General features: G+C 40.6%; 201 protein-coding genes and 1 pseudogene (2 of these 202 cut by a window edge). 77 read left to right on the forward strand and 125 right to left on the reverse strand.

The features are described from left to right. Both ACXZ1K_RS01160 and ACXZ1K_RS01165 read right to left on the reverse strand, forming a co-directional pair. Positions 1–636: the start of a TonB-dependent siderophore receptor gene (locus tag ACXZ1K_RS01160; protein ID WP_458971547.1), read on the reverse strand. Its footprint begins 1,809 nt before the window's first position; only the first 636 of its 2,445 coding nucleotides appear in the window; the start codon lies at positions 634–636; the stop codon falls past the left edge of the window. A gap of 128 nt (positions 637–764) precedes the next feature. After that, positions 765–2,000 carry an endo-beta-N-acetylglucosaminidase H gene (locus ACXZ1K_RS01165; protein ID WP_458971548.1) on the reverse strand — a complete coding sequence of 412 codons (1,236 nt, stop codon included), beginning with the start codon at positions 1,998–2,000 and terminating at the stop codon, positions 765–767. Positions 2,001–2,265: 265 nt separating this feature from the next. Between ACXZ1K_RS01165 and ACXZ1K_RS01170 the strand changes: the two genes are divergently transcribed. After that, positions 2,266–2,496 carry a hypothetical protein gene (locus ACXZ1K_RS01170; RefSeq protein ID WP_458971549.1) on the forward strand — a complete coding sequence of 77 codons (231 nt, stop codon included), beginning with the start codon at positions 2,266–2,268 and terminating at the stop codon, positions 2,494–2,496. 19 nt (positions 2,497–2,515) lie between these two features. On the opposite strand, the gene bla is transcribed toward ACXZ1K_RS01170, so the two are convergent. Then, positions 2,516–3,370, reverse strand: a complete 855-nt coding sequence (gene bla / locus ACXZ1K_RS01175; protein ID WP_458973219.1) for a class A beta-lactamase, subclass A2 — start codon at positions 3,368–3,370, stop codon at positions 2,516–2,518. Positions 3,371–3,534: 164 nt separating this feature from the next. Here bla and ACXZ1K_RS01180 point away from each other — a divergent pair, with 164 nt between their 5' ends. From ACXZ1K_RS01180 to ACXZ1K_RS01190, 3 genes are all read left to right on the forward strand, one after another. Beyond that, complete coding sequence (locus ACXZ1K_RS01180) at positions 3,535–4,053, forward strand: hypothetical protein (RefSeq protein WP_458971550.1); 519 nt, start codon at positions 3,535–3,537, stop codon at positions 4,051–4,053. Between the two features lie 238 nt (positions 4,054–4,291). Beyond that, entirely contained in the window at positions 4,292–4,669 is a 378-nt protein-coding gene (locus ACXZ1K_RS01185) for a helix-turn-helix domain-containing protein (protein ID WP_458971551.1), read from the forward strand. 80 nt (positions 4,670–4,749) lie between these two features. Further along, positions 4,750–6,342, forward strand: a complete 1,593-nt coding sequence (locus ACXZ1K_RS01190; protein WP_458971552.1) for a TlpA family protein disulfide reductase — start codon at positions 4,750–4,752, stop codon at positions 6,340–6,342. A 76-nt stretch (positions 6,343–6,418) separates the two neighbouring features. Here the strand turns inward: ACXZ1K_RS01190 and ACXZ1K_RS01195 are convergent, their stop codons facing one another. Then, positions 6,419–6,703 carry a type II toxin-antitoxin system RelE/ParE family toxin gene (locus tag ACXZ1K_RS01195; RefSeq protein WP_458971553.1) on the reverse strand — a complete coding sequence of 95 codons (285 nt, stop codon included), beginning with the start codon at positions 6,701–6,703 and terminating at the stop codon, positions 6,419–6,421. A 5-nt stretch (positions 6,704–6,708) separates the two neighbouring features. After that, positions 6,709–6,912, reverse strand: a complete 204-nt coding sequence (locus ACXZ1K_RS01200) for a DUF2683 family protein (protein ID WP_458971554.1) — start codon at positions 6,910–6,912, stop codon at positions 6,709–6,711. A 178-nt stretch (positions 6,913–7,090) separates the two neighbouring features. On the opposite strand from ACXZ1K_RS01200, the gene ACXZ1K_RS01205 reads away from it, so the two are divergent. Next, positions 7,091–7,426, forward strand: coding sequence for an ArsR/SmtB family transcription factor (locus tag ACXZ1K_RS01205; RefSeq protein WP_458971555.1), 336 nt, complete (start codon positions 7,091–7,093; stop codon positions 7,424–7,426). Continuing rightward, a complete protein-coding gene (locus ACXZ1K_RS01210; protein WP_458971556.1) occupies positions 7,407–7,901 on the forward strand; it encodes an SRPBCC family protein in 495 nt (164 codons plus the stop codon). Before ACXZ1K_RS01205 ends, ACXZ1K_RS01210 begins: the two co-directional genes overlap by 20 nt. A gap of 13 nt (positions 7,902–7,914) precedes the next feature. Here ACXZ1K_RS01210 and ACXZ1K_RS01215 read toward each other — a convergent pair whose 3' ends face one another. From ACXZ1K_RS01215 to ACXZ1K_RS01230, 4 genes are all read right to left on the reverse strand, one after another. After that, the gene (locus ACXZ1K_RS01215) at positions 7,915–8,730 is read right to left on the reverse strand and encodes an endonuclease/exonuclease/phosphatase family protein (protein WP_458971557.1); all 816 of its coding nucleotides are present in this window, start codon (positions 8,728–8,730) and stop codon (positions 7,915–7,917) included. A 53-nt stretch (positions 8,731–8,783) separates the two neighbouring features. After that, positions 8,784–10,487, reverse strand: coding sequence for a RagB/SusD family nutrient uptake outer membrane protein (locus ACXZ1K_RS01220; RefSeq protein WP_458971558.1), 1,704 nt, complete (start codon positions 10,485–10,487; stop codon positions 8,784–8,786). A 6-nt stretch (positions 10,488–10,493) separates the two neighbouring features. After that, positions 10,494–13,805: a TonB-dependent receptor gene (locus ACXZ1K_RS01225; protein ID WP_458971559.1), complete on the reverse strand. Its 3,312-nt coding sequence runs from the start codon at positions 13,803–13,805 to the stop codon at positions 10,494–10,496. A 107-nt stretch (positions 13,806–13,912) separates the two neighbouring features. Next, positions 13,913–15,040, reverse strand: coding sequence for a FecR family protein (locus tag ACXZ1K_RS01230; protein ID WP_458971560.1), 1,128 nt, complete (start codon positions 15,038–15,040; stop codon positions 13,913–13,915). A 150-nt stretch (positions 15,041–15,190) separates the two neighbouring features. Here ACXZ1K_RS01230 and ACXZ1K_RS01235 point away from each other — a divergent pair, with 150 nt between their 5' ends. Then, on the forward strand, positions 15,191–15,871 hold the full coding sequence (locus ACXZ1K_RS01235) for an RNA polymerase sigma factor (RefSeq protein WP_458971561.1): 681 nt from the start codon (positions 15,191–15,193) through the stop codon (positions 15,869–15,871). On the opposite strand, the gene ACXZ1K_RS01240 is transcribed toward ACXZ1K_RS01235, so the two are convergent. After that, positions 15,868–16,224 carry a DUF2200 domain-containing protein gene (locus ACXZ1K_RS01240; RefSeq protein ID WP_458971562.1) on the reverse strand — a complete coding sequence of 119 codons (357 nt, stop codon included), beginning with the start codon at positions 16,222–16,224 and terminating at the stop codon, positions 15,868–15,870. The two genes, ACXZ1K_RS01235 and ACXZ1K_RS01240, sit on opposite strands and share 4 nt — an antisense overlap. 234 nt (positions 16,225–16,458) lie before the next feature. Here ACXZ1K_RS01240 and ACXZ1K_RS01245 point away from each other — a divergent pair, with 234 nt between their 5' ends. Then, on the forward strand, positions 16,459–17,481 hold the full coding sequence (locus tag ACXZ1K_RS01245) for an LLM class flavin-dependent oxidoreductase (RefSeq protein WP_458971563.1): 1,023 nt from the start codon (positions 16,459–16,461) through the stop codon (positions 17,479–17,481). Positions 17,482–17,583: 102 nt separating this feature from the next. On the opposite strand, the gene trxA is transcribed toward ACXZ1K_RS01245, so the two are convergent. Both trxA and ACXZ1K_RS01255 read right to left on the reverse strand, forming a co-directional pair. Next, positions 17,584–17,877, reverse strand: a complete 294-nt coding sequence (gene trxA / locus ACXZ1K_RS01250; RefSeq protein WP_458971564.1) for a thioredoxin — start codon at positions 17,875–17,877, stop codon at positions 17,584–17,586. A 60-nt stretch (positions 17,878–17,937) separates the two neighbouring features. Beyond that, positions 17,938–18,402, reverse strand: a complete 465-nt coding sequence (locus ACXZ1K_RS01255; RefSeq protein ID WP_458971565.1) for an NUDIX domain-containing protein — start codon at positions 18,400–18,402, stop codon at positions 17,938–17,940. A 92-nt stretch (positions 18,403–18,494) separates the two neighbouring features. On the opposite strand from ACXZ1K_RS01255, the gene ACXZ1K_RS01260 reads away from it, so the two are divergent. After that, the gene (locus ACXZ1K_RS01260; RefSeq protein WP_458971566.1) at positions 18,495–19,610 is read left to right on the forward strand and encodes an acyltransferase family protein; all 1,116 of its coding nucleotides are present in this window, start codon (positions 18,495–18,497) and stop codon (positions 19,608–19,610) included. A gap of 8 nt (positions 19,611–19,618) precedes the next feature. Here the strand turns inward: ACXZ1K_RS01260 and ACXZ1K_RS01265 are convergent, their stop codons facing one another. Beyond that, positions 19,619–20,386: a phosphatidylinositol-specific phospholipase C/glycerophosphodiester phosphodiesterase family protein gene (locus ACXZ1K_RS01265; protein WP_458971567.1), complete on the reverse strand. Its 768-nt coding sequence runs from the start codon at positions 20,384–20,386 to the stop codon at positions 19,619–19,621. Positions 20,387–20,548: 162 nt separating this feature from the next. On the opposite strand from ACXZ1K_RS01265, the gene ACXZ1K_RS01270 reads away from it, so the two are divergent. From ACXZ1K_RS01270 to ACXZ1K_RS01285, 4 genes are all read left to right on the forward strand, one after another. After that, positions 20,549–22,084, forward strand: coding sequence for a choice-of-anchor I family protein (locus tag ACXZ1K_RS01270; protein WP_458971568.1), 1,536 nt, complete (start codon positions 20,549–20,551; stop codon positions 22,082–22,084). 56 nt (positions 22,085–22,140) lie between these two features. Beyond that, a complete protein-coding gene (locus ACXZ1K_RS01275; RefSeq protein WP_458971569.1) occupies positions 22,141–25,008 on the forward strand; it encodes a M16 family metallopeptidase in 2,868 nt (955 codons plus the stop codon). 87 nt (positions 25,009–25,095) lie between these two features. After that, positions 25,096–25,554: a DUF1569 domain-containing protein gene (locus tag ACXZ1K_RS01280; RefSeq protein WP_458971570.1), complete on the forward strand. Its 459-nt coding sequence runs from the start codon at positions 25,096–25,098 to the stop codon at positions 25,552–25,554. Further along, on the forward strand, positions 25,551–25,733 hold the full coding sequence (locus ACXZ1K_RS01285; RefSeq protein WP_458971571.1) for a hypothetical protein: 183 nt from the start codon (positions 25,551–25,553) through the stop codon (positions 25,731–25,733). The genes ACXZ1K_RS01280 and ACXZ1K_RS01285 overlap by 4 nt, the downstream gene beginning before the upstream one ends. Here ACXZ1K_RS01285 and ACXZ1K_RS01290 read toward each other — a convergent pair. Beyond that, a complete protein-coding gene (locus tag ACXZ1K_RS01290; RefSeq protein WP_458971572.1) occupies positions 25,723–25,992 on the reverse strand; it encodes an isoleucyl-tRNA synthetase in 270 nt (89 codons plus the stop codon). The two genes, ACXZ1K_RS01285 and ACXZ1K_RS01290, sit on opposite strands and share 11 nt — an antisense overlap. Positions 25,993–26,111: 119 nt before the next feature. On the opposite strand from ACXZ1K_RS01290, the gene ileS reads away from it, so the two are divergent. The 5 genes from ileS (at position 26,112) to ACXZ1K_RS01315 (ending at position 31,804) form a co-directional block, all read left to right on the forward strand. Beyond that, a complete protein-coding gene (gene ileS, locus ACXZ1K_RS01295; protein ID WP_458971573.1) occupies positions 26,112–29,522 on the forward strand; it encodes an isoleucine--tRNA ligase in 3,411 nt (1,136 codons plus the stop codon). Positions 29,523–29,601: 79 nt separating this feature from the next. Next, positions 29,602–29,985 carry a TraR/DksA family transcriptional regulator gene (locus ACXZ1K_RS01300; protein WP_458971574.1) on the forward strand — a complete coding sequence of 128 codons (384 nt, stop codon included), beginning with the start codon at positions 29,602–29,604 and terminating at the stop codon, positions 29,983–29,985. After that, a complete protein-coding gene (locus ACXZ1K_RS01305) occupies positions 29,985–30,587 on the forward strand; it encodes a lipoprotein signal peptidase (RefSeq protein ID WP_458971575.1) in 603 nt (200 codons plus the stop codon). The genes ACXZ1K_RS01300 and ACXZ1K_RS01305 overlap by 1 nt, the downstream gene beginning before the upstream one ends. 82 nt (positions 30,588–30,669) lie before the next feature. Further along, a complete protein-coding gene (locus tag ACXZ1K_RS01310; protein WP_458971576.1) occupies positions 30,670–31,374 on the forward strand; it encodes an SIMPL domain-containing protein in 705 nt (234 codons plus the stop codon). Positions 31,375–31,489: 115 nt separating this feature from the next. Continuing rightward, positions 31,490–31,804 carry a hypothetical protein gene (locus tag ACXZ1K_RS01315; RefSeq protein WP_458971577.1) on the forward strand — a complete coding sequence of 105 codons (315 nt, stop codon included), beginning with the start codon at positions 31,490–31,492 and terminating at the stop codon, positions 31,802–31,804. Between the two features lie 117 nt (positions 31,805–31,921). Here the strand turns inward: ACXZ1K_RS01315 and serS are convergent, their stop codons facing one another. Then, positions 31,922–33,193, reverse strand: coding sequence for a serine--tRNA ligase (serS, locus tag ACXZ1K_RS01320; RefSeq protein ID WP_458971578.1), 1,272 nt, complete (start codon positions 33,191–33,193; stop codon positions 31,922–31,924). An 89-nt stretch (positions 33,194–33,282) separates the two neighbouring features. On the opposite strand from serS, the gene rsmI reads away from it, so the two are divergent. The 3 genes from rsmI to lnt are packed head-to-tail and all read left to right on the forward strand — an operon-like array spanning position 33,283 to position 36,217. Continuing rightward, positions 33,283–33,942, forward strand: a complete 660-nt coding sequence (gene rsmI, locus ACXZ1K_RS01325) for a 16S rRNA (cytidine(1402)-2'-O)-methyltransferase (protein ID WP_458973220.1) — start codon at positions 33,283–33,285, stop codon at positions 33,940–33,942. Continuing rightward, on the forward strand, positions 33,926–34,570 hold the full coding sequence (locus ACXZ1K_RS01330) for a PH domain-containing protein (RefSeq protein ID WP_458971579.1): 645 nt from the start codon (positions 33,926–33,928) through the stop codon (positions 34,568–34,570). The genes rsmI and ACXZ1K_RS01330 overlap by 17 nt, the downstream gene beginning before the upstream one ends. Positions 34,571–34,585: 15 nt before the next feature. After that, the gene (lnt, locus tag ACXZ1K_RS01335; protein ID WP_458971580.1) at positions 34,586–36,217 is read left to right on the forward strand and encodes an apolipoprotein N-acyltransferase; all 1,632 of its coding nucleotides are present in this window, start codon (positions 34,586–34,588) and stop codon (positions 36,215–36,217) included. Here lnt and ACXZ1K_RS01340 read toward each other — a convergent pair. Continuing rightward, positions 36,192–37,832, reverse strand: coding sequence for an NAD+ synthase (locus tag ACXZ1K_RS01340; protein WP_458971581.1), 1,641 nt, complete (start codon positions 37,830–37,832; stop codon positions 36,192–36,194). The two genes, lnt and ACXZ1K_RS01340, sit on opposite strands and share 26 nt — an antisense overlap. 19 nt (positions 37,833–37,851) lie before the next feature. Beyond that, complete coding sequence (locus tag ACXZ1K_RS01345; RefSeq protein ID WP_458971582.1) at positions 37,852–38,520, reverse strand: porin family protein; 669 nt, start codon at positions 38,518–38,520, stop codon at positions 37,852–37,854. Positions 38,521–38,537: 17 nt separating this feature from the next. Here ACXZ1K_RS01345 and gldB point away from each other — a divergent pair, with 17 nt between their 5' ends. Continuing rightward, a complete protein-coding gene (gene gldB / locus ACXZ1K_RS01350; RefSeq protein WP_458971583.1) occupies positions 38,538–39,614 on the forward strand; it encodes a gliding motility lipoprotein GldB in 1,077 nt (358 codons plus the stop codon). A gap of 6 nt (positions 39,615–39,620) precedes the next feature. Further along, positions 39,621–40,409 (forward strand): patatin-like phospholipase family protein, encoded by a 789-nt coding sequence (locus ACXZ1K_RS01355; protein ID WP_458971584.1) that lies wholly within the window; start codon positions 39,621–39,623, stop codon positions 40,407–40,409. Position 40,410: 1 nt separating this feature from the next. Here the strand turns inward: ACXZ1K_RS01355 and ACXZ1K_RS01360 are convergent, their stop codons facing one another. From ACXZ1K_RS01360 to ACXZ1K_RS01390, 7 genes are all read right to left on the reverse strand, one after another. Further along, positions 40,411–41,124: a 2-phosphosulfolactate phosphatase gene (locus tag ACXZ1K_RS01360; protein WP_458971585.1), complete on the reverse strand. Its 714-nt coding sequence runs from the start codon at positions 41,122–41,124 to the stop codon at positions 40,411–40,413. A gap of 12 nt (positions 41,125–41,136) precedes the next feature. Next, on the reverse strand, positions 41,137–42,216 hold the full coding sequence (gene gcvT, locus ACXZ1K_RS01365; RefSeq protein ID WP_458971586.1) for a glycine cleavage system aminomethyltransferase GcvT: 1,080 nt from the start codon (positions 42,214–42,216) through the stop codon (positions 41,137–41,139). 39 nt (positions 42,217–42,255) lie between these two features. After that, the gene (locus ACXZ1K_RS01370; protein WP_458971587.1) at positions 42,256–43,398 is read right to left on the reverse strand and encodes a glycosyltransferase family 4 protein; all 1,143 of its coding nucleotides are present in this window, start codon (positions 43,396–43,398) and stop codon (positions 42,256–42,258) included. A gap of 78 nt (positions 43,399–43,476) precedes the next feature. Next, positions 43,477–44,088: a ribonuclease HII gene (locus tag ACXZ1K_RS01375; protein ID WP_458971588.1), complete on the reverse strand. Its 612-nt coding sequence runs from the start codon at positions 44,086–44,088 to the stop codon at positions 43,477–43,479. Positions 44,089–44,116: 28 nt separating this feature from the next. Continuing rightward, positions 44,117–45,208, reverse strand: a complete 1,092-nt coding sequence (locus ACXZ1K_RS01380; protein ID WP_458971589.1) for an ABC transporter permease — start codon at positions 45,206–45,208, stop codon at positions 44,117–44,119. Next, positions 45,208–46,281 (reverse strand): glycosyltransferase family 2 protein, encoded by a 1,074-nt coding sequence (locus tag ACXZ1K_RS01385; RefSeq protein ID WP_458971590.1) that lies wholly within the window; start codon positions 46,279–46,281, stop codon positions 45,208–45,210. The genes ACXZ1K_RS01380 and ACXZ1K_RS01385 overlap by 1 nt, the downstream gene beginning before the upstream one ends. A gap of 46 nt (positions 46,282–46,327) precedes the next feature. Beyond that, on the reverse strand, positions 46,328–47,305 hold the full coding sequence (locus ACXZ1K_RS01390; RefSeq protein WP_458971591.1) for a hypothetical protein: 978 nt from the start codon (positions 47,303–47,305) through the stop codon (positions 46,328–46,330). 42 nt (positions 47,306–47,347) lie between these two features. Between ACXZ1K_RS01390 and ruvC the strand changes: the two genes are divergently transcribed. Next, a complete protein-coding gene (gene ruvC / locus ACXZ1K_RS01395; protein ID WP_458971592.1) occupies positions 47,348–47,911 on the forward strand; it encodes a crossover junction endodeoxyribonuclease RuvC in 564 nt (187 codons plus the stop codon). A 218-nt stretch (positions 47,912–48,129) separates the two neighbouring features. Here ruvC and ACXZ1K_RS01400 read toward each other — a convergent pair whose 3' ends face one another. The 9 genes from ACXZ1K_RS01400 to ACXZ1K_RS01440 all read right to left on the reverse strand — a co-directional run bounded on the left by ACXZ1K_RS01400 (position 48,130) and on the right by ACXZ1K_RS01440 (position 54,116). Further along, on the reverse strand, positions 48,130–48,348 hold the full coding sequence (locus tag ACXZ1K_RS01400; protein ID WP_458971593.1) for a hypothetical protein: 219 nt from the start codon (positions 48,346–48,348) through the stop codon (positions 48,130–48,132). Between the two features lie 75 nt (positions 48,349–48,423). Further along, a complete protein-coding gene (atpG, locus tag ACXZ1K_RS01405; protein WP_458971594.1) occupies positions 48,424–49,305 on the reverse strand; it encodes an ATP synthase F1 subunit gamma in 882 nt (293 codons plus the stop codon). Between the two features lie 13 nt (positions 49,306–49,318). Continuing rightward, positions 49,319–50,893 carry a F0F1 ATP synthase subunit alpha gene (gene atpA, locus ACXZ1K_RS01410; protein WP_458971595.1) on the reverse strand — a complete coding sequence of 525 codons (1,575 nt, stop codon included), beginning with the start codon at positions 50,891–50,893 and terminating at the stop codon, positions 49,319–49,321. Positions 50,894–50,950: 57 nt separating this feature from the next. Further along, the gene (gene atpH / locus ACXZ1K_RS01415; protein WP_458971596.1) at positions 50,951–51,499 is read right to left on the reverse strand and encodes an ATP synthase F1 subunit delta; all 549 of its coding nucleotides are present in this window, start codon (positions 51,497–51,499) and stop codon (positions 50,951–50,953) included. A gap of 18 nt (positions 51,500–51,517) precedes the next feature. Continuing rightward, complete coding sequence (locus ACXZ1K_RS01420) at positions 51,518–52,012, reverse strand: F0F1 ATP synthase subunit B (RefSeq protein ID WP_458971597.1); 495 nt, start codon at positions 52,010–52,012, stop codon at positions 51,518–51,520. 67 nt (positions 52,013–52,079) lie between these two features. Continuing rightward, positions 52,080–52,289 (reverse strand): ATP synthase F0 subunit C, encoded by a 210-nt coding sequence (gene atpE, locus ACXZ1K_RS01425; protein ID WP_108553637.1) that lies wholly within the window; start codon positions 52,287–52,289, stop codon positions 52,080–52,082. A gap of 39 nt (positions 52,290–52,328) precedes the next feature. Next, the gene (gene atpB / locus ACXZ1K_RS01430; RefSeq protein ID WP_458971598.1) at positions 52,329–53,453 is read right to left on the reverse strand and encodes a F0F1 ATP synthase subunit A; all 1,125 of its coding nucleotides are present in this window, start codon (positions 53,451–53,453) and stop codon (positions 52,329–52,331) included. Between the two features lie 17 nt (positions 53,454–53,470). Next, a complete protein-coding gene (locus tag ACXZ1K_RS01435) occupies positions 53,471–53,893 on the reverse strand; it encodes a hypothetical protein (RefSeq protein WP_458971599.1) in 423 nt (140 codons plus the stop codon). 7 nt (positions 53,894–53,900) lie between these two features. Then, the gene (locus ACXZ1K_RS01440) at positions 53,901–54,116 is read right to left on the reverse strand and encodes an AtpZ/AtpI family protein (protein ID WP_458971600.1); all 216 of its coding nucleotides are present in this window, start codon (positions 54,114–54,116) and stop codon (positions 53,901–53,903) included. A gap of 159 nt (positions 54,117–54,275) precedes the next feature. Between ACXZ1K_RS01440 and porW the strand changes: the two genes are divergently transcribed. Genes porW through uvrC form a run of 3 tightly spaced genes read left to right on the forward strand, consistent with a single transcriptional unit; the run spans position 54,276 to position 61,025 of the window. Further along, entirely contained in the window at positions 54,276–56,975 is a 2,700-nt protein-coding gene (gene porW / locus ACXZ1K_RS01445; RefSeq protein WP_458973221.1) for a type IX secretion system periplasmic lipoprotein PorW/SprE, read from the forward strand. A 1-nt stretch (position 56,976) separates the two neighbouring features. Beyond that, complete coding sequence (locus ACXZ1K_RS01450) at positions 56,977–59,199, forward strand: transglycosylase domain-containing protein (RefSeq protein WP_458971601.1); 2,223 nt, start codon at positions 56,977–56,979, stop codon at positions 59,197–59,199. A 20-nt stretch (positions 59,200–59,219) separates the two neighbouring features. Then, positions 59,220–61,025: an excinuclease ABC subunit UvrC gene (gene uvrC, locus ACXZ1K_RS01455; RefSeq protein WP_458971602.1), complete on the forward strand. Its 1,806-nt coding sequence runs from the start codon at positions 59,220–59,222 to the stop codon at positions 61,023–61,025. Between the two features lie 15 nt (positions 61,026–61,040). Here the strand turns inward: uvrC and porN are convergent, their stop codons facing one another. From porN to ACXZ1K_RS01485, 6 genes are all read right to left on the reverse strand, one after another. Then, on the reverse strand, positions 61,041–61,922 hold the full coding sequence (gene porN / locus ACXZ1K_RS01460; RefSeq protein ID WP_458971603.1) for a type IX secretion system ring subunit PorN/GldN: 882 nt from the start codon (positions 61,920–61,922) through the stop codon (positions 61,041–61,043). Between the two features lie 3 nt (positions 61,923–61,925). After that, the gene (porM, locus tag ACXZ1K_RS01465) at positions 61,926–63,464 is read right to left on the reverse strand and encodes a type IX secretion system motor protein PorM/GldM (RefSeq protein ID WP_458971604.1); all 1,539 of its coding nucleotides are present in this window, start codon (positions 63,462–63,464) and stop codon (positions 61,926–61,928) included. 39 nt (positions 63,465–63,503) lie between these two features. After that, a complete protein-coding gene (gene porL, locus ACXZ1K_RS01470; protein ID WP_458971605.1) occupies positions 63,504–64,313 on the reverse strand; it encodes a type IX secretion system motor protein PorL/GldL in 810 nt (269 codons plus the stop codon). A 38-nt stretch (positions 64,314–64,351) separates the two neighbouring features. Then, the gene (porK, locus tag ACXZ1K_RS01475; protein WP_458971606.1) at positions 64,352–65,719 is read right to left on the reverse strand and encodes a T9SS ring complex lipoprotein PorK/GldK; all 1,368 of its coding nucleotides are present in this window, start codon (positions 65,717–65,719) and stop codon (positions 64,352–64,354) included. Between the two features lie 115 nt (positions 65,720–65,834). Further along, positions 65,835–66,605, reverse strand: coding sequence for a uroporphyrinogen-III synthase (locus ACXZ1K_RS01480; protein ID WP_458971607.1), 771 nt, complete (start codon positions 66,603–66,605; stop codon positions 65,835–65,837). A gap of 16 nt (positions 66,606–66,621) precedes the next feature. After that, complete coding sequence (locus ACXZ1K_RS01485) at positions 66,622–67,602, reverse strand: DUF4271 domain-containing protein (protein WP_458971608.1); 981 nt, start codon at positions 67,600–67,602, stop codon at positions 66,622–66,624. Between the two features lie 41 nt (positions 67,603–67,643). On the opposite strand from ACXZ1K_RS01485, the gene ACXZ1K_RS01490 reads away from it, so the two are divergent. Continuing rightward, positions 67,644–70,124, forward strand: coding sequence for a YfhO family protein (locus ACXZ1K_RS01490; protein ID WP_458971609.1), 2,481 nt, complete (start codon positions 67,644–67,646; stop codon positions 70,122–70,124). Between the two features lie 79 nt (positions 70,125–70,203). Here ACXZ1K_RS01490 and ACXZ1K_RS01495 read toward each other — a convergent pair whose 3' ends face one another. Then, positions 70,204–70,380, reverse strand: coding sequence for a histone H1 (locus tag ACXZ1K_RS01495; RefSeq protein ID WP_458971610.1), 177 nt, complete (start codon positions 70,378–70,380; stop codon positions 70,204–70,206). A 316-nt stretch (positions 70,381–70,696) separates the two neighbouring features. On the opposite strand from ACXZ1K_RS01495, the gene ACXZ1K_RS01500 reads away from it, so the two are divergent. From ACXZ1K_RS01500 to ACXZ1K_RS01510, 3 genes are all read left to right on the forward strand, one after another. Further along, positions 70,697–71,524 (forward strand): hypothetical protein, encoded by an 828-nt coding sequence (locus tag ACXZ1K_RS01500; protein ID WP_458971611.1) that lies wholly within the window; start codon positions 70,697–70,699, stop codon positions 71,522–71,524. Positions 71,525–71,637: 113 nt separating this feature from the next. Further along, entirely contained in the window at positions 71,638–72,777 is a 1,140-nt protein-coding gene (hemW, locus tag ACXZ1K_RS01505; RefSeq protein ID WP_458971612.1) for a radical SAM family heme chaperone HemW, read from the forward strand. Positions 72,778–72,788: 11 nt separating this feature from the next. Continuing rightward, positions 72,789–73,577, forward strand: coding sequence for an SDR family oxidoreductase (locus ACXZ1K_RS01510; protein ID WP_458971613.1), 789 nt, complete (start codon positions 72,789–72,791; stop codon positions 73,575–73,577). A gap of 8 nt (positions 73,578–73,585) precedes the next feature. Here ACXZ1K_RS01510 and ACXZ1K_RS01515 read toward each other — a convergent pair whose 3' ends face one another. Then, the gene (locus tag ACXZ1K_RS01515) at positions 73,586–74,851 is read right to left on the reverse strand and encodes a DUF1501 domain-containing protein (RefSeq protein ID WP_458971614.1); all 1,266 of its coding nucleotides are present in this window, start codon (positions 74,849–74,851) and stop codon (positions 73,586–73,588) included. 19 nt (positions 74,852–74,870) lie between these two features. Continuing rightward, positions 74,871–76,883, reverse strand: coding sequence for a DUF1800 domain-containing protein (locus ACXZ1K_RS01520; protein WP_458971615.1), 2,013 nt, complete (start codon positions 76,881–76,883; stop codon positions 74,871–74,873). A 116-nt stretch (positions 76,884–76,999) separates the two neighbouring features. Between ACXZ1K_RS01520 and ACXZ1K_RS01525 the strand changes: the two genes are divergently transcribed. Further along, complete coding sequence (locus tag ACXZ1K_RS01525; RefSeq protein WP_458971616.1) at positions 77,000–77,419, forward strand: hypothetical protein; 420 nt, start codon at positions 77,000–77,002, stop codon at positions 77,417–77,419. A gap of 1 nt (position 77,420) precedes the next feature. On the opposite strand, the gene ACXZ1K_RS01530 is transcribed toward ACXZ1K_RS01525, so the two are convergent. After that, positions 77,421–79,535 carry an outer membrane protein assembly factor BamB family protein gene (locus ACXZ1K_RS01530; RefSeq protein ID WP_458971617.1) on the reverse strand — a complete coding sequence of 705 codons (2,115 nt, stop codon included), beginning with the start codon at positions 79,533–79,535 and terminating at the stop codon, positions 77,421–77,423. A 159-nt stretch (positions 79,536–79,694) separates the two neighbouring features. On the opposite strand from ACXZ1K_RS01530, the gene ACXZ1K_RS01535 reads away from it, so the two are divergent. The 6 genes from ACXZ1K_RS01535 to ACXZ1K_RS01560 all read left to right on the forward strand — a co-directional run bounded on the left by ACXZ1K_RS01535 (position 79,695) and on the right by ACXZ1K_RS01560 (position 86,390). Next, positions 79,695–80,576, forward strand: coding sequence for a cupin-like domain-containing protein (locus ACXZ1K_RS01535; protein WP_458971618.1), 882 nt, complete (start codon positions 79,695–79,697; stop codon positions 80,574–80,576). 83 nt (positions 80,577–80,659) lie between these two features. Beyond that, entirely contained in the window at positions 80,660–81,541 is an 882-nt protein-coding gene (locus ACXZ1K_RS01540) for a cupin-like domain-containing protein (RefSeq protein WP_458971619.1), read from the forward strand. Between the two features lie 75 nt (positions 81,542–81,616). Further along, the gene (locus ACXZ1K_RS01545) at positions 81,617–82,714 is read left to right on the forward strand and encodes a vWA domain-containing protein (protein WP_458971620.1); all 1,098 of its coding nucleotides are present in this window, start codon (positions 81,617–81,619) and stop codon (positions 82,712–82,714) included. A 10-nt stretch (positions 82,715–82,724) separates the two neighbouring features. Next, on the forward strand, positions 82,725–84,218 hold the full coding sequence (locus ACXZ1K_RS01550; RefSeq protein WP_458971621.1) for a sigma 54-interacting transcriptional regulator: 1,494 nt from the start codon (positions 82,725–82,727) through the stop codon (positions 84,216–84,218). Positions 84,219–84,236: 18 nt separating this feature from the next. Further along, positions 84,237–85,493, forward strand: coding sequence for a metallophosphoesterase (locus ACXZ1K_RS01555; protein ID WP_458971622.1), 1,257 nt, complete (start codon positions 84,237–84,239; stop codon positions 85,491–85,493). Between the two features lie 15 nt (positions 85,494–85,508). Next, entirely contained in the window at positions 85,509–86,390 is an 882-nt protein-coding gene (locus tag ACXZ1K_RS01560; RefSeq protein WP_458971623.1) for a UbiA prenyltransferase family protein, read from the forward strand. Here ACXZ1K_RS01560 and ACXZ1K_RS01565 read toward each other — a convergent pair. From ACXZ1K_RS01565 to ACXZ1K_RS01575, 3 genes are read right to left on the reverse strand one after another with little or no spacing between them, the layout of a single operon-like run. Then, positions 86,374–87,066: a response regulator transcription factor gene (locus ACXZ1K_RS01565; RefSeq protein WP_458971624.1), complete on the reverse strand. Its 693-nt coding sequence runs from the start codon at positions 87,064–87,066 to the stop codon at positions 86,374–86,376. The two genes, ACXZ1K_RS01560 and ACXZ1K_RS01565, sit on opposite strands and share 17 nt — an antisense overlap. 23 nt (positions 87,067–87,089) lie before the next feature. Then, positions 87,090–88,760: a sensor histidine kinase gene (locus ACXZ1K_RS01570; protein WP_458971625.1), complete on the reverse strand. Its 1,671-nt coding sequence runs from the start codon at positions 88,758–88,760 to the stop codon at positions 87,090–87,092. After that, positions 88,715–90,658, reverse strand: a complete 1,944-nt coding sequence (locus tag ACXZ1K_RS01575; protein ID WP_458971626.1) for a S9 family peptidase — start codon at positions 90,656–90,658, stop codon at positions 88,715–88,717. Before ACXZ1K_RS01575 ends, ACXZ1K_RS01570 begins: the two co-directional genes overlap by 46 nt. A gap of 156 nt (positions 90,659–90,814) precedes the next feature. Here ACXZ1K_RS01575 and ACXZ1K_RS01580 point away from each other — a divergent pair, with 156 nt between their 5' ends. Together ACXZ1K_RS01580 and ACXZ1K_RS01585 are read left to right on the forward strand one after the other, a co-directional pair. Next, the gene (locus ACXZ1K_RS01580) at positions 90,815–92,701 is read left to right on the forward strand and encodes a tetratricopeptide repeat protein (protein ID WP_458971627.1); all 1,887 of its coding nucleotides are present in this window, start codon (positions 90,815–90,817) and stop codon (positions 92,699–92,701) included. 15 nt (positions 92,702–92,716) lie between these two features. Next, positions 92,717–93,019: a DUF4286 family protein gene (locus ACXZ1K_RS01585; protein ID WP_458971628.1), complete on the forward strand. Its 303-nt coding sequence runs from the start codon at positions 92,717–92,719 to the stop codon at positions 93,017–93,019. Here the strand turns inward: ACXZ1K_RS01585 and ACXZ1K_RS01590 are convergent, their stop codons facing one another. The 20 genes from ACXZ1K_RS01590 to ACXZ1K_RS01685 all read right to left on the reverse strand — a co-directional run bounded on the left by ACXZ1K_RS01590 (position 93,020) and on the right by ACXZ1K_RS01685 (position 113,050). Beyond that, the gene (locus tag ACXZ1K_RS01590) at positions 93,020–93,862 is read right to left on the reverse strand and encodes an OmpA/MotB family protein (protein ID WP_458971629.1); all 843 of its coding nucleotides are present in this window, start codon (positions 93,860–93,862) and stop codon (positions 93,020–93,022) included. Between the two features lie 28 nt (positions 93,863–93,890). Next, positions 93,891–94,553 carry a DUF2461 domain-containing protein gene (locus tag ACXZ1K_RS01595; protein WP_458971630.1) on the reverse strand — a complete coding sequence of 221 codons (663 nt, stop codon included), beginning with the start codon at positions 94,551–94,553 and terminating at the stop codon, positions 93,891–93,893. Then, the gene (locus ACXZ1K_RS01600; RefSeq protein ID WP_458971631.1) at positions 94,550–94,948 is read right to left on the reverse strand and encodes a DUF983 domain-containing protein; all 399 of its coding nucleotides are present in this window, start codon (positions 94,946–94,948) and stop codon (positions 94,550–94,552) included. Before ACXZ1K_RS01600 ends, ACXZ1K_RS01595 begins: the two co-directional genes overlap by 4 nt. After that, entirely contained in the window at positions 94,932–95,189 is a 258-nt protein-coding gene (locus tag ACXZ1K_RS01605) for a hypothetical protein (RefSeq protein WP_458971632.1), read from the reverse strand. The genes ACXZ1K_RS01600 and ACXZ1K_RS01605 overlap by 17 nt, the downstream gene beginning before the upstream one ends. A 96-nt stretch (positions 95,190–95,285) precedes the next feature. Further along, complete coding sequence (locus ACXZ1K_RS01610) at positions 95,286–95,858, reverse strand: DUF420 domain-containing protein (RefSeq protein WP_458971633.1); 573 nt, start codon at positions 95,856–95,858, stop codon at positions 95,286–95,288. Positions 95,859–95,878: 20 nt separating this feature from the next. Continuing rightward, on the reverse strand, positions 95,879–96,592 hold the full coding sequence (locus ACXZ1K_RS01615; protein ID WP_458971634.1) for an SCO family protein: 714 nt from the start codon (positions 96,590–96,592) through the stop codon (positions 95,879–95,881). Continuing rightward, positions 96,592–96,948: a cytochrome C oxidase subunit IV family protein gene (locus ACXZ1K_RS01620; protein ID WP_458971635.1), complete on the reverse strand. Its 357-nt coding sequence runs from the start codon at positions 96,946–96,948 to the stop codon at positions 96,592–96,594. The genes ACXZ1K_RS01615 and ACXZ1K_RS01620 overlap by 1 nt, the downstream gene beginning before the upstream one ends. A 25-nt stretch (positions 96,949–96,973) precedes the next feature. Beyond that, a complete protein-coding gene (locus ACXZ1K_RS01625; RefSeq protein WP_458971636.1) occupies positions 96,974–97,681 on the reverse strand; it encodes a cytochrome c oxidase subunit 3 in 708 nt (235 codons plus the stop codon). Between the two features lie 30 nt (positions 97,682–97,711). Then, positions 97,712–98,290, reverse strand: a complete 579-nt coding sequence (locus ACXZ1K_RS01630; protein WP_458971637.1) for a cytochrome c oxidase subunit 3 — start codon at positions 98,288–98,290, stop codon at positions 97,712–97,714. Between the two features lie 2 nt (positions 98,291–98,292). Further along, positions 98,293–99,171, reverse strand: coding sequence for a heme o synthase (gene cyoE / locus ACXZ1K_RS01635; RefSeq protein WP_458971638.1), 879 nt, complete (start codon positions 99,169–99,171; stop codon positions 98,293–98,295). 8 nt (positions 99,172–99,179) lie between these two features. Then, positions 99,180–100,247, reverse strand: a complete 1,068-nt coding sequence (locus ACXZ1K_RS01640; RefSeq protein ID WP_458971639.1) for a COX15/CtaA family protein — start codon at positions 100,245–100,247, stop codon at positions 99,180–99,182. 78 nt (positions 100,248–100,325) lie between these two features. Continuing rightward, positions 100,326–102,215: a cytochrome c oxidase subunit I gene (locus ACXZ1K_RS01645; protein WP_458971640.1), complete on the reverse strand. Its 1,890-nt coding sequence runs from the start codon at positions 102,213–102,215 to the stop codon at positions 100,326–100,328. 20 nt (positions 102,216–102,235) lie between these two features. After that, the gene (locus ACXZ1K_RS01650; protein WP_458971641.1) at positions 102,236–103,471 is read right to left on the reverse strand and encodes a cytochrome c oxidase subunit II; all 1,236 of its coding nucleotides are present in this window, start codon (positions 103,469–103,471) and stop codon (positions 102,236–102,238) included. Positions 103,472–103,537: 66 nt separating this feature from the next. Continuing rightward, complete coding sequence (locus tag ACXZ1K_RS01655; protein ID WP_458971642.1) at positions 103,538–104,752, reverse strand: quinol:cytochrome C oxidoreductase; 1,215 nt, start codon at positions 104,750–104,752, stop codon at positions 103,538–103,540. Between the two features lie 14 nt (positions 104,753–104,766). Further along, positions 104,767–105,357 (reverse strand): c-type cytochrome, encoded by a 591-nt coding sequence (locus ACXZ1K_RS01660; protein WP_458971643.1) that lies wholly within the window; start codon positions 105,355–105,357, stop codon positions 104,767–104,769. Next, a complete protein-coding gene (locus ACXZ1K_RS01665) occupies positions 105,350–105,886 on the reverse strand; it encodes a DUF3341 domain-containing protein (RefSeq protein ID WP_458971644.1) in 537 nt (178 codons plus the stop codon). Before ACXZ1K_RS01665 ends, ACXZ1K_RS01660 begins: the two co-directional genes overlap by 8 nt. 2 nt (positions 105,887–105,888) lie before the next feature. Next, entirely contained in the window at positions 105,889–107,361 is a 1,473-nt protein-coding gene (nrfD, locus tag ACXZ1K_RS01670; RefSeq protein WP_458971645.1) for an NrfD/PsrC family molybdoenzyme membrane anchor subunit, read from the reverse strand. A gap of 24 nt (positions 107,362–107,385) precedes the next feature. Further along, positions 107,386–110,478: a TAT-variant-translocated molybdopterin oxidoreductase gene (locus ACXZ1K_RS01675; protein ID WP_458971646.1), complete on the reverse strand. Its 3,093-nt coding sequence runs from the start codon at positions 110,476–110,478 to the stop codon at positions 107,386–107,388. A gap of 46 nt (positions 110,479–110,524) precedes the next feature. Beyond that, entirely contained in the window at positions 110,525–111,820 is a 1,296-nt protein-coding gene (locus ACXZ1K_RS01680) for a c-type cytochrome (RefSeq protein WP_458971647.1), read from the reverse strand. Between the two features lie 252 nt (positions 111,821–112,072). Continuing rightward, positions 112,073–113,050, reverse strand: coding sequence for a deoxyhypusine synthase family protein (locus ACXZ1K_RS01685; protein ID WP_458971648.1), 978 nt, complete (start codon positions 113,048–113,050; stop codon positions 112,073–112,075). Positions 113,051–113,230: 180 nt separating this feature from the next. Between ACXZ1K_RS01685 and ACXZ1K_RS01690 the strand changes: the two genes are divergently transcribed. Next, entirely contained in the window at positions 113,231–114,361 is a 1,131-nt protein-coding gene (locus ACXZ1K_RS01690) for a polymerase (protein WP_458971649.1), read from the forward strand. 4 nt (positions 114,362–114,365) lie between these two features. Here the strand turns inward: ACXZ1K_RS01690 and ACXZ1K_RS01695 are convergent, their stop codons facing one another. After that, the gene (locus ACXZ1K_RS01695) at positions 114,366–116,258 is read right to left on the reverse strand and encodes a M56 family metallopeptidase (RefSeq protein WP_458971650.1); all 1,893 of its coding nucleotides are present in this window, start codon (positions 116,256–116,258) and stop codon (positions 114,366–114,368) included. A 124-nt stretch (positions 116,259–116,382) separates the two neighbouring features. Beyond that, positions 116,383–117,165 (reverse strand): O-methyltransferase, encoded by a 783-nt coding sequence (locus ACXZ1K_RS01700; RefSeq protein ID WP_458971651.1) that lies wholly within the window; start codon positions 117,163–117,165, stop codon positions 116,383–116,385. A gap of 35 nt (positions 117,166–117,200) precedes the next feature. On the opposite strand from ACXZ1K_RS01700, the gene ACXZ1K_RS01705 reads away from it, so the two are divergent. Continuing rightward, entirely contained in the window at positions 117,201–118,070 is an 870-nt protein-coding gene (locus ACXZ1K_RS01705; protein WP_458971652.1) for a transglutaminase-like domain-containing protein, read from the forward strand. Here the strand turns inward: ACXZ1K_RS01705 and ACXZ1K_RS01710 are convergent. From ACXZ1K_RS01710 to ACXZ1K_RS01720, 3 genes are all read right to left on the reverse strand, one after another. Further along, positions 118,065–118,979, reverse strand: coding sequence for an alpha/beta hydrolase (locus tag ACXZ1K_RS01710; protein ID WP_458971653.1), 915 nt, complete (start codon positions 118,977–118,979; stop codon positions 118,065–118,067). The genes ACXZ1K_RS01705 and ACXZ1K_RS01710 overlap by 6 nt on opposite strands. A gap of 2 nt (positions 118,980–118,981) precedes the next feature. Next, positions 118,982–120,056 (reverse strand): peptide chain release factor 2 gene (gene prfB, locus ACXZ1K_RS01715; RefSeq protein ID WP_458971654.1). Its coding sequence is split into 2 segments (ribosomal slippage): positions 118,982–119,995 and positions 119,997–120,056, totalling 1,074 coding nucleotides; the frame shifts between segments, so codons are not numbered across the junction. Between the two features lie 37 nt (positions 120,057–120,093). Next, positions 120,094–121,398 carry an amidohydrolase gene (locus ACXZ1K_RS01720; RefSeq protein WP_458971655.1) on the reverse strand — a complete coding sequence of 435 codons (1,305 nt, stop codon included), beginning with the start codon at positions 121,396–121,398 and terminating at the stop codon, positions 120,094–120,096. A gap of 120 nt (positions 121,399–121,518) precedes the next feature. Here ACXZ1K_RS01720 and pgi point away from each other — a divergent pair, with 120 nt between their 5' ends. Together pgi and ACXZ1K_RS01730 are read left to right on the forward strand one after the other, a co-directional pair. Beyond that, positions 121,519–123,165 carry a glucose-6-phosphate isomerase gene (gene pgi, locus ACXZ1K_RS01725; RefSeq protein ID WP_458971656.1) on the forward strand — a complete coding sequence of 549 codons (1,647 nt, stop codon included), beginning with the start codon at positions 121,519–121,521 and terminating at the stop codon, positions 123,163–123,165. 191 nt (positions 123,166–123,356) lie between these two features. Continuing rightward, complete coding sequence (locus ACXZ1K_RS01730; RefSeq protein WP_458971657.1) at positions 123,357–123,893, forward strand: DUF4251 domain-containing protein; 537 nt, start codon at positions 123,357–123,359, stop codon at positions 123,891–123,893. Between the two features lie 22 nt (positions 123,894–123,915). On the opposite strand, the gene ACXZ1K_RS01735 is transcribed toward ACXZ1K_RS01730, so the two are convergent. From ACXZ1K_RS01735 to ACXZ1K_RS01810, 16 genes and pseudogenes are all read right to left on the reverse strand, one after another. Then, a complete protein-coding gene (locus ACXZ1K_RS01735) occupies positions 123,916–125,013 on the reverse strand; it encodes a glutaminyl-peptide cyclotransferase (protein WP_458971658.1) in 1,098 nt (365 codons plus the stop codon). Then, positions 124,994–125,356, reverse strand: a complete 363-nt coding sequence (locus ACXZ1K_RS01740; protein ID WP_458971659.1) for a YraN family protein — start codon at positions 125,354–125,356, stop codon at positions 124,994–124,996. The genes ACXZ1K_RS01735 and ACXZ1K_RS01740 overlap by 20 nt, the downstream gene beginning before the upstream one ends. Beyond that, positions 125,357–127,321 (reverse strand): DNA primase, encoded by a 1,965-nt coding sequence (gene dnaG / locus ACXZ1K_RS01745; RefSeq protein WP_458971660.1) that lies wholly within the window; start codon positions 127,319–127,321, stop codon positions 125,357–125,359. 49 nt (positions 127,322–127,370) lie between these two features. Then, the gene (locus ACXZ1K_RS01750) at positions 127,371–128,321 is read right to left on the reverse strand and encodes a hypothetical protein (RefSeq protein ID WP_458971661.1); all 951 of its coding nucleotides are present in this window, start codon (positions 128,319–128,321) and stop codon (positions 127,371–127,373) included. A gap of 4 nt (positions 128,322–128,325) precedes the next feature. Further along, a complete protein-coding gene (locus tag ACXZ1K_RS01755; RefSeq protein WP_458971662.1) occupies positions 128,326–129,513 on the reverse strand; it encodes a M20 metallopeptidase family protein in 1,188 nt (395 codons plus the stop codon). Beyond that, positions 129,503–129,958: an SPOR domain-containing protein gene (locus ACXZ1K_RS01760; RefSeq protein ID WP_458971663.1), complete on the reverse strand. Its 456-nt coding sequence runs from the start codon at positions 129,956–129,958 to the stop codon at positions 129,503–129,505. The genes ACXZ1K_RS01755 and ACXZ1K_RS01760 overlap by 11 nt, the downstream gene beginning before the upstream one ends. Positions 129,959–129,971: 13 nt before the next feature. Beyond that, positions 129,972–133,286, reverse strand: coding sequence for a preprotein translocase subunit SecA (gene secA, locus ACXZ1K_RS01765; RefSeq protein WP_458971664.1), 3,315 nt, complete (start codon positions 133,284–133,286; stop codon positions 129,972–129,974). Between the two features lie 193 nt (positions 133,287–133,479). Further along, positions 133,480–133,782: a hypothetical protein gene (locus tag ACXZ1K_RS01770; protein WP_458971665.1), complete on the reverse strand. Its 303-nt coding sequence runs from the start codon at positions 133,780–133,782 to the stop codon at positions 133,480–133,482. A 64-nt stretch (positions 133,783–133,846) separates the two neighbouring features. Then, entirely contained in the window at positions 133,847–134,629 is a 783-nt protein-coding gene (locus ACXZ1K_RS01775; protein ID WP_458971666.1) for an NIPSNAP family protein, read from the reverse strand. Between the two features lie 40 nt (positions 134,630–134,669). Then, positions 134,670–135,940 (reverse strand): annotated as a pseudogene (gene purD / locus ACXZ1K_RS01780) (phosphoribosylamine--glycine ligase). A 78-nt stretch (positions 135,941–136,018) separates the two neighbouring features. Next, on the reverse strand, positions 136,019–136,552 hold the full coding sequence (locus tag ACXZ1K_RS01785) for a T9SS type B sorting domain-containing protein (RefSeq protein WP_458971667.1): 534 nt from the start codon (positions 136,550–136,552) through the stop codon (positions 136,019–136,021). A gap of 22 nt (positions 136,553–136,574) precedes the next feature. After that, positions 136,575–138,371, reverse strand: a complete 1,797-nt coding sequence (locus ACXZ1K_RS01790; RefSeq protein ID WP_458971668.1) for a hypothetical protein — start codon at positions 138,369–138,371, stop codon at positions 136,575–136,577. 26 nt (positions 138,372–138,397) lie between these two features. Further along, a complete protein-coding gene (locus ACXZ1K_RS01795) occupies positions 138,398–139,465 on the reverse strand; it encodes a mechanosensitive ion channel family protein (RefSeq protein ID WP_458971669.1) in 1,068 nt (355 codons plus the stop codon). Between the two features lie 34 nt (positions 139,466–139,499). After that, positions 139,500–145,688, reverse strand: a complete 6,189-nt coding sequence (locus tag ACXZ1K_RS01800) for an alpha-2-macroglobulin family protein (RefSeq protein WP_458971670.1) — start codon at positions 145,686–145,688, stop codon at positions 139,500–139,502. A gap of 50 nt (positions 145,689–145,738) precedes the next feature. Next, positions 145,739–147,487, reverse strand: a complete 1,749-nt coding sequence (locus ACXZ1K_RS01805) for an alpha-L-rhamnosidase-related protein (protein ID WP_458971671.1) — start codon at positions 147,485–147,487, stop codon at positions 145,739–145,741. Between the two features lie 10 nt (positions 147,488–147,497). Further along, on the reverse strand, positions 147,498–148,601 hold the full coding sequence (locus ACXZ1K_RS01810) for a glycoside hydrolase family 88/105 protein (protein ID WP_458971672.1): 1,104 nt from the start codon (positions 148,599–148,601) through the stop codon (positions 147,498–147,500). Positions 148,602–148,909: 308 nt separating this feature from the next. Here ACXZ1K_RS01810 and ACXZ1K_RS01815 point away from each other — a divergent pair, with 308 nt between their 5' ends. After that, the gene (locus ACXZ1K_RS01815; protein ID WP_458971673.1) at positions 148,910–149,440 is read left to right on the forward strand and encodes an OmpA family protein; all 531 of its coding nucleotides are present in this window, start codon (positions 148,910–148,912) and stop codon (positions 149,438–149,440) included. 363 nt (positions 149,441–149,803) lie between these two features. Here the strand turns inward: ACXZ1K_RS01815 and ACXZ1K_RS01820 are convergent, their stop codons facing one another. After that, the gene (locus ACXZ1K_RS01820) at positions 149,804–150,952 is read right to left on the reverse strand and encodes a redoxin domain-containing protein (RefSeq protein WP_458971674.1); all 1,149 of its coding nucleotides are present in this window, start codon (positions 150,950–150,952) and stop codon (positions 149,804–149,806) included. A 96-nt stretch (positions 150,953–151,048) separates the two neighbouring features. Continuing rightward, positions 151,049–152,230, reverse strand: coding sequence for a formimidoylglutamase (locus ACXZ1K_RS01825; protein ID WP_458971675.1), 1,182 nt, complete (start codon positions 152,228–152,230; stop codon positions 151,049–151,051). A 76-nt stretch (positions 152,231–152,306) separates the two neighbouring features. Between ACXZ1K_RS01825 and ACXZ1K_RS01830 the strand changes: the two genes are divergently transcribed. The 6 genes from ACXZ1K_RS01830 (at position 152,307) to ACXZ1K_RS01855 (ending at position 159,723) form a co-directional block, all read left to right on the forward strand. Continuing rightward, positions 152,307–153,275, forward strand: a complete 969-nt coding sequence (locus ACXZ1K_RS01830) for an NAD-dependent epimerase/dehydratase family protein (RefSeq protein WP_458971676.1) — start codon at positions 152,307–152,309, stop codon at positions 153,273–153,275. Positions 153,276–153,277: 2 nt separating this feature from the next. Further along, entirely contained in the window at positions 153,278–154,576 is a 1,299-nt protein-coding gene (locus tag ACXZ1K_RS01835) for an HAD-IB family phosphatase (RefSeq protein ID WP_458971677.1), read from the forward strand. 35 nt (positions 154,577–154,611) lie between these two features. After that, the gene (locus ACXZ1K_RS01840; RefSeq protein WP_458971678.1) at positions 154,612–155,568 is read left to right on the forward strand and encodes a tryptophan 2,3-dioxygenase family protein; all 957 of its coding nucleotides are present in this window, start codon (positions 154,612–154,614) and stop codon (positions 155,566–155,568) included. A gap of 65 nt (positions 155,569–155,633) precedes the next feature. Beyond that, on the forward strand, positions 155,634–156,698 hold the full coding sequence (locus tag ACXZ1K_RS01845; RefSeq protein ID WP_458971679.1) for a branched-chain amino acid aminotransferase: 1,065 nt from the start codon (positions 155,634–155,636) through the stop codon (positions 156,696–156,698). Between the two features lie 133 nt (positions 156,699–156,831). Next, positions 156,832–158,922 carry a S9 family peptidase gene (locus ACXZ1K_RS01850; protein WP_458971680.1) on the forward strand — a complete coding sequence of 697 codons (2,091 nt, stop codon included), beginning with the start codon at positions 156,832–156,834 and terminating at the stop codon, positions 158,920–158,922. Between the two features lie 3 nt (positions 158,923–158,925). Beyond that, on the forward strand, positions 158,926–159,723 hold the full coding sequence (locus ACXZ1K_RS01855; protein ID WP_458971681.1) for a glycoside hydrolase family 16 protein: 798 nt from the start codon (positions 158,926–158,928) through the stop codon (positions 159,721–159,723). 4 nt (positions 159,724–159,727) lie between these two features. Here ACXZ1K_RS01855 and ACXZ1K_RS01860 read toward each other — a convergent pair whose 3' ends face one another. From ACXZ1K_RS01860 to ACXZ1K_RS01920, 13 genes are all read right to left on the reverse strand, one after another. Continuing rightward, the gene (locus ACXZ1K_RS01860; RefSeq protein ID WP_458971682.1) at positions 159,728–161,527 is read right to left on the reverse strand and encodes a hypothetical protein; all 1,800 of its coding nucleotides are present in this window, start codon (positions 161,525–161,527) and stop codon (positions 159,728–159,730) included. A gap of 57 nt (positions 161,528–161,584) precedes the next feature. Then, on the reverse strand, positions 161,585–163,399 hold the full coding sequence (locus ACXZ1K_RS01865; RefSeq protein WP_458971683.1) for an AsmA family protein: 1,815 nt from the start codon (positions 163,397–163,399) through the stop codon (positions 161,585–161,587). Between the two features lie 48 nt (positions 163,400–163,447). Beyond that, positions 163,448–164,308 (reverse strand): DUF4249 domain-containing protein, encoded by an 861-nt coding sequence (locus ACXZ1K_RS01870; RefSeq protein ID WP_458971684.1) that lies wholly within the window; start codon positions 164,306–164,308, stop codon positions 163,448–163,450. 1 nt (position 164,309) lies between these two features. Continuing rightward, positions 164,310–166,865 carry a TonB-dependent receptor domain-containing protein gene (locus ACXZ1K_RS01875; RefSeq protein ID WP_458971685.1) on the reverse strand — a complete coding sequence of 852 codons (2,556 nt, stop codon included), beginning with the start codon at positions 166,863–166,865 and terminating at the stop codon, positions 164,310–164,312. Continuing rightward, positions 166,846–167,841, reverse strand: coding sequence for a FecR family protein (locus tag ACXZ1K_RS01880; RefSeq protein ID WP_458971686.1), 996 nt, complete (start codon positions 167,839–167,841; stop codon positions 166,846–166,848). The genes ACXZ1K_RS01875 and ACXZ1K_RS01880 overlap by 20 nt, the downstream gene beginning before the upstream one ends. Positions 167,842–167,851: 10 nt before the next feature. Then, positions 167,852–168,466: an RNA polymerase sigma factor gene (locus tag ACXZ1K_RS01885; RefSeq protein WP_458971687.1), complete on the reverse strand. Its 615-nt coding sequence runs from the start codon at positions 168,464–168,466 to the stop codon at positions 167,852–167,854. A 9-nt stretch (positions 168,467–168,475) separates the two neighbouring features. Continuing rightward, positions 168,476–168,949: a CHRD domain-containing protein gene (locus ACXZ1K_RS01890; RefSeq protein ID WP_458971688.1), complete on the reverse strand. Its 474-nt coding sequence runs from the start codon at positions 168,947–168,949 to the stop codon at positions 168,476–168,478. A 57-nt stretch (positions 168,950–169,006) separates the two neighbouring features. Next, positions 169,007–170,089, reverse strand: coding sequence for a DegT/DnrJ/EryC1/StrS family aminotransferase (locus ACXZ1K_RS01895; protein WP_458971689.1), 1,083 nt, complete (start codon positions 170,087–170,089; stop codon positions 169,007–169,009). Further along, complete coding sequence (locus ACXZ1K_RS01900) at positions 170,086–170,466, reverse strand: sugar 3,4-ketoisomerase (RefSeq protein WP_458971690.1); 381 nt, start codon at positions 170,464–170,466, stop codon at positions 170,086–170,088. The genes ACXZ1K_RS01895 and ACXZ1K_RS01900 overlap by 4 nt, the downstream gene beginning before the upstream one ends. Continuing rightward, positions 170,450–171,457 (reverse strand): glycosyl transferase, encoded by a 1,008-nt coding sequence (locus tag ACXZ1K_RS01905; protein ID WP_458971691.1) that lies wholly within the window; start codon positions 171,455–171,457, stop codon positions 170,450–170,452. Before ACXZ1K_RS01905 ends, ACXZ1K_RS01900 begins: the two co-directional genes overlap by 17 nt. Next, positions 171,450–172,250 carry a TIGR04325 family methyltransferase gene (locus ACXZ1K_RS01910; RefSeq protein ID WP_458971692.1) on the reverse strand — a complete coding sequence of 267 codons (801 nt, stop codon included), beginning with the start codon at positions 172,248–172,250 and terminating at the stop codon, positions 171,450–171,452. Before ACXZ1K_RS01910 ends, ACXZ1K_RS01905 begins: the two co-directional genes overlap by 8 nt. A gap of 534 nt (positions 172,251–172,784) precedes the next feature. Next, the gene (locus ACXZ1K_RS01915; protein ID WP_458971693.1) at positions 172,785–173,012 is read right to left on the reverse strand and encodes an integrase core domain-containing protein; all 228 of its coding nucleotides are present in this window, start codon (positions 173,010–173,012) and stop codon (positions 172,785–172,787) included. Beyond that, positions 172,978–173,109 carry a hypothetical protein gene (locus tag ACXZ1K_RS01920; protein ID WP_458973266.1) on the reverse strand — a complete coding sequence of 44 codons (132 nt, stop codon included), beginning with the start codon at positions 173,107–173,109 and terminating at the stop codon, positions 172,978–172,980. The genes ACXZ1K_RS01915 and ACXZ1K_RS01920 overlap by 35 nt, the downstream gene beginning before the upstream one ends. 240 nt (positions 173,110–173,349) lie before the next feature. On the opposite strand from ACXZ1K_RS01920, the gene miaB reads away from it, so the two are divergent. From miaB to ACXZ1K_RS01960, 8 genes are all read left to right on the forward strand, one after another. Continuing rightward, positions 173,350–174,786 carry a tRNA (N6-isopentenyl adenosine(37)-C2)-methylthiotransferase MiaB gene (gene miaB / locus ACXZ1K_RS01925; RefSeq protein WP_458971694.1) on the forward strand — a complete coding sequence of 479 codons (1,437 nt, stop codon included), beginning with the start codon at positions 173,350–173,352 and terminating at the stop codon, positions 174,784–174,786. A gap of 149 nt (positions 174,787–174,935) precedes the next feature. Beyond that, a complete protein-coding gene (locus ACXZ1K_RS01930; RefSeq protein ID WP_458971695.1) occupies positions 174,936–176,174 on the forward strand; it encodes a sigma-54 interaction domain-containing protein in 1,239 nt (412 codons plus the stop codon). Between the two features lie 2 nt (positions 176,175–176,176). Further along, on the forward strand, positions 176,177–176,680 hold the full coding sequence (lptE, locus tag ACXZ1K_RS01935; protein ID WP_458971696.1) for an LPS assembly lipoprotein LptE: 504 nt from the start codon (positions 176,177–176,179) through the stop codon (positions 176,678–176,680). After that, on the forward strand, positions 176,674–177,969 hold the full coding sequence (locus tag ACXZ1K_RS01940; protein ID WP_458971697.1) for a hypothetical protein: 1,296 nt from the start codon (positions 176,674–176,676) through the stop codon (positions 177,967–177,969). Before lptE ends, ACXZ1K_RS01940 begins: the two co-directional genes overlap by 7 nt. 17 nt (positions 177,970–177,986) lie before the next feature. Beyond that, positions 177,987–178,337 (forward strand): preprotein translocase subunit SecG, encoded by a 351-nt coding sequence (secG, locus tag ACXZ1K_RS01945; protein ID WP_458971698.1) that lies wholly within the window; start codon positions 177,987–177,989, stop codon positions 178,335–178,337. Positions 178,338–178,554: 217 nt separating this feature from the next. Next, the gene (locus tag ACXZ1K_RS01950; RefSeq protein WP_458971699.1) at positions 178,555–178,848 is read left to right on the forward strand and encodes a co-chaperone GroES; all 294 of its coding nucleotides are present in this window, start codon (positions 178,555–178,557) and stop codon (positions 178,846–178,848) included. 76 nt (positions 178,849–178,924) lie between these two features. Further along, positions 178,925–180,565: a chaperonin GroEL gene (groL, locus tag ACXZ1K_RS01955; protein WP_458971700.1), complete on the forward strand. Its 1,641-nt coding sequence runs from the start codon at positions 178,925–178,927 to the stop codon at positions 180,563–180,565. Between the two features lie 70 nt (positions 180,566–180,635). Further along, a complete protein-coding gene (locus ACXZ1K_RS01960; protein WP_458971701.1) occupies positions 180,636–182,063 on the forward strand; it encodes an L-serine ammonia-lyase in 1,428 nt (475 codons plus the stop codon). Here ACXZ1K_RS01960 and ACXZ1K_RS01965 read toward each other — a convergent pair. Genes ACXZ1K_RS01965 through ACXZ1K_RS01990 form a run of 6 tightly spaced genes read right to left on the reverse strand, consistent with a single transcriptional unit; the run spans position 182,060 to position 188,160 of the window. Next, positions 182,060–183,406: a DUF58 domain-containing protein gene (locus ACXZ1K_RS01965; protein ID WP_458971702.1), complete on the reverse strand. Its 1,347-nt coding sequence runs from the start codon at positions 183,404–183,406 to the stop codon at positions 182,060–182,062. The two genes, ACXZ1K_RS01960 and ACXZ1K_RS01965, sit on opposite strands and share 4 nt — an antisense overlap. A 2-nt stretch (positions 183,407–183,408) precedes the next feature. Then, positions 183,409–184,386, reverse strand: a complete 978-nt coding sequence (locus ACXZ1K_RS01970) for an AAA family ATPase (RefSeq protein WP_458971703.1) — start codon at positions 184,384–184,386, stop codon at positions 183,409–183,411. Between the two features lie 7 nt (positions 184,387–184,393). Next, positions 184,394–185,575 (reverse strand): DUF4350 domain-containing protein, encoded by a 1,182-nt coding sequence (locus tag ACXZ1K_RS01975; RefSeq protein WP_458971704.1) that lies wholly within the window; start codon positions 185,573–185,575, stop codon positions 184,394–184,396. After that, positions 185,572–186,303: a hypothetical protein gene (locus ACXZ1K_RS01980; protein WP_458971705.1), complete on the reverse strand. Its 732-nt coding sequence runs from the start codon at positions 186,301–186,303 to the stop codon at positions 185,572–185,574. Before ACXZ1K_RS01980 ends, ACXZ1K_RS01975 begins: the two co-directional genes overlap by 4 nt. A gap of 25 nt (positions 186,304–186,328) precedes the next feature. Continuing rightward, positions 186,329–187,207: a hypothetical protein gene (locus ACXZ1K_RS01985; RefSeq protein ID WP_458971706.1), complete on the reverse strand. Its 879-nt coding sequence runs from the start codon at positions 187,205–187,207 to the stop codon at positions 186,329–186,331. A 5-nt stretch (positions 187,208–187,212) separates the two neighbouring features. Further along, positions 187,213–188,160 carry a stage II sporulation protein M gene (locus tag ACXZ1K_RS01990; protein ID WP_458971707.1) on the reverse strand — a complete coding sequence of 316 codons (948 nt, stop codon included), beginning with the start codon at positions 188,158–188,160 and terminating at the stop codon, positions 187,213–187,215. A 96-nt stretch (positions 188,161–188,256) separates the two neighbouring features. Between ACXZ1K_RS01990 and ACXZ1K_RS01995 the strand changes: the two genes are divergently transcribed. Further along, positions 188,257–188,994, forward strand: coding sequence for an RDD family protein (locus tag ACXZ1K_RS01995; protein WP_458971708.1), 738 nt, complete (start codon positions 188,257–188,259; stop codon positions 188,992–188,994). Here ACXZ1K_RS01995 and ACXZ1K_RS02000 read toward each other — a convergent pair. From ACXZ1K_RS02000 to ACXZ1K_RS02010, 3 genes are all read right to left on the reverse strand, one after another. Continuing rightward, positions 188,987–189,715, reverse strand: a complete 729-nt coding sequence (locus ACXZ1K_RS02000; protein WP_458971709.1) for an SGNH/GDSL hydrolase family protein — start codon at positions 189,713–189,715, stop codon at positions 188,987–188,989. The two genes, ACXZ1K_RS01995 and ACXZ1K_RS02000, sit on opposite strands and share 8 nt — an antisense overlap. A 105-nt stretch (positions 189,716–189,820) precedes the next feature. Beyond that, positions 189,821–190,516, reverse strand: a complete 696-nt coding sequence (gene lipB / locus ACXZ1K_RS02005) for a lipoyl(octanoyl) transferase LipB (protein WP_458971710.1) — start codon at positions 190,514–190,516, stop codon at positions 189,821–189,823. 8 nt (positions 190,517–190,524) lie between these two features. Beyond that, entirely contained in the window at positions 190,525–191,166 is a 642-nt protein-coding gene (locus ACXZ1K_RS02010; protein WP_458971711.1) for a 4'-phosphopantetheinyl transferase family protein, read from the reverse strand. 66 nt (positions 191,167–191,232) lie between these two features. Here ACXZ1K_RS02010 and dcd point away from each other — a divergent pair, with 66 nt between their 5' ends. From dcd to ACXZ1K_RS02030, 4 genes are read left to right on the forward strand one after another with little or no spacing between them, the layout of a single operon-like run. Continuing rightward, positions 191,233–191,769 carry a dCTP deaminase gene (gene dcd / locus ACXZ1K_RS02015; RefSeq protein WP_458971712.1) on the forward strand — a complete coding sequence of 179 codons (537 nt, stop codon included), beginning with the start codon at positions 191,233–191,235 and terminating at the stop codon, positions 191,767–191,769. Positions 191,770–191,775: 6 nt separating this feature from the next. After that, on the forward strand, positions 191,776–194,469 hold the full coding sequence (locus ACXZ1K_RS02020) for a TonB-dependent receptor (protein WP_458971713.1): 2,694 nt from the start codon (positions 191,776–191,778) through the stop codon (positions 194,467–194,469). 5 nt (positions 194,470–194,474) lie between these two features. Next, positions 194,475–195,236: an enoyl-CoA hydratase/isomerase family protein gene (locus ACXZ1K_RS02025; RefSeq protein ID WP_458971714.1), complete on the forward strand. Its 762-nt coding sequence runs from the start codon at positions 194,475–194,477 to the stop codon at positions 195,234–195,236. A gap of 1 nt (position 195,237) precedes the next feature. Next, a complete protein-coding gene (locus tag ACXZ1K_RS02030; protein WP_458971715.1) occupies positions 195,238–196,113 on the forward strand; it encodes an SDR family oxidoreductase in 876 nt (291 codons plus the stop codon). 1 nt (position 196,114) lies between these two features. Here ACXZ1K_RS02030 and ACXZ1K_RS02035 read toward each other — a convergent pair whose 3' ends face one another. Then, positions 196,115–197,164: a 3-oxoacyl-ACP synthase III family protein gene (locus ACXZ1K_RS02035; protein WP_458971716.1), complete on the reverse strand. Its 1,050-nt coding sequence runs from the start codon at positions 197,162–197,164 to the stop codon at positions 196,115–196,117. 76 nt (positions 197,165–197,240) lie between these two features. Here ACXZ1K_RS02035 and ACXZ1K_RS02040 point away from each other — a divergent pair, with 76 nt between their 5' ends. The 5 genes from ACXZ1K_RS02040 (at position 197,241) to ACXZ1K_RS02060 (ending at position 203,916) form a co-directional block, all read left to right on the forward strand. After that, positions 197,241–197,522, forward strand: coding sequence for an ATP-dependent Clp protease adaptor ClpS (locus ACXZ1K_RS02040; RefSeq protein WP_458971717.1), 282 nt, complete (start codon positions 197,241–197,243; stop codon positions 197,520–197,522). Between the two features lie 126 nt (positions 197,523–197,648). Then, complete coding sequence (locus ACXZ1K_RS02045; RefSeq protein WP_458971718.1) at positions 197,649–200,153, forward strand: TonB-dependent receptor; 2,505 nt, start codon at positions 197,649–197,651, stop codon at positions 200,151–200,153. A 10-nt stretch (positions 200,154–200,163) separates the two neighbouring features. Further along, positions 200,164–202,557 carry an outer membrane beta-barrel protein gene (locus ACXZ1K_RS02050; RefSeq protein WP_458971719.1) on the forward strand — a complete coding sequence of 798 codons (2,394 nt, stop codon included), beginning with the start codon at positions 200,164–200,166 and terminating at the stop codon, positions 202,555–202,557. 38 nt (positions 202,558–202,595) lie between these two features. Beyond that, on the forward strand, positions 202,596–203,150 hold the full coding sequence (locus ACXZ1K_RS02055; protein WP_458971720.1) for an NUDIX domain-containing protein: 555 nt from the start codon (positions 202,596–202,598) through the stop codon (positions 203,148–203,150). A 34-nt stretch (positions 203,151–203,184) separates the two neighbouring features. Then, a complete protein-coding gene (locus ACXZ1K_RS02060; protein ID WP_458971721.1) occupies positions 203,185–203,916 on the forward strand; it encodes a lysophospholipid acyltransferase family protein in 732 nt (243 codons plus the stop codon). Here ACXZ1K_RS02060 and ACXZ1K_RS02065 read toward each other — a convergent pair. Then, positions 203,913–204,662, reverse strand: coding sequence for a LytR/AlgR family response regulator transcription factor (locus tag ACXZ1K_RS02065; RefSeq protein WP_458971722.1), 750 nt, complete (start codon positions 204,660–204,662; stop codon positions 203,913–203,915). The genes ACXZ1K_RS02060 and ACXZ1K_RS02065 overlap by 4 nt on opposite strands. Next, positions 204,659–205,690, reverse strand: coding sequence for a sensor histidine kinase (locus ACXZ1K_RS02070; RefSeq protein ID WP_458971723.1), 1,032 nt, complete (start codon positions 205,688–205,690; stop codon positions 204,659–204,661). The genes ACXZ1K_RS02065 and ACXZ1K_RS02070 overlap by 4 nt, the downstream gene beginning before the upstream one ends. Positions 205,691–205,918: 228 nt before the next feature. On the opposite strand from ACXZ1K_RS02070, the gene ACXZ1K_RS02075 reads away from it, so the two are divergent. The 4 genes from ACXZ1K_RS02075 to ACXZ1K_RS02090 all read left to right on the forward strand — a co-directional run bounded on the left by ACXZ1K_RS02075 (position 205,919) and on the right by ACXZ1K_RS02090 (position 210,559). Continuing rightward, positions 205,919–206,095 carry a hypothetical protein gene (locus tag ACXZ1K_RS02075; protein WP_458971724.1) on the forward strand — a complete coding sequence of 59 codons (177 nt, stop codon included), beginning with the start codon at positions 205,919–205,921 and terminating at the stop codon, positions 206,093–206,095. Positions 206,096–206,303: 208 nt separating this feature from the next. Further along, entirely contained in the window at positions 206,304–207,872 is a 1,569-nt protein-coding gene (locus ACXZ1K_RS02080; protein ID WP_458971725.1) for a M28 family metallopeptidase, read from the forward strand. Positions 207,873–208,097: 225 nt separating this feature from the next. After that, a complete protein-coding gene (locus tag ACXZ1K_RS02085; protein ID WP_458971726.1) occupies positions 208,098–208,475 on the forward strand; it encodes a BlaI/MecI/CopY family transcriptional regulator in 378 nt (125 codons plus the stop codon). Next, positions 208,472–210,559, forward strand: coding sequence for a TonB family protein (locus tag ACXZ1K_RS02090; protein WP_458971727.1), 2,088 nt, complete (start codon positions 208,472–208,474; stop codon positions 210,557–210,559). Before ACXZ1K_RS02085 ends, ACXZ1K_RS02090 begins: the two co-directional genes overlap by 4 nt. A gap of 90 nt (positions 210,560–210,649) precedes the next feature. Here the strand turns inward: ACXZ1K_RS02090 and ACXZ1K_RS02095 are convergent, their stop codons facing one another. The 4 genes from ACXZ1K_RS02095 to ACXZ1K_RS02110 form a co-directional block, all read right to left on the reverse strand. After that, positions 210,650–211,420: a succinate dehydrogenase/fumarate reductase iron-sulfur subunit gene (locus tag ACXZ1K_RS02095; RefSeq protein ID WP_458971728.1), complete on the reverse strand. Its 771-nt coding sequence runs from the start codon at positions 211,418–211,420 to the stop codon at positions 210,650–210,652. 22 nt (positions 211,421–211,442) lie between these two features. Then, complete coding sequence (locus tag ACXZ1K_RS02100; protein ID WP_458971729.1) at positions 211,443–213,422, reverse strand: fumarate reductase/succinate dehydrogenase flavoprotein subunit; 1,980 nt, start codon at positions 213,420–213,422, stop codon at positions 211,443–211,445. Between the two features lie 24 nt (positions 213,423–213,446). Further along, entirely contained in the window at positions 213,447–214,127 is a 681-nt protein-coding gene (locus ACXZ1K_RS02105) for a succinate dehydrogenase cytochrome b subunit (protein WP_458971730.1), read from the reverse strand. Between the two features lie 204 nt (positions 214,128–214,331). Continuing rightward, the gene (locus tag ACXZ1K_RS02110) at positions 214,332–215,867 is read right to left on the reverse strand and encodes a trypsin-like peptidase domain-containing protein (protein WP_458971731.1); all 1,536 of its coding nucleotides are present in this window, start codon (positions 215,865–215,867) and stop codon (positions 214,332–214,334) included. 170 nt (positions 215,868–216,037) lie between these two features. Here ACXZ1K_RS02110 and dapF point away from each other — a divergent pair, with 170 nt between their 5' ends. Further along, the gene (dapF, locus tag ACXZ1K_RS02115; protein WP_458971732.1) at positions 216,038–216,823 is read left to right on the forward strand and encodes a diaminopimelate epimerase; all 786 of its coding nucleotides are present in this window, start codon (positions 216,038–216,040) and stop codon (positions 216,821–216,823) included. On the opposite strand, the gene ACXZ1K_RS02120 is transcribed toward dapF, so the two are convergent. Continuing rightward, positions 216,820–219,117, reverse strand: a complete 2,298-nt coding sequence (locus ACXZ1K_RS02120; protein ID WP_458971733.1) for a helix-turn-helix domain-containing protein — start codon at positions 219,115–219,117, stop codon at positions 216,820–216,822. The genes dapF and ACXZ1K_RS02120 overlap by 4 nt on opposite strands. Positions 219,118–219,240: 123 nt before the next feature. On the opposite strand from ACXZ1K_RS02120, the gene ACXZ1K_RS02125 reads away from it, so the two are divergent. Both ACXZ1K_RS02125 and ACXZ1K_RS02130 read left to right on the forward strand, forming a co-directional pair. Then, positions 219,241–222,030, forward strand: a complete 2,790-nt coding sequence (locus tag ACXZ1K_RS02125; RefSeq protein ID WP_458971734.1) for an outer membrane beta-barrel family protein — start codon at positions 219,241–219,243, stop codon at positions 222,028–222,030. A gap of 7 nt (positions 222,031–222,037) precedes the next feature. Then, positions 222,038–222,808: a GLPGLI family protein gene (locus tag ACXZ1K_RS02130; protein WP_458971735.1), complete on the forward strand. Its 771-nt coding sequence runs from the start codon at positions 222,038–222,040 to the stop codon at positions 222,806–222,808. On the opposite strand, the gene ACXZ1K_RS02135 is transcribed toward ACXZ1K_RS02130, so the two are convergent. Further along, the gene (locus tag ACXZ1K_RS02135) at positions 222,805–223,500 is read right to left on the reverse strand and encodes a response regulator transcription factor (protein ID WP_458971736.1); all 696 of its coding nucleotides are present in this window, start codon (positions 223,498–223,500) and stop codon (positions 222,805–222,807) included. The two genes, ACXZ1K_RS02130 and ACXZ1K_RS02135, sit on opposite strands and share 4 nt — an antisense overlap. Positions 223,501–223,511: 11 nt before the next feature. After that, positions 223,512–225,344, reverse strand: coding sequence for a sensor histidine kinase (locus tag ACXZ1K_RS02140; protein WP_458971737.1), 1,833 nt, complete (start codon positions 225,342–225,344; stop codon positions 223,512–223,514). Positions 225,345–225,474: 130 nt separating this feature from the next. Here ACXZ1K_RS02140 and ACXZ1K_RS02145 point away from each other — a divergent pair, with 130 nt between their 5' ends. After that, entirely contained in the window at positions 225,475–226,767 is a 1,293-nt protein-coding gene (locus ACXZ1K_RS02145; protein ID WP_458971738.1) for a sensor histidine kinase, read from the forward strand. A 136-nt stretch (positions 226,768–226,903) separates the two neighbouring features. Here ACXZ1K_RS02145 and ACXZ1K_RS02150 read toward each other — a convergent pair whose 3' ends face one another. The 4 genes in view from ACXZ1K_RS02150 to ACXZ1K_RS02165 are tightly spaced (at most 23 nt apart) and all read right to left on the reverse strand, a layout consistent with a single transcriptional unit that may run on beyond the window. Then, positions 226,904–228,025 carry a thioredoxin-like domain-containing protein gene (locus ACXZ1K_RS02150; protein WP_458971739.1) on the reverse strand — a complete coding sequence of 374 codons (1,122 nt, stop codon included), beginning with the start codon at positions 228,023–228,025 and terminating at the stop codon, positions 226,904–226,906. A gap of 20 nt (positions 228,026–228,045) precedes the next feature. Beyond that, complete coding sequence (locus ACXZ1K_RS02155) at positions 228,046–229,587, reverse strand: PKD-like family lipoprotein (RefSeq protein WP_458971740.1); 1,542 nt, start codon at positions 229,585–229,587, stop codon at positions 228,046–228,048. Positions 229,588–229,610: 23 nt separating this feature from the next. Further along, positions 229,611–230,453: a DUF4843 domain-containing protein gene (locus ACXZ1K_RS02160; RefSeq protein ID WP_458971741.1), complete on the reverse strand. Its 843-nt coding sequence runs from the start codon at positions 230,451–230,453 to the stop codon at positions 229,611–229,613. A 9-nt stretch (positions 230,454–230,462) separates the two neighbouring features. After that, a protein-coding gene (locus tag ACXZ1K_RS02165; protein WP_458971742.1) for a RagB/SusD family nutrient uptake outer membrane protein crosses the window boundary here: on the reverse strand, positions 230,463–230,686 show its end. 1,249 nt of this gene lie beyond the right edge of the window; 224 of the gene's 1,473 nt are visible here — the last part of the coding sequence; the start codon falls outside the window, past its right edge — the gene reads right to left on this strand; the stop codon is at positions 230,463–230,465.

Here is a 230,686-nt window from a genome sequence, read left to right on the forward strand (position 1 = left end):
GGCATCTATAGTTGAGTTGACGTTACCGGAAACACCATTGCGCAATTTTGATGTTGTTGCGAAACCACGAAGACTAAAGATGGCACCGCCAATACCTGCGCGACCAGATGCATCCCATAGTTTATGGATCCCGGTTACATTCTTAACCGCATCTTCTACAGTGAATACTTGCTGGTCTAACAAAAGTTCCTTAGAAATCACAGCGTAAGACTGCGGGTTCTCCAAATTGTTCAGCGGCATTTTAGCCACATAATCACTCGATTTTACGGCGAACCTATTGGTTTTATTTTGAGAAATATTGACCTCCTTTAACTGCGCCAAATTCTCCGAGAGCGTAAAATCTGCTGTTGCTGTTGTTTTAGCAGCAACTGTGACACTCAGTTCTTGCGTATTAAGACCGACCGCAGATACTTTCAAGGTATAAGATCCAGGTTTTATATTGCCGATTTTATACTCACCATTGCTATTGGTTGAGGTACCTAAAGTTGTACCTGATAAGGCAATAGATATTCCTGCTGCCGCTTTGCCATCAGCCGTCAATACTTTTCCTTTGATACTTCCGCTTTGCCCAAATGCGATCAGGGTCACCATGGCGAGTAAGGTGGAAAATGTAATACGAAGTAAAATTCTTTTCATGTTTGCTTATTTAGATTTATTCTATGGAGCAAAGAAAAGACTTTAACTGTTCATAAACAAGTTATTTTTAATTATTCTAAATAAGTAATTAGATAGCATGCGAATGCGCATGCTATCTAATTTTAACGTTATTGAATCTTTACAGACGTTACCAGGTCATTTGCATTCGGACTTAAAGCCGTAAAATTGGAGTTATTACTAGTCAGCACCCAGGAAGTTCCTGTGGAATTGTTATCTGCATACATCGTCACCGTCCAGCCTGCAGGGATGCGGACTGAGGATGCCCAATCGTTTACAAATCCGTAAGCTTCCAACTGGGTAAGTGTATAGGTACCTTTTGGAATGCCATTGGTACTCACTCCTCCATAGTTGGCATGCTGATAAAAGTTGACACCTGTTGTTCCTTCCCCACCAGAATTGTAGAGGGTATTGGTGTTGTACAGTACATTGGATACGCTGGACAAATAGCTTTCCACATTGGAGTTTGGTAGATTATAATAGAGGTAAACGCCATAATTATTGTTTTTGGTTTGGGTAGCTAAGTTGGCCGCAGTGGCGCTACTTGTCGCCTGTATATCTATCGCCGCTGGCCCTAAATTACTGGCAGGAAGTCCGGGCACATTTGGAACGGCATAGGTTCCATAAATCGCGTTCCAGCTGTAATCGATTTTGGAGCCTACGGTTACGCCATTAAACGACAATCTTGACGCGGCAGGACCGTAATAGTAAAACGAAATCAGCTTTGTTGGAAGTAGCTGCCGCAAGGCAGTAACCAGGTAAACAAAAGAACTGGAGTTAGGCTGCCCGGTTCCGTTAACACCATAATCTGAATACTCATCATCAAAATCAATTCCATCCAAACCATAGGTGGTTACGGCGTTAGCAAGTTGCTGGGCGAAAGCCTGCGCATCTGCCTGACTAGCCAGGTTACAGATCCCCATTCCCTGATGGTTACCCAAAATGGATAAGGTTACCTTAATACCCTTTGCCTGCAATGGCTCAATATAAGTCGCCTTATTGTTCAGCACATTGGCAACGTTAGTATTGAAGAAAAGTTCTGCCTTGCCGGTACTGGCATTTCTGTTAATGTTAGCCGCAAAAATGATGGCCATGTCAAACAGCCGTTTTCCGCCGGCATTTAAAGTGTACTTACCCACATTTCGTATATCTGCATTGTTCACTTCCACATAACAGACTCCTAATGGTCCGTTCTTAATGTTAGGGATAGAAATGACCGACACAGCCTTGTCTACGGGGATTTTTACTGCAGGAGACTCCTGCGTTACGGTTTCTTTCTTACAAGAAAACAACGTGAGGCATATGGCGATAACTGCCATAAAACCAGAGGGATGGTTTTTGTTCATTAGCTTAAATATTTGGTTAATAATAACTAAGCTAACGAATTGTTACGATATTTTAAGCCCTACTTTGCAGCACCTTTACTCGGGGTTCGGTCAGGCTTTCTTCGGAGAAAAGAATCAAATCTCCGAACCATTCTACTATTAATCTACTGCTAATGTACTTTTAACCTAGGGCAAGAATAGCTTTTGTGCAGTTATAAAAACAAAACCCGGAGATTGTGGTTATTGTGTGCAACACTGCTACTCTGATAAGCAGCAACAACAAAATATGGAAAAACAACCTACAAAAATTACCCCCGATTTACAGCGATTTATTGATGCTTTTCAGCCCAACAAATTTAAAATGATGGCCCGTGGAATCGAAGTAAGGGGGATTACCAACATCCACCACACCATCAATCAGGCAAAAAGCTTGATCGAAAAACTTGGTCTTAAACTAACCATCCAGCACAACGCAGAAATGTTAGGTTATGGTGGCTTTGAAGTAAATAATAGTTAGGTATTAATAGATTACCGCTTTATTTACTAAAATGCGCGTATGAAACTTTAGCAATTTCCGCAATCAGCTGATCATTTACAGCTTCCTGTTCGGTAGACATGGAAACAAATACTGAAATGGCCATATGATTTCCATTAGGCAATTGAATAAGACCAATATCATTGGTAGCGTAAGCCAGCCCATTTTTATCAGTACCGGAATAGCCAGTTTTGTGCGCCACTATCGTACCATTAGGCAACAATCCTTTCAGCTTTTTTGGTCCCGATGGTGAGCTCTGCATGATAGTCATCAAGTATTCTTGACTGGCTTTCTTAAGCACCTTGCCCCCGGCAAATTTCAGCAGTAATTCTGTTGCTGATTTAGCTGTGCTGAAGTTTTTAAATTGTATTCGGTAATCCCTGTGCATTTCTTCTTCTGTTGCAACAATTGCCACATTAGTAACCCCAAGCTTTTTGATAAACCTATTTACGTATTGCGTTCCGCCAATCAACCTGAATAAAATATCACAGCCATTATTATCGCTTTGTCCTACGGTAAAGCGTAACACTTCATCTAATGAAACTGATACATTTCCATTGGGATACTTGTCCCTTAGAGGACTATGGGTGTCGGGCAGCAAATCCCCAGGTTTTAAAAATATTTTTTGAGTCAATTGAAGCTTACCTTTTTCTACCAGATCGAGCACCGCAAGGGCCAGATGAAATTTATAGACACTCTGCATCGGAAATCGCTGATCACCGTTGATAGAAATGGTATCGCCTGTTTCTAAAATTTGAGTAGAAATCCCTACGCTAGCCTTTGTGCGTGCTATGATTTTGTTAATCTCCTGGCGTAGATTATCGTTTTGGGCGGCAACAGGATTGCTAGTAAGCATGCAACTGAACAAAAACACACACACAAATTTCATCATCACCTTATAATTCCTGGTAAAATCCTTCATTGCTAGTTATTTTTACAAAGTTTACAATTTTATTTACAATCCAAATTCCCTGGCTTGAAAGATATCAAAGTAATTTCGGTGTATCAAATCCGACAAATATGAAAAGAATCATGTACGCACTGATCTTACCACTGGTTGTGGTAACCGGACTATCTAAACCGCTTTCTGGTCTTGACAGAAAAGCCAAGCGAGACGACAAGAAGACATGGGAAGCTTCCGCCGATGGTATAAAATATAAAAAATGGGAGGTATCTCCTGAAGGCAAAAAAGTGCGTTCCAGTGCAGATAAAATAAGATCAGACATCAGCGCTTTTACCGGCATGGAGGCTATGGTCACATCTCTGTCACTTCCCCTTCGCAAGAATGGAAAACCGTCAGGATTTGAAGGGATTTTGGTGGATATAAATGGCGAAACCTATATGGTTCAATTTGGCGCTGCGAATAACAATCCGGATTATAAGCAATTACATAGCTTAAAGGTTAACGACAAAATAGTGATACGAAGTAGGTATGCGGGTTATTCGCCGAACTATCCATATCTTTTGATTTCAGGCGACCTTATTGAGCACAACGGCAAAACAATTTTTAAGCGTAAGTTTCCTAAAGGGGGTTGCTAAGGATTTAATCTACGATAAGCTTGATCCTAAGTTTGAGATTCAGCGGAGGAAAAGAAAGAGCGGAAGTAGGATTAGCCAAAAAGGCTATCAGCCTAAGAAAAACTGCACTTCTTAAGATATTTTCTTTTTTCTTGTCTTTTCTCAAATAATCCAAAGAGTTTTGCATTAAGCCGTTTGAGATAGGGTTCATAGGAACCCACTCTGAATACGACAAAATTGATGCAGAAATTATATGAAAATGTCAAATTGGTATTTAATTGATAATGAAAAAGAATACAACCTTGCAATTAAAAGATATGAGGAAATAAAGGTTGCAGTTAAGGGGTCTCCCGAACATAAAGAAAAGCTTCTTTTAGCACACCTTATTTCTGATTATGAAAATAAAGAATTTCAGTTTCCTGATGTTGACCCTGTCGAAATCATCAAGATTAGAATGGATGATTTTGGATATAAATCTGCTGATTTAGCTGACGCTTATGGTGACAAAGGAACCGTTAGCAAAGTACTGAACTATAAACAGTCATTGTCTCTGAAAATGATCCGTAAATTTAGCCAAATGCTGCACATCCCTGCAGAATTGCTATTGAAAGAATACGAATTGAAGCCTGGGATTTAGTTTTGTACTTAAAACGACATTCTACATCCAATACTCCATAGTTTTTATTATATTTAGGTAACCAAAAACGCCTCTCTGTAATGAAACGAATCTCCTTAATGATTTGCCTGCTCTTGGTAACTGCTATAAGCATTGCAAATACAAAAATCACTTCTTATACCGGCATACTAAAAGGTTATACAACTGCCTGGGGATTTAAAACTGGCAAGGTAATCGTACAAGATGCGGTAACAGGCTTAAGCGAAAGCTATATCATTAACATTAGTCCGGACGGTAAATTTACCGCTGAATTCCCTTTAAGCATAGATAAAGAATGCTGGATCAGTTTTCCTTTCTTTAATGCAACGGTTTACTTTTTAGCAGGTAAAAAGCTAACCCAGAACTTTGACCTGACCGCAGCCCCGAAGGTCTCTTCCGTTTTTGAGGGTGATGGATCGAGGGTAAATAACGACATCAATAAGGTACGCCCTATTTTAATGGCTTATAACTGGGATGTTATTTCATCAGATATCTACCAATATACCCCAGACCAATACAAAGCTTACTTCCTGAATATTCAGGCCAGGAAAATTGCCACAATTGATAGTGTGGCGAAAACGTCAAAGCTGAGCAAGACAGCCTATGATTTAGCCACAAATGACATCATATACACCTTTGCAGAGATACTCAGCAATTATAATCATCATATTCAAACGGCTTATCGCATTCGCAATAAAATATCTTTTGAGAATAGGTCGGCCGTTCTACCCGAAGTTAAACTCGAGCCGGCATATTATGATTACCTGCAAAAAATAAGCTTTAACCGTCCTGCCGCATTGGCATCTTATAAATACACCATCTTTTTGAAAAGGTTAAAAAACTTAGATATCATTTTCGACAAGGCAAACCGCATAAATTATGCTGAGGAAATCAACACGTTGAAACAACAACCAGATACTACAGATCATGCAACTCAACTAACCTTAAAATATTACAGGGCAGCCCTGCTGAGAAATGAAGTGTTAACTGTCGATCTCGATAAAGCACGTCCGGAGGTACTAAAATCTTTAATCAATAAAGACATCTCTTTGGAACTTAAATTGATGAGCTTGCAGGATACCTGCCAAAATATAGGTTACAATAAAATTCCTTTAACGGATGCCGCATTAGCACGATTGAAGTCAAATCTTAAGGCCGACTATTTATTCGCTCCCATACTGGAGTTAAATAATAGTGTAAAACATGACATCGAAAGCCTCAAAATCCAAACTAGCCATGTAGATAACGAAAAGTCTAAAGTTGCTGCGGACAGCGTTTTCAACAACATCATTAGTAAGTATAAAGGCAAGGTAATATTTGTCGATTTCTGGGCAACCTGGTGCGGACCATGCTTAGCCGGCATAGAGGAAATGAAAGATCTAAAAACTGAATTACAAGATCAGGACATTGTATTCTTATACATAACCGACCAAAGTTCACCCGAGACAACTTATAACATCATGATCTCCAAAATCAAAGGCGAACATTACAAACTTAAAGCTGATGAGTATAATTTGATTTCGGAAAAACTTAAAATTAATGGTATACCGCACTATACGATTTTTAACAAAAATAGCGAGATTGTTAAAAATGGCGCGCATGTAGTGGACACCAATCAGCTGAAAGCTGAGCTATTGCAAATGGCAAAGGAGTAATAAGTCAAAACACTAAAGCTGCAAAAGACATTTTTTTTAAAACAGTATTAGTAAATGAAAAGGAAAGATAAAATGATTATAATATCATTGGTTCTTGCCGATTATCCCAAAAGTAATGCAAAAAGATAGCATCTTCCAGAACTTCATACAAGACTGATGATTGTTTCGTAATTAACCCAATTCTAATATTTTCTCCCAACTGCGACGCCTTAAACATCTCAGGGAACTGACCGATGCTACGAAGTGTTTTATTAATTTTAAAAAGAAAGTCTCTTGCAGCCTTGTCTCCAAATTTTTCCTTTATAAAAGCATATACATCCCTGGATGTATCTTTTGCCGCCTGAGAATAAATGATCTCCAAAAGAATTATAAACCAAGCATTTCTTCTGCGGTTGTGAATTTATACACACGACCTTCTTTTATATCGTTTTGTGATCGTTTGAAGCCAGCTACCACATGGCTGGGTAATTCCTCGCCTTTGTTTTCCTCAAATGGCACTTTCAATGCTTTCAAAAATGCTTTTACTGCCTTCAGTTGATCTTTTTCCGGGTGCACCACGATAGTTGCCATATCACAATAATTTATCCAATACAAATATAAACAATCTGAAATTCTAATGTATACAATATATAGAAATGGCGCTATAAAGAAATTCAGTAGGGTTTAAAAAAATTAACAAATATTTGCGAAACTAATAAGTTGCATATATATTTGCAACCAATTAGTTTCTTATTAACATTTATTACAAATGAGAAGGGATATATTTCAAGCTATTGCAGACCCAACCAGGCGCGCTATTATTGCTTTAATTGCGTTACAGGCCATGACGCCGAATGCGATTGCGGAAAACTTTAACACAACCAGACAGGCAGTATCAAAACACTTACGCATTCTAACAGAATGTGATCTTGTGAAACAAGAATTCCAAGGCAGAGAAATTTACTACACGCTAGAAATTGAAAAAATGAAAGAAATAGACAAATGGCTGGAACAATACCGAAAAATTTGGGAGAGCCGATTTGACCAATTAGACAATTTATTATTAACTCTTAAAAACAAAAAAGATGAACAACCTACTATTTGATTTTACCGTTGACAAGGCAAATAAAACGGTATTTGTAAACAAAGAATTTGATGCTGACCTTTCGCTGGTATGGGATGCATTTACCAAAAAAGAAATCCTTGACCAATGGTGGGCACCGAAACCATGGGCATCAAAAACAAAAGTGATGGATTTTGAAACAGGCGGACGAAGATTTTATGCCATGGTTAGTCCAGAAGGAGATGAACATTGGTCAGTACAAAAATATACTTCTATCACTCCAAAAACCAATTTCAAATACATGAACGCTTTTGCAGACAAAGATGAAAATCCTGCATTACCTGGTTCTGATTGGGATTTGAGCTTCAGTGAAAACAATGGAAGAACAACAGTGAATATTATTATTAAAAACGATTCACTAGAGCGCATGGAACAAATGATTGAAATGGGCTTCCAGGGAGGTTTTACAATGACGTTAAATTATTTGGACGAATTATTGGCTACGTTGGTTAAATAAGTATAGTTAGTGGTTATGGCTTTAATGTTAACACAGATACAATTGGAAGGTGATCGGAAGCATAACGCTCAGGAATTACCTCGTGAGACACGACTCTAAATGGGGCAACCCTTTTAAAACCGATAAAATCAATCGTTTTATTAGGGTTAATTACGGGAATAGTAAAGCCGCAATCGGTACAGGTCCTTGTGAAATTGGAATCAAAAATCTTTATCGTTTCGGAGGTTGGAACTGCGTTTAAATCTCCCGCCAATATTAACGGAAGACTATCTTTTTCGGTTATCTTATTGATCTCTTTCGCCTGCATGATTCGATTTTCGTCGCCTTTCTGGGCATCGAGGTGCGTTGACGCAAAACGAATAAAAACACGGGAGGAAATTTCTGCTGTTACCATAGCGAGCACCCTCTGTTCGGCTTTCGGATCATTATTTTTAGGCAAAAGGAAGGTTTGTTGTTGAGAAAGTGGAAACCTGGACAAGATAGCAACACCGTAATCACCACCATCATGATCAATCGCTTTGCCGAAATAAAAGTTCATTTTTAACTTTCGAGCAAGCAGTACGGCTTGATTAACATTGCCCGACCGTTTGGTGTTCTTGTCAACCTCTTGCAGGGCAACTAAATCGGGATTTCGTTGCCGAATTGTCCTTGCAATGGCATCAACATCTATCAACCCTTCTTTCGACTTCGAAGGGGGATTGCAGTGATGAATATTATAAGACATGACACGCAGTGTATGGCCATCTTTGCTAGCAAGTACATGATTGATTTTTGGTGTACAACCACTTAAAACAAAAATAATAAGTACAAAAAACGAATATAATTTCATTGTATTTGGATTATAGGTAGCGTTTCCCGAATATCGGGAAACGCTTGAATAAATTACCATCCAGGATTTTGTCCCAGCACAGGGTTTCTTTGCGACTGGACAATTGGAACAGGCCACAGATAGTTCTTGGGTGCGACAAATTTCCTTCCGGTATTCACCACAAAATAACCGTTAGCATCCGTTGCAATGGTTGCCACATATTGTTGGTTAAAACTTTCTACGAGCGCTTTTTTCATACCTTTTACATCTTGCGCAAGTAGTTCCCCTTGTTTCCAACGCAGAATATCGTAATACCTTTGTCCTTCCAAAGCCAATTCCACGCGACGCTCCCTCCTGATCTCTGTCCTTAAATCCAATCCGGCGGCTGTCAATTCACTGATTACCATTCTTTTCATCCCCACACGATCACGAAGTTTATTGATCGTATTGTCGATATCAGTCTGCGTAATCGTTCCTTTCTCCAACTTTGCCTCTGCATTAATGAGCAGCACCTCAGCATAACGGATATGATGAATATCGTTTGAATCCTGACTTACGGTTCCAACTGCTGCAAGTTCAACGTATTTGGTAAAATAGTACCCGGTGCCTGTAATACAACCCTTCTTATCGGCATTCCATTTTGGTGAGTTAAAAATCGCATTGGTGTTGGCATCAGCATCCCCATCATCCTGTCCGCTCCATGCAGAACCGGGTGTTAGAATGGTCTGGTTCATTCTTGGATCCCTATTTTTAAAGATATCCGCGTAGGTGGTTTCTTTGTATAACGGAGATTTGTCGATTGGAAGCCCGTCGGCGCACAAATAACTGTCTACCAAAGACTTTGTAGGCGAATAACGACTAGTTTGATCTGGCACTTGAATTTCACGACTGGTATTGTGTACACTTACACCTGCCACATATGGCCTCGCAAGAATCGTTTCCTTATTTGCACCTGCCGCAAGTTTTCCTTTATAGGTAAAAAGATCATTATAGCATTTTGTAGTACCACCAGCGGTGTATAGCTGATAAACATTAAGATCCATAACCTCCTTAGATGCTGCTTCAGCAATGTCCCATTTTTCGAAGAATAACGCAACCCTGGCCTTCCATGCCAGTGCTGCACCTTTGGTTATTCTACCCAAATCAGCAGAGGAAGCATAAGTCTTCGGCAAACCTAACGCTGCAGCATCAAGATCAGCTAGCACAAATTCCAGTACTTCTGCACGTTTGTTCCTTGGGCCAAATACTTCTTCATCGCCGATATCGAGCGTTTTACCAATTAGCGGTACATCACCAAATAAGAAGATAAGGTAACTATACATAAATGCTCTTAAGAAACGAACTTCACCGGCATATTGGGCAAGCGCTGTGGCACTGATATTGGTTGCTTTTGTATAGTTCTCTAAAAAGTGGTTACACCTGCGAATGGCAGCATATAAGTTTACCCATTCTGAATTAAGTGTACCCGATGTAAAATCATAATTACCTGCAGAAATGGCCTGGTATTCTGAGTTTGGTGGATAAATCGTATTGTCGCCTAGATTTTCCATGTTAACGGTATTATTACCTCTTAGATTTGAGTAACAAGCATTAACCGCCAATTTTAATTGCTCTTCTGTTTTCCAGAAACTGATATCTGTAACAGAATCCAATGGCTCGCGATTAAGAAAGTCTTTGGTACAGCTTTCCAGAAAGAAGGAAGGGATGAGCGATGCGACACTTAGAAGACCGGTTGATCTTAAAAATGATCTTCTACTATTGATATGTTGATTTTTCATGGCTGGTTATTTTAACTTGATGGAAAGACCGAAAATGAAAGTTTTAACTTGTGGATACAGTCCCCCACTGGTGGCCTGAGATTCCGGATCGTAAGCATAAAAGAAATTGGTTTGGGTTAAAAGATTGTCGGCAGAGGCGTAAACCCTCAATTTATCAATATGAATCTTCTTCAGGAAGCTTCCTGGAATAGTATAGCCCAATTGAACATTTTTAAGCCTGAGATAAGCTGCATCTTGAAGCCAGAAATCGGCCTGGCGAGCGGTATTCCGGGTGTCCTTATAAACGAAACGAGGATACGATCCCCCGGTGTTTTGCGGTGTCCATCTGTCTAAATGAATTTCTTGTGGGAATGCGGCATCGGCATTGTAAGCATGCAAACCGGAACCCGTTATGTATCCATTAGCCTGTCCTACTCCCTGAAGGAAAACCCCAAGATCAAAATTATGGTATGCAGCATCAAACCTGAAAGAATAGTTGTATCTCGGATAGGCATTGCCAATCACTTCCCTATCCATATCAGCACTAATGAGCCCATCTCCATTCAAATCGCTGTACTTAAGGTCGCCCGGAGCTACCTTACCTGCATCAGCAGAAAAGATCGGGAATTTTGGCACATACTTCCCTGCAGCATCTTTTGTAAAATCTGTCTCCTGGGCGATGCCATTTGTACGATATCCGTAGAATGCATCAAGCGATTCACCAACCTGTCTAACCCGATCGCCAATAGTAGGTGGTACGCCGCCTAAATCCGTAACGGTATTCTTAACATCAAAGAACAGTCCGGTAATGCCATATTTGAATTCTCCAATTTTATCGTTCCAGCCCAAGCTCAATTCATAGCCCTTGTTAGAAATGGCACCTGCATTTTGATCTGGAACCGTTAAACCGATTACGTCAGGCTGTGGTACTTTTAACTGTATATCTACTGTTTTTTTATCAAAAACATCGGCTGTGAATGATAGCCTGTTCTTAAAAAATGCGAGGTCGAGGCCCACGTTTAACATAGTTGCCTTTTCCCACTTCAGCAAAGGATTAGAAAGTATGGTTTGTGCGAAACCAGTTGTAAGTATGTTTCCGATTGGCATGGTGGCCACACTGTTCAATACCTTAACATAGGGGTACCACTCTGAATAGGCAGGTCCATCTGCGCCGTACTGGTTTCCCAATGAACCGTAAGATGCCCTAATTTTTCCCTCACTGAACCAGTTTTGGTCAATTTCTTTAATGAACCTTTCCTCGCTAAATCTCCAACCGGCAGAAATAGACGGAAACAATCCCCATTTTTTTCCGGGAGCATACCTCGAAGAGCCGTCATAACGCATATTGACTTCCAAAAGGTATTTATCCGCAAAGTCATAATTTATCCTTGAAAAGAGCGATTGCAAGGCGTACTGATACGCATCTCCGGTAGCAGTAGGATTCAAAGACCCGATATTAAGCACGGGAACATCGTCACTCACTAAATTGGTTTTGGAAGCAGTGAAGGCATCAAAGCGGTAAGTTTCTTGTTGGTAGCCTCCCAATAACTTGATATGATGTTCGCCTAAATTAAGGGAATAATTGACCTGAGTAGAGAAATTCTGAAGTGTGTTGGTTGTTGCGGTTTCTCTGAGTGAATTATTTGGCGTGGTGGTATAAATTATGGCGTTGGTGGTAGGATTAAAATAATCGATCCTACGGTTAAACGTTCTCCGCTTCTGTGAACTGGCAATCAGTCCGTACTGTGCTTTTAGATCCAATCCTTTTAACAGATGAGCGGTGCCTGTAATATTGGAGGTAAACTCTTTAGAGAAAAAATTATTGAAACCACCGTCTGTTGCGATAGCCAAAGGGTTACTTGATCCACCTCCATAACCCCAGGTTCCGGTTGTAAAACGTACCGGTGTGAGTGGCGAACTTGTAAAAGCAGTGTAAATTGCCCCAGCCCCGCCTTCAGTGTCTGAAGCCGGCTGATTTTGGTTTCGATCCAGGTAACCCAGATTTACATCTACATCCAGAAATGACAATAGCTGAATGGCTGAAAGTTTTACGCGAGCGTTATTTTTGGCAAATTTATACTGATCTCCAGCGATAAGTCCATCTTGATTTTCCCGGCCATAAGAAAAGTAATAGTTAAAGTCACTGCTTCCACCATTAACGCTTATTGCATGATTTTGCTGCGGAGCATAGTCTTTAATCAGTGCATTGGTCCAATTGGTATTGGCAAAGTAATTGGGATCAGAACCATTTCTTGCGATCTCAATCTGGTCATCGGTATAGGATTTTGGCAGTCCTGCATTCACTTGAGCTTCACCGAGCAAGGTCATATAATCTACCGAGCCTAACATTTTGGGCAAACGTGTTGGTGTTTGGAAACCATAGTAACCATTATAAGATATGATTGCTTTCTGATTGAATTTTCCCTTCTTGGTAGTCACCAAAATCACACCATTTGCAGCTCTCGACCCATAGATGGCAGACGATGCCGCATCCTTTAAAACGGTAACGCTCTCGATGTCATCAGGGTTAATCCAGTTCATGTCGCCCGGAATACCGTCGATCAAAATAAATGGGTTTGGATTATTTGTTGTTCCAATACCTCTAACCCTTAGCCCGGAGTGCGTGGCGCCGGGCTGCCCGCTACCACCTATAGTAGTTAATCCAGGAATGGTACCCTGTAAGCTTGTTGAAACTGCAGTAATTGGCCGGTCTTCCAGAACGCTGGCATCCACTTGTGAAATAGCGCCAGTTACGTTCGCTTTACGTTGGGTACCATAACCAACTATCAATACATCATTTAAATTAAGGGTAGATGGTTTTAAACTGAGCAGGTAAGCTGTCCTGTTGTCTACTATAAAGCTGAGCTCTTCGAAACCCAGCATTCGCAATTTGATTCTATCCCCGCTGGCAGCCGCAATCTTAAAGTTACCTTTATCATCCGTGGAAGTAGTTTGTTTCGAGCTTTCATTAATTACACTTACGCCAGGAACACCTTTGCCCGTATCGTCGTTTACTGTTCCGGCAATGTCTAGCCTGGCAGCCGGCATTTTTCTGTTAATTACAATCGTGTGTTGCTCGATCGTGTAGGTTAAAGGTAGGTTCTCAAGGCTTTTGTCGAGTGCATATTGAATGCTTGCATTTTTCACGGTAATAGTCAAGCTTCCCATTTGACCGAGCATTTCATTATTATACAGAAAATCATAGCCACTTTGCTTTTTAATCTCTACAAAAACCTCTTTGAGAGATACGTTTTTAAGTGATAAATTTATTGGCTGTGCAAAAAGCGAAGCTTTTACCTGAACACAGCATATCAATAGGATCAAGGCCGTTAATTTCATTGCTTTATGGGTTTGAAATAAAAAGGTAATTCCATTTTTATTTGAGTAAGAAAAAATCATTTGTGTGTTTGTTTTGATAAGTGTTTGTTCATTCGGGTTTGAAAAGGCTAGTTGATTACAGTAATCCTCCTTTCTTCGACGCTAAATTTTACGGTTCCCGTTAAGCTGAGTACTTTAAGTACTTCAGTAATATTTTTGAATCTGGAGACAGCGCCAGTGTAAGACAAATTAGGATTGTGATTGGCATATGTGATATCAACATCGTACCATCTCGAAATTTTGCGCATGATAGAATTGAGGTTTTCTCCATTGAAAATGAAATAGCCATTCTTCCACGCTAAATCCTGTTCTATATCTGCCGCTCCAACCTTAAATTTCCCTGAGGCGAAAACACCTTGTTGACCAGGAATCAGATAGGCATTTGCCTCGGCTGACGAAAGCATTACCTTTCCCTCTAGTAATGTAGTTTTAACAAAAGCTTCGTCTTTATAGGCCATCAAATTGAAGTGTGTGCCCAGTACCTTTACTTTCATATCTTGTGTATTTACATAAAAGGGCATGTTTTGATTCTTAGCTACCTCAAAGTATCCCTCGCCCGAAAAATCTATTTCCCGGGTATCACCAGTAAATTTTGTTGGGAAACGTAGCGTGCTTAAAGCATTCAAGAAAACCTTGGTTCCATCGGGCAATACGAGGCTATACTGGCCTCCTCTTGGTACAGAGATGGTATTATAGGCTACTTTTTCTGAGACAGTAGAACCTTCGCTATAAGAAAGTATATCCCCTTCTTTTTTGATGACTTCAGTACCATTTTCTAATGCAATTTGTCCGGGGGCCGCACTGTTGAGCTCAATTGTCCGTCCGTTGCTGAGCAATAAAGTTGCTTTGTTAGTACCTGGTTGGATGACAGCCGATTTTTTTGTAACCGCATATGCTGGGGCTGCCGTACGCTTATCTTTTACATAAATTAAATATATTACGCCTAGCAGGACGAACGTCAACACTGCCGCGGCTGATATTGCCCTGGACCAATAGCCTAGTAACTTAACTTTCTCCCGCCCCTTTATTGCTTTTTGGAGGTTGGTATATATTCTCTGGTGCTGACTTGCATTTATTTCACTACTCTCGATCAGTTCGAAATCATCGGTGTAGTTTTCAAGTTGCTCCAATTCTTGGTCGCTGCAATTTCCCCGAAGTGATTTTCTATATAATGCTAAGTATTCGTCTTTCGTCATGCGTTGTACTTTTACCTATAGAGCATAAATACGACCCGTACACACTTAATTTTCTTAAAAAAATTGCAGTCATTATTTGCCATCTTAAATGACCGATATGTTCATGAAGAATTAACAAAATCTTTATTTCGAAGGCTGAGATTTGAACGCATGAAACTGTTTGACTCTGATGCTGGCGACGATATAATTTGGGAAGCTATCCAAAATAGCGATGAGCGTGCATTTAAGCTGATCTTCAACCGTTTTTTGCCTACATTACTAGCAACCGCAGGCCATTACCTAAATGATGAAAGCACCTGCGAAAACATTGTACAAGACATTTTCCTGAACATTTGGTTAAGAAGAGAATCTCTTGATATCAAGGATTTTAAAAGTTATTTTAAAGCTTGTACAAGGTATGAGGTATATAAAGTCTTGCACCAGAGGAGAAAGTCTAATAAAATTGTTTTCACAGATGAGCCTCTCGAAAACCAAATAACCTACTCAGTTAACGATGGGGAGGAAAACATAGGCGTTGTAGAGCTCAAAAGCCAGATTAACCGATATTTAGAATCCCTGCCAAAACGTTGTAAAGAGATTTTTTTACTCAGTAGGCAAGAAAATCTGAGTAATACTGAAATCGCTGCAAGGCTTGACATTTCCAAAAGAAGTGTTGAAAACCAAATTACCGCTGCGTTACATCATCTCAGACTAAACCTTAAAAATTACACGCCGATTACCACTTCGGTTGTTGTTTCCTTGCTGCTCAGCAGTTCTTACGGCAACTCAATTGCGAAGTCGATTGACAACCCGAAATCAAAACAACATTCAAGCAGGATTTTTAAAACCTAGGTGCCCCGCAATATTTTTTCCATTTTCTTCCCTTTGGCTAACTCGTCAACCAGTTTATCCAGGTAGCGGACTTTTTGAGTAAGTGGATTTTCAATATCTTCTATCCTGTAACCGCAGATCAAGCCGGTAATTAGGCCAGCGTTAGGGTTAAGGGAGGCCTGACTGAAAAACTCTTCAAAAGTATTACGTTTTTCAATTTGCGCGTTGATTTGTAACTCATTAAAACCAGTGAGCCAGGTGATCACCTGATCCAATTCTGCTTTTGTCCGCCCCTTTTTTTCCACTTTTGTTAAATATAGCGGATAGACCGAGCCAAAGATCATTTTGGCCATGCGTTCATCGTGCGTGTTCATTTGGAAAGTGATTGCATGTGTTTATCAATAAAGCTAGCCATGTCTGCAAAGTCCGGAAGCGGACTGATCAGCATTGCTAGTCTGAATAATTTCATACCTAAAGATAATGAAGATTCGAACTAAAACAATAAACGCTAATTTATTGTCTGTATGAAGCTTGCCTAACCATTTCTTGTCATAGATCAATGTGGCACCGGAATTTCAGGTTTACATTTGTTTACAGAATATAGAATTATGGAAATTGGAATAGACAGCTTTGCCTCGGCAATGTACGGCAGCAATGCATTGAGTAGTGTTGATGCCATGGAGCAACTACTAGAAAGAATTGTTCTGGCTGATGAAGTTGGGCTCGATGTTTTCGGCATCGGCGAACATCATAAAAAAGAGTTTCTGGACTCTGCGCCTGTCGTGATACTGGCCGCAGCAGCAGCAAGCACGAAACGTATTCGCCTAACCAGTGCCGTTACGGTATTGAGCGCCGCAGATCCTGTGCGTGTTTACCAGAGCTTTTCCACATTGGACCTGATATCGAAGGGTCGCGCTGAGCTGGTTGTTGGCAGAGGCTCTTCCGTAGAGGCTTACCCTCTTTTCGGTTTTAGCCTGAACGATTATGATGCTTTATTTAAAGAAAAACTGGATTTGTTATTGAAGGTACGTGACCAGGAGTTTGTAAGCTGGTCTGGCAAATTCAGACCAAGATTGGACAATCAACCAGTATATCCAAGAGCGTTGCAGGAAAAACTACCGGTTTGGCTTGGCGTTGGGGGAACACCTGAATCTTTTGTGCGAGCAGGAACTTTAGGATTGCCTTTAATGGTTGCTGTTATTGGCGGTGAAACACACCGTTTCCGTCCCTTGGTTGATCTTTACCGTAAAGCCGGACAGGCTGCAGGATTTACTCCAGATCAATTGAAAGTTGGCTTACATTCGCCAGGCTATGTTGCTGCCAGCGATGAAGAAGCCATTGCAGATTATTACCCTGGGTATGCAGAACTGTGGACCAAACTTGGCAGGGAACGTGGATGGCCAGCCGTAACAAGGGAACAGTTTGATGGTTTAAGTGCGGAGCGAGGTGTATTGGTAGTTGGAGGCCCTGAACGGGTGGCAGAAAAACTATTGCGCCACAGCGAAGCCTTAGGAGGTGTAGACCGCTTCACGTTCCAGATGGACAATGCCGGACTAACCCATAAGCAATTGATGAAGTCGATAGAATTGATTGGTACGAAAGTCATACCCTTGGTAAATAAGAACAGCTAATAATAGATATAAGAAACGGGGAATAATCCTAAGACTACTCCCCGTCATCTAAATTAACGCTCTCATTAGTATTAACAAATGAAGTGCATGAATGTTTGAAAATTATAAATTACTTTGAATTAATCTCTCTAAGTCGGCCACCGGGACTACGCCAGATTGCCTCCACAGGATTTTACCATTCTTAAATAAAATGAGCGTGGGCACGCCACTTACACGGTAAGCTGCTGCGGCCTGCTGATTTTTATCGACATCAATTTTAATGATGCTGGCTTTCTCGCCTACCCTGCTTTTTAAATCAGTAAGCATAGGTGCCATCGCTTTGCAAGGGCCACACCATTCGGCAAAAAAATCTATTAAAACGGGTTTATCCTGATTGATTATCTCTTGAAAGTTCATGTTGTTATGTCTTAATGAATAGCTCTCCTAATTAACACCTAAGGGATGGAAATGGTTTGCTTAGACCACTTTGCTTAGCCGGGCGACTGCATCATATAACAAAGGAATCTGCTTTTCATTAATCCTTAACTTGGCATCTTCCAAACCAAACCACCCAGCTTCGTCTACTTCAGGAATATGCATTGTCTTACCGGATTTTGGAGGCCATTCTAAATCAAAGCTATTGCTGACCAATGTTGCAGGATCAAACTGACCAGATAAAGCCCAGCAGAAAACTTGCTTACCTCCCTTTTGTATGATAGGGTTCAGTTCAATAAAATTACCAGATGGTCGATACCCTGTCTCCTCTTCAAATTCTCTAATTGCTGAATCCAGGGGATCTTCATAGGGATTTCCTTCTCCTTTTGGTATGGACCAGGTTCCATTGTACTTGTTTTTCCAAAATGGACCACCCGGGTGAACCAGAAGGAACTGAATGCCGTTCTCAATGAACCTGCACAATAGAATACCAAAGCTTTTCTTCATCGAATTTATAACATGAAGGTAACAGGATTGTTTAGCAAGGTTATTCCTCATGTGATGTATTTTTTACAAATTGCAATTTTACAGCCCCTCGCATGAGCACGAATTTAAACAATGAACTGGTCGCCAAACCACACTACCCAATACTAGACGGACTTCGCGGAATTGCCGCAATTATAGTGGTGACCTTTCACCTGGCCGAACCTTTTTCTACCAGCAATTTAGATAAATGGGTTAATCACGGCTACCTGGCGGTAGACTTTTTCTTTTTGTTGTCGGGTTTTGTGATTGGTTATGCTTATGACGATCGCTGGACCAAGACGACAGTTAGTGGCTTTTTTAAACGGAGGATTATTAGGCTGCAACCAATGGTGGTTTTGGGGATGACCCTTGGTGCGATTGGATTTTATTTTACAGATTCAACACTTTGGCCGCTCATTCATACAATTCCCTTATGGAAGATGCTGCTGGTGATGTTGATCGGTTACACCATCCTGCCTGTGCCACTATCTCTGGACATCCGTGGCTGGGAAGAAATGCATCCGCTGAATAGTGTGGGTTGGTCGTTATTTTTCGAATACATTGCCAATATACTATATGCGGTATGGATCAGGAAATTTTCCAAAACAGCATTGAGTATATTAGTCGGCATCGCTGCCATTGCCCTGGCTCACCTGGCGATCACTAATGGTGATGTGAGTGGAGGCTGGACTTTAAATGTACCGCAGGTGCGGATAGGACTAACAAGAGTGATGTATCCTTTCTTTGCCGGATTGTTGCTTTCCCGTTTGGCCAAACCTACCCGGATTAAAAATGCTTTTTTATGGTGTAGTATTCTTGTGGCGATCGTATTGTATATGCCACGAATTGGAGGCGCAGGGCAGATTTGGATGAATGGGATCTATGATTCGCTTTGTATCATCATCGTTTTTCCGCTAATTGTTTACCTTGGCGCCAGTGGTATGATGCAAAGTAAGCAAGAGCAAAGGGTCTGCAAATTTTTAGGTGACATCTCCTACCCCCTTTACCTGGTACATTACCCGATTGTTTATTTCTACGTAGCCTGGGTTAGCAATAACAAAGGAATAACCATGGCGCAGGCATGGCCTTATGCTTTAATGATTTTGATTGGTGCCGTAGTATTGGCCTATGCCGCATTGAAATGGTATGATGAGCCGGTTCGGAAATGGCTGCAAAAAAGGTTTGCTTAGCAATAAACCTAATTGGCGTTAAGAAATAAGCGCAGCTGCTCTGGATGATCAGTACCGATCCAATCGACACCCAGACCTTCCAGCTCTTGCCAGGTACGCTTGTCGTCTGCCGTACCCCAGAACCGAAAGGGCTTATTCCAGCTGTGAGATTTTTTTACAGCCTCCATAAGTTTTAGTTTTTCCTCCGCGGGCAATGGAGTTTTACCATTCCAGGAACTGAAAGTGCTGATGCTTTCACTTACCATACCCAAACGCTTAAGCTGCTCAGGACTATAAACATTTGTGTTACGCCCGTCGAAAAAGATATAGTCGGGATAGTCCTTAAAGTTAGCTGGCGAAGGAACATCACCGCTAATTAAAATTTTAACGGCGCGCTTATTTATGCCTGGATCAAAAAATTTAAGGTACGGCTTAAGCTCGGCTAGCAGTTCTGCAAGTACCTCTTTATGGTTGGTCTTCACATCAATGAGTAACTGTAAGGTTTTGATTTTATCGGAATAGATATAACCCTTATTGTCTTTAAAAGCTTTTGCGATAGGCATCAGGTAAAGCTTCTCCAGGCTGCGCGCGGGATCAGTGTCCTCTTCGTTGTGCGCAACGAGCAATTTTCCTCCTTTAAAATAAACATCTGCTTCAATAGAAGCCATTCCCGCAGCATATGCAGTATAGAATGGAGACGATTGATTGTAATCGTTATGACTATGCCCTTTGCTTTTTTGCTGAGCTGCTGCACCAAAACCAATTAGCAACAGCACTAAAAATATGGAATTCCTCACCAGATAAAGGTAAGAACATTCTTTTAGGCGCCAGCATTTTGCCTGTTATCAAATTATGAAATCGCTGGGAAGTAAGCTTGCTTTTAACACAAACATAACCTAAAACTTAAGCTATGGTAATTTGATGAAGATAGTTTCGCAACTTAATTTATAACCATAAAAATGAAAAGAAACCTACTATTTGGCTTTTTAATAATTGCCTTGATCAGCTGTAAAAAAGATCAGCCCATGATTGAGGAACCTGGATTTTTCGTGAATGAAGATGCTGCAAGCTTCGTAGAAAGTGGATCGTTTGATGTGGGTGAAACCGGTGCTGCTGAAATTACCGCTTTTGATCCCTCAACCAGCAAATTGTACGTAGTTAGAAACGAAAATGAAGGGTTGCCCAATCAGTTAAACCAGATTGAAATTATTGATTTCAAAGATCCGGCTGCAATGAAATCCATAGGTTCTATAAGCATGGTGCCTTTTGGCGGAGCTGTAAACAGTTTGAGCGTAAGTGATGGTAAACTTGCAGCCGCAATACAAGCAACAGATAAACAGGCCAATGGAAAGATAGTGGTGTTTAAGACCAGTGATAATTCTAAAATAGCCGAAATTACTGTAGGTGCGTTACCGGATATGGTGACCTTCTCGCCGGACGGGAAATTTATCCTTTCTGCTAATGAAGGTGAACCAAATGCGGCCTACACGAATGATCCGGCAGGAACAGTATCTATTATAGCTGTTGCGGATAACTATGCCGTAACTACCCTTGATTTCTCTTCAATGGCGGGACAACTGACCGCTTTAAAAGCAAAAGGATTTAGGGTTTTTGGTCCGGGTAATAACTTTGTAAAAGACATAGAGCCTGAATACATCACCATTTCTTCTGATTCGAAAACGGCCTGGGTGACCCTGCAGGAAAACAATGCGATTGCTAAAATAGATATCTCTGGTAAAAACATCACCAATATTTTTCCTCTAGGCTTTAAAGACTATAGCGTTGCTGGCAACGAAATAGACCCAAGTGATTTGGATGGATACAAGCCGGCAAAATGGAATATTAAGGGAATGTATCTTCCAGATGGAATAGCTGTACTAGAAGATGGCGGAACTCCATATCTATTTACAGCCAATGAAGGTGATGCCAGGGAATATGATGGCTTTTCGGAAATACTCCGTGTAAAAAATAACGGCGTAAAACTAGATCCAACTGCTTTCCCTAATGCAGCTACCTTAAAACTAGATGCCAACCTTGGCAGACTTAACATTACGACTACACTGGGTGATACCGATGGGGATGGCGACCTTGATGAACTTTATTCACTAGGATCACGTTCTTTCAGTGTTTGGAACGGAAGCACTGGAAGCCAGGTTTTCGACAGCAAGAATGAACTTGATACCAAAACCGTAGCGGCTGGAGTATATGATGATGGAAGAAGCGATGACAAAAGCGTTGAGCCTGAGGGAATAACCATTGGAACAGTTGGCACAAAAAAAGTTGCTTTTGTTGGAATGGAGCGTGCAGATGCTGTTGCGGTATATGATGTGACTGTACCCACAAAACCTGTGTTTTTACAATTGTTAAAATGTGGGGATGCTCCGGAAGGAGTGCTATTTATACCAGCAAAGAACAGCCCAACTAAAAAGAGTTTGTTGGTAGTAAGCAGTGAAGGCGACGGGGTAATTAAAGTTTATACGCCAAAAACTATCTAGAAATAAACAGTTAATCGGGATAATAGATTAATTTTATCCCGATTAACTTATTTCAAATGAAAATTATAAAAAGTACTGTCATTTACGCAATTGCCTGCTGTTTATTAATAGGCAATTCGGTTGAAGCACAACAAAAAAAGACAACAGTAGCAAAAAAGGCTCCGGTTGCATCAAAAAACAACGGATCTGCAGTGATTCCGCAGGACCCCAGCGTTAGAATTGGTAAATTACCAAATGGGCTTACGTATTACATCCGTAAAAACGTGGAACCTAAAAACAGGGCAGAACTTTACCTCGTTAATAAAATAGGTTCACTGATGGAGGAAGACAATCAGCAAGGCCTGGCTCACTTTACTGAGCATATGGCATTTAACGGAACGAAAGACTTTCCGAAAAATGAAATGATCAATTACCTGCAAAAGGCAGGAGTACGATTTGGCGCAGACTTAAATGCGTATACCGGCTTTAACGAGACCGTGTACCAATTGCCAATTCCAACGGATAGTTCCATGCTTTTCAAAGCCGGATTTAAGATACTGGCCAATTGGGCAGGAAAAGTGCTGATGGAAGGTGATGAAATTGATAAAGAGCGGGGCGTAATTATAGAAGAAGACCGCCAAAGAGGAAAAAATGCGCAAGAGCGGATGAGCAAACAATTGCTGCCCGTATTGCTTAAAGGTTCCCGTTATGAAAACCGCATACCCATTGGAAAAACTGATATACTACAGAACTTTACTTACGACAAGATCAAAAACTTTTATGCAGACTGGTACAGACCGAACCTGCAATCTGTAATTGCTGTTGGTGATTTTGATGTAAACGCTGTAGAGCAATTAATTAAAGACAACTTTACGTCACTTAGAAATCCAGCGAGCCCGAAACCGAGGTTGAAATATGACCTGCCTGACAATAAAGAGCCGCTGGTAAAAATTATTACTGATCCTGAACAGCCGTATAATGTTGCAACAGTGATCTATAAACAACGCGGCAAAGTGACCACTACCGTAGCAGATTATAAAAAGGAAATCATCATGTCTATGATCAATAACATGATCGGTGCAAGGTTCCAGGAGATTTTACAAAAAGGTAATGCACCGTTTCTATTTGCTCAAAGTAGCTACTCTGCCTACCAGGGCGGTCTGGTTTCTGGCATTAACGCTTACCAGACGGTTGCAGTGGCCAGTTCAGGCGCAACACTTGAGAAAGCGCTTACAGCTGCCCTTACTGAAAATGAACGCATGAGCAAATATGGATTTGTACAATCAGAACTGGATGTGGTAAAAAAGAATATCCTTGCAGGAAATGAAAAACAACACCTGGAAAAAGATAAAACTGCCTCTATTAAATTCGTTAAGGAGTATCAGGATAACTTCCTGAACGGAAGTGCAATTCCTTCTATGGACTGGGACTATGCGGAGACGAAGAACATTTTGGCAAACACCACATTGGCTGAGGTAAACGCATTGGCCAAAACGCTGATTACAAAAGAGAATCAAATTATCCTTGTACAGGCTCCTGAAAAAGACAAAGCAACTTTACCAACAGAAGCGCAACTGCTGAATGCCGCAAAGAATGCCGCAAACGGAATAGTGGCTTATGTAGACAATACCGTGAATAAACCGCTAATTGCCAACAAGCCAGTTGCAGGTAAAATTGTTAGTGAAAAGAAGATTGATGCCATTGATGCAACAGAGCTAACTTTGAGCAACGGCATCAAAGTGGTGCTAAAACAGACCTCATTCAAGAACGACCAGGTATTGTTCAGCTCATTTTCTAAGGGAGGTTATTCCCTGGCTAGTGATGCCGATTACAACTCTGCAGAAGAAGCCGAAATCATCTCTCAAAGTGGAGTTGGAGAATTTAATCCGAGCCAGCTAAATAAACTTCTCGCCGGAAATACCGCCAGGGTAGGATCATACATTGATGACCTTTACCAGGGTTATGGCGGAAGCGCTTCTCCAAAAGACCTGGAGTCTGCTTTTCAATTGGTTTATGCTTATGCAACTACGCCACGCAAAGATGTTGAAATATTTAACAAGAACATGTCGGACAGCAGGGTGGTCATTGCCAATAAAAACGCGAACCCAAATGCCGTATTTTCTGACACCATCCAGTCGGTACTTTCCTCATACAACAAGCGATCACTTCCAACTACACTTGCTGATTTGGATAAAATTACGCTGGATAAGGCTTTTGCTTTTTACAAAGACAGGTTTGCAGACAATGGAGAACAAGTTTTCGTAGTTGTTGGCGCTTTCGATCTGGCGAAAATAAAGCCGCTGATCGAAACCTATTTGGCAAGCTTACCTACATTAGGCAAGAAACAAAACTTTGTGGACAACGGCATCAGACCTCCAAAAGGAAAGGTGGTGAAGACGGTTTACAAAGGTTTGGAAGATAAAGCATCCGTGCAACTGTACCTGCATGGCGACTACGAATACAACATGGACAATAACATCCAGCTTGACGCAGTTAAAGCCGTTTTAGAGATTAAAATATTAGAGCGTTTGCGTGAAAAAGAAAGCGGTGTTTACAGTCCGAATGTTGGCCTGAGCTTACAAAAATATCCAAATGCTCATTACTACGTCACGATTTCATTTAGCTGTGCCACTGCAAATGTGGAGAAACTAATTGCTGCTGCACTTGATGAGGTAAGTAAGATCAGGACTAGCGGTGCATCTGCAGACGACATCAGCAAGTTCAAATCTGAAGAAGTACGCCAATATGAACTTAGCCTTCGTGATAATGGGTACTGGCTTGGGTATCTGTCAAACCGTTTAAAATATGGCGACGACTTAGATCAGAATAAAGCTTATGTGCAAAAAGTAAATGCAGTAACTGTGGAAAGCAGCAAAGCGGCCGCCCAGCAATACTTAAATGCAGAGAATTACATACGATTTGTACTGATGCCAGAGAAGAAATAAACAGGACTAATTTGAGGCTGTCCCAATCCGGACAGCCTTTTTTGTATTCCAAAGTTTTGTTATATTTATTAGACCAAACAGACCAACATGTCCTTACCAAATATTTTTGCTGCTGAAGTTTCAGATCAAGTGATTAAAAGAATTCAGGAACTGACACCTGAAAGCCCTGCAATGTGGGGAAAAATGAGCGTAAGCCAGATGCTGGCCCATTGTAATGTGAGTTACGAACTGGTCTATGATGATTTCCATCCAAAGCCGAATGGCTTTATGAAAATGATATTGAAATTTTTAGTTAAGGGAAAAGTAGTTAGCGAAACGCCTTACAAGCCAAGCAGCCCTACTGCCCCAGCCTTTATCATAAAGGAACAAAAGGATTTTAATTTAGAGAAAACCAGGCTAATTGACTACATCAAAAAAACCCAGCAATTGGGTGAGCGTGAATTTGACGGAAAAGTATCCCATTCTTTTGGTCCGCTCAATAAAATGGAATGGAACAATATGTTTTATAAGCACCTGGATCATCATTTGAAACAATTCGGGGTATGATCAGATTAAATCAAGATACGCCATCAGACGTATTACAGGATATTAAAATAGGGAGTTTAGTAACGGATACTTTTAGTAAAACCGGTCTGGTTGAAGAAATACTGATTAGCGATGATGGTTTGTACAGAATTTACGAATTTAACCTGGTTACGGGAAGGACCATTACGATTAAGAAGTAGCAGTCTGTTCCTGCTCTTCTTCGGCCATCAACTCCTTTTTTTCAGGGTCTAGTTCTATATTACCTTTCTTATCCTTTTTACCAAAGAGAATGGGGTAAATAAGCATCAATGACCCCGCAATAAACAGGAATCCCGCCAACGTGAGCACGAAAGAACTGTTTTCATTCTTTTGTTCTGACATTATTTTGTAGGCAATTAGTGCAAATACACCCAGTGCAAATGCGATTACTGCTTTTTGAAGTTTTAAGATACGTATCATGCTGAAAATATTAGCGTACAACACATTGATATAAACAAAAATCAAACCACAATATCTGCTTCAATTTCTCAATCAAAAACCCTAACTTTGCATCCTTAATTTTTGACGATACTTGATTGATGTATAGGGAATTTAAACAATTAGAACTAGCTAAAATAGGGAAAGAGATACTTGATTTTTGGAAGGAGGAAAACATCTTTGAGAAAAGCATTTCCAGCAGACCAAAATCAAATCCGTTTACTTTCTATGAAGGTCCGCCTTCTGCGAATGGTATGCCGGGTATTCACCACGTAATGGCACGTGCCATTAAAGATATTTTTTGCCGGTACAAAACCCTTAAAGGATTTCAGGTTAAAAGAAAGGCGGGCTGGGATACGCACGGACTTCCTGTAGAACTGGGTACTGAAAAGGAACTGGGCATTACTAAAGAAGACATCGGAAAAAGCATTTCCATAGAAGAATACAACGAGGCCTGTAAACGGACGGTGATGCGTTATACCGACGTATGGAACGACCTTACTGAGCAGATGGGCTATTGGGTAGACATGAAGGATCCCTATGTTACCTACAAATCCAAATACATGGAAACAGTATGGTGGCTGCTCAAAGAAATTTATAACAAAGGTTTAATTTATAAAGGCTATACCATACAGCCTTACTCGCCAAAAGCAGGTACAGGATTGAGCTCGCACGAGGTGAACCAGCCGGGTAGCTATCGTGATGTATCTGATACAACCATAGTGGCACAATTTAAAGTGTTACCTGCTTATTTAGAAGCCATAAGTAAGGCATTTGGCCTGGCAAATGCGGTTGAAGATGTTTACATTTTAGCATGGACTACCACTCCATGGACGTTGCCTTCGAATACTGCACTGACAGTTGGACCAAAGATTGATTACGTACTGGTTAAAACATTCAATCAATATACCTACCAGCCAATTGTAGTTGTATTGGCTAAAAACCTGGTGGGCAAACAATTTGGCAAAGGTTTTTTTGAAAGTAATACAACTGCCGACTTTGAAAACTTTAAGTCGGAAGATAAAAATATCCCTTACCAGATTTTAGGGGAATGCAAAGGTGCGGACCTGGTGGAAATCAGGTATGAGCAATTGTTAAAGTTTGCATTGCCGTATCAACATGCTGAAAATGCGTTTCGTATAATTTCTGGTGATTTCGTAACTACTGAAGATGGTACAGGTATAGTACACACTGCTCCTACTTTTGGCGCAGATGACGCGAAGGTAGCGAAGGAGGCTAAACCAGAGATACCGCCAATGTTGGTGCTGGATGAACACGGTACCCCTATTCCATTGGTTGATTTACAGGGACGTTTTACCGCACATGTTGGGCCATACGCAGGCAAATACGTAAAGAACGAATATTATGATGCCGGACAAGCTCCTGATAAATCTGTTGATGTAGAGCTTGCGATACAACTGAAGGAAGAAAACCGCGCATTTAAGGTAGAGAAATATGTGCACAGCTATCCGCATAGCTGGAGGACTGACGAGCCATTACTTTATTATCCGCTTGATTCCTGGTTTATTAAAGTGACAGACATTAAGGACCGTATGTTTGACCTGAATGAAACCATTAACTGGAAGCCAAAAGCAACCGGGGAAGGCAGGTTTGGCAATTGGTTGAAGAATGCCAATGACTGGAACCTCTCCCGATCAAGATATTGGGGCATTCCGCTACCAATTTGGCGTACTGAAGATAAACAGGAAGAGGTATTGATTGGTTCTGTGGAAGAACTTTACCATGCAATTGAAAAATCTATAGCAGCGGGATTTCAACAATCCAATCCATTTGCCGGATTTGAAATCGGAAACATGTCTGACGAGAATTACGAGCTGGTTGATCTGCATAAAAATGTTGTAGATGAAATTACGCTGGTATCGCCATCTGGCAAACCGATGAAACGGGAAGCAGACCTGATTGATGTTTGGTTTGATTCTGGTGCGATGCCTTATGCACAATGGCATTACCCATTTGAGAATAAAGAGAAAATTGATGGTAATGAAGATTTCCCGGCAGATTTTATAGCGGAAGGTGTGGATCAGACACGAGGCTGGTTTTATACGCTGCATGCCATTGGAACCCTCGTTTTTGATAAAATTGCTTATAAAAATGTGATTTCTAACGGGCTGGTTTTGGATAAAAATGGCCAAAAGATGTCTAAACGACTGGGCAATGCTGCGGATCCATTCCAAACTATAGCGGAATACGGCGCGGATGCAACGCGTTGGTATATGATCTCGAATGCGAATCCCTGGGACAACTTGAAATTTGACATTGAAGGGATAGCGGAAGTACGAAGAAAATTTTTTGGAACATTATACAATACCTACGCTTTCTTCGCTTTGTATGCGAATATAGACCAGTTTGCCATTGATGAACAAAATTTGACGCCAATAGCTGAAAGATCAGAACTGGACAGATGGATATTATCGTTATTGGAGACCCTGGTTGCAGAAGTTGACGAAAGTTACAATGCTTATGAACCTACCAAGGCTGCAAGAGCGATCCAATCCTTTGTAGATGAACACCTCAGCAACTGGTACATCCGATTATCACGCCGCCGCTTTTGGAAAGGTGAGATGACCGATGACAAGAAAGCTGCTTATGAAACCCTCTATACCTGCCTGATGAGCATCTCGCAGTTGATGGCGCCGATTGCTCCTTTCTTTGCTGACTGGCTGTTCCTTAACTTAACTGCAGGAAAGAGCGGTGAGAAATTGGAATCGGTACACCTGACCATTTTGAAGGAAGCAAATACCGAACTGATAGATCAAGAACTGAATGAACGGATGCGACTAGCGCAAGATATATCTTCAATGGTCTTATCACTTCGTAAAAAAACAAGCATCAATGTCCGTCAGCCTCTGGCTAAGATTTTAATACCTGTACTGGACAGTAAATTTGCTGAAAGGGTAAACCTGGTAAAAGAGTTGATCCTGTCGGAAACAAACATCAAAGACATTGAGTACATCACGGACACTGCCGGGTTTATTACCAAAAAGATCAAGCCCAACTTTAAGGCCCTTGGTCAGAAAGCCGGTAAAGATATGAAAGCCGTAGCCCAGGTTATCTCCGGGTTTAATCAGGATGATATTGCAAAAATGGAAAGCGATGGTGAGATCAGCATCCTGGATGATAAATATGTGATTTTGCTAAGTGATGTGGAAATAATGGCTGAGGACATTCCCGGATGGCAGGTGGCCAATTTGGGAAGTTTAACAGTAGCGTTGGACGTAACCATTACTGACGAGCTTAAGCAGGAAGGATTATCAAGAGAACTGATCAATAGAATTCAAAATTTAAGGAAAGAATTAAATTTTGAAGTGACAGACAGAATTAACGTGGCTTTACAGAAGCATAACTTGATTGCAGAAGCAGTAGCGCAAAATAAAGCCTACATTTGCTCCGAAATTTTAGCGGATGAGCTTGTATTGGCAGACAGCATAGATAACGGAAACAAAATAGTGATCGATAATGTTGAATTACAAATTTTGGTTTCAAAACAATAATTAACATGGAACCGTCATGATTTTCCAAATCAAACAATAGATTAATCATGACAACCCCGTCAAAAACAACTTAAAAAAGATGGAAAAATCTACAAAAACAAGGTATTCTGACAGCGAATTACAAGAATTTAAAGAGCTGATCCAAGGGAAATTACGAATGGCGAGAGAAGAGTTTCTTGATTTGACGAATTCCTTAAGCAGTCCAAATTCTAATGGAACAGAAGATACTTCAGGCACCTATAAAACGCTGGAAGATGGATCTGCGACGCTGGAAAAAGAACAACTGAATCAACTGGCCGCCCGTCAGAAAAAGTTTATTGAAAACCTGGAAGCTGCCTTAGTACGCATTGAAAACAAAACGTATGGCATTTGCAGGGAGACTGGAAAATTGATTCAAAAAGAACGTTTACGTGCGGTACCACATGCTACTTTGAGTATGGAAGCTAAATTGAAGCAGTCGTAATGAAGGGGTATACTAAACCTTTATTGATCATATTTCTGGTGTTGCTGGCAGATCAGGTATTAAAAACCTGGATCAAAACCCATATGTACATCGGCCAGGAATTTAAAATTATTGGCAACTGGTTCATTATCCATTTTACGGAGAATAACGGGATGGCTTTCGGACTGGAGTTTGGAGGCGAATTTGGTAAACTTGCATTGTCCTTATTCAGAATATTTGCTGTGGCCGGAATAGGCTACGGACTACACCATCTGATCCAAAAGAAATATCATCGTGGATTGATATTGAACGTAGCATTGATTTTTGCGGGAGCATTGGGCAATATCATAGATTCTGTAATTTATGGAAAGATATATGGTTATGCGGAGCTGTTCCACGGAAGAGTTGTAGATATGTTTTATTTCCCAATTCTTGATGGACATTTTCCTCAATGGCTGCCTATTTGGGGCGGAGAGGAGTTTGTGTTTTTCAGACCGGTATTTAACATAGCTGATGCTGCAATTTCAGTTGGGGTAATCATCATTTTAATTTTCCAGAAATCGTATTTCAAGGAGGATGTTAAAGAAGAAATAGGCCCTAACAATGAGGTAGTTGAGGAATAATTTCAAATTAAAATAAATTTTCTTGTGGAATTGGTATGATAATTACATCTATCTATCAAACACAATTGAAAATTTAAATATTATGAAAAAGTTATTAACCCTTGCCTTCGTTGCTTTGATAAGTGTAAGCGCGATGGCCCAACAAGTAGATCTTAGAAAAAAAATAAGTGTAAGTGGTACTGCAGAAATGGAAGTTACCCCTGATATTATTTACTTAAGCATTTCCTTGAAAGAATACCTGAAAGACAACAATAGCAAGAAGAAGGTTGACATTACTACCCTGGAAAACCAATTGTTTTCTGCAGTTCAAAAAGCCGGACTGGATAAAGATAATCTAACGATCAACAACCTGTCTAGTTATAACTATGCCACTGAAAAGAAAAAGAACCCGGATTTTTTGGCCAGCAAACAATACCGCTTAAAGGTAACAGACCTGAACAAATGGAATGAGATTATTGGCGCTGTTGATGCTAAAGGGATTGCTTATACCAATGTGGAAAGCTATGACTACTCTAAAATTGAGTCGCTAAAAAGAGAGCTTAAAACCAAAGCCTTATTGGCTGCAAGAGTAAAAGCTGCTTACCTGGTGGAGGCACTTGGCGATAAATTGGGTAGCGTAATTGATATACAGGAGGTGAACAACGAGCAATATCCACAACCAATGTACCGCGCAAACGTAATGATGATGAAAGCGGAAAGTGCAGATATGGCCGCACCTGCTCCGGAAATAGATTTCAAAAAAATAAAGCTGAGCTACATTATGAATACGGTTTTTGAGATTAAATAATCTTGATTGACTTAAACAGTATACAGTTTTTTAAAGAAAACTGTTTAAAAGCCTACCAAACAACTTTGGTAGGCTTTTTGATATTATCTCCACGTATCACAAAACCTAAAAGATTATGAAAAGATTAATTTACTCCTTAGTGCTGATTTTTACATTGGCAATTAGCGCAAACACAGTATCTGCAGCAGAGACGAAAGACAAAGCGAAAACAGAGATGACTGCTGAACAACAAGTTCAGTTGCAACTGATCAAAAACCGCGTTGAAGAAATCAAAGCAATGGATAAATCTAACTTGACGAAAGCGGAAAGAAAAGAGTTGCGTAATGAACTAAAAGAAATGAAAAAACAAGCACGTGCAATGAGCGGTGGTGTTTATCTTTCTGTTGGTGCAATTATCATCATCATTTTATTATTGATCTTAATTTTATAAAATAAAATTTTTATCATCTACCCTATTGAAAAAGGCCCCCATTTGGAGGCCTTTTTACGTTACAAATATTTGATTTAGAAGAACTACGAAGCCATTTACGGATAGAAAAAGTTACTGCTAATCAATGTACTCAAATCCTGTATACTTTACGAGTGCCTCAGGAATCTTAATCCCTTTCTCTGTTTGGTTGTTTTCTAGCAGAGAAGCCACAATCCTTGGCAATGCCAGAGCGCTTCCATTTAAGGTATGCGCCAATTGCGTTTTACCTGTGGCACCTTTGAATCGCAACTTTAGGCGGTTACTTTGATAGGCTTCAAAATTTGAAACAGAAGAAACCTCGAGCCAGCGCTGTTGAGCTGCACTCCAAACCTCCATATCATAAGTCATAGCAGCCGTAAAGCCCATATCTCCACCACATAGGCGCAATACGCGGTAATGCAAGCCAAGCTCCTGTAAAAGCGATTGTACGTAAGTACTCATTTCTTCCAATACCTCGTAAGATTGATCTGGGTGCACCACCTGAACAACTTCTACCTTATCAAATTGATGAAGACGGTTTAGTCCGCGTACATGTGCCCCATAAGATCCGGCTTCGCGACGGAAGCAAGGCGTATAGGCCGTATTTTTTACAGGAAGTTCCTCCTCCTTGAGGATAACATCTCTGTACAAGTTGGTCACCGGGACTTCAGCCGTTGGGATAAGAAATAAGTTATCTACCCCGGCATGATACATTTGCCCCTCCTTATCTGGTAGCTGTCCGGTACCAAAACCAGAGGCCTCATTTACAAGATGCGGTACCTGCATCTCACGATAGCCCTGAGCTGTGGCATGATCAAGAAAAAAGTTGATCAAAGCGCGTTGTAACCTTGCTCCCTTCCCTTTATAAACAGGGAAACCAGCACCGGTAATCTTAACACCCAGTTCAAAATCAATAATGTCATACTTGGCGGCCAGTTCCCAGTGAGGCAAAGGATTTTCGGGTAAAATTGCGGGCGCACCATGTACAAACACAGTTTCATTCTCTTCAGCTGTACTGCCCGTTTTCACAAAATGGTGTGGAAGGTTAGGGAGCTGAACAATGAGGTTGTGCAATTTGAGCTCTGCAGCAGCCAGTTGATCTGATAATTTCTTATGCTGATCTTTATTTGCAGTTGTTTGCCCCTTTAATACTTCTGCCTCTTCCTTTTTGCCATTGCGCATTAAGTCGCCTATCTGTTTTGCAGCGGAATTGGCAATTGCAGAAAGGTTATCCAGCGAAGTTTGAATTTGTCTGCGTTCTTCATCAGTGTTGATAATTTCATCTACCAATTCAGGTTGTTTGAAATTGCGTACGCTTAATCGTTCTAAAACTTTCTCTCTATTTTCGCGGATATAATTAACTTGCAGCATTATTTGATATTTTGAACAAAGATAATAAGAGTTACGTGTTATTAGGCAAACTATTTCTTGTTCCAACCCCAATTGGGAACCTGGAAGACATGACTTTTAGGGCCATAAGGATTTTAAAAGAGGCGGACATTATTCTTGCTGAAGACACACGTACCAGTGCGCCAATGCTTAAACATTTTGGCATAGATAAGAAGGCCTACTCCCACCATCAGCATAACGAACATCAGGCAACATCTGAAATTATTAAATTTCTGAAAGAGGGAAAAAATGTTGCCCTAATTTCTGATGCAGGAACACCGGCTATTTCAGATCCTGGGTTTTTCCTGGTAAGAGAGGTAATAAAACACGACATACAAGTAGAATGCCTGCCGGGTGCTACTGCCTTTGTACCGGCATTGGTAAACTCAGGCTTACCCTCTGATTCCTTTGTTTTTGAAGGATTTCTCCCGGTAAAAAAAGGAAGGCAAACCAGGTTTAAAAAGCTGGCCGGGGAAGACCGGACAATTGTTCTGTATGAAAGTCCGCACCGGCTGCTAAAGACATTGGAAGAGTTTGCACAATACCTGGGCGAAGACCGACAGGCATCGGTAAGCAGAGAGCTGACCAAGCTATATGAAGAGACGGTTAGGGGAACGCTGTTAGAGATTAAATCACATTACGAAAACAATATATTAAAAGGAGAATTCGTAATTTGTATTGCAGGAGCCGAACCTAAAAAACAAAAACGAAAAAATGATACTGATAGATAGATTTTTAAGTGACGAACAAGACCCAAAAGCTGTTGAAAGGGTATTGGGCAAATTGAATGACATGTTGAGCAGCAATGAAGAACTGATTTATCTTGCTGTACAAAAAAAACCTGCTGTTAATTTGCTGCCAGATTGTATTGCAGTGAGCACCAAACGTTTGTTTTATTGTGAGCCAGGTAATTTTGGGATTACCATGAATTTTAAAGACATCTCCTGGAAAAGCATTAAAGAGGTTTCTTTTAAAGAGGAATTTTTTGGTTCTAAATTTATTTGCGTTCCGCAACACGGCGAAAATATCATCACAGAATATATACCAAAGGTACAAGCCAGAAAACTGTATCAGGCTGCCTATGAACAATTAGAAAACTTTAAAGAGCAACTGCATCAAAGCGAATTAGATGAAAAACGCTCCAGTCCATCGCCAGTGACGGTCAACGCGGTTGTTGAAGAGCAACCCATACCAGCAAAGGAACCAGAAGTTTTTGCTCCACCAGCAGTTGTGCCCCAGGAAGAGCCGGAAGATGAAGCAACGCTAAAACTTAGGAAGTTGAAAACTTTGTATGATAAGCAACTGATTACACAGGAAGAATATGAAGCTAAAAAAGCAAATATTCTTGACACCTTATAATTCTATTTAGCCTAGATGAACGCCAAGCACCCCCTATTACTGGCCATCACCAGTGCATTTTTGATGTGGTTGGCCTGGCCGCCAATTCCGTATACTACGCCCCTGCTTTTGGTAGGACTGGTACCTTTATTAATAGTAGTTAACTCCATTCAAAATGACACCCGACCTAAAAAAGGAAAAAGGGTATTTCTATTTGCGGGACTAACGTTTGTAATTTGGAACACGGCATCAATCTACTGGGTTTATAATGCAATTAGTGCCATCAACGATCCGTTCACTTCTATTTTAGTATCCCTCATCCCTTATGGTTTGGGTGCATTACTCATGACATTCTCCTTTTGGATGTACCACAGATTGAGCAGGATAGCGAATAGAACGATTGCTTATGTAGGTTTAGTGACCTTTTACATCTCCATGGAATACTTACACCAAACGTGGGATTTGTCATTCCCGTGGATGACCTTGGGGAACGGTCTTTCGGACATGCATCAACTGGCACAATGGTATGAATATACAGGCGTTTACGGGGGTTCTGCATGGATCCTAATCAGTAATATCCTGGCCTTTGAAGCCTACAAAAAGGTAATACAGCCCGGTCCTGCATTAAAGCCCATAGCAATATGGTTGATATGGATCATTATTCCGGTTGCGATTTCATTAACTTCTTATTATAAATACACAGAGCAAGTAGCACCGGTAAATGTTGTGGTAGTGCAGCCGGATATTGATCCTTATGAGAAATTCACCAGCATGTCTAGCATGGATCAACTTCACATCCTCACTAGGCTTTCTGACTCCTTAGCTCAGCCAAACACAGAATATTTCATCTGGCCGGAAACCGCAATTCCACAACCTACCGTTGAAGACCGTATAAGGAGCAGTGCTGAGTTCATCACAGCGCAATCTTTTTTAAGTAAATACAAGAACGGAACGATCATTACCGGAATTGAAAGCGTAAAGTTGTACAACGATAAAGAAACAGTATCTGCAAAGGTGAATTCGAATGGCGGCTTTCTGGATAATTATAATGCGGCATTACAAATAGAAAATTCGGCAAACGTGCAATTTTACCATAAATCTAAATTGGTTCCTGGCGTAGAAAAGATGCCCTTTCCAAACGCACTTTCAGTACTAGGACCCATATTTGAAGGCTTTGGAGGAACAATGGGCGGCTGGGGTTGGCAAGATAAACCCGGAGTATTCTATGCTTACAGTGGCATCGGTGTGGTGCCTGTAATTTGTTATGAATCTTTATGGGGCAGCTGGATTGGAGAGGCTGTTAAAAACAATGCTCAGTTTATTGCGGTGATTACTAACGATGCCTGGTGGGGAAATACTTCTGGTAAGGACCAGCATTTGCGATATGCAAAATTACGTGCTATAGAAACCCGACGTTACGTGGTTAGATCGGCCAATACTGGCATATCTGCAATTATTAATCAAAAAGGAGACATTACACAGCAAACTAAGTGGTGGACAAGAACAGCATTAAAAGCCGACATCAACATGAACGATGAGCTGACTTTTTACGTGCGAAATGGCGACTTGATTGCTATTTTTTCATACCTGTTAGGGGGACTACTGGCCTTATTCGTTTGCTTTAGTAAACTAAAATCTACGTTTAAGAAAGATACTTCCCTACAATAGGCATTCTTCTGCCCATCCCAAATGCCTTTGGAGAAACCCGAAGTATGGGAGGTGTTTGATAGCGTTTGAATTCAGCATTATTTACCATTTTAATCACTCTTTTGACCAGGGCTTCGTCAAATCCCTGAGCGATAATTGCTGTAGAACTTTGCTTTTGTTCTATGTATTGAAAAAGGATTTTATCCAGCACATCATACTCTGGCAGAGAGTCTGAATCTTTTTGATCAGGCCTTAATTCTGCTGATGGTGGCTTGCTGATCGAGTTTTCGGGAATCATCACACCATCTTTATTGATAAACCTTGCCAATTCAAAGACCTGGGTTTTGTACACATCTCCAATCACCCCGATCGCGCCGCACATATCTCCATAAAGTGTACCGTAGCCTACAGCACATTCGCTTTTGTTTGAGGTATTTAATAAGATGTACCCAAACTTATTGGACATCGCCATTAAAATTAATCCGCGGCAGCGGGCTTGAATATTTTCTTCGGTGAGGTTAGGAGGCAGGCCTTTAAATGCGGGCTCCATGATCCTGTCAAATGTATCTGCGGCTTCCTTTATGGGTATGATCTCATATGTACAACCAAAATTTCTTACCAGATCCATAGCATCCTGAATGGAATGGTCTGAAGAATATTTTGAAGGCATTAAAACCGCCATTACATTTTCCGCGCCAAGCGCCCGGCATGCTAGAGCACATACCACTGCAGAGTCAATCCCCCCGGAAAGTCCCAGCACTGCTTTGGTAAAACCCGATTTCTCAAAATAATCCCTGATTCCTAAAATAAGCGCTTCGTAAATCTGTTCAATATCAGAAACTGGTTGATGTATAACCGGTGCATGACCAACTACATGGCCGTCTTTCACTTCAAAGACTTGCAAATCTTCCTCAAAATAGCTCATCTCGCACAGTAAATCGCCGTTGCGATCAAATACAAGCGAACCACCATCAAATACAATTTCTGTTTGCGCACCAACCTGATTGACATATAATAATGGCAGATTATATTTTTTTGCATTATCGGCCAGCACCACCATGCGCTCATCGTCGTGGAAATACGAGAATGGTGAAGCGGCTATATTGATCATCAAATCTGGCTTTTGTAAGATGAGCTGATCCATTGGATTGGATACATATAGCGGATTGTCATTGATATTCCACAAATCTTCGCAAATGGTGAGGGCAATTTTCCTTCCCTTAAAATTAATGCATTCAAATAAAATACCTGGCTCGAAATAGCGGTACTCATCAAACACATCATATGTTGGCAACAAGGCCTTTTTTACAGTTGCTTTAATTTCGCCATTTTCTATGAAATAGGCGGCATTATAAAGGTCCTTACCGGCCAGCTCTGAATTTTTAACAGGCAGACCAATGATACAGGCAATTTCTTTACAATGTGAAGCGATCTCTAACGCAGCACTATGGCATAACGCAATAAATTCCTCAAATTCCAGGAAATCACGCGCTGGATACCCACATACCGCAAGTTCAGCAAATACAACCAGCTCTGCTCCTTGTTCTTGAGCAAGGTTAATGTGATCAATAATTTTACTGGTATTGGCTGCAAAATTTCCAATGTGGTAATTGAGTTGGGCAAGGGCTATCTTCATCTGGAATTGGTAAATCTATTTAGAAAAACACGCCAAAGTTTATACTGATATAATGATTTTTGACCGTAGTATTTTTATCGCTGGTAATATCTGTAAAACCATTGTTAAAGGTAAGCCCGGTAGTTATGCTGGAATTTGCAGAGATATCGAATTCTGCACCCGCGCCAATAATCAAACCCGCACGATAAAATTTCATGTCGTCCGTAACTTTTACATCCTTCGAAACACTGTTACCCGCCAATTCGGTATCTTGTTTAGCACCGATATTGATTCCGTTGGATAGACCGAACTGCCCATAATAACGCGCATTGTTTATTTTCACAGTTTTTAGCTTTAATGTAAGTGGAATCTCGACATATTGCATTTTGTACTTTAATCCGTACTCCGTTTGTGAAGGAGTACCTCCCGCAGGGGTTGTGGTAACGACCTCTTTACTCTTACCATTTATAGTAGTGACGGTAATTCCGGTTGCGAAACTATAATTCTGTGTGAAATTAAAATCGCCCATTAAACCATAAGAGAAACCCAAAGAAACACCATCGCTTTTACCAACCTCCGGCTTTACCCAGCCAATTGTTGGATGTGCTGTTAAACCCAATCTAAACCCATAATAGGGAGAAGATGAATCTTGTGCAAATACACTCCCTGTAAAAAACAAAAGCAATAAACCTATAAATGTTCTTTTCATAATTATATTTGTTCTTAATGTTGTACCAGCTATTATTCCGCCAAAGCTATCTATTTTTTCTATTAAAAGCTATTAAGCCATTTCACACCGCTGTCATAGTTGCTATAGTCAGTCTGGCCGTATTCAGTTCCTGCAAACAACAAACCAAACCAGATGTAAGTGGAATTCCACTTCATATTACCATCAAAAGGTTTGATAAGGATTTGATTGACGGGAAAGGAAAAGATGTTGAGAAAACAGATGCAATGCTGAGTGATAAATATGGAGCATTTTATAAAGACTATGTTAACAGAATGGTGGGAGACGGCAGCTATAGTGGCACGCAAATTCTATCAACGCTTTATAAGGACCAGGCATATACCGACCTTAATAGCGAGGTGGAGTCTGCCTTTTCCAACACAAGCAATCTGGAGGCTGATTTAACTGAGGCATTTAAATACATCAAATATTACTACCCAAAGTCTAAAACACCCCAATTTATTTCTTTTATATCCGGATTTGCTGTTCAAACTCCAATTGGGGATGATTACATTGGTATAGGTTTGGATATGTTTATGGGCCGAAACAGCAAATTTTATAAAGCGATTGTACAGAGCGTACCAATTTATCTTTCTCGCCGTTTCTCTCCAGAATATGTGGTACCGAGATTGACTGAAACCTTTGCACGCGAGGAGCTTTTCCCGGAAAAGGATGAGGACAGGACACTGCTATCTAAAATGATCCAAAACGGTAAAATCCTTTATTTTATGGATAAGGTATTGAATGATAATGTCCAGGACACTATAAAAATTGGCTATTCTGCAAGACAAATGGAATGGTGTAATACCTATCAGGCAGACATTTGGGGGTTTTTCCTGGAAAACAACCTCTTGTTTGAAACTGACTACCAAAAAATACAAGTGTACCTGAGTGAAGGGCCTTTTACACCAGGTCTGGGAAACAAGAACGAATCCGCACCCAAGCTTGGCGTTTGGATTGGCTGGCAAATTGTGAGAAAATACATGCAGCAAAATACTAACGTGAGCCTCCAGCAACTAATGGACGAAAAGGATGCACAGAAAATTTTGACGCTGTCAAAGTATAAACCTAAATAATACCATATGAAAGTAGGAATTGTTTTATCAGGGGGTGGCATAAGGGGCATCGCACATTTAGGTGTTTTAAAAGCATTTATAAATGCAGGAATTAAATTTAATCACATTAGCGGTACCAGCGCAGGTGCAATAGCCGGGGCATTTTACGCGGCAGGTATTGATCCGGAAGAGGGATTAAATATTTTCATCAAAACAAGATTGCTGAGGTTTATCAGACCTGCAGTAGGATCATTAGGACTAATCAATATTGAGCACACTTCTGAATTATTGAAAGAATACTTCCCTGAAGATCGCATCGAAAGTTTGAAAATCCCCTTAACTATCGCCGCTACCAACTTTAGTGAGGGCAACCTTGTTTACTTCAATAAAGGCCCACTGATTAAAACCATACAGGCTTCGAGCTGTATACCGGGCATTTTTAAACCGATTATGATCAACGACCAGATGTATGTTGACGGTGGAATCCTGAATAATTTTCCGGTAGAGCCGCTATTGGATAATTGCGACTTCATTATTGGTTCCTCCTGTAATCACCTAAAATCTGTTGACAAAATCACTAACATCACATCCTTGGTAACGCGTGCAGGAATCATGTCCATTAACAAAGACATGGAACAAAAAGCGGCACTTTGCAACGTTTTAATAGAACCAAAAGGAATGGGGGAAATCAATACTTTCGATATGAAAAAAGCAGAAACTATTTATTGGCTTGCCTATGAGGAAACATTGAAAGCAATAAAAAGTAATGAAAGCTTAAAAGAACTGATCAAACCGCCAGCTAAAAAGCTAAGCTAGTTCATTGCAGGGCAATAAGTCGCTCTCCAACCAGTACCGGAATGGTATTACAAAGATTAAGCTGTAAACAAAATTTAACATCCTCTTCTATGTTGAGGGCAGCTAGTCTGTGACTGTGAGAAGATTTATGAAGATACGACCTTAAATCGTCCTTTGCCAGGTTATAGAGATCTTCAGCAGCAACGCTTGAATCATCAAAATGCGTAAAACCTTTACGGATTTTAGAAACCACTGCTCCTGCAAAAAGCGTGTCTTCAAGATTAAAATTATCTTTCCAACCCGCACATAAAAGCAATACATTTCTATTTTGTGCTGTTAACCATTCACACAAAAAATCCAAGTTTAAAAAGGAGCCCAACACTACTTGATGAGCCCTTGCATTTGCGAGGTGCAGGGCCTTGGTACCATTAGTAGTTGTCAGTACAACTGTTTTACCGCCTACTTTTTCCTGGGTGTAAGAAAATGGAGAATTACCAAAGTCGTACCCGGCAACTACTTCCCCATTTCGTTCTGCCGCAAGCAGATAACCCTGCGAAGCGTATTGAAGGCAATCTTCAACTTGTGCTACAGGGATAATTGCATCTGCGCCATTACTTATACCATAAACGATAGATGAGGTTGCTCTTAAGATGTCTATGACTACAACAATGCTTTCTTCAATTTCGTACAGGTCAAGTAAAGCAGGTGTTAAGCAAACCTCCAGTCGCTTTTCCATAATTCCCTCAGACTACTTGTAAAATGGAAATTTAACTACTTTGGCTTTGATCCTGGTATTGCGGATGTCAATGTAAATCTCTGTTCCTTCTTTATCCAGTCCTTTATCTACATAACCCATACCAATTGCTTTTTGCAAAGAAGGTGCCTGCGTACCTGAGGTTACCTTGCCAATTACCTTGCCTTCTGCATCGACTATCTCGTAATCATGGCGGGGAATTCCCCTATCAATCATTTCAAATCCAATTAACTTGCGTTTTACACCAGCTTCCTTTTGGGCAAGGAGCGCTTCAGCGTTTGTGAACTTCTTGGTGAACTTAGTGATCCATCCCAGGCCAGCTTCTATTGGAGAAGTAGTATCATCAATATCATTACCGTAAAGGCAAAATCCCATTTCTAAGCGAAGTGTATCACGAGCACCCAAACCTATTGGTTTGATGCCCAGAGCAGCTCCAGCTTCAAAAATTGCATCCCATATTTTCTCTGCGTGGGCATTATCAAAGTAAATTTCAAAACCCCCGGCGCCAGTATATCCTGTTGCGGAAATGATCACATTATCTATGCCGGCAAATGTGCCTTTCACAAAAGTATAGTATTCCATCGAGGCCAGATCAACTTCAGTTAGGCTTTGTAAAGCTTCAGCAGCTTTTGGACCTTGTATGGCAAGCAAGGAAGTTTGATCCGAAATGTTGTGCATTTCTACACCTTTATCATTGTAACCCTGGATCCAGTTCCAATCTTTATCAATATTTGATGCATTGACAACAAGCATGTAAGTTTTTTCGTCAATCTTATAGACAAGCAAATCGTCTACTATTCCACCATCTTCGTTGGGAAGGCAGGAGTATTGAACTTTACCATTATATAACTTCGAAGCATCATTACTGGTTACCCTTTGAATCAGGTCAAGCGCATCATCTCCTTTTAATATAAATTCACCCATGTGACTTACATCAAACACTCCAACAGCCGTTCTAACTGTTGCATGCTCTGCATTAATACCTTCGTATTGTACTGGCATATTGTACCCTGCAAAAGGTACCATTTTAGCTCCTAAGGAAATGTGTTTATCTGTTAATGCGGTATTATTCATGTTTACTTTTTATAAAACTGCTGCAAAATTAATTAAAATTTAGGCAGTAACCAGCTTTTGGTAGATATTCAGAATTCTTTCTGATATACTGGAGATATCATGGTCTCTTTCCACTGTTTTTCTGGCAGATTCTCCTATCTCCCGCCATTTATCCGGATTGGTAATGCATTGGAGGATAGATCTGTAAAATTCATCTGCAGTGTTTGCAATGAGAATGTCTTTTCCGGGGTTACATCTGATGCCCTCCGCTGCCATACTGGTCGCTATAATACATTTCTTCATAGCCATGCCTTCAATAATTTTTACCCGCATACCACTTCCTGAAAGCAGGGGAACGATCATGATGTCTTTTGAATTTATAAATTCTACAGCATCAAATATTTCACCCTCTACCACAAGATTTTCAGAATCATAGTCAAAGAATTCCCTCTGCATATTCTTTCCAGCGATGTAAAATCTAAGTTCACTGTTTAGCGTTTCTATATCTGGCCAGATTTCGTCCAGAAACCATTCTAATCCCTCTTTATTCGGTCGCCAGTCCATGGCACCCAGGTGAAAAAGGGTTGGAAAAACATTTGCTGAGGCAGTTGTTACGTACTTATCAAAATCCAATGCAACTGGAAATACCTCGATGGCGATCTCGCAACCGAAACGAAGTATGCTTTGCCTGTCCTGCTCACTAATTGCAAAAATTTGATGAAACCGATTAATTTGCTCTGTCTCATAAACCTTAAGCCGCCTGGCTAAAAACTGCAGGTATCTTCTTTTTGGGGTAAATCTCTCTATGAGTGCAACGCGCTCCCAAACATCAAATTCTATATTGTGGGCCCTGTAAATGATCTTTGCGTTGCTGTTGGCTTTGACTACATCCAGATAGGGGACAACAAACAAGCCCTCAAACTGGATAATATCAAATTCATTTTCCTTTAAAATATTATCCAGCATTCGCTCTGCTTCATCGTCGTAATATCTGGAAACATTATAAGATTGATTGGAGAATATGTTAAACAGTGCCCCCCAAACATTTACTTCTGTATCTAAACTAAACGAATGAAATTTAATGCTATCGAATACCGGATCATATATATCGTCTACATCTACTTTACTCTTGTAAGGATTGATACTGAATAGCGAAACTTCCACACCCAGACGCAGTAGTCCCTTTATTGTGTTATATACCACAATAGGATAACCGCTATTTGGCGGAAAAGGAACTTGATTTGTTAAAAAAAGGGCTTTCAAAGTACGTGAAAATACTAATTATCCCTCGTTTTCTAAAAATAGTTCCAGCTGGGGATTGGTAATACTAAAAGTTTTACGGTGGTATGGCGACAAGCCATGGGTAATTGCGGCAGTTCTGTGAACAATTGTTGGATAACCCTTATTTTGATGCCATTGGTAATGCGGAAAGTTTACGGAGATTTTCTCCATGAATTCATCCCGGTGTGTCTTTGCCAATATAGATGCGGCAGCTATATTTAAATATTTACCATCTCCTTTAATAATACAGGTATGTGGTATGTTTGGAAATGCTTTAAACCTATTTCCATCTATGCTCAGGTGCTCGGGCTTCACGCTTAGTTTCTCCACTGCACGGTGCATCGCCAGAAATGAAGCATTTAAGATATTTATCTGATCAATTTCAATGTTATCTACTTCGGCAACAGCCCAGGAGATTGCTTCTTTTTCGATAATTAGTCGTAATTCACAGCGTTGTTTGTGACTTAGCTTTTTAGAGTCGTTAAGTTCACCGGCATTAAAATCACGAGGTAAAATAACTGCTGCTGCAAAAACGGGCCCAGCTAAGCAACCTCTTCCAGCCTCGTCACATCCTGCTTCCAGCAAATCTTCATGATAACAATTCAATAGCATAGTACAAAGTTAAAGATATAACGCTGTTTTAAACGGAAATATTTTGAGACTTCACATCAAACGCATCTCTTAATCCAATTGCCAACAGATTAAATGCATATACCGTAAGCATAATTGCCAAACCAGGTAGTATGGCGAGGTAAGCAGCATCCATAATAATGTAACCATAATGCTCTTTAATCATCGTTCCCCAGCTTGGCATTGGTGGTTGTGCCCCAAAGCCCAAAAAACTTAGACCGGTTTCCAATAAGATCGCCGCAGCAAAATTAGCTGATGCGACCACCAATATCGGACCTGCGATGTTGGGAAGAATATGCTTACTCAGGATCCTTAGTGTAGGATATCCCAATGCTTTCGAAGCCTCAACAAACTCTACTTCTTTTAACGCCATGACTTGACCCCTTACTAATCTCGCCACATCTACCCATGTTGATAAACCTACCGCAATAAATATCTGCCAGAAACCTTTGCCTAACGCAAACGAAATTGCAATAACAAGCAATAAAGAAGGCAGCGACCAGATCACATTCATCAGCCAACTTATTGCTAAATCGGTCTTACCACCAAAATAACCAGCAACTGCACCCAGACTTACTCCAATAAATAATGAGATTATTACCGCCATCAAACCTACAGATAAGGATACACGTGTCCCGATAAGAAGCCTGCTCAATAAATCCCTTCCATAAATATCTGTACCAAGCCAGTACTTCCTTTCATATTGGTAATGACCTTTAACCAAAGGATAAGCTTTCTCCTCCGCTATTTCATCATCTCCAATATATTCACGTGCATAAATGTAATTTCCCATTTTTCTTACAGAGGTTACAGGAATACTTTTAAAACTTAGTTCTTGACCATAAAGCATCTTTTCAAAAAGGCCAACCTTCTTTATTCTTTCATTCCTGCTGATGATCAGGAAGCTAAAACTCCTTCCAGGCTTTCTGTTATTGAGCTGCAGATGCATTTCATTAGCTTGTGGAGTTTGATCGGGTGTGATCAAATAACCTAAAAAGCAAACCATAATTAGCAACAATATAAAGATGAAGCCGCCTACTGCCAGCTTATTTTTTAGGAACCTTTTCCATACTTGCTTTGATGGGCTATTGCTATTTTCCACTATCTTACCATCCTATCTTTCCAATTGTATTTACCCGAATTCCCAGCTACCCCGATATAAACTATATAAAGTATATGCAACAGGTTTAAGAGTGGCAAAAAAACAAGCAACTCTCGGCGCCTTGCAAATTTCGTAATTCCTACCAAAAACATTAATTCTATTGCAATTTTTGCCAGCAGTTGATAAAATGCAACCTTCAAAAGTGCAATAAAAAAAATACCTGCTAATAAATTGAGGAGGATACTAAGATTAAAAATCCAAACACCTACGCCCAGCACAATAATTGATTTATTTTTATAGCGGGTACTTTTAGATGCCCACCGCTTACGTTGTTGTATAAACTCGCCAAGATTAGGCTTCGCGTGCGTATAAACGATCGCGTCTTCATTCTTTAAGAAGCCAATGTTATTGTCGTATTTGGCAGCCATTTTATGGAGCAATAGTTCATCATCGCCAGAGGCAAGATCATCGATACCTCTGAACCCACCTACCTCATAAAAAGCTTTTCTTTCATAGCAAAGATTTGCCCCATTACAGGTTGATGGCCGTTTATTTCCAATAGTAGAAGCGCCTAAACCAATTAGATACAAAAATTCAAGCGCCTGAGCCTTTTCAAAAAAACTCTTTTCCTGGAAGTAAGCCACTGGGGAGGAAATCATCTTGTAACCTTTCTCTTCGTAATAAGCCACAATAGTTGACAACCATCTTGGCCCCATCCTACAGTCTGCATCTGTTGTTATGATCAAGTCACCTTTACAGTCTGCGATAGCCGTTTGAATTGCTTTCTTTTTATAAGAGTTTAAGGCTTTGGATTCATTTAACGTAATTAGTCTCACACCCTTAGTAGCGTAGGATGACACAATGCTTCCAGTTTCGTCGGTTGAATGGTCATCTATAATGATAATCTCCGTTAGCTCTTTATCATAGCTTTGAGCTAATAAGTCTTCGATCGTCTTTTTGATGTTATCTTCCTCATTCCTTGCAGCAACAATGATGGAAACCTTGGTAATTCCATCAGCTAAGTGGGTCAAAGGATGGAAATCTTTCAGCCTTGTCCATCCCAGTATAAACATACATACTATCAAAACGTATGCAAACGTCAATAGATACGATATATAGCTAATCGTTTCGAGTATTTCCAAAAAAGTTTAGTTTAATAACAAAATAAGAGCCTAATATAGCAGGAATAATAATATTAATAAGCCATATACTAGCAGTACTTGCAATAACTGCCACGTCCTGATCAGTTATTGAACTAAAAAAATATGATGCAGTCACACTGCGAACTCCAATATCAAAAAGATCAAGTGAAGGAAGTGTCGATTGTACGAAAAATAAGATACTTACCATCATTAGAATATCGAGATAATGAATTTGAGGGATAAGCCAATAGAATAGCACAAAATATTGGGTGCTAAAAACAGCATACCTCGCCAAACAAAACAAAAGAATCTTAAGCAATTCCCTCTTTTGATAACGAGCAAGAATACTGTAAAATTTTTTGTATTTCCGGGTAAATTTCATGGAAAGCAGAATTCCATTAAGCCATTTGATATTAAAATAAAAAATGATAAAAAAGGAGCAAAACATGATTGACAAAATCAACAGCGCATAAAAGAGCCGATAATCCAGTTCTGAAAACCGATGTATGAAAAAACATAAGGCTATAGCACCAAAAACATTAGTGAGCACCATCTGGCCAATATTGCCGACAGCCATTGCCACGACTCCAACAATTCTCCTTTTTGGAGATAAAAAGAAAACCCGCCCGCCATATTCGCCAAGCCTGTTAGGTGTAAAAACAGCCCATGTTAGACCACAAAAAACTGATTCTATAGCTCTCCAAATTGTAATTTTCTCTACTCCAGCTATCAGTTTTCGCCATTTTAACGCTTCCAACCCCCAATTCACGAACATTAGAAAAAAAACAAAACTCATTACCAAAACCACCTCGGTAACGGGAATCTTACTCAGAATCCTTTCGAAAGAACGTAAATTCTGATTTGCTGTAAGCTTATTATAAATAAACCAAAATGCAAACAGCACCACACTGATTTTAATTAAAATTGAAAAGATCTTTTTGTATCTGGCTGTCACTTTCTTCCTTTTACTGTCTGCAAATATGCTTAATATTGTGCTATGTTGGCCGAAAAAAAAGAAAGGGTAATTATGGGGATTGACCCCGGCACCTCCATAATGGGATATGGCGTGATATTGGAGAAGGGTAGCAAAATTGAATTGATTACTTTGGGAATTGTTAGGATGGATCATCTCGATGACCACTTTTTGAAGTTACAACGCATTTTTGAAAAAACAGTAAACCTGTTGGAGGAATATAAACCAGACGTCCTTGCTCTTGAAGCACCATTTTATGGGAAAAATATTCAAGTAATGCTTAAACTAGGCCGGGCACAAGGTATCGCAATGGCCGCTGCTCTATCAAGAAATATTCCGATTACGGAGTACGCACCACGAAAAATTAAGCAATCCATTACAGGCAATGGTAATACTAGTAAAGAACAAGTTGCGGCAATGCTTCAGCGACTACTCAATTTTAAAGAAACGCCTGAGTTTCTTGATGCAACAGATGGACTTGCAGTTGCAGTTTGCCACTCCTTTCAGCGGGTTAACACCTCCGGAAGCGGCAAATCGTATTCTGGTTGGGAAGCTTTTGCTAAAGACAACAAAAAAAGACTTAAGTAATAATTTTTACTTGATGTTTTCTTCTCCTTCTATAATGAAAACATCCATATATAGCCCATAATAAAGCGATTACTGCCCATAATTTTAAGATAATAAACAACAAATCAGTGAACAGCAACCATCCACTGAAATAAGTAACCTTAAATAATCCAATAAAAGTAAAACCCCCATCAGAATGAAGCTGACGGGGGTCTAAAACTTAGGGTTTTTTATAAAACCTATGCTGCTAATATTTTAAATACTGCTTTGCAGGCGATAAAAGATCCAATAAAAAGAATTACCCATGACGCAATAGATAAGGCTGTTGAATCAAAGGCGAAGCGAAGATAAACACCCACTATACTGATAAGAACACCAACAACTATCATTGTATAAATTGAAGTCTCATTGGCTCTTTTCATGCTCTCTTCTGTACTTTTATTTGAAGTATTTTCCATGTCTTAATAATTTACGATCAAAAATAATATAATAAATCTATTCCTGTATATGTAACTTAAATTAGTAACCAACAATTATCCATTGAGCGCAGCAGCACCACTTACGATCTCTGTTAATTCTGTGGTAATAGCAGCTTGTCGTGCTTGATTATAAGACAATTTCAAGGCTTTCAACAAATCTCCTGCATTCTCAGTCGCTTTGTCCATCGAAGTCATCCGTGCCCCATGTTCCGATGCATGAGAATCTAATACAGCCTTATAAAGCTGGATTTTTATAGATTTTGGAATCAATTGCTCAACAATGCTCTCCTGAGAAGGCTCAAGAATATAATCAATCGTAGTTGATTTTACCTTTTCTTGTGTATCATTTTTTGGCAATGGCAATAGTTGCTCAGTTGTAAGAATCTGTACAGCTGCATTCTTAAATTTGTTATAAACCAACTCCACTCTATCAAACTCTCCTTTTTCAAAGCCCTGCATAATAGACTCGGTGATTTTGGTTACATTCTCAAAAGTCAAGGATGCATAAACTTCATTATTGTTTCCAATAACTCTATAATTACGCTTTTCATAAAAGTCTTGAGACTTCTTGCCAATCGCCACAATGCTCACATGACCATTTTTATGCTGCTCACTATACTTTTCGGCAATTAAATTATTTGCAGCTTTTATTACATTCATATTGAACGCACCCGCTAGTCCGCGGTTAGACGAAACAACAATAATCAATACTTTATTAGGAACGCGCTCCTGTATAAAAGGAGATGAAGAACCTTCCAAACTAGCAGAAAGATTTCCTAAGATTTCTTTAAGCTTCATAGCATATGGACGCAATTGTATAATAGCATTTGTAGCACGCTTCAACTTAGCAGCCGATACCATTTTCATGGCCTTGGTAATCTGCTGAGTTGATTGTACAGAGGCTATGCGAATTCTTACTTCTTTTAAATTTGCCATTACTTGTGTTTAGTTAATATTTACCTGAAAGCTCTTTTGCAACAGTTTCTAATACGCCTGTAATCGTATCATCAAATTTACCAGCCTTCAAGGCCTTCAATGTATCAGGATGACGGAGTTCCAATTGTTGTAAATATTCAGTCTCAAATTCCCTTACCTTATTCACAGGAACAGAGCGCATTAAGTTTTTGGTACCGATGTAAATAATCGCAACTTGCTTCTCAACCGTCATAGGCGAGAATTGTCCTTGTTTAAGAATTTCAACGTTCCGGGCTCCTTTATCCAAAACAGATTTTGTAGCTGCATCAAGGTCAGAACCAAATTTAGAGAAAGCCTCAAGCTCCCTGTATTGTGCCTGGTCAAGTTTTAAGGTACCGGCAACTTTCTTCATTGACTTAATCTGAGCATTACCACCTACACGGGATACAGATATACCTACGTTGATCGCTGGACGAATACCTGAATTAAACAAATTACTCTCCAGGAAAATCTGTCCATCAGTAATAGAAATTACATTGGTTGGAATATATGCCGAAACGTCACCTGCTTGTGTTTCGATGATCGGTAACGCGGTTAGAGAACCTCCTCCTTTAACGATTCCTTTTAATGACTCAGGAAGATCGTTCATTGCCTGTGCAATTTCATCATTGGAGTTAATTTTCGCAGCACGCTCTAACAGACGACTGTGAAGATAAAACACGTCTCCAGGATAAGCCTCACGACCCGGTGGACGACGTAGTAATAATGAAACCTCACGATAAGCAACAGCTTGCTTAGAAAGATCATCGTAAACGATTAGAGCAGGTCTTCCGGTATCACGGAAAAACTCGCCTATTGCTGCACCAGAAAATGGTGCGTAAAATTGCAATGGTGCTGGTTCAGCTGCAGATGCTGCCACTACTACCGTATACGGCATCGCACCATTCTCTTCCAACGTACGAACGATATTAGCTACAGTACTTGCTTTCTGACCGCAAGCTACGTATATACAGAATACAGGGTTACCTGCTTCATAAAATTCTTTCTGATTAATGATTGTATCTATACAAACAGCAGTTTTACCGATCTGACGATCACCAATCACCAGCTCACGCTGTCCGCGGCCAATTGGAATCATCCCATCAATGGCTTTGATACCTGTTTGTAAAGGTTCAGTAACTGGCTGACGGTAGATTACCCCTGGAGCTTTACGCTCAATCGGCATCTCATAGGTCTGACCTAATATAGGACCTTTACCATCAATAGCCTCGCCAAGCGTATTCACAACACGTCCCAGCATACCTTCACCAACTTTAATAGAGGCAATTTTCTTAGTACGTTTAATCGTATCTCCTTCTTTGATCGTATCAGAAGGTCCTAAAAGTACCACACCAACATTGTCCTCTTCAAGGTTCAAAACGATACCTTGTAAGCCGGTTTCAAACTCCACTAACTCACCCGATTGAACTTTAGTTAGGCCATACACGCGAGCAATACCATCGCCCACTTGTAATACAGTACCAACTTCTTCAAGTTCTGCTTCTGATTTGAAGCCCGCCAATTGCTGCCTGATAATTGCCGATACTTCGTCTGGTCTTACCTCTACCATAATTTTATATTATTTCTTTTGTAAATCAGTAAATGTTATCTTCTTGTTGCTGGTTATTTATACAATACCCTGGGCAAATTCCTTTTTTAACTTATTCAATCCATGTAAGATGCTGGCATCAAACTGCTTATCGCCTACCTTTAGTATAAAACCGCCAATTAGCTTATCATTTATTTTAGCCTTAATCACTACCTCATTAGCACTTGTCTCTTTCTTAACAATAGCTTCTATTTCCTTAATATTTTCGGCCGTAAGCTCGGTAGCTGATGAAACCTCTGCCGTAACTATCCCTTTGATAGAATTGTATTGTGAAATAAAAGCTTTTGCTGTACCAAATAAAATAGCCGATCTCCCTTTCATTACTACGAGGTTCATGAAAGTGTTGGTAAGAGATTGAACCTTTGCACCAAATATATTTTTAAGGATTCCGGCCTTCTTACCAAGGGGAACAATAGGATTGTTAAGAATGGCCTCAAGTTCGGGATTCTCATCAATTATCCTGGCCAACAATACCATGTCATTCTTCACCTCTTCAAAAGAATTTTGTTCTTTTGAAAGGTCAATTATAGACTTCGCGTATCTCGATGCTGCTTTATTTTCCGACATAATCTCTTCTAGTTCTTACTAGTTTAATTCTACATCCTTTAAAAGGTTGGTCACCAGCTCCTGCTGCTTAATCTTATCCTTTAATTGATTTCTCAATACACGCTCAGCGATATCAATAGACAAACTAGAAACTTGATTTTTCAATTCAGCCAAAGCAGCTTTCTTTTGATTCTCGATTTCAATTTTCGCTTTCTCAATCATTTTAGCTCCTTCGTTGTGCGCTTGAGACTTTGCCTCGTGTAATATATTATCTTTAAGCGATTTAGCTTCCTTTAATATTAAATCACGCTCCGCACGGGCCTCTTTCATTAACTCTTCATTTTGAGCGGTTAAACGGGTCATTTCCTGTTTTGCAAGCTCCGCTTTATTTAAAGCTTCATCAATTGATTGTTCACGCTCTTTAATGGCTGCCAGAACTGGCTTCCACGCAAACTTAGCCAATAAGAACATCAGCAATAAAAATGCTATCGTTTGAAGGATAACCAAGCCAAATTCCGGTACTAATAATTCCATTTAAATATATTTTTATCGTTTAATCTTCTAAAAAAATGTGCCGGACAAAGCCCGGCACAAGTTAATTCTAACCATTACCCATTAGGGCAACAACTACCGCGAATAAAGCAACAGCTTCAACGAAAGCTGCAGCGATCAACATCGCAGTTTGGATTTTAGAGGCTGCTTCCGGCTGACGTGCGATACCGTCCATAGCGGAACCACCAATTTTACCGATACCTAGACCAGCGCCAATCGCAGCTAATCCTGCACCAATTGCAGCAATACTTCCTGTAATCATGATTTTATATATTATAGTGTTAAAAAATAATTCAAATTAATGATGCTCTTCAATTGCCATTCCTATAAATAAGGCCGAAAGAATCGTAAATATAAACGCTTGTATAAAAGCTACTAGTAACTCTATTGCACCAATAAATACAGCAAAAGCAACTGAAACAGGGGCGATATACAAACTGTCAAACACAAATACCAAACAGATCAGCGATAACACTAAAATGTGACCAGCAGTAATGTTAGCAAACAAACGAATCATTAATGCTATTGGCTTTGTGAAGATACCAAACAGCTCAACAGGCACCATCACGACATACATCCACCATGGCACGTCAGGCATAAAAATATGTTTCCAGTAATATTTATTACCGTTGAAGACAGTCAGACAAAATGTTGCTACTGCAAGTACTAAAGTCACTGCGATGTTCCCCGTCAAATTCGCACCACCTGGCAAAAACGGAACCAGTCCCAGCATATTGTTAAACCAGATAAAGAAAAATACCGTGAGTAGATAGGGCATAAAACGCTCGTACTTATGACCTAGATTTGGCTTCGCAATATCATCACGGACAAACAATATAATAGGCTCCATCCAGGATTGTAATCCTTTAGGTGATTTACCTTTACGTTTTTTATATCCATTGGCCACGTTTAGAAACACGGCAAGAATAACGATTATTGATAAAAATAATGTGCAGGCATTTTTAGTAAGCGATAAGTCAAGTGGGCGATCGTTAGCTGCGTGATGCTTTTCATCAAGATCCACATATTGACCATGCTCATTTGCAGAAGCAGAAGCATAATATATTTTTTCATGTAATTTCACAAAGCCCAGACCCTTACGTTCAACAACAACCTTAGCCTCATCATCACCAAGAAAATCTCCCGAACTAAAAGTCACCACCCCATTTTTGGAATATAAAATAACAGGCAAATTGATATAAGTTTCACCAATTACATGCCAGCTGTGCGAATCGGCAATGTGGTGAAGTGCAAACTTTCCAATGTCAAATTTTTTTGCAGGAATTTCATCGTGAGCCGCTTCAGCAACATGAACAGTATCAGTCTGAGCAAAAGCTCCTGAACTAGAAAAAAACGCTAAAAAAAGCGTAAAAACAACAATTAACCTATTTATTCTAAACTCAAAAACGTGGCTACAATCCATTTAGTCGCAGATTTTTACTATTTATTTTGGTGGCGCAAGTTACGCAACAAACAGTATATTTCAAAGAAGGAGAACAATAAATATAAAGAAAAAAAATCAAGTACGAAAACAAGTCCCCTCTCCTTACTTTTAAGGCTGTAAATCAGCACAAAAGCCATAGAAAAAAGCATTTTTACTGCAATTGATCCCATAATCGCCATTATACCCGTTTCAGGGTTTCTTTTGATGCCAAGATCAGCAACTGCATAAGCAATAAAAGTAAGCCCAGCTAAAAAACCGAAGATCAACCAAAACTTGTCAGCCAAAATTTTAACATCACTATAAAAACCTTGCAAAGCAAAGGCGACAATACCCAAAACCAGAGTAAAAATTAAATAATAGATAGCGAATCGAAATAATGTCAATTTGTTTTTTTTTACAAAAATAGAGAATTGCTGCATTCTTTAGTTACTCTTCCTTTTTATTAAGTTGCCGCACTACCTGATAAAGTGAAATGAGAACCCCTGCTAAACTCAGCAACGCAGTAAATATCGGCGATTTGGATTGCAGATGAGCATCCAATTTGTACCCTGCGAAAGCAAAAACACCAATAGTAACCAGCATCTGAACGCTGATTGAAGAATATTTAGCAAAATTACTTACCTGCTTCTTTTTATTGTTCATCGCATTAAGTTAATTATTCATGTTTAATAAGGAACTTATTAATGAATAAAATACTTTTGCATATATTTTGTAATTTTAAACACTAACCTATCCCTGTCTTTGAAAATCTCGAGTTTATATATTTTAAAGCTATTAGCATTTAGTTTATGTGCCTCCATCTTGTTGTCTTGCAGTTCTCAAAAGGACACAGTAACCAGCAGGGGAATGCAAAATTTAACGTCCCGCTATAATTATATTTATAACGCAAATGTAGCGCTAAAAAACCATAGGCTGGAACTTACAGACACTTATAAAGACAATTACGATCAAATCTTACCTGTTTATATTGCTCCGGAAGTGGATGAGAATCAACTTGTCACCTCTCTTAACATCAAGGGCATGGATGAAATCATTAAGAAGGCTCAAGTCATCATTCTCGAGAAAAGTTTTAGTAATTATACAGATGATGCCTACATCCTGCTCGGTAAAGCAAACTTTTATAACGGCAACTATTTCACGGCTGCAGAGTATTTTGGTTATGCCGCAAAAGCTTATAAAACCAATATCTATAGTTATATAGAGGCACTGGACTGGCAAGCTAGAAGTCTGATGCAGATTAACAGAATCAGTTCGGCGAATACAGTATTGGACAGCTTGGAAGCGGCTTTACCTCGCATCAAACCAAGTTCCATCTTCGCGGATCCTTTCGCAACCATGGCGCAAATGAGTATCTATAATGGCAATGATGATGCCGCGATATCCTATCTTAAAGATGCCATTAAAGCAAGTAATTCCAAAATGGATAAGATCCGTTGGAACTACATACTTGCCCAGCAATATGAAAAGCAGAAAAATATTACTGAATCGATCCTGCAATATAAAAAAGTGGAAAAAAGCAATGCACCGTTCGAGATGTATTTTAATGCTAAGTTGAATCAAATAAAACTCACATCAGCCAATACCAAGACAGTCGATAAAAAGACTCAATTGTTATCCCTATTAAAGGACGACAAAAATCTGGACTACAATGACCAGGTCTATTTTCAAATCGCAGAATATCTTAGCAGTGAAGGCGCTTATCAGGAGGCACAAAGCAATTACATTACCTCAATTCGTGTTGCAACTTCTAATCAGTATCAGAAGGGCCTTTCCTACCTTCGAGTAGCTGATCTGAATTTCCGGTACTTGAAAGACTATCTGAAGGCCAAATCTTATTACGACAGCGCCGTTGCTATTTTGCCAAAAAATTACCCGGGTTATAACCTGATCCTTAAAAAGAGCCTAAATCTTGACTATCTTACACAAAGATATCAGTCAATTACACTTGAGGACACACTATCAGCGATTGCTAAACTTCCAATTCAGGATCGCCTGTCCCGAATACAAAACTTCGTAAATCCGGCTAATACAAAGCCGATAAATAATAACGGAAAACCATTAGATTATAATTATCAGACTTCAATCAATAAAGGAACTGTTGTAACCGGATCCTTTTATTTCAGCAACCCCACGGCATTAAGTATGGGCTTCTCAGATTTTAAAAAAAAATGGGGTAGTCGCAAATTGGAAAATAATTGGCGACAAAGCACTAGAAGTGCTGCGCAAGCTACTGTTCAGGATATAACTAGCAACACTAGTACAGTGCTAGTACCAGGAGATTCATTGAAAAATAATTTGGTAGATAAACAATCACTCGTGGAATTATACAGTTCCATGCTTCCATTAACGCCAGAGCTTGTTAAATCAGCTAATCAAAAGATAATTGACGCTTATTATGAGATCGCGAGCTTCTACCTGCAAGAATTAAATGATCCAGATGAGGCACAGCAAGTATATCTTACTTTACTAAACCGCTTCCCCGTAAACAGTCATCTTGATGCCATCTATTACAGTCTTTACCTTATCAACCGAACAGACAATGTTAAAGTTTCTGACGAATATAAAAACAAAGTGTTAACAGAATTCCCAAATTCATTGTATACAAAGACCATCACAGATCCTTCTTTCTCAATTAGACAGTCCGAGACAGAAGTAGCCATCACCAAGAAATATAACACGGTATTTGATCAATATCTAAAAAAGGAATTTGATAACGTCATAACGGGAGTAACTGGGTCAGAGAGCACACAAAATGGTTTTTTAGCTGCGCAATTCGCGTATCTGAAAGCTATTGCAATTGGTCGATCTTTTCCTGTCGATAGTCTCATTACTGCTTTTAACCAAATTCTAGTATCTTATCCAGATGATCAATTAATTACCCCACTTGTTAAGGAGCACCTCAATTATATCAATTTACATCTAGAAGATTTTAGGAAAAGGAAAATAGCGTTAGTCGATTTTGATCCAAATGAGCCACCATTTACGGGCCCTAATTTCCCACAGCCTGTTGTAGGAAATATTCCAAAGCCCGCAACTACAAGTGAGCCGCAAAATAAACCAGAATTGCCAAAAGTAATATCAGCAGTATTACCAGCTCAAAAACCCGCTGTTTCGGATTCAAATCCAATAAAAACCGACGGAACTTTTAGCAACGCACCTTCTTTAACTTATTACTTCGTGGTGGATGTTGCAGATGCTTCACTGACCCTTAGCTCTTCGCGATTTGGCATCGGACAATTCAACAGAGGTAACTATACTGGAAGTAATTTGCGCCATCAGCTTAAAGAATTTGACAATGATCAACTGATTTATGTAGGGAACTTTAGTAGTTTTGAAGAGGCAAAAGTATATTCAAATGGCATTGTACCTCAACTGAAACAAATCATGAAGGTTCCCGCTGGCATATATACTAGCTTTATTATCAGTAAAGAAAATTTGGACAAACTGAATAGTAAAGCATTGCTGGAGAAATATTTAGAATTTTACAAAAACAATTATTAGCATGAATAAGTCACTTTCACAGCAAGATATTAGCAGGTATAATTTTACGTTGTGGAAATTATTGATCGGTGCCATTGCTCTTTTTGCCTTGTTCATCGTAATGATTGGTTACGAATTATTTGGACCATTACCTTCCTTCAGAGATATTGAGCATCCGAAAAGCAATCAGGCATCGGAAATTGTTACTGATGACGGCAGAATTCTAGGAACCTATTTTGTGCAAAATAGATCCAATGTCACTTACCCTGAAATATCGAAGAATGTACTTAATGCGCTAATTGCTACGGAAGATATTCGATTTAATGAGCATTCCGGAATCGATTTTAAAAGAACTTTCACCATTTTCTTTTACAATCTTGTCGGAAAAAAGCAGGGTGGTAGTACGATTACTCAACAGCTGGCATTTAACTTATTCTCGGACGAGGCACGTCAAAAGAATTTTTTCAAAAGAGTTCTTCAAAAATTTAAAGAATGGGTAATCGCTGTCAAACTGGAAAGAAATTACACCAAGGAGGAAATCATTGTGATGTACCTTAACACTGTAGATTTTGGAAACCAGGCTTTCGGCATAAAGTCTGCCGCACGGGTTTACTTTAATACTACTCCCGATAAATTAACCGTAGCACAATCTGCTACCCTCATTGGAATCTTAAAAGGAATAACCCGCTATTCACCAACTCGTAATCCAGATCGCGCGCTCGCCCGCAGAAACACCATTATGGGATTGATGGTAAAGGCCGAATTGCTAACGGAGCAAGAATTTCAAAACGAACAGGAGAAACCGTTGGGACTCATCTTTAGCGCTGCAACAGTTAACGACGGGATTGCGCCATATTTCAGGGCTGTTCTTAAAAATGATATTCGCAAGATATTTGAAGAACGTTCTATTACAAAGCCTGATGGGACACCTTATGATCTGGACCGAGATGGACTAAGAATAATCACCACTATCAATTACGACATGCAGGTATATGCTGAAGAAGCGCAGAAAGAGTATATGCGCACCCTGCAGATGTCGTTTATCAACAGTTGGAAAGGCCGAAACCCATTTAAGGGCAAAGAAATGCAAATTGAACAAGGTGTAAAGCGTTCTGATCGATACAAGGCATTGCAATTGGAAGGAAAATCCGATGAGGAAATCAAAGCTGATTTCAATACACCTACCAAACTTTCTATCTTCACATGGAAGGGGAATATAGATACCCTCATGAAGCCAATAGATTCTGTTAAATATTACAAAATGTTATTGCGCAATGCGATGATGGCTATGGATCCTCAAACTGGCTTTGTAAAGGCATGGGTGGGTGGTATTAATTACGAGCACTTCAAATATGACCAGGTGAAAATGGGAACCCGTCAAGTAGGCTCAACAGCAAAACCCTTCACTTATTCAGTGGCAGTAGAAAATGGATATTCACCATGCTTTACAGTTTTGAATGAACCAGTAACAATAGAAGTTCCTGGTAGTGAACCATGGACACCGCGCTCCTCTGGCACCGTGCCAGGTTATTTAACTTTACAAAAAGGACTGGCCCTGTCACAAAATTATATTGCAGCCTATTTAATGAAACAAGTTGGACCAACTGCAGTGGCTACTTTAGCAAAAAAGATGGGTATCACTACTGATGTGCCTGCATATCCTTCTATTGCGCTGGGCTCTTTTGATGCATCTGTATACGACATGGTCGGAGCATACAGCGTTTTCGCAAATAGGGGCGTATGGACAAAACCAACTTATATTTTAAGGATAGAAGATAAAAATGGGGTTGTACTACACTCGGAAAAACCTATCCCCGTTCCAGCGATGAATGAGGAAGTGGCTTACGTGATGACGAGGATGCTTCGTGGTGTAGTTACCAACGGAACGGGTTGGCGACTAGCAGGTAAATATGGTATAAGGACGCCAATTGGAGGAAAAACTGGTACAACACAAAATAATTCAGACGGTTGGTTTATGGGAATCAGTCCACAATTAGTGGCTGGAGTGTGGACGGGATGTGAAGATCGTGCATTTCACTTCACTAGTACCGCTCAGGGAGATGGTGCTACTACAGCACTTCCTATATTTGCAGGATTCATGAAAAGGGTATACGCAAACCCTAAGCTTAAAATTTCTAAGGCTGATTTCGAGCCACCAAAGAATGGAGTTTCCATTACTTTTGACTGTAATCAATATCAGCAACAGGAGCAAAAAACAGAACTGGACGAAAAACTTGGCTTCTAACGTTTAACGCAATTTTCTTTATGAGTGTTTTCGACTATAGAAAGGCCTTGGCCGATATTCCTCACAAACCTGGCGTATACCAGTATTGGGACATTGATGGGCTTTTGATATATATAGGTAAAGCTAAAGATTTGCGAAACCGGGTTGGATCTTATTTCAACAAGGACAACCAAATGAATGGGAAAACTAAGGTATTGGTTTCCCGTATCCGAAAAATAACCTTTACTATTGTTGATACTGAGATAGATGCCTGGTTACTGGAAAATAGTCTGATCAAAAAACATCAGCCTCGCTATAACATTATGTTGAAGGATGATAAGACCTATCCTTGGATAATCATCAAGAAGGAGCATTTTCCTCGCGTATTCTGGACCAGGAATATGGTCAAAGATGGCTCCACCTATTTTGGCCCATATGCATCAGTAGGGATGATGCATACCATTTTAGACCTTATCAAAGAAACCTACACTTTAAGAACTTGTAACCTACCGTTAAATAAGAAGAATATAGACGATGGCAAATTTAAAGTTTGCCTTGAGTATCAAATTGGCAACTGTAAAGGCCCCTGTCAAGATTATCAATCTGAACAGGATTATGACAACAACATTGAAGAGATAAAAGAAATTCTTAATGGTAAAATTGGTGTTGTCATTAAAGATGTAAAACAAGTCATCAAAACCGCAGTAGAGCAACTTAATTTCGAGTATGCACATCAATACCAAAGAAAGCTGCTGGTGCTTGAAAAGTATCAAAGTAAATCAACAGTTGTTAACAGCGCCATCACCAATATAGATGTAGTAAGTATTGCCTCTGACGAACGTTATGCATTTGTAAACTATTTAAAAGTAATGAATGGTAGCATTATTCAAACCCAAACTATAGAAATAAAAAAGCGCTTGGAAGAAAGTGATGAAGAATTGTTAACCATAGCCATTACTGAATTCAGAACCAAATTTCAAAGTACATCAAAAGAGATTATAGTCCCATTTGAGATCGAATTAGAGGATACCAACCTTAAATTTACGGTCCCTAAGCTCGGCGAAAAGAAAAAATTGCTCGAACTGAGTCAGAAAAACGTACTCTTCTTTAAAAAAGAAAAGTTGAACCAATATGAGCAGCTAAATCCAGATTTACGTACGGATCGCATTTTAGCGCAAATGCAAAAAGACCTCCGCCTAACACAGCTTCCTAAGCATATTGAATGTTTTGACAATTCTAACTTCCAGGGAAAATATCCGGTTTCAGCTATTGTCGTATTCAAAGATGCAAAACCTTCCAAAAAAGATTACAGACACTTTAATGTTAAAACCGTTGAAGGTCCTAATGATTTTGCTACGATGGAAGAAGCTGTTTACAGGCGATATAAGCGCATGTTAGAGGAAGAGACCACACTACCTCAACTTATCATCATTGATGGCGGTAAAGGACAACTATCGTCGGCGATGACCAGCCTTAAAAAGCTTGGTATTGAGAATAAAGTAACCGTGATTGGAATTGCAAAAAGATTGGAAGAATTATATTATCCTGGCGACTCCTACCCTCTCTACTTAGATAAAAAGTCAGAAACGCTAAAAGTGATCCAGCAGCTAAGAGATGAAGCACACAGGTTCGGAATTACATTTCACCGTAAAAAAAGAGATCAAGGCACATTGAAGACGGAACTTGAGGAAATACCTGGAATAGGCAAAACAACTGCAGATAAGCTTTTGAGGAAATTTAAATCAGTCAAAAAGATAAAAGAGGCTACCGAAGCAGAACTGACACCAATACTTACCAAGTCTCAATTAAAAACCCTGCTCACTTATTTTGAGAATACTAATGTGTAATCGTTCAAAGAATTCTTAGTATTCCCACAGGCTTTGCTCAAAATCAGCAAGGGATTTCTTGATGTTTTCAGACTCAATAAGTTTACGTGGATCTTTAGGATCCACCAGTCCAAGTATTTCGACAATATTCTTATTACCTGGATTAGTCTGCTTAACCACATAACTATTAAATAGCCGTCTCACAAAAAAATCATCAAAGGTAAGTGTTGACGCATCGTTCCCAGGATTCACCATTCTTTTTTTGCTCAATAACTCACGTGCATCAGTATAGTAAACCCAGAAAACAGGTTGCCAATTACCTTCCACCATTTTCATTGGTGCAATACCAACGATCCGCGGTTCAAAAATTGACCTTTTGGTATCCAGGATCCAGTCTTCTTTGATCCTGTATTTCATAAATTCTTCAGATCTTAATTTCTTTAGTGTAGGTTCGGCAATTTTTCCTGTTGTAGAGTCCGCGACTCCCTCAGATAAGCCTCTGGCATTGGCCAGGGCCTGTTGTGCCGTAAGTGCAATTTTAAAAGAATCATTATCTTCAAGGAGCTTTCCCGCAGTTGTATCTTTGTTGGAATAGACAGTCAACTCTTCATTAGCAATAGCCTCTAATAATACATCTATCAACTTTGCCCCTTCAGCACGTAGTACGGAATTAATCGTGTCACGAAGGTCTACTTCACGCCATATTCTTTTTGCGTAGAATACATCTTCTTCTCTAACATCTGCAAAGGGAACCATTACATTGCTATCAATATCAGCCCTTACAGTAAATCCATCTTTTGGAGGAGTTTTTATTTTTACTTTCTTAACAGAATCTGTACGAACAGGACTTACTGGATTTTGGGCGAATGCACAAAGTCCGAAGAGTAAAAACACGACAATACCTACAACATTTTTCATAATCTATTTTGCTAAAAATGTAATTCCATCCAAAACTTTTTGTCTACCATCAGGACCCTCACAAACTATATCTTTAAATATAACAGTCGCATTTGGCTTCAATGAATTTAATGCTCCTTTAATTTGTGAACTAAACCCAGCACCGCTATTTTGAAGAGTTACCGCATCAGACCTTGGATTGATAAAGGTTACGGAGAAACGGATTACTTTAAACTTTACATCAAAGACAAAATCTTCCAGCTGTGTGTCCATTACACCGGCACTTTCTATAAACTCTAACGGAACATTACCACCAGATTTTCCTTTAATATAAGGCTTTGGTGTAGGCAACGCTTTAACCCTGAACTGCTGAGAACCTAAATTCATCGTTTTTCCCCCTGCACTGGAATTCACATTAATGCTTAATGTCTTCCCAACTTGATTACCGCCCACGTTTACCATATACTTACCATTGCTACCTGATATTGATCCGCCCTCCATGGTCGCATTAATGCTTTCTAAAGGGAAGCCAGCTGCAGATACAGAGAAAGGGTTTGGTATACCAGCATAAATTACATTCATTTTATCAGGCGACACAGTGGCAGACGGCTTCGCAACCTGATAAGTTTGAACTGGTGTAAGGTATTCCTTTACTTGACCATCAGTTTGTACTACTTTCACAGAACCTCTCCAGGTAAATACCCCAACACTTCCAGTACCACCAGTGTAAGTTCCCTTTCCTTCTTTTACAGATAGTCTGTTTCCACCTACAGAGATTTGTGGAACAGATCTGGAATCGCTCGCAGTTAAAAATACCTGCGCGGTATAAGGTTGCCCTTGAATTACGTAGGAACTCGGCGCCACCGCTACAGCCGCAAACTGGTCTAAATTCACCAATGACTTATCCATATTTCCAAAAAGCTTTTTGACGATCTCTGCTTCCGCATTCTTCACATCCGACTGGATTTTGCTCAATATCGTATTTGCAGCAGTCAACGGCGTACCTTCACCAAAGTTTACGTCTTCCCACTTTTTACTTCCATTAACACTTTTTTGCGAATCTTTTGCTTCAAGCGTAAAAGTCACATTAGCACGATCCTTTTCATCAAGTAAGTTAATCAGACTACTCCTGGTTTCATTAATCTTTGCCTTCAGCTTCTCACCTTCCTTTTGGTTAATCATAATACCTTGGGCAATATCCATGTTATCGCGGCGTTTTAAATCACCTGTTTCCTCATCGATACCGTCGCCAGCAGCTGCAAATTGATCCTTAAGTTTCTGAACATAATTATTTAGGTCATCGGCAAAAGCCTTAGCTTTATTTGCCTTTTCCCAGATTGGCTGTGCCCGTGCAGGCTCGTCCTTTAACTTAGTATTTTGGAAAGATGTGAATAACTGCTCTATACTAGTATTAACATTAGTCTTGGAACTCACCAAACTATCGTTAATATTCTTAAAAGCATTCAATATTGTATCTGATACATTTAAGGCAAGCATAGCTAGCAATACCAAATACATGATATTGATCATCTTCTGCCTCGTTGTCTCTTTTCCTCCGGCCATTTAATAGGTCTCCTTTGTTAGTTAATAATTGATTACCAATTATACACGTGGCTGGTTCATAGCCGAAAGCATATTGCCATAAATGGCGTTTAGTGAAGCCAAATTCTTGGCAAGCTTACCTACTTCGTCCTTAAACTGTTTAGAATCCTCCATAGATTCATTGAAGTTACTCATGGTAAGCGATAAATTTTGATAGAATTTATTCATTGATTTCAAGTGAGCACTTGAGTCTTGCAATTCCAATTCGTAAACTGCATTCAACGCAGAAAGATTTTTAGCCAGTGCATTTACTTGATCGTGGTATGCTGTAGCACCTACATTACTCTCGCCCATTTCTGAAAGCTGCGCTGTTGCTTTTGCAAAAGCATTATTTAGATTATCAAAGCTTGCAGAAGCACCTTTAACTTTCCCGGCAAACTCTGAAGTAGCTGCTGAGGCATCTGCGACAGCAGAAATGGTGGCAACCTTATCTCCAAAAGTACGTAAGCCAGTCCCAAGGCTCTCTATCAATTCCGGACCGATCTTCGCGTCTGTCAACATTTTATCTAACGCTGCAGTAGAAGAAAAGCCAGATGCAACTGCCACAGGTCTGGCTGAGGCTTTAGGCAACTCGCCCGTAAAATCATTACTAAGTTCAGGATATACCCTTTCCCATGGTAACTCTTGTTCTGGCTGTCTCAATCCTGTCAAAAAGAACAAGAAGGCCTCTACGCCCAGGCCAATACCGATAGCATAATTACCGAGCGCTCCACCAATGTGTAATATTTTAAATAATGCTCCTAAAATAACAATACTGGCACCCCAGGATATCGCTACGTGTAACCAATCAAATTTTTTTGTTGCTGCCATACCAGAATAAAATAAGGATAGATGTTATATGTTTTTCTTTAGTTTTTATAAGTAATATCAGTTCCAGGGTATGATGAAACACATCTGAAACCTATATAAGACCGGGCTTGGTCCTGGTACTCGTAAGTACCCACTGCATTTTGAAGGAAGAATCCTATGTCTTTCCATGATCCACCTCTAACGACTTTACGTTTCATGTATTTGCTGTCAGTTGTTTTAGCAACATACGTAAAATTTGGGTTAAAGTCGAGCAGCATTGGAGCGGCCGACTGATTATAAGCGGTTATGGTCCACTCTGCTACATTACCTGCCATATTATACAAGCCGTAGTCATTTGGAAAATAAGATTTTACGTTAACGGTATATAAACCTCCATCATCAGAGTAATTACCACGACCAACTTTGAAGTTAGCTTGCATACACCCTTTTGTATTGCGAACATACGGCCCACCCCATGGATATTTTGTTTTTACATTTCCTCCCCTGGCAGCATACTCAAATTGCGCATCACTTGGCAAAGAATATTCTGGGCGGGAGTTTAAAGGCTGCTTTCTGGCCACTGCAACAGATTCATAGAACCTGGTTCGCCATACACAGAAAGCAGAAGCTTGTTCCCAACTTACACCTACCACAGGATAATCATCATAAGAAGGATGATTAAAATATGTTTTAACCATTGGGTCATTTTGAGAATAAGAATAATCAATCTTCCAAACCAATGTATCAGGATAAACCGCTACAGATGGATGGTGATTTGGATTGTTCGGATCAGGCAAATCGGTATAGGTAACAATAAAATCTTGTCTCTTCTTGGAAGGATCCTTTCTGCCTTCCGCAGCAAGATCAGAGTTGACATAACTATAAGCATACCTCAACCGCCTTACGTCGATCTCATTTCTTCCTGGTATCGCATCAGCACCACTATAATACATATCAGTTAACTTCGACCCAAAACCTGAATTTTTATTACTCCAGAGCTGACTCCCGTTACCTACTTTTTTCCAATCTATGTTTCTTTGCGCTCCTGTAGCAGTAGCTGCAGCATCTCCCGTTTTTGGTTGTTTGAAGTAAGCCGCTGCGGTTGTTGGACCTAATGTAGTGACAGCTATAGAATCCCTTACCCAGTTAACAAATTGCCTGTACTCCGCATTAGAGATTTCAGTTTGATCCATAAAGAATGCACTAAACGAAGTCATTGAGCTCGGAGCAGTTTGATTGCTGTTAATGTCCTCGTCTGAAATTCCAATAAGCGTTCTCCCAGGTGGAATGTAAACCATACCAAGGGGAATTCTATTGTTCCGGAATTTCTTATTGTATACCCCAACAAGTTCACCTTGTCCGCCACCTTTACAACTAGCAAAAAGCATAGCAATCATTAAAAAACCAAATATGTTAAAGTTTCTCATAGTATTCTGTCAGGCAATTTAACAACAATTTTATCGAAAATGATTGATAATAGCAATTATTAGGAACAAAAATGTGTATTCGAACAAAATGAACACCGATGCCCTTAGCTTCCAGTTACTTATTTGATTTCTTAATGTAATTTTCAAGTGCCATGATCATTGACGGGGCTTCCGGCGATGGCGCAGCAATATCAACGATCAGATCCGCATCTTTTACTGCCTTGTGGGTATTCAATCCAAAAGCTGCAATCCTTGTATTATTCTGCTTAAAATCAGGGAAGTTAGTAAAGAGCGACTGGATACTCGACGGACTAAAAAAAGCGATTACATCATAAAATACTTCCGCTAGGTCAGATAAGTCTGAAACCACAGTTTTGAACAAAACTGCTGGCGTAAAATTATATCCATTTTTCTGCAAAAAATTCATGGTATCTTCTGTTGCAACATCAGAACATGGATACAAAAACTTCTCTCCTGCATGCTTTTTCAAGACTTCAGCAAGATCTGCGGCTGTCTGCTTCCCAAAGAATATTTTCCTTTTCCTGTATTGAATATATTTTTGCAAATAAAGGGCGGTGGATTCCGAAATACAGAAATACTTAAGATCTGCTGGCACATCGTATCTCATTTCCTCACAAATTCTGAAAAAATGATCGACCGCATTTCTGCTGGTAAAAACTACAGCGGTAAATTCGCTTAAATTAACCTTCCCTTTCCTAAAATCCCTGGCAGGAACACCCTCCACATGGATGAAGGATCTGAAATCTATTTTTAAATTGTATTTTTTTGCCAAATCAAAATAAGGAGATTTCTCCGTTTCCGGCTTTGGCAACGTAACCAAAATACTCTTTACCTTACGCGTCCTATCTTCTAGCATTTCTTGCATTTTACAAATTACAGCGTTATAATCCTATTGCCTTGATTAAAATTAATATAGGGCAAATTTCGAGGGCACAAAAGTACAAAAACAAATAGACTTTTGAAAATCTGTTATTTGACAAAATATTCACCCCGGCTCTTATCAATTGAAATGCAAATATAGTACCCAAAACGACGTAAGACAGCACAATAAAAAATGGCGCATACTTAATAGGCGATAAAGCGAAAGCAATAACCAGTGGAATAAACATTAAAGAAAGGTTAAAGTAACTCAAATATAATATGGTAACATACTCATTAACCGGTTTTTGAACATTAAAAAGATGACCAATCATCCTCAAAACCCCAATCTTAAAAATATAAAGTACTATAATCAAAACAGAAATTGTCAGATAAAATTGTATGCCAGTTCCAGGAAATGCGATGTGGTAATACTGGGATATTAGGTAAAAGAACATTCCAACAGTAAAGCCAAACTGTATAAATAAAAGTAAAAATGGCCAGGAGGTGAATAAGTTATCCTCCTTATTCAGATTATTGAGCACGCGGTTGCTAAAAAAAGATTGTATAATGGTTTGCAACTGCCTCCCAAATGAAACTTTCAGTATACCAAATAAAACGAGTAATACAGATACAACTAGCAAAACCCATATCTGTCCCTTGGCCATCGGTTTGCCAAAACGGTACTTACTTTTTTCAACAGCAGCAAAATCTTTATACCTGTTAATCAAATTAGACTTTCCGTACACATTTGCCTTTATGATACTGTCCATGATCATATGCTTGTTTAGCAGAGAATCTGGAAATAGCCAGGTATGCTTCATAATCGAGTCCGTCACAAAATCACGTCTCGCATTGTAAATGGAATCCTTTATTTGTTTTTGCCGGTAAGTCACCTTAGGCTTAACCGTATCAGAAGCCAGAACAACCGTCTGCGCATTGGTATTCCCCAATAGCATCAATATAAATAATCCGGTCAAAAAAAAGGCGGCCCTGAAGTTCATTGCTGCAAAACTAGCTAAAAACTTTTATTAGTTTTACCGCTATGAAAAAGTGGTTCAAGTCCAACAGCCAGCATTTCCTGATCATTGCAATTTTCTTTGCTTTATGTTTTGCTTATTTCAGTCCGGCAATTGGAGGGAAGCTGCTTTATCAAAGCGACGTCATGGAAGCCAAGGCCATGTCAAAGGAGATCATGGATGTAAAGGCTGCTACTGGCAAAGCACCTTTATGGACAAACTCAATGTATGGCGGCATGCCCGCCTTTCAAATCTGGGCACAATATCCCGGGAACATCACAACATATGTTATCTCCTTTTTGAAAACCGTTTTCCCAGATCCCATAGACATTATCCTTTGCTTCTTATTGGGCTCCTATTTTCTATTGTCAGTATTAAGAATGAAGCCCTGGCTGGCCGCAGCAGGAGCTATCGCCTTTGCGTTTAGTTCCTATAATTTTATTTATATTCTGGCTGGGCATAGCAACCATGCCATGGCCATGGCTTTTTTTGCACCCATTTTAGCCGCTATTCTTCTCACCCTGAGAAGTGGCAAACACCTCATTAGCGGAAGCTTGCTTACTGCATTTTTTCTGGCACTGGAAATCAGGACCAACCACATACAGATGACGTACTATTTGTTTATCGTTCTGCTCATCTTTGTCCTAATAGAATTATACCACGCAATCAGCACCAAACAAACAAAACCGTTTCTTACTGCTCTTTCCTGTATTGCCCTGGCAACCTTACTCGCTGTAGCGATCAATGCAGGCTCGCTTTGGTCTACATGGCAGTATGGACAGGAAACCATTCGCGGCAAATCAAACTTAACCAATAAGAGCAAGGAATCAAATACCGGGTTAGACAGGGCGTATGCTTACCAATACAGCCAGGGTGTAGGTGAAATCTCCACTTTCCTGATCCCAAACAGTTATGGGGGCGCTTCTTCCGACAGGTTTCCTGAAGGTACCTCAGCAGTCGAAAACGGTTTAGTAGCCAATGGCATTCCACAAGATCAAGTTCCTAAGATTATGGATTACCTTACGCAGGAAGGTATTTATCGTCCATATTGGGGCGCTAAACCCAGCACAGTGGGTTCATGGTATTTTGGTGCTATTGTCATGTTTCTTTTCATACTGGGTTTATTCATAGTAAACAACCGTTTTAAATGGTGGATTGTGAGTACCTCTTTCCTATTCATATTCCTTTCTTTTGGTAAAAACTTTCCACTGGTATCAGACTTGTTCTTTGACCATTTCCCGATGTATAACAAGTTTAGATCTGTAGATTTTGCGCTGGCTATTCCAGCTTTTTTAATTCCAATTCTTGCTTTCCTGGCGCTTCAGGAACTTGTTGAACAAAAGGATAAACGCAAAGACCTTATTAAAAAACTGTTGTTATCGTTCTACATTACCGGTGGAGCATTGGTGGTTTTCCTCCTTTTACCATCACTCCTGCTCAGTTTTAAGATACCTGAACATGAAAACATCATTGCCGGCCTCACAAAAGCATTCGGTGGCAATCAAACACTGGCACAAGCCATTGGTGATGGATTGGTAGCAGACAGAATAGCTCTTGCAAGAACGGACGCCCTGCGTTCGCTTTTTTTCGTGCTAATCGGGTTTTTAAGTCTATGGTTTCTGCTTAAATCCAAATTAAAATCACAAACTGTTTTTATCATTATCGGGCTGGCAACGTTGGTTGATATGTGGGGAGTAGACCGTCGATATCTCAATAACGATAACTTTTATGAAAAGTCTCAATTAGAACAAAGCTTCCAGCCCAGTGTTGCAGATCAGCAAATCATGGCAGATCCGACATTGGATTACCGGGTATTAGATCTTACGAAACAAAGCCCATTCTTTGATGCCGCGCCATCCTATTTTCATAAATCAGTTGGTGGGAGACATTCAGCCCGACTGCAACGTTATGATGAATTAATGAGTAATCAGTTTAATGGCGAGATAAACGAGCACGTATTAGACATGCTTAATACCAAGTATTTTATCGTAGCTGATAGTGTATCGCCCGTACCAAAAGTAGTGCAACGTACTACTGCGCTTGGCAATGCCTGGTTTATCAATACAATTAAGTATGTGAAAGGGGCTGACCAAGAAATGGAAAGCATCACTTCATTTGACCCTAAAAGAGTTGCAATTGTAGACCAAAGCTTCGCAAAACTAGTCGGTAACGAAATCTCCCATTTCGACACAACTGCAACAATCAAGATGCAGAGTTACCATCCAGACAAGCTAGTTTACAAATATAATAGTACTAAAACTGCAATTGCAGTGTTTTCAGAGATCTGGTATGATAAGGGCTGGAATGCATATCTCGACGGCAAAAAGACTTCATATTTTAGAGCTAACTATATTCTTCGTGCGATGAAGCTACCCGCAGGAAACCATGAACTTGAATTTAGATTTGAACCTGCATCTTATCTGGTGGGTGATAAGATCTCATTAGTTGCTTCTTTGATGCTCATCCTTGCCGGGGCTTTCGCAATTTACAAACGCAATAAAGCGTAGAATACCCTAAAATATCAAATCTTGGGCAAAAAAAAAGCCTGCGTAAAGCAGGCTCTTGTGTTTCCCAAAACACAGTCATTTATTTACTGTTTTTCTTTTCAGTAACTTCTGTGCGTATATCCTGCGCAAGTGTTTTAAGGTCCTGCATTGCTTTTCTTACGCGGGTACCAGCAGCGCCGTTACCACCATCATAAAATTTTTGTACGTCAGCTTCTACAGACGATACCAGCTCTTTTAATGTTGTGAATTTGTCCATTATTTAATTTAATAAAATGATTAGCCTGTAAATACCGCATTTCCAGGGATGACTTGTAAACATATAAACTTTTTTTCAACTGAAAAAATTGCGGTAGAAATGAGTACTGTTAAGTAGAAGAAATTTAGATGAGTCTGGGAGAAAAGCAAAAGAAATGGTAAAGCTAAGCTAATGAGTCCGTGATAACACCGTAATAATTCCGAGATGAGTCTATAAAAATCATAAATAACACGTACTAATAACGTAATTAATATTTAGTTTTCACTTAGTTATTAACTTGTCATAAATACGTATATTAGACTTCAAAATAATGTTTATGGCAAGGTATGATGGTAAATTTATCAGGGGTGTAGTTGGAAAGGGTATTTTTAGGGAGCTTAACGGTCAGCAAATTATTCAAGGTAAGACGGAAAAACCTGAAATCAATAGAACCGAGGCTACCAGAAAGGCAGCATCGATTTTTGGTGTGGCCAGTAATTTCAGCAGTTACATTAGAGACAATTTTGATGCTGTGATTCGCAGTCGTTATGACACACACATGTGTTCTCGCCTCAGCACTGAGGTACTGCAATGTTTCCGATCGGCAATTATTCCAAAAAGTAATTTATTCGACTTTACACCTACATCTTTCAACAGGCTTATCGGATTTGAATTTCAATTGAAATCTCCGTTAAAAGATATATTTTTCGCGCAACCGCTAGTCCATATTCATAATGCTAAAATGCTGGTTACAATTCCGGAAATGAATCTCAACGAGGACATGAAGTTCCCAGCCAGGGCAAAGAAATGTAAAATCGTTCTTGGCTGTACCTTGTATGATCTTAACAATGGCTATTTTAACGATACCGAATACAATGTTATCGAGATCAATAACGGTAACGAAAACCCGATAACTCCAGCTTCTTCTACCATGTTTAGCCTGCACCCAGGCTGTTACAGTGTGCTCAGCATATCAGTTCAGTTTATTGAAAGTACGTTTATTGGTGATAATTTCATTAATAATAAAGACTTTAACCCGGTGGCCATTCTAAGCTCACATATTGTAGATGGTAAAGCCGACAAAAGTGTAACTGAACTATGGCAGCAGATGGATTTCAAAAACTCACAAGGACTGGAGCTTCCATCGCCGGCCATAACTACTTGACAAGGCCGCCATTATTCTATTTTTGAATTATTGAAACAATAGCCGACTTGTAAAATATAGGCGAGCGAGTATTATTGCCCTTAAGGTACGTTATTTAGTTTTAACTTTGCCGGATGTCTGGCATCTATATTCACATTCCATTTTGTAAAAAAGCTTGTACTTATTGTGATTTTCACTTCAGTACTTCTTTAAAGTATGTGGATGAAATGACAGAGGCGATCTGCGCTGAGATCAGCAAGAAAAAAGACAGAATTACGGATCAAGTAGGCACAATTTATTTTGGAGGAGGCACACCGTCAGTATTGCCTGCCAAACATTTTGAAAAAATTTTTAATACTATTATCAAGAATTTTTCTGTAGTAGCTGATGCGGAAATTACAATTGAGGCCAATCCTGATGACCTAAGCTCCTCAAAGATTTCTGAATACAGGCAATTGCCGGTTAACCGTTTCAGCATAGGTGTCCAATCTTTTTTTGAGGAAGACCTGATCTGGATGAACAGGGCGCACAATGCTATAGAAGCAGAAACATGTATTAAGAGAAGTCAGGATGCCGGCTTTGATAACCTGAGCATTGACCTAATTTATGGCTACCCATTGCTTACCGACACCAAATGGCTGCAAAACATAGATAAAGCATTAGTGCTGGAAACCCCGCACATCTCGGCCTATTCCCTAACTGTTGAGCCTCGTACTGCCTTAGCAAGCGCAATTAAGAGAGGGAAAGATAAGCCTTTAAATGATGAGCAAAGTGCTGCACAGTTTATTACCTTAATTGACAAATTGAAGCTGGCCAATTTCGAGCATTATGAGATTTCCAACTTTAGTAAGCCCGGAAGATATGCTGTACATAATACCAATTATTGGCGGGGAGTTCCTTACTTGGGTATAGGACCTTCTGCCCACGGGTTTGACGGTCATATCAGGTACCTTAATGTAGCCAATAATGCTACCTATCTAGGCAGCATGATTAACGGAAAAATTCCGGAGAGCATCGAAGAACTGGACATTTACGATAGGTTTAATGAATACATGATGACTTCCCTTCGCACAATGTGGGGTAGTAGTTTAAACAAGATCGAAACTGAATTTGGTAAATTTTTCCTCGCAGACACCCTTAAAACAGCTAAAACTTTCGTAGAGCGGAATTGGCTATCTATTCATTCCGGTTACTTGCAATTAACTGACGATGGTAAACTTTTTGCAGATTATATTGCATCCGAATTTTTCCTCTCCATGGAAGACCATAGATAAATAGCTATACAATGAACAATAATGTGATCTGGATAACAGGGGCTTCTTCTGGAATTGGCGAAGCACTGGTAAATGCATACAGTAAAGAAGGTGCAAAACTAATCATTTCCTCACGTAATAGGGAAGAACTGTACAGGGTGAAAATGGCAGCGAAAAACATGATGAATATTCATGTTCTCCCATTGGATCTTGCTGATACCGCATCGCTTTCCCAGAAAGCCGAGGATGCAATACGCATATTCGGACATATCGACCTTTTAATTAATAGCGGAGGCATTAGTCAGCGTGCGCTGGCACTTGATACACAACTAGAAACCGAACAGCATATCATGAACATAAACTTCTGGGGAACGGTAATTTTGAGTAAAGCGGTCCTTCCGCTAATGATTAGAAATGGTGGTGGACAAATCGTATGTATAAGCAGTTTGACAGGTAAATTCGGCACCAGGCTACGTTCTGCTTACGCTGCGTCCAAACACGCGCTGCACGGATATTTCGACTCCTTGCGTTCGGAAGTATTTGACAAAAATATAGTGATCACAATCATATGTCCGGGTTTTATTAAAACTAACGTCTCCATCAATGCAGTAACCGGAAACGGTTCCCCCCAGGGAACTATGGATGGTGGACAAGAAAATGGCATGTCAGCCGAAGAATGCGCAGGAAAAATAATCGCTGCAGTTAAGGCTAAGAAAGAAGAAGTTTACATCGGCGGAAAAGAAGTTAAAGGGGTTTGGCTTAAACGCTTTTTCCCCCTGAAGTTTTCCAAATTTATGAGGACAGCTAAAGTAACACGTTAATCAAGAACTTAGGTCATTACCCCAATCTGTTTACCAGTCCACTCTGGGAACAGTATTTTATCGTTGTGAATGCCTAAATGCTTATCTGCAACTTCACTGAATACGCTTCTAAAATCTGTAGTCACCGCCAGATCTCTTCCATCCTCAAGATTCTCTACTGACAGTGGATTTACCAATCCATGAACTAAGCCACCTTTAACACCTCCGCCAAGAATAAAATTGCAGGATGCGCGTCCATGATCAGTTCCCCCTGTACCATTTTGCTTAACAGTACGCCCAAATTCAGTCATCGTCATCACTGTCACGTCATCTTGTAAAGTGCCCATATCTGTCCAGAAAGCCATCATACCTTCACTCAGATCATTTACGTTCCGGGCAAATATTCCGGTCTCTTTACCCTGGTTAAAATGGGTGTCCCAACCACCAGATTCAGTAAATGCAACCTCCATTCCAACATCCATCTTTATAAGCTGCGCAATTTGCTTTAATGAATTGCCTAGTGCTGTATTGGGATATTTTGCATTATTTTCCGGTTTATAGTTTTTGACATCAGTTTTCTGCAACATCTTAATGGCGTCGAAACTCTCTTTTCCCGTTTCTTTCAACAAACTTGAAGTGGTTTGGTCATATAAATCTTCAAAGCTCTTAGCAGTACTGTTTACCAATCCAGCACTGCCCTTCATTTGCAGGTTAAAGTCCTGCAAATTGTTAATAGCTACCGCAGCATTGTTTCCATAAAAAGATCTGGGTAAAGACGAGGTAAGGCTAACGGCCTGAAATGGCGTTGCAGCCTCGTGACCTAACAAACCTACTGCCCTGTTTAGCCAGCCGCTATCAGTTCCTTTCTTAAAAGGCGTACCAGACTCCATGTAATCTTGCGCATCAAAATGTGACCTCGTATTATTTGGAGATCCAATACCATGTACAATGGCCATTCGCTTATCCCTAAAAACTGATTCAAAGGCGGCCATTGATGGGTGCAGCCCAAATTTACCGTCTAAATCTATGAGTGGCTTATCGGATGACCCTTGTGCTGCCGACATAAATAACGTGGGTCTTGCCGCTTTCAGGTATTCATCTGTAAATGGGGTAACAGCCATTAAGCCGTCCATGGCTCCACGCTGAAAGATGCATACCATTACTTTCCGTCTTTTAAAAAGGCCTGGCGATTTAGTGCCGGCAACAGCATCGGCTAGGAAGCCTGGTATGCCTCCTAGTCCGATGCCAAACAAGGCCAATCCGCCTCCTTTTATAAATCCTCTTCTTGAAGTCATGATCAATTTCTTTTAAGTCCTATTTTCGTTGAAATTCTGGAGAGCCGATAATCACACCCACAACCTGGGCCAGCATATTGTTATTCGCAACCGGCGAAGAAACAGCCGTTGGTTTTTTGACAGGTTCACTTACACTTTCCATCATATTTGTTTCTCCTGGTATGGCTTTTTGCATCGCAGGTTGAGGTGCAGGTACTTTTTCAGCCGCCTTCGCTATTTTTGCTGTTAATTCTGGATCATTCAACATTGGCTTTAAACGTTCTAATGTTTTTGTGAGGTCTCTTTCTGGCATCACCAGTTTACTATAAGTAGACAATGCGGCTTCAGCACTCTCAGGTTCATGGTTATTGTTTAACGCAAGTAAGTTGATCTTCACACCCGGGATTCGTTGAGAAGCCAATGCCAATCCAAAATTCATACGATTTAGCAATGCGCCAGTATTTATCCAGTATTGTCCGCGATCCGGGAAACCTGTTGGAGCCTGGTAATAGTACATCTTTTGCCCCATTCTATTGATCCAGTTATAAAGCTGATAGGGTTGCGTGATTTGTGCATCAAGTCCCCTTACAGCGCTGATTACCAATTCAAATGGAGACTTAGTTTTTTCGCGTAGTGAGGAAGCCGACCAAAATTCCGGCGACGACACCATAGCAATCATTACTTGTTTAATATCTCCATCAGTTGATAAAAAGGTTTTGGTCATTTTATCTACCAACTTCGGATCGGGCTGATCGTTAACAAACCTGATGGCGAGCTTTCTGGCAATAAACTTGGCTGTTGAAGGATGGTGGGCCAACATATTTAGTAAATCTACTCCCTCCTGATAGCCACCACCCGCCGCAAACTTTTTGCCTAGAACTATTTTTTCCTGATTGTCATGACGGGTAGGTACGAACAGGAAATCGCCGTCTTTGACAAAGCCCTTCTTCTCCAGGTTTTCTTCACCTATTTTTTCAATTACTTTCTTATATGCAGCACCATAGCTACCGTCATCGCCCAATGGCGCCACTGTCCAACCTGTTAACACTCTTGCAGCTTGGGTCACATCATTTTGCGTATAACCTCCATCGACACCCAGGGTATGCAATTCCATGACTTCTCTTGCGTAGTTTTCATTTAAACCGCCAGCGGATTTTTTATTTTGCTGTACTTTTTTCAGCTTATCAATCATAGCTGTATCCAACGGTGGCAGTTTCTTGTTATTCATTCTTCTGCGTAACAAATTTGCACGTAGTTTTGCTCCCGGTTCGGTATTGGAATTTGCAATTTGCATCCCCCCCATATCTGATGCAGCAACAGGTTGACCTGCACTTGTAAAATTATCTAGATAAATGAGCATTGCAGGTGATTTCGCCGTTGCCATTAATAAAGTACTAAATTTACCAGTTACGTTTGGGCGGATTATGTCACGCTCAAATGCTGGCACATACGCAGCACATTGATTTTTAGTGAGGGATACGTTAAAATGATTGAACCAGAAATCTGTTAGTAATTCTTGTAACTGATTATTGGTATATGTAGCACGCAGCATTTTCTGATTGATAAACTGCCTAAGTAAATCCTGTTCTTGTCCGTACCCTTTTAAATCTCGGTAATCCTGAAGCTGCTTTCTATAAGCCTTTTGATCACCTTTGTTTACTGAATCTTTGTTGATCACACCCTCTTTAATGGCCATCCTCAACACCTTGGGCGCTCGGGGATACTTATCTTCAACTTCGCCGTTCGTTAAATTAATATCTGCGTATGGTTTCAGCATACTTTCCAGTTCCTGATCTGGTTGTCCACCATCCAGTTGCTTTTGAAACCATTTTTCTAATCCCTCTTTAACTACTTCGTCTACATCTCCTGATTTAGCACCGTAGGTAAAGCGACTGAGTAAATGAGCGGCCGCCTGACGTTCAGTTAGTCCTGCTTGCTTGTAAGGAAACCCTGATTTAAGCACCATCATCTCCTTATTTTGAAATGCAGAAAACAAAATGGTTAAACTGAGAACAATTAAAAACGAACTGATAACCCTAATTGGTGCTTTCATAGAGATTTACTTTTTAAGTTGTTATGGGTATGACAATAAAAATTTTAAAAAGATTAAAATAAATGTAGCGTTAATGAAAAATCCTTCGTTTCTACTAAAACAACAAATAATTGATCATGAGAATATTGGTATTTCTTACAGCAGCAATGCTGCTTTTTACTTCAGCAACATGTAAGAAACAAGGCAATGAAAACAGTTTTAAGGCTCGATTGGTTGGAAAATGGCAATTTACAGGTAGAACAGGTGGATTTGCCGGTATGACAACGTCAGCTAACCCAGCCGCTATTAGTGTTATTGAATTCAAGGTCGACGGCAAATACGTAAAGTACATTAACGGTGAACCCGACAGACAAGGTACTTATGACGTTATCAAGATAAAAAGCATTTACACTGGTTTGGATGATAATGCGGTTAGATTAGATCCATCAAATGATACCGGAAAAACTGGAATGATCGCTACTATAAGTAATGAAACAATGATGCTAGCAGATAATTATAATGACGGATATACTTCTAGTTATGTGCGGGTTAAATGATTTATTTTAGAGCAAAGGCTACATAACTATCCCCTTTCTTTGTGCCTAGTTTTGCTCCGCCACAAGCTATAACAATATATTGTTTACCATTTACTTGATAAGTACTCGGGGTGGCATAACCTGCAGCAGGTAATTCTGTTTCCCACAAGAGTATTCCCGTATTTTTATCAAATGCCCTAAACATTCCATCTTTGGTAGCTCCAATAAATAGCAGTCCGCCTGCAGTAGCGATCGGACCACCGTAATTCTCAGTGCCTGTTGGCCTTATCCCCCTTAATGTAAGTTCCTTAAACTCGCCAAGTGTCCTTTGCCAAAGGTGTTTGCCGGTATTCATGTCAATTGCTGTTAATGTACCCCACGGGGGAGTAATTGCGGGATACCCATTGTTGTCAAGAAATTTGTTGTAGCCGTCAAACTGATAGGGCCGTTCGGTCTCACCTATAGGATTGCCGCTCAAAGCAACTGGCGCCTCGATTTTTTCCTCCTGAAAAAGAAAATCCACAATAGCCTGCTTTTGGATTGTATTAAGATTACTGAAGCCAGGCATCATGCCCTTACCACTACTGATCAGGCGTGTCACCTCACTGCGTTTCAACTTTGACTTAATATTTATTAATGAAGGAAATCCACTTGCCGGATTTCCTTTGAGCTGCGGACCATGACAAGAGATACAAGTATTGTTGTATAGTACATTACCGATGCTCAAGTTGCTTTCTTTGTTTTGTCTCGGTGTTAGGCTTAAGCTAAATAACCAGGGCATCTCATTTGAATTTACATATAGAACCCCATCAGGATCGGCGGCGGCTCCACCCCATTCAGCACCGCCGTCTGCCCCGGGCAAAACTACGGTTGGAGTTAGACCAAGTGGCTGAAACAACCCTTTATTGGATTTACGAAAAATGGATAACAATTCCTGCCGGTTTTCAGCAAGGGTACTAATTTCACTTTCGGTAATGGTTTGTCTAGAAAATGGAGCAGGTAAATCCGGAATGGGTTGCGTTGGCCAAGCTTGCTCTCCAGGAAGATGTGACTCTGGAAAGGGTTGTTCCTTAATTGGGAACAGGGGCACGCCATTTTCCCTATTGAACAAGAAAACCATTCCTTGTTTGGTTACTTGTGCAACTGCATCTATTAAAACCCCATTATGCTTCACCTTGATCAGATTTGGCGGTGCAGGAATATCTTTATCCCAAATATCGTGATGGACAAACTGGTAATGCCACATATATTTACCCGTACGTACGTTGAGTGCAATTAAACAATTGGCATACAAATTCGCACCCAACCGATTGCCACCGTAAAAATCAAAAGCAGCGGAACCGGTAGGTATAAAAATCATTTGTCTTTTTCTGTCTACAGCCATACCTGCCCAGCTATTTACAGCGCCCAGTTCGCCCTTGGCTTTTACAGCAGCTGGCCAAGTATCAGATCCAGGTTCACCTGGATCTGGTAATGTTTTAAATACCCATGCTATCTTGCCCGTTTTAATGTTAAAGGCCTGCACATATCCTATGGCAGCACCATAACCTTCTCCTACACGAACAGGCATTACAATCAAATCCTCAAACAACGTTCCTGGTGTAGTTGAAATGACATACTGATCTTTAGCAACGGGTTCCAAGCCAGTTTTAAGGCTCACTTTTCCATTATCGCCAAAAGTCGAAATCGGGAGGCCCGTTTCGGCATTTAAAGCCCAGAGATCAGAGTTGTAAGCATAAAGAATTCTCTTATCACTTCCTTCTTCCCAATAGGTCACACCCCTGTTGGCATTAGAAGTTGGCTCTCCGGGCTGTCTATAGCGCCATTTCTCTATACCTGTAGCCGCATCAAGCGCAAATACCTGATTGGATGCTGTTACTCCGTACAGCACACCTTTTACCACAATTGGATTGCATTGTACTTGACCTGAATCACCGGATTTGAATTCCCAGACCTTTTGCAGTTTAGTAACGTTCTTCAAATTGACCTGTGAAAGTGATGAATAGTGATTGCGGTCCGGGCCTCCCAAGTATTCTGACCATTCCGTTTCAGGATTAGGTCTGCTCAATTTAGTTTCGCAGCTCATCAAAGCGATCGCAAAAAGAGATGATAGGGCAAATCCCACAATTTTATTCATACAATATTTGGTTGTTGTTAAACGCAATCGGTTATGGCTATGTATAAATGTAAGACTTTCCAAATTGGTTTTTTTTGTCAGCCATTTTTAATTTTTAAATGTTGCTTCGACAGCAATTCTGCTTTTTCTATAGTTTTGCATTCTTAACATATTATTAACATGAAGTTTAACTTATCACCGATCGATATAGTTGATGATATAACCCCGGAAGATTTTGAAGAAAACTACCTGAAAAAACGAAAACCGCTGGTTATAAAAAACATGGCAAAAAAATGGCCTGCTTATCAAAAATGGAATCTTGACTATATGAAAGAGGTGGTAGGAGACCGTATAGTTCCACTTTATGATAGTTCAAAAGCTGACCCCTCAAAACCCATTAACGCATCTGCGGCAGAAATGAAATTTGCAGATTACATTGAACTCATTAGGAACACGCCAACAGATTTGCGGATATTCTTATTCGACCCGATTAAACATGCGCCAAAACTATTGGAAGACTACCGCGCCCCAAAAGACCTGATGGGTGGCTTTTTAGATAGTTACCCAAATATGTTTTTTGGAGGCAAAGGATCGGTAACTTTCCTGCACTACGATATAGACCTTGCACACATTTTTCATACACACTTTAACGGCAGAAAACATGTGATTTTGTTTGAGAATAAGTGGAAAGAACGCCTTTATCAAATTCCGTATGCCACCTATGCTCTGGAAGATTATGATGTAGAAAAACCTGATTTTGATAAATTCCCTGCTTTGAAGGGCGTAAAAGGCCTGGAAGCATTTCTGGAACATGGAGACACCCTCTTCATGCCTACCGGCTACTGGCATTGGATGAAATATTTAAATGGCTCATTTTCTATAAGTCTGAGGGCATGGGATAAATCCTGGGCAGTAAAAGCAAGGAGCTTGTATAACTTAACCATTCAAAGAAAGTTTGATGATATTATGAAAGCAAATTTCCGGGAAAAGTACATGGCATGGAAAGAAAAGCTGGCTTACAAAAGAGCAAACAAAGCATTGCAAAAACACGATCCATGTTAAAATCAAGTAAATTTTATATGTTTGCCATATATAAGGTCGGTTAATTGACATATCGTCGTTCGCGAGTATCTTATCCGACAAATATGAGCTTTAATTTAAAGCCGGTAGATACCGTTGAACAAATCAGCCCAGCTGATTTTAAAAAAAATTACCTGGACGCCAGGAGACCATTAGTAATTAAGGGTTTGACAAAGACATGGCCAGCAAGGGAAAAATGGACTACAGATTACCTTAAGGAAATAGCAGGCGATGTTAATGTAAGCTTAATGGACAATTCAAAAGCTGATCCGTCTAAGCCCATCAACGCATCTGTAGCCAATATGCGTTTTGGAGATTACCTGGATCTGATCAAGTCTAAACCTACAGAACTTCGAATCTTTTTCTTCAACTTGTTTAAGCATGTGCCTTCGCTAGTTGATGATATAGTAATTCCAAAAGACCTTATGGGTGGATTTATTGAAAGTATGCCTGCCATGTTTTTCGGCGGTTCAAATTCTGTTACATTTTTACACTACGATATTGATCTGCCGCATCTATTTCACACCCATTTTGGCGGCCGCAAGCACATCATACTTTTTGACAACAAATGGAAAAAAAGGCTATACTGTATACCTAATGCGACTTATGCATTGGAAGACTATGATGTAGCAAATCCAGACACGAAAAAATTCCCGGCATTGGAAGGCGTTGAAGGATATGAGGTATTTCTGGAACATGGTGATACCTTGTTTATGCCTACAGGAATGTGGCACTGGATGAAATACCTTGACGGCTCATTCTCTTTGAGTTTAAGAGCATGGGATGCCTCTATAACCCGAAAGACACAAAGTATATTCAACTTGGCTATTAAAGGTGGGCTAGACAGCGTATTGAAGATGGCTTTTAAAGCTCCTTATGCAAAATGGAGGGAAAGATTAGCCATTAGACGTGCAAACCGGGCTTTGGCCAATGGAAGCCCTAAATAGGCGCTATTTTTACAAGGGGATAACATTAATCAAACCTTAAACTTTTACCTTCGATAATTCGTTTATCTTCAATATATGAGAGGGTTCCAGTTTTCAAATTTCCTACCTGATGATTTGCCTAAGGGTGGATTTGATGAATTGCTTAAGCTTTTTACACAACTGCTCAATTATACTGCAGGAGATGCTGGGGAAACCCTGGCCTGGATGAATGAGCTGGATAAAAAGTATAAGTTTACCACCAACGATTACGGGATGGGTGATTTCATTGATGACCTTAAAGAAAAAGGCTATATCAAAGAAGACGGCAAAAATGGAGATTTAAGCATTACTGGCAAAACTGAGCAAACCATAAGAAAGTCTGCTTTGGAAGAAATCTTTGGGAAGCTTAAAAAGGCAGGTAAAGGAAACCATAACAGCAATCTCTCTGGTATAGGTGAGGAAAAAAATGCTGACCGGAGAGAATTTAATTTTGGTGACAGTTTGGATCAGATTGACATGACTGCATCTATCCAAAATTCTTTGATCAACCACGGAATTGGCGATTTTACCTTAACAGAACGAGACCTTGAAGTAGAAGAGAAGGATTATAAAACACTTACTTCGACAGTACTAATGATCGACATTTCTCATTCAATGATCCTGTACGGAGAAGACCGAATTACTCCTGCGAAAAAAGTGGCAATGGCTTTAGCTGAGTTAATTAAAACAAGATATCCCAAAGACACCCTGGACATTGTGGTGTTTGGAAATGATGCCTGGCCAATATCGGTAAAAGATCTTCCCTATTTGCAAGTAGGACCATACCATACCAATACTTTCGCGGGTTTGGAGCTGGCAGCTGATCTTTTGCGCAGACGTAAGACACACAATAAACAAATTTTTATGATTACTGATGGCAAGCCAACCTGTTTGAAGGAGAATGGTCGCTATTACAAGAACAGCATGGGGCTGGATAGAAAAGTGATCAATAAAACACTAAACATGGCCGCTCAATGCAAAAGGCTGAACATCCCTATTACGACATTTATGATTGCCCAAGACCCATATTTACAGCAATTCGTGCGCGAATTTACCCAGATTAATGGTGGAAGGGCTTTTTACAGCTCACTTACGGGTTTGGGTGAATATATATTTGAAGATTACATTAAAAACAGAAGAAAAACAGTTCGGTAATAACTACTAAATGGATCACATCAACATAAAAACATTAGGCGCATTAAAAGAATCTGGCTATCAATCTCAAACTGTAAAGGATGAGTTGCGCAAAAACCTAATCAAACAACTGCAAAATAAAGATGCTGGATTTGAAGGAATACTTGGGTACGATGAAACAGTTATACCGGAACTTCAAACAGCGATCTTATCCCGCCACAATATCCTGTTACTCGGTTTACGCGGGCAAGCTAAAACACGTATCGCTCGTTTAATGGTAAACTTGCTTGATGAATATATACCGTATGTATCAGGTAGTGAAATCTTTGATGATCCGCTAAACCCAATCTCCTGGTACGCCAAACATGAGATTTCCATCCATGGCGATAACACGCCAGTAAGCTGGCAGCATCGGTCTGAGCGTTATACTGAGAAACTGGCTACTCCAGATGTAACCGTTGCAGACTTAATCGGTGATGTTGACCCCATCAAAGCAGCTACATTAAAGCTGACTTATGATGACGAGCGGGTTGTACACTTCGGACTTATTCCAAGAGCGCACCGTAGTATTTTCGTGATAAATGAACTTCCAGACCTCCAGGCACGCATACAAGTAGCATTATTTAACATGCTGCAAGAAAAAGACATACAAATTCGGGGTTTTAAACTTCGGCTGCCCTTAGACGTGCAATTTGTATTTACCGCAAATCCTGAAGATTATACAAACAGAGGGTCTATTGTGACACCTTTAAAAGACCGTATAGAAAGTCAGATACTGACACATTATCCTAAATCAATTGGCATTTCCAGAAAAATCACCTTCCAGGAAGCGAAGCTGACTGAGGATCAGAAGCTAATTGAAGCTGACGGCTTGGTTAAGGATTTAGTAGAACAAGTAGCATTCGAAGCAAGACAAAGTGAATTTATTGATCAAAAATCAGGCGTTTCTGCAAGGCTTACTATATCAGCTTACGAAAACCTAATTAGCACCGCCGAGCGCAGGATGCTGATCAATAGTGAAAAGACTACATTTGTAAGATTGTCTGATTTGACAGGCATTATACCGGCAGTAACCGGCAAAATCGAACTAGTATATGAAGGTGAATTAGAAGGCCCTGCAAACGTAGCGAACATTTTAATTGGTAAAGCCATCAAAACTTTATTTGCGCGCTTCTTCCCTGATCCTGAGAAAGCAAAGAAAAGTAAAACCGCTAATCCATATCATATCGTAACGGAATGGTTCACTGAAGGCAATACGATAGACGTGTCAGACGCACTCACTGGTTCCAAATATAAAAAAGAGCTGATGCGCGTCGCAGGTCTTTATGACTTGGTTAAAAAGTTTCATCCTAAGCTAAGTGAAAACCAGACTTTATTACTGATGGAATTTGTCCTGCATGGATTGGCAGAACATTCTCAGTTAAGCAAAAAATACCTTGACGGCGGCTTCGGTTTCTCGGATATGTTTGAGAGCTTATTCAACACCGGACTTGAAGACGATGATGATGACATTGATTTTAGATAATTTTAACCCTTCAGTTTAATGGGTAGATTACCAATCCTCATCGTTTTATCAGTGCTAATCATTGCATTTGATTATTATTGCTACAACGCCATTGTAGCGGTATTTAAAAGTTGGAAGCCCCGTACCAGGAAAATCTTCACCACACTTTGGTGGGGATACTCAGCTTTCCTGATTGCGGGTGTTTTTGTTTCTATTTTCATCACTATTCCTAGTGCCTATCTTGGGTTCAGATCGATTGTGCTCGTTGCATTTTTTCTCACATTAGGTTGTAAAATTGTATTTCTTCCATTTTTATTAATAGATGACCTGCGAAGATTGTTTATAAAAACAAAAAAAGTAGTTTACAAAGATCAAAACTCATCACAAGCAGTCACAGGCGAACCGATTACCCGGTCTGAATTCCTGATCAAGGCTGGTTTAGTTACTGCCGCAGTCCCACTAACTTCTCTTACGTGGGGGATAGCTTCCGGTGCGTACGATTACCAGGTTGTGAGAAAAACTCTGGTCTTGCCTAATTTACCAGCAGCCTTTGAAGGCATGAAACTAGGTCAGATTTCCGACGTACATTCCGGCAGTTTTTACAATAAGAAAGCCGTGAAAGGTGGAGTCGATTTACTACTTGCAGAAAAGCCTGATGTGATTTTTTTTACTGGCGACCTGGTTAATGATATGGCGACGGAAATGCGGGACTACCAGGATATTTTTAGCAAGGTAAAAGCTCCATTAGGTGTATACTCATCTTTGGGAAACCATGATTATGGAGATTACCACTTTGGTAAAGAAAGCTCCCCTGCGAAAGTTAAGAACCTTCACGATGTGATTAAAACACATGAATTGATGGGCTGGGCCTTGCTGCTGAATACACATAGGCGATTAAAAGTTAGTGGTGAAGAGATTGGCATTTTGGGGATTGAAAACTGGGGAATGGGCAGGTTTCCAAAATACGGTCGAATGTACCTCGCGACAAAAGATACAGACGACCTGCCGGTAAAATTGTTGCTGTCTCACGATCCATCCCATTGGCGTGCAGAGGTGTTAACAAAATATCCGCAAATAGATGCCATGTTTAGCGGGCACACACATGGTATGCAATTTGGCGTACGCACTAAAGACTTCCAATGGAGCCCGGTGCAGTACATCTATCAGGAATGGGCAGGATTTTATAAAGAGAATAAACAACAGTTATACGTTAATGTGGGATATGGTTTTTTGGGCTATCCAGGTAGAGTTGGAATATTACCGGAAATAACGATATTTGAATTGAAGCGGGCATAACAACCGCTCATTGCGGTGTTTAAAAAAGTATCCCTTTCTATACTGGATTTCTTGCTGTTCAGCAATTTATTTATTGCTATCTGCGCGGTTGCCCAAGGCATGGTTACCTATCATCTACTCAAGGTGCCTGCAGATCATTACGTTTTGGCCTTCATTTTCTTTGCTACAATAGGTCTTTACAATTTCAGTATGTTGTTGGCAAAACCTAAAAAACCTGAAGACTCACCGTATAAACGAGTTCGCTGGATCTTCTCGCACCATAGGATGATTATCTCGATTACGTTAATATCAATGCTATGCCTAATTCCTCTGGGTTTATTATACCTCAGCATCGAATCCAAACTGCTGATGGGATTTACTGGCCTGGTTGCAATAGGGTATAATATTCCGTTTTTGAGGCTCAATAATCAAAATATTGGATTAAGAAATATACCCGGTATTAAACTCTTTTTAATTGCTATGGTATGGTCCGTAAGTTGTGTGCTTTTGCCAATTATGGAACTGCAACAGACCAAATTACTGACCATATCTCCTTCCGATACGCTCTTACTAGTATTTAAACGATTTCTCTTCGTAGCTGCTATTACGGTTCCTTTTGACATTCGGGATCTTTTTCAGGATAAAATGTATGAGTTGAAAACTATCCCTGTAATGTTGGGCGAAAAAAAAGCCTATATCTTTTGTCAGTTCCTTTTGCTCGGCTACCTTTTGCTCCTATTGCTTTTTAGACAGGCTACTTATACAGATATTGCAGCAGTCTTCTTAAATCTGGCTATAACTGGCTGGCTAATCTTTAAATCGAACATTAAAAAAAACGAATATTACTATTTCCTCTACTTAGACGGAACAATGCTTTTGCAATGGGTATTACTTGTATTGTTTAGTTACCTGGGTTAAACCGATAACCAATCCCTCTTACTGTTTGCAATAATTGAGGATTATCTGGATTTAACTCTATTTTTTTACGCAGCCTTACGATATGCATATCCAGTGTCCGGGTATTCACATCAGAATTATAACCCCATACAACCAGCATCAGCTCGTCTCGATTAATTACTTTACTTGGATTTCTTAAAAAATAGAGTAATATCCGATTCTCCAAAATAGTCAGCTCTATTTTCTTACCATTTCTGTATAACGTATGAATATTTGGATGATGCTCCATATCTCCAAAACGATGAATCTCCGACCGGTCATTATTTAAAAGGAATTTAACCTTATTATCAAGCATCGCAACCAATACATCCATATTGAACGGCTTGGTCACATAATCAGAAACACCAAAGTTATAAGCATCTATCTTGTCAACATCCTGCGCTTTAGCAGTCATCATGATGATTAGGTTCTCGAATCCCTGTGCACGAACAGCTTCGCAAATCTCCGATCCCTGCTTTCCTGGAAGCATCCAATCTAATAAGACAATATCCGGCTTTTCAGACAAGATCAATTGCTCAGCAGCCTCCCCATCTCCCACCTCTAAAACTTCGTACCCCTCGGCTTTAAGACGGTGAACTACCAAAAATCTTAAATTTTCATCATCTTCTACTAATAATATTTTGATTCCTTTAGACATATCTTTCGGTTATTAATTTTTAATTATCTTTCGTTATAGGGCAACACGATCTTAAATTCTGTTCCCTTATCAACCTTGCTCTTAACAGTGATCTCCCCTTCCATAAAGTTAACGAGTTCCTTACAGAAAGCCAAGCCTAGTCCAACACTCCCATTCTGATTGTATTGGTTTTGTATGCGGAAGAACTTTTTAAAAATGTTGTTAATTTCTGACGCCGGAATGCCTATACCTTGATCTGTAAATCGAAGCACCACCTTTCCTTTGATCAGCTTTGCACTGATGTGCAATTTCTTACGTTCAGGCGGCGAATATTTGTAGGCGTTTTCAGCTAAATTGTCAAATAAACTACCAAGCAACACAGGATCTGTGATAAAGCTAGCAAAACCATTTACTTCGTAGGTAAAATCGAAGTCGGGATGCTTTAAACGATGTGACTCAACCGTACTTTCGATAAAATCTTCAACGTTTACCAAATCCTGGTTTAGTTCAATTGCCTTATTTTCAATCTGTGTAAAAGCCAGTAATTTATTCATCAAACCATTCAATTTATCAGCCTCTTCATCAAGAATCTTACCATACATCTTTTGTTCTTTTTCCGTAAGAGAACTTGCGCTTTTGATGTTGTTACCTGCAATTTTAATAACACTTACTGGAGTTTTAAACTCATGTGTCAAGTTATTCATAAAATCATATTGCAGCTTAAACATTTTTTGATTGATATTAAGGTTCCTGAATATCAGATAGGCTACTAGTACGACTATGCTAAAAAACGATAGGATTCCAAATGCAAGCGGAAGAAAATAACTGAGTACTTCCTTATCAATGAAAGATTGAGAAGATATAAAATATAGTTTGTAGTCGGAAAATGGTCCGGGCAATGTAATTTCAGTGGTTACATAACTAATGCCTGTCTCTAAAGGATCATAAGTAAGTGGTTCTATTCTGATGTGCTCATAAAGTTTAGGCCTGGAGTTAATGATCTTTATTTTATAAGGGTCCAGATGAAAGGACAGCATATCCTGCTGGTATATTGGCTGTGAAGGAATTTCCTTACGAATCATTCGCTTATACATCTTCAGATCTTCCAGTCGAGGTATGTTAAGATAAGTGATCTTATTTGACCTAACATTACTGAAATTACTAAAGAGCTGGTCTTGCGTAGGTGTTTTTCCGGTATCCAAACTTTCTATATAAGTGGCCAATTTAAGCGCGAGTGCATTAAAATCATCCCCGACAATAAAATTATGAGTGTTCTCTCTTGAGAAAAGTTCTACAGAGTCTGCCGGAACCAGTGTACCGAACTGATAGATTTTCTTTGGCCCAAAGGAAAATTTCCCGGTATTCAAACCATCGCTTACTGGGGTATTCTTTACTTCAGAATCATAAAATATTACCTTCGATACAAAGGGGTACTCCATCAATAAGGTATCAACGAAGTTGGAAGCTGTGGTAGAATCCAAATAGCCATTATAATACGACACCTCGGGTAACTTTTTCTGAAAAAAATCATTATACGTTTTAATGCTTTGCTCCAGTACGTTAACCTTTTCTGAAACAAATTCGTTTTCAATAAACTTGGTACTGAACCGGTAAGCAAGCAGTAGCGACAATGCAAACAGTACCGCCATCATAACGATAAAGGTGATGATTAAAGAAAAATTTCTCCTGTAACCGCTCTTTTTTTCTGCAGGCATGTATTGAAGTTACTTCTTTTTAAGGTTAACTTGCAGAAAATCTTCCAGGGCTGAATATAGCTTTTGTCTTTGCTCAATGTTTTTACCAAAAAAGAGTCCCCATCATTTTCCAGATACGTTACTGAAATGTTACGCTTCTGTAGGTTCTTTACAAACTGTATTGTTTCTCCTGAATTGTTATTTGGATCTTTAAGGTTTTGAGAAACAAATACAGGGGCATTTATTCTATCTACCTGAAATAATGGCGAAGACTGACGCATTCGCTCCACATCAGTGAAAGGGTTTCCTATCACCTCATAGTACATTTGCAAGTTAGGTTTCAGAAATGGTGGTATTGATTTTAAATAACTGAATAGATTGATCACCCCGGAATTTGAAGCTGCACAGACATAATGATTTTCTTTTGCATAAAGGGCATTTAACGCAATGTTGCCTCCAAAGCCAGTACCATAGATAGCAATGCGTTTTGGATCAGCAATTTTTTGACTAATTAGCCATTTTACACCATCATTAATATCACTTTGAATCTTGCAACCCCATTGTTTAAATCCAGCAGCAGAGAACTCCTTACCATATCCTGTAGAGCCCCGATAATTAACCTGGAAGACTGCATAGCCTCTATTCGCCAGAAACTGTACCTCGGGATTATAACCCCAGTTGTTTCTGGATCCTGGTCCGTCATGTGGCAATACCACAACTGGCAGGTTCTCTGCTTTTCTGTTTAGCGGCAGTGTGAGGTAGCCATGTATAGTTAAACTGTCTCTACTAGTATAACTAATCGGCTTCATCTCGCTCATCTGGTCTTCTTTGATTGCAGAGTTAAAATCACTTAATTTCCGAAGCTTACCGCTTTCTGCACTATATAAATAATAAGAGCCTGGATTTCTATCTGTAAAAGTCCGCACAATAAACACGTTTTCTGCCTCATCACGGTCAATAATCCTGGTCTCTGTTTTTGGCAGCAACTTATCCAAATCGTTATACAGCCGCTTAGTGGAATCATCAAGGAAATACTTTTCCTTCTTCCATGTTTCGTAAACAGCGAAAACCATCTTTTTCTTTTTGCGTGAGTATTGTGCATCTGTCACATTTATGGAATCACTACCATATAATACTTTTACTTCTTTACCAGTATTACAATCAATCTCAACAAGCGCACTTTTATCCCGACCCGCATCTGATATCGCGTAAATTATATTTTGACGCTCTGTCGCAAATGCGATAGGTCTGAATGTTGTTTTAAAACTATTGGTTATGACGGGCTTAAATGTTTCAGCTTCAGTTGCTCGATAAAGGAAAGTTTCGTTGACACCATCACTGCTTGTGGCAAGGCGCAGTTTGCCATCCGCATCAGTAATCCAATTTGTAACAGTACCTGGATTTCTGGCGGCCATTTGCATTTGCCCGTTTCGTACATTTAAGCGGTAAACGTCAAATACCGTGGAATCTCTCTTATTAGAAGAAACAAGTAGATATTTATCATCTATTAACTGATCTTCCAATACCCTGATTTTACTTTTCTCATTGTTGGTCAGCTGGCGTTCCTTTCCTCCATTTTTATTAATAATGAAGATATCTGACCGGCGGTGAACTGCATCTATTTCTTTATAATAGATCAGCTCGCTGCTACTCACCCAGAAATAAAAGTTAATGTTTTTCCCCTCTAGCTTGGTAATTTTCCGATTTTCACCGGTATTCAAATCCTCTATGTACAGGTTTTGGTCTTTACCTTCAAGCATTAAATAGGAAAGATATTTACCATCTGGAGAAATGTGGTAAGCCATCTTTTCCTGCGACTTAAAAAAATCTTCGACAGGAATAACCTTTACACCGTCCTGTCGACCACAGGTCAACAGAAGCAAGCTTAAACAAATGAAAAGGTATTTTTTATACAACATAATTTCTTTTCGCGGTTGCAAAGTTAAGTAACCCCGACACTAAAAGTTATACTTACCAATATTGTTACTAACAAGCTTTTTTATACTTTTTGATATTCAAAGTAGGCATTTTGACAGTTATAGACCACACAATTCAGTAACATTTAAAATACGCGAATGTATTTATCTTGTGGCAAAAGCACACTTCTTAACGGGCAATTCCCTAATTTAGGATACTTAAGAAAGCCAGTCAAAATGAAGAGCCTGATTACCACCTTGTTATTTTGCATCAGCAGTTTTATGTGCTTTGCACAGGAGAACATTAATGAAGCATTGGCTTTTCAGTATTACCAGCGCGGACAGTATCAGGAAGCGATTGCCCTCCTTGAAAAGCTTTTTTTAAAAACTAAAAATGATTCTTACTTCGACATGTATTTCAATTCTTTATTAAAGCTGAAGAAGTTTGATGAAGCTGATAAATTAATTAAAAAGGTAAGTAAAGAAGATTCAAAAAATCTGGCTTATGGGATAGCAGGAGCAAGGTTACTTCAGGAGAAGGGACAAGCGGATGCAGCAACACGTAAATACGCTGAAGTATTAAATAACCTGCCTGCTGACGAATTCCTGATCCGCGATCTTGCTAATCGATTTTATACTTATCAGGCATACGATCTTGCTATCTCTACTTTTTTACAGGGAAGAAAAATCCTGAACAACGACAAGCTTTTTGTCTTTGAACTAATAAGCATTTATCGTTTCAAAAAAGACAAGAACATGCTGGTCCAGGAATATGTCTCTGCACTTGGTACAATGCCAGAAATGTTGCAACAAGCGGAAAGCGTGCTGGCTATGGTTTTTGAAGAAAAGCCTGACTACCTGATTCTTCAATCTGCACTGCTTAAAAAACTACAGAAGGAACCAGAAACTGAAGTATACACTAAACTGCTAATCTGGCAATATCTTCAGCAACAAGAATATGAAATGGCGCTCAGACAACTTATTGCGCAAGACAAAAGGGTTAAGGATGATGGCTTTTTATTGTTCAATAATGCAAATACTTTTTTGGAAAACAAGGCTTATGCAACCGCAATAAAAGCCTTTGAATACATCATGAGCAAAGGCAGAGATCAGCCCTACTTTCTTCCAGCTAAGGTGGAAATGATCAATGCCAAATATCAATTGGTTACTGCTGGTAAATTTGAAAAAAATGCAATTATAGAACTGGCTGATGCTTACAATTCCATAATAGAAGAGTATGGCAAAAATGTACGAACAGTGTTCGCACTTAGGAAGTGGGCAAATTTGCAGGCGTTTTATTTAAATGATCCTGGGAAAGCAGAAAAGGCATTAGAAACTGCCTTAACTATTAGTGGATTGCAAGCTTCAGACCTGGGTCAAATAAAGCTCGATCTTGGGGATATATACATACTTACTAACCAACCCTGGGAGGCATTTCTAGTCTATGAGCAGGTGGCAAAGCAATTTGAAAATATGGCCATTGGGAATGAGGCACATTACCGCTCAGCCAAACTGTCTTTCTACCAAGGTAATTTTGGTTATGCCAAATCGCAAGCTGATGTTCTAAAAGCATCTACCTCGCAGCTGATCGCTAACGATGCCCTTAATCTAAGTCTAATGATATCAGATAACTTGCAGTCTACCCCAGACAGTAATGCTTTGAAAATGTATGCCGATGCAGAACTTCTTGATTTCAGGAACCAATCGGCTAAGGCGCTTCAGAAATTGGACAGTATCGGGTTAACGTACCGCGACAATTCCTTAACAGACGATATTTTGATGTTCAAATCAAAAATCTTTATCAAGACTGGCGAAGTAGAAAAAGCGGTAAGTACACTCAAAACTTTAGTTGAGGAGTATAGTTTCAGTATTTGGGCAGACGATGGCCTTTTCACACTTGCAGAATTATACGAGAAGAACCTGAAAAATCTCAATGAAGCTAAGGCGCTTTATCAAAAGCTCATCAGCGATTATCCTGGAAGTATGTACAATGCAGAGGCACGCAAACGCTTCAGAACTTTACGTGGTGATAATATTGGCACATAGTTGTTATCTTTGTACATGCTTTTATACAACGTAACCCTGATCATAGAAGATTCCGTAGCAGAACAATGGTTAAAATGGATGCAAGAAATCCATATCCCGGAAGTAATGGCAACCGGCCTGTTCGTATCCTCAAGATTGCTTAAAGTGATTGATTCTCCAAATGAAGGAGTAACGTATTGTGCTCAGTACGTTGCAGAAAATATGGATGACTACCTAAGCTATCAAGAAAAGTTTGCTCCAGCCCTTCAGACTGACCTGAATGATAAATTTGCCAATCAGATTGTTGCTTTTCGCACCTTGATGGAATATGTCGATTAATTACTGTTTGATCAGGTCGTAAAGCTCATCCAATTTAGGAGACAGTACTATCTCGATCCTGCGGTTCTTGCTCCTGGACTCTGCACTGGTATTTGGCCCTAATGGTTGAAACTCTCCTCTTCCCGTAGCCGTCATACGCACACTCTCCACTTTACTTACTTCAGTAAGGTAACGCACAACAGAGGTAGATCGTAAAACACTCAAATCCCAATTGTCTTTTATCTGGCCCAGGTTCGTAATCTTCTGCGAATCTGTATGGCCTTCAACGGCGATATTAATTTCGGGTTGTTGTTTCAATACCTCAGCTAGTTGACTTAAAGCTTGTTTGCCCTTCTCATCAATAATAATACTTCCAGATGGGAATAATAACTTGTCTGTTAAAGAAACATAAACTTTACCATTTCTAATTTCAACTGTTAGTCCATTTTTAGTGAAACCCAGCAGCGCTTGTTGTAATTTTTCCTTTAGTTGATTGGTAGCCTCATCTCGTTTCTTTAAAATCTCTTCAACTTCTTTCAAACGTTGTTCACGCTTTTTCAAATCTGAAGAAAGCTTGTTAATTTCAGAAGAACTATTACTGCGTAACTTGGTATAATTGTTATCCATCTCTGAATACCTATTCCTTAGATCACTCAAAGCGGCACTCATACCTGTAGTGTCCTTTCTTAATTGCGCAATTAACGTTTCCAGGTTCTCATTTAACAATTGGGATTCATTCCAACCCTTACTCAATGAATCTTGCTTAGCCAATAAAGATTTATATTTTTTTGGAGATAGGACGATGCATGAACTGATCGCACTTGCCAGCATCGCAACGAATATAAATAAAAGGATCTTTTTCATTAGTTATAGTTTGTGTGTTGATTGGCTGCTATTGTGCAACCGCATTTCTCAAAAATAATATAAAAGGATAAATACTTTCGAAAGCACTTTTCAACTTATCCACGATTAATGGCGATTGCAGTTCAGCATCTGTAATTGGGCATATAGCGATAAAACTCTTCAGTTTTAGGAGATTGATTTGAGGATGATCGATCTCATAACCTTTTGGTGCATTCTTAAGGGTATCCTCTCTACTAAGTTCAAACAATCTGCTGAAACTGTCTGATTCCAATATCGCTGTGAATTCTGAGGAATTGTAATCAATTTCTTCTCTGATTTGCTTAAGCACAGCAGCCTCTGGCATCCAAAATCCCGCACCAAAAAAGCTTTTGCCAGGTTGTATATGTAAATAGTAATCAGGGCTAGGAACTCCCTTCGCTTTTACATTGAAGGAAATCCCATAGTTGTTCTTATAGGGGTCTTTATTCTTACTAAACCTCACATCTCTGTAAATACGCATTAGGCACTTTCTTGCAGGGGTGTCAATGGAAAACTCAGGGTCAACTGCGGCAAGCTTTGGTATAAGCTTTTCTATTAATCCAATTATATCCTCCTTAGCAACTTCATAGCGATCTTTATTTGCTGCAAACCAATTTCTATCGTTATTTTCAGCAACATCTCTTATAAAATAAAGTGTTTCTTTCTGTATCATACTTTATCGTAATATGCATTGTATCTAATCTTTGGTGAGAGCCAGTGTAAAAGGATCACACGCGAGTATCTGTAATTAAAGGGAGCCAACAACAGACAGCCTGTAAAAATAACCGTTAAATATAACCACAACGACTCAAATTCGAGATTACCACCAGAAAAAACATAAGTAGCAACTCCCAGGCCCAGCATTTCGGATACATTCATTGCGTAACTAACGTACATAGCCGCATAAAAATAACCAGGTTCTATCTCAAAACGCTGTGCACAATGCGGGCATACGGTATTCGTTCGTTGAACATTAAATCCATAAAGACTTCCTGTAAAAATATCACCCCTTCTGCATTGCGGGCACTTTCCGTGTACTATTGCATAAAACTTAGACGTTTTCTGCATACCTGGGCGCTTTCTTCTTGTATTTGAAATACCATAGTGCACCTATTCCAGATATTAATATATAGGGTATAACTAAAAGATAAATGATGCCGGTATTCAATCCCTTACCCTGAGTATTGCCATTCTTTACACTCTGTTCAGCGCTCACGGTACACATCGCACATTGTGCACTTGCGATTGGCGGAAAAGAACTTACCGTTAGGATTATAAGAAAGAAAATAAAGATAATTTTTTTCATCATTCAGGCATTGGATTGATCAAAACAAAGATAATTAAAAGCGCCAAGAGTTCTTACCATCTTTGCAACAACCCTGTCAATAATCAACGTATTTCTATTCTAAAAATTATAATAGGGAGAGATCATCAGATACACGATCACACCGGTCACTGCAACATACAACCAAACCGGATAAGCCCAACGCACAATTTTCCTATGCCGCTCCACCTGCATACTAAATCCTCTTAGGAAACTAATTAATATTAATGGAAGTACAACAACTGCAAGCACAATGTGTGTAAACAATATAAACCAATATACATATCTGGTTGCTCCAACAGCTGCTGCTTCCGTTGCAGATACAATTCCATTATGATCAATATCTCCAAACTTGGTGTCTTTTTCATATAGATGAAAAATGATATAGAAAACCAGAAAGATTGCCGAAAGAACAAAAGTGATCACATTGGTAACCTTATGTGCCTGGATATTTCTCTTCTTGATGAAAATCAGGGAAATGATAAGCAGTATCGAACAAGCCGCATTGATACCTCCAATGATATGAGGGAATAAATAGATAAAAGAGGGAACGGGCTGAGGAGGAGGAACTACCTTTAATGCAATTACAACCAGCAAAACAAAAGCTGTAACACCCCAAATCAGTCGTAAAAAAAACTTGTCGTTTAAAGTCATAGTTAAAATATTGAAAGGTATTACCTGCCGTCTTGAATGTTCCTTAACTCTTCTGCCATAAGTACTTTAATCTCATCATCAAGCTTAGAGAGTGCTTCTTGTGTGGTGGCTTCATAGTAACCTCTTATCCTGTGCCTGGTATCCAGCAGTACAAACAGGTTGCTATAAACAAACTTCTTATTTGGGCCACTGCCATCTTGATGTGCATCTACACCAAGTCCTTTGTTAATGAGATCAAAAATCTGTGTACTATCGCCTGTCAACATATCCCATTTACCCGGGACAGCTGAAGATTCATTCGCAAACTTTGCGATCTTGTCTGGGGTATCACCTTGAGGATCTATACTTAAACTTATGAAACTAATAGCCTTGTTCTTACCAAATGTTGCATCAAAGGCACGCATTGCTTTATTGGCGAAGGTAATTCCATAGGCATCATCCCTGGTATTGAATAAGTTTATAATTAGTAATTTACCTTTATAGCTCTCAAAGCTTACCGTATCCTTAACCTGATTAACTAATTTAAAGTCGGCAACCTCATGATATATGGTATCTGGAACTTGAGTTCCTCTAACAGAATGAAGAGTAGCTGCAACTTGCTTTGGCCCGAAAATATGAAGTGGCTTGTAACGGTTCTTGCCTTTTTCCTGAAGTAAATAATATAAAAATCCTGGTACCGCTAAAATGGTGACCAGGATTAAGATCTTCTTTATCGAAGCACTATTACTCTTCATTAAACTACAGGCATATGTACGTTCAGGTAACCTCCTTCAATCATCATCAAAACAATAAAGTAAGTAATGAAGACAAAGGAAAGTCCAAGCGCCAGCTGTAGTCCTACCTTTTCAAACTTGAGGTGCATAAAATAGGCAACAATGTAAAATGCTTTAAAAAGGGTTAAAATGATGTAAACGTAGTTACCAAAGTGCTGAGTCATATGTCCGCCTGGAATTGCCCAAAGCGCAATAATAAATTCAATAACGGTAATCATCAATAAGATAAAAAACACTTGCCAGATCTTACCTTTTGATAAGCCTGCATGATCTTCGTGTTCGTGTCCTTCTGCTGAATGTGTGTGATTGTCTGACATGATAATATTTTATAAAAACTAATAATTAAACCAAATAGAAGAACGTAAATACGAACACCCAAACTAAATCCACAAAGTGCCAGTATAAACCAACCTTCTCAACCATCAAATAATGCCCTCTTTTTTCGAAAGTGCCATTTATGGTCATGATCAGTATAATGATGTTGATGATAACCCCACTAAATACGTGGAATCCGTGGAAGCCTGTAATCGTAAAGAACAGGTTAGCAAATTGCTGTGCTGCAACCAGGGAAACTGGCCCATTGAAGAAATGTTTAAGTTCTTCTGACGATGGAATACTTCCCCACCAAAACCCATCATGATGAAGGTGGGTCCATTCAATGGCCTGGCATCCAAGGAACATAAATCCCCCAATAATCGTGGCAATCATCCACCATATAACTTCCTTTTTAGAACGTCTGTGACCAGCTTCTACTGCTAGTACCATAGTAACGGAGCTCATGATCAGGATAAAGGTCATAATACCAACGAATACCAGCGGCGCACCGTGCTCAACTACTCCTGGAATTGATTGGAAAACTTTATCAGGAGCTGGCCAGGTAAATTTAGAAAAACGCTGCGCTCCATAATAGATCAGTAACGACGAGAAAGTGAAGGCATCAGAAACCAGGAAAAACCACATCATGATTTTGCCATATTCCAATGACCAAGGTGAGCGGCCTCCACTCCATGGGGTAGTTTTAACCTGATCTAACTGTGATAGTGAACTCATTTTGTAAATAGTAATAATTTGTTGAAAAATCTAACTGTTCAAAAGTAAAAAAACATACAGATATATCCATAATATATCTATAAAATGCCAAAAAATTGCGGCGATTTCCATGCGATAAATGCGCCTCTGCATCGGTATCTCATTATAGGCACCCATTAGTGCACTAAACACCAAGCAGATCCCTGCAAAAATGTGTAAAATGTGAAATCCGGAAACAACATAGATTAATGAAATTGCCGCGTTGTTGTTGCTAAAAAATGCGCCTGTTCTAACCATGCTTCCCCAGGCATCTACCTGAAGTACCCCAAACGCAATTCCTAAAAGGATGGTTATGGATAAGAACAGCTTTTGGGAAGAATAGTTCCCTTTCTTGAATGCTTTAGAAGCTAAAAAAAGAAAAGCACTGCTTGCCAGCAAAACAGCTGTACTGTAAATGAAAAGCTCGGGCAGGACAATCCCGTGCCCCTTTCCTTTTGAAGCGGAAAAAACAATGTAATAACTTGTCCAGCCACCAAACATAATGGTAGATGAAACCACAAACAGCCAGATAATAAACTTCTTGGCTTTAAATTGTATACCTAATTCTTCTTGTTTAATTGATTGAACCATAATTATTTACTTATAAAATCAAAAAATAGTACCAACTGCACCACAGGTAAATAAAAGAAAGAGCAAAACATTACTTTCCTGGCACTTGCCAAATCCAGACTCATCCACATCTTAAATGCCAGACATGAAAAAGCCAGGCCTCCAACTACAGATACGATTGAGATGTAATAGCCTCCAAAGCCATAAAAGGTAGGCAATAAGCTAACCGGAATAAGCATTAAGGTGCTTAAGAATGTAATGAAAGCACTTAGCTTATCTCTTTTGGTCGTGGGCAGTAGCCTGAACCCAGCCTTTTTGTAATCATCATCCAACACCCAGGCAATAGACCAGAAATGCGGAAACTGCCAAACAAATTGGATCAGGAATAATATTAAAGCAATTTTATCTATTTTGCCATGTGCAGCAACATAACCAATAAGCGGAGGCAATGCTCCTGGAATTGCTCCGACAAATACCGCAATAGGCGATTTCCTTTTTAACGGGGTATACGCAAAAGCATAAAGAAAGATAGAGAAGACAGATAATAACCCGGTTTCGATGTTCAATTTACCCAACAACCAAGTACCTAGCATTCCCATAACAAGCCCTGAAACCAATCCCTGTCCTGTAGTCATATGTCCCGCAGGCATCGGCCTGTCTTTCGTACGGGTCATTAATTTATCTAAGTCTACCTCAATAACTTCATTGAAACAGTTAGCGGCAGATGTTACCAAGAACCCTCCGGCTACAAGGATAAGCCAATTTGTCCAGTTAATTCCAGGCACAACTCCATTCACTTCAACTTTAGACCCGATCAGGAAAGTAACAGATGCAGAAAAAACCACCAGAAAGGTTAATCTGAATTTAATTAGTTTTGAAAAATCTGCTAAAAACTGTTTCAATCTTTTTCTTAATTAATGCTTTGTTGATATGTCGTTGTCTTGTAAACCAGGAGATACAAATAATACTGGAGACTAAACAACACTGTTGAAAACAATATATGTAATGCTTGCGCATACGGTGGCAGTGCAAAGTTAGACAATATTAGTCCAGTCCCAATCTGAATTAAGAGAACAACTCCTATAGAATTACCTACCATCAGTGCATCAGCTTTACCATTAAATCTTTCCTTAACAAGTCTATATACTAAAACATTTAAGACTAACACCACCAGAGCCATGTCTCTATGATAAGACAGCACATCGCCGATCCGCTTTAACCAACTGCCTCTGTCGTTGTAACCTAACATTTTAGATACCACATCTACAGCTTCTCTAACTTCTGTACCCAAAACGATCTGAACGATGCTAATTACTATTGCAAAAAATAACAGCAACTTTAGCCAAATCACTTTCGACATCACTACTGTTGGATTGCGATCAAGCTGTCTGGTATAATTATAAGTATAAATGAGTATTGCTAAAATAACCAGGGCAAGTAACATATGAACGGTTACAATCCACGACATCAGATTAGTTGATACAACGATAGACCCGAGCCAACCCTGAAATCCTACTACAATGAGGTTTAAGATACTGAGTATAATTATCCGCTTAGCACGCTTTCTGTAACTGAATGAAAAAGCAGTCAATAACAATAACAAAAAGCCGGTGATAGCTCCCATTAATCTATTCAAATATTCGGTCCATGTTTTTGCAACATTGAAAATCTCAGGAATCAATATAGATTGATCATGTCTGATGCTATCCGCCAGATCTACCTTACCCATCCTTTCCAGTGTTTTTGCAAAGCGCTCATTTTTAACAACCCGCTCAGCAACATATTTCTCTTTATAATTTGAAGGTAGTTGCGACACTGAAGTTGGTGGAACATATTGATCAAAACACTTTGGCCAGTCGGGACAACCCATACCAGAACCTGTGCTACGTACAATTCCACCAGCCAGGATCAGCAATAAGGTAACAATTATTGTAGTAAGGTTTAGCCTGATAAATCTCTTTTCAGATTTAGGAACCATGTGTTTTTATATTAAAAAAAGGGTATCTGTTGTAAGTATTTACCTACTGCAGATACCCTTTTTTGATAAGCTATGTGACTAGTCTAGTTTTGCATTTTTAGCAGCAGCTTCCTGCTCTTCCCACTCACGCTGTATACGCTCAGATTCCCCGTTTCCTTCAAAATCATGCGGCATATTAGAACTCATCGTCTGCGAAAATGGAATGGTTTGAGGAATGAAATCTTCCTCAGCTCCAGGTTTGCTATAATCATATGGCCAACGGTACACAGTTGGAATCTCTCCAGGCCAGTTTCCATGTAAATGCTCAACAGGTGCAGTCCATTCTAACGTATTTGCTTGCCAAGGATTTTGCGGAGCCCTCTTACCTTTAAAGATAGAGTAGAAGAAATTCCACAAGAAAGCAACTTGTGCAAGCGCGCCCAAAATAGCAGCCCAAGTTACAAATACGTTTACAGTAAGCCATTTTTGCATGAACTCAAATTCTGTAAAGGCATAATAACGACGAGGTACACCATCCAAACCTAAAAAGTGGAGTGGGAAAAATACAAGATAAGCTGAAATAAAAGTTAACCAGAAATGAAGGTAACCTAATTTGTTGCTCATCATTCTACCGAACATTTTTGGATACCAGTGATAAACACCCGCAAGCATACCAAAAATCGCAGCAGACCCCATTACTAAGTGAAAGTGGGCGACAACGAAATAGGTATCATGTAAGTTGATGTCTAGCGCCGCATTTCCTAAAAATATACCCGTTAAACCACCTGAAATAAAGAATGAAACCAAACCGATAGCAAATAACATTGCCGGAGTAAACTTGATGTTACCTCTCCATAAAGTTGCCAGATAGTTGAAAGTCTTTACTGCAGATGGCACCGCTATGATCAGCGTTGTGATCATAAATACCCCGCCCAGTAAAGGATTCATACCCGTAATAAACATATGGTGACCCCAAACAATGAAAGACAAGATGGTAATACCTATCAATGAGTAGATCATCGCATGGTAACCAAAGATTGGCTTTCTTGAATTTACAGAAATAATCTCTGACGAGATACCCAAAGCGGGCATGATCACAATATATACCTCAGGGTGACCAAGGAACCAGAATAAGTGTTGCCATAAAATTGGCGAACCGCCCTCGTTAGGTAGTACCTGAGTTCCCATTACAATATCACTCAAGTAGAAACTTGTACCGAAACTACGGTCAAATACCAGCAGGACAACACCAGCCACCAATACAGGGAAAGATAAAATACCCAATATGGCGGTAAGAAAGAACGCCCAGATGGTCAATGGCATTTTCCAAAGGTCCATACCCTTTGTCCGCATGTTAAGCACAGTACTTACGTAGTTGATACCACCCATTAGAGAGGAAGCAACGAAAAGCACCATACTGATCAACCAAAGCGTCATACCCATACCTGAACCTTTAATGGCAGTAGGTAAAGCGGATAGTGGTGGATAAATTGTCCATCCCGCACTGGCAGGACCAGTTTGAATAAAGAATGAACTCATCATGATCACACATGCCGAGAAGAAGAACCAGTAAGAAAGCATATTAAGAAACGGCGAAGCCATATCTCTAGCACCCAATTGAAGTGGGATCAGTAAATTACTAAAGGTACCACTTAATCCAGCGGTCAGTACGAAGAATACCATGATGGTACCATGTATGGTTACCAGCGCTAGGTAAAAGTCCGGCTTTATCCTTCCTCCAGCTGCCCATTCTCCAAGAAAAGTCTCAAGAATAGGAAAGTTTTTATCAGGCCAGGCCAGCTGGATACGGAATAGGATAGATAATCCCATTGCGATAACAGCCATGATAATACCGGTTATCAAAAACTGCTTAGCGATCATTTTGTGATCCTGGCTAAAGATGTACTTCGTTAAAAAAGTCTCTTTGTGATGTCCATGATCATCATGGCTATCGTGGTTATGTGTATCGTGTAATGATATAGTTGACATAATGTGCTATTCCAGTATTGTTATTTTTTTAAAGCTAGTTGGTTATTTGAAACTGCCACAGTTGCATTTGCTACTGTATCAGCCGGAGCTGCTGCTGCAGGTGCAGGCGCTGCTACGGGCATATTAAATAGCTTTCTTAAATCATCAGTTACATAAGGAGCTTGTTCCTTAATCCAGGCATCATACTCTTCCTGAGAAACAACCCTAACTTTTCTTTGCATATTATAGTGTCCTGCTCCGCAAATCTTAGCGCATAGGAACAAATATTCGAACTTAGGATCATTAGTCTTAATTTTCATGTCAGCCGTAGTAATCGTAGGCGTAAACTCAAAATAAGATGTCATACCCGGCACTGTATTCAACTGAACCCTGAAATGAGGCATGTAAAAACTATGTAATACATCTTTACTCGTCAGTATCAAACGAACTGGCTTATTAATTGGAATCACCAGCTCATCAACAATTTGATCATCCAACGAGTGTCTGTCATTCAAATCAACACCTAATGCGTTAGTTCCGTTGATCAGTTTATAATTTTTAACACCTACCACACCATCAGCTCCTGGATAACGGATCGCCCAAGCAAATTGAGATGAAGTAATCTCAACACTTAACGGCTTGTTTTTTGGATCCTCAATTTTATAGAAGATCGATCTCCAGGTAAGGAAACCCATTAACACCAATACAGTTAGTACCAGAGCCGGGATGATCGTCCAGATACGCTCCAATGCATTGTTGTGCGGATAGTAATACGCTTTCCTCTTTCCAGTGTTTTTGTAGAAATAAGCAAAACCAAATAATACAATGTGTGTAGCAATGAAAACAATAGTAGTAATGATCAAGGTGATGTTAAACATGCTATCAATCTTCTTACCATGCTCAGAAGCTGCCTCAGGAAGGATCATGCTGCCCTGAACCGTGTATTCCCAATACACACCATACAGACCAACAACAAGGAAGATCGCGAACAAAGTTCCGTTGATCGCATTCCAATTGATGCCTTTTGGTTTGTCCTGTGCTTCACGGGTCAATTCATACACCTTGAGGGCTTTTCCTACAATTGCTATAAACAAGCAAAGCGTAAGAAATGCCAGCACGTAAAAAATTGCCGATTTATAAACCGGCCCCATGTCTACAGGTTTCTCAGCGGTAGCTGCAGCAGCTTCCTGTGCAAAAGCAGCTGTATTTGCAAATGCAGATACGATGACCGCTAGTGCCGCTATTGTTTTATTACTTATAAATTTTCTTAAACTCATTTCCTTAAAAGTAGTAACACTGTACTTCTACTATACTATTATTTATTTATGTAACCTGATCACCAATTACAAATGGTGATTTAAACTTTCTTGTAAAAATGGATGGTTCTTCGCAATAAGTGGCTTCTTGCTCAAAGCACTTAAGACCGTAAAGGTAAACAATCCTACAAAACCTAATGCAGTGCCAATCTCGATAATACCAAAACCGTTGTGCTCTTCTACAGTACCAGGCATAATCATCTGATAGTAATCAACCCAGTGTCCGCAAAGAACTACAATTGAAACTGTCAAGAGTACATTTTCTTGCCTTTTGTTATCTCTGTCCATCAATAGCAACACCGGTGACAGGAAGTTCAGTACCAGATTTAGATACCACCAGAATTCGTAATTCTCCCATCTCTTGTAGAAGTAAACTGTTTCTTCCGGCATGTTTGCATAATAGATCAACATGAATTGAGCAAACCATACATAGGTCCAGAAAATAGAGAACCCAAATATGAATTGTCCTAAGTTATGCAGATGGCTGTTGTTTACCCAGCTCATGTAACCCGCCTTTCTCAACAGGATGATGATGATGGCAATTGTAGCTAAACTACTTACCCACATTGCTGCAAAGTTGTACCAGCCGAACATTGTTGAGAACCAGTGTGCCTCAAGAGACATCACGGTATCAAAAGCGAATATTGGTGTAGTAAATCCGTATATTACTAGGAAGATACATGAGTACTTAAAGCTCTTCGTGTAGGATGTCAACCCCCCTTCTAAATCCTCATTGTTAGATAGTTTAGTCAGTAACAAAGCAAAAAAGCTATATACACCTAGAAAGATTACCTGCCTAGCCATAAAGAATGGCACATTAAGGAAAGCAGACTTTCCATCAATCAGGCTATCGTAATTCGGATCGCCTTTAACAGTTAAGCCAGGAGCATTCCAGTGGTGATATAAGTTGTGTGTATATAAACCTGCTCCGATTACAGCAAGCAAAATGACTACCGCAATTGGAAGTACTTTTGCCATAGCTTGTGGCACGCGAAGTATAGAAGCCGACCAGCCAGCTTGTGCTACAAATTGTACCGCTAGAAAGAATGCGCCAGACATGCAAACGCAAGCGAAATAGTAAGCCATCAGCAACAGGTTTGCAAAAGTACGCTCATGAAGCGCCTCTGCAGAAAAGCCGTAACCTATAGCCAAGATACCGATAACGATACCTACAAGGCTTAAAGTTTTTGCTTTACCTGTAAACTCAAACTGCTCAGTTAAATTATAATTATGAGTTCCCATTTATTTCTTCTTTACTATTTTCCTTTTTGTAATTGTTGTACATACATAACCACTTTCCATCTTTCCTGAGGGCTCAACTGTGATGCATAAGAACCCATCATGTTCAAGCCGTACTTAATGGTATGATAGATCTTACCAGCAGTTAAGTCAACCATTCTGCCTCCTCTTGAAGACATTTTCTCGGGATCGATGAAGGAAGGAACACCAGAAAACTTTTCAATTTTAACCAAGTGGCCTTGTCCGTCTCCCTTTTCTCCATGACATGGACCACACATCACTTTAAACAAATGTTGTCCTTCCATCAAGTTCTTTTCAGTTACAGGCAAGCTGTTAACCAGGCTTACACCTGCCGCTTCGTAACCTTCTTTATTGTTTGGATAAGTATCCTCTTCAACAAATCCTACCGGTGAGGTATGTGCCGGTGGAGTTTGTGCAGTTTGTCCGTTTGCGAAGTTTTTATTTGCCTGATCCGGATTATAAGCAATCGGATCATACATATTCCTTGCATATTCTAAACCTGTACTCTGTTTATCCCTGCATGCTGAAAACATTACAGCACCAGCAAGTATACAAAATGAGGCTAAAACTACTTTATTCTTATTCATAGCTAACATACTTCCTTTCATTGTACTTCACTTCCAAAGCACCTGCATCTTTTAATAAACCATCAATTAATGTGTGCTCGGCATTTTGCTGTGCATCGATAGCTATAATAAACCTATCATCAGTTGCTCTAAGGTCCATTACCCTTGGAGCTCTTCCAGGGAACAAATGTGTAGATGCATAATATGCACCAACCAAGCTGAATGCTGTGAACAAGATGGTTAACTCAAACATAATTGGAATAAAATCCGGAAGTGCCAATGCAGGCTTACCACCAATGTTATTTCTCCAATCCACTACTGATGTCAGATAGATCAGCGCAAATGCTGACGCTGTTCCGGTAATACCGCAAAAGAATGCGAGTATATCTAACCTGGATCTCTTAACTCCTAATTTAGCTTCGATGCCGTGAATAGGCATTGGTGTATAAACATCATGAATCGCAATGTTATTTTCCTGTAACTTCTCGATGCCGTGCATCATTTCGTCAGGATCACCAAAACTGCCTAAAATATATTTGATATTACTCATTGTTATATTTTTGCGTATTGTTCTTGTTTAACACTATCAAACTTATCTAAAGACTCAATGTATTCTGCTACTTGTTCTTTATCTAGATGACCTTCTTTAATCTGCTCTAATTTAGCCTGCTCACTTGCACTCTTAAGCAATAGTTTCACCTCAGCTATTGCGATAGAAGGCAACACCCTTAAAAACAATAGGAATAAGGTAAAGAATACGCCAATTGATCCAACAAATACGCTCACGTCAACCCATGTTGGATAGAACATTGCCCAACTTGAAGGAAGGTAATCACGGTGTAACGAGGTAACTATAATTACAAAACGCTCGAACCACATACCGATATTTACTACAATTGACAAAATCCATGTTGCGGGGATGTTGGTACGGATCTTTTTAAACCAAAGCAATTGCGGAGAGATCACGTTACAAGTCATCATCATCCAATATGCCCACCAGTAAGGACCGGTTGATCTGTTGATAAATGCATATTGTTCATATTCTGAACCTGAATACCAGGCAATGAAGAATTCAGTTAAATAGGCCACACCAACAATTGATCCTGTTAAAATGATGATCTTATTCATCGATTCTATATGGAACATGGTGATGTAGTTTTCAAGACCTAATACTTTACGTGCAACTAATAATAGCGTTAACACCATCGCAAATCCTGAGAAGATCGCACCAGCCACAAAGTATGGAGGGAAGATCGTAGTATGCCATCCTGGAATTACCGAGGTTGCAAAGTCCATGGATACAATCGTATGTACAGAAAGTACAAGTGGAGTAGAGATACCTGCAAGGATTAGAGACACTGCCTCAAAACGTTGCCAGGTTTTAACGTTACCAGACCATCCGAAAGAGAAGATAGAATAAATTTTACGTCTCATACCGGTAGCACGGTCGCGGATAGTAGCGATATCAGGCAATAAACCTGTATACCAGAACAACAACGATACCGAGAAGTAGGTAGAGATCGCAAACATATCCCAAACCAATGGCGAGTTAAAGTTTACCCAAAGTGATCCAAACTGATTTGGTAGTGGTAATACCCAGTAAGCCAACCATGGACGACCCATGTGGGATACTACATATGTTGCAGCGCAAATAACGGCGAAGATTGTCATTGCCTCTGCCGAACGGTTAATTGAGTTCCTCCAGTTCTGACGGAAAAGTAACAATACTGCAGAAATCAGCGTCCCTGCGTGACCGATACCAACCCACCAAACGAAACCGGTGATGTCCCAAGCCCATCCAACTGTTTTGTTCAGACCCCAGGATCCTATACCAAACCAGAAGGTATAGCTTACCGCAACCACCCAAAGTGTAGCACCGCAAAGTGCAAGTATAAATCCTATCCACCACGCCTTATTAGGCTTATTCTCAACTGGCAATAAAATATCATTCGTAATCTTAGCATACGTGATATCATTACCGGTGATTAATGGTTCTCTTAATATTGATTCCTTATGTCCTGACATAATCTATATTTCTTTATTATCAGCTTACGCTTGTACTGTTGTATCTGAATTCCTAATTTTTGTCATATAACCTATACCCGGTTGTACGTTTATCTCTTCCAGTACGTAGTAGATACGCTCACTACGCAATGCTTTTGAAACTTCCGAGTTAGGATCATTACCATCACCAAAGATGATCGCGTTGGCAGAGCAAGCTTGCTGGCAAGCCATTTGAATATCGCCGTCCTTTAACGGGCGTTTTTCAATCTTGGCTTTCAGTTTACCACCCTGTATACGCTGGATACACATAGAGCATTTTTCCATAACACCTCTGGAACGCGTTGTTACATCAGGGTTAAGTACCAGCTGCGTAAATTCGTTGTTCAGGTAGTTATCAAAACGGGAATCATTCCAGTAGTTGAACCAGTTAAAACGACGTACTTTGTACGGACAGTTATTTGCACAGTAACGTGTACCCACACAACGGTTATATGCCATGTGGTTTAATCCGTCTGACGAGTGTACAGTTGCCAATACTGGACAAACTGTTTCACAAGGGGCATGATCGCAATGCTGACAAAGCATTGGTTGATGCACAACGGAAACATTATCCAAATTATCTAAATGAGCAATCTCTTTTTCTTTTGTTACTGCATTGATGCCAGTACTGTGTTCTCCGTGCTCAGCTTCTGCATGACCTTCGCCCTCCACGTTATAGCTATAATAACGGTCGATCCGGATCCAGTGCATCTCTCTACGTCTGCGAACTTCATCCTTACCTACAACTGGAATATTGTTTTCCACATTACAAGCAACAATACAAGAGCCACAACCTGTACAAGCATTCAAATCGATTGCCATTACCCAGTTGTTACCTGGTTTCTCATATTTATCCCACAGATCATATGATTTGTGTTTAGCGTGATCATTACCTGATCCAGCAGCTGGATTCTTTTTGTATTCAGTAAAAGTAGCTTCGCGAATGATGTTTCTGCCTTCAAATGAATGATGCGTTTGTGTTTGCGCCAATTCTTCTCTGCCACCTGTTGCCGTTAGGCTAACTGTAGTTGCATATTTTACTGTACCATTGGTAAAGCTCACAAACGGGAAAGCATTTTTACCAACATTATCTCCTGCTTTTCCAACTTTAGTACGTCCGTAGCCAAGTGCGATAGATGCAGTGCCTTGCGCTTGTCCTGGTTGTATCAACACAGGTAAGTCGATGGAATAGCCCTTATCATCCTTTACTGAAACGATATCAAATTCTTTATATCCCAATTTATCCGCAAACTTGGGAGAAAGTGCGATGTAATTATCCCAGGTAACTTTAGATACCGGATCAGGAAGCTCCTGAAGGAATGCGTTGTTTGCGTGTTTACCATCGCGCATCGGTATACTTTCGTATACCTGAAGCTCAACCTGGCCTTCTTTAGCTAAGGCCTTACTGTTGTTAATGATCGAAGGAATAACCGCGGCTAGTGATAAGCCAAATGTATAAGTACCAGCTGCTTTAGGCGTACCAGCAAAAACACCAGTCTGCAAAACGTCCACCCAGGTCTTTCCTAATACAGGTAGTATTTTGGCTTCCCAGTTGTTACGTACGTACTGGTAGTATTCCTTAACCGGACCGTTAGACCAGGTTAACAGGCTTTCTTCTGCCTGACGTGAATTGAATACTGGATTGATTGTCGGCTGTACAATGGAATAATTTCCTTCGTAAGCGCTTGCATCACCCCAGGATTCTAAGTAGTTGTGATTGATTGCAACAACGTCACATAAAGTAGATGTTTCGTCTTTCCTGTCAGAGAATGAGATCTTCAATCCAACTTTAGCAAGACCATCAGTAAATGCTTTCGTGTTGGAAACATCATAACCAGGGTTAGTGTCAAGGAAAAGAATTGCGGCAACTTCGCCTCTGTTCATCTCATTGATCAACTCTGCAAACTCAGCATCATTACCAGAATAACGCTTGTTAGGATTATCAAGATCTATTGTAGTACCGTAACTTCCTATAGCGGAGTTGATGGCATTTACAAGGATTTGGGTAGATACATCGTTTGATCCACTAACCACTAACGCTTTTCCTTTATTCTGCAAAAGCTCTTTGGCAACCAATTTTAAAGCTTTATCAGCCGTTGCATTAGCACCTAAAGAGCCGCCAGCTAAGCCAGCGCCCGTAATGGCATTGTATAAGGTAATCAAAGCAGGGCCTTCTTCAGACAATTTGATTGGTACACGCGTATCAGCGTTTGTACCTGTCAAACTCATACCAGCTTCAAACTGGAAGTGACGAGACATCTTACCGCTTTTCAAAGATTTGTAATCACGGTTAGATACATATTGTGCAGTAAATTCTTCACCGCTAATCCAGGTACCTAAAAAGTCCGCACCAAAGCTCACTACTAAATCAGCTTTGTCGAAATTATATTTAGGTACAACTGATTTACCGAAGCTATTTTCATTTGCTTTGATAATCCCAGTGTAAGATATCGCATCGTATTGTACATGCTTGGTTGCAGGAAAAGCAGCAGTAAAGTCAGCAATAACTGCAGTTGTAGATGGACTACTTACAGATGATGAAACGATTCTGATTTTTTTACCGGATGCCTGGGCTTTAGTAAGCTCGGCTTTAACAAACTGATCTATTGCAGCCCAGTTGCTGTCAGATAATGCTCCTGCAGAATCCTTTAATAAAGGACTTTTAAGTTTTGATACATCATACAGGTCTAAAACAGAAGCCTGTGCCTGGGCATCAGTGCCACGGTAAAAAGTTCCGGCATTAGGATTTGGCTCAATTTTGATTGGTCTTCCCTCTCTGGTCTTAACCAGTACACTCTGACCGTTAAAGCTTGACACATAGTAGTTAGGAATTCCCGGAACTACTTCCTCAGGCTTGATCAAGTAAGGAATAGATTTATGAACAGGGGCAGTTTGACAAGCCGCCAGTGTCACTGCACCTAAACCAAAGCCTAAAGCTTTCAAAAAGTCGCGGCGCGGAGTAACTGTACTTAACCCTGCTTCATTTAAAACATCTTCTATTGGAAGTGGCTCAGCGAATTCGTTCTTGTTATTCTCAACAAAATCGGGAGTATTTTTGTACTCTTCCAGGCCTTTCCAGTATCTTTTATTGCTTTCCATTTAAGCTATATTACTGTTTATCGAACGTTCTTTTGACTAAACTCTATTAATAGTGACATTTACCACACTCTAAACCACCAAGGGCGGCCGGTGTAATTTTTTCGCCTTTTTTGATCTTCTCATGCGTTTCGATGATCTTGTCATAATAAGCATTTCCTTTAACCTCCAGCTTGGTATCTTTATGACAGTTGATACACCATTTCATGGTTAGTGGAGAATACTGATAGATTTCCGACATCGTATCAACCGGACCATGACAAGCAAAACAAACTGGCTCATTAGGTTTTAAACCTTTTTCTTTTCTGATTGCTTCTTCAGCTACCACCACATGCTGAGAGTGATTGAAGTAAGCAAAATCAGGAAGGTTGTGCACACGTACCCACTCAACTGGCTTTTCTTTTGATTTATCATAAGTCTGTGTTGCAGGATCATAACCCAATGCAGTATAGATCTTCTGAATTTCCGGCGAGATCTGACCATCATATTTCTCTGTAGCTTGTACTGATTTGTGACAGTTCATACAAACGTTTGAGGAAGGAATAGTAGCATTCTTAGATTTAAAAGCACCAGCGTGACAATACTGACAGTCAATCTGATTTGTTCCTGCATGAAGCTCATGAGAAAATTTAATTGGCTGCACCGGCTGATATCCGGTATGAACACCTGTATTCCACATGCCCATCCATCCAAATGACCCTAAAGTTATTACCAGACAAAGGATAGAGAAGAAAACAAATTTCTTGTTTTTTAACAGACCTTTAACACCAGAAGCAAAAGAAACCGATTCATCTTCAACAAGAACTACTCCTTGTTTTTGTAGAATTAGACGCTCCAGCATTTTGATGGCACGACCTAAAACTACCAATACAACAATTGATAATAGGATGATCGCAGCAATACCAGCTATTGAAAAGTCCGATACGCCCTCAGATGACGTAGCAGTAGCACCACCAGCTTCCTCCTTTTTCTTAGGCTCCCCCGCTTTTGCATATGCAATGATGCTTTTAATCTGTACATCAGTTAACCGTGGAAAGGTAGACATTTCCGCAGGCGAAAACTTAGAAGCTTCGATAGCCTGTTTGTCGCCAGCATCAACTAACGCTTTCCAGTTCCTGATCCATTTAATGGCAAACGCCTCGTCAAGTTCATTCAACTTCGCTGTTAAGGCAGGGCCCGTGCTGTTGCTGGTTAACTGGTGGCAAGAATTACAATTTTCTTTGAATAATTTCCGGCCCTCTACTACATCTTGTGCTTGTGTTGCAGAAACAGTTAAAACAGAAAGAGCCGCAAAAACCAGTGCTGACTTCCAAACTCTTTTAACGATCAATGAGATATCCCTCATAATGAGTATTTTATGCTATTTTTTAAAAAACTTATTAAACGTATTTGATGATTGAACCCAAGTTCCCCACTAAAACGTCCACAAAAGTAAAATTTATTAACTTACCAATGACAAAGAAATGACAGTAAATACAATTTATAATCAATCTAAATAGTTGCTCTATTGTGCTTTAAACGACGAAAATCAGCAATTTCCTTAAAAATGCTGATTCCCGATTCGCCTATTTCGTAAAGCGCTATTTGTTAATTTAAATTACATTTTTAATATCCACGCAAACATTAATGGCGCCACAATTGTTGCGTCGGATTCTACAATGAATTTAGGGGTGTGAATGTCCAATTTGCCCCAGGTAATTTTCTCGTTAGGCACTGCTCCTGAATAAGAACCATAGGAAGTTGTGGAATCAGAAATCTGACAAAAGTAACTCCAAAACGGAATGTTCTCCATCTCCATATCCTGATAAAGCATAGGCACAACACAGATCGGGAAGTCGCCAGCTATACCACCGCCAATTTGAAAGAACCCAATGCCCTTTCCTCCACTATTCGCAATATACCAATCGGCCAGCCAGCCCATATACTCAATACCGCTCTTCATCGTGGTCGCTTTCAATTCAGATTTCATTACATAAGAAGCAAAAATGTTCCCCATGGTAGAATCTTCCCAGCCCGGCACAACAATTGGAAGGTTTTTTTCAGCAGCTGCAAGCATCCACGAATTTTTAGGATCAATCTCATAGTATTGTTCCAAATCACCACTTAACAACATTTTATACATAAATTCATGCGGGAAATAACGCTCGCCTGCTGAATCAGCGTCTTTCCATATTTTATGGACATGTTTCTGTAGTCTTCTAAATGCTTCTTCTTCAGGAATACAGGTATCGGTAACACGGTTGTAATGGTTCTCTAAAAGATCCCACTCGTCCTGCGGACTCAAATCACGGTAATTTGGAACGCGCTTGTAGTGTGAATGTGCCACGAGATTCATAATATCTTCTTCCAGGTTAGCTCCTGTGCATGAAATGATCGCAACTTTATCTTGTCTGATCATTTCGGCTAATGATATACCCAACTCTGCGGTGCTCATGGCCCCTGCAAGGGTGATCATCATTTTGCCGCCTTCATCCAGGTGTGTTTCGTATCCTTTAGCTGCATCCATCATCGCCGCAGCATTAAAATGGAGGTAATTGCGCTCCATAAATTGGGATATTGGTCCTCTTGTACTCATATTGATCAATTTTGTTGGGCGCAAAAGTAGGTATTTAATTATTCATGATCTAATTTTCTACTGGCAATGGACACTAAAGCAAATTTGACCGACAAACCGGATACAGCCGGCTTTTGCTATTTATGGTCTTAAACTTGCTATAGCGGGATTATATTTAAATAATTCCTTTATTTTAGGCCGATGAAGAAAATTCCGCTTTGCACAATCCTCTTTTTTATAGCTGCAAACGTATTTGGACAAAAGAAATTGATTGAACGCTATCTGTCCGATAAAACAGATTCTTCAAGGCGGGCAAGCTTTATGCCCGTTCCAGTTTTTAGATACAGTCAGGAAATAGGCATTGAATTTGGATTGGGGGCACTTTTTTCTACGTATTTGGACCGGGCCGACTTAACAAACCGCAGTTCTAACTTCAGTACGGTCTTATCTGTTTCCACAAAAGGACAGTACAATGTTTCTCTTAAAAGCGATATCTGGTCTAAAAAGAACGAATACCATTACATCGGCGAAGCTCGGTTTAAGAGAATGCCTTTTGATTTCTTTGGCATTGGTAACAGTACAGCTGAAGCAGATAAAGACAGACTGGTGCAAGGTTCTGTGAAATTGGTATTTGAGGCAGAAAAGATGCTGGCAAAACACACCTACACCGGCATTTCCCTGGGATTTGAGAATTATCATTTTGACGATGATGTAGTGGGCGGGATTTTCACTACCGACCAAACTCTCTTGCACAAAATTGGCGGTTCTGTAATCTATGCGGGCATTTCGCAAAGCTATGACACTAGAAATTCAAATAATTACACCACTAAAGGCTTTATGGGCCGCGTAACTTACCAATATGCACCAGATTTTTATGGTGGTGAAAACTTTACAGGAAGCCTGATTAAAGCAAATGTTCGTAATTTCTGGCCGCTGTCCAGGAAATTTGTTTTGGGTGTTAACGCTTTATTCCATTCCATTCAGGGTAAAAACACACCATTCTATTTGCTTCCTCAACTGGGAAACGATGAAATGATGAGGGGCTACTACACCGGGCGCTTCCGAGATAAAAACCTATTGGCGGGCCAAGCTGAACTGCGTTACAGGTATAATAACAGGTTCGGGCTTGCGGCCTTTGCAGGCAGGGGGCAAGTATTTGCTAATGGCGGGCTTGCAGTTAAAAATTTCAAACCCTCCTACGGTGCGGGAGGACGATATTTCTTCGATCCGGAAAAAGGTTTAAGTGTCAGGGTAGATTATGGTATTGGAGAAAAACGGGTAAACGAGAAACGCCAGACTGGGTTTTACATCAGTTTGGCGGAGGCTTTTTAAAATACTAGAATCTTTTGCTGGCTTTATTGAAGTCGGCCTGGTCAGCAAGCTGATATTTCTTTGTATTGAGGCTATAGATGATTAAATCACTGCTCAAGTCGACATCTTTATAAGGAGAACTGATTTTCCCTTTGTGAGCCGTTACAATTTTGGTGTAGTTGTTTACGTTGACGTGGTCTGCATTAATAACAATAGAATCCAGGGAAAGCTTTACATTGCCATATAGATCTACGATTTTTCTATCTTTAGAATATCTAACAGAATCCCCGGCTTTGAATTCGATATTTGCAAGGGTGCTGTAATTAGTTCGAACACCCTCAGGTCTGTCATCGACGATAAACCGATTCCTATCAAAAATTACTTTCCCATTTTTACTATAAGTACCGGAACCGACTTCAGGGTAGTTCCTTCCTTGAGCGAAATATCCGTTAAACGCTTTTATTTTCACTCGGTCTCCTATCTTCATTTGTTTGTTCACTAACTTTACAAATTCCATCGATACGTAAGCTAGCACTTTCACTCCGTTATCTTGTTGAACAACAAATCCACTTGATTGAAAACGATTTTCAGGGTAAAAGTGCTCCACAACTTTTCCATAGAAAGTACGGCCAGTATAATACTTTGAGGCTTCTCGATTCTTAAATTCCCAGTAGGTAAGTTTAGGTTCTTTACCAAACCAGACAACGTAATCATCTGAGCTTAGTCCCGGCAAATCAAACTCATGTCCTCGTCCATCACCTCTAACCAAACTTAATCTCTTTAAGAACGAAGGACTTAAGGCCATTGCCTGCTTCTGATTATATACTTTTCCACCTATTATCAATTTAATTTCCGTGCCGCCCATTGCCACATTTTTTACGGCCTGTCCGTAAGGCGGAGTTACGATAAAGGTGAGTGCGAGGCTCCCATCATTTGCGAATTTGCTTTCTATTACTTGAATAAATTTGTTGGATTGCGCAGATGTTTTACTTTTGATAACCGGATCAGCTGCCTTGGTCTGCGCATAAACTACTTCTACGGCAAATAGCCAAATTAGGATAAGGCCAATAGGAATGGCAGTGAGGTACATCAACTTTTTCATATGATTGGATTCAGAAGCAAATAACATTTTAATTCTTTCTTTAAGCGGGCTTTTCACAAAATTATTGACCAGGGATAAGTTGATTTGTCCGGACGCCACGCTAAGCAGCAAACTGGCATAAGATCGATTGCCAACAGCCAAAGAAGTAGCATAATCTGCATCGTATTCATGAACTTGATCTAAAGATTTCTCATAGAAATAAGCTATCGGGTTAAACCAAAGCACTACCCTGCAAAATGCAGCAAATAGTTTGTCAATGGAATGATATCTGAATGCATGGATACTTTCGTGCTGAAGGAGAACGGTCATCTCTTTTGAAGTAAGATCAGGCTCACTTACAAACACATAATTGAAAAAGGAACAATTGGTAAAGCCTTCTTGCTTGTAAATTACTTTAAGTTTACCATAGCTTACATGCTTCCTCCTAGTATTGAGCAAAAGTCTGGCTATTTGAATAAGAAATAGGATCAAAAAAATTACCGCAACACTACAATAGATAATGATGGTTAATTGCTCCCAGTTATAAGTTGCTTCAACAATAGCGGGCGACAATTGCACAGGTTCCGTTCTACTTATTTGTGGATTTCCGATTGTGCCTTCGTAAACAATGGGTGATGGCATTGGTATTAACGGTACATGTTCCAGCGTTTGCAACTCTATCTGCAATGCAGGTATGATAAAGCTGAATATCATGGTGATCAGCAAATAATACCTATTGGTACTAAAGAAGGTTAGCTTTTGTAGAAATACATAGTAAAAAGCATAAAACAAGGCCATGCAGGCACTTACTTTAAAGAGGTAGGTTAACCATTCCATTAGTTAAGGTATTGTTCCATACCCTAAAACTATAACTTATATTTTAGTTTTACAACTGTTTTTTCAGTTATTGATAGCATAAGCTAACTTAACTTATCAATAATCTGATTATAACCGCATTAATTTAAAACTTTAATTTGAAATGCTCCTTTACCTGGCCTTTTTTGAAGTAAACTAAACCTATCCAAAATAGATCGACTGTAACAGTTACTTGCGGGTTGGCCTTAATTTCTTCCCAGGCTTCTTTCATACCCTCACTCCAATAAATATCGTCGAAAATAAGCAGAGATCCCTCATGTACCTTAGGCAGGCACCAGTTGAAATAATTTATGGTAGCATCCTTTCGATGGTTCCCGTCTACATATACAAAATCCAGCTGTGGATGTTCTTTAATCACCGTAGGCAACAGCACATCGAAGTTACCTACCTGTAATTCTACATTATCCAAGTCTAAAGCCCTAAAGTTATTGTATGCTACTTTTGCTGTTTCAGGGCAGCCTTCAATTGTAATGATGTCTGCATCGGGACAGGCTTTAGATAAATATGCTGTCGTGATGCCCAGACATGTCCCCAACTCTACTATACTTTTGGGATGGTTGTTTTTAGCTAGTCGGTAAATAAGCTGCGCCAGTCTCGGGTTCTTTAATGCATTCTTTGCAATCTGTTTTACTTTCTTAGTTCTATTCTTATTAAGATGGGAACCAGCACCTAAATCGGTCACAGTTACGGTAGAATCGTCATTCAAAAGTTTTTTTCGCTGATCTTCAATTGTTTTATAGTCAGTTTTAGACTTAAAATCGTAAATTACCTCATCAGCTAGCTTGTAAACAAATGGTGAGTGGGTGCCATGTCTGCTTTTTGACGTAAGGCGATGTTTTAAATAATCGCTAATGAAATTAAAGACCATAACCGCAAAAGTAGGGATTCAAATTTGTATGTTTAATGGAAAACGTTAAAGAAATAAATGCTCTAGTAAAACTTCTGGATGATCCTGACCAGGAAGTGTATCAACACGTCGAAGGGCGACTGCTGGAATATGGTAATGAAGTAATAGATTTCCTTGAAAATACATGGGAACATTCTTTAGATGCTTTGCTACAACAACGTATAGAGAATATTGTTCATAAAATTCAGTTCAACAATGTAAAAGAAGATCTAAATTTATGGTATCAAAGTGGTGCCTTTGATCTTTTACAGGGTGCGTTGGTAATTAACCGCTACCAATATCCAGATCTGGATGAAGATAAAGTAATCTTCCAGCTAGAGGAAATTAAAAGAGAAATTTGGGTTGGGTTACAGTATGAGATGAGCTCTATTGAAAAAATAAAGCTGATTAACCATGTTTTTTACAATGTCTACGGCTTTGCTGGCAATACCAAAAACCACTTGGACCCACAGAACTCTTTTATGAGCCAGGTCATAGAAAGTAAAAAAGGTAATCAGATCTCATTGGCAATTATCTACTCCACACTTGCGCAAAAGCTGGACATTCCCGTTTATGGAGTTAACCTTCCCCAGCATTTTATATTGGGCTATATAGACGAAACCAAGCGAGAGGAGCAGGAATTTGGGGTATTGTTTTACATTAATGCTTTTAATAAAGGGGCTATTTTTGGAAAACATGATGTTGATCAGTTTTTACGTCAGCTAAATCTTGATCCTCAACCCGGCTTTTACGCCCCTTGCAGCAATGTAGAAATCATAAGAAGGGTGATCAGAAACCTGATCTCTGCTTATGAAAACCTCGGTTCTCAAGAAAAGGTAGAGGAACTAAAAGAACTGCAGGACATCCTGGTCAATACGGACCTATAAAAATTTATTGGCCTTCATCCAATTTTCCAAACGCACAAACCAGTCGTCTGTAGTGGTCTTGTTGTTCAACGCAAAACCATGCCCGCCATTTTGGTAAACATGCAGCTCTGCCCTTACTTTCGCTTTGACCAATGCGGCATCAAACTGCATACTGTTCTGCACCGGAACTGCCCCATCGTCGTTAGCATGTACCATAAAGGTTGGTGGCGTATTTGCCGTTACATGTTTTTCGTTAGAGAAATAGTCTTTTTGTGACTGGGTAGGGTTTGCACCAAGTAAATTATCCATAGAACCCTGATGGGTATATTCTCCAAATGTAACTACCGGATAAGCCAGAATAGAAAAGTCTGGGCGCAAACTAAGCTTTTCCTTATTAGTGATCTTCACATCATCATAATGCACGGTCAGCGTAGATGCGAGATGTCCGCCTGCCGAGAAACCCATGATCCCAATTTTAGCTGGGTTGATGTTCCATTTTACTGCATTCTTTCTGACTAAGTAAATAGCCTGTTCTGCATCCATAAGTGGTCCGAACGACTTATCTTCCATGATCGCATCACTTGGCAAACGGTATTTTAATACAAACGCTGTCACACCCAACTGGTTAAATCTTTTTGCCACATCATAGCCTTCATAATCAATGGCTAAAATGCCATAACCCCCACCGGGACAAATTATTACTGCTGAGCCATTTGCCACCGTGCCCTTTGCAGGGTAAAAAGCGATTAACGTAGGGACGGAAACTTTGCTGGCCCTTGTTATACCATCGGCACCCATAGGGCCATCTTCTTTGTAATTTTCAGGTGTTACTTTTGATCCGGGGATCTTTCCTTCGTAAAGGTTAATCACTTCCTGTGCCATTAAACTACCGGACATAAAGACCATGAATAATGCTGTTAGATATTTCATAATTAAAACTCCATTAAATACGCTTTTAAAAATTCATTAAGATCGCCATCCAATACCGCCTGAGGGTTTGAAGATTGAAAATTAGTCCGGTGATCTTTAACCCTCCTGTCGTCCAGCACATAACTTCTGATTTGCGACCCCCACTCTATTTTCTTCTTACTCCCTTCTATTAAAGCCGTTGCTTCCATTCGCTTCCTGATCTCTGCCTCATACAGTTGCGACTTTAACAATCGGATTGCGTTCTCTTTATTTTGTAACTGCGACCTGGACTCCTGATTCTTGATCACAATGCCAGATGGTTTGTGGTATAACCTAACTGCCGTCTCTACCTTATTCACATTTTGGCCGCCTGCACCACCAGACCTGAAAGTCTCAAACTCTATTTCAGAGTCCTTCACTTCGATTTCTATGGTATCATCCACCAAAGGATAGACGTATACCGATGCAAACGAGGTATGCCTCCTGGCGTTAGAATCAAAAGGTGAGATCCTGACCAATCGGTGTACCCCATTTTCTCCCTTCAGGTACCCGTAAGCAAAGTCACCAACAAATTGTATCGTAACAGATTTTACTCCGGCAATTTCCCCCTCCTGATAATCCTGTTCAGATACTTTATAGCCGTTCTTTTCTCCCCACATGATGTACATTCGCATCAGCATGGCTGCCCAATCGCAACTTTCGGTACCACCTGCACCAGCTGTAATTTGCATTACAGCCGGAAGCTGGTCTTCCTTATTCTTAAGCATATTTTTGAGCTCCAGATTCTCAACCGCTTCACGGCAAAGATCAAATTGCTCTTGCATTTCATCTGCTGTAGCATCCCCATTTTGGAAAAAGTCAAACAATACCTGTGTGTCTTCCAGCAAACTATTCACTTCCTGCCAGGCATCAGTCCATACTTTCTTCGAATTGATTTGCGCAATATGAGCTTCAGCTTTCTTTGGATCATCCCAAAAGTTAGGCTGAAGGGTCATCTGCTGCTCTACATATATATCTTCTAATCGGGTCTCGACGTCAAAGATGCCTCCTCAGCGACGCTATTCTGTCCCTTAAATCCTGAATTTGTTCCTTAGTCATAATCGCAAACTTAGATAAAATTGTTAATTATTGAACATTACTTCTTTAAAAGCATATAATCAATTGCCAGGTTACATAAAGTATTCACGCCTAGTGTAAACCCGCTCTCATCGATAAAGAAATCTGGTGTATGGTGCGAAGGCGCTTTAATCGGATCTCCATTTTTAGGCATACCACCCAGGAAAATAAACAAACCAGGAACCTTTTCCTGGTAAAACGAAAAATCTTCCGCTCCGGTAACCGGTGGTTTCAACTTAACATGATCTGCACCCGCACTGGCTTGCAGGCTAGGCAGCATTTTTTCTGTAAGTGCCACATCATTAAATGTTACCGGGTAATGGGCACTGTATGGAATTTTGATATCAGCAGTTGCACCGCCCGCTTCTGCAGTTTTGGTCACAATGGTTTTTACCCGTTGGATAAACATGGCTTCATCTTCTTTACTGAAATTACGAATAGTTCCCAGCATCTCTACTTTCTCTGGGATGATATTTGAGCGCACACCGCCGTTAATAGCACCAATCGTAACCACACCAGGGTTTTCGGTTACATTGAGATTACGACTAACGATGGTCTGCAGGTTATTTACAATTTGTGAAGAGATAACAATAGGATCGATACTGCTCCATGGATAAGCACCATGTGCCTGTCTCCCGGTAATCACAATCTTCATGTCGTTCACCGCGGCCATAGTACCGCCCGGTCTGTAGGTGATGTCGCCCACTGGTGTTTGAGAATTGATGTGCAATCCAAATACGGCATCTACTTTTGGGTTGTCCAAAACGCCTTCTTTAACCATTAGTTCTGCACCACCCTCTTCGCCAACCGGCGCTCCTTCCTCAGCAGGCTGGAATATAAACTTGATAGTCCCTGGTATATCTTTTTTCATGGAGGCCAGCACTTCGGCTACTCCCATCAGTATGGCTACATGGGTATCGTGACCGCAGGCATGCATTACGCCAACTTCTTGTCCGTTATAAACGGCTTTAACCTTAGATGCAAAAGGAAGGTTTCCACGTTCAGTTACCGGCAATGCATCCATATCAGCCCTGAGCGCTACAACTGGTCCCGGCTTACCGCCTTTTAGTATTCCTACTACGCCTGTTTTGGCCACGCCTGTTTTTACTTCAATCCCCAGCGATTTTAAATGTTCGGCAACTATGCCTGCTGTTCTCACTTCGTTGTTGCCCAGTTCCGGGTGTTCATGAAGGTCCCTGCGCCAGGCAATCACCTTTTCTTCAATAGATAATGCTTTTTTTGAGATAGCCGGTCGGAAAATATTTTTCTGTGCGGCAGCGTTAAAGGTTAAGAGCACAAACAGGATAAAGTAAAGTTTTTTCATGGGCCGGCTTTTTTATGCTAAATATAGTATTATCGGCCGATAATTCCATTGTACAGCAATTATCAATAACAGACTTTACCAAATAAAATAAACTGCTACATTTACAAAAAACACATTTATATGTTCCCAACAATAAATTTTACAGAGACAGACGCCTACAAATATCTTGCTGACCATTTCATCAGCATTAATGAAAAAAACTTAAAGCAATTGTTCCAGGAAGATCCTGCCAGGTTTGAGAAATTCTCACTTGTTTTTGAAGACATCCTGGTAGATTATTCTAAAAACAGGGTAGATGATACCACCATTGCTTTATTGATCCAGCTTGCTAGGGAATGCAAATTGGATGAGGCCATTAAGGCCATGTTTTCTGGTGAAAAAATTAACCAAACTGAAGGCAGACAAGTGTTGCATATTGCATTACGTGAGCCTGCAAATGGCGAGATTATAGTTGATGGCAAAAATGTCGTTAAAGACGTACATGCCGTTCTGGATAAGATGGAGAAGTTTAGCCATGAGATCATCTACGGAAACTGGAAAGGTTATACTGGAAAAGCAATAACTGATGTAGTAAATATTGGTATTGGAGGATCTGATCTTGGCCCGGTAATGGTAACCGAAGCCTTAAAAGCTTATAAAAATCACCTGAAACTGCACTTTGTTTCTAACATTGATGGCACACACATCGCCGAAACACTTAAGACTGTAGATCCGGAAACTACTTTATTCTTAGTTGCCTCTAAAACATTTACCACCCAGGAAACCATGACCAACGCCAATACAGCGCGCAGCTGGTTTTTAGAGAAAGGTGCTAAACAAGAAGATATTGCAAAACATTTTGCAGCCCTGTCTACCAATGCCAAAGACGTAGCCGCATTTGGTATTGATACCGAAAACATGTTTGAGTTTTGGGACTGGGTAGGTGGACGCTATTCCCTATGGAGTGCTATCGGATTGCCTATTGCTTTAAGCGTTGGCTTTGATAACTTTAAGCAGTTGCTAGCAGGTGCCCATGCGGCCGACCAGCATTTTGAAACTGCAGAGTTTGAAATTAACATTCCTGTAATCTTGGGTTTAATTGGCGTGTGGTACAGCAACTTCTTTAACGCAGAAACACAGGCTATCCTTCCTTACGATCAGTATATGCATCGTTTTGCGGCCTACTTCCAGCAAGGCGATATGGAAAGTAACGGTAAACACGTGGACAGAAATGGCCATGAGGTGAGCTATGAAACTGGTCCGATTATATGGGGTGAGCCAGGCACAAATGGACAGCATGCCTTCTATCAGCTAATCCACCAGGGCACACGCCTCATCCCTTGTGATTTTATCGCACCTGCGCAGAGCTTAAACCCAATTGGCGATCACCATCCTATCCTTCTATCTAACTTCTTTGCGCAAACAGAGGCATTGATGAATGGCAAGACTAAAGAACAGGTAGTTGAGGAACTCAAAAAAGACGGTAAATCTGCAGAAGAGATCGAAAAACTGGCTCCTTTTAAAGTGTTTGAAGGCAACAGACCAACCAACTCTATCATCCTTAAAAAGGTTACTCCTTTTAGCTTAGGTAACCTGATTGCCATTTATGAACATAAGATCTTTGTTCAGGGTATCATCTGGAACATCTTTAGCTTTGATCAATGGGGAGTGGAACTGGGCAAGCAATTGGCAAAAAGCATTTTGCCTGAACTGGCAGATGATAGTGAGGTAACCTCGCATGACGGATCTACCAATGGTTTGATCAATCAGTACAAAGCCTGGAGATAAGCAAAGTCTCCATCAGGATAAACAGACAGTGAAATATGACGTTACCAGGGGCCAGGGATTAAACCTTTTGGCCCCTAATTTGTTCTTATACAAGAAAATAGACATCATCTAATAAATTAAATCAGGTTTTATTTTGTATATTCACTTAAATAAAACCAAATATATATATTCATAAATTAAACTAAAGAATCATGAAAAAGCTTAAAAACATTTTAATGGTTGCCGTGCTCTTCATCGCAATCCAGGCATCTGCCCAAACTGACAAAGCAACTACCACAAAATTGGTGGAGGGTAAGAACTTTGTTTTTAACGCAACAAGTGCTTTACCTATGAATTCTGCAGATATCAGTGCTGTAATGAACAGGATACCGGGTGCAATGGGAGGCGGTGTTATACAGCTTACAGGTTCAAGATATCAATTAACTGTAAACGATGAAGGTGTTGATGCCAGTTTGCCTTATTACGGCAGGGCCTACAACGCTCCTAAAACACCTAACGAAGGTGGCATCAAGTTCAATTCAAAAGAATACAGCTATAAAGCAGATAAAAAGAAAAAAGGAAATTATATCGTAACCATCAAACCTGAAGATACAAAGGGTGATGTGCTGTCTATGACCTTAAATATTACGCCAAATGGTTATGCTTCTTTAAGCGTGGTGAGTAACAACAGACAAACCATCTCTTACAATGGCTACATCAGTGATCCAGCTAAGATCGCTTCCAACTAAAAGAACTCCCGTTAGTTCCCTATTATTGGGGAACTAACGTTATTTCAAACAGCTTAGGCCATTTCTTTCCGGTAACATATAACCGCTTACCTTCTTTATCCCAGGCTATTCCATTTAAAACATCAATCTCTTTATCACCGTCCGTTACCTTGTATCCCTTAGCCAGCAGGCCAGACATGTCTATCTTCTTTTCTACGATGCCTGACTGAGGGTCGATGACCACCAGGTAATCTTTGGTATAAATGTTTGCATAAAGTTTTCCATCAATATATTCCAATTCGTTTATCGAATTTACCGGTCCTTCATTATCATACACATCTATCGCGCTTTCTTCTTTGTAAGAATCCTTATTCAAAAAATAAATCCTGTTGGTGCCATCTGATTTAATGAGTTGTTTGCCGTCAAAACACAAGCCCCAACCCTCTCTACTGTTTTGGTATGGGAAGCTTCCTTTTTGAGCCAGTGTACTGGCATCGAATACAAATCCAATATTCCCTTGCCAGGTCAGCATAACAATCTTATCGCCCACTAAGGTAGATCCTTCTCCAAAATACTGCTTATCTATACTTACCTTTTGAATAGGTATTCCTGTTTTAGGATTTACCCAGCGTAGTGTAGAGTGGCCCTCTAGCCCCGTACTTTCCAAAAATCTCCCGTTATGGTATTCCAATCCTTGCGTATATGCTGCGGTATCATGCGGAAATATATTAACTACTTTATAACTATACAAAGCAGGCTTCGTGCCCGCCTTCAGTACAATATTTGTGGTTAGGGTATCTTTCTTACTCCCATTGTCCAGGATCACGCTGATCAATTTATAGCCTACAGAAAGTCCTTCAGTTTTGATGGTGATGGAATCTGCACTATTCTTTTGCGCTACCTGTTTACCATCAACAAGATAAGTTGCCGAATTAATTTGTTGTCCTTTGGGGATATCCAGCGCAAGCTTCACATCTTCCCCAAGAGAAAAAAGCTGACCTTGCTCGGGATATTTGAAACCAATAGTGCTGGTAGCTGCATCTTGCTTACAAGATCCAATGGTAAGCATTGCTGGTAAAAGCATGCAGATCAATAATTTTTGAAAGCGTTGGTTGCGGGTTTTAACTAGGCCAGAATGCATCTTCTATGTGATTAATTTTATAGGTATTTCTATCTTCAAAGGTAATGGCAATCACGTCAAACCTGATCTCTCCGGCATGTTCTTGCTGTTCAATAAAGGCCAGTGAAGCAAACTCCAGTTGCCTTTCCTTTTTCCAGTCAACAAAATCCTCAGGCTCACCATAATCAATTGAACTTCTGGTTTTCACTTCTACAAAGATCAATATGCCTTCAAACATGGCAATCAGATCTATCTCTGCGCGGGCATGTTTCCAGTTCATGCGCAGCATGTAGTAACCTTTATTCTCTAAGTAATCCTTAGCAATCTCTTCCCCTCTTTTACCAAGATCATTGTGACTGGCCATCTACTTTAATATTACAGAACCAAGAAACTTAGAGATCTCTTTCTCCACTCCTTTAATAAAAGAATAACGCTGCATCAGTATTTCCTGATTTACAGGATCTACCTCTACTTTTATTTCGTGTAACAAGTTCAGTAGCATGCGGTCTACCTTGCGCTTCTTCAAGTGAAAAATGCCACCTAAGATCGTTGCTTTTAAGTTGACAGTTTCGTCCCTTACGTAAATCTTATGTTTGTTATACCAGTTTTCACTGAGCATATAGGGAGAGGTGGATAGGGTAATGGCTAAATCTGCAATTTCGCGGTTATCACTTTTAATAAATTGATTGGCAACAGGCAGGTGCCCATTTTCTATCTCTTCACGGTAGGTATCGATAATAATTTTGCATAGCTGATTCTCAAAGGTAACGTCCGACAAGTTTTGCATGATGAACGACCCGATATACATGTTGTCTATCTTATCCCAGTTCACCAATTCATGGCCGAAAGCCAATAATAATCTTACAATTTCCTGCTCCTGCAGGTTATCGTCGTCCGCTTCTTGTTTTGTTTCTCCAAGTGGTACAGAAGGGTCTGGGTTTTCAAAAAGATTGTCTGGCGGCCCATCGGGAAACTGTTGCTGGTGTTGTTGAGGGGCATTGTTATTGTTGCTTGCCTTCTTAAACCTGGCGGCGCGCATTTTATTGAGTTCTGATAAGAGGATGCGCTCTTCCACCTGCAGCAGTCCACTGCATTCCCTGATAAAGATTGAAGCCTTGATGTCATCTGGAATCTTCGATATACTCTCAACAATATCCCTAATGATCCCTGCCCTTTTAATAGGGTCAGTTCCTGCTTCCGCCAATAAAATATTGGCCTTATAAAGAATAAAATCCTTGCGGGTATTTTCAATGTACTTCCTAAATTCTCCAGCGCCCACACGGTGCATGTAAGAATCTGGATCGTGCCCATCAGGAAAAGAAACAACCTTAACATTTAAGCCCTCCTCCAGGATCATGTCCAGTCCGCGCAGCGATGCTTTAATCCCTGCCGCATCACCATCGTAAAGGATAGTCACATTCTCAGTAAAGCGGCCGATCATCCTGATCTGCTCGGTAGTGAGTGACGTACCTGAAGATGCAACTACATTCTCTACCCCAGCCTGATGCACTGAAAGCACATCTGCATAACCTTCAACCAAATAACAGTTATCAGTTTCCCTTATTGCCTTTTTAGCATGGTAGAGCCCGTATAGTACGTTTGATTTATGGTAGATGTCGCTCTCTGGTGAGTTGACATACTTAGGAACATTTTTATCAGTTTTGAGCGTTCTCCCTCCGAAGCCAATAATCCTTCCGGTGAAATTGTGGATTGGGAACATCACCCTTCCCCTAAACCTGTCGTACAGTTTACCCTTGTCGTTTCGAATAGACAAACCTGTCTTCTCCAGGTATTCTTCTTTATGCCCTGCAGCAACTGCAGCCTGTATCAAGGCATCCCATACATCAGGTGAATAACCGAGCTGGAACTTCTTAACGATGTCCTCCCTAAAGCCACGCTCCTTAAAGTAACTTAAGCCAATAGACCTGCCTTCATCTCCGGTCCAAAGCTCATTGGCGAAGAATGCTGATGCATACTCTGAGACGATATATAGGCTTTCTCTCGCATTCTGGAGTTCTATATTCTGCGGCGACTGTACAGTCTCCTCTACCTCTATATTATATTTATTGGCCAGGAACTTTAGGGCTTCCGGATAAGAATACTTCTCATGATCCATAATAAAATGGACAGAATCGCCACCCTTACCGCAGCCAAAACACTTATAGATCCCCTTGGTTACCGAAACATGGAAGGATGGGGTCTTCTCGTTATGAAAAGGACAGTTGCCAATTAAACTGGTACCACGCTTTTTTAAAGCCACAAAATCACCCACGACTTCCTCTATACGAGCTGTGTCCATGATTTTGCTAATGGTCTCCTGATTAATCATATGTTAGTGTAAAAAGAAGGCGATGGACGCCAATTGCGAAGTTAAAAAATTACTTTCCTATTCCAAGGTGGTAATCCTTGTGCACAATTAAAAAACTGGCTCGTTCTTCTTTCTTAAAGGGGTAATCCCAATTGCCCTGATAGGTTATCTTTGTTGGAAGTTTCTCTCCTCCAAAATAGCTCATTTCAATATTCATCTGCACATCAAAGTCAAAAAGGAGATTGCCATATTTCATATCAACATACCTGCCCAGAATCGCAAAGTTGCGCTTATCAAAAATGGTAGTCAGCGTTTTAATCATTAATCCATCTTTTGTTCCACTGCTGATGTCCTGTTTAACGGCTACCTTAAAGCGGTAAACTGGTATTGAATCCAGGTACATTCCACTGTCGTATGAGTAATCGTAGTACTGCCTCATGTTGGCGGTAAAGATTTGTGTTTTATCTCCAATAAATGGCAGCCCTTTGATAGGTCTTCCAGGAGTAAAAATCAGTGTTTTAAGTTTGTCTTTGTAACCTTCATTAGCCCCTTTGCCTTTTGCTCCCGTAGTCATTGGTCCTTCGGTTACCAAATCAGAGTTTTGTGGGTTCATGAAAATGTAATCAAACATTTCTACTGTATACAACTGGAACTTCCCGTTCTTCTTGTAAAGCTTGCCTGACTCTTCTTTTGCAAGATATTCCATCTTATATGGACCATCGTTGTTATGCCTTATTTTCCTGTAAATCTTACCCTCCACCTTATTATCCTTATCATAGGTATAAATCCTGTTTTCCGCCGTGAAGGTATACTTCTTCATATTCCTAAAGGCCTGATAAAAGGTTTCATCGGTAATGATCGCATTGATAAAAGTCTCAATTCCAAAACGCTGCGCGGATATCTTTACTGTTGAATCTAGTTGTATGGTCTTGATGGTATCTGGATTAAAGCGGTCAATTGCCTGTCCGTAAACAGAAATACCCATACCAAACACCAGCAACAACAATACAAGTTTCTTCATCTTACTAGTTGCCCAATTGCTTTAATGCAATATAGGCCATCAACCCTGTAGATACTTTTAACGCATCTTCATCAATATCAAATTTTGGAGTATGAACAGAATACATAGTATCCTTCTCTTTATTTCCCGTACCCAGTCTGTAAAAACAAGCATCAGTAACTTGAGAGTAATAGGCAAAATCTTCCGCTGCCATCCATATATCTAGATCTAGAACGTTGTCTTTCCCTAAATATTCTTCTGCACAGGCACGGGTATTAGCTGTCAATTCTGCTTCGTTGATCAGGAAGGGATAACCATTCATAATCCTGAACTCGCAACTACCACCCATACTTTCTGCGATCCCTTCGGCCATCTTTTTCATCAGGCGCTTCGCTTCTTTTCTCCATTCCTCGTTTAATGTCCTGAAGGTCCCCTCCAGCTTCACTTCGTTTGGAATAATGTTAGTAGCCCCGTTGGCCTGAACTTTTCCGAACGACAATACTGAAGGTAATCTTGGATCCGCATTTCGGCTAACGATCTGTTGTAACGCAATGATGATATGTGAAGCAATTAAAACCGGGTCGATGTTTTGATGCGGCTGTGCGCCATGTCCACCTTTGCCATGAACAGTAACATAAAGCTCATCTGTTGAGGCCATGTAAATACCTGAACGGAAACCTACTTTACCGCTTTCTATCAACGGCATCACATGCTGACCAATGATGGCCTGTGGCTTAGGGTTCTCCAATACGCCTTCCTTAATCATAATGCTGGCACCACCAGGCAATACTTCTTCTGCCGGCTGGAAGATCAGTTTAATCGTTCCTCCGAATTCTTCTTTAAGACCATTCAAAATAAATGCAGTACCTAAAAGTGAAGAACTGTGTACGTCATGTCCGCAAGCATGCATTACCCCAATATTTTTAGACTTGTATGGCTTATCATTTGCCTCAAGAATCGGCAAAGCATCCATATCAGCTCTCAGCGCAACAATCTTCTCTGAAGGCAACGCACCTGTGATCAGTCCGACTACACCTGTATCGGCCATCTCCGAAAAAGGAATTCCCCAATCTGTCAATTTACCCTTAATAAAAGAAGAGGTTTCAAATTCTTTGAAAGACAGTTCCGGGTTGGCATGAATGTGCTGACGGTAACCAACAACTTGTTCAAATATCTCAGAAGCGCATAATTGTATTTGATCCTTATTTATCATTGCTATAATCTAAACTTGGGGCATTAATTTTTTCCCTGAATATAAATAGTGTAGGAAATGTGTTCCTTAATTCATTCATTAAACGCTGGGCATCCAATCTTGTCCTGAAATCTCCTACGCGTAAATAGTAATTGGGTTGCTTGTAGGTGATATAGGTATTTAATGATGGATATAGCCCGTTAAACTTAGATTGCTGTCTAAATACTTCACGCCGATCGGAGCCATAAAATACTTGAACCCTGTAACCCATTGGGGACACGAAAGTTCCCGTCTTAACCGTCCCTGTGCTGGGCACAGAAACGGCAGGTCGGGTTGTACTTAGTTGAATTCTTTTAGCAATCAGACTGTCTATCAGCGGGTCTTTTTCTATGGTCACCTTACCCCTAGTCTGCGCAAACAAACCAACAGAAAAAAAACAGCTTATAGCAAAGATTACTATTCTCATCAATCCTCTTTAATTATGCGCCTGCTCCATGGCAGTTTTTAAATTTCTTGCCACTTCCGCAAGGGCATGGCTCATTTCTACCAATAGTCACTTCTTTACGAACTGGCTGCTGAGGAACGTGCTCACGGGTATCTTCCATCTCTGGCATGCCGGAGTTTCCACCAGCTTGTGCAAACTCCGGCTTAGAAGTTTTCAGTTTATTTGGAGTTGGCCTTGGTGCCTGGGCCTCTCTTACATCATTAGAATCAGTTTGCACTGGAATTCCTCCTTTATATAAGAAACTAACTACTTCCTTATTTACTGCATTCAGCATGTTCTTAAACAAGTTAAATGCCTCCATCTTATAGATGATCAATGGATCCTTCTGCTCATAAACAGCATTCTGTACGGACTGTTTTAACTCATCCATTTCACGTAGGTGCTCTTTCCAGGTCTCGTCAATTAAAGCAAGTACAATCGTTTTCTCAAAAGATTTTGTGATCTCCCTGCCGTGGTTGTCAATGGCTTTCTTTAAGCCCACCGGAACCTGTACGCTTCTGATTCCATCAGTAAACGGTACTAATATTTGCTCTACATGTTCACCCCGCTCATCATACACTTGTACCAGCACTGGCATCGCCTGACTGATGATCGCATCAGATTTTCTACTGTAGAAAGCAGTCATCTCCTCAAACAATTTATCAGTAAGCGTATGGATATTTCTGGAATTGAATTCTGCAGCATCAATGGTGGTATCAGCAGAGAAGTTTTTAATTACCTCTAACTTAAACCCTTCAAAATTAGCAGTCTCTTTATATTCCGTTACAATGTCTTCTGCAACATCAAATACCATATTGCTCATATCAACGTCTAAACGCTCACCAAACAATGCATTTTTACGTTTAGCGTAAATTACTGAACGCTGTGAGTTCATCACATCATCATACTCCAGCAAACGCTTACGTATACCGAAGTTGTTCTCCTCTACTTTCTTCTGTGCACGCTCAATTGATTTGGTAATCATCGAGTGCTGGATTACTTCTCCATCCTCAATTCCCATCCTTACCATCACGTTAGAAATCCGTTCAGATCCGAATAAACGCATCAGGTTGTCTTCCAGTGATACGAAGAATTGTGAAGAACCCGGATCACCCTGGCGACCAGCACGACCGCGCAACTGCCTGTCAACACGACGGGATTCATGGCGCTCTGTACCTACGATGGCCAAACCACCCACTTCTTTAACACCCGGGCCTAATTTTATATCCGTACCACGACCAGCCATATTGGTAGCAATGGTAACCTGACCTGGCTGACCAGCTTCTGCTACAATGTCTGCCTCTTTTTGGTGCATCTTCGCATTTAATACATTGTGCTTAATGCCTCTTAACTTAAGCATACGGCTTAACAGTTCAGAGATCTCAACAGAGGTAGTACCAACCAAAACTGGTCTGCCTGCTTCTGTCAACTTAACAATCTCTTCTGCTACTGCATTGTATTTTTCACGTACTGTTCTGTACACATAATCCTGATGATCTGTTCTTGAAATGGCCCTGTTGGTCGGGATTTCTACTACATCCAGTTTATAGATAGACCAAAACTCACCCGCTTCAGTAGTTGCAGTACCCGTCATACCGCATAACTTGTGGTACATTCTAAAAAAGTTCTGTAAAGTTACGGTAGCATATGTTTGTGAGGCATCTTCTACCTTCACATTCTCTTTAGCCTCAATAGCCTGGTGCAAACCGTCAGAGTAACGGCGACCGTCCATAATACGACCAGTCTGCTCATCAACAATCTTAATCTTACCTTCGTCAATGATGTACTCCACATCAATTTCAAACAGTGTATAAGCCTTTAGCAATTGATTTACAGAATGAATTCTTTCTGCTTTGATCGAGTAATCGCGCATTAAAGCGTCCTTCTGAGCAATCTTATCTTCATTACTCAAGTCCGATTTCTCAATCTCAGCAATTGCAGTACCCACATCAGGCAATACGAAGAAATGAGAATCCTCACCAGATTTAGTGATCAGCTCAATACCTTTCTCAGTAAGCTCTACCTGGTTGTTTTTCTCATCTATGTAGAAATACAATTCGGCATCTACCTTAGGCATGTTTTTAGACTGATCTCCCATATAATGGTTTTCAGTCTTCAATAAGGTTTGTTTGTTACCACCCTCACTTAAAAACTTAATTAGGGCTTTATTTTTAGGTAAACCACGGTGTGCACGAAGCAGGGCCAATCCGCCTTCTCCTTCTTCCGTACCAGTTTTACCATCATTAATTAATTTCTTAGCTTCATTTAAAGCTTTAGTAATGTATTCACGTTGCGCAGCTACCAAACGCTCTATGCGTGGTTTAAGTTCATAAAATTCATGCTGATCTCCAAAAGGCACAGGCCCTGATATAATCAAAGGAGTACGGGCATCATCAATCAATACGGAATCGACCTCATCTACCATCGCAAAGTGCAGCTTACGCTGTACCAGCTGATCTGGCGTTTGCGACATGTTATCACGCAGGTAATCAAAACCAAACTCGTTATTGGTACCATAGGTGATGTCTGCCAGGTAGGCATCTCTTCTTTCTTGAGAGTTTGGCTCATGCCTATCGATACAATCCACCCTTAAACCATGGAATTCGAATAACGGTCCGTTCCATTCAGAGTCACGTCGTGCCAGGTAATCATTAACTGTTACGATATGAACACCTTGTCCGGCTAAAGCATTCAAATAAGCAGGCAGCGTACTTACAAGAGTTTTACCCTCACCTGTAGCCATCTCTGCAATTTTACCGCTGTGCAATACAATACCACCAATTAACTGAACATCGTAGTGAACCATATTCCACAACACCTCTGTGCCTGCAGCATCCCATCTATTTGCCCACAAGGCTTTATCGCCTTTAATGGTTACATTGTTTTTGCGTGCAGCATAATCTCTATCAAACTGACTGGCAGTTACCTCTAAAAATTCATTCTCCGTAAAACGTCTTGACGTTTCCTTAACTACAGCAAAAGCCTGTGGCAGTATATCCAGCAAAACCACTTCCAGTTCTTTATCACGTTCTTTAATCAACTCGTCGATCTGGTCATAGACAGAAGTTTTTTCAGCTAATGAAAGATCCTGACTATCACCCTGAGCCTTTAAACCATTGATTCGGCCATCAATATCCGCTAGTGCTGTAGCAATAACTTCCTTAAAATAAGCTGTTTTATTACGAAGCTCATCATTGCTTAAGGAAGATAGCTTTGCATACTCTTCATTTATCTTATTTACAACAGGCTGTATAGCCTTAATATCTCTTTCTGATTTGCTTCCAAAAACCTTGGTTAAAAATCCTAACATGTTCTATATTTTGTGTTTATGTGTTGAATAGGTGAATATGAAATGGCGACAACAACAACTAAGCCATGCCGACTAAAAAGCCAGAATGTCAGTTGCAAATATGCCCAAATAGTTTGTCATTGCATTGCTGAGCGATGAACTTAGCGGATGGCTCTATGCCGGCTTCGCCGAAGAACCGATCTCCCATGCTAAATTAAGGACTATTGTTCTTAGGGGTTTCCTTAACGGTTAGATCCTGAATAATCTGGTTATTGACGCAATAAGTAAGCGGGTTGTATTGTGTTGCAACACCAATAACAGTTAAATCACTATAAGACAAAAAGAAAGGATACCGCGGATCATCAGGCTGGCTCTGGTTTACAGAAGCGGCCGGTGTGCTGGTCTGATGCTTATCGCAATACTGTCTCGTTAATATCCTCAACCCTTCAACACGCTCGGCCCTGGCCAATTGTGTCAGGCTAAAAAATACAAGAGATAAGGTTACAATGTGTCTCATTTAAGCGGCAAATCTACTTCTTATCTTTTAGAAACAGAAATTTGGGCTTAGAAAAGATGGGAGACTAAATATCAGAGTATTCTGCAGGGTATAAAAATAGGATTGTACTTTTAGATACGGTATTCTTATACTCTTCCTGAACGGATAGCGCTGTCCACTGGCTGTCTTTGAAAAAAGCATCCCAATGTTGGTCTCTGGCTGCCTTGTTCTCAAAAGTAGTCAGGTACATCAAATTTGGCATTCTTGATCCAGCAACTACCTCTCCGTAAAACACAGCATTGAAGCCTAATCGTTTAAATAATCCAATCTCATCACCTGTATTGAACATCTTCACTTTACTTTTGTAAAGCTTTTCAGTTGGGCCTTCATAACTGCGCAACTCATACACACGTTTTGATTTTGGCGTACTTACTGCAGATAAATTGAATACAGGACTTTTCTCAAAAGCATTGATTAAAATGGTTTCAATCCTATCGTATGGTGCTTTGTTATATGCAGCGTTTATGTACTCCGATCCGCTTTGCTGGTATGCATTATCCTTTTCCAGCTTCTCATTTAGCTTAAGTAAGGCATCTGCCGATTTAAAAGGGACAAATACATAGATTAGCCGCTCGTCCTTTGACTCATCAAAAGTAGCTGCTTTAATGTTTTTAAACACACCAACTTTAGCGATACCGGCCCTGTGCAGTGCAGGCAAATAGGCTTTCTCCAAATAATTTTCCACCATTTTCTCCTGATCTGCATTCTTTAGATGATAGATTTTGATCTGGTAAAAATCTTTTGCCGCAGCAAATGACTTGGTTGCCAGGATGGCTAAAACAACAATTAACAAACTAATCTTTTTCATTTATAATCTTATTTAGTAATAATCGGTGTTAACTTAAAATTTAAACCAGGTCAAAACCTATGTCTTCTCTAAAATATTTCCCGTCAAAATAAATCCTTGCCGCATCCGCGGTGGCACTTTGTAAAGCTTCAAATTGCGTATCCTGCAAACTTGTGATGGCGATTACCCTCCCACCATTTGTTTTTACCACGGCACCTTCTAAAATCGTCCCGGCATGAAAAGCGGTAGACTTCCTGATGTTGTCAATGCCGGTTATGGCTTTGCCTTTTTCATAATCGCCAGGATAACCACCCGCCACTATCATAACCGTTGCTGCATTTTTAGTGCTGATTTTTAGCTGCTGGTCTTTTAATTTTTTCTGCGCAACAGCGACAAACAATTCTACCAAATCATTTTCAATCCTTGGGATCACACTTTCCGTTTCCGGATCGCCCATTCGGCAATTGTATTCAATAATTAAAGGATCATCTCCAACTTTAAACAAGCCAAAGAAGATGAAACCAGTATAATCAATATTGTCTTTTTTTAGTCCGTTGATAGTTGGCAGGATAATACGATCCTCGACCTTTTCCAGAAATGCGGCATCCGCAAATGGCACTGGCGAAACAGAGCCCATACCACCAGTATTTAGGCCAGAATCTGAGAGACCTATTTTCTTATAATCCTTGGCTTCCGGCAGGATCACATAGTTATCGCCATCGGTAAGTACAAATACAGAAAGTTCAATGCCATTTAGATACTCTTCAATTACCACCAGTGAACCAGCTTTACCAAACTTTCCACCAAGCATTAACTGAAGTTCTTCCTTAGCCTCTTTAATACTTTGGCAAATCAACACGCCTTTACCTGCAGCAAGTCCATCTGCTTTTAGCACAATAGGCAAGGTGTGATTTTCCAAATAAGCTAAGCCTTCATTTAAGGTTTCATTGGTGAAGGATTGCGATCCTGGGGTAGGGATCCCGTGGCGCGCCATGAATTGCTTTGAAAAATCTTTACTCCCTTCTAAAAATCGCCCTCTTTTTTAGGGCCAATTACCGGGATATTTGCCAAGGAAGCATCTGCCAGAAAGAAATCATGAATACCGTTAACCAGTGGTTCTTCAGGCCCAACTACTACCAATTCAATTTTTTCTTTTAGAACTAAGGCTTTTACGGCTTCAAAATCATTAGGATTGAGGTTAATATTTTTACCATAAGCTCCCGTACCACCGTTACCCGGGGCAATAAAAAGCTGATCACATAGGGGCGACTGACTAACTTTCCAGGCGAATGCACTTTCTCTTCCGCCTGAACCTAAAATTAAGATATTCATAAGAGCAAACTTAGATAAAATTGTGATGAAGTAAACATTCAATCTAAAACGATGTTATGATAAAGTAGGCAAGCTATATTATTTAATTAAGGTGATTGATCCTTTGATGGCTTTGGAATTGTTTACATCCCATATTTTGTAATAATAAGTACCGGTCGGTCTGGTTTTTGAATTTTCCGTCCCATATAGGCTTATCGCCCTTACCTGAAAACACAAAATCCCGTACCTGTTGTAAACAGAAATCCTGGCATCCGCATTGTTTTCTAATCCATTTACTATCCAGGTATCATTAAAACATCGCCATTTGGACTGAAGGCATGGCAACAACAACTTTAGAAAGATCCACACCAGAACATCCGGGCATAACGATGTAAGTTGTACTCGCAGACAACCCCGTGCATCCTCTATACTTAAAATAGTTTGCCCGGGTGCTGTTACTTCAAAAGTATTGCTGGTACCCCTAACTCCGTTCCAAATGTAAACAGGATATCCCTCAGGAGCAATAAGTGTTACCTTTTCTTCTCGTTCTAAACAGATCTTCAGATTAGTGGTAGGTTCCTTAAATATTTGATTCAGCCACTGGTTTACCACTTCTAGTATTGCTAACAGCATTACACGCCGCCCTGGGTCACGGTTACAAAATAACTACCTGTTTTGGTTTTACCTCAATTTCTCTTGGCAGTTCCCCACTACTCCATTTGTAAGTTACACCGCTTATTACAGGGGCGGTTAGCCTTACAGATTCTCCAAAACAAAGTGACCTGGTATTGCTCCGTGTTAGGATTACCTCTGGTATATCTTCCACAAAAACTTCTATCTCTTTAGAGGCGGTAAAGTGCCCGTTGCAAGTATTGGCCATCACTCTGTATTTTCCTGCTGTGGTAGCCAGATAACTGGAAGAATTCGCGTCTGGAATGTCCACCCCATCTTTTTGCCATTGGACTACATATCTTTGATCTGTGTTTAGTTTTACAGAACCTCCAGGACAAGCATATTGGCTACCAGTAAAGCCAATAGAAACTGTAGGTTCAGGCAGCTGACGAACATAGGCAATGCCCGATTTGGCTTCACTACCCTCACACAGTGCAACTAAGTGGGCCCTCCACTCTCCGTTATTCACATTTACAGATAGCTTGCCTTGTAATGCATCATCAAACACCCCCCTGTTACTCCATTTTACTATGAATTTATTGGGATCTATGTCCGCAGCATCCAGTGTAATATTAACTGTTTGATCTCCACAGAAGTTCCAAATTAACCCGCTAGCCCCTACATCGAACATTGGAGCTGGGGAATAATTTACTTTCAGTTCCTGAGTGATATTTTGGTAGGTTATCTTTACCTGCTTAATGCCCTTTTCGGTTGCAGCCCAAATGGTTTGCTGACAGTTTGAAACAGCATCTTCTGTAACATTATCCCCGGGCCTGTAAATTTGAAAGGCAATACTGTTTACCTTTTCATCAATGCCAGGAACTCTTGAAAAGTCCTGTAATTCTGGCTGATAATGGACTGAAGCTCGGGTGCTGTAAAGACCTTGACTTGTCGCAGCGAAAATGTACCTATAGTCGAAGACACCTTTAAACGATTCCAGTTCTTCCAAATCATTGACCACTATTCCTGACAAAAATGGGGTAATTGTAGCCTCACAAGTGTTCGTAATCTTTAGGAAAATACCATTATCCGTACCCCAATATTTTAATCGGTTATCAGGAGAACTGTCGTAGTTTATATTTTCAAAAAGTGTGCAGTTTACTTTGGCAGAATAGGGTGGGTCTTCAGGAAGGTTAATGGAGGTCTCATTTGGCTTATAATAGGAATGAGTAGCTGTGGGATAGCAAACCGGAGGAGATGGCGCTTCATATTGAAAATCTACCCGCTCAAAACTGGAATTGGTGATCCGCCAGTTGGCTTCGGTTCCCGGATTGGCCGGATCTCTGTTGTATCTTGGGCTTGCAAAGACATCACCCCTAAAAACGGGGTACAGTCCATTGTTTGTCGTTACGGCCAGCCAATCCCTCTTACCATAATAACCTTGCAATGGAACAGCTCGCTTTGCATTCATAATGGCAAAACCAGTAATTCTGGTGACGCCGCTATTTAGTATTTTTATTTGTGTATCAACGCCTTGTTTAAACGAGTGAATAACATCCGGAGCCGTCAGAAAGTACATTTCATTAATATTGTAGCCGGTTAAATCAGTTACTGTCAATCCTATAGTTGCGGGGTAAATCAGGAATGTGACATCGTTAACTCCTTTATAATAAACTACTCCAGTTGATGACAATCCGAAAACAGTCAAATCGTCCGTGCAAACCATAACCTTAACCATCGAGTTAGGCAAAAGGTACTCACGCTCAACGCTGGGAATTTGAGAGGAAGCGATTCCTGGGAGCAACAGGAGCAAAAGCGTTAACAATTTGGTTAGTTTCACTAAGCAATTTAAGAAAAATTCACAGGTTATTCGATTGATTTGCTAATTTCTATTCTTGACTTAGGCAAGCTTTCTGGGAAATGGTCTCTGATGTAGGCCAGTATTTCTTCCCGTACGATACACCGTAAATCGAACGCCTGTGACGAATTCCTCGCGCTCATTAAAAACCTAACCTCAATATTGGTTTGTTTGCTGTCGGTAACCTGCACCACATTAACCCTTTTATCCCAAAGAGGACTGGCCTCTAGAACTTCAGTTAACTTTTCTCTCAAAGGTTGAATTGGGGTGTTGTAATCCAGGTATAAAAATACAGTCCCTAGTAATTCTGCCGATACCCTCGTCCAGTTTTGGAAAGGCTTTTCAATAAAATAAGTTATTGGGAGAATGAGTCGCCGTTGGTCCCATATATTCAGCACCACGTAGGTTAATGTTATTTCCTCTACCCTTCCCCATTCTCCTTCAACAATTAACACATCATCGATCCGGATGGGCTGGGTGAAGGCAATTTGAAAGCCTGCCAGTAAATTTCCTAATGATTTTTGCGCAGCAAAACCGATAATGATACCACCAATACCTACCCCGGTTAATAGTCCGGTTCCAATTTTACGCATGCTTTCAAAGCTGAGCAGTACTACAGAGATGGCGATAATGATAATAACCGATACCAAAAATTTTCGAACAAATTGCAGCTGTGTACGTACTTTTCGTTCTTTTAAATTGTCTTCCTTGTTGAGATCATAGTGCAGGTAAAACTGCTCTTCCATGATCTTGATGATACGAATCAGTATAACTGCAAAATTAATGATCAATGCAATTTCTATCGCTTTGTTTAATTGTACAAAGTAGATAGCATCCATCTTCATATAGCCTAAACTGCCATTTAGAAGCAGCAGTGGCAAGAAAGAAGTGATTGGACCGCCCAGATATTTTATGGTGGAGCGAATTAAGTGCAGAGGCCACAATTTGGCAAGCCCTTTAAATACCAGTCGAACAACAACCTTAAGGACCAGTCCGAGTAACACTGCAGACGATCCAATAACCAGGTTTTGAATAAGGTGCGGCAGTTGATAGCCAAATATGTGATCAATTTGCATTTGTATAATTAACATTAGCCCGTTCTGCTTTGTTTTATTTAACTGTTACCCTGATCCCTTCAGAATGTGTACTAAACTCTGGCGCATACATGCTTTGCAATGTGGTAATTCCATTAGAAAAATTACCGGCATTGTTCACCCTTAGCGGATATTCAAATACATAGGTTCCTTTTGGCATATAGCCTATAAAGAAGTTTGTAGATGCGTCTTTTGTACTTTCATAATAGCCAAGTCCATCCTGGTATTTGTATTGAGAGATGACAGAAACCGGCTCAAAACCCGCAGAGCGCATATCCTTTAAATGCAGGTATTCCATTGGCCTATCGCAACGGATTTCTATTCTTACTTTAAGGAGGTCTCCTGTTTTTAAGATGTTGGTTGGGGTTAATCTGCTGAGCACCTCTCCTTTGTCTGTTTGAACCCTTAAAAACAGTTCTTTCTTGATTTGAACACCTGTGGCTGCCGGAGTAATTTTATCCAATTGCTCAAAATACTGCCAGTAAACACCTCCCCAAGCTATTGTCTTATTGTTGTTTTTGACGATTATATTTCCCATCGCTGGCTTTACATCTTTACCCGGAATCGAAAATTTCTGGTATCCAGTCCCGGCTTCTTTTTCTGGTATTGGAATGTTAAGTTGAGTTATAGATTTTCCACCAAGGGTGATTTCAGGTTCAGCGGATTCATTTAACAAATTGTACCCACGCATAAGCAATGCATAACAGGCGGCTGTTGTAGCCTTGGTAGTTTTCCATTCCGTAGCTTGTTTGCGTTTTAACAGCCAAATCTTCATCTCCTCTACCGATGAGGCGTCATTGGCCACTTCATCAAATACTTCAATCATCAGCGCCTGTGTTTCTATATCACTTTGGTACCACCACCATCCACTTCTATTTTCCGGCCATGACATTCCCATTTCCTCACTTTGTGCGGCACGCTCTTTTAGTGATTTTACTATCTCTAAAGCAGCTTGATGCTTTCCATTGCGTTGGAGCACCAGTGCGGCCAGACCTTGTTGGTAAATGCTCATCGGCAACCAATCTTTCTCAACATCTTTAATAGTTGCGTTCAGGGCTTGCGTAAATTCCACTCCATTGTTTACTTGCTTGCTATAGCTTCTGGCGTACAGATAATGGAGCGGTAAGTTGTAATCATAATCGTTCTTGGTTTTTTTCTTATAGTCCTTAGAAAACTGATCGTCAAGATAGATAAGTGCTTTATTAAGCACAGCGTTGTATTTTGGAAAGCTCTTTTCATCCACCAGTTTGAGGTATTTCAATTGTGCCATTCCCAGTACAATCTGCTGGGTGATGTACCTGTTTGATGGCATGCCCATAAACCAAGGGAAACTTCCATCAGCATATTGCATCCCCTCCAGCTTATCAAAATTACTGTTAAGCTCGTTGGTCATTCTGTCCAGATCAAACAATACCGCCAATCGCCTTTTGCGCTCTGTATCATTCCCTGCATTTCTAACCCATGGCGTTTCTTCCAGTAGGATTGATTTGAGTTCTGGGTTCTGTTCCAGTTTTGACACCAGTGTTTCGCTGCCGGGTTTTTTCCATTGGTCAAACACCTCCTTTATTTTTGGAGAACTGTTTATAATGCCTGTTGCGAAGCTATTTGCATAGAACCTGCTTAGGGTTTGTTCTGCACATTCGTAAGGGTATTCCATGAGGTAGGGTAAGGATTGTACGGCATACCAAACCGGGTTAGCCGTGAACTCTAACGTTAGGGCATGGTTGCGCATGGTTGCTAAACTTCCTGATTGTGTTAGCTTTTCCAGGTTAAAGGTTTTGCTTTGGTTACCTCTAACGTTCAACGTCATGGTTTCTGTTACCAGCATTGAATTGTTGAGGACTGGAATAGTCATCTCTTCTCCATCTGTATATTTGCCTGATGCGGCAATTACTTTATAGGTTATTGCGCTTATTCCTTTGGGGATGACGAGTGACCATTTGATTGCCTGACTTCCCTCATTGGTTAAGTTGAACTTTTGTTCTGGTACAGATTTATCTTGAAAAATATTGATGATATTACCGGTAATCGCATCTCTAAGTTCTATAGCGGCGCTGCCCTTTAATGCTTTCCCGGAAAGGTTATTTAGCTTGGCAGAAAGAGAGATGGTATCTCCCTCACGGAAAAACCTTGGTGCATTGGCCGAAATAGAGAGTTGTTTTTGAGTGATGAGCTCGCGACTAAACTTCAGTGTACTTAAATCTTTAGTATGGGCGAAGCCCATCATTTTAAATCGCGTTAAAGATTGTGGAATGGTAAATTCAACATTAATCTCACCGGCTGCATTAGTCAGTAATTGAGGATAGAAGAAGGCAGTTTCGCTGAAATTAGTACGCGGCACCACATTTACCAATTTATTACCTGGTTTAATCTTAATTTCTTCTATCGGCGTTCTATTATTCTGTATATTAAGACCTGCGACTTTACCTTGTAATAACCGCTCAACATTCCCTACAGGCACATCAGCAACCTCCTTTCCCTGAACTATATAACTTGAACCTGTAGTGGTTTCACGGGTACGTTTAACAAATCCCCTGATGGTAACCTCTGATAAGTTATTCCCTGCATCCAAAAGGGTAAAATCAAACCTTCTATTGCCGCCTAACTTTATGGTATAAGGAGCAAAGCCAAAACCTTTAATGGTAAGATTATCGCCAGGTTTGGCCTTTACACTGTATAACCCATATCTATCAGTAGATGAGACCAATTTTCCGTTTAAAAAAACGGGAACACTCTTTAGTACGTATCCTGCAGTATCGGTAACCATGCCGTAGTAGTTGTTACCTCTGGCTAATACTTTCAGCAAGTTGTTACCGGCAATCACGTCACGTTTTCCCAATTCTATCCTGATATTATCCAGGTAGTTGGCAAAACCACGGTTGACCGGACGGTTAAACTCAAAGCCTTTATAATCTAAACGCTGATAAGCGCGCATTGGAACTCCTTGAAAAGAAGTCCTCATGGTAAGGAATGCAAGCGGTTGTCCGTAAGCCCTGTTAGATGATCTGCTTTCCCATGAAAATCTATAGTAGCTAATTTCTGGTGTATAGTAATTCCAATCCATTTTACGGAACTGCTCCAGAGAGGCGTCATATAAAGTAGCCACAAGTTCAGCCATTTTTGCATTTCCTGCTTTACTGCTGATCTGCAATTTCCATGTTTCCTTTTGCCCCGGGTCCAGCTTATCGCGAAAACTCAGGAACTTAACCTGAAGCTGCCTATCCGCATCATTAATAAAGACCGTGCGCAGCTCGCTGTTCGAAATACCATTCCTTAACATGGTAAATTGTACCGCATACCTTTCCTTATAGCTATCCCTGGTCTTAATGCTCAATACTGTTTGAAGCGGGCCAACCTTTACCGAGCCGCTTTCCATGATGGAATCTTGGTATAGTACTTCATAATGAACAGTTGATCCGGGTAAGCCAGCCAATCTAAAAACCGCATTTTCTTTAGGCTTTACGGAGTAGCTTTCAGACACTAACCATTCGTTCATCTCCAGAATGGTCTCTGGTTTTTGATCGTACATCCTCAAGATGTGCTCAGTGTTAACCGTATCATTGAATTCTGATATGGTTTCCACATAAAGTTTATAGAATCCTGGTTTGAAATCGGATTTGGTGATTGGTAATATGATTCGCTGACCGTCGTTAATTGCCGGTTGATTTATAGTTGTGGTTATCTCTTTCCAAGTTGATTTATCCAACTCGTTTCTGTATTGGAGATAAGGAAAAGCTTTAAGGAATTCTTCCTTGCTATGTGTATAATATTCTGGCAATCGAAACCTCTCATTCAGAGCAAGCCGGCCTGGCGCCTGCAGCATCACCCACCGGGCTGTAGCTTTTGCTTTTACCGGCTCATAATTAGCACTATTAGCTACTAAAATAATACTGTCTGATGCTTGACTTGACATTATATCAGCTGGAAGCCTGGGAAAGTAAACAGTTAAATCCTTTTCAGCAACATTGAAATCCTTAGTTGCCGACCGCGTTTCTCCATTATTGTCGGTAACATCAACATTAATATTATAAGAAACAGAATTTTTGTTTTTGCTTGTTACCGCCAGGAACTTAACAGCAAAGGTACCATTTGCAGCAGTTAATGCAGTGCCTGTAGCTACTAAGCTATCCCTATTTCTAATGCGGTATTTGACAACTGCTCCAGATACGTTGTAGCCTGCGAACATTTTAACCTTTCCATTAACAGTTACGGTATCATTAAATCTCAGGCGACCTTTAAAGGGTTCATAGAGCACTTCAAATGTTGGCCGCTTATATTCTTCTACCTGAACCTCTGTTTGATCGTCATCCGTTGTAATATGCATCGTCCCATTAAGTTTCCCTAATGGAATGTCAAATGAGCCCTGAAATGTACCATAGTCATTAGTCTTGAAAGTTTTACTTTGGATTTCTTCTCCATTCACATCTTCAAAACTAACTTCCACTTTTTCACCCGGCATAATCTTAGTACTGTGCTCGTTGCGTGCTATAACAAGTCCTTTAAAGAAAACCTTTTGTCCGGGTCGATATATCGGTCTGTCTTTGAAGAACAGAACATTTCGGCGATCCGGCCTATCACGATAGTACCCCCCATAAAATGAGACCACGTTTGTATCCTTTTCTAGTGTAATGATTGAATTACCGCTGTTTTGATCAAAAGAAACATTTGCGCGACCTTTTTCATCTGTAGTTGCAATTGAACTTGGGATTGTCAAATTATCTCTATCCTTGTAAAATACATTATCTATTTTAACACCTTTTAACGCCTCACCTGTACTGCTATTTAATACACGATACTGAATGCCGCGATCGGTCATCCTGCTGGAAACGGCCAGATTAGAAACTATGAATTTAGTTGCGCTATTGACAAGCTCATGATTTAGCGTGTCAGTAATTCGATGGTTCTGAGCAATAAGAACGTAACTGCCAAGTGGCAATCCCTCAAAATAATCCCCAGTGGAGTGTTCGCGATAATCGACATCCCTGCCTACTTTAAGTGCGTAAGCTTTGATGGGTGTTCTGGTATTTATAAAGTTAATATAGTTGTCTTTGTTATCGAAAAAATTAACACTTGCTAATGAGGAGATCCTGAAAATATTAAGATATATCGAGTCCACATTTTTGTGATAGTACTGAACCTGCACAGGAGTATTGGGTATGATGTTACTCCTTAACTCCATCCTTAAGGATTTTACCTTAATTTCTTTAATTAAACGCTCAGACCGTTTAGCACCATTACTTTTTGGAAAAGCTTTGATTCCTTTTTCCAAAAGCTCCACTGCTGTAATGAGGTTCGTTTTCTCAGAAATACCCACGTTTCCCTGTTTATAGACAGCAGCCATTTCATACAAGACATCCGTGTAAATTTCAGTGCCCTCTGCTTTAGGTAACAGTTCGGTTAGACTATTTAAATACTTTTGCTGATTAACGTTAAGATCTCGAGATTGTTTTATCTTGATCAATGACAAATCGGCCCAGGCAGCATTATTTCCATGATCCAAATGGTAATTGAGCAAGGTTTTATAGATATTTTCCACACTATCAGCTATTCCACTAACGGAGTTTCCCGACAATTGATAAGCCGTTAGCACTGCCAGGGCACGGTGTCCCAACACATCGTAAAGCGTAGGCCTAAGATAACTTGTTGAAGTATCGCCAATCAGGATATCTGGAATGTCTTTTACTTTTACCGCTTGTAGTCTTGCAATTTCAGAAATGGAATGGCGATAGGTATCGCAAACCTCCCGCTCTAATTTACTGGCCGACCAAAGCGTGATGTCTTGTCCTTCATCGCCCTGAATTTCAGTTCGCTGAGCTATTTTATATTTGTTGATGAGGTAATAGCTCCAATAGGCTTCGCCTAAAATTGATTGTAAAATACTCTTTTCTGGTTGTTTTGCCTGGGCTATATCTTCCCTAAGCGATGTGATGTGTTTGGCAAGATCATTACCTTTCAGATAGCTCTGAAACAACATCCGTAAAGTTACCGACTTGATAACGGCCTGGGTATTTCCGGCTTTTCGAGCCCTTATTCCAATGTCCAGGATGAGCTGCAATGCCGCTTCATTTTTCTTATTAGTTGCAAGGGAATCCACCCTGTAAAAGTCATTTTTAAATTCTTCAGAAGTGTTCCTTTGTGCCTCAACATCTTGCAGAAGCATACAAGAGACCAGGATTAAAAATACAAATCGTAGAGCGTTTTTCATATTTGGTTGTTTCAATCAAGATGAGCTTTAATGGATTATTCCATAAAAGCTTATCGTATAATGCGCACTTCCTTCGGACCGGTAATCACCGATTCAATCTTGCCATTGGCCAGTTTAGTATGCTTAACTTTTACCACGCCGTAAGGAGTAGGAAAACTGCCTTCAGCAAATTTTAAGTCGCCCATATGCGGTTGCACTTTGATTGCCCTGCAACCCGGTTCTACTACAGAGATACCCAACACATGTTCTGTTAGCCAAGGTGTTGGACCAGAAGCCCAGCCATGTGCCAAACTATGCCTGAAACCAACATAACAATAGGCGCCATAATCGCCGTGAACGTCTACCATTCCCGCAGGCACCAATTCGTCTATCCGACTAGCATTTGGTATCCAATCCATATTAAAGTCTTCCCAGAAGGTGGTGGCACCAAGCTTTAGCATTGCGCCCCAATAGGTTTTAATCACATCCATCGCCTGCTGGTAATTACCTCCCTTAGCCATCGCCTGCAACATGTAATAACCATAAAATGTCGAGAAGTTTTTAGCTCCACCCTCTAAAATCACTTTGTTTGCTTTCTCTGTAGACATTAATCCCGACAATGCATAAAGCGCTGCAGCTTGTTTAGAGCCGTTGATGTCTGGTGCATTTTTCTTTAAGCGTTCAATCGCCGCTTTATATTTTGCCGCAGCCGCAGGTTCTTTTAGGGTGATACACATTTCTGCTCCTGCATTTAGCGACATCACCATTAATGCTTGCAAGCCGGCATGGATGGCTGGTTTGTTTTCGCTGGATGGCCAGTCTAGAAACTTTCCTTCGAGGTTTTCTGTATTGTCGTCGCCAATTTTTGTGGTCAACAGATTAAGCAAGTCAATTAAATATTTTTTCTGCCTTTGAAGATAGGCCAGGTTGCCACTGCTTTTATATAGATCCCTATGGATAATGATCCACCACATAGAATACGCACTAATGCCGTTCATCCATTGAGGTAAAGGGGTAATGTCTCTAGACAAATCAAGGCTTTTTGCGATCACTTCGTTATTACCAAAAACAGCATTGATGGTGGTTACTTCTGGATGCATATCGCCAACCCATACTAAACGGTCGCGTTTAATTCCATCCCATAAGTAATCCTGCATGTTCATATGTACAGTATATGCACCAGTGGCCCAGATCTTATTTAATAAAGTATCACTGCTCTTAAATGATCCCAAATAAGGGATGTTGCGGTAAACTGCCAATGCATTAACTTCTTTTAAAACTAATGTGCTATTGGTATCTACCAAGTCTATCCTCGCAAACCTAAATCCCGAATTTCCGAACTCTAGTTTACCCAACCATGGCACTGAAGTCACAAAATCACGCATGGCATGGTCGTTTGTGGCACTCGAAGTCTTTACGTCCGACATGGCCTCGCTAGCCGATTCTCCTAACCTTACCCTGATCTGCACTGGTTTGTTGCTTGGCCACATCCCTGTAACCAGCTGGAGAGCACCATGCAATTCCTTACCGAAATCCAACAACAGGCCTGGCTTTACAGTTGCATCACTCTTTAATACACAGAGGTTACCTGAGTTCAAATCAGATTGCCCATTGCCTACTTTCAGTAGTTTTTCTGCATTGGAAATGCGGTCTCCTGTTTCGCTCTTCCAAAGTATGCGGATTGGGGTGATCCGCTCTCTAACGGTTGGTTCTATGATGGGGTTTTTGGAGATTTGTGCAATGGCAGGCACAGCTGATAAACCACTTGCGATCAATGCGCAGCAAAGGAAAATGGATCTCGGGCTCTTAAAAATTAGCATATAAGGGGTTTTATTTTTTACTCATTTGATACAGCTCACTTCCAGCTAACAACAATGCGCCAACTCCGTAAACATTGGTATTGTCGTAACCTGCCGCACCGGGCTTGTCGCCCACTTTCTGAACATAGCCTAACTTTCCATCGGGGTGTATAGACGAAGTGAGGGCAGCCCATGCTTTCTCAACTACCGGCAGGTATTTTTGCTTGGGCAAAAGTCCATTTCTTATTCCCCAGGTAATTGCATAGCAGTAAAAACCAGTTCCACTGGTCTCCTTTTCGCTAAAGGTTACCGGATCTAGTAAAGACGCGTGCCAGCTGCCGTCGGCTTGTTGCAAACTGGCAATTTTCCCTGCCATCTGCTTAAATTGGGTTTCATAAAGTTTACGACTTACAAAATTCTTTGGCATGTTCTCTAGTACTCTAACTAATCCGCCCATTACCCAGCCATTCCCTCGCGACCAAAATACTTTCTCTCCGTTCTGCTCTTTCATATCGAAGAAGCGACTGTCACGATAGTACAAATGGGCGTCTTTATCGTATAAGTAAGCAGATGTTTTCCACCACAATGAATCTGCTTTTTTTAAATATTTCAGATCCTTTTTTGCAGTTGAAAGGTATGCAAGTGCAGGTGGCCCCATAAAAAGTGCATCACACCAGGCCCACTCCCGCAAGTTAATATCTGGCGCAACTTTTAAAGGCTCATTATATTGATGCTGCACGATGGTATCGGCTAGTGCCACCCATTTGGCGATCATCTTTGGATCTTTATGCTGCATATACATTTGCGTGTACATTTGGGCAACACAGTAATCGTCTGCAAACAACCTGTTGCGGCCCATATCCCAATTGTTTGTTTCTCCAATTCCATATAAGAAATCGTCGTAAGCTTTATCGTTATCAACTGACTTTAAAGCAACCATACCGGCGTAAAGAGCGCCATTTTCCCAATTGGTTTTCGGTATTTTTACCCTTCCTTCTTTAAACTCGTTGATTTGCCAGTCGGCAACCTTCTTCATATTTCGAATAATGGAATCTTTTAAAAGTTTGGGGCTATTCTGAGAAAAGGATAGGCTTGAATAGACTACAAATAGCAGCGTTACTAAAATTCGGTTCATAATTGTGTTTAATTCGGCTTTTTAAACGTAGTAATAATTATTTTAATAACCATCCTGCTGAGTACTGATTGGTCAGAAATAATCGTACTTGAGATCTTAGAATTAGCTAAATATCAGCCTGATTATCATACTCCTGAAAAAGAATTTCTTCCATTATAAAGAGACTTTAAGTAGTCAAGCGTCATTTGTGGTAAGAAAACACATTTTAAACCGTTATTATAACTGTATTGTTACAATATTTGTAGAGTAAAATCTACTTTTACGATTTATGCTTGCAATTATTAATTTTCAAACCAAAAACACAAAAAATGAAACTAACAAAAATGATGTTGATGCCGGCGGTATTGGGCCTATTAACTTTATCCCTTTACTCTTGCAAAACAAAAAAACTTGCTGCTAAGCCTGCTCCGGCTCCCGTAGTAAGAGAAACTCCGGTTGAGAAGCCTGCACCAGCTCCTGTGGCAGTTGAAGAAAAGGTAGCACCAGCACCTGTTGAGAAACCAGATTTTAACTTTAGCAATGTTCAGTTTGAGTTCAATTCGGATGTATTGAAGACCTCTTCTTATCCTATTTTAGACAAAGTGATTGCAGAGATCAAAAAAGAACCATCTGCAACGTTTGTATTAAATGGAAATTCATCCGCAGAAGGATCGGCAGAAAGGAATATGTCACTTTCAGTAGACCGTGCAAATTCTGTGAAAACATACCTGGTTAATGGTGGCTTGAATGCTGACAACTTCACAATTAAAGGTTATGGCGAAGCTAAACCAATCGCAGACAATAAAACGGAAGCGGGAAGAGTAATGAACAGAAGGGTGGAGATTAAAAGACAAAATTAAGTGATCTGCTTTCGGGCTGCATAATTCCCGATGAAAAATCGGGAAAGACGCTATGCCCTCTCCCAGACACTGAATTTTCAGGGAAGCAAAGCAAAATAAGTAAAAACAATTGCTAGCTCACGAATAGACTGAATTTTCAGGGAAGCAAAGCAAAATAAGTGAAAACAACTGCTAGCTCATGAATAGACTGAATTTTCAGGGAAGCAAAGCAGAATAAAAAAGGCTTGAAGATTAAATCTTCAAGCCTTTTTGCTTAACTCTTCTCAATAATACCTTTCCCAGAAAAATTACCTTCTCTGAAAAGGCATAGCATTCATTGCGCTTCTTCAGCGCGATTGTTGATGCAGCCTTAGAAGAGAACGGTTATTTTGCATTAGTACCGCCAAGCAAGTCGCTCAATTTTTTCTGAAGCTCTTCTCCTCTGATGTTTTTAGCAACAATCTTTCCTGTTGGATCAATTAAGTAATTAGCAGGGATCGACTGTATGCCATATTGCTTTGCAACAGCATTGTCCCAGAATTTCAGATCAGAAACATGCGTCCATGTCAAGCCATCTTTTTCAATTGCCTGAAGCCATGCTTCTTTTTTTCCTGGTTGGTCCAGAGAAACACCCAATACCGTGAAATTCTTGTCTTTGTAAGTTTTAAAAGCAGTTACCACGTTAGGATTCTCAGCACGGCAAGGTCCGCACCAGGAAGCCCAGAAATCAAGTAATACATACTTTCCTCTAAAATCAGAAAGCTTAACAGGCTTATCATTCACATCGTTTTGAGTGAAATCCATGGCCAGCTGACCAACCTGACTCATTTTAGCTGCATTTAATGTAGTAGCGATCGACTGCCCTAGCATAGTACTTCTAACCTCTTTAGAAAAACGGTTAAATTCTGGTGTAAACTTCTCAGCGTCAATGTCATAACCCATATAGCTGCGGAAGGCAACAAGACCCATGTAATTTTTAGTATTGGCAAAAGCGAAATTTCGGTTCACCTCAGTCATCTTGTTGCTAATTTGATCAGCTTGTCCGTTCAACCTATCCATAAACGCTTTGTCTTTACGTTCCTCAGGCGATTTGCCCATGTATTCCGCATTCAATGCGTTCATCTGAAGTGTATAAGGCTTCAAAGCATCCTTTAACTGTTGATTATCCCAATTAACCCAAGATCCTTTGATCTTTGCATTTTTTATCGAATCTGGAGCGGTAACTAAAATAGTTGTGTTTTCAAGATAAAGAGTTAAAACATCCACAGCGGTACGTTTTGCAGGGTCTACAGCGGCAGCGTCATGCTTTACACGGATACTGGCAGAAGATGGAGAAGTTACTTTACCGGTAAAGCTAAATTCACCATTTTTAAGTGTTGCAGAATCCAGTACCTGTTCTGAACCTGCCCTGTAACTCAGGTAAGCCTTAGCAGGAGCATTCAAATCTGCAACTTTACCCTTAACGGTAAAACCACTCTGTGCGATTGCAGCAATTGGCAGTAAGCAAATGGCCGCCAAAATCATTCTTTTCATATTTTCTTATGCAGTTAGTTAGAGATTGTATCCATTATTTTATGGATAACCAAATATAGTAAGATAAGATACTAAAAATAAGGCTTAAATGTAAAATTATAGTAGCTTTTGGTAAGTACGCCACCATAAATCCGGCATCTCCCCATTTACGGCAATGGCATAATCATCGTATCTACATGGAACCAGATGAAAACGTTCATTCTTGGAAATGCCTACCGGATAAGGAACTTGCATCCACCATCGATCAGATTTCTTACTCTTTACAAACAACATCTCCCCTGTCCCGTCACTAAGGCTAGCACGATAGATGAGGTACTGAGATTTTGGGGTTAATGGAAAATCCTTCTTCCGGTTGTAAAAACCATCTATAAAGTACCACACCATTTGGGCAAGCAGCATGGCAGTCTGTCCATTCTGATCGAAAGCAGGATTAAATTCATAAAATCCGATTGATGTCAGTTTGTCGCTCATCCCTGCATACCTGGCAATCCTGCATGCCTGTTCTCCATAAAATCCATTGGGACTCGCATTTGCATTAGCACCTGCATCTGATGATCGTATTGCGCCGATATCAAAGCTGATCATGTTGGCATTTCTTATTATCGGTTCTGTTAGCGAAATGTCCTGAGCAAACTCACCCAATCGATGTACATCAAAATAAAGCTTACTCATTACCTTCAAGCTTTCCTGATTCACAAAATAGGTTTGATAACCAATATTGCTAAAGTTAAACAGGTAATTAGGTTGATGTAACAGTATTTTATTAAGGTAAGTATCCGAACGTGCGGTTAATCCTTCCTGGTCCTCCTCGTCCAGATCAAATTTACTATCTATCACTACCAGGTCTACCTTTTGCTCCAGAGATTCATAAGCCAGGTATTGCGGGTAGGTAAGGTCTTGTCCACCCCCCAAAATTACCGGTAAAATGTTCAGCTTGATCAACTCGGAGACCACCATTTTTAATGCCACATACGTATCTGATAGGGTAGCCCCCGCCTTGATATTACCAAGATCGACAAGACGTACAGTATAGGGACCTTCATTAAGACTGTAAAATTGTTCGCGGAAGTAATCAGGACCTAATGCGCAGCCTTCATTATCCTTTGCCGCGCGGTCGTCCAGCACCCCAAAAATTGCAATATCAAATCTTTGTTCTTCCAGTTCAGGAAAAGTATCTGTAAAGAAGGTAGCTTTCAACCCTAGCTGACTGGTATAAAAACCAGCCTTTGGCGTAAACTTGTCATTACTTAAGGGTGAAAAAAAATCTGATAAAGACATATAGCACTTAAATGTATGGCATCAAATATCTATTTTTGAGCTCAAACATTTAAATAAACCTGCCTAAAAAATTGAAATGATATTAATAACCGGTGCTACTGGATTTTTAGGATCAGAACTCATATACCAATTAACCTCCGCCGGAGTACCTGTAAGGGCTTTAATGCGAGAGGGTTCTCAGATACCGCTGCGTTTAAAAGAGAATCACCTCATTGAATGGGTGAATGCAGATATACTCGACTTTGCCAGTCTCGAAGAAGCGTTTGGTGGGATAGACCACGTTTACCATTGTGCGGCTATGGTATCATTTGATCCGAAAGATAAATCGCAGTTACTCAAGGTTAATATTGAAGGCACCAGTAACATTGTAAATCTGTGCATCGAGAATAACGTTAGGTTGCTTCATGTGAGTTCTGTTGCAGCGCTTGGAATCGCTGGTAAGGGCGGACTCATCACAGAGAAGGATTTCTGGGAATATGACTCAAAAGCACATAGCTATGCCATTTCTAAATATGAAGGAGAAATGGAAGTATGGCGTGGAATAGCTGAAGGATTGGATGCAATAATTGTTAACCCCTCCGTAATCATAGGAGCAGGGGCAGGTTTTAAAGGAAGCGGAGCGATCTTTAAGCTCATCCTGGACGGCCTCTCTTTTTATACTAAGGGAGCAACGGGCATTGTAGATGTTGAAGACGTTGCCAAAAGCATGATCGCCTTGATGAACAGCAGCATCAGCAATGAACGCTTTACCATTTCGGCAGAAAATTATCATTATCAGCAATTTTTTGGCGAAATTGCCCATCAATTTGGTGTAAAGGCGCCAGCAAAAGAAGCCAGTCCATGGATGTTGGGCATCGCCTGGCGAGCAGCCAAATTTGCTGCTCTATTTACTGGCAAACCTGCTGCACTAACCAGCGATGCAGCCAGAAGTAGTTTAAATGAAAGCCTCTACAGCAACGAAAAGATTAAAAAGACCATCGGAATAAAATTTAAACCACTTAAGCAAAGCATACAGGAAGTTTGCAACAGCTTAAAGCTTATTTAAAAATGAAGCAAAAAAATTACTACATCATTGACTTTGACAGCACCTTTACCCAGGTTGAAGCGCTCGACGAACTTGCACGAATATCTTTAAAAAAACATCCTGAAAAGGAAGCAATTTTCCAGAAGATAGAGGATTACACCAACCTCGCCATGGAAGGAAAACTTTCATTTGGAGAAAGCCTTGCTCAAAGGGTCAGACTTTTAGAAGCCAACGAAGAGCACCTAAAGCAGCTCATTACCCGATTAAAAAAGAAGGTATCGGCTTCTTTTTCCCGCAATGCTGCATTTTTCAGAGATCATGCCGATGAAGTGCTGATTGTATCTGGTGGATTTAAAGAATTTATAACTCCCGTAGTTAGCCAATACCACATTAAAAAAGAAAATATTTACGCCAATACCTTCGTAACAACTGGTGATGGTAAGATCATAGATTACGACCATGCCAACCCGTTAAGTGAGGAAGGCGGTAAGGTAAAACTGGTAAGGCAAATGAATCTGGAAGGCAACTTATATGGAATTGGCGACGGGTATTCTGATTTTCAATTGAGAGAAAGCGGACTCATCAAGAAATTCTATGCTTTTACAGAGAACATTTCTAGAGAAAGTATTGTTGAAAAGGCTGACCATGTTACTCCTAGTTTCGATGAATTCCTTTATGTGAATAACCTCCCTAGAGCGATATCTTATCCAAAGAACAGAATCTTATGCCTGGTTATAGGCGAAGTTCCGGCCGAGAGTGTGGATCTATTAAAGAAGGACGGCTTTTCCATCCGCCAGAAGTCAACCTTTGAAGAAAAATACGTTGCCGACGTACACATGATGCTGCTGGGCGAAGGAGAGAAACTTGAGCCAGAAAAGCTAGACCGCGCAGTAAAATTAAAGACAGTAGGTTACCTGGGCAACATCAAAACCAAACTTGACCTTGCCACTTGTACAGAAAAAGGAATAGTGGTGTTTGATGACCTTAAGAACAATCCCAGGAATGCCAATTTCATCCCGAAAAGGATGATCGATTTTATGAATACAGGTACTACGCATTTGAGCAATAACTTTCCTAATCTGCAGTTGCCAAGGATAGATAAATCGCACCGCCTGATCCATATCCACAAAAATGTTCCTGGTATTATGGCCCAGGTGAACACCGTTTTTGCCAGTCACAACATCAATATCGTTGGTCAGTTTTTGATGACCAACTCCAGCATAGGATATGTGATTACCGACATCAATGCCCAGTATGACGATCAATTGTTCAAATCATTAAAAAAGATAGAACACACTATAAAATTCAGGGTATTGTATTAGCGTGGTTTCCTTACCTTTGAGGAAACTAACTATTCATGGAACTTACACCGCAGATTAAAGAAAAGCTGGATAAGCTGCAGGAGAAATATGCAGCGATGGGGCAGGACATGTCGGCCTATCTTGACGGTTTGCTTTATGCAGATTTTTTAACCTATTGGGATTATATTCACCTGGATACCTTGCTGAGCTTGCAAAGTCCCAAAACTCCCTTTCCTGATGAAGAAATCTTCATCATGTACCATCAAATTACTGAGTTGTATTTCAAGCTCGCCCTGCACGAATGTAAACAGATTGCAGCGCAGCCGGAATTAACCCTACAGTTCTTCACGGATCGGGTAAAACGCATCAATGCCTACTTCAATGCACTCGTATCTTCCTTTGAGGTGATGGTTAACGGCATGGAAAAGGAGCAGTTTCTAAAGTTTAGGATGTCACTACTACCAGCAAGCGGTTTTCAATCCGGCCAGTACCGCATGATTGAAATCTGTGCGACTGATTTTATCAGGCTGGTCGACAAAAGTAAAAGGGAAGAACTCCGTGATGCGCCAATTGAGGAACAGTTTGAAAACATTTACTGGAAATTTGGCGCCACAGAATTGGCCAGCGGAAAGCAAACGTTAACGCTTAAACAGTTCATTAATAAATACGCAGATCAGTTCCTTCAACTGGTTAAAGAAAGGAAAGAAAGCAATTTCTCTGCGCTTTATCACAAACTTAAAGCAGAGGGTCACGACTTAACAATGCTGGAAGATGAATTGAGAAAGCTTGATATTTTTGTGAACGTAGAATGGCCGCTTTCTCATTATAAATCCGCAGTCCGATACCTGGAAAGAGACCCGGTTGACATTGCTGCAACAGGCGGCACCAACTGGCAGAAATACCTGCCTCCGCGTTTCCAAAAAAGAATATTCTACCCCTTCCTCTGGACCGAAACACAAATGGAAGAATGGGGTAAGGGCTGGGTGCTCGAGGTATTGAAGCATCAGAAATAAAATAAGAACCCCGCTCACCCTTACCTAGATAATTTTCTGTAATTTTGCATTAAAGCACTACTATAATGAATGATATACTGGACATAACGATAACCAAAGCTGCTGAAAGCAGGTTAACAGTAACTGATTTTTCACAATTGCCTTTCGGAAAGGTGTTTTCCGACCATATGTTTATCGCTGAATACGACAATGGTGAATGGGGAAACCTGCAAGTATTGCCATACGGCCCAATTCCGATGAGTCCAGCGATTTCTGCATTGCATTACGGACAAGCAATTTTTGAAGGCCTGAAAGCTTACCGTCAGGAAAGCGGAAAGATTAGCGTCTTCAGGGGCGATAAGAACTTTGAGCGCTTCAATAAATCTGCTACGCGTATGTCTATGCCTGCGATAACTAAAGATATTTTTATGCAGGGAATTGCTGCCTTGATAGAAATCGATGAGCGGTGGGTACCTGCACAAGATGGATATTCTCTATACATTCGTCCCGTAATGTTCGCTACCGATCCTTACCTGGGCGTTAAACCGTCCGACAAATATACCTTCGCATTATTAACTACACCGACCGGACCTTATTATAGCAAAGCATTAAAGGTTAAAATAGAAACAGAATTTACGCGTGCCGATGAAGGCGGTGTTGGCTTTGCCAAAACTGCTGGTAATTATGCCCGCTCCCTATATCCTTTTGCCGAAGCTCAAAAAGAAGGTTTTGATCAGTTGATCTGGACCGATGCAGTATCTCATGAATATATTGAAGAAGCCGGAACGGCCAACCTGATATTTGTGATTGATGGCAAATTGGTAACTCCGTCTGTTAGAAGCACCGTGTTAGATGGCGTAACCAGAGATACCATCATTACACTAGCAAAACATCAAGGTATTGAGGTAGAAGAAAGACGTGTAAGCGTAAAAGAGATTCTTGATGGCATCGAAAATGGTACCGTTACAGACGCCTTTGCTGCTGGTACTGCAGCAACCGTAACTCCAATTGGAGAGATTGGCTACAACGGTAAAATATATACTTTGACAGATCCTTCAACCAGGACAATTTCTTCGGGAATAGCAAAGACACTAAACGATATCCGTTATGGATTAATTCCTGATGAGTTTGGTTGGAACTGGATTGTGTAACATACTTTATATATTAATATAGTTTTAGAAGGCGTCTTTGTTCAAAGACGCCTTTTTTTGTACCTTCCGATATTCTGTTTTAAACAATAAACCAATACACACCGTGCGCAAAGTCTTTTTAATTTGTATAACCATGTCCCTTTCTTTAAATGCCCAACTTCAGGCGCAGCTAAAAAAGCTTTCTTCCGATCAGATATTTAAAGGGCAGCCCTCACTCACAAAACCGATCAACACCGTTACCGGATGGGCCGATGAGAGTCATTATACTGAAGTAGACGCAAAAGATAAACAATTGTATGCGGTCGACATTAAAACAGGCGCAAGATCACCCTATACTCCACCTCCAAAAAGTAATATAAAGGTCTTCATTCAAGACAACGATATCTTTATTCAATATGGTACTGCTGAGCCAAAACGCCTGACAGAAAATACCGATCTGGAAAAGAACCCAACCCTTTCTCCTGATGGAAAGCATGTGGCTTTCACCCGCAACAACGATCTCTATGCGGTGGATGTTTCTTCGCTAAAAGAGACCAGATATACGACTGATGCAACAGATGTGATTTATAACGGATACTCTTCATGGGTTTATTATGAAGAAATCCTGGGCAGGGCCACCAACTATAAAGCCTTCTGGTGGTCGCCAGACAGCAAGCACCTCGCGTTTATGCGATTTGACGATACCAAAGTGCCTATGTTTCCTATAAACGGGTCCACTGGTCAACATGGTTATGTAGAAAAGACTAGGTACCCAAAAGCCGGCGATCCCAACCCGGCCGTAAAAGTTGGCTTTGTAAAGACCACAGGTGGCGAAGTAACATGGGCAGATTTTAATGAAAAAGACGACCAATATTTCGGCACTCCCTATTGGAGTTTCGACGGCAGTAACCTGATGGTACAATGGGTAAACCGTGGGCAGGACAACCTAAAGTTTTACTCAGTAAACCCAGAAACGGGGGCAAAAAAAGAGATTTATGATGAGAAGCAATCCTCATGGGTAGATCTAGACTATGATGGAAGAATAGAATACCTGGAAGACAAGAAACATTATATTCTTAAAAGCGATAAAACGGGTTGGGCACACTTCTACCTATACACACTTGACGGCAAATTGATCAATCCAATTACCAGCGGTAAATGGCAGATAAGTAACCTGATCCATGTAGATGAAAAGAATAAAGTGGTTTATTTTACGGCTAGAAAGGAAGCATCTACACGCACCGATTTTTACAGCGTAAGCTATAATGGCAAAAACATGAAACGCCTTACATTCGGAGACTATACGCACCAAATCCAGTTGTCACCAAATGGCACGCACTTCATCACCACATACTCCAATGTTACCACTCCTTCAAAAAGAACATTGCTAGACAATAAAGGCAACATCATAAAAGAACTTGGTGATAGTAAAGCGGATGATTACGCAGACTACACCTTTGGGAAAACTGAAATGATTACAATCCCTACGGATGATGGTTACAACTTGCCCGCTGTGATTACTTATCCAACTGATTTTGATCAGACAAAAAAATACCCTGTGGTGATGAGTATCTATGGCGGTCCCAATGCAGGCAATGTAACAGATACCTGGAAGGGTATCGGAAATCAATGGTGGGCAAATGAAGGGGTGATACAGATTTCGGTAGACCATCGTGCATCTGGACAATTTGGAAAGGAAGGAGTTGCCTTGATGCATCGCAACCTTGGTAAATGGGAAATGAAAGACTATACCACCGCAGCAAGATGGTTAAAAGCAAAATCCTGGGTAGACAATAAAAAGCTGTTGATAACCGGCCACAGCTACGGCGGCTACATGACCTGCCTGGCATTAACCATGGGTGCTGATGATTTCGACTATGGTTATGCCGGTGCACCCGTTACCAGTTGGGAACTGTATGACTCCAACTATACAGAACGCTTTATGGATACTCCGCAAGAAAATCCCGAAGGCTATAAAAATGCTTCTGTTTTAACCTATGTTGATAAATACAAAGGACTGCTCAGAATTATGCACGGCGATATGGACGATAATGTTCACGTGCAAAACACCATTCAATTGGTTGATAAATTGACAAATCTGAACAAGCATTTTGAGCTGATGATTTACCCGGGCAGCAGACACGGATTTGGAACGGCTAAGGCAGCTCACGATAGAGCCGAGAGAATCAGATTCTACTACCAAAACCTACTCAATAAACCAGTCCCGGCAGAACTATTAAAATAAGCCATGAAAAGAACAGCAATCCTGGCCATTGGCCTCCTCATATCTGTAAATGCATTTGCGCAAACCACCAAGCCAAAGCAAAAGAAAACATTGATTTGGAGTGAAGAATTTAATTACAAGGGCTTGCCTGATTCTACAAAATGGGGTTATGAAACGGGTTTCATCAGAAACTCTGAGAAACAGTATTACACCAAAGACCGTCTGGAGAATGCCGAAGTAAAAGGGGGTAAACTGGTCATTACTTCCTTAAAGGAAAATTATAAGAACGCCGGGTATACCTCAGCGAGCATCAATACGCTTAACAAAAAGGCTTTTGAAGGCAACATTAGGGTAGAAATCAAAGCGAAGCTTCCATTTGGCAAAGGCATTTGGCCTGCATTGTGGATGATGGGTACAAACACCAACCAGGTAGGATGGCCAAAATGTGTGGAATTTGATATTATGGAATTTGTTGGCCATACACCAGGCACCATTCATGCTAACCTGCATTGGTGGGACAGTACTTCTTCACAATCCAATAAACATAGCGCAAAGGGAAATAAGATTCTTCTGGAAGATATTCATAAAAAATATCATGTATACGGATTAGAGCGCCAGGGAGACTCCATAAAAGTCTTTGTAGATGATCAGTTCTATTTCAGCATGAAAGCTCCTGAAACAGCTTACAAAAACTCATTTACTGCCCCACTCTATTTACTGATCAACACGGCAGTAGGCGGCGAATGGGGAGGCCCCATTGATGACAGCATATTTCCTCAAAAGTATTACGTAGATTATGTAAGAGTATTTAAGTTAGATTAGAACGCTAACGATCTTCGGCCGCTCTCGCTCGTCTTTTTGCACGAATAACCCTACGCTTTTCCCTGTCTATTTTGATCTGCTCGAAACGATGGACTTGAGCCAATATCTTTTGCTCCTTTTGCGGGGTTACGCCAACACTGTATTTAATACCAGAGAAGAGTGTTCGCCAGATAAAACTAAAGAAAGAGGCTGTGGCGGGCCGTTTATAATATACTGGTGCATCTATCAATACCCCATCCCGCCCTGGATTATCTGAATTGATCACCATTGCATTTGCCAGCAAGGAAATCCATCCCTGCCTAACCAGTTTGTTTTCCTTCTCTTCCCGCTTCATCAGTGCAACAGAAAGGTCATTATAAGCAAACTTGACGGTGCCTTTCGCGGTCTGATCATTGGCCTTAACGTCGAAGTCGAGTTGCTTAACTTTACCTCTTTTGATCTGCACCATTCCAAGCGGCATCGTTACATTATTCAGCGCCCTGCCATCCATAACACCTAAAGTTCCGTTGTAGGAAAACTGTCCATTGCTTTCCAGCAAATCAAACCTGAAGTTAACATCCAGCTTTCCTTTCCCCATCATATATGTAGTCATATCGGCAAACAAATAAGGATTCTTCTTCTTGACTCTTTCTACATTACTAATGTTAGTGATGCTACCCGAGGTTCTTTCAAACGTAATTCTTCCCTTTTGTTTGCTATCGCGATCATATTCGGAGTAACTGATGTTTACATTGTTCAAGCTAAGCCGCTTTACTGTTAATGGAGCCCGCACTTGCTGGAGCAACTGATGGGGATACTTTCCATTCTTGATTTTAATTTTTGCAGGTAGAGAATTGTTGTTAAATACATCCACTGTACCGTTGCTGATGTTCATCTGCGTTGCATATAGCTCCTGTTTCCTAATATATAAAGGAAAATCAATACCTTCCAGATCAATATTACTCATCTCAATATGGTAACGCTCTTTAGAAACACCAGCTACTTTAGCAAAGCTCATTTCATCATACCGGGGTACAACGCTAAAACTATTGATGTTTAGCTTTCCTGTGGAGGAGCTAAAGTTTAAACGATTTAAGCTGATGTGATAGAGGCTGTCGGGCGTTGCATATTTATAATCGTTAAGATTGATGATGATATCCTGCAAAGCATATAACCTGGTGGGGTCTTTATCTGATTCCTTATCTATCACCCAGTTTTTTAAGGTTATATTGAGTTTGTCTATGGAGTCAACCTCTTGCTTATGGGGACTGTTGTGAATGTATTTAAATCTGATGTTTTTAAATTCAATAGCATCAATTTTCAATTCTGACAGGTATTTAGAAATGTAATCGTAAGGCGATTTCTGCAGATATGAAGGGCTGTTTTCATTGAAATCGAACTGCTGATTTACCATAATCACATCAGGATTCTCAAATAGCAATCGTTCGATATTTAATTTCCGGTATTTAAACAGTTGCTTTGGATGAAAATTAGAGATGGCCAACTGCTTTAACTCAATGGAGTAAATATTATTAGGTGCTTTCTTTAGGGCAATCAACTTTTTGAAGATATTGGTGTCAGGAATTAACCTCACGTCTTTTAGTGTTGCCCCTTGCGTAAGCAGGTTTAAGGTCAGATCAGAAAATTCAATATTATACAGGCTGTCGGTGGCATTGATCACTAAACTTTTCAATTCATTTTGAACAACAGGACGCAATTTGTTGCTAAAATAGATGGACATAAAAAACACGAATATCAAAATAAGGGATAGTATCCCCAGCACCCATCTCAACGCACTGTATTTCTTTCGGATCTCTTCCTGCATAGGCAAACCAAGTACTACAATATACAGCTTTAAATTGCTTAAATGCTAGTTTGAGGTCTAGTTTGTTTTCTTTTCCTTTTCTTGCTCTCGTGCCTTTTTACGTTCCGCTCGGCGTTTTTCACGAGCGGCTTTTCGGTCCTCTTTTTTATCTTTAACTTTTTGCATCGCCTGCTCCGGAGTTTTAACGGGAACTATACCCAGGCCAACATTCTCGCGCATACCAATAAATACACTTTTCCAAAGCAAGTTAAAGAACGAAGCTGCAGGTGTTCGTTTAAAAGAAACATGCGCTATCCTGGGTGCATCGCCTTTCTTGGGGTTATCATCCTTAATCAAAAAGCTATTGGCAATAAACGACAATAAGCCTTTTTCCTTCGGCTTTTCGCCATTCTCGCCTTCCTTAAGCAGTTTAATTTTTAAGTTGGTATAATAAAATCCAACAGTAGAAGTAGAGCCATACTGATTGGCTTTAACATCGAATTCTGTTTTTTGCATCTGCCCACTGGCAATCTCTACCAATCCCATATTCTTCGCAACTGGATTGAGTATCATCATGTCCATCGGCCCAACCTTACCGCTATAAGTAAAAGCCGCATCTTTGGCCGTTAGGTTAAAATCTATTTTAATGTCTATCCTACTGGTTTTCATTACCAATGCATGCAAGGTTGCAACTGCATGATTGTTTTTGGTTAACTGTAGTGAGTCGTTCGTTACATTATAGATATTTCCACCAAAATTCTTAAAATAGATGGTTCCTCTTTTCTGACTGATTGGATTGTATTCTGTGTAAGCTACATCCAGTCCGCGCAATTTTAACGTATCCACAATAGCTGGAATGGGTAGCCGTTTCAGAGCAATATGCGGAAAGTTCTTTGCCTTGTCCAAACCAGGCACAGCGGGCAATTCCCTATTTACAAAAATATTTACTTTAGCGTCCCCAATAGCTATTGCACCTGCGTGTAAACTACCCTCAGTATTTAATCGTTTAAAATCAACCCCGGTAAAATTGATGTGATCAAATTTTAAATCATAACGATCCTTCCCATACTTGTACTTTCTGCTAAACTCCAGATCAGGATACATAGGGATCATCTGTACACCAACAACCTTGATATTTTTACCGACAGCAGAGCCGCTAATGGTGTCAACCTTAATGGTGTACATTTTATCCTTACCTAATGATCGATACCCGGTAAGCATAAAACCAATATCCTTTGTATAGTAAAAGCGTGTGGTATCAGTCGCCGACAAAGAATCTATCAGCAAATCATTTACATTTATACTCAAATGCTTAATACTGTTGAGTGGCTTTGAAGTTGCCCCATTGATATAATCCAGATCGGCATCAACAATTTTAATCGCCTTTACATGAATAGACTTCAGGGTTCCGGAAATGAGTTGGTATAGACTTTTTTCTTCTTTAACCGTATCTGGTTGTTTGGGTATATTATAGTGTACAATATTTATTGATGGCTGATCCAGAATGATTGCATTCAATTCCACAATCTTTTTGAAGTAGGCTTTGAGGATACTGACACGACTGATCTTCAAATGGGCTAGTTTGACCTGATAAAGGTTTGGTGAAGCCAGCTTTGCTGTTCTAAGTTTATTGAAAACAGCGGTATCAGGCATTAATGAAACACTGTCAAGAACAGCAGTGCCACTAAAGAGATTGAGGTGTATATCGTCAAAATTCAAGCTATATAAGCCCTTTGAGCCATCATGTACACCCTTCTTTAATTTCTCGGTAAGCAAAGGTTTCCATTTATAACTCAGGTAAATTGATGCTATTCCAAGTATAATCAATAAAGCACCAACAATGCCACCTATCCATTTAATTACTTGATACTTATTCCTTTTTGGCTGATCCATAAGATGTGTATAGGAAAGTCCTATACAATATCAAGGCCATAAAAACAATTAAAGCTCCTTCCCTTGATAAAAGCCACGATCAACATCAACAGCAGAAAAATACCCTTGCGCATTTCCTGAAATGTTCCCTTGAATATTTACTGGCACTCCTGAAAACAAGCCATTCCAATCTGTTTCCATAAAAACGGAATAGAGGTACTGTGCATATCTTTCAGATAGAGAAATTTTATAGATATAAATGTAATTGCCAGGCCCAACAGACAGCGTTCTGTTCAGGTTATATAATGGGTATAATGAATTGGGGGAGCCCAGAAAATGGGTATAACTATACCCATTGTTTTCATTAAACTTAGATGGTTGCCAAGGTTGAGGATCACCGGGCAGAATTAGCTTTTCTGAAAAAGTAATATGCCATTTATTAGGGTTCAAATAACCAAAGGTGTGTTTAGGTATAGTCACTTCATACTTTTTATCAGCCATTAAGCGTGTAGATATCGGAAGGAAATCGTCAACAACATTGACAACCTGCCGCAAGGTATCTACAGCCGTGTAGGTTTTACCTCCGTACTTAATAGTAAGCTTATAGGCGCCATTATAATTTGGATCTCTAAAACGAAAGCCCGTATATAACCCAGGAATACTTCCTTCTCTATAAATAATATCTGCGGTTCCGTCATTCACTACCACCGAAGCTTTACTAATTGGGGTTGGCACAGAATCGGGATGTGAAGCGGGCTTTGTTAACCGGATAGACTGAGTAATATACCACGTATTATAACCACCTTCAACAGCTATTTCGTATGTACTTGTCGGTTTTTGAAAAAGATTATCTTCGAGACCATTCTTCTTACAGCCACCCATTAAAAGCTGTAGACTACAAATACAAGTAAGAAGAAAATACCTTTTCATGTTAAAGTTTAAAGCTGTACGCAACCCAGGGATATAAGCCAAAACCATATTCTATTGTAGTTTTTTTAGGTTCAAAAGCCGATGAATTCAAATGGTAATATAGTGGATTCTTCTGATTATATACGTTGTATATTCCAATAGAGACGGTATGGTCCAAAAATCTTTTTTTTGAGAGTTTAGTTAAAAGCTTGTATTTTGCAGATATATCTAATCTACTGAAATCTGGAAACCGATTGGTATTCCTAGCTTCAAATATAGGAACATTTAATCCATCATGCTCATAATAACCAACGGGTAGCGTCAGGGGCCTGCCTGTCGAATAAGTAAAGAAGGTTTGAAATGAAAATTGCTCAGTAAAAAAGTATTCCGCATTCAGTTTCAGTTCATTGGGAATATCATAGTTGGCAACAAATCTGTTCCCATAATTGATATCCGGAATCTTCCGAAAAACTCTTGCATAATTATAAGCCAAAGAACCAATAAACTTGCCCATCGACTTGTTTAGTTCAAGTTCAATTCCGTAGGCATTAGACCGGCCTGATCTGATCTGGCTTCTAACATTGGGATTTCTAATGATCTGCGCATGCCCCAGCAACTCTGGCTGATTGTCCAGTCTTTTCGCATAAGCACTTAAGGAAAAAGCATATTTATCTGGCGCAAAGCGATAACCCAACGATAGGTGGTTTGACCGCTGCGGCTTAATTTTTCTGGAGGCAGGCACCCAGGGTTCTAAAGAAGAAAAAGCAAGCGTACTGTTCTGTATCAACTGCAAATACTGATAGTTCAGATTATAACTTAGAAAAATGCGTTGATGGTCTGAAGGTAGATAACTTAAATTTAGCCTTGGCTCTGGATTTACAAATGTAGAAGTCTCATTTCTTTCAATCAGGTTACCCGATTCATCGTAAGCATTCCTGTTTTCCTGTACATTGTAAAAGCCGCCAATCCTAAGTCCATAATTCAACTCAAACCATTTGTTTAAGTTAATTTGCTGGGTGTAGTATAAGGCAACCTCTGCAGATTTATCCCGGGCAATATTGAATTCCAGTTCCTGTAATTTATAAGACTCCCCCGGCATAAAACGGTGGTACGTACCTGAAGCCCCGAATTTAATTTGATTTGTCGGTGTTCTGTAATAGGTATAATCAGCCTTTAGGGTCATATCCTTTACCGCAGTACTCCACTGACTTTTTTGGGATAGGGTATCGGCATTCAAATCTAACAAGTTGTTGTAATCGCTATATATTGCAGATACATTCAGGAACACCCTGGAGTTAAATAAGTGGTTCCATCTCAAGGTAGAAGTGATGTTACCCCATTTATTAGCATAAGAATTATCCGATAGCAAATGATCCTTTCCATAATAAACAGAATAAAACAAACTATTGTCTTTATCTACTTTATAATTGGCCTTGGCATTCACATCATAATAAACAGAACGGGGATTGAACAGCTTAAATTTATTTTGGAAAACATCCAGTAAGCTACGACGGTAAGCCACAATAAAGGAACCCTTGTCCTTAACCAGTGGCCCCTCCACAGCCAGTCTGGCCGACATCAGGTTTACTCCTCCGCTCGCGTGATATTCTTTACTATTTCCTTCCGTCATCCTGTTCACAATTACCGATGACAACCTGCCCCCGTAGTTTGCAGGCATGTAATCCCGGTAAACCTGGATGTTGTTCACGGCATCCGAGTTGAATACAGACACCAGGCCATACAAATGAGAGGGATTGTAGATGATCGCTTCATCCAGTAAGATCAGGTTCTGGTCGGCATTTCCGCCACGCACAAACAAGCCAGAACTTCCTTCCGTAGTAGATTTTATACCATTCTGCATCTGCAAACGCTTCATCACATCGGTCTCACCCAAATAATAGGGTGCTCCATTCAACTGCTTGATGGTAAAATTTTGTTCATTCATCAAGATTGGGTTCGGCGTAACATTAGACTTACTGATTACTACCTCTTCCAGTTTATGAGTTAGCGGCACCAATTCAACCTCCTGCTGCAGATCATGATCAAGATGCAATGGAATTTCTTCCAGCTGATAACCCGAATGCGATACGGTCAAATTATAATTCCCTTCCGGAACAGAGATGGAATAAAACCCATACTGATTGGTAACAACCCCCACTTGCAATTCAGGTATCTGTAATGTGGCACCAATTACTTCCTCACCATTTGCCAAATCCCTTACCCTGCCGTTGATAGTCCACACCTGCGCCTTTCCGGGCGCTATAACAATATCCTTCCCAATAAGGGAAAAACCTAAATTAGTACCAAAAAGTATTCTTTTGAGTGCCGCATCTAGTGGCGTTTGAACGAAATGAAAGCCGGCCGACCGCTTATTGCGTAGCTGGTCGGGATCAAAAGCAAAGTTAATACCTGTGCGCTGTTCCAGCCTGTAGAGTGTTCGGATCAGGGAATCCGGGCCAAGAGTTATGCTTATAGGTATGTTAAGCGGATTTTTTGTCTGTGCAAAAAGGTCCGTTCCATGTGTTGCTAAAGAGAGTGCAATAAAAAAACATAAGTGTTTAATTATCCGATAAAACATAAGTGCCTCTATCTTTGGTTACCTTGAACTGCAAAGATGCAGAAATAACCGCTAATGCACTATCAATTGTTTGATAATGAAGATTGGCAACTGAAAATTTTCTATTATTTAACGTACTACCTTTAACCACAACTGGCACTTGATACACTTTTTCAAGCTGAGTGGCTACAACACTTAAAGGCATCTCTTCAAAAGTAAACCTTTTATTGATCCAGGCTTTAAAATTAGGATTAGCATTATTTGTCATCAGGAGCGCCTTGGCACTTGCATTGTAAGAACCCATCTTACCTGCCGTAAGCACCAATTGACGGTCCGCACCCTTTTCTTTAAAGGCAACGATGCCCTCTTCAACAGTAACTGACACGTCATCATTATGCTTAAAAACATTAAAGCTGGTACCTATATCCTGTGCTTCAATATTTCCCGCTACAACTTTAAACTGTGCACCTTCATGTTTAACAACCTGGATAAAAGCCTCTCCTTTTAAAATTTCCAGTTTCCTGTCAGCTTTAAAACTGTCTTTATTATACCTGATTTCAGTTCCAGCGTTTAAGTTCAATATGGTTTCATCAGGAAGAACAATCCTCGCTACCGATGCATTTTCTGGAATGCTTACTGTTTCATACTTACTTTGGCTGAAAAAATAAAGTCCAACTGACAGCATTACCAATACTACTGCAGCAATTTTAGTGATCATTCTAAAATCGAATTTCCTGACAACAGCTTCCTTAACCTCAACACCACCAGCTAATTTGTTGCTTAAAGCATCCCATGATGCATCAGCATCCACATGTGCACTGGAAAGCTTATCTATGCTAAATTGTACATTTAAAAACTCCTGATACGTTTTTTCATTCTCAGCATCTGCCGCCCTCCATTCATTGAGGACTAGTTTATCCTCCTCAGAAATGGTATCGTCCAGATCATCAATGATCAGTTCGTAAATTAGTTCTTCGTTCTTATGAAACTCATTCATATTATAGAGATTAACGCGTTATAAAATTTAAAGCCAACAGCAATAGGGCTGTTAGTTGTTTGTGTTTTTCCAAATGCTCTCTCAGCTTTTTAAAGCCATAGGTCAGGTGGTTTTTAACTGTTTTAACAGAAATATCCATTTGATCGGCAATTTCCTGTTGTTTTAATTTACCAAAGCGGCTCAGGTACATCACCTGCTTACACTTTTCCGGCAATAAAGCCAGGGCTTCTTCCAAACCCTTTAACAATTCCTCTTCAGAATCGGCATGTTCATCAACTTCATCGGTTTGATCCGGATGGTGAACAACCAGATAGGCCGATTGCTTTTCGGCATCTGCCTTCTCTTTCTTAATGTAATTTAAGGACGAGTTGACCACAGAACGAAATAAGTAACTTTTCATAGATACCTGGATATTCAATTGAGCTGCCTTATTCCAAATGTTAATAAACACGTCATGTACAATTTCTTCTGCTGTTTCTGCACGGTTTACATACCTGTAAGCCACAGTAAACAGCTGTTTGTAATATTTTTTATAGAAAGCCTCAAACCATTTTTTATCGCCCCTTGCAAGAGCTTCCAACAGTCCCGGATCTTCCTGGTTATACAACAATTCCTGATCAGCCATGGTCTCCGCTTATTGTTGTTTAAGAGTGAAAACCCCTGATATTTCAGGCGACATCGCTGTTGTGCTCACTGTTATAAACCACAATCCTTTTAACATATTCCGTTCCTGGAGCGGAGTCAATAAAAAAGATCCTTTTATAATAGCCGGCTTGCCGTCTTCTGTACTATATATCTCTCTAATAAATGTGCCTGCACTTCCTTTAGGCCCACTTCTTATCGTCATTAGCTGAGGAACAATTTTGGTATACTCTACAGTATAACTCAACTGCTTTGTTTCCTCATCATACAAACCTTTCAATACTGCAGTGCCTTCAGAATTGCTGTTTGTTCCTTTTTTATCTGCCCTGGCCGTTACCACATATGTTCTAACAGGGGGCTTAACTTTAGCTGCCTCAACAGGCAACTCTTTCTCACACCCGCCTAAAAAGAACAGCACACATGCCACAATCGGCCACACAAATCCCTTATTTCTACTACCCTTCATTTTAGTATTTTATCCTGGCACTAAAATACTAATTTCTAATAGATTATAAACAGCCCATTAAAAAGCGTTCATCCTTTCAATAACCTGAGTTACCTGTGCTTCGGTATGGTAGTAAGATACCGGAAGACTCAACGTGGTTTGATGGATTAGTTCTGAGATTGGGAAGGCTCCTTTTAACCTGGTCTTTAATGCGTTCTGTTGATGTGGTGGTACTGGGTAATGTATCTCTGTACGTATGTTGTTAGCCAGCAAATAAGTCCTTAACTCATCTCTTTTAGGATGTCTGATGGCATAAATATGATAAACATCGTCAAAATCAGAATGCACTACGGGAAGTATAAAATCTTCTTTCAATCCTTCCTGATAAAGCTTAGCCAATTTCTTTTTATGGGTATTGATAGCATCCAGATGCATCAATTTAATAGATAGAAACCCAGCTTGTATCTCGTCCAAACGGGAATTCATCCCGATGTAATTATTGTAGTATTTTTCGTGACAGCCGTAGTTACGCAATGCCTTGATCTTGGTGATTGCATCAAAGTCATTAGACAGAAGTGCGCCACCATCACCTAAGGCACCCAGGTTTTTAGTCGGATAGAAACTAAAAGCACCAAACTCGCCAAAAGTTCCGGTCTTTTTGCCTTTATACGTCGCGCCATGAGATTGGGCACAATCTTCAACAACCCTCAGGTCATACTTTAATGCCAGGTTCATCACAGGATGCATATCGCAGGATTTACCATACAAATGCACCACCATGATTGCTCTGGTACGAGAAGTAATCTTTTCTTCTATTTTTGAAGGATCAATATTATAGGTAGCTAGGTCAGGCTCAACCATAACTGGCACCAGACCGTTGTTATAAATAGCTAAAATAGTAGCGATATAAGTATTGGAAGGAACAATCACCTCTGATCCTTCAGGGAAATCAAAGTACTTCAGTGCAAGCACCAAAGCATCCAATCCAGAAGCCACACCGGCACCATACTTACTGCCGCAATATGCAGCAAATTCAGTTTCAAAAGTACTTACCTTATTTCCAAGAATAAACCACCCCTTATTCAGGCTATCAGAAAAACTTTCCCGATAACTTTCCATGAATGGCTCATTTAGTAAAAAAAGGTTCTCGTACTCTATCATATCGCACACTTAATCTGATATGGGGTATGGATGTAATCTGCAGCTTCAAAATACTCAGATGCCAAAACCATCAGTATGGCATCATCGCTAAAACTGTGCATGGTATGCCAGTCCTCTGGTTCAATGATCAAACATTTATCCGGACTGTCCAAAATAACCGAACTTTCTTCAATGCCATTGTCATTGTAAATGGTACAGTTACCACGAATGCAAATAGCCGCCTGCCTGGTTTCATAATGTCTATGGCCGCCACGTTCAGAATCGTCTACACCATAGATATAAAAAATCCGCTTGATGTCGAAAGGCACCACCTTCTCAATTACGGTCAGGTTTCCTCTATTGTCTGTAAATGTTTTTAGGTTAACTAAGGAAGCCATAGTTCAGTGCATTTTTCTTGTAAATGTTCTTATAATACCCACGAAGGAAAAACAACAATGACCGCCCGGGAACTTTTTGTACCCATTGAATGTCATTGGTTACCTCGTGTGAGACAATTTCTTTGTTGTAAGCATTGATTACTTTCTCTGCTTCTGAAAGCGCTATGCTGTACGGTCTGTAAATGTGCTTAACAGGGTTTCTGGACAGCTGATAGGATTGGCTTGACAGACTGTAAGTATCATTTGACGTGTAATGGAAATCATGATAATGGTAAAAGACCAGATCAAACTTTTTCCCTGATGCAGTTTCTGTTCCAGTTACCTGATTACCTTTTGTTCTGAAAGCATATTGCTGAACATTCCAGGGGGCAACGCCACCCCCCAGATGTTGCAGCACTTGGATAGTACTAAATCTGGTAGTCCAGTCGTCGAGGTATTTTTGATCTCCAAATTTACCGTCTTCAACCCTATTAAAACACCAGTTTAAACAGGCGTCCACCCACCAGTTCAGCACTTCCATACCCCCCCAGGTATTCTTAAATGTCATGAATTGTACGCAATAAAGTCCGCTGTTCTTGGCTTGATCGTAGCAAGGCGTATACCTGTGCTCTGTAATCAAGACTGATTTATCGCCCATCTCATCTATTAATACAGATGGATCTTTGAAAAATAATAGATCTGCATCTACATAAGTGCAGTGGTCCAAATTGTACTTTTCTAAACAATATTTTATGCTTGATGAAGCGCAGGTCCAGCAATACTCTCCTGCTGTTCTGTCTCTTTTTACTTCAAGAAGCCTTTCATTTTCAAATTCTCTTAAGCTGATTATTGTTGCGCTCTCCAATCCTAACCTGCTTAGCAGGTCGTAGCAATGGCCATCAAACGCGACAATATACAAGTGAAAATCACTGCATTGCTTTTCAAGCGAGCGGTACATGGCTAATCCGCGCGACAAATAGGTAGTGTTAAATAGCGTACAAAATTTAAGCATGCAGAGATAAATTAATTAAGTAAAAACCTTTGTCGCGGCCAGATGGCTTACTGTCAATGTACATGACCTCTTCTCCATCCACATAGGAAGGAAACTCAGCAACTAGTTTATAAAGTTTTTCAAAATGGCTCAAAAAGAACTCCTGGTTAAAAAACCAGGAAGGATAAGATGCAGGGTATATCTCAGGCGGGACTACCTGCAATGTTAGCCGGTCGTCTGGCTTGTTGTTAAAAGCTGTCCTGTCAAACAACAGGAAATCAAAATTGTAGGATAATAACTGTTTTAGGAACTGGTGAGGTTTTTCCAAGTACTGCACTACACTAGATAACAATACAAAATCAACTTTCCTTTCGGCCTTGCAGGCTTCGATGGTATGGTAAAATTTCAATGTACCGTCGGCAAAATTTTCGTTTCCGCAAACCACATAATGTCCTTGCTCTACGACACTCCAGCTGGCGCAGATTTCCTTGGTTAGAAATTCTTTAATTTGGTAATAGGTGCTTCCTAGTGATCCCCCAAAGTCTAATACGTGAAGTGCTTTTTTCTTTAAGGTTGCACTAAGCTGCAAGAAGGCAAGCAAAGCATATGGACATTGTTTTTTATCGAAGATTACGGAATCACGTTCGTAAACCGCTTCTCCGCTTTTTACTTTTAACAGCGCCGCTTTTGTTTTTTCTAAAATAACAGAAGAATCGTACCCGCCGGCAACCGCACTGGCTTTTTCCCAGCTTGAGTAGTTGCCAAACCATCCGTACTTATTATTTTTATTTTTTGAAAACAATGCGTTGAACATTTAATATCCCTAATTCTGTATACAAGACAATGGGATATTCAGAAAGTCCTATACAGTTCTGAGAAAAAATTTAAATAATTACTAACTACTCATAAAGCTGGTTCATATGCCATTCCAGAATTATCTACTAATGGTCTACTTTCCCGAGATTGGGCCAATTAGGTCAGATTTTAATTTTGCAACGGGCATTAGGGCTAAAAAGGCAAAAAATTGGATGTCTTGCATACGCCTGGCATATCAAGAACACTGTTTTCGGACAATAATCGGCCTTTAAAGGGTGTGTTCTCTGTGTTTACACAGAGCCAACACAGAGCAAAGACAGAGCAAACAGCCAGAAAAGACAGATTTTTCTTAGTGCCATATCGAAGGTGTCCGATACTGGAAATGGTTTACAGTTTTTGAGGTTGGTAAAAACTTAACAATTTTAACCCTGATATGGGTTTACAAATATAAAAAATCTTCGATTAGGCCGAAAAATTATACGGCCTAAGGTTGACAGGTGGACATTTATTTTTCGACATAATTTAAAGTGATTTAAGTGCCTACCGATTGACGAGCTTGCTTCTTTTTCCAATGCATCCACATAGGTTGATCAAGTAAGTGAGTAGTTTGTGGAGTAAGATAATCGCAGCTCATATGAGGCCTTAATAAATTATAGTTGGCTATTGCACTCTTGGTCGCTAAGAGAGCTTCAGCATGAGATTTGAACAAACGATTAAGCTTAAAGTCAACTTTCAAGATTCCATTGACCCTTTCTGCCATTTAATCCCTCCTGTATTTTTCTGCGATAGGCATTTACCCAATGTTTGTACGCTTTGGATCTCCATGGCTTCAGCAACATCAATGGCGCTTTCTTCATTGAACAAAACTCGTAATATTGCCTCGTCTTTGACATCTTCACTGTACTGTCTTTGTATTAGTAAATTTAGAATATGTTCATTCATTTTTGAAATAATTTATCTCAAAAACTGTAAACCTATGTTAGTAGAAGACACTTAAAAATTAAACCCTAAAAATTTACAATCTCCCGACTACTGCCAATTTGTCATTTATAAATATATTTTTGTATTTTTGAACCCCACATACAGGAATACAAAATATGATTGACTTACAATTAGCCGACAAGAAACATGATGAAGAACGCCAGGGTGAGGCTTTGGTGGTTGATGCACCATTAGTACGTAACGGACGCAAATTGTATATTGAAAGTTACGGTTGCCAAATGAATTTCGCAGACAGTGAAATCGTTGCTTCTATCTTGCTGGATCAGGGCTTTGAAACTACGGGCGATTATAAAGAAGCTGATGTGGTTTTCATCAATACCTGCTCTATTCGAGAAAATGCGGAGCAAAGGGTAAGAAACCGACTCTCGCAATTTGGTGTAGAAAAACGCCGCAATCCGAAATTAATCGTAGGCGTTTTAGGCTGCATGGCCGAGCGACTAAAATCAAAATTCTTAGAAGAAGAAAAGTTGGTAGATGTAGTGGTTGGTCCGGATGCCTATAGAGAATTGCCACAGTTATTGGACGAGGTAGAAAGCGGACAAAAAGCGATAAACGTCTTGCTTTCTCGTGAGGAAACCTATGCTGACATTAGCCCGGTACGTTTAAATGGCAATGGCATAACTGCTTTCATTTCCATCATGAGGGGTTGCGATAACATGTGTTCGTTCTGCGTGGTTCCTTTTACCAGAGGCAGGGAGCGCAGCCGAGATCCGTATTCTATTTTAGCGGAAGCCAATGATCTTTTTGAGCGTGGATATAAAGAAGTTACTTTATTGGGTCAGAATGTAGACTCCTATAAATGGAAAGGTAAAGACGCTGCAGAAACTGAAGTTAACTTTGCCCAGCTGCTGGAAAAGGTTGCTTTGATCAATCCGGATTTAAGGGTTAGGTTCTCTACCTCCCACCCAAAAGACATTACCGATGAAGTGCTGTATACCATTGCCAAGCATGATAACATCTGCAATTATATCCACTTGCCTGTTCAGTCGGGCAGCACACGCGTACTGGAATTAATGAACCGCACCTATACCAGAGAGTGGTACATCAACAGGGTGGATGCCATTAGGCGCATCATTCCGGGATGTGCAATTTCTTCTGATATCATCGCAGGTTTCTGTACAGAAACCGAGGAAGAACACCAGGAAACATTGAGCATGATGGATTATGTGGGCTACGATTTTGCGTTTACATTTAGTTACTCTGAACGGCCGGGCACATTGGCCGCGCGTAAGCTGGCAGATGATATACCGGAGGAGGTTAAAAAGCGCAGGCTTGCAGAAATTTTATTAAAACAACAACAAACCTCTTTATACAGGCTACAGCAATTTGTAGGAAAAACAATGAGGATCCTGGTAGAAGGAACTTCCAAAAAATCTGATCAGGATTTGTGCGGCAGGAACGACCAAAATGCAATGGTGGTTTTCCCGCTAACGGAAGGTGTTAAGGCAGGTGAATACGTTGACGTTTATATTGACAGGTGTACCTCAGCTACTTTACTGGGAACGGTAGTTGAACAGGTAATGAGTAGTTAGTATTTAGATGTTAGTAGTTAGATGTTAGTAGTTAGATGTTAGTAGTTAGTATTTAGCTATTAGTATTTAGACAGATCGATGATATGCAGTTATCTAAATACTAATAACTAAATACTAAATACTATAAACCATAACAAACATTATAGTAAATGGATATTCAAGACATAAAGAATCGCTTTGGGATAATTGGAGGCTCTCCGCTGTTAAACCGGGCAATAGATATAGCCAGACAGGTATCGCCGACAGACATGTCTGTATTGATTACCGGCGAGAGTGGTAGTGGTAAGGAGGTTTTCTCACACATCATACACCAAATGAGCGCGCGCAAGCATGGTGCTTTTATCGCGGTAAATTGTGGTGCTATCCCGGAAGGAACAATTGACTCAGAACTATTTGGTCACGAGAAAGGATCTTTTACCGGTGCGCATGAAGCCCGAAAAGGTTATTTTGAGGTAGCCAATGGTGGCACCATATTTCTGGATGAGGTGGCAGAGCTACCGCTGGGTACACAGGCACGTTTACTGCGGATTTTGGAAAGCGGAGAATACCTGAGGGTAGGCTCTTCTAAAGTGCAAAAGACAGATGTAAGGATTATTGCGGCAACGAATGTGGATGTATACGACCGTGTGAAATCTGGTAAGTTCCGTGAGGATTTGTATTACAGGTTAAACACCGTGCCTCTGAGGATTCCGGCACTGCATGAGCGTAAAGAAGATATTTACTTGTTGTTTAGAAAATTCTCGGCAGATTTTAGCGATAAATATCGTAGTCCGGGCATACAATTGGAGCCAGATGCCATACAGATCTTAAGCAATTACAGCTGGCCGGGTAATGTTAGGCAACTAAAAAACATTGCCGAGCAAATCTGCGTGTTAGAAAAAGACCGCAACGTTACCGGTGCCGCACTGCTGAATTATATTCCAAATGAAAGCGGCAGCAACCTTCCAATGGCCATTAACGGGAGCAATAAGGAAGACTATACGGAACGTGATATTTTATATAAAGTGCTGTTCGACATGAAGAAGGACATGATGGAGCTAAAGAAATTGGTGGCAGAGATCATTCAGAATGGCGGGAATACTTCGCACATCATGGCCGACAACACGCATTACATCAACCAGCTTTACCAGGAAGTGGACCAAACCATGAATCACGAACAGCCTACGCAGCTTACGATTAAGAAGCCTGCACAGGGTGCTCCGGTTGATTACAACTATACTCATGAAGCGGAAGAGGTAGAAGAATCTTTATCACTGATCGATAAGGAATCAGATTTGATTAAAAAGGCTTTAAAAAAACATAAAGGAAAACGTAAGTTTGCTGCACAGGAACTAGGCATATCTGAACGTACGCTCTATAGAAAAATTAAAGAACTTAACCTGAACTAGTGATGAAGAATCTGTATATCGTTTTAGTATTTCTTGTTATTAGCGGATGTAAGATCAGCTTGAAAGGCGAATCTATCCCTCCTGATATGAAAACGATCAACGTAACTGTTTTTGAAAACAACGCACCATTGGTTGTGGCGTCTTTAAGTTCGCAGTTCACAGAAGAGCTGAAAACCAGGATCAGGAACCAAACGCGTTTAAGTATTACACCTAATGATGCGGATGCGACATTCTCCGGGAATATTTCGGGTTACGACATCAGGCCGGTGGCTTTGCAGGATAACAACAACAGGCAAGCTGTGGCAGGGGCCAACAGGCTGACCATCAGGGTAAATGTTAAATATGTAAACAACCTTAATCCTAAACAAAGCTATGAGGAGTCCTTTGAACGCTTTAAGGATTTCAAATTGGCAGGTAGTTTGCAAACTCAGGAGCAAGCCCTGATCAAAGATGTAACGGCACAATTAGTAGAAGATATCTTTAACCGGGCATTTGCACAATGGTAAACAGCGTAGAAATAAGCCAGATCAATGAATTCTTAGCCAGCCCTGAAAGGATTGGTTTAACAGATCTTGCGTTGTTAGAAAGCTATATTAAACGTTATCCCTATTTCCAGCCGCTTAGGTTATTATTAGCTAAAGCTACACTGGGTAGTGCAGAAGAAAACAACACGCTGGCCACTGCGGCATTGTACACCAATGGCGCTTTGCTGCACAATTTAATTCATGAGCCGGAAGACTTGCTGGACACTCATTTTATATATGAACCTGCAGTCGCTGATGCCGAACCAATGGCGATTGACGAAGACGGCATTGATGAAGTTTCCCCTGAAGAGGAATCTGCTCCCCAGGCCTATGAGCAAGAAGAGACCGTAGCTGAAGAGCATGAGGTTTTTGAGGAGATCGCTGAAGTTGATGTTCACAATTATCAAAATATACCAACTCCTGTGGAAGAACCTGCAGAAGATGAAGTGTTTGAAGAAATCAGTGAATTTTACAGTGAAGCATTCTCTGCCGAGGTGATTCCTCCAGTTGAGGATCCTGGTCAGAAGGAAGATCATAATGCTGTAGCAGAAAATATTGCCGAAGAACCGGCAGCGGTGGTTAACGAAGACGCCAGACTGGAGCATGACCTGGTACTGGAAAATATTGTATCTACCGATTTCTTTGCTTTTCAGGACAATTTCAAGGTAGAGTCTGTTCCTGAAATTGAGGATCAGGAATCTTACGAGGCCGATTCTTTAGAAGATGGTATTGTCGGGAACGATGAGCATGTGGTGAGCAAGTATGATGATGATAAATTGCCATACACCTTTTTGTGGTGGCTTGCTAAAACCAGGAAAGAATACCAGCAGATATTTCAGCCTTACGCTTCTCCAAGAGAGACCAAACAAGGAGCGCAGAAGAATCCACAGCCTGGCAGCAAGCCGAGTGAGTTGCAACAACAGTATGTAGAGCACATATTTCATATCCAGACACCATTTAACGCAGAGGAATTGGTAGCTGCACCACCACACGCTAAAGTACCGCATAAGGGCAGTGAGATCATTGAGAAGTTTATCAAAGGAGATCACCAGATCAGGGTATTGAAAGCCGATGAAATTAACAACGAGAATAAGGCCAGGAAGAGTGCTGAGGACCAGAATGACATGGTTACAGAAACACTTGCCAAAATCTATATAGAACAAATGCTTTATGACAAGGCCATAGAGACTTATCAAAAATTAAGTTTGAAGTTTCCAGAAAAAAGCCGTTACTTTGCCGACCTTGTTAAATCTATAGAAAAGAAAATTTAATATTATATAAACTTACTATGCTGTTTTTAATTATTCTACTCATCATTATTTGCATCGCCTTAGCATTATTTGTTTTGGTACAAAACCCTAAAGGTGGCGGTTTAGCTACTGGTGGTGCCGGCAGCAACATGTTTGGCGTACAACGTACCGGAGATGTTCTTGAAAAAGGAACCTGGGTATTATTGGCACTGATTGTGGTGATTACTTTATCGATTACTACGATGGCAAAATCTGGCGGTTCTGCTTCAGGTACCGGATCTAAAATACAGGAACAACTGGATAAAACTCCTGCCCCTTCTATGTTAAGCGGCGGACAGGCAGCTCCTGCTAATACACCTCCAGTAAGCAAGGACACGACGAAAAAATAAGGCGAAGCCTAAACGAATTGATGAGCCCGGTTGTTTAAGACTTCCGGGCTTTTTCGTTTCTGCCACTCTGACACAAAACCTGGTACTCCAAATCCAATAGCTGACAATGCGGTGTAAATTTGGCAAGCCAAAGTGCATTGGCATAAAAACTGATATAAGTTAGCTGCGTAATTAATTTACTTTTACATATAAACTAAAATAAAAATAATAACAAGTTATGGCTTTAAACTTTAAACCTAATGCAGACAGAGTAGTTGTTGAAGCTGCTGCTGCAGAAGAAAGAACAGCATCTGGTCTATACATCCCGGATACCGCAAAAGAGAAACCTCAACAAGGAGTAGTAGTTGCTGTTGGACCTGGTAAATTTGCTGATCAAACAGGAAATGTGATTCCACTTAGCGTAAAAGTTGGCGATCAGGTTCTTTATAGCAAATATGGCGGTACAGAAATTACCATTGAAGGCAAAGAATATTTAATTATGAGAGATTCTGACATCTTAGGAACTCTTTAATCCAGTATAATTTTTTGGAATATGACCGCAATTTTGTGGTCATCTCATCATTAAAAACTAGAATCAAAAAAATAAAATGGCAAAACAAGTAAAGTATAACGTAGAAGCCCGTGACGCCCTGAAAAGAGGTGTTGATATTTTGGCTAATGCAGTTAAAGTAACCTTAGGTCCAAAAGGACGTAATGTAATTATCGACAAAAAATTCGGTTCACCAGCAATCACTAAAGATGGTGTTACTGTTGCAAAAGAAATTGAGTTGAAAGACCCAATTGAAAATATGGGTGCCCAAATGGTTAAAGAAGTGGCTTCTAAAACTGCAGATATTGCAGGTGACGGAACTACTACTGCTACTGTTTTAGCGCAGGCAATTGTTACTGCCGGTATTAAGAACGTTGCCGCTGGTGCAAATCCAATGGACTTAAAACGTGGTATTGATAAAGCAGTTACTGCTATTGTTGAAAACCTGAAAGCACAGTCTCAGACTGTTGGTGAAGACAACAACAAAATCAAACAGGTGGCCTCTATCTCTGCAAACAATGACGAAGTTATTGGCGCATTGATCGCTGAAGCAATGGGTAAAGTTGGTAAAGATGGTGTTATCACTGTTGAAGAAGCAAAAGGTACTGAAACTGAAGTAAAAACAGTAGAAGGTATGCAGTTTGACCGTGGATACTTATCTCCATACTTTGTTACCAATGCTGATAAAATGGAAGCGGAATTAGAAAGCCCTTACATTTTGATCTATGATAAAAAGATCAGCAACATGAAAGAATTGCTTCCAGTGTTGGAAAAACAAGTTCAAACTGGCAAGCCATTGTTGATCATTGCAGAAGATCTTGACGGTGAAGCTTTGGCTACATTGGTAGTAAACAAGATCCGTGGTTCACTGAAAGTTGTTGCTGTTAAAGCTCCAGGTTTTGGTGACAGAAGAAAAGCAATGTTGGAAGACATCGCTATCTTAACTGGTGGTACTGTTATTTCTGAGGAGAGAGGATTTAAATTAGAGAATGCTGACCTTACCTATTTAGGTACTGCTGAGAAAGTTGTTGTTGATAAAGACAATACAACAATCATCAATGGTGCTGGTCAGTCTGAAGACATCAAAGCTCGTGTTAACCAGATTAAAGCTCAAATTGAGACCACTACATCTGATTACGATAAAGAAAAACTACAAGAGCGTTTGGCTAAATTAGCTGGCGGTGTTGCTGTTCTTTATGTTGGTGCTGCTTCTGAAGTGGAAATGAAAGAAAAGAAAGACCGTGTTGATGATGCTTTACATGCAACCCGTGCGGCTGTTGAAGAAGGTATTGTAGCTGGTGGTGGTGTTGCTTTCATCCGTGCAATCGAAGCTTTAGATGGCATGAAAGGCACTAATGATGATGAAACTACTGGTATTCAGATCATTCGCCGTGCGATTGAAGAGCCTTTACGTCAAATCTGCCAAAATGCAGGTATTGAAGGTTCTATCGTAGTTCAAAAAGTAAAAGAAGGTACTGCTGATTTCGGTTATAATGCACGTACTGATGTATATGAAAACTTAATTGCTGCTGGTGTTATCGATCCAACTAAAGTTGGTCGTGTTGCATTAGAAAATGCAGCTTCTATCGCAGCTATGCTATTGACTACGGAAGTGGTTTTAGCTGACGATCCAGAAGATGCTCCTGCTGGTGCAGGTATGCCTCCAATGGGTGGCGGTGGCATGGGCGGAATGATGTAGTCATTTGCTTAATCACTTATAAAAAACCCGCCTTATCAGCGGGTTTTTTTATTTTTAACTAGCTTTGTATATGCAGCGGGAACAAATCTCAGTATTTGACATTTTTAAGATTGGTATAGGGCCATCAAGTTCACACACTTTAGGTCCATGGAGAGCAGCTCAGCAGTTTACAGCATCATTGGTAAACAAAGACTTGCTCAACGAAGTGGTGCAAGTTAAAATCCTGCTTTATGGCTCTCTGGCAAAGACAGGTAAAGGGCATGGAACTGATGTAGCCATATTGCTCGGCCTCACGGGAGCGGATCCGGTAACTTTTGATGTCAATGCAATTGATAGTACCGTTGATGCGATTAAAAATGATCAGTTGCTTAACCTGTCCGGCAGCAAGTTGATTTCCTTTAACTATGAAGATGATCTTGCTTTTCTATTTTTTGAAAGCCTGCCCTTCCACCCCAACGCAGTAACCTTCCAGGCTTTCCTGGAAACCGGAAAGGCCTTTTCTGAAACCTACTATTCCATCGGCGGTGGCTTTGTGGTTAAAGAAGGAGATACCGGGCTCGAGAAAGAACAGGTTGATCTTCCATTCCCAGTTGAAAAAGCAAGCGATTTATTGCACTGGTGTTTGAGCACAGGCTTAAAAGTTTCCGAAGTTGTATTGGAGAATGAGTTGGCCTGGCGGACCGAGTCAGCCACCCGAGCGGGTATTATGCAGCATTTTGAAGTGATGAAAGACTGTATTTACAGGGGCTGCCATACTGGAGGTTTCTTACCTGGTGGATTGAACGTGGGCAGAAGAGCCTCTGCGTTAAACAAAAGGTTGATTGGAGACCGGACCTATCATGACTATGCGAGTTGGGTTACGGCCATAAGGGCTGGAGGCAACGGTTTTAACTATATTTTAGATTGGGTAAGCTGTTATGCGCTTGCTGTAAATGAAGAGAATGCCTCCTTTGGAAGGGTAGTAACTGCACCTACCAATGGCGCCGCGGGTGTAATTCCTGCTGTACTTCAGTACTACATTACCTTTTGTGATGGCTTTAAGGAAGAGAAGATTATTCAATTTATTTCCTGTGCGTCTGAAGTGGGAAGTATTTTTAAGAAGGGCGCTACCATATCTGCCGCAATGGGTGGTTGCCAGGCAGAGATCGGTGTATCTTCCGCCATGGCCGCAGCGGCGCTTACAGAGTGCCTGGGGGGTTCACAGCGACAAGTTTTAATGGCAGCAGAAATAGCCATGGAGCATCACCTGGGTTTAACATGCGACCCAATTGGCGGGCTGGTGCAAATCCCCTGTATTGAAAGGAATACCATGGGCGCCATCAAGGCCATTACGGCAAGTCAGCTGGCTTTGCAGAGCAATCCTGATAAAGCTAAAGTTAGCCTGGACGCTGTGGTGAACACCATGTGGGAGACTGCGTTAGATATGAACTCGAAATATAAGGAAACATCTGACGGGGGACTGGCCACCAATATACCGATCAGTTTACCAGAATGCTAGATTTTCTGCTGGGCTTTTATGGCAAGGTAACGGTTAACCACATTAACGGTTAGCTTTTCTGGTGGGGTGAGAATACTCAGTATGCCATGCTTAGCAAGTTCCAGTACCATTAATTTTTTTTCATAGGCAAATTTCTCTGCGACAGTTTTAACATAAATTCCTTCTACGTCACCGGCCGGTGTTTCACTAATGGACCTTAATTCTGTATTTTCAAAAAAAACAATCAATAATAGATGGTGTCTGGAGATCCGCTTGAGGAATGGCAGCTGCCTTGTTAAAGCAGACATGCTTTCAAAATTAGTAAAGAATATGATGAGGCTGCGCTGTTTCATGATATTGCGAACAGCGCTATAAAGCGCTTCCATATTGGTCTCGAGGTACCTGGTCTTTTCTTTATAAAGAACAGACATGATCTTTCCCAGATGCGCAGGTCTGCGTTCGGCCGGCACTATACTTCCTATCTTTTCCGCGATAGTAATTAAGCCTGCTTTATCTTCTTTAAGCAATGCCACATTGGAGAGTACCATGCTGGCATTGATGGCATAATCCAAGAGGCTCAATCCATCAAAAGGCATTTTCATGGCGCGCGATTTATCAATAATACAATACACATGCTGCGCCCGCTCATCGGTGTAAGAATTGACCATCAGGTCGCCTTTTCTGGCTGTAGCCTTCCAATTTACTGTCCTGTAATCGTTTCCAGGCACATAATTCTTTACCTGATCAAACTCCATACTATGACCAATACGCCTGATCTTTTTTATCCCCATTTCCGACAACCTGTTGGAGATGGCCATGAGCTCGTATTTCCGGAGTTGCAAGAAAGAAGGATAGACAGCTACCGAGGTTTCCTTACAGAAATCAAACCTTCGGGTTAAAATTTGAAGGGGTGATTGCACATAAAGCCTAACTTTTCCGAAAAGGTACGCTCCACGTTTGGTAGGCCTGAGGATATAGCGAATGTCTTTATGTGTAGCCGGTTTCAAATAAACCTGGAACCAGAGGTCCCTCTTTTGAAATTGAAAAGGTATTTCGTCTATGATACCTGCATGGATAGAGAAAGGATAAAAATTCTCTATATAAATATTCAGTTCATTTTGATCGCCATTACTGAGCCGTTCTGGCAAATCTCTGCTCAAGAAGACATGCCGCTTTCCGCGATAGAGCATTACAAAATCAACTATAGTGAGGGAAGCCATTACAAAAAAGCATAGGTAAGGCAAATCGCCCAGCCATGGCAGGAAAAAGGAGGTTAGAAAGAGCATGGCGCAAAGCAACATGCCGGCAAAAAACCTCTTGCCTACAAACAATTCTATATAATATTTACGAAAGAACTGTTTCAACCTTAACGCGGGATTTCTATTTTCTGAATGATCTGTGCAACAATATCCCTGGTGGACAAGCCCTCCATTTCTTTATCAGGAGTAAGCATTATGCGGTGCGCAAGTACTGGAGCAGCAACTTTGATGATATCATCAGGTGTGACAAAATCGCGCCCGGCCATTGCAGCAATTGCCTTTGCACTATTAACCATAGCAAGCGAAGCGCGAGGAGAGGCGCCAAGGTAAAGCGACTTATTATTCCGGGTTTCATGGGTGATCTTTGCTACGTATTCTATCAGTTTGGGCTCTACATGCAAGGCTTTGATAATGGCTCGGCAAGATTTAATTTGCGCAATACTTAAAACAGGTTTCACGTCCCTTACCTCTGCACCCAGGTTTTGCTGGTGCTGGTTCAGCAGAATAGTGGTTTCCTCCTCCAGGGTAGGATACTTCACTTCTACTTTAAACAAAAACCGGTCTAGCTGAGCCTCTGGCAACCTATAAGTTCCCTCCTGCTCAATTGGGTTCTGCGTGGCCAAAACCATAAAAGGTTCCTCCATCAGATAGGTATGACCATCCACGGTGACCTGCTTCTCCTCCATGACTTCGAACAGTGCCGACTGTGTTTTTGCAGGCGCCCTGTTGATCTCATCAACCAGGATAATATGACCAAAGATTGGTCCTTTGCGGTATTCAAAAGCCGAGGACCTGGGATCAAAGACCGAGGTACCCAGAACATCAGAAGGCATTAGATCAGGCGTAAACTGAATTCTTGAAAACGATGCATCTATACTTTTTGCAACCAGCTTTGCACTGAGTGTTTTGGCTACTCCAGGTACACCTTCCAGCAAAACATGCCCATCGGCCAGAAGGCCTGCAATAAGAAAATCAATAGTTTCTGCCTGGCCTACAATTATTTTACCTAGTGATTCCCTTATTTGTTCTACTGCTTTACTGAGCTCCGTAAGGTCGGTTCGCTGATTAGATAGTTCCGGTTCCATAGTGTTGTTATTGGACTTGTTTATAAAATTTTTCCATCAGTTTGTTTAAACTGATCAATTGATCGTCATTTACTTTACCACCTGCATTTATCCCGTTGATGAGGTCTGAAAGCTGTGCTATTGTTTCTTCTTCAGCACCAGATTTATGGATCAGGTTGCTTAAGAACTCGTTATTCAATTCATTGGTTTTTAGTCGGTAATTACTTCTAACAAATTCCAGAAAGTAACTGATCTTCTTTTTTGCAATATCCGTATTGTTTCGTTGCTGGTAATAAACCTTGCCAACTACTTTTACGAAATCTACCGATGAGTTTCGCAGTGGTTCTATTACAGGGATAATACGCTGACGGCGTTTGATCTCGAATAGCACAAAAATGAGCAGGGTAACTAACCCGATCAGGTAGGCATATTTAAGGGGATTATTTTTGAAGATCACCCTCAGGATAGCATCATCATCGATGTTTCCCCTTGTATTGTATTCATCCCAAATCAGTGTGTTTCTTGTGCTTAAATACGAAAGTGCCTTGGCAGCATATGCTGCTCCAATAGGATTGATCAGTGTATAATTGGTCAGCAATTGCGGATTTGGGAGCAAATACAAATTTCCCTTACCAAATTTGTACCTGATGAAGTTGGCATTACCATGTTGATTCCTTCCAAGCACCGTAACCCGTGCGGTATCGAAAGCATCAAAGTACTGATCTCCCAAGCCCTTATCCAGTATATAATGCCGACTAGCTTTTAAAGCCGGGTTGACAAAATTGATCCCGGTACTGGTTGACTTGCTTAAATTAAATAAGGTATTGGTACTAATTTTCAAGGTGTCCCTTAACATTTTGCCCAATTCAAAGGCCGCAATAAATACATCATTTCCACGCCTTAGGTAGAGATCCATTTGCTGGTAGTCGTACTTATTAAACTTTAGCGTCCCAGCGATCATCAGGTAATTGCTGGCCAGGTAATTCGTGCGCTTTAATGTATTGTACATGGGCTGTCTGGATACGCGAACGGTAGTGTTAGGGAACAAGTTGCCAATTTCTTTATGCAGGATATAGGTTCCAAAAGGAATCTTATCTTCTTTAAGATAACTGGGCGACCAATCGGTAGGTTTTGGTTTGTAGTATTGCGCAATCACATAGATCACTACAAGGATACCACTGATGACAAGGTATGACTTCAGTCCCTTCATAGCTTGCGATTGAAGTTGTTAAAGTCCAGCTTCAACTCATTGAAACGATTCTGATCTAAAAAAAATTCTCCGTACCAGATGTACTCAAACTGATTGGTTAACTGTTTAAAAAGGTCTTTTTTGTTTGAGTCTGCAATCTCCAGGATATAGGCCTGATTGGTCTTTTCAGGTTGCCAATCAATTTGGTCTGTATCGCTTAGGTATTTCAGCGTCCTGAGGTAGAACATTCGGATGGCTAAACGGTAATTACCTGCCCCACTTGCCTTTTCAATTTCCTGGTCAAAGTTGATTTCGTGAATATTGTCCATCGCTTCGGCATAGGGAACATCGAGAGTTTTGGATTTAGATGAGAGGAACTTAAAATCAACGCCCGACAACCGCATTAACAAATAGATCAGCAGCGCTACAAATGCTGCAATGATAAAATATCCAAAATAGTTACCTGCTGTAGAACTGCTAAAAACATTTTCAAAAAGCCTCCAGAACCACTTCCAGAACCTTGTCCACAAGCTCTCATTTTCCGGAGCAACGTTATCATACTTAAAATCTTTATCGGCTTTATATTCTTTAATCCGCGTAAGATCAAAAGACCTGACTTTTACGTTCGAGCTGCTATCCTCCAACACCACTTGTTTGGGCTTAGGCTTTTTAAGGATTATGCTTTTTGGAGCAGACTGAAGCCTAACTTGATAAGAAGCCGCCCTCAGGTTAAAGGAAAGTAAGAGCATAAAGACGAGGAAAAGTCTTGGCATCTTAATATTCTTCCGGAGCGTTGAATTGATCTTTATCTTTCCCCATTTGTTGTATACGGCCTAACAATCCGCCGCTCTCTAACCGTTCAACCAGGTTAAAGTAGCAAAGCGATACACCAACAATAGGGAATATGGTGAATACTTGCGCCATGCTTTGCAGAATTGTAGAAATTATGATCAAGATGGTACTTGCACCTTTACTTCCTGGCGTAAAAGCCCTACCCATATTAATGATAGCTGCGGGAATTGAGGGAATCAATATTGCAGCATAAGTGATGATAAATAGAATAAACATGGCGGCAGCAGTTCCCCACCAATCTGTATTTACTAATTTAAATGCGCGACTAAAAGAGTAGCGAAAGCTTGCGTTCTCAAATATCATTACCGAATAAAAAATAGAGAGTGCCGGAAAGGCATATATCCCAGGAATGACACAGCAAATAAAGCTGACAATCATAGCAATGATTACGAGAAAAGAGCTCCCAAAAGCCCTGAAATAAAAGAATTTAAAGTATGACCATACCTCTTCTACCGAAGGAGGGATGTTTCCTTTTTCGATGTATAATGCCATATAACTTAATGTTGAAACCGTCATTGCCGTGTAGGTAGCAAAAGACAGCAGCATGACAATGAAGTAATTGATGGAAAAAATCTTATCAAAGGGAGATACTGGTTTAACAACTTCTGATCCGAATGAAAAACTATCAGCAGTAGATAGCGCGTAGGTTATTGCGGAAAGCATTGAGGCTAAAATAAAAAACCCGCAGAGGTATAGAAATACCTTTAACAATGGTTTGAAATTCTGTTTGATGAAAAGAAATGTATCGCCGATGAGCTCACCAAATTCCCTTTGCTTTTTAAATTCTAATCTTTCTTGCATTGTTTTTAAAGTTGATTGCGTTTATTTAATTGATAAGGATAAAGGATAACATACCAGATGATGAACAGTAAAGAGCCACCAAGTATGGAACTGCTAAGCCATATGGGCATTTCCGTATGCCTGGTTACAAAGCCTTCAAAAAAGGCAGCAACAATAATGATAGGTATAATTCCTGCAGCGATCTTGGTACCGTCCTTTGCACTAGACCTGAAAGCCTGCATGCGTGTATATGTTTTGGGAAACAGTAACCCCTGACCTAAAACCAGACCTGAGCCACCAGCTATGATGATTGCCGAAATCTCCAGCGTTCCATGGATCCAGATGACGAGGACAGATTCCATGCCCAGTCCTTTACTAAAAAAATAGTATTCAAACGAACCAAGCATCACACCGTTGCGGAGCATTGCGAACACTGGCCCGATTGATAAAAAAATACCGCTTAAAAAAGTAACCAAAGTGACATAGGTGTTGTTTGCGGCGATCATGAAGAACATAGAAAATTCTCCCTGACTTTTATAAACTCCGAAAGGATCGCCTTTGGCAATGTTCTCATTGGTCATGTTCACATAACCATCGCCCATGATCAATCGCACAAAAGTATCATCATATTTGGCTGAAAGGGCACCTATTAATGAAAAAAACAGGAAGAATAGGAACGCATAAAGTAGTTGTCTCCGGTATTTATAGAACAATAGGGGCAGCTCAAACTTCCAGAAGCTGATAAACCTACCACTGTTACCTTTTTTATTCTTGTAAATAGATTGATGCAGCAAGGAAGCCACACCGTTTAAGTAGGCTGTAGTTTTTGACTTAGGGTAAAATGTTTTGGCGTAAGCCAGATCGTTTGTGATGTCGATAAACCGATCTGCAAGCTCGTCGGGGCTATCGCTATGCAGCTGCTCATAGGCTTTCCATTTCTCGGAATTTTGCTTTACAAAGAGCGCTTCTCTCATATAGATAACAGGGCGTTGAATTTTTTGTTAAAATAGCAAAAAACAAATTTACCAGTATCATAAAAATGATATTAGTTATTTATTATGTTTGGATATATGGAGACAATAAAAGTAGGCACCAGTCAGAATGTAGCGATCGACTATGCTGTTGCGGGTCTGGGAGAAAGGATTGCGGCGCGGCTCATCGACCTGGCGATCTTTTTTGTAACCTACATTGTATTTATCATCCTGGGCCTTGTGGTGACCTTCTCCAGGATGGGAGATGTGCTGACCGGATTAATTATTACCTATGCAGTATGCTATGTCTTCTATAACCTGGTCTTCGAGATCATCATGAACGGCCAAACCGTAGGCAAACGCATTATGAAAATCAGGGTGATTAGTTTAGACGGCGGACAGGCAAGCCTTGGTCAGCATTTTATCAGGTGGTTGTTCAGATTGGTAGATTTTGTGCTGACTGCACAGGTTGGCGGTTTAATTTGTATTGCCGTTACGGAAAATAAACAGAGAATTGGAGATATGGTTGCCGGCACCACACTGATCAAGACCGTACCGAGAACCAACTTAAATCACATTGCCTTTAGTCTGCCAACGATATCCGAAGAATACAATCCTGTATTTGCCAATGTACATCAATTAACAGACAGCGACATTGAGCTCATCCACGAAGTGATACTTACTTATTATAAAACGCGAAATTACGACGTGATAGAAGCGATGGCCATAAAAATGGAAGATCATATTGGCATTGCCAGGCCGAAAGATATGAGTGGGGTAGTCTTCCTCGAAACCATCATCAAGGATTATAGTCACGTTACCTCTGCGGCTATTTAAAAACCTTAACAATTGCCGGTGCTACTGCAACTGCCCATCCGGTATACATTTTAGCGGAAGGATGCAGACCATCTGAGGCAACCAAGGAGAGATCGGATGCTGCATCTCTGGATGCTGGAGTGATATCCGTGTAGCTTATCCCCAAAGCGAGGGTTTCTTCTTTATTAATGGCATTGAAAGCATCAATTTCCTGCGATATGGTTTGTTGATTTCTGCCGCTTTGTTTGGCAAAAGGCGTTACCCCCCAGTCTGGTATAGAAATGACGAATACATGAGTCTTTTCGTTACTTGTATAATCCAAAGCGATTTGTAGTAATTCTTTGAACTCTTTCCTGTAGGTATCTCTGGATTGACCTCTGTACTGGTTATTTACGCCAATGAGCAGGGTAACAAAATTGAATTTCTGTATTACTCCAGACGCAGCAATAGCAGTTTTTAACTCATCGGTTGTCCAGCCCGTTTTCGCGATGATGGTAGGTGGATTGATGATTAATCCCTGTTTGGTCAATTGGTTTACCAGCTGACTTGGAAAGTTTTCAGAAGCGTTCACGGCTTCGCCGATTGTGTAGGAATCGCCCAGTGCAAGATAATTGAGCTGCTTTCCCTTATTTGGATCAACTGGCTGGGTTTTTACGGTATCAACTGGCTTCTTTGGGGTATCAATAGGCTTCTTCGGTGTATCCAAAGGTTTAACTGGAGTAGGTTGTTCGGGAATTTCCATAGCGATTGAGTTGCCTTTCTTGCAGGCCAATATCAACATTAAACTTAAAAAAACAAGCCATACTCTCATGAGTTGAGATATACGAGAAGAGTAAGTGATTGGATGTTAAAGGATTTGCATTCCAAATAATGCAGCAATATGGCCTTTCAACTTTTCCTTTACGTCGTCCATATCTAATGAATACCCCAATTCGCGCTGCATGGAAGTAACGTCTTTATCATCAATTCCACAAGGCACAATATTTTTGAAATAACCGAGATCCGGATTTACATTAAATGCAAAGCCATGCATCGTGACCCAACGACTGCAACGCACACCCATTGCACACATCTTTCTTGCTTTTTCATTGTCTGCATCTAACCACACACCTGTATATCCCGGGTAGCGCCCGGCGACTATCCCATAATCAGCAAGGGTGAGTATTACCGCCTCTTCAAGGGTTCTTAGGTAAAGGTGTATATCAGTAAAGAAATTATCGAGATCCAATATGGGATATCCTACCAGTTGTCCGGGTCCGTGATAAGTGATATCCCCTCCACGGTTTATTTTATAATAGGTGGCTTGTTTATCAATAAGTCCTTGCTCGTCCAGCAATAGGTTTTCCGGGTGACCGCTTTTACCCAAAGTATAAACATGCGGGTGTTCACAAAAGATCAGGCTATTGGGCGTTACTACAGAGGTGCCATTGTTCCGGTTCGCGGTTTTTACCGCGATGGTTTGCTCAAATATCTGCTCCTGCCTGTTCCAGGCGTCCTGATAATCAACTAATCCCCAATCCTTAAATATGACTTCCTTATTCATCCTTAAAACTATGCAACTACGTAACCCAGCATATAATCATCTGCCATTTTGAAATAGTGCACAGTGAGCTGCCGGTTTGCTTCAGGAAGTTCTACTGCCGCGGTAAGTTCACCTCGCTCTTTCAGTTTAAATGGCTGTATATGGATGTGCTGCTTAAACTCCAAGCCTTTTTTGCCGTGCCATTTGTAGATCGCCTCCTTTGCACACCAGCAAACGTATAAGCCATTCACATTATCACCAATTTGTTTTTGAGCCAATTCAAGATCTGAAAGGAATTTATGTTTAATGGTTTTGATTTTGTGTTTAATCAATTCAATATCTACCCCTACTTTTCGTGTTTTACCAACAATGACTGAAGCATAGTCGTAAGAATGACTAAGGGAGATGTGATAACCCAAATTTGGAAGATAAGGTTTTCCGTGCTCATCCATCTGGCAATTAATATATTCTGAGGTGTTGAGCATCGTTCTTAGCAATACCCTGGTGCTTAACCAGTGCAGCAAACGCTTGCCGCTGTTAAAAGAAGCAATTACATCAAGCTCGTGCTTTTTAAGCTGTAAACCCGAAATTAACTGTTCTTCAGTTTCTTCGATCTTCCATACTGCCAGTATGGTGTCTTCGTCGATATTTTTATTAAAAACTACGGGCATCTCTATTTTAGAATACAATGCAAAAGTATCTTAAATTAATCATATTTTAGACCAAATACTTTACAAATGATCCTGTCAGACAAACGCATACTAGAAGAAATAGATAAAGGAACCATAATTATTGAGCCGTTTAGAGAAGATTGTCTGGGCACCAATTCCTACGATGTACATTTAGGCAAATATCTTGCAACTTACAATGACCGTGTACTTGATGCAAAAGCCCACAATCAGATCACACATTTTGAAATTCCCAAAGATGGATATGTATTACATCCCGGCACATTATACCTCGGAGTTACCTTAGAATACACTGAAACACACGCACATATCCCTTTCCTGGAAGGTAAATCAAGTACCGGGCGACTGGGTATTGACATCCATGCAACCGCCGGAAAGGGTGACGTTGGTTTCTGCAATACCTGGACATTGGAAATATCTTGCGCTCAACCCGTAAGGATTTATGCCGGCATGCCGATCGGTCAATTGATTTACTTCATGGTAGAGGGAGACATTCAAACGATGTATAACAGCAAGGCCAATGCTAAATACAACAATAAAACTACGAAGCCGGTTGAAAGTATGATGTGGAAAAACAAATTCTAAGAAGATATGAAACGTAAATTAACCTCTTGTGTATTAGTCCTGTTAAGTGCAGTTGCTTTATTAGCTTACCGGTCGGATGATGATCCGTTTGATGCCCTCTTGAAAAAAATGTCTCAATACAATGAGGACTATCCACAGGAAAAAGTTCATTTACATTTGGATAAGCCCTATTATGCCGTTGGCGATGACATCTGGTTTAAGGCTTATGTAATCAACACTCAAACATCAAAATTATCTGCAATCAGTGGCGCGTTGTATGTGGAACTCATCGACGAGAAAGACTCACTTAAGCAACAGATTAAGCTGCCCTTGATTTCGGGCATAACCGCCGGTGATTTTAAACTCCCGGATGCTTATGATGAAGGTAACTACAGAATAAGAGCCTACACGCAATTGATGAAGAATTCCGGCACAGATTTTTTCTTCGATAAGACGATTAAAATCGGCAATTCATGGTCTAATCGAGTGTTCACAACAGCAAGCTATTCTTACAATAAAACAAATACTGCAGACGAGATCAATGCACAAATCAAGTTTACGGATAAAGATGGCAAGCCCTACCCGGAACAGGATGTCAGTTATGAAGTGCTTTTACGTAGTCGTAACGTACTGAGAGGAAAGGGCATCACTGATGCACAAGGTGATATCAAGTTTAAATTCAACAACCCAGATCCTTCATTTTATAAGTCAGGAAAGATACTGGCCACGCTAACCCTTCCAGATAAGAAAAAGGTAGCCAAAGAAATCCTGATTAAAGCTACTTCCAATGCGGTTGATGTACAACTATTCCCTGAAGGTGGGAATTTGGTAGAAAACATACCTTCCAGAGTGGGAATTAAAATCGTAAATGCCAACGGACTGGGAGAAGATGCCGATGGAATATTGTTAGATGATGGTGGCCAGGAGGTTAATAAGTTTAGCACAGCAAAATATGGAATGGGCAGTTTTATCGTGAACCCGCAAACTGATAAAAACTATACCGTAAAAGTTAAATTTAAAGATGGCTCGGAAAAGACATACCCATTACCGAAGGCCCTAAGTGCCGGATGTGTAATTTCAGCAAAAAATAACGCAGAGGACATTCAAATCAGGATCATGCTTTCTGAGCAGTTGCTTAACAAAGGGGAGATAAAACTCGTGGCGCAACATAATGGAAATGTCTACTCGATAACCAAAGCTACGTCGGCTAAACAAGTAGTAGCTGCTACCTTCAAAAAGAAAGATTTGCCCTCCGGAATTATGCAATTCACCGTATTTTCCGCAGACAATACGCCATTAGCTGAGCGGCTAGTTTTTGTTAGAAACCAAGCTGATGAGATTTCAGCAGCAGTTTCTACCGATAAACAGGAATACCGAACTAAGGAAAAAGTCAACGTATCACTCCACGCAATAGTTGATGAAAAACCAATTGTAGGAAGTTTTTCCGTCGCAGTTACGAATGCCAGTGCCGTAATTCCCGATGAGTTAAACGAGAGTAATATCTTAACCTCATTATTACTAACCTCAGATATTTCCGGGTACGTAGAGAATCCAAACTATTATTTTATTAAAAACGATGAGACTACACGTGAACACCTGGACAACCTGATGCTTACCCAGGGATGGCGAAGGTTTCTATGGAAAAACGTTATCGCGGGCGTTAAACCAAAAACGGTATTTGAACCGGAAAAAACACTAAGAATTAGTGGCTTGATCACGAATTTTGATGGCAAACCCTTACCTGCTGCAAAGGTATCCTTATACTCAACCTCCGGAGGTTTCTTTTTCCTCGATACGCTAAGTGATGCCAACGGCCGTTTCTCTTTTGACCAACTCAGCTTTCCTGACAGTACTAAATTTATTGTACAAGCCAGAAATGCGAAAGGAAAGAAGAATACGGAGATAAAAGTTGATGTGGTTTCGGGACAGGCGGTTAGTAAAAATAAAAATACAGGCGACATCATTGTTAACGTAAATCAACAACTAGCCAGTTACCTTAAACAGAGTGAGAATTATTTTAACGATTTGACGAAGAGTGGCCGGTTAGAAAAGAGCATCGTGCTTAAGGAAGTGAAAATCGAACAAAAGAAGAATAAAGCGCCTAACTCTTCTAACATGAATGGCCCAGGCCAGGCCGATGACATCATTACGGCAGATAAATTACAAAATTGTCCTACGCTTAGTCAGTGTTTACAAGGCAGGGTTGCTGGTCTCATGGTTACTAATGGCGTAGCTACTTTACTGAGAAATCAGGGAGCGCCTATGCAGATCGTGATTGACGGCATGTACGTTGAGCCAGATTTTCTAGATGCCATCAACCCTATGGATGTGGAAACAATAGAGGTGCTTAAAAGCATAGGTTACACATCTATCTATGGATCAAGAGGTGGAAGTGGACTATTGGTGATTACGACCAAACGTGGTGGAAATGGTGCCTCCACGTTCACTAAATTTGTACCGGGCATCATTACTTTTTCTCCAAAAGGTTACACCAAGGGCCGGGAATTTTATTCTCCAAAGTACGATGTTCCGGAATCGGCTCCGGCGAGTGACTTAAGGTCAACCATCTACTGGAACCCACTAGTGGCTACGAAAGAAGACGGCAAGACTGAGTTTAGTTTTTACAATTCCGCTGAGCCGGGAACCTACAGGGTTGTAATTGAAGGCATAAACATTTCCGGTAACCTGGCGCATACTGTCTATACCTATACCGTTAAATAAGTCTAATGAACACGATAAAAGTTACCATAAAGGATCATTTAAGCATTATTACGCTTGATAGAGGAAAATCTAATGCATTGGACCGTGAAATGATTACGGAACTCAACGATATTTTCAAGAATATCGCATCCGATTCAAATATTGCCGGTGTGATCATCACCGGGAAAGAAAACTTCTTTTCTGCCGGACTTGACCTGATTTCACTTTACAATTATAACGAAGAGGAAGCGAAATCCTTTTGGCATTTGTTTTTAGATTTTACAGCCACCATTACCTCTTTTAAAAAGCCTCTTGTTGCGGCAATTAATGGGCATAGTCCCGCTGGTGGTTGTGTTATTGCCCTTGCTTGCGACTATAGGATCATGGCTGAAGGGAAATACATTATCGGCTTAAACGAGGTACCTGTTGGGATCATTGTACCAGAAAGTATATTTAAGCTCTACTCCTTCTGGATAGGAAAGGCTAATGCATCCAGAAGCTTACTGGAAGGTAAACTGTTTAGTCCAGACGAAGCCCTGCAAATTGGACTGGTAGACGAATTGGTCAATCCCGCCAGCATTTTAACTGCTGCCGAGCGTAAAATAAGAAAGTACATGGCTATGGAAAGAAACACCTGGGAGCAAAGCAAGCTGAATATTAGAAAAGAGCTGATCAATGCAACCAGCGCAGACCAAAGCGAAGCACTTGAGGTGATGCTTGCGCAATGGTGGTCGCCAGCAACCAGGAGTATCCTCAAAACAATAATTAGCAACCTTCAAACCAAATAGTATGTACAACGAGCCGATGTTAAGGGATGATGCTTTAAAGGGAAAAACCATAGTAGTTACCGGCGGTGGAACCGGTTTAGGTAAAGCCATGGGAACATATTTCTTAAAACTGGGAGCGAATCTTGTTATTACCAGCAGGAAATTAGATGTTCTGCAGAAAACTGCATTAGAAATGGAGGCAGAAACTGGCGGCAAAGTACTTGCCCTGGCATGCGATGTTAGAGAATATGAGCAGGTAGAGAACGTGCTTGCGAAAACGCTGGAAACTTTTGGAAAGGTTGATGCATTGCTAAACAATGCTGCAGGAAATTTTATATCACCAACAGAACGCCTTTCTGCCAATGCATTTTCTTCCATTATCGACATTGTTTTGAAGGGATCGGTTAACTGCACGCTGGCTTTTGGCAAACACTGGATTAAGGAAAAGCAGCCGGCAACCGTTTTAAATATAGTGACAACCTATGCTTTTACAGGCTCTGCATATGTGGTGCCTTCAGCATGCGCAAAAGGTGGTGTGCTGGCTATGACCCGCTCACTGGCAGTTGAATGGGGAAAATATGGTATCCGCACTAATGCCATCGCACCTGGCCCTTTTCCGACAAAGGGAGCCTGGGAGCGATTGTTGCCCGGGGATCTTGCCGAGAAATTCCATTTTAAGAACCGCGTACCGCTGAAACGTGTTGGTGAACACCAGGAGCTGGCAAACCTGGCCGCTTTTTTAATAAGCGACTTTGCAGGCTATATTAACGGAGAGGTGATCACAATAGATGGCGGGGAATGGTTACAAGGCGCTGGGCAGTTCAACGGAATGGAGGCTATTCCTGATGAAATGTGGGACGCTTTTGCACAGATGACCAGGTCTGCAAAAGGCAGTTAGATTACCATGCTATTAATGCACTTGCCCAGGTAAATCCAGAGCCAAACGCTGCTAAGCAGATCAAGTCGCCTTCTTTAATTCTTCCTTCTTCCCATGCCTCACACAAAGCAATTGGAACTGACGCGGCGGTCGTATTCCCGTATTTTTGGATATTGTTAAATACCCTGTCATCTGGCAGACCTAGTAACTGTTGAACGTATTGGCTAATGCGCAGATTGGCCTGATGTGGTACAAGTAGGTTGATATCTTTACTTTCTTTACCATTAGCAGCTAAGGCCTCCTTAATTACTTCCGGGAATTTAACTACTGCTTTCTTAAAAACTGCCGGACCATCCATGTATGGCAAGGCAGCACCTCCCTCCAATTGTTCACGGGTTAGGAACAACCCACCAAGTTCCTGGTCGGGGTAACCTGGCTTATCTTTCAGCCACTTGTTGGCATTGGAACCCGGATAAAACATTGCCAATAATTCAGCGTCGGCGCCATCACTATGTAAATGGGTACTTAATATCCCTTGTCCGTCTTTTTGTGTAGGCTGCAGCACTACTGCCCCTGCCCCATCCCCAAAAATTACAGATACATTGCGGCTTCTGGTTTCAAAATCCATAGCAAAGGAGTGCTTTTCACTCCCTACCACCAGGATATTCTTGTACATGCCGGTTTTAATAAATTGATCTGCAACGGATAAAGCATAGATAAAACCAGAGCATTGATTCCTGATATCCAGGGCGCCAATTTCCTTCATTTTCATTTCCCGCTGGAGCAGTACACCGCATCCAGGGAAATAGTAATCCGGACTCAAAGTAGCAAAAACAATAAAATCAACATCTTCTGCAGTGATACCCGCACGTTCTATGGCTATTTTTGCAGCCTCTACACCCATTGTAGTTGTAGTTTCTTCAAGTCGGTCTGCAAACCGGCGTTCTTTAATGCCTGTCCGTTCCTGGATCCACTCATCGCTGGTTTCCATAAATCTGGATAAATCGGTATTGGTATATACATTCTTAGGAACGTAATAGCCGATCCCGGCAAGTTTTGACCGCTGCATCATATTTGAAGTTTAATTAATTTTAGGCAAAAATAATTTTACCTGCAACATTATTTTGAAATAAGCTTATTTTTGTAAGATGTCTACAGAAACAAAAGAAGAAACATTCACCTTAGAAGAGATCCTAACTTCACTTAAGACGGTCCACCGTTTGATCCTTTGGAATGATGATGTAAACACTTTTGACCACGTGATCCATTGCATGATGAAATATCTGGATTATATGGAACACCAGGCAGAAAAAATTGCCTGGGAAGTACATAACAAAGGAAAATGTGCGGTGTTGGAAGGCTCCTTTACAGAAATGGAAATCTATCGCAAAATTTTACAACAGGAAGGCCTCACTGTCTCTGTAGATTAATTCTCACAAGATTTTTACTGTTAGAAAGGTATTTAACCTGTAATAAAATAGTTACGCCCTGTATTATTAAACTAACTGGCCGTTTCTTTGTCCCTCTTATTATTATTACAAAAATAAAGATCCTAGATGAAGAATTACGTACGCAAGACCGTGCTCTTATTACTTGTTATTTGTATCCATGCAATTACCCTTACTGCACAAACTACCGGCGATGGAAAAATCACTGCTAAAGTTGTCGATGCAGCTACCAATCAGACCGTTCCATTTGCTTCTGCAATTGTGATCGATAGAAAAACCAAAGCCGTTGTTAAAGGTGCTCAAACAGATGTAGATGGTAATCTTTTAATGGTGGGCCTACCAAAAGGTGTGTTTAGTGTTAAAGTGAGCTACCTGGGTTATCAAACTATGGTTAGAGATTCCGTTTCCATAACAGACGCTAAAAAAGAAATCAATTTCGGCACAATTAACATGAAGCCTTCCAAAGGTACTGTGCTAAACGAGGTGACCATCACCGCACCCAAAAGCACCATCCAAATGGGTATTGATAAGAAGATATTTTCGGTTGACCAAAGTTTGGTGAGCGAGGGCGGATCAGCTTCCGATCTTTTACAAAATGTTCCATCCGTACAAACCGATATTGAGGGCAATGTAAGCCTGAGGGGTTCAAGTGGCGTGCGCGTATTAATTGATGGCAAACCATCCTTGATTGCCGGTGGTAACGTGGCTCAGATCCTTCAATCTATACCTGCAAGTTCTATTGAAAGTGTGGAGCTGATTACCAATCCATCGGCAAAATATGATGCAGAGGGACAGTCCGGCATCATCAACATCGTTCTGAAGAAAAATAAAAAACTAGGTTTAAACGGTTCAGTTGCACTTACTGCGGGTAACCAGGAAAACTACAATGCCAACACCAACTTAAGTTTCCAAAACAGCAAAGTAAACCTGTACGGGAACTACAGCTATCGTTATGGCAACAGATTGGGTGGCGGCTTTAACAATATCCAGTACACCAATTTATTATCTGCAAGTTCTGCTGCATTTACCAATCAGATCACTGATTCTAAATCATTAGATAAGGGACATAATTTTAAAGCTGGTATTGATTATTATGTAAGTGAAAAAAGCGTGCTCAGTTTTTCCGGAGGCTTTAACGTGCGGGACAATGATCGCAATGAACTTCTAACAATTAACAAGCTAGATCAGCTAAGAAATCCGCTTGAACTAAGTAACAGGACAAATTCAAACCTGGGTACAGGTGGAAGCTATGATTTAAACTTGGATTTCAGTCATAAGTTTGCGAAGCCTAAAGAAGAACTTACTTTCAACTTTAGCTTTTCTGAGGGTGATAACGACAATGACCAGATCTACAACACAGATATCTATAATGTAAATGGAACTCCGGTAAATTCCTTCCTCAACATTCAAAACAATGCCAACTACGGTTACAATAAAAATTATAATATTCAGACCGACTATACCTTACCAATTGGTCAGTTGGGCAAAATAGAAGCTGGATACCGCAGTCAGATTAGGTTTGCAGAAAACAGCCAAATATCATCTAATTCAGATGTATTTACTGGAGAATTTATACCCAACCTGGGTTTGAGTAATCTGTTTAACAGCAAAGATCAGGTTCACGCACTGTACTTTAACTTTCAAAACCAGATTAAGAATTTTGGATATCAATTTGGTTTAAGGGCTGAGGATGCAACGCTTGATACTCGTCTTGGCACCTATCAATCTAACGGTGCGATCAACTATACGCCCGGTAAAGTTGCCTATACCAGGCTTTATCCAAGTGTTTTCTTAACGGAGAAGTTTAAGGGTGACCAACAACTACAGTTAAGCTATAGCAGAAGAGTAAACAGGCCACGCGGTTGGGATACGAATCCTTTCCTGGATGTTTCTGATCCATACAACTACCGTCAGGGTAATCCAAACCTGCTTCCTGAAGATGTGCACGCATTTGAGTTGAGCTACAGCAAGTATTGGAAGAAAGTAACCCTAACTTCCAGTGCGTATTTGCGTAAAACAAACGATGTTATCCAACGCATCAGGACTACTCCTGCTGAATATGAGGGAACTGGAATAACCCTTTCCACGCCTGTAAATCTTGCCAGCAGCGTCAACAGTGGATTTGAGTTAATCAGTAAAGTTGACGTGGTCAAATCCTGGAGCTTTACAGGAAACGTAAACCTTTACCAGGTCAATGTAAACGGTAACTCCAGCCTCGGTGTACTGGAAAGCTCTGGTTTTAGCTGGAATGCAAACCTGACCAATAATTTTACATTACCGTATAATATCACCCTGCAAATTAAGGGTGATTATCGTGCCAAAGAGGTCATGGCACAGGGAACGAGAAACGCCATGTATGGTTTGGATGCCGGAGCTAAATACGACTTTAAAGGTAAGAAATCATCGCTAAGCTTAAACGTTAGAGATATTTTCAATACACGCAGATGGGCAATGACTACCGCAGCTGGGGGTACAATTGTAGATTTTAGCCGTAGAATGCAGGGTACAATGGCTAATCTCACTTACTCATACCGTTTCGGTAAATCTGACTTTAGTTTTAAGAAAACCAAAAAGCCCGATCAGGAAATGCGATCCGACGAGGAATCATTTTAGCAGTTAAGTTATGAAGGCCATTCTCCTCAACTTTTCCTTGATTCTTTTTTCTATACAGCTTAGCGCTGCCGAAAAAGGGATTATTTCAGGAAAAGTGGTGGAGCAGCTGGGAGCACTTCCTATTCCATCTGCAGTGGTATCGGTTTATGTGGTCGGATCAAACCAACCGATCGCAACTACGCCGACAGATGAGAATGGTATTTTCAAAATTACTGCGTTAAAGTACGGGACCTATGGCATTAAAGTAAGCTATATTGGTTTCACACCATTGGTTGTCAATGATATTGTTTTAACAGAAAAGGAGCCCGAGAAAAGAATGGGTACGCTTAAACTTGTTGCAGATCAAACCAGCTTAGATGAAGTGACCATCAACGCAGAAAAACCATTGATTCAATATGCTGCAGATATGATGACCTACAATGTCGAAAAGTCAATACTAGCAGAAGGGAGCACCGCAACTGACATCCTTAAGAATGTACCTATGGTTGAGGTTGATCTGGATGGAAATGCAACCATTTCAGGAAAGCGAAATACCAGGATATTTATTGATGGGAAACCATCAGATTACATGACCTCCAACATTGCAGATCTGCTGAGTGTGCTCCCATCTGATGCCATTGAGAAGATTGAAGTAATGACGAATCCACCAGCCAAATATTCCGGAGATGGGGAGGGCATCATTAACATTGTGATGAAAAAGAATTTCAAGATTGGATTGGGTGGAAATGCCGGCACAACCGTTGGCCTTCAGGGCAATACCAATCTCAATGCCAATGCTTCCTATAAAAGCAAAACCTATTCCATTAACGGCGGAGCGGCTTATCGGTACAATATTAGAAAAAATAGCAGCACCAATTACCGTGAAAATTTCTTTCCAGATACTTCCTTTTATTACAACAACCTAAACGACAACAGGAATACGGGTGATGGTGGAAATTACAGGGCCAATTTCGACTGGAACATCACAAAGAAACAAAACCTTCATGTCTCTACTAACTTCAATAATAACCTTGCAAAAAATGTAGCCGGTGCGTATAACCACTACCTGGACGAACAGGAAATTGAAACCAGCTTAAGGAATCAAACTACTAATGGTACCATAAGAAACCACACTTTTGTTTTTGATGCCGATTACGAACTGAATATCGATACTACCGGTGGGAAACTCTCTATGGGGCTAACCTACAATGATAATGAGGACCTGAATGCAAGGGTGATGAACCGGACGTTCACACCCGCCACCAGAAATCCGCAGCTGCAGGACAACAGTAATGAGATCACCAACAACGGTTTGACGTTTAAAGCAGATTATGACCGGCCAGTGTTTAAGCGGAGAGACAATATTGAGGCTGGCTTAATGTATACGTACAGAAATAACAACAATGATCAGCTGATCCAGAACTTTGATTACAACACGAATCAATATCTGGTGAACGAGAAGCTCAGTAACGAGTTTTTATATAAAGAAGATATTTTCGCAGGATATGGCTCCTATAATTTCCGGGGTAAAAATTGGGGAGCAAAAGCCGGTCTGCGTGCAGAAGTTACGGCGGTAAAGTTCGACTTATCATCTGGTGAAAATTACGCTATAAATCCATACCTCAGCTTATTTCCCAGCTTTTCTGTCAACAAAAATTTCAGGAAACGCTATAATTTGGGCGCATCTTACAGTGTAAGGGTAAACAGGCCGAGAGAAAACAGCTTAAATCCTCAGGTGAACAACAATGATCCGTTGAATATCAATTATGGCAACCCAAATCTATTACCCGAGTTGACGCATCAAATGGATGTGAGTTTCAATGTATATGGTCAGCGTTGGTTTTTTATGCCCAAGCTTGCCTATTCACGGCGGAAAGCAGTGATAGAAAGATACCGCTCGGTGGCGCAAACGGGGGTTTCAGAAACTACATACGATAACGTTGGGTCTAATGAGGAGTACAGTCTTTTTTTAACAGGAAACTATCGGCCACATAAAACTATTTCTACCAATGCCAATATTGGATTTAGTCAGGGATCATACAAATCTGACCTTAACAGTTCGTTGAACAGAAAAGGAAAAAATATCCATGGCAATTTCGGCATGTCAATGGAACTTCCTTTTAAAACTGCATTTGAAGGTAATATCAATTATTACAATAATATTTCCGCACAAGGTAGAAATAAGGGCTCCATCACTACTTGGATGGGTGCAAGAAAAGTCTTTCTAAAAAATAAGCTGAACGCAAGAATTAGCATCAATGATCCGTTTGGCAGGGCCAGTAATTCTTCTTTTAACGAGGGGATTAACTTCAGAGCGCAAAACTATTTTACCAGCAATTCCAGCAACGTTACGTTAAGCCTAAACTATCGTTTTACCAGGATTACAAAAACAAAAATACCTCCCCCTCCGGCAGTTAGCCCTTAAATAATACACATCGGTTGACTATTTTGTATATTGCAGCTATGCAAGAAAAGAATCCCTGGACAACACTTCGATCTGACCATATTTATGATAACAATTGGATTAATGTGCATGAACACCAGGTCATTAATCCATCAGGAGGGAAGGGTATTTACGGCGTAGTACACTTTAAAAATGTAGCTATAGGCATACTGCCGTTGGATGAGCAAAACAATACCTGGCTTGTTGGACAATACCGATATCCATTAAACGCGTATAGCTGGGAAATTCCAGAGGGAGGTGGACCGTTAGGAATTGATCCCCTGGAAGGCGCGCAAAGGGAATTAATAGAGGAGACTGGATTGACCGCTACGGACTGGAAAGAAATCCAAAGGATGCATTTGTCGAATTCTGTTAGTGATGAGCTCGCGGTAATTTATGTGGCCAGAGGATTAAGCCAGGGAACAGCAGCACCAGAAGAAACGGAACAACTGATGATCTGCAAAGTTCCTTTCGAGGATGCCTATCAAATGGTGCTTTCAGGAGCAATTACGGATAGCATGAGTGTGGCAGCGATATTAAAGGCTAAAATCCTTTTGCTGGAAGGCGTTTTATAAATAATATATACTTTTGTCAAAAAAATAAACCGCTATGAATAAATTGTTAGGCTACATCATTAGTCCGATTTTTTATATTGCTTTTCTACTTGTCCTCATTATATTTCAACCGGTGCAATGGGTGTGTTACCGCTTTTTAGGATACAAAGCACATAAAATTTCCGTCGATGTGCTCAATTTCTTTTTAACCTATTGCGATCTCTTATTGCTGTCTTCTGTTACCTTTAAAAATGAACAGGTGCTACCGGTGGACAGGCCTATTATTTTTGTTGCCAATCACCAGAGTATGTATGATATCCCAGCCCTGATCTGGTTTTTAAGGAAATATCATGTTAAATTCATATCCAAAATAGAACTTACCAAGGGTATCCCTTCGATCTCCTTCAACCTTAAATATGGTGGCGGGGCAAACATCGATCGCAAGGACAGCAAACAGGCAGTTTCCGAGATCATTAAACTGGGCCGCAGGATGAAAGAAAACAATTGGTCTGCTATGATATTTCCTGAAGGAACACGGGCAAAAGATGGCAAAATAAAACCATTTCAGGTGGGTGGTATCGCTACCTTGCTCAAAGTTGTCCCAAATGCGCTCATCGTGCCTGTAGCCATCGAGAATTCATGGAAGATTGTGCAATATGGAACCTATCCCCTAAGTGTTGGGGAAAGGTTGAGGTGGACAGTACTCAAACCAATTGAACCCGCAGGCAGGAATGCGGAAGAGGTGGTCTTAACAGCAGAAGCAGCTATAAAAGCAATCGTCAACTAAATATTTTTGTTGTCTATTCTTCTAAAGAACTCATCTCTGTAGGTATCACCTATCGGGATGATCTTTCCATTAATGGCAATTCTGCTGCGCTCAATACTTTCAATTTTGTCCAAAGAAATGATATATGATTTGTGCACCCGGATAAATTGTCCTTGTGGCAAGGTCTCCTCCATCTTCTTCATATTTTGCAGCGTAATAATCCGTTCAGCCTTGGTATAGATAGAAATATAATCCTTCAAACCTTCTATAAAAAGGATATCATCCAACTGGATCTTCTGAATTTTATGTTCTGTTTTTACAAAGATGAAATCTTGTACATTATGGTTTGCAGCAGTGAAGGGAGCTGATGTTAATATGGGCTGTGGCGCAGGCGCAGGTTCTGCAACTTTATTCTGGTTGTGCACCTTTTCAACGGCTTTGTAGAATCTGTCAAAAGCTATGGGCTTCAGCAAATAATCAGAAACATTCAAGTCATAGCTTTCCAGGGCATACTGGGAGTAAGCTGTGGTTAATATATAACTTGCTTTGTTATTGGCAATCTTTAAGAATTGGATACCGGTAAGCTCGGGCATCTGAATATCCAGAAAGACAAGATCAATACCACCTGCCTGTACCAATTGCAAGGCCTCAATAGCATTCTCAGTACGCTTTACCAATTCCAGGAAAGGAACTTTAGATACATAATCTTCAATAATATCAAGCGCCAAAGGCTCATCATCAACAGCAATACATTTTAACTTTGTCATATATCAAGCATTAACTCACTGGTATAGTGGGTTTCCGAATTTACAATATTTAATTTATAACGTTCAGGATACAGCAGTTGCAGCCTACGCTCTACATTGTGCAAGCCTACACCGCCCATCTGGTCCTTATTATAACTATTCTTTTTATTGCTCACACTGAAGTGTAAAATCTTCTGATTGGCAATTATATTAATCTTTATCGGGTTTTCCGGGTCATTTGCTACACCATGCTTAAATGCATTTTCTACAAACGAGATCAGGATCAGCGGAACAATTTGCTGGTTGTCTATTTCTCCGTTCTGCGTAAACTCTACGGCAGCTCCATCTTTAAACCTCAGCTTTTGCAGTTCTATAAAACTCTGCACATACTCTATTTCTTTGTTTAGTGAAACCCAGCTGTCGTTACTCTCATAAATCATGTACCGCATAATCTCAGAAAGCTTTAAGATTGCATCAGCAGTTTTATCAGATTTTTGGTAGGCCAAAGAATAGATGTTATTGAGGGAATTGAACAGAAAATGTGGGTTAAGCTGTGACTTTAAAAACTGTAACTCCATTTCTTTCTTTTCACGGATCAGGTTTCTTTGTGCACTCTCGTTCCCAAACCAGTCTGACGCGAATCTAATCAGTGAACTGGCTACCACAAAGAAACCAGAAATAAACATGTTAATGAAAAAATATAAGGCTACTGAAGCATACCTGCCTTTCATGGCCTCATCAACTGCCTTTAGAAAAGAATTGGAATAAATACTGTCTATTCCAAGCTTACAAAAGGTCATGATCACAATCAGGAGTACAATACTGACTACATACAAACCATACCTCTTTGTGTCCTTTACTAATAACGGGATCAGTAAAGTATAATTGATGTAGAATATAGAAATATTGATTAGGGAAGCAAAACCATGCCGGGTGGCGAAGGAGCTCAATGTGACTTCCTCATGCCCAAATAATACCTGAAAATATAAGATGGCACTAACAATGAGCCAAAATACCAGGTGACCTGTTAATGGTGCTTTTGTCTTCATTTATTAATGCTGTAACCAAATTTCATATGTCCAAAATAGCTAATCTGATACGTTTTGAGGGCTCGCTTTCGACGAACTGGCATTTTTTTTCTACCAATGGCATAAATTAACTAATCAATTACAAAACTATTCTTTTTAGGCGTTTATCTATAATAATATGGGCTTGGTCTAAAACATTTTAGCAGCATTTTAATAATGATTCTATTTGTTTCATCAAACAATAAGATTATGAAAAAGTTATCAAACGTATCGCCATTCCTCCTTTTATTAGTTCCTGTATTCATTATGATGGTTTTTACATTCGCATCCGCGACTACAAGCAACCAAAATGACGATGAGGTGGCATTAAAGTCTGGTTCTTCAAAAACTGCGCTAATTAAATTTAGCAATCCCTTTTCTAACTAAAGTTTGCTTAGGCAAATTAACGCCCCCGTCTGTCGCATATCATTCTGGTAAAGTCAGGCTGTTACTTCTTATCAGCCTACATATTCCTGATTTCTCACCGAATTTTAAACGCTTTCTACCTCCACTTCAAACAAACATGTAAAAATATTGGGATGATCTCACATTTATTTCCCCATAAGTGTAAATTCAGCAATCCTAATAAACTTACATGATGAAAATACTTACGATAACTGTACTTAGTCTTGGAATTTGCCTTTCGGCAATCGCTCAGGAAAAGATTGATATGAATGCGGTCCAACAAATCCGCAAAGAAGGACTTGACAATTCAAAAGTAATGGACATTGCCTTCCACATTACTGATGTATCCGGACCCCGACTCTCCAATTCACCTGGATTAAAACGAGCACAGGAATGGGCAATTAAGCAATTCACAGAATGGGGTCTAAAAAATGTTCACCTGGAATCATGGGGTAAATTTGGAAAAGGATGGCAAATAGATAAATATTATGCCGCCACAACTTTACCATACTATCATGCCATCATTGCCGCTCCTAAAGCATGGACGCCTGGTACAAATGGCCCGATTAAATCAGAGGTGATCCTGATCAAGGCCGATACCATAACTGACTTAGACAAATACAAAGGAAAGCTTGCAGGAAAGATCGTCATCTTTGAGCAGTCTACACTGCAGCCCCTTCAAAATACCTATAAACCGGATGCGGTAAGACATGCAGATTCTACCTTAACAAAAATGGAACAGGCAAGCCTTCAGGCTGCAAGACCAGCGCGTCCGGCCGGAAATGCAAATGTGATGGCACAGATGATGAAAATGCGTGAAACCAGGGCCGCCATGGCAAATGTATTATTAGAAGAAAAGGTTGGGTTGATTTTAACTTATGCGCGTGGGAGCTATGGTACATTCTTTACCAGTAACGGCGCTTCTTATGCTCTAGATGCTAAACCAGTATCTCCAGAACTGGAAGTTTCTTCGGAAGATTTTCTGCATATCCTGAGGCTGCTCCGTGCAGGACAAAAGGTAGAAATTGAAGCAGACATTAAAACATCATTCTTTGACCAGGATCCTGAGGGTTATAACGTTATCGCAGAAATTCCTGGCACTGATAAAAAATTGAAAGACGAAGTAGTCATGATCGGTGGTCATTACGATTCCTGGCATTCGGCCACAGGCGCCACAGATAACGGTGCTGGCTCAGCCGTTATGATGGAAACCATGAGGATATTGAAAGCTATCAATTTTAAACCAAAAAGAACCATTAGAATTGCCCTTTGGAGTTCTGAAGAACAGGGCCTGTTTGGTTCAAAAGGCTATGTAGCCAAGCACTATGGAGATCCTAAAACGATGATTTTAAATCCGGACCAAAAGAAAATCAGCGCCTACTACAACCTTGATAATGGAACAGGCGCCATAAGAGGAATTTACCTGCAGGGTAATGAAGCCGCAGGGCCGATATTCAAAGAATGGCTTAGCCCTTTTAGTGATATAGGTGCAAAATCAGTCACCATCAGCAATACCGGGGGGACAGACCACCAGGCTTTTGATGCGGTAGGCATTCCGGGATTTCAATTTATCCAGGACCCGATGGACTACAATACCCGCACACACCACAGCAATCAGGATACCTACGACAGGTTGGTAGAGGAAGATCTCAAAAGGTCAGCTACTATTATTGCCTCGTTTGTGTACAATACCTCCCAGAGAACACAACAAATACCGAGAAAAGAATTACCTAAAGCGCCCGAGGTTCCAAAACCTTAACAAATTTTTAAAAATTAATACCCGGTCAAAAGCCTCCAGAAATGGGGGCTTTTGCAGTTTAACATAGATTTTCAACTTCAGTCATCTTACTAAAAATGAGGAAACTAAAAGAATTATTTTGAAAACTAAATTATTAGTTTTAAGTTTATACTAAGTTCTTAGTTATAACAGGTAATGCGCAGTACGCTGCTAACAAGGAACAGACAGCAATAAAATAGACCGATAATGGAAATAAAGGATTTAACAAAGGCAGAAGAGCAGATCATGCAAATTGTATGGCAAATTGAAAAAGGATTCGTTAAAGATGTAATGGACTTTCTTCCGGAGCCGAAACCCGCTTACAATACGGTATCTACCATTATCAGGATACTCGAAGTAAAGGGCTTCATCGCTCATGAAGCATTTGGAAAGGCTCATAAATACCATCCAATTATCAGCAGGGAAGATTATAAACGTTACGCCACGGAGAAATTGCTGGGCAATTATTTTGAAAACTCCGTTGAAAGCATGTTCTCCTTCTTTGTGAAAGAAGAAAAACTGGATTTGGGTGATGTAGATGAGATCCTTAAAATGATTAGTAAACTTAAAAATAAAGAAAAATGAGTTGGGCGCATTACATCCTGCAGGTCAACATTTACCTATTGGTTTTTTTTGGCTTCTATAAGCTCTTGTTAGACAAAGAGACGTATTTTACGCTCAACCGATTTTATCTGCTTACTGCGGGCTTCTTATCGCTTACCATTCCTTTTTTAAAACTTGAGTGGTTCAGTTCACAGCCCATAGCCCAGCCAGTGTATGTTACAGTCGGGCAGGTTAGCGATTATGTCGCCCAGGTCACCGTTTTAAAAAGTGATACATCCTTGCTTACAACTGGTAACCTGTTGGCACTCATTTACAACTTGGGCGTAGCTTTTTTTGTAATCAGGTTAGTTGTTCGTCTGATATCAGTCAGCCTGCTTTTGAAAAGGGATAAAAGCGGATTAGCATTTTCATTTTTCGGCAAAAAGGTGATAGATAGCTCCCTACCCGGATTTCTCACGATAAATAGTCATGAAGAGATCCACATGAGGCAACTCCACTCACTCGATGTTATCTTTTTCGAAGTTCTGGCTACCATTACCTGGTTTAATCCGGTCATCTATTTTTATCAGCATGCGGTTAAAAATATCCATGAATACCTGGCGGATGAAGAAGCCGCACGGTTTCAAGGTAATAAAGAGCAGTATGCATTATTGTTGTTGAGCAGTGCACTGGGGGTAACCCCAAGCAATCTTACTAATAGTTTTTTTAACAAATCACTCATTAAAAAAAGAATTTACATGCTACACAAACAACGTTCAAAGAAAACCGCTATACTTAAGTATGGCCTGTTTTTACCGCTCTTCGCCGTCACTTTGGTGATGTCATCAGCTACTATACGCAATAACGAAAAACTTCAGGAACTCGCAGAAAATGTGCCCCTGGATCAACCAATCTCTGCTGTAAAAGCAGCTGTTGAACAATCCATCATGATGCCCGCTGCTCATAAGACGAGTGAGCCAGCATCCAATGTGGTCTCAGCTCCGTCACCCTCACTCCCAGCTGAAAACAAAGCAACTGACTGGCAAAAGTTTTATGACCATATTAAGAGAACAATTCGTTACTCTGCACAGGCGCAGGAAAACAAACTTACTGGCAAAACTCAAATCAAATTCACCATTCAAGATGGTCAGATAGAAGGCACGACTTTGGCAGGACCTGCACTTGGAGATGGATGTGATGCAGAAGCGATGAGGGCTATACTTGGCTTTCCTGACTTCAAGTCTATACCGGACGGGAAATATGTGTTGAGGGTTTCCTACACCATGTCGGATGACGGAAAACAGGAATACATCGTCAAGAATAAAGACCTTCCTGCGGTAGCCGGATATGAAATGCTAAATGAAGTGGTAATCAGGGGGTATGGCAGAAACCCTATTGAAGGACAAAGCACGCCCTTAAGCGAGGTAAACATCCAGCCAAACAATGGAGAGAAGGTTTATGATTTTGTTACCTTAGAAACCCAACCTAGCTTTCCAGGGGGTATGGAAAAATTCTATGAGTACATATCGAAAACCGTAAAATACCCCAAAGAAGCACCGGACAAAAACATCCAGGGAAAAGTATTTCTAACCTTTGTGGTGGAAACCGATGGATCGCTGAGCAATATTAAAATAGATAGGACGCTAAGCCCGCAGCTGGATGAAGAGGCTGTACGCATTTTAAAGGCCAGCCCTAAATGGATTCCTGGTACTCAGAACGGGCAAAATGTAAGGGTGAAATATAATATTCCTATTAGCTTTTCGCTGGCTAAAGATGAAAACAAAGCTGGCCGGCAAAATGATCCGGTTTACGACTTCGTTTCGTTAGAACAGCAACCAGCTTTCAAAGGTGGAATGAAAAACTTCTATACTTACCTGGCTAAAACAGTTAAATATCCTGCAGAAGCACAAAGGTTAAACAAACAAGGAAAGGTATTTCTATCATTCATCGTAGAAAAAGATGGCAGTCTTAGCGATATTAAGGTAGACCGCAAAGCGGGTTATGGTTTAGACGAGGAAGCGGTAAGGGTTTTAAAAGCATCTCCTAATTGGGATCCTGGTATACAACAAGGTAAAAAAGTGAGGGTTAAATACAACATTCCAATCTCCTTCACACTCTCAAAATAGCTCAACAATTAGCTTTCTCAAGAACACAAAACCCCGACTAATTTAGCCGGGGTTTTATGCATAATACCCTTGTCTCGTCCTATAAATCTATCAAATATCTTCTTCAGATACAAATTTTGCAGAATAAAAATCTCGGTTCATCCTTGCGATGTTTTCCAGTGAAATTCCTTTAGGACATTCTGCCTCGCAGGCACCTGTGTTCGTACAGTTACCGAAGCCTTCAGCATCCATTTGCGCAACCATACTTTGTACCCTGCGGTAGCGCTCTGGCTGACCCTGAGGTAATTGCGCCAACTGAGAAATCTTAGCGGAAACAAATAGCATTGCGGAAGCATTTTTACAGGTGGCTACACATGCTCCACAACCTATACAGGCAGCAGCTTCAAATGCAGCATCTGCCTGTTTCTTTGGTATAGGCAGCGCGTTCGCATCTTGTGCGTTACCCGTATTTACTGAAATAAACCCTCCTGCTGCAACAACTCTGTCGAATGCAGTACGGTCTACCATTAAATCTTTTATTACCGGAAAAGCAGCTGCCCTCCATGGTTCCACAACGATGGTATCGCCATCTTTAAATGAACGCATGTGTAACTGACAGGTGGTTACTAAGTCCTTCGGACCGTGCGGACGGCCGTTAATAAACATAGAGCAACTTCCGCAAATGCCTTCGCGACAATCGTGATCAAATACAATAGGCTCATCATTTTTATTGATCAGCTGCTCGTTAAGCACATCAAACATCTCCAGGAACGACATGTCCGGCGAGATCTCAGAAAGCTTGTAATCTACTAAAGCACCTTTGGCACTGTTATTTTTTTGACGCCAAACTTTCAGCGTTAAATTCATATTTCCTGTACTCATGATATTGAGATTTTGGTACTTACTATTTATAACTTCTTTGTGCTACCTTAATATTTTCGAACTTCAATTCTTCCTTGTGAAGATCAAAATTAACGCCTTCTTTAAACTCCCAGGCAGCAACATAGGCATAGTTTACATCATCACGCAAGGCCTCTCCCTCTTCTGTTTGGTATTCCTCTCTAAAATGGCCCCCACAGCTCTCATTACGGTTCAATGCATCAATACACATCAATTCGCCCAATTCTATAAAGTCAGCCACACGGCCTGCTTTTTCTAGTTCAGGGTTTAATTCATCAGCAGTTCCCGGAACACGTACCTCGCTCCAGAATTCAGCGCGCAAGGCCCTTATTTCTGCAATCGCTTCAGTTAAACCGGCTACGTTTCTTGCCATACCACATTTCTCCCACATGATGTGCCCTAAACGTTTGTGGAAGTGATCTACCGACTTCGTTCCCTTAATATTGATCAATGTATCCAAAATGCCTTTTGCCTTCGCCTCAGCTTCAACAAAAGCAGGATGATCTGTAGGTATTGCTTTAACAGATATTTCCTGAGAAAGATATTTACCAATCGTGTATGGAAGCACAAAATATCCATCTGCCAATCCTTGCATTAATGCAGAAGCTCCTAAACGATTTGCACCATGGTCAGAGAAATTGGCTTCGCCAGTACAGTACAAGCCCGGCACGGTGGTCATTAAGTTATAATCAACCCAAAGTCCGCCCATTGTATAATGCACTGCCGGATATATCCGCATCGGCGTCTCATACGGGTTCTCACCGGTAATTTGCGCATACATGTCAAACAGGTTGCCGTATTTTTCTTTAATTACGTCTAAACCTAAACGCATGCAGGTTTCTTTGTCGGGATTATGGATACCAGATTTCGAAGCTTCAATTCTACCGTATCTCTCGGTATTGGCCTTGAAATCCAGATATACAGCCAATTTAGATGCACCTACACCATAGCCGGCATCGCAACGTTCTTTAGCCGCACGGGAGGCTACGTCACGTGGAACCAGGTTACCAAAAGCAGGGTAACGGCGTTCCAGATAATAATCTCTTTCGTCTTCAGGAATTTCGGAAGCCTTTCTCGTATCGTCTTTTTTCTTTGGAACCCAGATCCGGCCATCGTTACGCAATGATTCAGACATCAATGTAAGTTTACTCTGATGATCTCCTGAAACAGGAATACAGGTCGGGTGAATTTGCGTATAACATGGATTGGCGAAATAAGCACCTTGCTTGTGCGCCTTCCATGCCGCGGTTACATTACTTCCCATTGCATTTGTAGAAAGGTAAAATACGTTTCCGTATCCACCTGTTCCAAGAACTACTGCATGTCCAAAATGACGCTCCAGTTCACCAGTGATTAAATTACGTGCAATGATCCCACGGGCCTTACCATCTATCTTTACTACTTCCAGCATTTCATGGCGGGTAAACATTTCTACCTTACCCATTCCAATCTGACGCTCCAACGCGGAGTAAGCACCTAATAGCAATTGCTGACCAGTTTGTCCGGCTGCATAAAATGTACGTTGTACTTGTGTTCCACCAAATGAACGGTTATCCAATAAGCCACCATACTCTCTCGCCAATGGAACTCCCTGTGCCACACACTGGTCTATAATGTTTGCGCTTACCTCTGCAAGACGGTGCACATTAGCCTCCCTTGCTCTGTAATCGCCACCTTTTATTGTGTCATAAAACAAACGATAAGTACTATCGCCATCATTTTGATAATTCTTCGCTGCATTGATACCACCCTGAGCCGCAATAGAGTGCGCTCTTCTTGGAGAATCCTGAAAGCAAAAGCACTTAACTTTATACCCCATTTCAGCTAAAGTTGCAGCTGCAGACGCACCGGCTAAACCGGAACCCACAACAATCACCTCTATACTTCTCTTATTTGCAGGGTTAACCAGGGCCACAGAAGAACGGAACTTAGTCCATTTTTCGGTCAGATCACCTTCTGGTATATTAGCATTTAATTCTGCCATGTTATTTTTACTTAAGATCTAAAACTATTTAATAAGGCCAAAGTGAATTGCCAGCGGCATGGCTGCAAAAAGCAAGCTGATGATGATGGAATACCAAACACCTACTGCCTTAATAATTGGTGTGTACTTTTTGTGGTTCCAGCCCAGTGTTTGAAATGCAGATGCAAAACCATGCAAAAGGTGGTAAGCCAGTGAACCCATTGAGAACACATATAGTCCTACCAGAGCTGGGTTTTTGAAAGTTTCCACCATCAGCGCAAACAAATCGTGGTTACCGTTAATGTCCTGTGTTGGGATTCCGGTAAACCTGGAAGCCACCCAAAACTTAGAAATGTGAACAATTAAAAAGATCAGCAGTAAAGTGCCAAGTAAGCCCATTGACCTGGAGTACCACTTACTATTTGCTGCACCGTTATTCACGGCATATCTTACTGGTCTGGCGGCACGGTTTAAAGCCCACAACCTAAATCCCTGGAAAATGTGAAGCAACAAACCGGCAAAAAGTACGATTTCCATCGACCGTATAATCCAGTTCGTACCCATAAAATGAGCTCCCTCATTAAAAGTTACACCACCGTCATTTAAAAAGATTAGTGAATTGAGAAAGCAATGCACGATCAAAAATGAAATAAGAAACAGGCCGGTAATACCCATTATTAATTTTTTCCCTATGGAGGAGGAAAAAGCGTTTCCGAAACTAGCCATTATGAAATTATATTTTAGTTTTGTTGTGCAAAAGTATTTAATAAAAGAATTAATTCGCTAACCCTCACCATAAAATCAGGATAAATAAACTATTTAGAAACGTTCTAAGAATTAGCGTATCTTCTCCATTTCAGGGCACAAAAAACCGGGAAGCAATTTTCATTACTTCCCGGTTTAAAAATCAATTAATTATTATTTTCTGTATTACTTAGTGCTAAATGTTGCAGACATCCTGGTTCCATCCGGCAATACGCCCGTAACTTTCATCTTGTCTCCCACTTTCTTCAAGGCTGATGAAACATCTTGCGTCGTATTAATCTCAATATCATTAATGGTGGTAATCACCGTTCCTGGTATCAGGTCATTCTGATAAAACAAGCCGGTTGTATTTGTTCTGGCTACCAAAACTCCACTCTTAACACCCAATTTGCTTTTAACCTGTGGTGAAAGCGGCGCAAATGAGGCTCCTAACTTCTCCATGGAAGCACCACTCGCTACTTTAGCTACTTCTGCGCGGTTACCTAAACTGTTTTCTCCTTTTAATACCACACTGGTATTTTTCATTTGTCCATCTCTCAAATAAGACAACTGAACTCTATCGCCAGGATTCAGGCGTCCAATTTTTTCCTGCAAATCCGGAGAATCATAAATCACCGTTCCTTCAACTTTTTTAATAATATCTCCTTTTTGTAATCCTGCAGCTGCGGCACCACTATTCGGGATCACATCGGTCACATACAATCCGGCAATATCCTTCACATTGTATTTGGTAGAGTTATCTGCGTCTAGCGGATCAAATGTTACTCCTATGTAACCGCGTTTCACCTCGCCATATTTCCTGAAATCATCCAAAATCTTCTTGGCCAAGTTTACCGGAATCGCAAACCCATAACCTACATTGGTTCCTGTCTGCGAAGCTATAGCCGCGTTAATACCTACCAATTCTCCATTGGCATTTACCAATGCACCCCCGCTGTTTCCAGGGTTAATCGCCGCATCAGTCTGGATATAAGATTCTATACTGCTATTGGTCTTAGCAGGTATTTTCCCTGTTCTCTGATATTCTTCAAACTCTTCTTCGCTGGGCTGAGTCCTGTTTAAGATACCTATGCTTCTGGCTTTCGCACTTACAATACCAGCGGTAACTGTAGTCTGCAAATCCAGCGGAAACCCAACTGCCAATACCCATTCTCCGATTTGCACATTATCAGAGTTACCCATCTTAACGATCGGAAGGTTTGTTGCATCCACTTTAATCAAGGCCAAATCTGTGTTCGGATCTTTACCGATAACCTTCGCGCTAACCTTTCTTCTGTCAGATAAAATCACTTCAATTTTGTCTGCATTCTCCACCACATGGTTATTGGTTACAATGTAACCGTCAGGTGTAAGGATCACACCAGAACCGGATGCAGCCCTGGGCGCACGCTGCCCTCTTCTGTTTCCGCCACCGCCAAAGAAATCTTCAAACATATCCATCGGTGAAGAATCACTTCTGCCTTCTCCCGATCCTGTTCCATAGGATGTCTTAATGTGTACCACCGCCGGAGATACCGCAGCTGCAGCTTCCACAAAATCTATCGTTCCCGCTGATGAAATTTTCGGGTTACTTGCAAAAAGTACATTTTGTTGTTCAGCAAATGAAAGCTGATCGTTTTTTGGCTCTAACAATTTATAGCCACCAATCGCGGCCGCACCCCCTATAAATGCAGCCAGCACTATTAATCCTATTCTTTTCATTTATATATTGTTTAGTGTTATTTCGTATTAACAGTTTTAAGTCACATAAGTCGCAACAGCAAACTTATTTTCTTTCACTTATTCAAATTTAATACCATATAAACGATATTTGCATCTCCGAAAGGTCATGAATTCTGTTAAATTATGTTAAATAGCCCAGCTTGTCTAATATGAAGATCCATTTCCACAAATATCAAGGCGCAGGTAATGATTTTATCTTGATCGATCATCGCGAATCACCTATTAAAGATATTGATTATGACCGGATTGCGAAACTGTGCAACAGGCGTTTTGGAATCGGTGGGGACGGATTAATGTTTCTCACTAACCACCCTGATTACGACTTTGAAATGCTTTATTTCAATGCTGACGGGCGACCAGGGAGCATGTGTGGTAATGGGGGCAGATGTATTGTCGCGTTCGCCAGGCATTTGGGAATAATAGACAAAGAAACTACCTTTTTGGCAGTAGATGGTCCTCATTATGCCAAAATTTCAGAAAACGGTAATTGGGTTGATCTACAGATGATTGATATAGAAACCATCACTCGTGATGGTGATGCTTTTGTCTTAAATACCGGTTCTCCTCATTATGTAACCGAAACTGTAGGTCTGGATCAGCTAGACGTTTATCAGAAAGGCTACGAAATCCGTAACAATTCCACCTATAAAGCCGAGGGCATCAATGTAAACTTTGTTGAAGATAAGGGTGACCATCTTTTTGTACGAACTTTTGAGCGAGGTGTGGAAGACGAGACCTACGCCTGCGGCACTGGCGTTACCGCCGTTGCACTATCCATGGCAAAACAGAACGGGCAAAGCGGACACATTAAAACTCCTGTTAAAGTACTCGGTGGCGATTTACGCATCGAATTCGATTATAATGGTAGCCAGTTTACCAATGTTTTCTTATGCGGACCAGCAGAAAAGGTATTTGAGGGGGAACTAAACTTTTAATCGTCGCCCTCCGCAAGGTGCGCTGCGATACCAATTTTGATCTCACCAAAACTATAGTCCCGTCCCAGCTTCTCCCGGATGGCATTCATCTGCATCGATTTTAATTCCTTAATGGTCTTCATAATCTTGTCCAGCTTTCCGGCGCCAATCAAGTCTTTACCTGAAATTTCCTGTTTGGCTACATAATGGGCCAGGTGCCCCTCTATTGTGCCTTCTGCCATTTTTCGGGCTACCGCGATCTGACGGATATTCTTTCCTTCTTTAAACAATTCCAGAGAAAGCGCTTTCGTATCTGGTTTTGCCTCTTTTGAAGGATCTGCCTTTTTACTTTTAGTCGTCTTAGTTTTGCTTACCTTCTTTTGGGTAAAATCTAAAGTCCCTTCCATGGAGAATACCTTCAGCATTCTTTTTCCTCTTCCTGCCACATCAATCAGCCCCTCTGCATCTGCACGCTTAAAATCCCTTCCTTCAATCACCGCTTCCAGAAGCGCCGGCGCTTTTTTCATCCGCTTATAGCAATCGTAAAAACGGCCCTCCATTTCCAGCAATTCAGCCAAATACTCCAGTACTTGCTTATCCTGCTTAACCAGCTCCATCCGCTCAAAAATGTGTTCTGAAAAATCATGCAGCAAGGGCGTAAAATAGCCCTCTGCCGCTCTTACGCGCTCCAGCAAATTCTGCATGCCCGCTGGTGATCCATCCTTGCTTAACCGTTCCAGCTGACCTAGAAATTTCGAAGCGTTTGATCGTACGGCTATTACTGAAGTCAACAGTTTTTCTGCCCATTTGAAATGCTTCTGTTTGGCAGATTTGCTCATGTCTTTGGTATAAGAATGCACATGGTCATATACATAATTATCCAGACCGGCCAAATCAAAACACTGCATCAGGTAGGTCTTCAAAAACAATTCGCTCTCCCGCTCCACCTGTGCAAGCAGGGTTACCTGATCTGGCTTGCTCCTCGAAAAGAAAGATACATGCTGGTCCTGCCTGATCCCGGCTCCAGAAATTAACGAGGTGAGAACCAGACCCTGGAGCGACCTTAATCGCGACAAGGCAACATAGATTTGCCCGGGAGCAAAGGCATTGCCGATGTCTATTATCGCTTTATCAAATGTCAAACCCTGACTTTTATGAACCGTAATTGCCCAGGCCAGCTTTAGCGGGTACTGCGTAAAGGTACCAATCAGGTCTTCCTCGATCTCTCCTGTTATTTTATCGGTGGTATATTTAATATTTTTCCAGGTGTATTTTTCAACAATGATCTTTGCGATACCACCTTCTGGCTGCACCTCTATCACATCTGCTTTAAGTCGGGTAACTGTTGCAATCTTTCCATTAAAAAAACGCTGCTCGCCTGTAGGATCATTTTTGATGAACATCACCTGAGCACCCACTTTCAACTCCAGGGTTTCTTCTGCCGGAAAAGCAAACTCACTAAACTCCTTCTCTATTTTCGCCTTAAAGTAAACTGAGCTGGCATGCAATTCCTGCAAGCTATGCCTGTTCATCTCATCTGCCTTGTTGTTGTGGGTAGTAAGGGTGATGTATTTTTCACCCAGAGGGGGCTTAAAATCAGCCTGGTAATGCTGTTCCAGCAATGCTATATCTGCATGGCTAACCGTATTGTTCCGCAAATTATTCAGTAAGCCTATAAATACATCGTCGGCCTGCCGGTATATTTTCTCCAATTCTATGTAAACCGGCGGACTCTGCTGCAGCACATGTGCATCAAAAAAATAGGCACTTTTATAAAATTGCCCAAGTAAGTTCCACTCTGTAGATTTCACCACTGGTGGCAGCTGGTGCAAATCTCCAATAAACAATACCTGAACGCCACCAAAAGCTTCATTCCCCTTCTTTCTGATGTAGCGCAGCACCATATCTATAGCGTCCAGCAAATCGGCCCTCAGCATACTCACTTCATCAATAACGAGCAGCTCCATATCTGTCAGCACTTTCCGCTTCGCGGAAGTCATATTCAGATGTCTCACAATTGATTTAGCCGTATTGTACTGCTGGTTGTAATGATCTCCCTCCGCCACTGGGGCTTTTGGCAGGTAAGCACCAAAAGGCAGCTGGAACAGGGAGTGTATGGTTACACCAGCCGCGTTAATCGCAGCGATGCCTGTAGGTGCAGCTATCACCGCCTTTTTATGCGTAAGCGCTGTTAATTTCTTTAAAAAAGTTGTCTTACCTGTACCGGCCTTCCCCGTTAAAAAAATGTGCTTAGATGTATAGTTCACAAATCTTGCAGCCAGTTCGGCAGGATCGGCAGTTTCAGTGTTAAGCATAAGCAAAAGTATGTAAAACTGATCTTTCCTGCATCATTTAACAATTCTTAACAACATTTAACATATGATTTACTTAAATACTAAAGCTTTAGTTATACCTTAGTGTCGTAACCAAACTCTCATATGAAGATACTTTCCCTCTGGTTGCTAGGCCTGCTGCTTAGCACCTACGCGCTCGCTCAAAACCCTTATGTTGTTAAAGGTGGTGTAACCGATACCGCCGCTACGTACAAAATGGTCAACGCAGCTGTTACCATTCTTAACCAAAAAGATTCTACACTTGTCAAATTTACCAGGGTCAACCCAGAGGGCGCTTTCAGTTTAACCAACCTGCGTGCCGGCAAGTTCATCATGCTCATTACCTACCCCGGCTATGCAGATTATACGGAAGATTTTGCGCTGGACAGCATGAAACCGGTTAAAGACTTCGGACCAGTAAATCTGGTATTAAAATCTACACTTTTAGAAGGCGTGATCATTCAGGGCAAAGTTGCAGCCATAAAGATTAAAGGTGATACGACCGAGTTCAATGCAGGAAGTTATACCATCCAGGCCAATGATAAAGTGGAAGACCTGCTCAAGCAACTTCCAGGAATCACCATTGATAAGGATGGTAAGATCACCGCCCAGGGCAAAGCGGTCAATAAGGTACTGGTAGATGGTGAAGAATTCTTTGGTGACGACCCAACTTTGGTTACCAAAAACCTAAGGGCCGACATGGTGGATAAAGTTCAGCTTTACGACAAAAAGAGCGATCAGGCTACCTTCACAGGGATCGATGACGGTGTAAAAGACAAAACCATTAACATCAAACTTAAAGAGGATAAAAAAAACGGCTACTTTGGTAAAACGGAAGCCTCCGGTGGCACCAACAAATTCTACGGCGGCCAGGCAATGCTCAATATATTTAAAGGCAAAGAGCGTTTCTCCGGGTACGGGATTTTAAGCAACACGGGTACTGTTGGCCTCGGATGGGACGACAACAGCAAGTACAGTAGTTCAGGCGGCATGTCTGAAGTTACGGACGATGGCGGCATCATGTTTTACATGGATGGCGGAGATGACCTCGATTCCTGGGATGGACGTTACAATGGACAAGGTATCCCAACGGCAAAAGTCGGAGGCCTGCATTATGAGAACAAATGGGACAATGACAAGCATGGCCTCAACACCAACTATAAAATTGGTTCAATTGGCGTTAAAGGCAGCAGGAATACCTTAACGCAAAACAACCTGCCAACTGGCCTGCTCAACAGCAATTCCGATCAGTTGTTTGATAACCAAATGTTCAGGCAAAAGCTCGATGCCACCTATACCCTCAGATTGGATTCTACTTCAACCCTCAGGTTCACAGTGGACGGCACCAATAAGAACAGCAAAACGAACGACCAGTTCGGCTCTTCAAACCGCAGGGCAGACAGCACATTACTCAACACAAGTGAGCGCTTTTTAAATAACGACGAGGATCAGCAGCTTTTCAATGCCGGGGTCTTGTGGACTAAAAAACTAAAGAAAAAGGGCCGCACGCTTTCCCTCAATGTAAAACAATCACTGACTAAAAGCGATGCCGAAGGTTATCTCAGGTCTACCAATCAATTTTTTAATGCCTCATCTGCTTTAGACAGTACCCAACGCATTAACCAGTACAAAACCAACAATAGTGAAAGTGCTGTTACGAACGCCAACCTCACCTACACTGAGCCGCTATCTAAACTCGTTAGCTTAACGCTCAACTACGGATTAAACATCAACAACAGCAGTTCCAACAGACAGTCCTACAACCAATCTGCCTCGGGTAGTTATGATCTGCCTGATCCGCTATTCAGTAACGATTACCAGTTTAATCAGCTCAGCAATCAGGGAGGAGCCAATTTCAATTACAGAAAAGATAAAACTACGGTTAGGTTAGGCACAAAAGTGAACGCGGTAAAATTCAACCAGATCGATGGTTACACCGGCCAGTCTTTCAAAAGGGATTTCATCAACTGGAACCCTCAGGCTTCCTATCAATATCGCTTTTCACAACAAAGGTCAGTTAGCATAGACTACTCCGGCCGCACACAACAGCCACAGATCAGCCAGGTACAGCCAATTCTGGTAAATACAGACCCATTAAACATCACACTCGGCAATCCAAACTTGCGCCCATCATTTTCAAACTATCTAAATGTATATTACAGCTCCTATAAAATTCTTACAGAACAGAGTTTGTGGGTCAGTGCATCTTATGGAATAGAAACCAACTCCATCACCAACAATACGGTTACCGATGCAGCCGGTAAAACCACTTATCAGGCGGTAAACCTAAGCGATAGAAATTCCAGCAATTTCAATATCTACGCTTCGTCAGATAAGAAAATAAAAGCATTGGATATAAACGTCGGCCTCGAAGTAAGCGGCAACGGAAGCACCAGCTTTAACATGGTTAACGATGCACTTAACGAATCCCGTTATGCCGATGTTTACGGCAAACTTTATGTCAGAAAGAACAAGGAGAAAATGTACAACTTAAACATGGGTGTTGGTCCTGCCTATACAGCAATTACTTCCTCTTTACAAAATACGGGCAGCAAGGGCTGGGGCCTGGATGCCAACTATTACCTCAGCATTTACCTTCCGGGAAAAATAGAAATCAACTCTGACGGGGTGTATACTTACAAGGCACAAACGCAGGCCTTTAACGATAGGCTGGAGCGCTTTATTGTTAATGCAGGCATCAGCAAAAAGTTCCTCAAAACCGATGCCCTTAAGATGAGCATCAGGGCTAACGACTTATTAAACCAAAATAATGGCTTTACCCGTTCTGCCTACGGAAATATGATTACTCAAAACAGATTCACCACCATCAAACGCTACTTCATGGGTTCCATCACCTGGGATTTCAATAAAATGGGCGGCACAACAAAAAAATAACCTCGTCATGAATAAAAATATAGTATTAACCGGCTTCCTGATCATCACCAGTTGCTACAGTGCGCTGTCACAAAATGTCAGATTTCCATTTGAAGGTACAATCGAGTTTGAGAAAACAGTGAATATGCATGCGCTGCTTAAAAAATCACTGGAACTGTCACAGGATGGCTTTATGAGAGAGTATTACGATGCTCAGAAAAAGAACAGTCCGCAGTTTAAAGTGTTAAACAGTACACTCAATTTTACCAAAGATAAAACGTTGTTTACACCTGCCATTCAACCAGAATCTCGTGGCTTTAATGATAACCCAATGGTCCAGCAGAATAGTATAATTCACACAGACCTTGCAAATGGCACCTATTCCGCGCAGAAAAAAGTTTATGAGGAAACCTTCCTGGTAAAAGATTCCGTTCGCAAGATCAATTGGAAATTAACCAGTGAAGTCCGCACCATTGCAGGGTATGAATGCAGAAGGGCAAATGCCATCATCATGGATTCTATTTATGTAGTGGCTTTTTATACGGATAAAATTCCTGTATCAGGCGGCCCGGAATCTTTCACGGGTTTACCGGGCATGATCCTTGGCGTAGCCCTGCCGCATGAGAACATCACCTGGTTTGCAAAAACAGTTACAGATAAAGCGATGCCGGCCGAAGCGGTTAAACCGCCAACAAAAGGAAAAGCAACCGACAACAAGGGCTTAATTGAGACCATTAATCGTGCTTTAAAAGATTGGGGAGTATACGGGAAATCAGCAGTTAAAGCCTTTACACTTTAACCTACCAGCAGCTTATATCCTTTTCCATGCACATTGAGGATTTCTACTTTGGGATCCTCACGCAGGTATTTTCTTAGTTTACTTAAGAACACATCCATACTGCGACCGTTAAAATAATTGTCGTCATGCCAAATGCTCAGCAAGGCTTCCTCCCGTGTAAGTACCGCATTTTTCTTCAGGCAAAGCAATTTCAGCAGTTCCGCTTCCTTGGTAGAAAGCTTTTGTTGCTGACCTCTAAAATGAACCAACTGGGTGGTATAATCAAACTCGTATTCACCGATCTGGAAATTCGTTTGAGATGCGCTTGTATCCAATCCTTCTTTTACCTGAACCCGCTTCAGCAAAGCGTTGATACGCAAAAGTAGTTCTTCAATTCGAAATGGCTTGGTAATGTAATCGTCGCCTCCCAGATCATAGGCCGAAGCTTTATCTTCCATCATCGCTTTTGCCGTAGCGAAAATAATGGGCACATGTTCATTAATTTTTCTAATCTCCTTACCTAAAGTAAAACCGTCTTTCTTAGGCATCATTACATCCAAAATGCACAAATCAAAGTCTTGTTTGGTAAAGGCACGCAAACCCTCATCTCCATCTACACAAAGTACCACGTCAAATTTACCTTTTAGCTGCAGGTAGTCCTGCAACAATAGTCCCAGATTTGGATCATCCTCTACCAATAGAATTCGTTTCATGTGCTGTTAATTTAGTTAATCGGTAAGTTTATAATGAATGTGGTTCCTTTATCTTTTTCGCTGTGCAACTTGATGGTGCCGCCCATTTGGTTAACAATATCTTGTACGTAATTTAGCCCCAAACCAAATCCCTTCACATCGTGAAGATTACCGGTTGGAACCCTGTAAAACTGGTCAAACACACGCTTTGACTGTTCCTTGGTCATCCCGATCCCCTTATCGGCAATCTCAATGGTTAGCCCTTTTGATGTGGTAACGGATTTAATGGAAATTTCCGGATGTTCTAAACTATACTTATTGGCATTGTCCACTAAATTATAGATCACGTTAGACAGGTGCAGCTCATCTCCAAAAATGATCGGATCAACGGCATCCAAATCCAGGTTAATTATCGCACCTTTCTTCTCCAGCTGCAGGTGCATGCTATCCAGAACCGCTGTAATGAGGTCGTTAACGTTCACCTCCTGGTGCTCCAGTTTCAGTTCCTTTTTTTCCAGCCGCGCAATACTCAGCACGCGCTCAATGTGGTTGCCCAGCCTTACATTTTCATCGTAAATAATACCGGCAAGTCGACTAATGCGTTTCTTGTCCTCCACTATTTCAGGATCTTTCAATGCTTCGCTCGCAATCATGATGGTAGCCACAGGCGTTTTAAACTCGTGCGTCATGTTGTTGATGAAATCTGTTTTCATCTCCGATATTTTCTTCTGCTGCAGGATGGCGTAAATGGTATACGCAAAGATGAATACCAACACCAATAACAAGCCGGCAGATGAGGCCATGGTTGTCCACATGTTTCCCAGTATCAGCCCGTTCTTATTTGGGAAACTCACATACAGTATCCCCGGGTCTCCAAAAATCTCATTGTTAAATAATGTGGTCTTAAACGTATTTTCCGGCAAATTATCGCCGATAGAATGAGAGGCCTTACGGTAAACTAATGAATCTTTATCAGCTGTTTTCAGCCAAAAATCATAAGGCAAACTGATGTTGCGGTTCAGCAACTCCTTTTTTAACAGGGTATCTAAATTATCGCGGTTTACACGCTGGTTTATGGGTACGTACACCTGCCGCATTTCCTTTTCCAGGTCTGCCAAATAGTTGAGGTTACTGGGATCAGAAACAACCGTATCATCCAGCAGTTTTTTTAACCCTTCCTTGTATTCCTGTTCCGCAACATTGTCCTCAATTTTAAATTTAGTGGCCATCTCTGTTCTCACCCGCTCCAGTGTAAAAGCGATAGGGTTCAAAGTAGCCGGATCAAAAGCAATGTACCTGATGCTATCGGGTATATCGCCGCTATTCATAGAAAATGTCGAAGGGCGTTTTAAAGAAATGATCGTCTGATTTATTCTTGCCCTAACATTTCCAAACTCATCTTTGTAAAGGTCTACCTGCACTTGCAAGGGTGATTTTCCTTTGGAATCTTTAGCAGATATCTGTTGGAAGATCTCTTCAGTGATCACCGTAGGATTGGAAAGGTTCAAGCTGAGCAAACTGTCCCTGCGGTTTAAGTCGTCATTGATCTTCTTCTCCTGCAAATACTTGCGTTTCGCCTCTTGCTCCCTGTAGTTCTCTTTAAAATCAACGATTTGCTGTGCCTTATCTCTAAAATCCCTGTCTTTTTGTTGTTTAACTTGCAGATGTTTTTGATCGATGTGCAGTGCGGCATAGCGTTTCTGTACCTTGTTAACAACGCCATTGAGTACCTCGTTCACGTCATTTTCGAAAAGCTGCGACTTCAAAATATAGGCCTCCCTGATGTAATACAACTGCATTACAAAAACGCCAAGCAAAGCTATGGTCATCAGTGCAGTTATCAACCAAAGACTTCTTTTCTTCATATCAGTATACCAAAATTAATGAAGCAATCACATACTATAGGTTATTTAACATATTTTAACAGACAATTCATTTCTACTGACGCGCAATTTCTATCTTTGCTTACCCAAACAAACCCTTTATAAACTAAGTATGTTCTCCGCTGTAAAAGATCTTCATGCCAAATTGGTAGGCGATGTAAGTCAAACCAGCATGCAAGCTCGTATATTTCACCAGCTTAGTATCATCGGTATTATCGCAATGCCGGTCATTATACTCATTAATCTCTTCATAAAGGTACCGAATGTTAATGTCATTCTTTTTACCACCCTGGTACTCCTGCTCGGCTTATACTACAACTCGCGCTTCCTTGGCAACCTAAAGTCAAGTCTGTTTATTTTTACCCTATGCAGCAACCTGTTGCTTATAGCCAACTATTTTTATAATTCTGGCCTGCAAGGACCAACTTTGCTGCTGTTTATCCTCTGCGTGGTCTTTATTGTGTCCGTAATGTCATTGCGCCAGTCCATCTTCTGGGTAATGGTCAATGCCTGTTTCGTTACTACCCTCATCTCATTGGAGTACTTTGAGCCAACGCTGATCAAAAGATCGTACGCAGACCGCTCAGGCTATTTTATTGATTCTTTAAGCTCCTATCTTGCGGTTATCCTTTGCATTATTGTTGTGCTCAGCTATCTGATCAAAAGCCAGCAGCAAGAAAAAATGAAAGCAATTGATGCTTCCAGGGCACTTCAGGATGCCAACGATGCAAAAACCAAACTACTGTCCATCCTGTCGCACGACTTAAGATCCCCTTTAAATTCCATACAGGGTTTTTTGGAGGTACTTACAGATTTCGATCTGGACGAGAGCGAGAAAAAAGCAATCAAGATTAACCTCCTGCAGGAAACCAAGAATACACAAACCATGCTCTTTAACCTCCTTTCCTGGACGCGCTCACAAATGGAAGGTGGAGTAAAGGTACAGCTCATTCCAGTTAATTTGCTCGAAGTTGTTGATGCCTGTATTTCTGTGCAACATTATGCTGCAATCGACAAAAAGATTAGCATCAGCAATAATATCCCACCGCACATCTGCATCCTTGCAGATATCGACATGCTCAAATTGGTAGTTCGTAACCTGCTCAACAATGCCATCAAGTTTACCAAAACAGGTGGCGAAATTGGGATTTCCAGTAATATGGAAGGTGATTTTGCTACACTGATGATCAGAGACAATGGCATTGGCTTCACTGAAGAGAAAGCAAAAGAAATCTTCTCGATGAAATCGGTCTCCACTTATGGTACCAATAACGAGAAGGGCGTAGGCCTCGGACTCTTGCTTTGCAAAGAATTTACAGAATTGCAAAACGGTAAAATCACCGTAACAAGTTCGCCAGGAAATGGAACTACCTTCTTTTTGTCGTTCCCCTTGAGCAATTCATAAAAAAACGGGAACGATCATACCGACCATTCCCGCTCATCTAAATTAACGCTCTCATAGAATAATACGCTACCGTATTCGAATTATTGTACCGCACCGTAAATAATTTCAATTATCAAAGCATTATGGCAGGCACCGATTAGTTTAAAAGTGCTTCTATTTTATTATACAGCGTCTCCGCGCGAAGGTTTGTCGCCACCACCTTGCCATTGCCATCTACCAACACATTCTGCGGAATAGCACGTATGTTATATAGTGCTGCGGCAGGCTCCTTCCAACCTTTCAAACTGGAAACATGAAACCATGGCATACCATCTTTCTCAATAGCTGCTTTCCATTTGGCAGCATCATCATCTAACGATACGCTCAAAACCGTGAAACCTTTGTCTTTAAAGGCATTAAAAGTCTTTACCACATTAGGGTTTTCCTTTCTGCACGGACCGCACCAGCTTGCCCAGAAATCAACCAGGGTGTATTTATTCTTGCCCACCACTTCTTTTAAAGTAAGTTCCTTTCCTTCAGGCGTGGTTGATGCAAAATCCTTAAATTGAGCGCCCATAAGCGCTCCTTTAACTTTTGCTAGCCGCTCTGCCAACTCCTTCCCTAAAGCAGTTTCTTTCATTGAAGTACTTAATTTCTCGTAAGATGGATTAGTCGCCTCGTAATTGAGCAGAACGCCTGGAGAATTTTTATCTAAAAAATATAACGACACATAGGAATCAGGATTCTCCGCAGCAAATTGACGGATGATTTCTCTTTTCTGTTGGGAATAACTGTCAAGACCTGCCAATAACTGTGTAACATAAGCTTTTTTCGCTTCCCCTTCCGGCATTGCCTGATAAGCGGCCAGCCCACTAAAGAATTTACCATCTAAAGGTCTCAGCTTTTTTGCCAGCTTTTCATAAGATTCTGCCAGCTTCGTACCGCTAATCTGCGCATACCTGATGGAGTCCTTCGTGGTGATATTTGTGGTTCCGGGCGCTAAGAAAAAATCGATTCTATCTCCTTTATCTTCATTCCCCAAACTAACTTTTGCCGCAGCAGGGCGATCCATTTTGCCTTGAAATACAAATGCTCCTTTGGTAATTTCCACACTGTCATTTGTTTTCTTAGGGGCATTGTCAGCTGTGTAATATAGCTTAACGAAGCGACCGTTATATTTAGGGTTAACCTTGCCTTTAAGGGTATAGTCTGCCGATTGTGAGAACCCTAAAACCGGGCTCAACAACAAAAGAAATGTGCTTAATCTTTTTAATTTCATGTTCTTAATCTTTAATGTTTTTAATTTACTGCGCGCCAGTTGATGTCTTTTATTTTAACCATTCCTTGCCAGGTACTCTTAGGTTGTAATTGCAGTTCTACTACATTGGGATTAGTTCCCACCTTGTACCGGCTTAATTTCCCTTTAGTCGTGCTATTGTAGGTTGCGATGTACAAACTGTTGGTTGCAAAATCAATCTGGGTATCAAACTTAATCATGCTAATTTCATCACCACCAGTTTCCGCAAACGTGTATATTTTTTCAAAACCGGGGTTATAGTCGTATGCGTATAGTTTGTTCCCTACCGCATAAAACACAACCGACCGGTTAGAAGAGAATGCATAAAACTTCGCTTTATCAAAATCAGTTGCGATTGATTTAATGGTATAAAGTGCGCGCTTTGCCGGGTTGGTTCCATTCGCATAAAACTTGTAGATGCGATGGGTATTGTCGGCATCTTTCATGATCGCGAACGAGTTACCCCCTGTAGATCCACCATCTGTATTTCGGCTGTTCTCTGCATACACCAATGTGCGGCCAGCAGGCTGGTTCCATGGAAAAGCATCAGTACCCACATCGGTTAACGTAGTGGATGCTACCGCAGTACCTATCGCTGCGCAATTCAGGAAGCGGTTGTTTTGGGTATCATACCACATAATAGAATTCATACTCCCAATCGGGTAAAATAGGTAGGGTGCAGCCGGTATCCGTGTTTGTTGCGCAGTGGCCAGTCTGTTGATCGGATTGTTAAAGTAATCGCCGCCCATTAACAGCGGAACACCTGCAAAAACATCTCCTGCCTTTGTTACCACTGCCCGGTATAAACTGCTGCCTATATTTCCGGCTGCTGTTGTTATTTGAGGGGCCAGCACTACAGGCTGTAATCCATCCGCATTCAATTGCTCAGAAACATATAAGGTTCTGCTGAAATTGTTGCTCTCCTTACCCGCCAAGGTGGCACGGTCCAAGAAATAGGATCCGCTTTTTGTAAACACCCATAGCTTCACGTAAGTGTCAGAACCTCCGGTATGTAAGAAGCTGATCGGATCGCGAAGTCTTGGCAAGCCGCTTTTCGATAACAGGTTCTTGATATGGATAGTATCTTTCAGCATAGAAAGCATTTCTGTCTCTGCATAACCCGCTTCATCTTCTCCCATAATCAATATGCCTTTTGAATAAGGTGTGCTCACATTCAGCTTCACGTTGGCAATCCAGGTAACTCCTGTTTTCGTATCCAAAACGCGGTAAAACAGGTCGTAAGGCACGGCATTCAATTTGATTGGATACACCAGGCTTTTCCTGCGGCCGATGGTATCAAACGAGAAAGTTCCCAATTTTAAAATCCATAAGTGGGTATACCTGGAGGTATCTGCCTCATCCATAGTGGCGGTAATTTTGGGTTGGATCTTCAAAGTATCAAGACCGGTCCGCACGGTATATTCTGTATTTACGCCCTGTATCGTCAACTCGTTAATTGGATGGTAATCATAATTACCTTTATCCTTACTGCATGAAACTGCCAGCAGCAGGACAAACAATAGGATATAGTATTGTATTTTCATTTCTCTGTTTTTAGAATTAATAACTAAGGTTTGTATGGAACTCCAATGATGGATGTCCATGGCACGCTCCCCATAAACATCAGGCGTCCATCTTCTTCGAGCACCGGATCTTTCGCATCAAACCGTTGCCTCAATATCAGTGCGGCATCGCTCGCGACCAGCAGGTACCGCGCTTGAGGCATGGTTTCTGCACTCGCGAAATCCTCATATTTCAAATCCAGGTTATCAATAAGAAACTGCATCTTTCTTTTCGTAAATACGCCGAACAGACCCGATTCTTTGTTTCCTGGCTGCAGAGAGCCGGGCCACACCGCCGGCTGCACCAGGATGTCGTTAATTCTTAGCGTATGCAGCCCCGCATCGAATTCAGGAATAACTACACCACTTGTCAGCGATGGTATTGCATCCCATTCCGGGAAAGAGGACACAAAGTCTTTCGTCTCTACAATACGTAATCCAAGTGTTACCTGCTTTAGCTCCAGGTCTGGCGTACGTTTTAAATGAACCGTTACATTAGTGCTAACAGCTCCTGCCGGAATTTTCCATTCCTGCTGTATCGGGTCGAAATGCTGACCGGCAATTGCTGTTGTAGAGTCCGGATTTATTTCCACGCGGAAAGTACGGTCATAGTCCTTTACCGGACCAGTGATCATTACCTTAACCGGGAAATCAACGGCGTCTTTAGCAATCGCAACAAATTCTACCTGACTGTATGGTACGTAAGGCCATGAATTCTGCAACAACTTGGTACCAAACTGAACAGCAAAGTAAACGCCTTCTTTACCCTTGTAAGACATGTCCGCTTTTTTGCAGCCCACCATACCGGTCAGCTGGAAAAGCAATATGTAAATGAATAACTTTCTCATCTTCGTAAATTATTTTCTTAGTGAAATTTCACTGTCTGGCAGTGGAACTGTATAATTGGCTTGTACCATGGTCTTTTCTGGTGTACTCGCTACAGTAGCATGGTTTGGAACGGTCTGATAAGAATTCCTTTTATAGAAAAAGAAAGTTTGTCCTTCGCCCAACATTTCCCTTCGGTATTCTTTCCCGATTTCTGTTTTTAATAAGGCGCTGCTAGAAGGATTTAAACTCACGC

The organism is Pedobacter jaeyakensis (genome assembly GCF_054461315.1).

Excerpts from the sequence above, each read along its gene's own strand:
- ACXZ1K_RS02055 (WP_458971720.1), top strand. The coding sequence starts at position 202,596 with ATGCAAGAAAAGAATCCCTGGACAACACTTCGATCTGACCATATTTAT.
- ACXZ1K_RS01855 (WP_458971681.1), top strand. The coding sequence starts at position 158,926 with ATGAAAAGAACAGCAATCCTGGCCATTGGCCTCCTCATATCTGTAAAT.
- porN (WP_458971603.1), bottom strand. The coding sequence starts at position 61,922 with ATGAAAAATGTTGTAGGTATTGTCGTGTTTTTACTCTTCGGACTTTGT.
- ACXZ1K_RS02150 (WP_458971739.1), bottom strand. The coding sequence starts at position 228,025 with ATGAAATTAAAAAGATTAAGCACATTTCTTTTGTTGTTGAGCCCGGTT.
- secA (WP_458971664.1), bottom strand. The coding sequence starts at position 133,286 with ATGTTAGGATTTTTAACCAAGGTTTTTGGAAGCAAATCAGAAAGAGAT.
- ACXZ1K_RS01930 (WP_458971695.1), top strand. The coding sequence starts at position 174,936 with ATGGATATTCAAGACATAAAGAATCGCTTTGGGATAATTGGAGGCTCT.
- ACXZ1K_RS01890 (WP_458971688.1), bottom strand. The coding sequence starts at position 168,949 with ATGAAGGGTAGTAGAAATAAGGGATTTGTGTGGCCGATTGTGGCATGT.
- ACXZ1K_RS01440 (WP_458971600.1), bottom strand. The coding sequence starts at position 54,116 with ATGAACAATAAAAAGAAGCAGGTAAGTAATTTTGCTAAATATTCTTCA.
- ACXZ1K_RS01830 (WP_458971676.1), top strand. The coding sequence starts at position 152,307 with ATGATATTAATAACCGGTGCTACTGGATTTTTAGGATCAGAACTCATA.
- porM (WP_458971604.1), bottom strand. The coding sequence starts at position 63,464 with ATGGCCGGAGGAAAAGAGACAACGAGGCAGAAGATGATCAATATCATG.
- ACXZ1K_RS02130 (WP_458971735.1), top strand. The coding sequence starts at position 222,038 with ATGAATAAAAATATAGTATTAACCGGCTTCCTGATCATCACCAGTTGC.
- ACXZ1K_RS01910 (WP_458971692.1), bottom strand. The coding sequence starts at position 172,250 with ATGTTCAACGCATTGTTTTCAAAAAATAAAAATAATAAGTACGGATGG.
- ACXZ1K_RS01585 (WP_458971628.1), top strand. The coding sequence starts at position 92,717 with ATGCTTTTATACAACGTAACCCTGATCATAGAAGATTCCGTAGCAGAA.
- ACXZ1K_RS01255 (WP_458971565.1), bottom strand. The coding sequence starts at position 18,402 with ATGAAGAAAAGCTTTGGTATTCTATTGTGCAGGTTCATTGAGAACGGC.
- ACXZ1K_RS01375 (WP_458971588.1), bottom strand. The coding sequence starts at position 44,088 with ATGCTATTGAATTGTTATCATGAAGATTTGCTGGAAGCAGGATGTGAC.
- ACXZ1K_RS01795 (WP_458971669.1), bottom strand. The coding sequence starts at position 139,465 with ATGCAAATTGATCACATATTTGGCTATCAACTGCCGCACCTTATTCAA.
- ACXZ1K_RS02010 (WP_458971711.1), bottom strand. The coding sequence starts at position 191,166 with ATGCCCGTAGTTTTTAATAAAAATATCGACGAAGACACCATACTGGCA.
- ACXZ1K_RS01865 (WP_458971683.1), bottom strand. The coding sequence starts at position 163,399 with ATGGATCAGCCAAAAAGGAATAAGTATCAAGTAATTAAATGGATAGGT.
- ACXZ1K_RS01200 (WP_458971554.1), bottom strand. The coding sequence starts at position 6,912 with ATGGCAACTATCGTGGTGCACCCGGAAAAAGATCAACTGAAGGCAGTA.
- ACXZ1K_RS02065 (WP_458971722.1), bottom strand. The coding sequence starts at position 204,662 with ATGACAAAGTTAAAATGTATTGCTGTTGATGATGAGCCTTTGGCGCTT.
- ACXZ1K_RS01185 (WP_458971551.1), top strand. The coding sequence starts at position 4,292 with ATGTCAAATTGGTATTTAATTGATAATGAAAAAGAATACAACCTTGCA.
- ACXZ1K_RS01915 (WP_458971693.1), bottom strand. The coding sequence starts at position 173,012 with ATGGCAGAAAGGGTCAATGGAATCTTGAAAGTTGACTTTAAGCTTAAT.
- ACXZ1K_RS02040 (WP_458971717.1), top strand. The coding sequence starts at position 197,241 with ATGTCTACAGAAACAAAAGAAGAAACATTCACCTTAGAAGAGATCCTA.
- ACXZ1K_RS02090 (WP_458971727.1), top strand. The coding sequence starts at position 208,472 with ATGAGTTGGGCGCATTACATCCTGCAGGTCAACATTTACCTATTGGTT.
- ACXZ1K_RS01845 (WP_458971679.1), top strand. The coding sequence starts at position 155,634 with ATGAATGATATACTGGACATAACGATAACCAAAGCTGCTGAAAGCAGG.
- ACXZ1K_RS01810 (WP_458971672.1), bottom strand. The coding sequence starts at position 148,601 with ATGAACCGAATTTTAGTAACGCTGCTATTTGTAGTCTATTCAAGCCTA.
- bla (WP_458973219.1), bottom strand. The coding sequence starts at position 3,370 with ATGCTTACTAGCAATCCTGTTGCCGCCCAAAACGATAATCTACGCCAG.
- ACXZ1K_RS01385 (WP_458971590.1), bottom strand. The coding sequence starts at position 46,281 with ATGTTTATACTGGGATGGACAAGGCTGAAAGATTTCCATCCTTTGACC.
- ACXZ1K_RS01515 (WP_458971614.1), bottom strand. The coding sequence starts at position 74,851 with ATGACTTCAAGAAGAGGATTTATAAAAGGAGGCGGATTGGCCTTGTTT.
- ACXZ1K_RS01800 (WP_458971670.1), bottom strand. The coding sequence starts at position 145,688 with ATGAAAAACGCTCTACGATTTGTATTTTTAATCCTGGTCTCTTGTATG.
- rsmI (WP_458973220.1), top strand. The coding sequence starts at position 33,283 with ATGACTTTTAGGGCCATAAGGATTTTAAAAGAGGCGGACATTATTCTT.
- dnaG (WP_458971660.1), bottom strand. The coding sequence starts at position 127,321 with ATGATTAATCAGGAGACCATTAGCAAAATCATGGACACAGCTCGTATA.
- ACXZ1K_RS01685 (WP_458971648.1), bottom strand. The coding sequence starts at position 113,050 with ATGAGTACAAGAGGACCAATATCCCAATTTATGGAGCGCAATTACCTC.
- ACXZ1K_RS01285 (WP_458971571.1), top strand. The coding sequence starts at position 25,551 with ATGATCAGATTAAATCAAGATACGCCATCAGACGTATTACAGGATATT.
- ACXZ1K_RS01500 (WP_458971611.1), top strand. The coding sequence starts at position 70,697 with ATGGCAAGGTATGATGGTAAATTTATCAGGGGTGTAGTTGGAAAGGGT.
- ACXZ1K_RS01625 (WP_458971636.1), bottom strand. The coding sequence starts at position 97,681 with ATGAGTTCACTATCACAGTTAGATCAGGTTAAAACTACCCCATGGAGT.
- miaB (WP_458971694.1), top strand. The coding sequence starts at position 173,350 with ATGATTGACTTACAATTAGCCGACAAGAAACATGATGAAGAACGCCAG.
- ACXZ1K_RS02025 (WP_458971714.1), top strand. The coding sequence starts at position 194,475 with ATGAACACGATAAAAGTTACCATAAAGGATCATTTAAGCATTATTACG.
- ACXZ1K_RS01190 (WP_458971552.1), top strand. The coding sequence starts at position 4,750 with ATGAAACGAATCTCCTTAATGATTTGCCTGCTCTTGGTAACTGCTATA.
- ACXZ1K_RS01310 (WP_458971576.1), top strand. The coding sequence starts at position 30,670 with ATGAAAAAGTTATTAACCCTTGCCTTCGTTGCTTTGATAAGTGTAAGC.
- ACXZ1K_RS01595 (WP_458971630.1), bottom strand. The coding sequence starts at position 94,553 with ATGATACAGAAAGAAACACTTTATTTTATAAGAGATGTTGCTGAAAAT.
- ACXZ1K_RS01220 (WP_458971558.1), bottom strand. The coding sequence starts at position 10,487 with ATGAAAAATCAACATATCAATAGTAGAAGATCATTTTTAAGATCAACC.
- ACXZ1K_RS01775 (WP_458971666.1), bottom strand. The coding sequence starts at position 134,629 with ATGAAAAAGATTAGTTTGTTAATTGTTGTTTTAGCCATCCTGGCAACC.
- ACXZ1K_RS01695 (WP_458971650.1), bottom strand. The coding sequence starts at position 116,258 with ATGGAATGGTTAACCTACCTCTTTAAAGTAAGTGCCTGCATGGCCTTG.
- ACXZ1K_RS01660 (WP_458971643.1), bottom strand. The coding sequence starts at position 105,357 with ATGAATAAGAATAAAGTAGTTTTAGCCTCATTTTGTATACTTGCTGGT.
- ACXZ1K_RS01750 (WP_458971661.1), bottom strand. The coding sequence starts at position 128,321 with ATGAAGAAACTTGTATTGTTGTTGCTGGTGTTTGGTATGGGTATTTCT.
- ACXZ1K_RS01880 (WP_458971686.1), bottom strand. The coding sequence starts at position 167,841 with ATGAATGAGTTTCATAAGAACGAAGAACTAATTTACGAACTGATCATT.
- ACXZ1K_RS01580 (WP_458971627.1), top strand. The coding sequence starts at position 90,815 with ATGTATTTATCTTGTGGCAAAAGCACACTTCTTAACGGGCAATTCCCT.
- ACXZ1K_RS02070 (WP_458971723.1), bottom strand. The coding sequence starts at position 205,690 with ATGAAGACAAAAGCACCATTAACAGGTCACCTGGTATTTTGGCTCATT.
- nrfD (WP_458971645.1), bottom strand. The coding sequence starts at position 107,361 with ATGTCAGGACATAAGGAATCAATATTAAGAGAACCATTAATCACCGGT.
- atpH (WP_458971596.1), bottom strand. The coding sequence starts at position 51,499 with ATGTCGGAAAATAAAGCAGCATCGAGATACGCGAAGTCTATAATTGAC.
- ACXZ1K_RS01690 (WP_458971649.1), top strand. The coding sequence starts at position 113,231 with ATGAAGAAAATTCCGCTTTGCACAATCCTCTTTTTTATAGCTGCAAAC.
- ACXZ1K_RS02000 (WP_458971709.1), bottom strand. The coding sequence starts at position 189,715 with ATGGAAATTCCCGAACAACCTACTCCAGTTAAACCTTTGGATACACCG.
- gcvT (WP_458971586.1), bottom strand. The coding sequence starts at position 42,216 with ATGAATAATACCGCATTAACAGATAAACACATTTCCTTAGGAGCTAAA.
- atpA (WP_458971595.1), bottom strand. The coding sequence starts at position 50,893 with ATGGTAGAGGTAAGACCAGACGAAGTATCGGCAATTATCAGGCAGCAA.
- ileS (WP_458971573.1), top strand. The coding sequence starts at position 26,112 with ATGTATAGGGAATTTAAACAATTAGAACTAGCTAAAATAGGGAAAGAG.
- ACXZ1K_RS01665 (WP_458971644.1), bottom strand. The coding sequence starts at position 105,886 with ATGAGTAATATCAAATATATTTTAGGCAGTTTTGGTGATCCTGACGAA.
- pgi (WP_458971656.1), top strand. The coding sequence starts at position 121,519 with ATGTTCCCAACAATAAATTTTACAGAGACAGACGCCTACAAATATCTT.
- ACXZ1K_RS01950 (WP_458971699.1), top strand. The coding sequence starts at position 178,555 with ATGGCTTTAAACTTTAAACCTAATGCAGACAGAGTAGTTGTTGAAGCT.
- ACXZ1K_RS02030 (WP_458971715.1), top strand. The coding sequence starts at position 195,238 with ATGTACAACGAGCCGATGTTAAGGGATGATGCTTTAAAGGGAAAAACC.
- ACXZ1K_RS01605 (WP_458971632.1), bottom strand. The coding sequence starts at position 95,189 with ATGATGAAAAAAATTATCTTTATTTTCTTTCTTATAATCCTAACGGTA.
- ACXZ1K_RS01225 (WP_458971559.1), bottom strand. The coding sequence starts at position 13,805 with ATGAAATTAACGGCCTTGATCCTATTGATATGCTGTGTTCAGGTAAAA.
- ACXZ1K_RS01675 (WP_458971646.1), bottom strand. The coding sequence starts at position 110,478 with ATGGAAAGCAATAAAAGATACTGGAAAGGCCTGGAAGAGTACAAAAAT.
- dapF (WP_458971732.1), top strand. The coding sequence starts at position 216,038 with ATGAAGATCCATTTCCACAAATATCAAGGCGCAGGTAATGATTTTATC.
- ACXZ1K_RS01315 (WP_458971577.1), top strand. The coding sequence starts at position 31,490 with ATGAAAAGATTAATTTACTCCTTAGTGCTGATTTTTACATTGGCAATT.
- ACXZ1K_RS02110 (WP_458971731.1), bottom strand. The coding sequence starts at position 215,867 with ATGAAAAGAATAGGATTAATAGTGCTGGCTGCATTTATAGGGGGTGCG.
- ACXZ1K_RS01970 (WP_458971703.1), bottom strand. The coding sequence starts at position 184,386 with ATGGAACCGGAACTATCTAATCAGCGAACCGACCTTACGGAGCTCAGT.
- ACXZ1K_RS01280 (WP_458971570.1), top strand. The coding sequence starts at position 25,096 with ATGTCCTTACCAAATATTTTTGCTGCTGAAGTTTCAGATCAAGTGATT.
- dcd (WP_458971712.1), top strand. The coding sequence starts at position 191,233 with ATGATCCTGTCAGACAAACGCATACTAGAAGAAATAGATAAAGGAACC.
- ACXZ1K_RS01400 (WP_458971593.1), bottom strand. The coding sequence starts at position 48,348 with ATGGAAAATACTTCAAATAAAAGTACAGAAGAGAGCATGAAAAGAGCC.
- ACXZ1K_RS01630 (WP_458971637.1), bottom strand. The coding sequence starts at position 98,290 with ATGGTTCAATCAATTAAACAAGAAGAATTAGGTATACAATTTAAAGCC.
- ACXZ1K_RS01610 (WP_458971633.1), bottom strand. The coding sequence starts at position 95,858 with ATGACTTTAAACGACAAGTTTTTTTTACGACTGATTTGGGGTGTTACA.
- ACXZ1K_RS02085 (WP_458971726.1), top strand. The coding sequence starts at position 208,098 with ATGGAAATAAAGGATTTAACAAAGGCAGAAGAGCAGATCATGCAAATT.
- ACXZ1K_RS02060 (WP_458971721.1), top strand. The coding sequence starts at position 203,185 with ATGAATAAATTGTTAGGCTACATCATTAGTCCGATTTTTTATATTGCT.
- ACXZ1K_RS02105 (WP_458971730.1), bottom strand. The coding sequence starts at position 214,127 with ATGGCTAGTTTCGGAAACGCTTTTTCCTCCTCCATAGGGAAAAAATTA.
- ACXZ1K_RS01240 (WP_458971562.1), bottom strand. The coding sequence starts at position 16,224 with ATGAACACGCACGATGAACGCATGGCCAAAATGATCTTTGGCTCGGTC.
- ACXZ1K_RS01210 (WP_458971556.1), top strand. The coding sequence starts at position 7,407 with ATGAACAACCTACTATTTGATTTTACCGTTGACAAGGCAAATAAAACG.
- ACXZ1K_RS01615 (WP_458971634.1), bottom strand. The coding sequence starts at position 96,592 with ATGAAGAGTAATAGTGCTTCGATAAAGAAGATCTTAATCCTGGTCACC.
- ACXZ1K_RS01520 (WP_458971615.1), bottom strand. The coding sequence starts at position 76,883 with ATGAAAGCACCAATTAGGGTTATCAGTTCGTTTTTAATTGTTCTCAGT.
- ACXZ1K_RS02160 (WP_458971741.1), bottom strand. The coding sequence starts at position 230,453 with ATGAGAAAGTTATTCATTTACATATTGCTTTTCCAGCTGACCGGTATG.
- serS (WP_458971578.1), bottom strand. The coding sequence starts at position 33,193 with ATGCTGCAAGTTAATTATATCCGCGAAAATAGAGAGAAAGTTTTAGAA.
- ACXZ1K_RS01755 (WP_458971662.1), bottom strand. The coding sequence starts at position 129,513 with ATGATAAATAAGGATCAAATACAATTATGCGCTTCTGAGATATTTGAA.
- ACXZ1K_RS01815 (WP_458971673.1), top strand. The coding sequence starts at position 148,910 with ATGAAACTAACAAAAATGATGTTGATGCCGGCGGTATTGGGCCTATTA.
- ACXZ1K_RS01980 (WP_458971705.1), bottom strand. The coding sequence starts at position 186,303 with ATGCTCTTACTTTCCTTTAACCTGAGGGCGGCTTCTTATCAAGTTAGG.
- ACXZ1K_RS01420 (WP_458971597.1), bottom strand. The coding sequence starts at position 52,012 with ATGGAATTATTAGTACCGGAATTTGGCTTGGTTATCCTTCAAACGATA.
- ACXZ1K_RS01620 (WP_458971635.1), bottom strand. The coding sequence starts at position 96,948 with ATGTCAGACAATCACACACATTCAGCAGAAGGACACGAACACGAAGAT.
- ACXZ1K_RS02045 (WP_458971718.1), top strand. The coding sequence starts at position 197,649 with ATGAAGAATTACGTACGCAAGACCGTGCTCTTATTACTTGTTATTTGT.
- ACXZ1K_RS01645 (WP_458971640.1), bottom strand. The coding sequence starts at position 102,215 with ATGTCAACTATATCATTACACGATACACATAACCACGATAGCCATGAT.
- ACXZ1K_RS01900 (WP_458971690.1), bottom strand. The coding sequence starts at position 170,466 with ATGGCTTCCTTAGTTAACCTAAAAACATTTACAGACAATAGAGGAAAC.
- ACXZ1K_RS01550 (WP_458971621.1), top strand. The coding sequence starts at position 82,725 with ATGGATCACATCAACATAAAAACATTAGGCGCATTAAAAGAATCTGGC.
- ACXZ1K_RS02120 (WP_458971733.1), bottom strand. The coding sequence starts at position 219,117 with ATGCTTAACACTGAAACTGCCGATCCTGCCGAACTGGCTGCAAGATTT.
- ACXZ1K_RS02145 (WP_458971738.1), top strand. The coding sequence starts at position 225,475 with ATGTTCTCCGCTGTAAAAGATCTTCATGCCAAATTGGTAGGCGATGTA.
- ACXZ1K_RS01530 (WP_458971617.1), bottom strand. The coding sequence starts at position 79,535 with ATGAATAAAATTGTGGGATTTGCCCTATCATCTCTTTTTGCGATCGCT.
- ACXZ1K_RS01340 (WP_458971581.1), bottom strand. The coding sequence starts at position 37,832 with ATGAAGATAGCCCTTGCCCAACTCAATTACCACATTGGAAATTTTGCA.
- atpG (WP_458971594.1), bottom strand. The coding sequence starts at position 49,305 with ATGGCAAATTTAAAAGAAGTAAGAATTCGCATAGCCTCTGTACAATCA.
- ACXZ1K_RS01545 (WP_458971620.1), top strand. The coding sequence starts at position 81,617 with ATGAGAGGGTTCCAGTTTTCAAATTTCCTACCTGATGATTTGCCTAAG.
- ruvC (WP_458971592.1), top strand. The coding sequence starts at position 47,348 with ATGTTGGCCGAAAAAAAAGAAAGGGTAATTATGGGGATTGACCCCGGC.
- hemW (WP_458971612.1), top strand. The coding sequence starts at position 71,638 with ATGTCTGGCATCTATATTCACATTCCATTTTGTAAAAAAGCTTGTACT.
- ACXZ1K_RS01510 (WP_458971613.1), top strand. The coding sequence starts at position 72,789 with ATGAACAATAATGTGATCTGGATAACAGGGGCTTCTTCTGGAATTGGC.
- ACXZ1K_RS01655 (WP_458971642.1), bottom strand. The coding sequence starts at position 104,752 with ATGGGAACTCATAATTATAATTTAACTGAGCAGTTTGAGTTTACAGGT.
- ACXZ1K_RS01435 (WP_458971599.1), bottom strand. The coding sequence starts at position 53,893 with ATGCAGCAATTCTCTATTTTTGTAAAAAAAAACAAATTGACATTATTT.
- ACXZ1K_RS01730 (WP_458971657.1), top strand. The coding sequence starts at position 123,357 with ATGAAAAAGCTTAAAAACATTTTAATGGTTGCCGTGCTCTTCATCGCA.
- ACXZ1K_RS01535 (WP_458971618.1), top strand. The coding sequence starts at position 79,695 with ATGAAGTTTAACTTATCACCGATCGATATAGTTGATGATATAACCCCG.
- ACXZ1K_RS01710 (WP_458971653.1), bottom strand. The coding sequence starts at position 118,979 with ATGAAATATCTAACAGCATTATTCATGGTCTTTATGTCCGGTAGTTTA.
- ACXZ1K_RS01165 (WP_458971548.1), bottom strand. The coding sequence starts at position 2,000 with ATGAACAAAAACCATCCCTCTGGTTTTATGGCAGTTATCGCCATATGC.
- ACXZ1K_RS01820 (WP_458971674.1), bottom strand. The coding sequence starts at position 150,952 with ATGAAAAGAATGATTTTGGCGGCCATTTGCTTACTGCCAATTGCTGCA.
- ACXZ1K_RS01720 (WP_458971655.1), bottom strand. The coding sequence starts at position 121,398 with ATGAAAAAACTTTACTTTATCCTGTTTGTGCTCTTAACCTTTAACGCT.
- ACXZ1K_RS01680 (WP_458971647.1), bottom strand. The coding sequence starts at position 111,820 with ATGAGGGATATCTCATTGATCGTTAAAAGAGTTTGGAAGTCAGCACTG.
- ACXZ1K_RS01270 (WP_458971568.1), top strand. The coding sequence starts at position 20,549 with ATGAAAAGAAACCTACTATTTGGCTTTTTAATAATTGCCTTGATCAGC.
- ACXZ1K_RS01700 (WP_458971651.1), bottom strand. The coding sequence starts at position 117,165 with ATGGTCTTTAATTTCATTAGCGATTATTTAAAACATCGCCTTACGTCA.
- ACXZ1K_RS01920 (WP_458973266.1), bottom strand. The coding sequence starts at position 173,109 with ATGAAGAAAGCGCCATTGATGTTGCTGAAGCCATGGAGATCCAAAGCG.
- ACXZ1K_RS02140 (WP_458971737.1), bottom strand. The coding sequence starts at position 225,344 with ATGAAGAAAAGAAGTCTTTGGTTGATAACTGCACTGATGACCATAGCT.
- ACXZ1K_RS01760 (WP_458971663.1), bottom strand. The coding sequence starts at position 129,958 with ATGAGAATAGTAATCTTTGCTATAAGCTGTTTTTTTTCTGTTGGTTTG.
- ACXZ1K_RS01260 (WP_458971566.1), top strand. The coding sequence starts at position 18,495 with ATGAGCACGAATTTAAACAATGAACTGGTCGCCAAACCACACTACCCA.
- ACXZ1K_RS01600 (WP_458971631.1), bottom strand. The coding sequence starts at position 94,948 with ATGCAGAAAACGTCTAAGTTTTATGCAATAGTACACGGAAAGTGCCCG.
- ACXZ1K_RS01570 (WP_458971625.1), bottom strand. The coding sequence starts at position 88,760 with ATGCCTGCAGAAAAAAAGAGCGGTTACAGGAGAAATTTTTCTTTAATC.
- lptE (WP_458971696.1), top strand. The coding sequence starts at position 176,177 with ATGAAGAATCTGTATATCGTTTTAGTATTTCTTGTTATTAGCGGATGT.
- ACXZ1K_RS01995 (WP_458971708.1), top strand. The coding sequence starts at position 188,257 with ATGGAGACAATAAAAGTAGGCACCAGTCAGAATGTAGCGATCGACTAT.
- ACXZ1K_RS02100 (WP_458971729.1), bottom strand. The coding sequence starts at position 213,422 with ATGGCAGAATTAAATGCTAATATACCAGAAGGTGATCTGACCGAAAAA.
- ACXZ1K_RS01205 (WP_458971555.1), top strand. The coding sequence starts at position 7,091 with ATGAGAAGGGATATATTTCAAGCTATTGCAGACCCAACCAGGCGCGCT.
- ACXZ1K_RS01480 (WP_458971607.1), bottom strand. The coding sequence starts at position 66,605 with ATGCAAGAAATGCTAGAAGATAGGACGCGTAAGGTAAAGAGTATTTTG.
- ACXZ1K_RS01490 (WP_458971609.1), top strand. The coding sequence starts at position 67,644 with ATGAAAAAGTGGTTCAAGTCCAACAGCCAGCATTTCCTGATCATTGCA.
- ACXZ1K_RS01590 (WP_458971629.1), bottom strand. The coding sequence starts at position 93,862 with ATGAAAAAGATCCTTTTATTTATATTCGTTGCGATGCTGGCAAGTGCG.
- ACXZ1K_RS01975 (WP_458971704.1), bottom strand. The coding sequence starts at position 185,575 with ATGAAGGGACTGAAGTCATACCTTGTCATCAGTGGTATCCTTGTAGTG.
- ACXZ1K_RS01850 (WP_458971680.1), top strand. The coding sequence starts at position 156,832 with ATGTCCCTTTCTTTAAATGCCCAACTTCAGGCGCAGCTAAAAAAGCTT.
- ACXZ1K_RS01740 (WP_458971659.1), bottom strand. The coding sequence starts at position 125,356 with ATGGCCAGTCACAATGATCTTGGTAAAAGAGGGGAAGAGATTGCTAAG.
- ACXZ1K_RS01575 (WP_458971626.1), bottom strand. The coding sequence starts at position 90,658 with ATGTTGTATAAAAAATACCTTTTCATTTGTTTAAGCTTGCTTCTGTTG.
- ACXZ1K_RS01705 (WP_458971652.1), top strand. The coding sequence starts at position 117,201 with ATGGAAAACGTTAAAGAAATAAATGCTCTAGTAAAACTTCTGGATGAT.
- lipB (WP_458971710.1), bottom strand. The coding sequence starts at position 190,516 with ATGAATAAGGAAGTCATATTTAAGGATTGGGGATTAGTTGATTATCAG.
- atpB (WP_458971598.1), bottom strand. The coding sequence starts at position 53,453 with ATGGATTGTAGCCACGTTTTTGAGTTTAGAATAAATAGGTTAATTGTT.
- ACXZ1K_RS01825 (WP_458971675.1), bottom strand. The coding sequence starts at position 152,230 with ATGTCTTTATCAGATTTTTTTTCACCCTTAAGTAATGACAAGTTTACG.
- ACXZ1K_RS01895 (WP_458971689.1), bottom strand. The coding sequence starts at position 170,089 with ATGATAGAGTACGAGAACCTTTTTTTACTAAATGAGCCATTCATGGAA.
- secG (WP_458971698.1), top strand. The coding sequence starts at position 177,987 with ATGCTGTTTTTAATTATTCTACTCATCATTATTTGCATCGCCTTAGCA.
- ACXZ1K_RS02155 (WP_458971740.1), bottom strand. The coding sequence starts at position 229,587 with ATGAAAATACAATACTATATCCTATTGTTTGTCCTGCTGCTGGCAGTT.
- porK (WP_458971606.1), bottom strand. The coding sequence starts at position 65,719 with ATGAGAAACTTTAACATATTTGGTTTTTTAATGATTGCTATGCTTTTT.
- ACXZ1K_RS02125 (WP_458971734.1), top strand. The coding sequence starts at position 219,241 with ATGAAGATACTTTCCCTCTGGTTGCTAGGCCTGCTGCTTAGCACCTAC.
- lnt (WP_458971580.1), top strand. The coding sequence starts at position 34,586 with ATGAACGCCAAGCACCCCCTATTACTGGCCATCACCAGTGCATTTTTG.
- ACXZ1K_RS01555 (WP_458971622.1), top strand. The coding sequence starts at position 84,237 with ATGGGTAGATTACCAATCCTCATCGTTTTATCAGTGCTAATCATTGCA.
- ACXZ1K_RS02135 (WP_458971736.1), bottom strand. The coding sequence starts at position 223,500 with ATGAAACGAATTCTATTGGTAGAGGATGATCCAAATCTGGGACTATTG.
- ACXZ1K_RS01960 (WP_458971701.1), top strand. The coding sequence starts at position 180,636 with ATGCAGCGGGAACAAATCTCAGTATTTGACATTTTTAAGATTGGTATA.
- ACXZ1K_RS01940 (WP_458971697.1), top strand. The coding sequence starts at position 176,674 with ATGGTAAACAGCGTAGAAATAAGCCAGATCAATGAATTCTTAGCCAGC.
- ACXZ1K_RS01275 (WP_458971569.1), top strand. The coding sequence starts at position 22,141 with ATGAAAATTATAAAAAGTACTGTCATTTACGCAATTGCCTGCTGTTTA.
- ACXZ1K_RS01305 (WP_458971575.1), top strand. The coding sequence starts at position 29,985 with ATGAAGGGGTATACTAAACCTTTATTGATCATATTTCTGGTGTTGCTG.
- groL (WP_458971700.1), top strand. The coding sequence starts at position 178,925 with ATGGCAAAACAAGTAAAGTATAACGTAGAAGCCCGTGACGCCCTGAAA.
- ACXZ1K_RS01495 (WP_458971610.1), bottom strand. The coding sequence starts at position 70,380 with ATGGACAAATTCACAACATTAAAAGAGCTGGTATCGTCTGTAGAAGCT.
- ACXZ1K_RS01875 (WP_458971685.1), bottom strand. The coding sequence starts at position 166,865 with ATGTTTTATCGGATAATTAAACACTTATGTTTTTTTATTGCACTCTCT.
- ACXZ1K_RS01360 (WP_458971585.1), bottom strand. The coding sequence starts at position 41,124 with ATGGAAAAGCGACTGGAGGTTTGCTTAACACCTGCTTTACTTGACCTG.
- ACXZ1K_RS01785 (WP_458971667.1), bottom strand. The coding sequence starts at position 136,552 with ATGCTGTTAGCAATACTAGAAGTGGTAAACCAGTGGCTGAATCAAATA.
- uvrC (WP_458971602.1), top strand. The coding sequence starts at position 59,220 with ATGAGTGTTTTCGACTATAGAAAGGCCTTGGCCGATATTCCTCACAAA.
- ACXZ1K_RS02095 (WP_458971728.1), bottom strand. The coding sequence starts at position 211,420 with ATGAGTACAGGAAATATGAATTTAACGCTGAAAGTTTGGCGTCAAAAA.
- ACXZ1K_RS01650 (WP_458971641.1), bottom strand. The coding sequence starts at position 103,471 with ATGAGTTTAAGAAAATTTATAAGTAATAAAACAATAGCGGCACTAGCG.
- porL (WP_458971605.1), bottom strand. The coding sequence starts at position 64,313 with ATGGCAGCAACAAAAAAATTTGATTGGTTACACGTAGCGATATCCTGG.
- ACXZ1K_RS01330 (WP_458971579.1), top strand. The coding sequence starts at position 33,926 with ATGATACTGATAGATAGATTTTTAAGTGACGAACAAGACCCAAAAGCT.
- ACXZ1K_RS01300 (WP_458971574.1), top strand. The coding sequence starts at position 29,602 with ATGGAAAAATCTACAAAAACAAGGTATTCTGACAGCGAATTACAAGAA.
- ACXZ1K_RS01565 (WP_458971624.1), bottom strand. The coding sequence starts at position 87,066 with ATGTCTAAAGGAATCAAAATATTATTAGTAGAAGATGATGAAAATTTA.
- ACXZ1K_RS01840 (WP_458971678.1), top strand. The coding sequence starts at position 154,612 with ATGGAACTTACACCGCAGATTAAAGAAAAGCTGGATAAGCTGCAGGAG.
- ACXZ1K_RS01180 (WP_458971550.1), top strand. The coding sequence starts at position 3,535 with ATGAAAAGAATCATGTACGCACTGATCTTACCACTGGTTGTGGTAACC.
- ACXZ1K_RS01805 (WP_458971671.1), bottom strand. The coding sequence starts at position 147,487 with ATGCTAATTTTTAAGAGCCCGAGATCCATTTTCCTTTGCTGCGCATTG.
- ACXZ1K_RS01885 (WP_458971687.1), bottom strand. The coding sequence starts at position 168,466 with ATGGCTGATCAGGAATTGTTGTATAACCAGGAAGATCCGGGACTGTTG.
- ACXZ1K_RS02050 (WP_458971719.1), top strand. The coding sequence starts at position 200,164 with ATGAAGGCCATTCTCCTCAACTTTTCCTTGATTCTTTTTTCTATACAG.
- ACXZ1K_RS01345 (WP_458971582.1), bottom strand. The coding sequence starts at position 38,520 with ATGAAAAGAACATTTATAGGTTTATTGCTTTTGTTTTTTACAGGGAGT.
- ACXZ1K_RS01290 (WP_458971572.1), bottom strand. The coding sequence starts at position 25,992 with ATGATACGTATCTTAAAACTTCAAAAAGCAGTAATCGCATTTGCACTG.
- ACXZ1K_RS01525 (WP_458971616.1), top strand. The coding sequence starts at position 77,000 with ATGAGAATATTGGTATTTCTTACAGCAGCAATGCTGCTTTTTACTTCA.
- ACXZ1K_RS01640 (WP_458971639.1), bottom strand. The coding sequence starts at position 100,247 with ATGGTTCCTAAATCTGAAAAGAGATTTATCAGGCTAAACCTTACTACA.
- ACXZ1K_RS01170 (WP_458971549.1), top strand. The coding sequence starts at position 2,266 with ATGGAAAAACAACCTACAAAAATTACCCCCGATTTACAGCGATTTATT.
- ACXZ1K_RS01230 (WP_458971560.1), bottom strand. The coding sequence starts at position 15,040 with ATGACGAAAGACGAATACTTAGCATTATATAGAAAATCACTTCGGGGA.
- ACXZ1K_RS01450 (WP_458971601.1), top strand. The coding sequence starts at position 56,977 with ATGAATAAGTCACTTTCACAGCAAGATATTAGCAGGTATAATTTTACG.
- ACXZ1K_RS01540 (WP_458971619.1), top strand. The coding sequence starts at position 80,660 with ATGAGCTTTAATTTAAAGCCGGTAGATACCGTTGAACAAATCAGCCCA.
- ACXZ1K_RS01870 (WP_458971684.1), bottom strand. The coding sequence starts at position 164,308 with ATGAAAAGGTATTTTCTTCTTACTTGTATTTGTAGTCTACAGCTTTTA.
- gldB (WP_458971583.1), top strand. The coding sequence starts at position 38,538 with ATGTTGTACCAGCTATTATTCCGCCAAAGCTATCTATTTTTTCTATTA.
- ACXZ1K_RS01905 (WP_458971691.1), bottom strand. The coding sequence starts at position 171,457 with ATGCTTAAATTTTGTACGCTATTTAACACTACCTATTTGTCGCGCGGA.
- ACXZ1K_RS01355 (WP_458971584.1), top strand. The coding sequence starts at position 39,621 with ATGAAAGTAGGAATTGTTTTATCAGGGGGTGGCATAAGGGGCATCGCA.
- ACXZ1K_RS01485 (WP_458971608.1), bottom strand. The coding sequence starts at position 67,602 with ATGAACTTCAGGGCCGCCTTTTTTTTGACCGGATTATTTATATTGATG.
- ACXZ1K_RS01235 (WP_458971561.1), top strand. The coding sequence starts at position 15,191 with ATGAAACTGTTTGACTCTGATGCTGGCGACGATATAATTTGGGAAGCT.
- ACXZ1K_RS01770 (WP_458971665.1), bottom strand. The coding sequence starts at position 133,782 with ATGAGACACATTGTAACCTTATCTCTTGTATTTTTTAGCCTGACACAA.
- ACXZ1K_RS01245 (WP_458971563.1), top strand. The coding sequence starts at position 16,459 with ATGGAAATTGGAATAGACAGCTTTGCCTCGGCAATGTACGGCAGCAAT.
- ACXZ1K_RS02035 (WP_458971716.1), bottom strand. The coding sequence starts at position 197,164 with ATGATGCAGCGGTCAAAACTTGCCGGGATCGGCTATTACGTTCCTAAG.
- ACXZ1K_RS02080 (WP_458971725.1), top strand. The coding sequence starts at position 206,304 with ATGATGAAAATACTTACGATAACTGTACTTAGTCTTGGAATTTGCCTT.
- ACXZ1K_RS02075 (WP_458971724.1), top strand. The coding sequence starts at position 205,919 with ATGAAAAAGTTATCAAACGTATCGCCATTCCTCCTTTTATTAGTTCCT.
- ACXZ1K_RS01735 (WP_458971658.1), bottom strand. The coding sequence starts at position 125,013 with ATGCATTCTGGCCTAGTTAAAACCCGCAACCAACGCTTTCAAAAATTA.
- ACXZ1K_RS01990 (WP_458971707.1), bottom strand. The coding sequence starts at position 188,160 with ATGAGAGAAGCGCTCTTTGTAAAGCAAAATTCCGAGAAATGGAAAGCC.
- trxA (WP_458971564.1), bottom strand. The coding sequence starts at position 17,877 with ATGAACTTTCAAGAGATAATCAATCAGGATAAACCCGTTTTAATAGAT.
- ACXZ1K_RS01985 (WP_458971706.1), bottom strand. The coding sequence starts at position 187,207 with ATGCAAGAAAGATTAGAATTTAAAAAGCAAAGGGAATTTGGTGAGCTC.
- ACXZ1K_RS01835 (WP_458971677.1), top strand. The coding sequence starts at position 153,278 with ATGAAGCAAAAAAATTACTACATCATTGACTTTGACAGCACCTTTACC.
- ACXZ1K_RS01215 (WP_458971557.1), bottom strand. The coding sequence starts at position 8,730 with ATGAAATTATATTCGTTTTTTGTACTTATTATTTTTGTTTTAAGTGGT.
- ACXZ1K_RS01860 (WP_458971682.1), bottom strand. The coding sequence starts at position 161,527 with ATGCAGGAAGAGATCCGAAAGAAATACAGTGCGTTGAGATGGGTGCTG.
- ACXZ1K_RS02020 (WP_458971713.1), top strand. The coding sequence starts at position 191,776 with ATGAAACGTAAATTAACCTCTTGTGTATTAGTCCTGTTAAGTGCAGTT.